The sequence below is a fragment of the Bradyrhizobium retamae genome, from assembly GCF_001440415.1.
GTDB classification, from domain to species: Bacteria; Pseudomonadota; Alphaproteobacteria; order Rhizobiales; family Xanthobacteraceae; genus Bradyrhizobium; species Bradyrhizobium retamae.
This window is the reverse complement of record NZ_LLYA01000192.1, coordinates 114,567-280,023: the sequence shown is the minus strand read 5'-3', so window position 1 is coordinate 280,023 and position 165,457 is coordinate 114,567. Positions and strand designations below refer to the sequence as shown.

The 165,457-nt window shown below is 63.1% G+C and carries 147 protein-coding genes, 2 other RNA genes, 3 pseudogenes and 1 riboswitch (1 of these 153 running past the window's edge); of the genes and pseudogenes, 88 read left to right on the top strand and 64 right to left on the bottom strand.

The genetic code is table 11. From position 1 onward, the window contains the following. Window positions 1-564 precede the first annotated feature (564 nt). The 10 genes from CQ13_RS33575 to CQ13_RS33530 all read right to left on the bottom strand — a co-directional run bounded on the left by CQ13_RS33575 (window position 565) and on the right by CQ13_RS33530 (window position 9,112). Window positions 565-768 (bottom strand): helix-turn-helix domain-containing protein, encoded by a 204-nt coding sequence (locus tag CQ13_RS33575; RefSeq protein WP_156434055.1) that lies wholly within the window; start codon window positions 766-768, stop codon window positions 565-567. A 340-nt stretch (window positions 769-1,108) separates the two neighbouring features. Further along, entirely contained in the window at window positions 1,109-1,663 is a 555-nt protein-coding gene (locus CQ13_RS33570; RefSeq protein WP_197427524.1) for a hypothetical protein, read from the bottom strand. A 180-nt stretch (window positions 1,664-1,843) separates the two neighbouring features. Further along, on the bottom strand, window positions 1,844-2,896 hold the full coding sequence (locus tag CQ13_RS33565; RefSeq protein WP_057847054.1) for a methyltransferase: 1,053 nt from the start codon (window positions 2,894-2,896) through the stop codon (window positions 1,844-1,846). 217 nt (window positions 2,897-3,113) lie between these two features. Then, window positions 3,114-3,512, bottom strand: coding sequence for a hypothetical protein (locus CQ13_RS33560; protein ID WP_057847053.1), 399 nt, complete (start codon window positions 3,510-3,512; stop codon window positions 3,114-3,116). Window positions 3,513-3,537: 25 nt separating this feature from the next. After that, window positions 3,538-5,436: a phosphomethylpyrimidine synthase ThiC gene (gene thiC, locus CQ13_RS33555; protein WP_057847052.1), complete on the bottom strand. Its 1,899-nt coding sequence runs from the start codon at window positions 5,434-5,436 to the stop codon at window positions 3,538-3,540. Between the two features lie 130 nt (window positions 5,437-5,566). Continuing rightward, entirely contained in the window at window positions 5,567-6,193 is a 627-nt protein-coding gene (locus CQ13_RS33550; protein ID WP_057847051.1) for a thiamine phosphate synthase, read from the bottom strand. After that, window positions 6,180-6,962, bottom strand: coding sequence for a thiazole synthase (locus CQ13_RS33545; RefSeq protein WP_057847050.1), 783 nt, complete (start codon window positions 6,960-6,962; stop codon window positions 6,180-6,182). Before CQ13_RS33545 ends, CQ13_RS33550 begins: the two co-directional genes overlap by 14 nt. 174 nt (window positions 6,963-7,136) lie before the next feature. Beyond that, on the bottom strand, window positions 7,137-7,334 hold the full coding sequence (thiS, locus tag CQ13_RS33540) for a sulfur carrier protein ThiS (protein WP_057847049.1): 198 nt from the start codon (window positions 7,332-7,334) through the stop codon (window positions 7,137-7,139). Continuing rightward, window positions 7,325-8,338, bottom strand: a complete 1,014-nt coding sequence (locus tag CQ13_RS33535; protein WP_057847048.1) for an FAD-dependent oxidoreductase — start codon at window positions 8,336-8,338, stop codon at window positions 7,325-7,327. Before CQ13_RS33535 ends, thiS begins: the two co-directional genes overlap by 10 nt. Next, window positions 8,326-8,472, bottom strand: a riboswitch (TPP riboswitch). (Overlaps the previous gene by 13 nt.) A gap of 106 nt (window positions 8,473-8,578) precedes the next feature. Next, window positions 8,579-9,112, bottom strand: a complete 534-nt coding sequence (locus CQ13_RS33530; protein WP_057847090.1) for a lytic transglycosylase domain-containing protein — start codon at window positions 9,110-9,112, stop codon at window positions 8,579-8,581. A gap of 352 nt (window positions 9,113-9,464) precedes the next feature. Between CQ13_RS33530 and CQ13_RS33525 the strand changes: the two genes are divergently transcribed. From CQ13_RS33525 to CQ13_RS33510, 4 genes are all read left to right on the top strand, one after another. Next, complete coding sequence (locus CQ13_RS33525) at window positions 9,465-9,659, top strand: hypothetical protein (RefSeq protein ID WP_057847047.1); 195 nt, start codon at window positions 9,465-9,467, stop codon at window positions 9,657-9,659. Between the two features lie 157 nt (window positions 9,660-9,816). After that, window positions 9,817-10,194, top strand: coding sequence for a PRC-barrel domain-containing protein (locus tag CQ13_RS33520; RefSeq protein WP_028349570.1), 378 nt, complete (start codon window positions 9,817-9,819; stop codon window positions 10,192-10,194). Window positions 10,195-10,290: 96 nt separating this feature from the next. Further along, window positions 10,291-10,836, top strand: coding sequence for a PRC-barrel domain-containing protein (locus CQ13_RS33515; protein ID WP_057847046.1), 546 nt, complete (start codon window positions 10,291-10,293; stop codon window positions 10,834-10,836). A gap of 197 nt (window positions 10,837-11,033) precedes the next feature. Next, window positions 11,034-11,249, top strand: a complete 216-nt coding sequence (locus CQ13_RS33510; protein ID WP_057847045.1) for a dodecin family protein — start codon at window positions 11,034-11,036, stop codon at window positions 11,247-11,249. A gap of 133 nt (window positions 11,250-11,382) precedes the next feature. Here the strand turns inward: CQ13_RS33510 and CQ13_RS33505 are convergent, their stop codons facing one another. Together CQ13_RS33505 and CQ13_RS33500 are read right to left on the bottom strand one after the other, a co-directional pair. Then, entirely contained in the window at window positions 11,383-12,939 is a 1,557-nt protein-coding gene (locus CQ13_RS33505; protein WP_057847044.1) for a DUF4403 family protein, read from the bottom strand. A 147-nt stretch (window positions 12,940-13,086) separates the two neighbouring features. After that, on the bottom strand, window positions 13,087-13,761 hold the full coding sequence (locus CQ13_RS33500; RefSeq protein ID WP_057847043.1) for a L,D-transpeptidase: 675 nt from the start codon (window positions 13,759-13,761) through the stop codon (window positions 13,087-13,089). Window positions 13,762-14,433: 672 nt separating this feature from the next. Between CQ13_RS33500 and CQ13_RS33495 the strand changes: the two genes are divergently transcribed. Continuing rightward, complete coding sequence (locus CQ13_RS33495) at window positions 14,434-14,784, top strand: ArsR/SmtB family transcription factor (RefSeq protein WP_430649731.1); 351 nt, start codon at window positions 14,434-14,436, stop codon at window positions 14,782-14,784. Further along, window positions 14,759-15,262, top strand: a complete 504-nt coding sequence (locus CQ13_RS33490) for an SRPBCC family protein (RefSeq protein ID WP_057847041.1) — start codon at window positions 14,759-14,761, stop codon at window positions 15,260-15,262. The genes CQ13_RS33495 and CQ13_RS33490 overlap by 26 nt, the downstream gene beginning before the upstream one ends. Before the next feature lie 978 nt (window positions 15,263-16,240). Here the strand turns inward: CQ13_RS33490 and CQ13_RS44745 are convergent. Together CQ13_RS44745 and CQ13_RS33480 are read right to left on the bottom strand one after the other, a co-directional pair. Further along, the gene (locus tag CQ13_RS44745; protein ID WP_197427523.1) at window positions 16,241-16,417 is read right to left on the bottom strand and encodes a hypothetical protein; all 177 of its coding nucleotides are present in this window, start codon (window positions 16,415-16,417) and stop codon (window positions 16,241-16,243) included. A 168-nt stretch (window positions 16,418-16,585) separates the two neighbouring features. Next, the gene (locus CQ13_RS33480; protein WP_057847039.1) at window positions 16,586-17,983 is read right to left on the bottom strand and encodes a TAXI family TRAP transporter solute-binding subunit; all 1,398 of its coding nucleotides are present in this window, start codon (window positions 17,981-17,983) and stop codon (window positions 16,586-16,588) included. Window positions 17,984-18,112: 129 nt separating this feature from the next. On the opposite strand from CQ13_RS33480, the gene CQ13_RS33475 reads away from it, so the two are divergent. The 3 genes from CQ13_RS33475 (at window position 18,113) to CQ13_RS33465 (ending at window position 20,657) form a co-directional block, all read left to right on the top strand. Continuing rightward, window positions 18,113-19,168 carry a glycosyltransferase family 4 protein gene (locus CQ13_RS33475; RefSeq protein ID WP_057847038.1) on the top strand — a complete coding sequence of 352 codons (1,056 nt, stop codon included), beginning with the start codon at window positions 18,113-18,115 and terminating at the stop codon, window positions 19,166-19,168. Between the two features lie 60 nt (window positions 19,169-19,228). After that, window positions 19,229-19,918: a class I SAM-dependent methyltransferase gene (locus tag CQ13_RS33470; RefSeq protein WP_057847037.1), complete on the top strand. Its 690-nt coding sequence runs from the start codon at window positions 19,229-19,231 to the stop codon at window positions 19,916-19,918. A gap of 121 nt (window positions 19,919-20,039) precedes the next feature. Continuing rightward, window positions 20,040-20,657: a hypothetical protein gene (locus CQ13_RS33465; protein WP_057847036.1), complete on the top strand. Its 618-nt coding sequence runs from the start codon at window positions 20,040-20,042 to the stop codon at window positions 20,655-20,657. A 255-nt stretch (window positions 20,658-20,912) separates the two neighbouring features. Here the strand turns inward: CQ13_RS33465 and CQ13_RS33460 are convergent, their stop codons facing one another. After that, window positions 20,913-22,577, bottom strand: a complete 1,665-nt coding sequence (locus CQ13_RS33460) for an aminotransferase class III-fold pyridoxal phosphate-dependent enzyme (RefSeq protein ID WP_057847035.1) — start codon at window positions 22,575-22,577, stop codon at window positions 20,913-20,915. Between the two features lie 34 nt (window positions 22,578-22,611). On the opposite strand from CQ13_RS33460, the gene asd reads away from it, so the two are divergent. Then, the gene (gene asd, locus CQ13_RS33455) at window positions 22,612-23,481 is read left to right on the top strand and encodes an archaetidylserine decarboxylase (RefSeq protein WP_057847034.1); all 870 of its coding nucleotides are present in this window, start codon (window positions 22,612-22,614) and stop codon (window positions 23,479-23,481) included. A gap of 68 nt (window positions 23,482-23,549) precedes the next feature. After that, a complete protein-coding gene (locus CQ13_RS33450) occupies window positions 23,550-24,062 on the top strand; it encodes an NUDIX domain-containing protein (RefSeq protein WP_082637785.1) in 513 nt (170 codons plus the stop codon). Window positions 24,063-24,204: 142 nt separating this feature from the next. Here CQ13_RS33450 and CQ13_RS33445 read toward each other — a convergent pair whose 3' ends face one another. Beyond that, window positions 24,205-24,936, bottom strand: a complete 732-nt coding sequence (locus tag CQ13_RS33445; protein ID WP_057847089.1) for a DUF2147 domain-containing protein — start codon at window positions 24,934-24,936, stop codon at window positions 24,205-24,207. Window positions 24,937-25,121: 185 nt separating this feature from the next. Between CQ13_RS33445 and CQ13_RS33440 the strand changes: the two genes are divergently transcribed. Continuing rightward, window positions 25,122-25,958, top strand: a complete 837-nt coding sequence (locus CQ13_RS33440; RefSeq protein ID WP_057847033.1) for a DUF2147 domain-containing protein — start codon at window positions 25,122-25,124, stop codon at window positions 25,956-25,958. A 354-nt stretch (window positions 25,959-26,312) separates the two neighbouring features. After that, window positions 26,313-27,590, top strand: coding sequence for an extensin-like domain-containing protein (locus CQ13_RS33435; RefSeq protein WP_057847032.1), 1,278 nt, complete (start codon window positions 26,313-26,315; stop codon window positions 27,588-27,590). A gap of 113 nt (window positions 27,591-27,703) precedes the next feature. Here the strand turns inward: CQ13_RS33435 and CQ13_RS33430 are convergent, their stop codons facing one another. The 6 genes from CQ13_RS33430 to CQ13_RS33405 form a co-directional block, all read right to left on the bottom strand. Further along, entirely contained in the window at window positions 27,704-28,627 is a 924-nt protein-coding gene (locus CQ13_RS33430) for an FAD binding domain-containing protein (protein ID WP_057847031.1), read from the bottom strand. Further along, window positions 28,624-31,314, bottom strand: coding sequence for a molybdopterin-dependent oxidoreductase (locus CQ13_RS33425; RefSeq protein ID WP_057847030.1), 2,691 nt, complete (start codon window positions 31,312-31,314; stop codon window positions 28,624-28,626). The genes CQ13_RS33430 and CQ13_RS33425 overlap by 4 nt, the downstream gene beginning before the upstream one ends. Next, window positions 31,311-31,982 carry a TetR/AcrR family transcriptional regulator gene (locus CQ13_RS33420; RefSeq protein WP_082637784.1) on the bottom strand — a complete coding sequence of 224 codons (672 nt, stop codon included), beginning with the start codon at window positions 31,980-31,982 and terminating at the stop codon, window positions 31,311-31,313. The genes CQ13_RS33425 and CQ13_RS33420 overlap by 4 nt, the downstream gene beginning before the upstream one ends. 141 nt (window positions 31,983-32,123) lie before the next feature. Next, window positions 32,124-32,468, bottom strand: coding sequence for a YunG family protein (locus tag CQ13_RS33415; protein WP_057847029.1), 345 nt, complete (start codon window positions 32,466-32,468; stop codon window positions 32,124-32,126). Window positions 32,469-32,721: 253 nt separating this feature from the next. Beyond that, on the bottom strand, window positions 32,722-33,231 hold the full coding sequence (locus CQ13_RS33410) for a YciE/YciF ferroxidase family protein (RefSeq protein WP_057847028.1): 510 nt from the start codon (window positions 33,229-33,231) through the stop codon (window positions 32,722-32,724). Window positions 33,232-33,465: 234 nt separating this feature from the next. Continuing rightward, window positions 33,466-34,107, bottom strand: a complete 642-nt coding sequence (locus CQ13_RS33405) for a TetR/AcrR family transcriptional regulator (RefSeq protein WP_057847027.1) — start codon at window positions 34,105-34,107, stop codon at window positions 33,466-33,468. Window positions 34,108-34,297: 190 nt separating this feature from the next. Between CQ13_RS33405 and CQ13_RS33400 the strand changes: the two genes are divergently transcribed. From CQ13_RS33400 to CQ13_RS33385, 4 genes are all read left to right on the top strand, one after another. Next, the gene (locus CQ13_RS33400; RefSeq protein ID WP_057847026.1) at window positions 34,298-35,596 is read left to right on the top strand and encodes an HlyD family secretion protein; all 1,299 of its coding nucleotides are present in this window, start codon (window positions 34,298-34,300) and stop codon (window positions 35,594-35,596) included. 52 nt (window positions 35,597-35,648) lie between these two features. Continuing rightward, complete coding sequence (locus CQ13_RS33395; protein WP_057847025.1) at window positions 35,649-37,232, top strand: DHA2 family efflux MFS transporter permease subunit; 1,584 nt, start codon at window positions 35,649-35,651, stop codon at window positions 37,230-37,232. Window positions 37,233-37,565: 333 nt separating this feature from the next. After that, window positions 37,566-39,368, top strand: coding sequence for an ABC transporter ATP-binding protein (locus tag CQ13_RS33390; RefSeq protein ID WP_057847024.1), 1,803 nt, complete (start codon window positions 37,566-37,568; stop codon window positions 39,366-39,368). Window positions 39,369-39,394: 26 nt separating this feature from the next. Then, a complete protein-coding gene (locus CQ13_RS33385; protein ID WP_197427522.1) occupies window positions 39,395-39,835 on the top strand; it encodes a hypothetical protein in 441 nt (146 codons plus the stop codon). Here CQ13_RS33385 and CQ13_RS33380 read toward each other — a convergent pair. Further along, the gene (locus CQ13_RS33380) at window positions 39,817-40,749 is read right to left on the bottom strand and encodes a DMT family transporter (RefSeq protein ID WP_063800208.1); all 933 of its coding nucleotides are present in this window, start codon (window positions 40,747-40,749) and stop codon (window positions 39,817-39,819) included. The genes CQ13_RS33385 and CQ13_RS33380 overlap by 19 nt on opposite strands. A 72-nt stretch (window positions 40,750-40,821) precedes the next feature. Next, window positions 40,822-41,565 (bottom strand): sulfite exporter TauE/SafE family protein, encoded by a 744-nt coding sequence (locus tag CQ13_RS33375; protein ID WP_057847022.1) that lies wholly within the window; start codon window positions 41,563-41,565, stop codon window positions 40,822-40,824. 242 nt (window positions 41,566-41,807) lie between these two features. On the opposite strand from CQ13_RS33375, the gene CQ13_RS33370 reads away from it, so the two are divergent. From CQ13_RS33370 to CQ13_RS33360, 3 genes are all read left to right on the top strand, one after another. Then, window positions 41,808-42,524: an alpha/beta fold hydrolase gene (locus CQ13_RS33370; RefSeq protein WP_057847021.1), complete on the top strand. Its 717-nt coding sequence runs from the start codon at window positions 41,808-41,810 to the stop codon at window positions 42,522-42,524. A gap of 102 nt (window positions 42,525-42,626) precedes the next feature. Beyond that, window positions 42,627-43,592 (top strand): helix-turn-helix transcriptional regulator, encoded by a 966-nt coding sequence (locus CQ13_RS33365; protein WP_057847020.1) that lies wholly within the window; start codon window positions 42,627-42,629, stop codon window positions 43,590-43,592. Between the two features lie 100 nt (window positions 43,593-43,692). Then, the gene (locus CQ13_RS33360; RefSeq protein ID WP_057847019.1) at window positions 43,693-44,421 is read left to right on the top strand and encodes an alpha/beta hydrolase; all 729 of its coding nucleotides are present in this window, start codon (window positions 43,693-43,695) and stop codon (window positions 44,419-44,421) included. A gap of 135 nt (window positions 44,422-44,556) precedes the next feature. Here the strand turns inward: CQ13_RS33360 and rnpB are convergent. Continuing rightward, window positions 44,557-44,978: RNase P RNA component class A (gene rnpB, locus CQ13_RS33580), an RNA gene on the bottom strand. Window positions 44,979-45,111: 133 nt separating this feature from the next. Here rnpB and CQ13_RS33355 point away from each other — a divergent pair. The 3 genes from CQ13_RS33355 to CQ13_RS33345 all read left to right on the top strand — a co-directional run bounded on the left by CQ13_RS33355 (window position 45,112) and on the right by CQ13_RS33345 (window position 47,357). Continuing rightward, entirely contained in the window at window positions 45,112-45,543 is a 432-nt protein-coding gene (locus CQ13_RS33355) for a PAS domain S-box protein (RefSeq protein ID WP_057847088.1), read from the top strand. A 160-nt stretch (window positions 45,544-45,703) separates the two neighbouring features. Beyond that, on the top strand, window positions 45,704-46,054 hold the full coding sequence (locus CQ13_RS33350; protein WP_057847018.1) for a YciI family protein: 351 nt from the start codon (window positions 45,704-45,706) through the stop codon (window positions 46,052-46,054). A gap of 64 nt (window positions 46,055-46,118) precedes the next feature. Beyond that, window positions 46,119-47,357 carry an RNA polymerase sigma factor gene (locus CQ13_RS33345; protein WP_057847087.1) on the top strand — a complete coding sequence of 413 codons (1,239 nt, stop codon included), beginning with the start codon at window positions 46,119-46,121 and terminating at the stop codon, window positions 47,355-47,357. A gap of 115 nt (window positions 47,358-47,472) precedes the next feature. Here CQ13_RS33345 and CQ13_RS33340 read toward each other — a convergent pair whose 3' ends face one another. Then, complete coding sequence (locus tag CQ13_RS33340; protein WP_082637782.1) at window positions 47,473-48,342, bottom strand: N-acetylmuramoyl-L-alanine amidase; 870 nt, start codon at window positions 48,340-48,342, stop codon at window positions 47,473-47,475. A gap of 465 nt (window positions 48,343-48,807) precedes the next feature. On the opposite strand from CQ13_RS33340, the gene rsmH reads away from it, so the two are divergent. The 20 genes and pseudogenes from rsmH (at window position 48,808) to ligA (ending at window position 76,186) form a co-directional block, all read left to right on the top strand. Further along, window positions 48,808-49,797, top strand: coding sequence for a 16S rRNA (cytosine(1402)-N(4))-methyltransferase RsmH (gene rsmH / locus CQ13_RS33335; protein ID WP_197427521.1), 990 nt, complete (start codon window positions 48,808-48,810; stop codon window positions 49,795-49,797). Window positions 49,798-49,799: 2 nt separating this feature from the next. Next, window positions 49,800-50,192 carry a cell division protein FtsL gene (gene ftsL / locus CQ13_RS33330; protein WP_057847016.1) on the top strand — a complete coding sequence of 131 codons (393 nt, stop codon included), beginning with the start codon at window positions 49,800-49,802 and terminating at the stop codon, window positions 50,190-50,192. Further along, window positions 50,189-51,940 (top strand): peptidoglycan D,D-transpeptidase FtsI family protein, encoded by a 1,752-nt coding sequence (locus CQ13_RS33325; protein ID WP_057847015.1) that lies wholly within the window; start codon window positions 50,189-50,191, stop codon window positions 51,938-51,940. The genes ftsL and CQ13_RS33325 overlap by 4 nt, the downstream gene beginning before the upstream one ends. A gap of 80 nt (window positions 51,941-52,020) precedes the next feature. Then, the gene (locus CQ13_RS33320; RefSeq protein ID WP_057847086.1) at window positions 52,021-53,478 is read left to right on the top strand and encodes a UDP-N-acetylmuramoyl-L-alanyl-D-glutamate--2,6-diaminopimelate ligase; all 1,458 of its coding nucleotides are present in this window, start codon (window positions 52,021-52,023) and stop codon (window positions 53,476-53,478) included. Further along, complete coding sequence (locus CQ13_RS33315; protein ID WP_057847014.1) at window positions 53,475-54,857, top strand: UDP-N-acetylmuramoyl-tripeptide--D-alanyl-D-alanine ligase; 1,383 nt, start codon at window positions 53,475-53,477, stop codon at window positions 54,855-54,857. Before CQ13_RS33320 ends, CQ13_RS33315 begins: the two co-directional genes overlap by 4 nt. Window positions 54,858-55,042: 185 nt before the next feature. Beyond that, a complete protein-coding gene (gene mraY / locus CQ13_RS33310; RefSeq protein ID WP_057847013.1) occupies window positions 55,043-56,149 on the top strand; it encodes a phospho-N-acetylmuramoyl-pentapeptide-transferase in 1,107 nt (368 codons plus the stop codon). Between the two features lie 10 nt (window positions 56,150-56,159). Continuing rightward, window positions 56,160-57,560 carry a UDP-N-acetylmuramoyl-L-alanine--D-glutamate ligase gene (gene murD / locus CQ13_RS33305; RefSeq protein WP_057847012.1) on the top strand — a complete coding sequence of 467 codons (1,401 nt, stop codon included), beginning with the start codon at window positions 56,160-56,162 and terminating at the stop codon, window positions 57,558-57,560. Window positions 57,561-57,675: 115 nt separating this feature from the next. Then, window positions 57,676-59,124 (top strand): DUF5107 domain-containing protein, encoded by a 1,449-nt coding sequence (locus tag CQ13_RS33300; RefSeq protein WP_057847011.1) that lies wholly within the window; start codon window positions 57,676-57,678, stop codon window positions 59,122-59,124. Between the two features lie 112 nt (window positions 59,125-59,236). Then, on the top strand, window positions 59,237-60,388 hold the full coding sequence (gene ftsW / locus CQ13_RS33295; RefSeq protein WP_057847010.1) for a putative lipid II flippase FtsW: 1,152 nt from the start codon (window positions 59,237-59,239) through the stop codon (window positions 60,386-60,388). A 38-nt stretch (window positions 60,389-60,426) separates the two neighbouring features. Continuing rightward, a complete protein-coding gene (murG, locus tag CQ13_RS33290; RefSeq protein WP_057847009.1) occupies window positions 60,427-61,527 on the top strand; it encodes an undecaprenyldiphospho-muramoylpentapeptide beta-N-acetylglucosaminyltransferase in 1,101 nt (366 codons plus the stop codon). Window positions 61,528-61,684: 157 nt separating this feature from the next. Next, the gene (murC, locus tag CQ13_RS33285) at window positions 61,685-63,088 is read left to right on the top strand and encodes a UDP-N-acetylmuramate--L-alanine ligase (protein WP_057847085.1); all 1,404 of its coding nucleotides are present in this window, start codon (window positions 61,685-61,687) and stop codon (window positions 63,086-63,088) included. Next, window positions 63,058-64,011, top strand: a pseudogene (gene murB / locus CQ13_RS33280) (UDP-N-acetylmuramate dehydrogenase); the annotation flags it as partial. The gene murC and the pseudogene murB, both read left to right, overlap by 31 nt. A gap of 52 nt (window positions 64,012-64,063) precedes the next feature. Further along, window positions 64,064-65,056: a D-alanine--D-alanine ligase family protein gene (locus CQ13_RS33275; protein ID WP_057847007.1), complete on the top strand. Its 993-nt coding sequence runs from the start codon at window positions 64,064-64,066 to the stop codon at window positions 65,054-65,056. A gap of 311 nt (window positions 65,057-65,367) precedes the next feature. Then, window positions 65,368-66,357, top strand: coding sequence for a cell division protein FtsQ/DivIB (locus tag CQ13_RS33270; RefSeq protein ID WP_057847006.1), 990 nt, complete (start codon window positions 65,368-65,370; stop codon window positions 66,355-66,357). Beyond that, window positions 66,354-67,673, top strand: coding sequence for a cell division protein FtsA (gene ftsA, locus CQ13_RS33265; RefSeq protein ID WP_057847005.1), 1,320 nt, complete (start codon window positions 66,354-66,356; stop codon window positions 67,671-67,673). The genes CQ13_RS33270 and ftsA overlap by 4 nt, the downstream gene beginning before the upstream one ends. Window positions 67,674-67,761: 88 nt before the next feature. Then, the gene (gene ftsZ / locus CQ13_RS33260; RefSeq protein WP_057847004.1) at window positions 67,762-69,552 is read left to right on the top strand and encodes a cell division protein FtsZ; all 1,791 of its coding nucleotides are present in this window, start codon (window positions 67,762-67,764) and stop codon (window positions 69,550-69,552) included. 351 nt (window positions 69,553-69,903) lie between these two features. After that, window positions 69,904-70,863 (top strand): UDP-3-O-acyl-N-acetylglucosamine deacetylase, encoded by a 960-nt coding sequence (gene lpxC, locus CQ13_RS33255; protein ID WP_057847003.1) that lies wholly within the window; start codon window positions 69,904-69,906, stop codon window positions 70,861-70,863. A 300-nt stretch (window positions 70,864-71,163) separates the two neighbouring features. After that, the gene (locus CQ13_RS33250) at window positions 71,164-72,072 is read left to right on the top strand and encodes an outer membrane protein assembly factor BamD (RefSeq protein ID WP_057847002.1); all 909 of its coding nucleotides are present in this window, start codon (window positions 71,164-71,166) and stop codon (window positions 72,070-72,072) included. A gap of 180 nt (window positions 72,073-72,252) precedes the next feature. Beyond that, complete coding sequence (gene recN, locus CQ13_RS33245) at window positions 72,253-73,926, top strand: DNA repair protein RecN (RefSeq protein ID WP_057847001.1); 1,674 nt, start codon at window positions 72,253-72,255, stop codon at window positions 73,924-73,926. 109 nt (window positions 73,927-74,035) lie between these two features. Continuing rightward, on the top strand, window positions 74,036-76,186 hold the full coding sequence (ligA, locus tag CQ13_RS33240) for an NAD-dependent DNA ligase LigA (RefSeq protein WP_057847000.1): 2,151 nt from the start codon (window positions 74,036-74,038) through the stop codon (window positions 76,184-76,186). A gap of 105 nt (window positions 76,187-76,291) precedes the next feature. Here ligA and CQ13_RS33235 read toward each other — a convergent pair whose 3' ends face one another. After that, a complete protein-coding gene (locus CQ13_RS33235) occupies window positions 76,292-77,572 on the bottom strand; it encodes a multidrug effflux MFS transporter (RefSeq protein WP_057846999.1) in 1,281 nt (426 codons plus the stop codon). 270 nt (window positions 77,573-77,842) lie between these two features. Continuing rightward, on the bottom strand, window positions 77,843-79,678 hold the full coding sequence (locus CQ13_RS33230; RefSeq protein ID WP_057846998.1) for an aminopeptidase P family protein: 1,836 nt from the start codon (window positions 79,676-79,678) through the stop codon (window positions 77,843-77,845). Window positions 79,679-79,867: 189 nt separating this feature from the next. On the opposite strand from CQ13_RS33230, the gene CQ13_RS33225 reads away from it, so the two are divergent. Beyond that, the gene (locus CQ13_RS33225) at window positions 79,868-80,056 is read left to right on the top strand and encodes a hypothetical protein (RefSeq protein ID WP_057846997.1); all 189 of its coding nucleotides are present in this window, start codon (window positions 79,868-79,870) and stop codon (window positions 80,054-80,056) included. Window positions 80,057-80,060: 4 nt separating this feature from the next. On the opposite strand, the gene CQ13_RS33220 is transcribed toward CQ13_RS33225, so the two are convergent. Beyond that, window positions 80,061-80,951 (bottom strand): 50S ribosomal protein L11 methyltransferase, encoded by an 891-nt coding sequence (locus tag CQ13_RS33220; RefSeq protein WP_057846996.1) that lies wholly within the window; start codon window positions 80,949-80,951, stop codon window positions 80,061-80,063. A gap of 254 nt (window positions 80,952-81,205) precedes the next feature. Continuing rightward, the gene (locus CQ13_RS33215; protein WP_057846995.1) at window positions 81,206-82,807 is read right to left on the bottom strand and encodes a phytoene desaturase family protein; all 1,602 of its coding nucleotides are present in this window, start codon (window positions 82,805-82,807) and stop codon (window positions 81,206-81,208) included. Window positions 82,808-83,052: 245 nt separating this feature from the next. Here CQ13_RS33215 and CQ13_RS33210 point away from each other — a divergent pair, with 245 nt between their 5' ends. The 3 genes from CQ13_RS33210 (at window position 83,053) to CQ13_RS33200 (ending at window position 86,265) form a co-directional block, all read left to right on the top strand. After that, window positions 83,053-85,314, top strand: coding sequence for a fused MFS/spermidine synthase (locus CQ13_RS33210; RefSeq protein ID WP_057847084.1), 2,262 nt, complete (start codon window positions 83,053-83,055; stop codon window positions 85,312-85,314). Between the two features lie 63 nt (window positions 85,315-85,377). Further along, window positions 85,378-85,797: a YeeE/YedE family protein gene (locus CQ13_RS33205; RefSeq protein ID WP_057846994.1), complete on the top strand. Its 420-nt coding sequence runs from the start codon at window positions 85,378-85,380 to the stop codon at window positions 85,795-85,797. A gap of 9 nt (window positions 85,798-85,806) precedes the next feature. Next, window positions 85,807-86,265: a DUF6691 family protein gene (locus CQ13_RS33200; RefSeq protein ID WP_057846993.1), complete on the top strand. Its 459-nt coding sequence runs from the start codon at window positions 85,807-85,809 to the stop codon at window positions 86,263-86,265. A gap of 46 nt (window positions 86,266-86,311) precedes the next feature. On the opposite strand, the gene CQ13_RS33195 is transcribed toward CQ13_RS33200, so the two are convergent. The 6 genes from CQ13_RS33195 to CQ13_RS33170 form a co-directional block, all read right to left on the bottom strand. After that, window positions 86,312-87,094 carry a L,D-transpeptidase gene (locus tag CQ13_RS33195; protein ID WP_057846992.1) on the bottom strand — a complete coding sequence of 261 codons (783 nt, stop codon included), beginning with the start codon at window positions 87,092-87,094 and terminating at the stop codon, window positions 86,312-86,314. A 319-nt stretch (window positions 87,095-87,413) separates the two neighbouring features. Beyond that, window positions 87,414-88,175 carry an ABC transporter permease gene (locus CQ13_RS33190; protein WP_057846991.1) on the bottom strand — a complete coding sequence of 254 codons (762 nt, stop codon included), beginning with the start codon at window positions 88,173-88,175 and terminating at the stop codon, window positions 87,414-87,416. Next, window positions 88,172-89,104 (bottom strand): ABC transporter ATP-binding protein, encoded by a 933-nt coding sequence (locus CQ13_RS33185; RefSeq protein ID WP_057846990.1) that lies wholly within the window; start codon window positions 89,102-89,104, stop codon window positions 88,172-88,174. The genes CQ13_RS33190 and CQ13_RS33185 overlap by 4 nt, the downstream gene beginning before the upstream one ends. A gap of 126 nt (window positions 89,105-89,230) precedes the next feature. Next, entirely contained in the window at window positions 89,231-89,494 is a 264-nt protein-coding gene (locus CQ13_RS33180; RefSeq protein ID WP_057846989.1) for a type II toxin-antitoxin system HicB family antitoxin, read from the bottom strand. 78 nt (window positions 89,495-89,572) lie between these two features. Then, entirely contained in the window at window positions 89,573-90,361 is a 789-nt protein-coding gene (locus CQ13_RS33175; RefSeq protein WP_057846988.1) for a class I SAM-dependent methyltransferase, read from the bottom strand. Between the two features lie 127 nt (window positions 90,362-90,488). Continuing rightward, a complete protein-coding gene (locus CQ13_RS33170) occupies window positions 90,489-91,463 on the bottom strand; it encodes a tripartite tricarboxylate transporter substrate-binding protein (protein ID WP_057847083.1) in 975 nt (324 codons plus the stop codon). A 141-nt stretch (window positions 91,464-91,604) separates the two neighbouring features. On the opposite strand from CQ13_RS33170, the gene CQ13_RS33165 reads away from it, so the two are divergent. After that, window positions 91,605-92,501 (top strand): LysR family transcriptional regulator, encoded by an 897-nt coding sequence (locus CQ13_RS33165; protein ID WP_057847082.1) that lies wholly within the window; start codon window positions 91,605-91,607, stop codon window positions 92,499-92,501. Window positions 92,502-92,754: 253 nt separating this feature from the next. Here the strand turns inward: CQ13_RS33165 and CQ13_RS33160 are convergent, their stop codons facing one another. Both CQ13_RS33160 and CQ13_RS33150 read right to left on the bottom strand, forming a co-directional pair. After that, a complete protein-coding gene (locus CQ13_RS33160; RefSeq protein WP_057846987.1) occupies window positions 92,755-93,072 on the bottom strand; it encodes a hypothetical protein in 318 nt (105 codons plus the stop codon). A gap of 285 nt (window positions 93,073-93,357) precedes the next feature. Further along, window positions 93,358-95,979, bottom strand: coding sequence for an ATP-dependent helicase (locus CQ13_RS33150; RefSeq protein ID WP_057846985.1), 2,622 nt, complete (start codon window positions 95,977-95,979; stop codon window positions 93,358-93,360). A gap of 289 nt (window positions 95,980-96,268) precedes the next feature. Here CQ13_RS33150 and CQ13_RS41865 point away from each other — a divergent pair, with 289 nt between their 5' ends. Next, complete coding sequence (locus CQ13_RS41865) at window positions 96,269-96,442, top strand: DUF1328 domain-containing protein (protein WP_082637781.1); 174 nt, start codon at window positions 96,269-96,271, stop codon at window positions 96,440-96,442. Between the two features lie 39 nt (window positions 96,443-96,481). On the opposite strand, the gene CQ13_RS33145 is transcribed toward CQ13_RS41865, so the two are convergent. Together CQ13_RS33145 and CQ13_RS33140 are read right to left on the bottom strand one after the other, a co-directional pair. After that, the gene (locus tag CQ13_RS33145) at window positions 96,482-97,321 is read right to left on the bottom strand and encodes an alpha/beta fold hydrolase (RefSeq protein WP_057846984.1); all 840 of its coding nucleotides are present in this window, start codon (window positions 97,319-97,321) and stop codon (window positions 96,482-96,484) included. A gap of 74 nt (window positions 97,322-97,395) precedes the next feature. Next, the gene (locus CQ13_RS33140) at window positions 97,396-98,238 is read right to left on the bottom strand and encodes a class I SAM-dependent methyltransferase (RefSeq protein ID WP_057846983.1); all 843 of its coding nucleotides are present in this window, start codon (window positions 98,236-98,238) and stop codon (window positions 97,396-97,398) included. A gap of 159 nt (window positions 98,239-98,397) precedes the next feature. Here CQ13_RS33140 and CQ13_RS33135 point away from each other — a divergent pair, with 159 nt between their 5' ends. Beyond that, complete coding sequence (locus CQ13_RS33135; protein ID WP_057846982.1) at window positions 98,398-99,933, top strand: helix-turn-helix domain-containing protein; 1,536 nt, start codon at window positions 98,398-98,400, stop codon at window positions 99,931-99,933. Window positions 99,934-99,942: 9 nt separating this feature from the next. Here CQ13_RS33135 and CQ13_RS33130 read toward each other — a convergent pair whose 3' ends face one another. After that, a complete protein-coding gene (locus CQ13_RS33130; protein WP_057847081.1) occupies window positions 99,943-100,467 on the bottom strand; it encodes a thioesterase family protein in 525 nt (174 codons plus the stop codon). 107 nt (window positions 100,468-100,574) lie between these two features. On the opposite strand from CQ13_RS33130, the gene CQ13_RS33125 reads away from it, so the two are divergent. Further along, window positions 100,575-101,969: an FAD-binding oxidoreductase gene (locus tag CQ13_RS33125; protein ID WP_430649730.1), complete on the top strand. Its 1,395-nt coding sequence runs from the start codon at window positions 100,575-100,577 to the stop codon at window positions 101,967-101,969. A gap of 196 nt (window positions 101,970-102,165) precedes the next feature. Here the strand turns inward: CQ13_RS33125 and CQ13_RS33120 are convergent, their stop codons facing one another. The 9 genes from CQ13_RS33120 to CQ13_RS33075 all read right to left on the bottom strand — a co-directional run bounded on the left by CQ13_RS33120 (window position 102,166) and on the right by CQ13_RS33075 (window position 110,030). Continuing rightward, the gene (locus CQ13_RS33120) at window positions 102,166-103,149 is read right to left on the bottom strand and encodes a hypothetical protein (protein ID WP_245309492.1); all 984 of its coding nucleotides are present in this window, start codon (window positions 103,147-103,149) and stop codon (window positions 102,166-102,168) included. Beyond that, entirely contained in the window at window positions 103,146-103,928 is a 783-nt protein-coding gene (locus CQ13_RS33115) for a creatininase family protein (RefSeq protein ID WP_057846980.1), read from the bottom strand. Before CQ13_RS33115 ends, CQ13_RS33120 begins: the two co-directional genes overlap by 4 nt. Window positions 103,929-103,951: 23 nt before the next feature. Next, window positions 103,952-104,737 (bottom strand): HvfC/BufC N-terminal domain-containing protein, encoded by a 786-nt coding sequence (locus tag CQ13_RS33110; protein WP_057846979.1) that lies wholly within the window; start codon window positions 104,735-104,737, stop codon window positions 103,952-103,954. Then, window positions 104,734-105,639: an MNIO family bufferin maturase gene (gene bufB / locus CQ13_RS33105; protein ID WP_082637779.1), complete on the bottom strand. Its 906-nt coding sequence runs from the start codon at window positions 105,637-105,639 to the stop codon at window positions 104,734-104,736. The genes CQ13_RS33110 and bufB overlap by 4 nt, the downstream gene beginning before the upstream one ends. A gap of 111 nt (window positions 105,640-105,750) precedes the next feature. Continuing rightward, entirely contained in the window at window positions 105,751-106,008 is a 258-nt protein-coding gene (gene bufA2 / locus CQ13_RS33100) for a BufA2 family periplasmic bufferin-type metallophore (RefSeq protein ID WP_057846977.1), read from the bottom strand. Between the two features lie 194 nt (window positions 106,009-106,202). Then, window positions 106,203-106,466: a BufA2 family periplasmic bufferin-type metallophore gene (gene bufA2 / locus CQ13_RS33095; RefSeq protein WP_176722064.1), complete on the bottom strand. Its 264-nt coding sequence runs from the start codon at window positions 106,464-106,466 to the stop codon at window positions 106,203-106,205. A 387-nt stretch (window positions 106,467-106,853) separates the two neighbouring features. Beyond that, entirely contained in the window at window positions 106,854-108,629 is a 1,776-nt protein-coding gene (locus tag CQ13_RS33090) for a thioredoxin domain-containing protein (RefSeq protein WP_082637778.1), read from the bottom strand. Window positions 108,630-108,719: 90 nt separating this feature from the next. Further along, the gene (locus CQ13_RS33080; RefSeq protein ID WP_057846974.1) at window positions 108,720-109,184 is read right to left on the bottom strand and encodes a DoxX family protein; all 465 of its coding nucleotides are present in this window, start codon (window positions 109,182-109,184) and stop codon (window positions 108,720-108,722) included. 114 nt (window positions 109,185-109,298) lie between these two features. Then, entirely contained in the window at window positions 109,299-110,030 is a 732-nt protein-coding gene (locus CQ13_RS33075) for a cytochrome c biogenesis CcdA family protein (RefSeq protein ID WP_057846973.1), read from the bottom strand. A 197-nt stretch (window positions 110,031-110,227) separates the two neighbouring features. Here CQ13_RS33075 and CQ13_RS33070 point away from each other — a divergent pair, with 197 nt between their 5' ends. The 7 genes and pseudogenes from CQ13_RS33070 to CQ13_RS33040 all read left to right on the top strand — a co-directional run bounded on the left by CQ13_RS33070 (window position 110,228) and on the right by CQ13_RS33040 (window position 119,957). Further along, on the top strand, window positions 110,228-112,270 hold the full coding sequence (locus CQ13_RS33070) for an adenylate/guanylate cyclase domain-containing protein (protein ID WP_057846972.1): 2,043 nt from the start codon (window positions 110,228-110,230) through the stop codon (window positions 112,268-112,270). A gap of 104 nt (window positions 112,271-112,374) precedes the next feature. Continuing rightward, window positions 112,375-113,362, top strand: a pseudogene (locus CQ13_RS33065) (NAD(P)-dependent oxidoreductase). Between the two features lie 182 nt (window positions 113,363-113,544). After that, window positions 113,545-113,667: pseudogene (locus CQ13_RS47375) on the top strand (double zinc ribbon domain-containing protein); the annotation flags it as partial. A 105-nt stretch (window positions 113,668-113,772) separates the two neighbouring features. Continuing rightward, complete coding sequence (locus CQ13_RS33060) at window positions 113,773-116,880, top strand: ATP-binding protein (RefSeq protein ID WP_245309488.1); 3,108 nt, start codon at window positions 113,773-113,775, stop codon at window positions 116,878-116,880. Between the two features lie 74 nt (window positions 116,881-116,954). Beyond that, window positions 116,955-117,365 carry a hypothetical protein gene (locus CQ13_RS33055; protein WP_057846970.1) on the top strand — a complete coding sequence of 137 codons (411 nt, stop codon included), beginning with the start codon at window positions 116,955-116,957 and terminating at the stop codon, window positions 117,363-117,365. Then, window positions 117,349-118,614, top strand: a complete 1,266-nt coding sequence (locus CQ13_RS43715) for a tetratricopeptide repeat protein (RefSeq protein WP_156434051.1) — start codon at window positions 117,349-117,351, stop codon at window positions 118,612-118,614. The genes CQ13_RS33055 and CQ13_RS43715 overlap by 17 nt, the downstream gene beginning before the upstream one ends. Window positions 118,615-118,655: 41 nt before the next feature. Further along, window positions 118,656-119,957: an MFS transporter gene (locus CQ13_RS33040; protein WP_057846967.1), complete on the top strand. Its 1,302-nt coding sequence runs from the start codon at window positions 118,656-118,658 to the stop codon at window positions 119,955-119,957. A gap of 47 nt (window positions 119,958-120,004) precedes the next feature. Here CQ13_RS33040 and CQ13_RS33035 read toward each other — a convergent pair whose 3' ends face one another. Continuing rightward, window positions 120,005-120,616 (bottom strand): TetR/AcrR family transcriptional regulator, encoded by a 612-nt coding sequence (locus CQ13_RS33035; RefSeq protein WP_057846966.1) that lies wholly within the window; start codon window positions 120,614-120,616, stop codon window positions 120,005-120,007. 108 nt (window positions 120,617-120,724) lie between these two features. Here CQ13_RS33035 and CQ13_RS33030 point away from each other — a divergent pair, with 108 nt between their 5' ends. The 3 genes from CQ13_RS33030 (at window position 120,725) to CQ13_RS33020 (ending at window position 126,535) form a co-directional block, all read left to right on the top strand. Beyond that, entirely contained in the window at window positions 120,725-121,957 is a 1,233-nt protein-coding gene (locus CQ13_RS33030; protein ID WP_057847078.1) for a cytochrome P450, read from the top strand. A 166-nt stretch (window positions 121,958-122,123) separates the two neighbouring features. Then, entirely contained in the window at window positions 122,124-125,771 is a 3,648-nt protein-coding gene (locus CQ13_RS33025; RefSeq protein WP_057846965.1) for an AsmA family protein, read from the top strand. A 230-nt stretch (window positions 125,772-126,001) separates the two neighbouring features. After that, the gene (locus tag CQ13_RS33020) at window positions 126,002-126,535 is read left to right on the top strand and encodes a DUF1003 domain-containing protein (RefSeq protein ID WP_057846964.1); all 534 of its coding nucleotides are present in this window, start codon (window positions 126,002-126,004) and stop codon (window positions 126,533-126,535) included. A gap of 127 nt (window positions 126,536-126,662) precedes the next feature. On the opposite strand, the gene CQ13_RS33015 is transcribed toward CQ13_RS33020, so the two are convergent. After that, window positions 126,663-128,240 carry an ABC-F family ATP-binding cassette domain-containing protein gene (locus tag CQ13_RS33015; RefSeq protein ID WP_057846963.1) on the bottom strand — a complete coding sequence of 526 codons (1,578 nt, stop codon included), beginning with the start codon at window positions 128,238-128,240 and terminating at the stop codon, window positions 126,663-126,665. Window positions 128,241-128,651: 411 nt separating this feature from the next. On the opposite strand from CQ13_RS33015, the gene CQ13_RS33010 reads away from it, so the two are divergent. Next, on the top strand, window positions 128,652-129,233 hold the full coding sequence (locus CQ13_RS33010; protein ID WP_057847077.1) for a tetratricopeptide repeat protein: 582 nt from the start codon (window positions 128,652-128,654) through the stop codon (window positions 129,231-129,233). A gap of 52 nt (window positions 129,234-129,285) precedes the next feature. Here the strand turns inward: CQ13_RS33010 and CQ13_RS33005 are convergent, their stop codons facing one another. The 5 genes from CQ13_RS33005 to ssrA form a co-directional block, all read right to left on the bottom strand. Then, window positions 129,286-129,543: a ribbon-helix-helix domain-containing protein gene (locus CQ13_RS33005; protein ID WP_057846962.1), complete on the bottom strand. Its 258-nt coding sequence runs from the start codon at window positions 129,541-129,543 to the stop codon at window positions 129,286-129,288. Beyond that, the gene (locus CQ13_RS33000) at window positions 129,540-129,728 is read right to left on the bottom strand and encodes a DUF4169 family protein (protein WP_057847076.1); all 189 of its coding nucleotides are present in this window, start codon (window positions 129,726-129,728) and stop codon (window positions 129,540-129,542) included. The genes CQ13_RS33005 and CQ13_RS33000 overlap by 4 nt, the downstream gene beginning before the upstream one ends. A gap of 269 nt (window positions 129,729-129,997) precedes the next feature. Then, the gene (fumC, locus tag CQ13_RS32995; protein ID WP_057846961.1) at window positions 129,998-131,413 is read right to left on the bottom strand and encodes a class II fumarate hydratase; all 1,416 of its coding nucleotides are present in this window, start codon (window positions 131,411-131,413) and stop codon (window positions 129,998-130,000) included. Window positions 131,414-131,484: 71 nt separating this feature from the next. After that, entirely contained in the window at window positions 131,485-132,000 is a 516-nt protein-coding gene (locus CQ13_RS32990; protein ID WP_057846960.1) for an SspB family protein, read from the bottom strand. A 143-nt stretch (window positions 132,001-132,143) separates the two neighbouring features. Beyond that, window positions 132,144-132,500, bottom strand: a transfer-messenger RNA (tmRNA) gene (ssrA, locus tag CQ13_RS40270). Window positions 132,501-132,898: 398 nt separating this feature from the next. On the opposite strand from ssrA, the gene CQ13_RS32985 reads away from it, so the two are divergent. The 10 genes from CQ13_RS32985 to CQ13_RS32940 all read left to right on the top strand — a co-directional run bounded on the left by CQ13_RS32985 (window position 132,899) and on the right by CQ13_RS32940 (window position 142,373). Beyond that, window positions 132,899-133,399 carry a tripartite tricarboxylate transporter TctB family protein gene (locus CQ13_RS32985; RefSeq protein WP_057846959.1) on the top strand — a complete coding sequence of 167 codons (501 nt, stop codon included), beginning with the start codon at window positions 132,899-132,901 and terminating at the stop codon, window positions 133,397-133,399. Window positions 133,400-133,406: 7 nt separating this feature from the next. Then, window positions 133,407-134,972 (top strand): tripartite tricarboxylate transporter permease, encoded by a 1,566-nt coding sequence (locus tag CQ13_RS32980; protein WP_057846958.1) that lies wholly within the window; start codon window positions 133,407-133,409, stop codon window positions 134,970-134,972. A 120-nt stretch (window positions 134,973-135,092) separates the two neighbouring features. Further along, complete coding sequence (locus CQ13_RS32975; protein ID WP_057846957.1) at window positions 135,093-136,076, top strand: tripartite tricarboxylate transporter substrate binding protein BugD; 984 nt, start codon at window positions 135,093-135,095, stop codon at window positions 136,074-136,076. A 173-nt stretch (window positions 136,077-136,249) separates the two neighbouring features. Further along, entirely contained in the window at window positions 136,250-137,044 is a 795-nt protein-coding gene (locus tag CQ13_RS32970) for a thymidylate synthase (protein ID WP_057846956.1), read from the top strand. A gap of 19 nt (window positions 137,045-137,063) precedes the next feature. After that, window positions 137,064-137,549, top strand: a complete 486-nt coding sequence (locus CQ13_RS32965) for a GNAT family N-acetyltransferase (RefSeq protein ID WP_057846955.1) — start codon at window positions 137,064-137,066, stop codon at window positions 137,547-137,549. Next, a complete protein-coding gene (locus CQ13_RS32960) occupies window positions 137,549-138,061 on the top strand; it encodes a dihydrofolate reductase (RefSeq protein ID WP_057846954.1) in 513 nt (170 codons plus the stop codon). Before CQ13_RS32965 ends, CQ13_RS32960 begins: the two co-directional genes overlap by 1 nt. 171 nt (window positions 138,062-138,232) lie before the next feature. Then, on the top strand, window positions 138,233-139,378 hold the full coding sequence (hflK, locus tag CQ13_RS32955; protein WP_057846953.1) for an FtsH protease activity modulator HflK: 1,146 nt from the start codon (window positions 138,233-138,235) through the stop codon (window positions 139,376-139,378). Further along, window positions 139,375-140,286, top strand: a complete 912-nt coding sequence (hflC, locus tag CQ13_RS32950; protein WP_057846952.1) for a protease modulator HflC — start codon at window positions 139,375-139,377, stop codon at window positions 140,284-140,286. Before hflK ends, hflC begins: the two co-directional genes overlap by 4 nt. Window positions 140,287-140,385: 99 nt before the next feature. Continuing rightward, entirely contained in the window at window positions 140,386-140,586 is a 201-nt protein-coding gene (locus tag CQ13_RS32945; protein ID WP_028350308.1) for a DUF2065 domain-containing protein, read from the top strand. Window positions 140,587-140,867: 281 nt separating this feature from the next. After that, window positions 140,868-142,373 (top strand): Do family serine endopeptidase, encoded by a 1,506-nt coding sequence (locus tag CQ13_RS32940; RefSeq protein WP_057846951.1) that lies wholly within the window; start codon window positions 140,868-140,870, stop codon window positions 142,371-142,373. 120 nt (window positions 142,374-142,493) lie between these two features. On the opposite strand, the gene serB is transcribed toward CQ13_RS32940, so the two are convergent. Further along, window positions 142,494-143,396, bottom strand: a complete 903-nt coding sequence (serB, locus tag CQ13_RS32935; RefSeq protein WP_057846950.1) for a phosphoserine phosphatase SerB — start codon at window positions 143,394-143,396, stop codon at window positions 142,494-142,496. Here serB and miaA point away from each other — a divergent pair. From miaA to ilvC, 8 genes are all read left to right on the top strand, one after another. Then, window positions 143,374-144,345, top strand: a complete 972-nt coding sequence (gene miaA / locus CQ13_RS32930; RefSeq protein ID WP_245309486.1) for a tRNA (adenosine(37)-N6)-dimethylallyltransferase MiaA — start codon at window positions 143,374-143,376, stop codon at window positions 144,343-144,345. The two genes, serB and miaA, sit on opposite strands and share 23 nt — an antisense overlap. Before the next feature lie 425 nt (window positions 144,346-144,770). Then, window positions 144,771-146,546 (top strand): acetolactate synthase 3 large subunit, encoded by a 1,776-nt coding sequence (locus CQ13_RS32925; RefSeq protein ID WP_057846948.1) that lies wholly within the window; start codon window positions 144,771-144,773, stop codon window positions 146,544-146,546. Window positions 146,547-146,559: 13 nt separating this feature from the next. Continuing rightward, window positions 146,560-147,546, top strand: coding sequence for a threonine dehydratase (locus CQ13_RS32920; protein WP_057846947.1), 987 nt, complete (start codon window positions 146,560-146,562; stop codon window positions 147,544-147,546). A gap of 25 nt (window positions 147,547-147,571) precedes the next feature. After that, window positions 147,572-148,114 carry an acetolactate synthase small subunit gene (gene ilvN / locus CQ13_RS32915; RefSeq protein ID WP_057846946.1) on the top strand — a complete coding sequence of 181 codons (543 nt, stop codon included), beginning with the start codon at window positions 147,572-147,574 and terminating at the stop codon, window positions 148,112-148,114. A gap of 2 nt (window positions 148,115-148,116) precedes the next feature. Beyond that, complete coding sequence (locus CQ13_RS32910) at window positions 148,117-148,812, top strand: class I SAM-dependent methyltransferase (protein WP_057846945.1); 696 nt, start codon at window positions 148,117-148,119, stop codon at window positions 148,810-148,812. Window positions 148,813-148,818: 6 nt separating this feature from the next. Further along, the gene (locus CQ13_RS32905; RefSeq protein ID WP_057846944.1) at window positions 148,819-149,709 is read left to right on the top strand and encodes an EamA family transporter; all 891 of its coding nucleotides are present in this window, start codon (window positions 148,819-148,821) and stop codon (window positions 149,707-149,709) included. 7 nt (window positions 149,710-149,716) lie between these two features. Beyond that, window positions 149,717-150,325 (top strand): LysE family translocator, encoded by a 609-nt coding sequence (locus CQ13_RS32900; protein WP_057846943.1) that lies wholly within the window; start codon window positions 149,717-149,719, stop codon window positions 150,323-150,325. Window positions 150,326-150,471: 146 nt separating this feature from the next. Next, window positions 150,472-151,491, top strand: coding sequence for a ketol-acid reductoisomerase (ilvC, locus tag CQ13_RS32895; protein WP_057846942.1), 1,020 nt, complete (start codon window positions 150,472-150,474; stop codon window positions 151,489-151,491). A gap of 556 nt (window positions 151,492-152,047) precedes the next feature. Here ilvC and CQ13_RS32890 read toward each other — a convergent pair. After that, entirely contained in the window at window positions 152,048-152,503 is a 456-nt protein-coding gene (locus tag CQ13_RS32890; RefSeq protein WP_197427519.1) for a PaaI family thioesterase, read from the bottom strand. Between the two features lie 101 nt (window positions 152,504-152,604). Here CQ13_RS32890 and CQ13_RS32885 point away from each other — a divergent pair, with 101 nt between their 5' ends. Beyond that, entirely contained in the window at window positions 152,605-153,441 is an 837-nt protein-coding gene (locus CQ13_RS32885; RefSeq protein ID WP_057846940.1) for a LysR family transcriptional regulator, read from the top strand. A 60-nt stretch (window positions 153,442-153,501) separates the two neighbouring features. Here the strand turns inward: CQ13_RS32885 and CQ13_RS32880 are convergent, their stop codons facing one another. Beyond that, the gene (locus CQ13_RS32880) at window positions 153,502-154,608 is read right to left on the bottom strand and encodes a DUF2336 domain-containing protein (protein ID WP_057846939.1); all 1,107 of its coding nucleotides are present in this window, start codon (window positions 154,606-154,608) and stop codon (window positions 153,502-153,504) included. A 456-nt stretch (window positions 154,609-155,064) separates the two neighbouring features. Here CQ13_RS32880 and CQ13_RS32870 point away from each other — a divergent pair, with 456 nt between their 5' ends. Then, on the top strand, window positions 155,065-155,934 hold the full coding sequence (locus CQ13_RS32870; protein ID WP_057846937.1) for an SDR family oxidoreductase: 870 nt from the start codon (window positions 155,065-155,067) through the stop codon (window positions 155,932-155,934). Continuing rightward, a complete protein-coding gene (locus CQ13_RS32865; RefSeq protein WP_057846936.1) occupies window positions 155,931-156,170 on the top strand; it encodes a hypothetical protein in 240 nt (79 codons plus the stop codon). Before CQ13_RS32870 ends, CQ13_RS32865 begins: the two co-directional genes overlap by 4 nt. Here the strand turns inward: CQ13_RS32865 and CQ13_RS32860 are convergent. Next, complete coding sequence (locus CQ13_RS32860; protein ID WP_057846935.1) at window positions 156,167-156,781, bottom strand: hypothetical protein; 615 nt, start codon at window positions 156,779-156,781, stop codon at window positions 156,167-156,169. The two genes, CQ13_RS32865 and CQ13_RS32860, sit on opposite strands and share 4 nt — an antisense overlap. Window positions 156,782-156,892: 111 nt before the next feature. On the opposite strand from CQ13_RS32860, the gene CQ13_RS32855 reads away from it, so the two are divergent. From CQ13_RS32855 to CQ13_RS32845, 3 genes are all read left to right on the top strand, one after another. After that, window positions 156,893-157,591: a TetR/AcrR family transcriptional regulator gene (locus CQ13_RS32855; RefSeq protein ID WP_057846934.1), complete on the top strand. Its 699-nt coding sequence runs from the start codon at window positions 156,893-156,895 to the stop codon at window positions 157,589-157,591. 181 nt (window positions 157,592-157,772) lie between these two features. After that, window positions 157,773-159,482: a sulfatase-like hydrolase/transferase gene (locus CQ13_RS32850; RefSeq protein ID WP_057846933.1), complete on the top strand. Its 1,710-nt coding sequence runs from the start codon at window positions 157,773-157,775 to the stop codon at window positions 159,480-159,482. A 33-nt stretch (window positions 159,483-159,515) separates the two neighbouring features. Next, complete coding sequence (locus CQ13_RS32845; protein WP_063800211.1) at window positions 159,516-161,246, top strand: sulfatase-like hydrolase/transferase; 1,731 nt, start codon at window positions 159,516-159,518, stop codon at window positions 161,244-161,246. A 158-nt stretch (window positions 161,247-161,404) separates the two neighbouring features. On the opposite strand, the gene CQ13_RS32840 is transcribed toward CQ13_RS32845, so the two are convergent. From CQ13_RS32840 to CQ13_RS32830, 3 genes are all read right to left on the bottom strand, one after another. Then, a complete protein-coding gene (locus CQ13_RS32840) occupies window positions 161,405-162,964 on the bottom strand; it encodes a glycine betaine ABC transporter substrate-binding protein (protein ID WP_057846931.1) in 1,560 nt (519 codons plus the stop codon). After that, window positions 162,961-163,749 (bottom strand): ATP-binding cassette domain-containing protein, encoded by a 789-nt coding sequence (locus CQ13_RS32835; protein WP_057846930.1) that lies wholly within the window; start codon window positions 163,747-163,749, stop codon window positions 162,961-162,963. The genes CQ13_RS32840 and CQ13_RS32835 overlap by 4 nt, the downstream gene beginning before the upstream one ends. Window positions 163,750-163,945: 196 nt before the next feature. Continuing rightward, window positions 163,946-164,215 (bottom strand): hypothetical protein, encoded by a 270-nt coding sequence (locus CQ13_RS32830; protein WP_057846929.1) that lies wholly within the window; start codon window positions 164,213-164,215, stop codon window positions 163,946-163,948. A 189-nt stretch (window positions 164,216-164,404) separates the two neighbouring features. On the opposite strand from CQ13_RS32830, the gene CQ13_RS32825 reads away from it, so the two are divergent. Next, complete coding sequence (locus CQ13_RS32825; protein WP_057846928.1) at window positions 164,405-165,232, top strand: ABC transporter ATP-binding protein; 828 nt, start codon at window positions 164,405-164,407, stop codon at window positions 165,230-165,232. Further along, window positions 165,232-165,457, top strand: partial view of an ABC transporter permease gene (locus CQ13_RS32820; protein ID WP_057846927.1) — the start only. It continues 563 nt past the right edge of the window; the window shows 226 of its 789 coding nt (coding positions 1-226); it begins with the start codon at window positions 165,232-165,234; the stop codon falls past the right edge of the window. The genes CQ13_RS32825 and CQ13_RS32820 overlap by 1 nt, the downstream gene beginning before the upstream one ends.

Genomic DNA, 165,457 nt, shown 5'->3' with positions numbered 1-165,457 from the left:
CAGCCTTGAGCCCGGCCGATCACCGGGCTACTTCAAAAATACAGTTGCTTCCCGGAGAACGGCTCTTTTGCCTCCGTCGCCGATGGGATAATTCCCGCCGGCTTAACGCCAGCACCGCGGCGCCCGAACCACACGACTTCGCCGTACGCTTCCTGCGCCTACGTCTTGCGCATTCCGCGTCCATCGCATCTCACCGCACGTTCGTGACGATCGCGAGCCGCCCCTCCATCGGGTGAGACGGCGGAGTTATGCGACTGATTTGCCTCTCGCGTTAAGCGAAATATTTTTGATTCTGAGGCTTGACGCGATTTCTGAAAATCAGAATTGATTTTGCCCGTCGTGTTGATTTGTCGCAGGCCGCAGCACGAAATCGCGCTTGCTCGGCAGGCAAATCAGTCCGCGGTCCCGTAGGATTGGCAAAGGCGCAAAGCGCCGTGCCCACCAGTTCACGCCGTGCTCATTGATGGCAGGCACGGCGGACAGGTCGTCGCTTGCGCTCGTCGCAACGACGGGTGCGGCGACTTCGGTTCAAGTGTCAGACAGCGTGGATTGCGCCGCCGCACTCTAGCCATGTCCCGGTACGTCGGCCCCATCAGTCGCGTACTGCCGGATCTTGTTGCGCATCGTGCGAACCGAAAGTCCGAGCAGGCGCGCAGCGTGGGTGCGGTTGCCGTGGCAGCGCGCCAGCGTCTGCAGCACGAGTTCGCGCTCGATCGCTTCGACCGTCGAGCCGATCAGCATTGGCACGATCTCGTGGGGTGAGGGCATCTGAGAAACCGACAGCGGAATCTCGGGCACGGCAACGCAGTCCGCGCCAAGGTACACGTCATCATACTCCCGGGGCATCAACACCTCCCGATCGACGCCTGCTCCGGAACGCGGAGCAGAAACATCAGGAATCACTGGCCCCCTGCCGCCGGGTACCGTGGGCGCGAATGGTTAACGGAAGATTAATGAGCACAGAAAAGTTTTTGCGTCGATCAGTTACACCTAGAGGTATATGTTGAAAGACAGGCAGATAGTTGAAAGACAGGCAGATAATCGGGTGAGCCACCGCGTAGGAGTAGTCCATGCCTCAACGCGGTGGATTGCGCTTCGCTAATCCGCCCTACGACCCTACGCGGACTGCTCGCGCCATATCCTTTTCATAGATTCCATCAGCGCAGTGGCCTGTTAAAAGATCGAGCGTGAATGGGGCCCAAATGTCTCCGACCGGAGTCCATGCTTCGCCCGTGAGCTCGGTTTCATGTACTTTGACGTTGCGGAAGCTATCCCACGAAATCCGCGGGCTTATCCATCCCGAATTGTCTGACCGCACAGCGGCGAAATCGACCAGTCCCTGGAAGACTACCAGGCCGAGTTGATGCAGGGGAAACACGGCCGCGATGTCATCCCATGCTGCGCAATCTCGCATGGCGCGCGATTCGGGATCGATGACACAGGTGTGACCGTCTGCGACAACAATCACATCCGCTCCATTAGGATGATCAAGCACGGCAGTGCAGTTCGTCATCCCTCCAAGGAAGTTGCCGACCCACGGATCGGACTTTTCTGGATAAAAGCGTACCACGAGCCCTTCACGAAACTCGTGCTCACCACGTCCGGTGAACGACACGGCCCTCGGCCCGTACGGCGGCAGCCCAGGTAAGATTTCAAACCGCATCGCCGGCACCCAATTCATCTGAAGTCAGTAAATGGCGGATCACGCTCCGCTAACTAGGGCGTGTACTCATAGATTCGTTATTTCTGCCTCACCCCCAAGAGCGGACATGGAAGCGGACATTGGCGATGTCAGCGTGGGGCCAGGAACGGTCATTCAGGCCGCCGAGTCAGCGGGCCGATTTCATATTGGCGTAGCTTCTATGAGGCTATCCGGTATGCGCATCGGGATGACGCGTTCGAGTCGCAAACCCGCCGCACTTACAAGGGCCTCGAATTGCTCAGCGGTACGCTCGCGGCCGCCGCCGGTCCACATCATCATTGTCAGATCGAGCAGGGCATGACTCTGCGCTAGCGGGCTGGCTTCGACGCGCTCTGGCATCACGCGGTCGAGAATGAGTAGCTTGGACTTCGGCCCCATGGCGAGGCGGCAAGAGCGAAGTACCTCGATGGCGTGTGGATCATCCCAGTCATGGATGACGCGAGAGAGGAGATATAGGTCTCCGCGAGGCGGCACGGAAGTGAACATGTCGCCGCTCACGATCTCGCAGCGGTCCGCGACACCCTCCGTGAGGAGAAACCGCGATGCGCTTTCCACGACACGAGGCAAGTCGAACAGGGTGCCGCGCAGCTGAGGATGGCCTTTGAGTATCGCCGCGAGCATCTTGCCGCGACCCCCGGCCACGTCGACCACTCGACCAGCACCGCCAAAATCATAAGCCTCGGCGACAGCCTGCCCGGTGATCGCAGACCGACTAGTCATCGCGTCGTCGAAGGTACGCGCTAAATCCTCCTGCTTCTCGAGATAGGCAAAGATCGTTTCAATGCCATGAAGAAGCTGAAAGGCATTCTTGCCCGTGCTGACGCATTCGGCGAGGCACCCGCTCGTTTGCCAGAATGTCTCACTGCCAAACATGAGAATGAGGGGGCGCACTGAATTTGGAGTATCGGCGCGCAGACAATCTCCTACTGCCGTCAGTTCGAATTCTCCCGTGCCGAGATCCTTGACAACATCGAAGGCCGCCAGCGCCCGAAGCAGACGCAGCATCGTGTCGGGCCGGCTCCCGGTCTCCTGCGCGATTTCGGCGCTCCTCATCGCGCCCTTGCCCAGAACGTCAGGGATGCCAAGCTTCACTGCGACAATCAAGGCCTGAGACGCTTGATACGCCGTAGCAAGCCCTAGGGCAATCGCCGGTGGCGGTACCAGATGCGCTTGTTCGCTCTCTTGGTGGGACACTCAAGCTACCGAATGCCGTTGGAGAATAAGACCGCCTGATATCTATTCTACGCTGGTAAAGTGACCTGCACAATCAAATCAGCACCTGGGTCACGACAGCAATGGGTCACTCTGCGACATATGCAGCGCAAGGAGGGATTTCCGCCAAACCGCCGAAACCGGACGGCGCTTCATGAGTACACGCGCCCTAATCCGCTCTATGGGTTAACGCCACCTGCTACCGCACCGGCTCCTTCGCCCGCTTTTCCGCTGCGACGGCTTCCGCCGACTTGCTCGATCGGACCATCAGAAAGGTCCCCGAAGCCGCCGTCCCCGGCAGCTTCCAGCGCCCGTCGATTTCCGTCGCGTCGGCGTTGACCGTGCCTTCATAGGAGACGGCGTTGTAGCCGTGGCCGGGCGGCTCATAACGCTTGATGAAGGAGACGGCGCTGCCGGAGCGATGACCCGCAATCGAAGCGTTGTGGGTGCTGATCGGGCAGCCGGGCACCGTGCAGGGTTCGGTCACATTTCCTGCGAGCGCGCCACCGGACTCGATGAGCGTCGCAAGAAACGTGACCATTCCTATCTGCCGCTGAACAAAGGTGCCGTCCCAGACACCGGTCAGACTGTCGGTCATCGCGGTCCAGATGCGTGCGCAGGCCTCACAGCACCCGGTTACTCTCCTTCACCTTCTCGGCATCCAGATACACGCTGCTTCCCATCTCCTTGAATTTCTCCGACATCTGCTTCATCCCATCCTCGATGGTGCCCGACACCGACATCCCCACGCTCGCCGGATCGTTCAGCGTTGCCGCATAATCCCGCACGTCCTGCGTGATCTTCATCGAACAGAACTTCGGGCCGCACATCGAGCAGAAGTGGGCGACCTTGTGGGCTTCCTTCGGCAGCGTCTCGTCGTGGAAGCTCTTTGCCGTGTCGGGATCGAGGCCGAGGTTGAACTGGTCGGTCCAGCGGAAGTCGAAACGGGCGCGGGAGAGCGCGTCGTCGCGGAGCTGGGCGGCCGGGTGGCCCTTGGCCAAGTCAGAGGCGTGGGCGGCGATCTTGTAGGTGATGACGCCGGTCTTGACGTCGTTGCGGTCGGGGAGACCCAGATGCTCTTTCGGCGTGACGTAGCAGAGCATGGCGCAGCCGAACCAGCCGATCATGGCCGCACCGATGCCTGAGGTGATGTGGTCGTAGCCCGGCGCGATGTCGGTGGTCAGCGGGCCCAAAGTGTAGAACGGCGCTTCGCCGCACTCCTTGAGCTGCTTGTCCATGTTGATCTTGATCTTGTGCATCGGCACGTGGCCGGGGCCCTCGATCATCACCTGGCAGCCCTTGTCCCACGCGATTTTTGTCAATTCGCCGAGCGTTTCAAGTTCGGCAAATTGTGCGCGGTCGTTGGCATCCGCGATCGAGCCGGGGCGCAGGCCGTCGCCGAGCGAGAACGAGACGTCATACTTGCGCATGAGGTCGCAGATCTCGTCGAAGTGCGTATAGAGGAAGCTTTCCTTGTGATGCGCCAGGCACCACTTCGCCATGATCGAGCCGCCGCGCGACACGATACCGGTGACGCGGTTGGCGGTGAGATGGATGTAGGGCAGGCGGACACCGGCGTGGATCGTAAAATAGTCGACGCCCTGTTCGCACTGCTCGATCAGCGTGTCCTTGTAGAGCTCCCAGGTCAGCTTGACGGGATCGCCTTCGCACTTCTCCAGCGCCTGGTAGATCGGCACGGTGCCGATCGGCACCGGCGAGTTGCGCAAGATCCATTCCCGCGTCGTGTGGATGTTACGCCCCGTGGAGAGGTCCATCACGGTGTCGGCGCCCCAGCGGATCGCCCACACCATCTTGTCGACTTCCTCTTCCACCGAGGAGGTGACGGCGGAGTTGCCGATATTGGCGTTGATCTTGGTGAGAAAATTGCGGCCGATGATCATCGGCTCGAGTTCGGCGTGGTTGATGTTGGAGGGAATGATGGCGCGTCCGCGCGCGATCTCGGAGCGGACGAACTCCGGCGTGATGAAGGCGGGGACCTCAGCACCAAAACTTTCGCCATCGGCGAGCGCCGCTTCCGCGCGCTCTAGCTGCTTTTTGCGGCCGAGGTTTTCGCGCTCGGCGACATAGATCATCTCCTTGGTGATGATGCCGGCGCGGGCGAATTCGAGCTGGGTGATCTTGTGGCCGTCGAGGCCGCGGATCGGCTTGTGGTGTGCCGTGAAGGCCTTTGCGGCGTGCGAAGCGCCGACATTGCCGTTGTCCTCCGGTTTGATCTCGCGGCCCGCATATTCCTCGACCCCGCCGCGCTCCTTCACCCAGGCGAGACGGTTGCGGGAGAGACCGGCGTTGACGTCGATGGTCACGGACGGATCGGTGTAGGGGCCGGAGGTGTCGTACACCGGCAGGTTCGGTTCACCCGCGGCTTCGGAGAGGATGATTTCGCGCAAGGGCACGCGCAGGTCGGGCGCGGCGTCCGGCGTTGAAAAGATTTTTCGCGACGAGGGCAGGAGCCCGGTGGTGACGGCGGGACGCGTGGTGTCGGGGTTGGAGCGAATGTTCATTTCGTATCCTCCGTTAAACTCTGATTTGTTGCCGTCATTGCGAGCGCAGCGAAGCAATCCATTGATCCGCAAGCGGAGATGTGGATTGTTTCGTCGCTTTGCTCCTCGCAATGACGGGGTGAGCACTGCATCACGCGGCTTCCGCGTTTTGGCCCAGCCATTGCCGCACCCGCGCGTCGGGGTCGGCGTTCTGGGTGACGTCGCTGACGACGGCGATCGAGTCTGCGCCGGCGGCGTAGATTTCGGCTGATTGTTCGAACTTGATGCCGCCGATCGCAACCAGCGGGATGTTGCCGATGCGCTTTTTCCACTCGGTGATCTTTGGAATGCCTTGCGGGGCGAAGCGCATCGATTTCAGCGTGGTCGGGAAAATCGGACCGAGCGCGATGTAGTCCGGTTTGGCGGCAAGCGCGGTCGCCAACTCCTCGTCATCGTGTGTGGAGATGCCGAGCGTCAGCCCTGCTTTGCGGATTTCGTTGAGGTCGGCGTCGACCAGATCTTCCTGGCCGAGATGCAGGTGCTTTGCGCCGGCGACGATTGCTGCGCGCCAGTAATCGTTGACCACGAGTTTGGCGTCGGTGCCCTTGATGACCTCCAGCGCGTCGGTCACGATCTGCAGCGCCCCGGCGTCGTCGAGGTTTTTGGCGCGCAACTGGATGGTGCCGGCGCCGAGCAGCGCCAGCCGCGCCACCCAGGCGACGCTGTCGACGACGGGATAGAAACGATCAGGATACGCGTGGCGATCAGGATACGGCATGCCAGAACGGGGTCCCAATCACAGGGGTGGAGGGCGAGGCGAAGTCGCGGGCTTCCATCAGGCCGGCTTCGTATGCGGTGCGCCCGGCTTCGACGCCTGATCGAAACGCCTTCGCCATCGCGACGGGATCGGCAGCTTTTGCCACCGCGGTGTTGAGCAGCACGGCATCGTAGCCGAGTTCGAGGGCGTGGGCGGCATGCGACGGGGCGCCGATGCCGGCGTCGACCACCAGCGTCACGTCAGGCAGGCGCTCGCGCATCAGTTTTAGCGCATCGCGGTTGGTGATTCCCTTGGCGCTGCCGATCGGCGCGGCCCAGGGCATCACGACCTTGCAGCCGGCATCGACCAGCCGCATCGCCACCGACAGGTCCTCGGTGCAATAGGGGAACACCTCAAAGCCGTCCTTGATCAGGATTCCCGCCGCTTCGACCAAGCCGACCACGTCGGGCTGCAGCGTGTCGTTGTCGGCGATCACTTCGAGCTTGATCCAGGGCGTACCGAACAATTCGCGCGCGAGCTTTGCGGTGGTCACCGCCTCGCGCACACTGCGGCAGCCGGCGGTGTTCGGCAGCACGGTGACATCGAGCTCGCGGATCAGCGACCAGAATGCATCCCCGGTCTTGCCGCCGGCGGCCTCGCGCCGCAGCGACACCGTGACGATGTTGGCGCCAGAGGCGCGGATCGCCTCCTGCATGATCGCCGGCGAGGGATAGAGCGCCGTGCCGATCAGCAGGCGGGAGGAGAAGGTTTTGCCGTAGAAGTTCAGCATGGTGTCAGTGTCCGTTCCACAACTCGTCATCGCGCCCACCACTCGTCATCCCCGCGAAGGCGGGGAACCAGTACGTCGGGACGGCTGTGATCAACCCGATAGGCCGCGGCGTACTGGGTCGCCCGGTCAAGCCGGGCGATGACAGCGGAGTTTGAGACGCGCATATACCCATCCTCACCCTCCCTGCCGTGGGGTGATGATTTCGATTTCGTCGCCGGCTTTCAGCGCGGTCTCGGCCCAGCGGCTTTTCGGCAGCACGTCGTAATTCAAGGCGATCGCGAAATGCGTGCCTTCGTATTCGAGCTCGGAGAGCAGCGCGTCGACGCGCTCTGAAGCGATCTCGCGCTGTTCGCCGTTGATGGTCACACGCATCGCATCACCTCATTGTCGATCTGGCCGCGCTGCACATAGGCGAGCGTCAGCTCGGCCAGCGCCGGCGCCACCAGGAAGCCGTGGCGGTAAAGGCCGTTGACCGCGATCTTGTTCTTGCGAACCGTAATCCGCGGCAGGTTGTCGGGGAAGGCGGGACGCAGCCCCGAGCCGAACTCGACGATGCGCGCTTCGGCAAAGGCCGGATGCACGGCATAAACCGCGCCGAGCAGCTCCAGCGCCGAGCGCACGCTGACGCCGGTGTCCTCGGCCTCGATCGAGGTCGCGCCCAGCATGAATTTGCCGTCGCCGCGCGGGATGACGTAGAGCGGCCAGCGCGGATGGATCAGCCGCACCGGGCGCGACAGCTCGACTTCGCTCGTCTCGATAATGATCATCTCGCCCTTGACGCCGCGCAGCTCCGGCTGCTCGTCGCGCGCCGAGAGCCCGCGGCAGTCGATCACGATGCCGTCGAGATCTTCCGCACTGATGTCGCAGTCGAACTTGACCGTGCCGCCGGCGGCTTCGATGCGCGCATGCAGCTCGGGCAGCACCTTGCGCGGCTCGACATGGCCCTCCTCAGCATAGAACAGGCCGTCGCGGAAGCGGCCGTCGAGCGAGGGTTCGAGCTGGCCGACGCCGCTTGCGTCGAGCCTGACATGGCCGGTGGTGAGCTTGGCAAAACGCTCGAAATCGGCGCGGTCGCGCGGATGCGCCACCACCAGCGATCCGTTGAACGGGGTGTCGGGAAAGAGCTCGCGCCACAAATCGAGCGAGCGGAAGCCGAGCCGGCCTATCATGGGCTCGGAGGTCTCTGCCTCGCAATAAGGCGCCAGCATGCCGCCGGCCCAGTGGCTGGTGGAGAGCGTCATATCGGCGTCACTGCGCTCGTACAAAGTGACGGCGCGGCCGGCCTGTGCGAACAACAGCGCCTGCCAAGCGCCGGCAATGCCCGCGCCGATGATGGAAACGGGGGAATCTCCCCGCAGATCTGACTTCTGGTACATCCCTGTCCCTTCGCCGGCATGACCCGGATCAGGTTCAAAGGGTCACCGCGGTCCCAGACCTCTACTTTGAAGAAGTAGAACTGCCCAAGCTTGCGGTATCTCAGCTCCTCGTCGGAGCACCCCTCGGAACAGGACTAATGTAGGCGGTTGGGCGTAGGTGTCAACACGCGCTCAGTCGTCATAACCGGCCATGAAGGTCATTTCGGAAGGAACTTGCACTGCGTCCGGGACATGCGCGAATTATTTTGCCGCCTGCAGCGCGTTCGCGTCAGCCGGCGTTCCGACCGGGCTGGCGACGATTTTCGGCGTGGCACCGCTCGCCAGCACGGGCGCGATCTGCAGCGGCTTCTCCGGCCGCTGGCGCTTTGCGGCGTAACGCTTTGCGGCGTAATAATAGCCGCTCGCATAATAGCGCACGGCGAGGCCGTGATCGCCGCCCGCGGCGCGATAGGCGCCGGCGAGATATTTGATGCCCCAGGCGAGATTGGTGTCGGGATCGCGCAGGCCCGCGGCGTCGCCGGTGTAGCCGAGGCCGCGTGCGGTCGGCAGCTTGATCTGCATCAACCCGATGGTGCCGCCGCGTCCGACCAGGTTCGGGTGATACTTGCTCTCACGCACGATCACCCGGTGCACCAGCGCTTCCGGCACGTTGTTGGCCGCGGCGTGGCTTGCGACCATGCTATCATACTGGGCGCGGCTCTGCGCGCTCGCACCTGATGAAACGAACAGCGCGGCTGTCGCGGCGAGCCAGACAAACTTCCGAAAGCTTTTCATAAAAATGATCTCGCCGGATGGACGCGTGAACGAGGTGGCGCTTTCGATTAGTTCCACCGGCGGGCCAAGATGTGGCGAAAAACCGACGACATCACGGCGAAATGTTCGCGCCCCGATGCAAGTGTAACGAACACGTCCAGCGTGACGCTTACGTTGTGGGTGCGATGCATCGCATCGAGCGACGCGAATCTGCGTCATGCGGACGCGCAAGGAATGTCGTGCAAAAGACGCAGTCAAGGTGTAAAGAAGACGCCGCGATAAACCAATTCATTCGACAGCAAACCTGTCCCATTCAACGACATTTTAAAAAGCGAGACGTCATTACGACGTCCGAAGTCTAGGGAGATGCGCCATGGCTCGACTCGACTCCAGCTATCTGCCTCGCGGAAATCCCTGTGCCCAGTGCAGTAAGCCGATCCCGAGACCGGATTGGGTGGAGAGCAGTCCCGGCCGTACATCCTTCCTCTGGTTCTGCCGCGCCTGCGACTATCGCTTCGAGGCGATCGCGATTTACGAGGAAGCGGATCCCGACGCGCTCGCGGCCTGACAGCACACGCTCATTCTACCTACGAGATCGGCATCGCCGGGTGGGCGCTGCCCGAAGCACCGCATTTCGCCATTTCTGAATAGGACAGGCTGGCTGTCGTAGAGCGGAACCAGCCGGGCGCAGCCACGTTGATTCCTCCTTGATAGTGGAGGGTCCGATGGCAAGTGATGTCATGGCCAAGCCGCATCAGTTGATCGCGAGCGACCGCGTCGAGGGGACCGCGGTGCGCCGGCCGAACGGCGACATGATCGGCCACATCGAACGGCTGATGATCGACAAGGTCACTGGTAAAGTATCGTATGCAATCCTGAGTTTCGGCGGGTTTTTGGGCATCGGAGCCAATCTGCTGCCGCTGCCCTGGGGACGGCTTCGCTACAACACGAAGTTCGAAGCCTACGAACTCGACATCGACGATGAAGAGTTGAGGCGCGCGCCGTCATTCCGTGCGGACAAGGATTTCGACTGGGGCGATCGCGCAAAGGAAGCCGAACTGCATCGCTATTACCGTATGCCGCCTTACTGGGGCGGCTTCTGATGCAGTCGGATCGGCGTGTTTCATGCGAAAACGCGTGGAACACTTGTTGAAGTGCCGGGTTTTCCTCGAAGCGTTTCTGAACTGAGGAGAACCGATATGTTAACGAAAACTGCCGTTGCCGGCCTCGCGGCGTCCGCGTTGCTGGCGAGTGTAGCGTTTGCGCAGCAAAGTCCTTCGGCAACGACTGACAGCGCCAAGACCGCCGCACCTGCGGCTGCAACCGATACCTCGTCGTTCAAGGGTACCTGGCGGGCTTCGAAGCTGGTCGGCCTGAACGTGTACAACGATAGCAACGAAAGCCTCGGCTCGATCAGCGATCTCCTGACCGACAAGAGCGGCGACATCAAAGCGGCCGTGATCGGTGTCGGCGGCTTCCTCGGCGTCGGCGAGCACCTGGTTGCGGTGCCCATCGACAAGGTGAAGTTCGTTGATGAGCCGGTTGCCTCCACCGGCACCGCGGGTGCGCCCGCTACGGGTGGGGCACGGACTACAGGCGCAGGCGGTGGCACGGGCGGCACGACGGGTGCTGCGACGGCGCCTGCCGCGCCGAAGAAGAATCCGTGGTATCCGGATCACGCCGTGTTCAGCGCGACGAAGGATCAGCTCAAGGCGATGCCGGAGTTCAAGTACTCGACCGAATGAGGCCGCGGTCTTAAACACCAGGCTTCCTCAAAATGGCCGGACGGCGTGATGCCGTCCGGCCGTTTGATTTTGGAAATGCCCGTTCGCGCAATGGTGCAGCGCAGCCTATCTGCGCGCATTTCCCAATGATAGGTTGTATCGCGGCAGGAGCATCTGCCTTCTGCCTTGCATGGATCCTGCGTCAACGGGAGGACGACATGGCGGACAGCGTCTACAAGGTCATCGAGCTGATCGGCACCAGCAGCGAATCCTGGGAGAAGGCCGCCGCTGGCGCGGTCAGCCGCGCCGGAGAAACCCTGCGGGATCTTCGTGTTGCCGAAGTGGTCCAGCTTGACTTGCAGCTTGATGCACAAGGCAAGGTGGAAGCCTACCGCGCCAAGCTGAAAGTCTCATTCAAGTTCGAGGGTTCGTAGTCGGCGGTTTCGTGGGGTGGGCAAAGGCGCGCACGCGCCGTGCCCACCACCTATCCGGGATTGTTGCCTTAAGTGGTGGGCACGCTTGCGCTTTGCCCACTCTACGATCTTCGCGCACCCACAGTTTGCAACATCACAGCGCCGGCAGCGCGCTGACATAGACATTGATGGCGCCTTCCGCTTCGGCGATCACGCGCAGCGTTTTGGAATCGAAGGCAATGCCGGCGAGCCGCAGCTTGCTGATTTCGGCCGAGACCCGCAGGCCGTCCTCGTTCTTCTGAAGATCGGCGATCGCTGCTGCAATCTTCTTCTGTGCGTTGCCCGCGAACGGCTTGAGGTCGACGACAGCCTTGTCCGCCAGCGTCCTCTGCAAATGCGGGATGGCCGCGCGCGCCGCGGCGCCCAACAGCCCGAAGGCAGCCTCCGACTCGATGGCGAGTTCGATGTCGGTCAGCCGCAGCGTCTGCTCGCCCTGATCGAGCACCGGCTTGCCCCAGATATGCACATTGGCCTCGCCGCCGAGGCCCAAGAAGCTCGTCTTTTCCTTGGCGCTGACCAGAAGCGAGATCAGCAGGCGGTTGCCGGAAGCGGCCACGGTGGCACGCTTGACGGTGACATAGACCGCGCCCGAACCGTCTTCAGGAAAGGTCTTCCCGGCGAACTGCGCCTCCACGATCTTGTTGATCTCGGTAAACGGCATGTCGATAGGCACGCCGATCGCGACCCGTCCCGGCGTCGGTGGCACCATGGCGATCGTAGCGGGGAACGGGCAGGACGGCTTGGTTTCGCTCGGTGTGATCCGGGTCTCGGCCTCGATGCCGAGCGTCAGTGTCAGGTTCGAGGCATCGACGCGCGGCTGCGCGGCAATCGCCCGGGTGGGGCGCAATTCCAGCCACAGCGCCGGCATCGTCGAACCGGCTGTCGTGCCCTGCAGCGGAATCGAACGGCAGGCCTTGGCCCACTGCACCCGCGCGTTCCGTTCTAAGGTCGGATCGTTGCGCATGCGCGCCTGCACCAGCGCGATTTGCTCGGCAACGTTCTGGTCGATCAACGGCTTCACCTGCGCGGGGACGTTGACGCGCGCGCCGGCCACGCTGAGGCTGGTGTCGCCGAGATTGACCTGCGCTGCGAGATTAGGCTCGACGCGCCAGTTCGTGGCGATCTGTGGTCGCGCCGATATGACGACGTTGCCCTTGATCTCGGCGCTGGCGTTGAGATTCTTGATGTTCACGCTGCCGATCTGCTTGGAGACGTTGCCGCCGAGCAGGCTTCCGAGCGCTTCGCCGACCGCACCCGTCGCCTTGGCCGACAGCGAGCCGGTTACGTTCAGTGTGCCCGTCAACGGCGTCACCAGCGACAGCACGTCCTGCGCGCCGGTCGCACTGATCGATCCGCGCGAGGCAGTCCAACCGATGTCGGCGTTCTGCAGGATCTGCGAAATCGGATTGTCGGCCTTGCCGGCGAAATTGCGCGGCGCGCCGCGATCGGCGGCATCGCGGATCGCCGACAGCGCAACCGCAATCGGCGCCATCACCGTGGATGCGCGTGCCGCCGGCGGCAGCGGCGGCAATTCGGCGAGCGCGGGCGCGCTGTTCGTGGCGCGGGGCGCGACAAAGTCCATCACTTTCAGGCTGATGGCAAACGACACGACGAGGACCGCAAGCGCGATCGCAATGGTCTTGACCCGCATCGTCCCCCGGACCCCAATGAATCGCCCCGCGACGTTTTACAGGGGTGGCGACGGGGACGCCACTGCACATTGCCGCGACCTCAGGTCAACGCGAAACGGCCCCGGCGAACGCCAGGGCCGCGTCTCGCATTAAGAAAAGCTAATGCCTCAGCGGATGGTCCGGCCGAGATCGGCGCGGCGATCCGTCATCGGCAGCACGATCACCCTGGTTCCGACGCTGACCCGCGAATACAGATCAATGACGTCTTCGTTGGTGAGGCGGAGGCAGCCCGAGGAGACGCGGCTTCCGATCGTCGAGGGGTCGTTGGTGCCGTGGATGCGATAGATGGTGCCGCCGAGATACATCGCGCGGGCGCCGAGCGGGTTGCCGGGGCCGCCCGCCATGTGGCGCGGCAGATAGGGCTGGCGGGCGATCATTTGCGGGGGCGGGGTCCAGGCCGGCCACTCGGCCTTGCGGGTGATCGTCTGGGTGCCCGACCAGGTGAAGCCGTCGCGGCCGATGCCGATGCCGTAACGCATCGCCTGGCCGTTGCCGAGCACGAGGTAGAGATAGGTGTTGGGGGTGTCGATGATGATCGTGCCCGGCGCCTCGCGGGTGTAGTAGTTCACGACCTGGCGGCGCAGGCGTGCCGGCAGCTCGAAGCGCTCTTCCTCCTCTGGCGCAGCTGCAACCGGCGGCGGGGCCGCTTCGATCTGCGGCAGGAAGAACGGAAACAGCGGCAGCGGAGCCGCAGTGGCGGGCGTGGAAAATGCGGTGGCGCCAATCGCCAGCGCGCCAAAAGCGGCGGCCGCGAAGCGGCTCAGTATCAATGAATTGGACATGATAGTCCCCCTGTTTGTCGCACCAGTTCGGCGCGTCGTTGGGGAAACTTCTACCGATGAACCGTTTCAGGACATTTGCACGAAATCGCCAAAATGGTTTCGTGGCGTTAGGGAATTGTTTCGTTAAGGTTTCGTTGCCCCTTCCCCTTGTGGGAGAGGGTGGATCGAATGAGCGGAAGCTCATTCGAGACGGGTGAGGTCTCTCCGCGAGCTCATCTCTGGGAGGCAGCCCTCATCCGGCGCATCGCGCTTGTTGAAAACGAGGATCGGCCAGCATTTGCGGCATCCCTGCGTCATGAAGCCATCATATTAGAGCCGGTTTAGTGCCGGTGCGTTCTAGGCCGTGAACTCATAAATTCGGTTCTGCAGAAGGCTTGCCCATGTCCGCTTCGCTCCGAAAGCGACTGAATTGCTGCGTCGCCGCGCAATGACGCGATGTGCCACTTGCGGCCGAATGCGATCGAAAATTTGAGCCCGACAACGGACGTAGAGATCTCTTCAAGTTCCATCTTCGGTTCGATCGCGACTGACGCCTCCGCAGCGACGCAGTCTCTCTTGATAAGTTGGCGAACGACGACGCTGTGCTCACCACCTATTAGTTAGCCGTATGGCTAACTTTCATTGACACACGTTTCTGTCTCCACTATAGTTAGCTTTATGGCTAACCAATCAATGCAGCTCGACCACGTTTTCGGGGCCCTGTCCGACGCGACCCGTCGTGCGATCGTCATGCGACTATGTGATGGCGAGGCATCCGTCGGAGAGCTGGCGAAGCCGTTCGAAATGGCGCTGCCGAGCCTGATGAAACACATCCGCATTCTAGAGAGCAGCGGCCTCGTTGCGTCCGAGAAGACCGGTCGCGTCAGGATGTGCTCATTGCAGACGGAAGCTCTCGCAACCGTCGAGGTTTGGTTGGCGGCACAAAGGGAGATCTGGGAGCAACGACTGGATCGACTGGAAATGCACGTTGAGAAACTGAAGAAAGAGGAAAGGTCCAATGCCCGCAAACGCAAGTCAAAATGAAACGTCCCTCTCCACTTGGGCGCTCGATCGAGAGATCGTCCTCTCGCGCGTGATCAACGCGCCACGAGAGTTGGTTTTCTCCGCTTGGGTTGATCCGCGGCATCTCCCCCAATGGTTTGGTCCGGCCGGTTTTAGGGTCGAGACAAAGTCAATGGATATTCGCGTCAACGGCGAATGGCGGTTCGATATGATCGCTCCCGACGGCAAGCGATATACGAATCGGATGCAATTCCGGCGAATCGAGAGGCCGCACCTGATCGAGATCGACCATGGCGCCGACAAAGACAACGATCCTGGCATATTCCGCACCACCATCACGTTCGATGAGCAGAGCGACGGCAAGACCGTCATCACTTTGCGGCAGTTGCATCCGACGAAGGTTCAGCGCGACGCGGGGATCGGATTCGGCGCGGTCGAATTCGGTTATCAGACCCTCGAGAAACTAGCGCAGCACGTCGAACGCAGTAGCGCTACTTAACGTATGCGAACATATCTGGTACGCGTTGTCCGCTTCCGGTGGGCCGGACGACAGCCGCTCTGTGGTCATTCGCGACCGGGCCGAACCGTGGCAAGCCCGGTCATGTCCACTATGTGCTCCAGATCGTCCCAATAGGAGGCGATCAGCTTCGCGACGATGACTGGACCGGCTGCTCACCATTGCGGGCATAGGAACAGACATGAAAGCCGCGAGTTAGTCGCTGAATGGCAGAAGTCGATCCTGACAGGGCTATTCGGCTATGAGAAACATCGTGAACGAGAATGGTGAGATCATCGCCAAGGCAACGCGTGACGGCACGTTGGTCGGCGGGCACCACCGCATCGCGGTGGCGGCTAGCCTCGGTCAAAAGCTGCTTTGGCAAGACAGCGGCGAACCTGTGAGCCTTGATGCCTTCTTCAGGCATCCGCATCCGAGTAGTTCTCAGCGGCACATAGCTGGAGGCGCTCGCTGACGCCAACAGGACCAGCCCTCACTGAGTATGACGAGGAGCACGTCATCACGTACATGCGCGTGCTTGATGCTCAACAAGGCGCCGACTAGCGTGATGTCTCCCGCATCGTGCTGCGCATCGACCCAGACACCGAGGCCGACCGCGCGCGTCTAGCGTTCGAAATCCACCTCTCGCGTGCCAGATGGATGACCGAGCAAGGTTATAGCCATCTGTTGCGAAGCGGCATCTGATCATAGCGACGCCTGCCTGTAACTTTCGATCATGGCTTCTCGGCTAGGGCCTTGATGGGTGGAACGGATTGTCAGGGGCGCTTGGGTCTCGGTCGTGGCAAAGGAGGTGATACAGAGCCCGCGAAGGCAACGGGCTTGGCCATGGGAGGCTGCGCGACTGCTGCGACTGGCGCGTGGTTCACGGGACTGCTGTGGCGGCCTACAATGTAGGCCCCTAGCGCCGTGACACCCAGTAGAACGAGTAGCGTTTTTGCCCGCATACTCGCACCACTACCTTTAGCCGGTCTTTCGAGCATTCATGGCCCGCTCAACCTCGTCGGCTAGCTGATTCAGATGCCGCGCAAGCCGGTCGAACATTTCGCGCTTCGCTTTGTCCGTAGCCAAGTCCCTGACAAGCGCGCATTCGGCCGCGTCTTTGCGCAGCTTCTCCAAATGGGTTTGATAATCCTTCATTGTCCCCTGCCTGTCTTAATTTTCCGTGACGGTGGCACGGAGAACAGGAGGCTGACCTAACAAATGTTAAGTCGGGGCGGACATTCGAGAAGGGAAAGAAAGTAAGAGCGCTGCAATACGTCCGGCGCCGGCAAATCGAGTTGAAGGGGGAAAGGTCCACCTAACCACTCAAGCCTGGCCAGCGCGCATTCGCGGCATGTCGGCTTGGCTGGTGGCGAGCACGGCGCGGCGATCGGCGACCGCATGGTGGAATTGTTCGAGCGCGAGGGCGATCACCGAGAGGTCACCTTCCTCGACGGTGCCGTCGTCGTAGCAATCGAGCGCCTCGCGCAACATGCCATCGGCCGCGGCTTGCATCTCGGCCAGCTCTTCCGGCGTTTCGACCTTCCTCGCCCTGGAAATCAACTCAAGGAGATGATCGCGATGGGCGGTGTATTGATCGCGCTCGTTCCTGTTCCAGTAGTGCTTGAACCAGGCGCCGGCGGAGCCCAGGCCCGACAGGATCAGCACCGCGAACCAGATGTAGTCGGTGTATTTCTCGAGGAACGTTCGTTCGTTGCCGTCGATATAGGCGGCTGCGCCCGCGTGCGCCGGCAGCGCTGCGTCTTTTTCGGTATCGGGCTTTTCGATCTGCGAGGCGGTCGGCAATTCACGCGCGAGCTGCTGCCGGTTGGTGAAGAGTTGGCGGGCGAAGGCGGCGACCGCCGTATCCGACAATGACTTTGGCGCGATGATCAGATGGTTGACGGCAACGGTATCGACCTTGTCTTCCGGCCGCTGCGGTGAAGAGCCGAAGATGCTGGCGGGAATTTCCTCGGATTCGTAGATCGGATTTTTCTTCGCAATGGCATCGGCAACATCGATCGGCAAGAATTTCGGCTCGCCGCGGGCAGCAGCCGTTGCAGCGATCGCGTCCACGGTAATCTTGCTCTTGAGCGGGCCGACCGCCATGAAGGCGTCGACCGACTGATCTTTCGCAATTTCGCCGAGCTGATTGGTGGCGAACTGGCTGATCGTGACCTTGTCGGGATTGATGCCGGACTCTTTCAGGATCCCGCGCAACAGCGTGACATTGGCCTGGGTCCGCCCGATCACACCGACGCGGTGGCCGGCCAGTTCATCGAGACTCTTGATCTTGGGCGTGGGCTGCTTCTTCGAGCCCTTGGCGGGAAGGCCGGAAGGCGCCCACAGTACCACGACATTGCGCAGAATGGCAACCGACTCGGCATTCGTCGGCAGGTTCAGGTCGCCGCGGGCGACGGCGAGATCGGCCTTGCCGTCCGTGAACAACGCAATGCTCTCCGTCGTTCCTTCCGTCGTGATCAGCGCCAGCCGTACCGAGCTGCCCTCACGCGCAAACGTCTGCGCCATCAACTGGACCAGTTTCTGGTCGTCGCTGCCGGCCGGGCCGACCGCAATCCGCAGCATCGTCGGCCGCAGCACGTAATACAACGTGCCCGCGGCGACGCCGAACGCGAGCAGGCCGGCGGCAAGGATCAGAAGCGCGTAGCTCTTCCGCTTCCGCCGGCGGCGGGATCGCACAGAATTGTCGTTGTAGTCTGTCATCTCGCTGTCACGTTACACGAAAATGCGTGGAGACGACTTAAAAACATCCTTACATATCGATGACGTCATACGCTTGAAATATCCATGGCTGAACGTCGGATTTGAGAATCATCAATCTCGGGTCCGGACATGAAGATATTGATTGCGACCGATGCGTGGCATCCGCAGGTGAACGGTGTCGTCCGCACGCTGACGTCGCTGGCACGCAGCGCCTCTGCGCTCGATGCCGATATCAGCTTCCTCACCCCGGACGGGTTTCCTTCCGTCGGCGTGCCGACCTATCCTGGCTTACGCGTCGCGCTGCCGAACCGGCGCGAGATCGCGCGACGGATCGAAGAGGCGGCACCCGACGCCATCCATATCGCAACCGAGGGGCCGATCGGCTGGATGGTGCGCGCCTATTGCCGGCGCCGCAAGCTTTCGTTCACCACGTCCTATACGACGCGCTTTCCCGAATATATCGCCGTCCGCACCGGGCTGGCGGCCGCCGTCGGCTATGCGGTGCTGCGGCACTTTCATGCCGCGTCTTCCACGGTCATGGTCGCCACCGACTCGCTGCGCCAGGAACTTACCGCGCGCGGCTTTCGGAAACTCGGCTTCTGGACGCGCGGCGTCGATACCGAATTGTTCAACCCGCATACGCGGGCGGCGCTCGATCTGCCCCGGCCGATCTTCATGACGATGGGCCGCGTCGCGGTGGAAAAGAATCTCGATGCGTTTCTGTCGCTCGACCTGCCGGGATCGAAAGTGGTCGTCGGCGACGGACCGCAGAGGGCGCAGCTCGCGCAAAAATATCCTGACGCAATCTTCCTCGGCGAGAAGAAGGGTGCGGAGTTGACCGCGCATCTCGCCGCCGCCGACGTCTTCGTATTTCCGAGCCTTACCGACACGTTCGGCGTCGTGCAGCTCGAGGCATTGGCCTGCGGCACGCCGGTCGCGGCATTCCCGGTCACCGGGCCGAAGGACGTCATTGCCGATCATCCGATCGGCGCGCTCGACACCGATCTGCGCAGCGCGTGCTTGCGCGCGCTGCCGATGTCGCGCGAAACCTGTCGCAATTTTGCGCTGGCGCGCTCCTGGGAAAACAGCGCGCGGCAGTTCCTCGGCAATCTAACCGCGCTGCAGCCGAGTCGCGTGTTGCGACCGGTGCGCCGGGCGCCTGCCGCGAGCGCCGTGCAGGGCTGAACCGAAAAATTCGACCATCAACACAAGTCATACGCGTGAGACGAGAAGGCAGAACCAACCATGGCAGACATCATCAAGCTTGACGGTACCAGATCCCTGGATTTCGACCGCGAAACGGTCGAGCAGGCGTATGATCGCTGGGCGCCGGTTTACGACCTCGTGTTCGGGGGCGTGTTCAGCAAGGGCCGCAAGGCGGCGATCCATGCGACCAACAAGATCGGCGGCCGCGTGCTCGAGGTCGGCGTCGGCACCGGCATTTCGCTGCCGCTATACGCGCCGCATCTGCGCATCTTCGGTACCGACATTTCGGAAGCGATGCTGCAAAAGGCGAAGAGGCGCGTCGATGAACTCGGCCTGAAGAACGTCGAGGGCCTCGCCGTCATGGACGCCGAGAATCTCGAATTCCCAGACGATTGCTTCGACGTGGTGATGGCGCAGTATGTCGTCACCGCGGTGCCGAATCCCGAAAAGGCGCTCGACGAATTCGCCCGCGTGCTGCGGCCGGGCGGTGAACTCATCATCCTCACCCGCGTCAGCGCCGACGCCGGTATGCGCCGCTTCATCGAGCAGCGCCTGCAGCCGGTGGTGCGTCCGCTCGGCTTCCGCACCGCCGAGTTCGCCTGGTCGCGCTATGCGCAGTGGCTGGCGGGCGCGCGCGGCATGGAGCTGGCGGAGCGCCGCCTGGTGCCGCCGCTCGGCCATTTTTCGCTGGTGCGCTTTCGGAAAATCGACGTCGCCGCGGCTGCCTGACGCGCCCTGATCGCCGTTGCGCCACCGCGCGGCCGCGAACTGTCACATGTCATTATCATGATGTCACATGCCGGACATCGAATCTCAGTAGACCCGATCCCATCGGAATTTGGGGGAGAACATGATCAAGAACTTTCTGCAGGAACTGCGTACCCAGCGCTGGGACGACCATCGCTACTATCACCACAGCCGCATCAACCAGTCGCTGCACTTCGTCAGCGCGGCGAGCTTCCTGTTCGCCTACGCGATGCTGTTCTTCGATCCCGTCGTGTCGGCGCTGGTCGGCTGGCTGGTCTCGATGACGACGCGGCAGGCCGGCCACTTCTTCTTCGAGCCGCGCGGCTATGACCACGTCAACCAGGCGACCCACGAGCACAAGGAAGAGATCAAGGTCGGCTACAATCTGCAGCGCAAGGTCGTGCTGATGACGATCTGGTCGCTGTCGCCGCTGGTGTTGTATCTCGACCCGACCTTGTTCGGCCTGTTCACGCCCTGGACGTCGTCTGCGGACTTCATGCGGCAGGTCGCCAAGATCTGGCTTGCGGTCGGCATCGGCGGGCTGTTGTTCCGCACCGTGCACCTGTTCTTCATCCGCGACGTCGAGACCGGTTTGGTCTGGATGACCAAGATCCTCACCGACCCCTTCAGCGACCTGAAGCTGTACTACAAGGCACCGCTGGCTCTCATGAAGGGCGAGCTGATCGATCCGGGTCTGGAGAAGCACGTCAAGCACGCGTGATTGTTGCGGCTTGATCCAGTGAGGCGTCATGGCCGGGCTTGTCCCGGCCATCTGCGTCTTGAACGTCAGACGAACTAAGACAGCAATTGTGAGGTCGTCATTGCGAGCGAAGCGACTCGTCCGCCGTAGCTTTAGCGAAGGCGGAAGCAATCCATCTCTCCGCGCGGGGACAGATGGATTGCTTCGTGGCTTCACTCCTCGCAATGACGGGAGCCAGCCAGGGCTATGACGCTAAATAGAAGAGCGCGAACGCCGTTAGCGCCCAAACCGCTTCCGCAGCATCTCTTTCAAAATCCGCCGCTTGATATCCTTGTTGGTCAGCGAAGCGTCACGCCACCACCAGCCTTCGCGCTTCATCTTCTCGGCCGCCGTAACAAAGCGGTCGGCGACTTCATTGAAATCCGCATCCGTGTAGTTGAGGCTGAAAATCAACCGGCCGGTGCCGACCCAGCTCAGCGCCAGCCCTTCGGCGCGCAAGTAGTATTGCAGCATCCAGTTATAGCGGGATGGCTCGGTGTATTGCACCATCCAGATCGAGGAGATGTTGCTGACGCGGACCGGCAGATCCTGCGCGGCCAGCCGCTCGTTCAGCACCTTGGCGCGGCCGTTCCAGGTCTCCTCGAGTCCCTGGTAGACGGCATTGAAGTTCGGGCTGGCGAGACGGCTGAGGAATTCGTCCATCGCCGTCATCACGTAGGGGTGCGAATTGAAGGTGCCGCGGGCAAAGCAGACGTCGGCGGGGCGATCGTCGCGGAAGCGCCGCATCAAGTTCTTAGCGCCGCAGACCACGCCGACGGGGAGGCCGCCGGCGAGGCTCTTGCCGTAGGTCACCATATCGGCGCGGACGCCGAAATATTCCTGGGCGCCGCCGGCGGCGAGGCGGAAGCCGACAAAGACTTCGTCGAAGATCAGCACGATGCCGCGCTCGGTGCAGACCTCGCGCAATTTCTTCAGCCACTCGGTATAGGCCGCACGATCGAACGCGCCTTTTCGCGAACTGTCGACGAGTGCGGAATCGCCCGGCGCGTTGGCGTTCGGATGCAGTGCCTGCAAGGGATTGACCAGCACGCAGGCAATGTCCTTGCGCGTTCGCAGCACATGCAGCGTGCGCTCCGACATATCGGCCAGCGTATAGGTCTCGTGCGGCGATACCGGATTGCCGACGCCCGGTTGCACGTCGCCCCACCAGCCGTGATAGGCGCCAGCGAAACGGACCAGATGCGAGCGTTTGGTGTGATAGCGCGCCAGTCGCACCGCCTGCATGACGGCTTCGGTGCCGGACATGTGGAACGAGACTTCGTCGAGGCCGGAAATCTCGCACAGCCGGCGGACGTTGTCGGTGATGACGGGGTGATAGGGGCCGAGCACAGGGCCCAGCGCGCGGGCGCGTTTTTCGGCTTCCGTGATGCACTCCTTGTAGAAGTCGTTGCCGAAAATGTTGACGCCGTAGGAGCCGGTCAGGTCGTAGAAGATGTTGCCGTCGACATCGGTGACGGTGACGCCGGCGGAAGACTGCATGAAGGCGCTGGTGCCGAGATTTTCGCGCACCAGCCGGCTGTACTGGAACGGCACGCGGTAGGTTTCCGTAAACTGCAGGTCGGAGATGTGCGTCGCGGCCTCGGCCGTCATCTGCCGGCCCTTGGCGTAGCGCTCCTCATAGAGGCAGGCGAGCCGGAAGAAGGCGTCCTGCCGCTGCAGGGCGACATCGCTGGGCGCGCCGTCGGAAGCGAAGAAATCGTTGATGTCGAATTCGTAATGCGGCACCAGCCGCGCGACCATTTTGGACATCTTGGAATGCCCGGTCAGCGAGCGGTGCTTTGCGCGCGACAGCGCCAGCCGCGCTTGCAATTTGGGGAACACTGCCGCGGCGCTAGCGACCGCAGCGGCGGACAGCGAGAGAATCGGAAGGGACGAATCCATGCCTGAAGCGCTAGCCAATCCTGCTGACAGATTGATGACAATCCGGCGCCTGATCGCCCGCTTCACCCAGCAGGAAGACCTCAACTTCCTCCTGACCAACCGGGTGCCGCGGGCGGCGCTGACCCGCTTCATGGGCTGGTTCAGCAAAATCGAAAATCCGCTCGTGCGCGATGCCTCGATTGGCTGCTGGCGGCTGTTTTCCGATCTCGATCTTTCGGAAGCGAGGAAGACCGAATTCAAGAGCCTGCACGATTGTTTTACGCGCGAGCTGCGCCCGGGGCTGCGGCCGGCAGATCCCGATCCGTCTGTCGTGGCCAGTCCTTCCGACGGCATCATCGGCGCGTTCGGCAAGATCGCCGATGGGGAGCTGTTCCAGATCAAGGGTGCGCCTTATTCGCTGCTGGATTTGCTCGGCGATCCCGCGCTGGTGGAAAGCCATCGCAACGGCCGCTTCCTGACGCTCAGGCTGACGTCCAGCATGTATCACCGCTTTCATGCGCCGTATGATTGCCGGATCGAGAAGGTGACGTTCATTCATGGCGACGTCTGGAACGTCAATCCGATTGCGCTGAAGCGGGTCGAGCGTCTGTTCTGCAAGAACGAGCGGGCGGTGCTGCAGGCACGCCTGCCGTCCGGCGAGGCACTGACCCTGGTGCCGGTCGCGGCCATTCTGGTGGCCAGCATCCGGCTGCATTTCCTGGATCGCACGCTCAATGCGCAGAGCAGGGGACCGATGGTCTTTCCCTGCGATGCGGAGGTACGCAAGGGCGACGAGCTCGGCTGGTTCGAGCACGGCTCGACCATCATCGTGCTGGCGCCGGAGAACTTCGAATTTTGCGACAACGTCGCGGAGGGCGGGCGCATCAGCGCCGGCGAACGACTGTTGCGAAAGCCGCAGGTTTAAACTCGATTCTCCGGGCTATTGCCTCTATATGCTCGCGGTCGCAGTCGCGAAAACGCGGGAAGAGATCGATGGCGAGAGCGCCTGTCATGGCCGCAGGAGGAATCGTGCTGCGGCAGGCGGAGCCGCCGCTGATTGCCGTGGTGCGCCTGCGCAAGCGCAATGAATGGGTCTTGCCGAAGGGCAAGCTCGACGACGGCGAGACGCCGCGCGCTGCTGCCGAACGCGAGGTGATGGAAGAAACCGGGCACGACGTTGCCGTGCATGAGTTTCTGGGCACGCTGGCCTATGAATCGCGCGGCGGCGCCAAGGTGGTGCATTACTGGCGCATGGAGGCGGATGATCTGCCCACGCGCATACCGATGCGCGACGTGAAGGCGGTGGACTGGCTGCCGCTCGCGGAAGCCATCGAACGGCTGTCGCGCGGCTATGAGCGCGCGTTTCTGGAAAATGTCGGGCCGATCGCGCTGGCAGCGGCGAATGGTGTAGAAGGCGTAGGGTTGCCGATGTCGGTGCAGCCTGTCGAGGTGCCCAAAGCCCAGCGTGTAGGCTTTCTTCAAAATCTGCTTCGGTTGTTCCGCTAATTCGTGTCCCGGGCGCGACACGCCAGCGCTGCCTCGCAGAACCGGGACCCCAGGCCTCGGCAGATAGTGGACCCCGGCTCTGCCGTGCACCACTGCGTGGTGCACCGCGTTCGGGAAATGACGAGTGGTTAGCGATTGGTAGTCAGCTCACACGTTTCCAGGTCTGGCCTCCGCAGAACATGCCGCCGAAGGCGCAGCCCTGGACGCGCAATGAGCTGGCGCCCTTCAGCGCTATCGTCGAGTCGTAGTTGCGGCCGCTGTCGGGATCGTGAATCCGGCCGGTCCACTTGCTGCCCTGCGGCTTCATGTTGATCAGGATCCTTTCGCCGGTGTTGACGGAATAGCCGCACAGATTGGCGCCGCATTGCTCGATGCGCACGTTGCCCTTGTTCTCTTCCGTCGCCCAGACGCCGATCGGCGAGTCGGCAGCGGGCGATGCGGCCGCGGTCGGCTGCGGTGCAGGCGCGGCGGCGACCGGAGCTGGCGGAGGCGGAGCGGGCGGTGCGACTTCGGCTTGCGCCGGTGTTGCGGCCGCGACGGTGGTTTGAGCGGGCGCAGGTGTTGCAGGTGTTGCCGCGGGAGCGGCAGGCTGTGGCGCGGCGGCCTGGACCGGGGCGGGTGCCGCGAATTTGGCCGCCGGCGCGGTCGCGACGACCTCGTCGTCGTCCTTGCTCTTCGAGCCCAAGCCCTTGAGGTCGATGTTGCCGAGCGTCCCGTTATAGCCGGGCGCGGTAATCTTGATGCAGGAAATGGCGTTGCAGTTGCGCGGCGATTCGACACGAATACGCTCGCCGTTGATCTGGAGGGTAATGCCGCCCGCATGCGCCGAGGTGGTTGCCATCAACAATGCGGCGAGGATGTACAGCTTCTTCATGAGAGCCTCCTGAGCGGCCATGAGCGGGTGGCGGTGAATGTGGACAGACTACGCGGGCGCAGGGGCCCGCTCTGTGATGCAGGTCACGAAGCGCCGGGCAACACCGAAGCGGCTCGGTGATTCAAATCACATCCAGCCGAAGTTCCCCGCGCTTAGTTTTCCGCGATCACCCGCGGGAGGCTTCGATGAAACAGCTTTGTTTTCTCGCCGTGCTGATGCTGCTTGGTTCTTCAGCCCATGCCGGCGCGATTTCATTCAAGATCGGCGGCCATCGGGTGCACATCGAATCCTCTAGGTATTGCCGTTCGACGTCCTGTGCCTCGATGTCGGTTTCCAGAAGCCTCAACTGGCGCCACAAACGCGACCGCCATGACGATGATCGCGATGGGGTCGTGCCGGCGAAGCCTGCACCACAGACGGTTTCGCCGCCTGCGCTGCCTGCGGCGGCCCCCAAGACCATCGTCGGCGCGCCGCCGCCGGCCGTCTACACCCCGGCCGCATCGATGACGCAAATCGTCGCGGCGCCGCCGCCTCGGCCCACTCCGCCGCCTGCGCCCCCGCCGGCCCAGCAGACGTCGATTCCGTTGCCGCCGCCCCCACCACCTGCGAAATCGGTCGAAACTGTGCAGCCTGCGCTACAGGCTGAACGCGTCTCGCGTCAGGCCGAGGAAGGGCCATCGGATTCGCCGATCGGCGACTGGCAGACGGAGGGCAAGGGAAGGGTGCGGATCGGAAAATGCGGCAGCGCGCTGTGCGGCTATGTGCTCAATTCTTCGTCGAACGAGAAGGGTGAGGCTATTCTGATCAACATGAAGCCGAAGACGGAAAGGCAATGGGCCGGCGGCGTCTACAGCCAGGACAGCGGCGAAACGTATTACGGCACGCTGTCGATGAAGGGGGTCGATACGCTTCGCGTCGAGGCCTGCGCGCTTCTCCGCTTCTACTGCTCCGGCAACAATTGGAGCCGCATCACGCGCCGCGCCGACAGTCTGGCGATGGTGTCCGCCGAGCCGCGCTCATGAATGGCTCGCGAAAAACGCCCGGTGACTTGGTCACCGGGCGTTCGGGTCCATTGTCTGGACGGGTAGTCTAGAACACGCCAAGCACAATCGCGCCGACGAAAGCAATTGCAACATACGCGGTTACAACGCCAAGTCGGCTGACGAGAGGACTTACGAAATCCATTGGGAAGGCTCCCTGGGTTCACGTCTGCCCGCACCTAACACTTAAGGTTAGCAAAGCGTTCCCGGCCCAAAAAGTCAGCGCCGCTGTCCATCCGCGGACTTTCGACGGCCGACACCCCCGCAACGTGGTCAAAAATTCGTTAATTCAACATGTTGAAGAGTCTTTAAATAAATTGGTTGAACGTGCGCGGGATGACGCGCGGAGTTCGTTTGTACCTCGTCGGCTCCTTCGTCCTCGTCTCGCTTGCGGGTTGTGGCCGCGGATTTTTTCAGTCCGCCGAGCGCGAACCGTGGCGTACCGAGGCCGAGATCGCTTGCCTGAAGTCTGGCGCGGTCAAGGAGACCCCCGACCTGGTCCGGATCGATCCGATCTCCGGTCCCGGCGTGTGCGGCGCGGAATATCCGCTGAAAGTGGCGGCGCTCGGCGAAAACATCACCTCTTTCGGCTTTGCCGACCAAAGCCTGCGGCCGCCCGCCAATATCGGCAATCAGCCGCGCTGGCCGATCGCGCGCGCCCCGGCGGCGGCTCCGCCCCAAGGGGACTATTCTGGGAACTCTTTAGGCAGCTATTCTGGAAACTATTCTGGGAGCCATTCAGGAAACTATCCGAATCCGGTGCCGCGCCAGCCGAACTATGCCGCGCCGTCGAACGGTCCGATCTCGCTCTCCGCGCCGGGTGTCGCTTCGCAGCAGGATGATATCGATCTGCCGCCCGAAGGCGTGCCGACGTCGCGCGACGGCGGTTATGCGGTGCCACCATCCTATCCACCGCGCGACCGTTACACCGCGCCGTCTTCTGCGCCGTATCCGCCGCCATCCCATTCGCCATCGCCGGCTGCGCCGCGGCTCGGTCCCGCGCAAGGCAATTCCGTCAGTGCCTTCGGTCAGGTCTCGATGAAGCCGGCGGCGACGCTGGCCTGTCCGATCGTCTCCGCGCTCGACCGCTGGCTTACCGATTCCGTGCAGCCGGCGGCGATGCGCTGGTTCGGCGTGCGCGTCGTCGAGATCAAGCAGATCTCCGCTTATTCCTGCCGCGGCATGAACGGCAATCCGCATGCGCATATTTCCGAGCACGCGTTCGGCAATGCGCTCGACATCGCAGCCTTCACGCTCGCCGACGGCAGGCGCATCACGGTCAAGGGCGGCTGGCGCGGCGTACCGGAAGAGCAGGGTTTTCTGCGCGACGTACAGGCGGCCGCCTGTCAGCAGTTCAACACCGTGCTGGCGCCGGGCTCCAACTCCCACCACGAGGATCACATTCACGTCGACCTGATGCGCCGTCCCTCCCGCCGCACCATCTGTCAGCCCGCCGCCGTATCGGGCGAACAGGTCGCCGCGCGCGCCCAGCGTAACCCCTACGCATCACGTGACCCGTATTCGACAGGCTCGCTCGCCAGCAAGAAATCCTGGCCGCGCACGTTGAAGTCCAATAGCAAGGTCAACGAGGAAGACGAGTACGAAGATCATTAGCGTTGAGCGAATTGCCCAACGCGTAGGATGGGTGGAGCGAAGCGATACCCATCAATGCCGTTCCTCAGGTGATGGGTTTCGCAAGGGCTCAACCCATCTACGAGATCTCCACCTCACTCTGCAATCTCCTCCAGCAAATCCCGCACCACTCCCTTCAGCAGGTCGAGCTTGTAGCCCGTCATCGGCAACGGCTTCGCGCCCGCCGTCGCCTGCTCGGCGGCGCTAGCGATATTCGCTGCGTTGGCGTCCTTGCCCTGCAACGCCGCTTCCGCTGCCGCAAGTCGCAGCGGCACCGGAGCGATGCCGCCGGCGGCCAGGCGGACGAACTGAAACGTGCCGTCCTTCACCACGGCGCGGGCGCAGGCTTCGACCAGCGGCCATTCGGCATGGGTGCGGCTGATCGCGCGCTTGTAGAGCGCGCGCTCGGCTTGTAGCGGTGAAGGAAGCTCGACGCTCTTGATCATCTCGTCAGGCAGCAGCGCGTTGTCGGAGCCGCCGTTGCGGCCGTCGCCGAGGAGCTCGCCGATCGTCAGGGAGCTCCGTTGGTCGGTCATCACTTTCGCATCATAGGCAAGCAGTGCCGCGGCCATCGTCGAGGGGTGCGGCGCCACGCAGGGGCCGAGGTCGAACGCGACGTGGTAGAGATGATTGCCGGACCGCGCGGGACAATCCGGTCCGCCCTTCCTGAGACAGGCGATGTGCGGATTTCGAAAATACCAGCAGCGCGAACGTTGCGCGAGATTGCCGCCGAGGGTGGCGAGATGACGGACCTGCGGCGTCGCCAACCCTTGCGCGGATGCGGCGATGCCCGGATACGCCGCGGCGAGGCGTGCATCGGCGGCGATGGCGGCAATGGTGGTGAAGGCGCCGAGGCGCACACTTCCGTCGGCACCCCAATGCATCCCAATCATGTCGGGTGCGGCGGCAATATCGATCAACGGCCCCGTCGAGACGCCGCTGCGGCGCCGCTCGGAGAGGTCGGTGCCGGCGGCGCGGAATTCGCCGGGTTGCGTCGAAGTCATGGCTGATGCTGTCATGCGGCGACCCTCCCTTTGAGCGCGGCGACGAGACGGTCGGGGCGGATCGGCAACTCGGTCAGCCGAACGCCTGTCGCGTGGTGAATGGCATTGGCGACCGCGGGCGAAGTCGGCACGGTTGCGACCTCGCCGATGCCGACACTGCCGCCGAGCACGTGATCGAATCCGCGCTGGTCGAAATGCACGTCGATCATGGGCGTGTCCGCAATGCCGGGAATGCGATAGTCCTCCATGCCGCCGCTGAGCACATCGCCGGTGCGGGAATCGACCTCGCGTGCTTCATAGAGCGCGTAGCCGATGCCCTGAATGACCGCGCCGGTGGCCTGGCTTCGCGCCAGCGCCGGCGCCACGATCTTGCCGACCGCGATGCCGGTGTGAACGTTGACGACGCTGACATGGCCGAGCCAGGTATCGATTTCGACTTCGACAACCTGCACCGAGCTCGGCACGCCGGCACCGATCGCAAGATTGGAGAAGCGCCGCATCATCCAGCCGAAGATCCAACCCATGAAGCCGGCCTGCTTGAGCGGCGACTGGATGCCCGGCGCCATCTGCCTGGAGTCTTCCGGCCGCACACCGGAAGCGGCGAGGTCGGGTGACGCTGCGAGCATTTCGCGCCATGGCGCGTTGGAGCCGGGGACCGGCTGCCGCTTTGCGTTCTGCTGGATCGCGGCTTTCAACTGCTCGATGGCGAGCAGCATCGGCGGGATCACCGAAGCCGTGACACGGCTGCCGCCGGAGCCCGGCCCTTCCGGCAGCTTTGAATCGCCGATCCGGACCTCGACCTCATGCGGCTCCAGCCCGAACTCGCGTGCGAGCGTATTGGCTATCACGGTGCGGGTGCCGGTGCCGATATCCTGCGTCGCGGTACTCGCGATCAGGCGTCCGCCCTTCACAGCTACTTCGACCTTCGAGCCAGGTTGCCACAGATAGAGCCAGTAGCCGGTGGCGACGCCGACGCCGCGGCGATAGCGGCCGCTTTGCGCGGAGATCGGTTTGCGGTCGCGCCAGACCTCGAGGCTCGAAGCCCAATCGTAGAGCCGCTGGCGGTTGGGATCGGGATCCCAGCGTTTGCGAAGCGCGATCGCGTCGATGTTCATGCGCACCGCCGCTTCGTCGATCGCCTGCTCCAGCGCAAACGCCATCGGCGGCCCGCCCGGGCCGCGGAAGGGTGCGCCTGCCGGCAAATTGCTGATGACGTCGAAATCGGCGAGCTCCTTTCCTTCCGCGGGATAAATCAGGCGCGCCAGTGCCGCGATGGTTGAATTGGTCGCAGCTCCTGTATCGGCATAAGCGGTGAACGAGAGCGCTTTCAATTCGCCCTGGTCGGACGGCAGCAGTGCGATCTTCATCTCCGCCGCCGGTCGATAGCCGGTGACCGAAAGCTCCTCGTGCCGATCGTAGGCAACGCGCACCGGCGCCTTGGCCTCGCGTGCCAGTTCGATCGCGGTGGTAGTTTCCACGCCAAGCGCAGCCTTCGAACCAAAGCCGCCACCGACATGGTCGGCAATCACGCGCACCTTGTCGTGGTCGAGCTTGTAGCGCTTGGCGATCAGCTCCATCAGGTGAAACACGGCTTGCGTCGAGACATGCACGGTGAGCCGGTCGCCTTCGAAACGCGCGACCGCCGCATGCGGCTCGAGGCAGGCATGCTGTTGCGTGCCGGTGCGGAAGGTGCCCTCCACCAGCAGCGGGCTGTTCGCGGAGCGCGCGCTGTCGATCCAGCTTCGCACCTTCTTCGGCTTCTTGGAGAACGCCGCCGAAGGGCCGCGGATGTTGCCTTTCCAGGAAGCCGGCGAACCGGCGCCTTCGGAGACGTTGCCGGCCTTCTTGCGCGTGGATTTTTCGAATACGACGGGCGCATCGGCCCTGCGCGCTTCATCGAGCCCGATCACCGAGGGCAGGCGTTCGCTTACGAGCTTGATTGCGGCAATGGCGGCCAGCGCCGACTTGCGATCCTTCGCTGCGACCGCTGCGATCGGTTGGCCGACATAACGAACGACGCGGTCATCGCCGAGCAGCGAGATCGCCGCGCTCACACCCGGCATGGCGCGCGCGGCGGTGAGGTCGAGCTCACCGATGCGCGCATGCGCGAACGGCGAGCGCAGGATCATGCCTTCGAGCTGGCCGTCATGATGGATGTCGACGGTATACTTGGCCGATCCCGTCACCTTGTCGCGCGCTTCCATGCGGGGCGGAACGAACTCCTCGCCGTCGAAGCGGCCGGCGCAGGCATCCGCCACGGCGCGAAAGATTCCGTCATAAGCGCCGCAGCGGCAGAGATGCCCCGACAGCGCCGCGCCGATTTCCTCGCGCGAGGGCACCGCCGTTCCCTTGGCCGCCCGCCAGGAATCATGAAACGCCGCGGCCTCGACGATGAAGCCCGGCGTGCAGAAGCCGCATTGCAGGGCGTCGTGCGCCATGAAGGCCTTCTGCACCGGGTGAAGTTTTTCCGCGCCGATGCCTTCGACCGTGGTCACGTTTTGATCCGCGGCTGATCGAGCCGGCATCAGGCAACTCACGGCAGGCTCGCCGTCGACCAGCACCGTGCAGGCGCCGCAGACGCCGGCCCCGCACACAAGCTTGGTGCCGGTGAGGTCGAGCGCGTCGCGCACGACGTCGACCAGCAACGCATCGGGATCGTCGGGGAGGGGAGCGAGCTTGCCGTTGATCGTCATGGTGCTCATCTGCGATCTCCAGGTTTGCGGGCGGATTTCCTGTCGGTTTTTTTGGCTGGCTTCGGTTTGGCCCCGCGCGGCTGCTTCGCCGACCCGACGGCCCCGGCGATCAGCATGCGCAACATGATTTCCAGATCCTTCAGGAAGGCATCGGCCGGCTGCATCGCGGGGTAGGCGGATTTGGCGCCGTTGACCGCCATCTCGACGCATCGCGCAAGATCGCGTGTCGTCATGCCGGCGTTGAGAGCGAGGCCCTGCTTGCGGCAAACGCGTGTGATCGTCGCGTCGAGCTGATCCGCATAGGCGGCGGCATATTTCTGATAGAGGTCGCGCGCCTGCAGGAGATGCTCGGAGAACAGTTCCTCGACATGGGGCGAGCCGTCGAGCGAAGCGGCCAACTGTCCGAGCTTGGCGGAGACCGATGCGACGAGAATATCGGCGAGGCTGCCGCCTTGCTTCTCGGCGGCGCCGGCCGCGGCGATTTCGGCGGCGAGCGCCTCCTCATGCAGCCGTTCGATGACGGCGCGAAACAGCGCTTCCTTGGATTTGAAATGATGGTAGAGCGCCTGCCGCGTCAGCCCGGCGGCTTCCGCCGCCTGTTCGATCGACGAGCGCCGAAAACCGTGCCGGCGAAACACCAGCATCGCGGCATCGAGAATGCGGGTACGGGCGCTCATTTGACGATTTTGACAAAAATAGACAAAATGTCAAGCCGCCGGGCCGGGGCCTACTATCTACCGCGCGGTGAGGGGTCCCGGTTCTGCGACGCATCGCTGGCACGCTGCATCGCGCCCGGACGCGACAGGTTCTGAAAGCAGTCAACCCGATCGAATCCGTCCGAGAAGCAATTCGTATTGCTTCATGGACGTGTCATCGAGCGCCTCCTGCCGGTTGCTTGGCTGGTCATCATACCCGATTGGGCTGTCGAACTGGCTCATCGTGAAATCGACGCGCCGCCCGTCGACCTGATTGTAGAAGTGCCAGGCGCCGTTGACGTCGGTTTTCAGAATTTCGCCGCCCAGTTGGGCTTGCACCACCAGCGCCGTCACTGAGCATTGCCCCGCAGCGGGATTGTCGGGCCGCCACTTTCCGCCCGTCTCCACCGACCAGGCTTCGCGCAGTTTGTGATAGAGACCAGTCAGGGATGGGCAACCCGTCGTCATCAATACCCCGCGCGTGCTCCCGCCGTTCTAGCGGGCTGCACCGAAGTCCCGCGCCGGTTGGTGTGGCGGCGGCGCTCATGCCAAAACCCCCGCATCTGACGCGTCGCTAACGAACGCGTCAGCCGGGATGCAGGAAGAGTGCGAGCAGCAGAATGATCGCCAGCGGAACGCCGGTCATCCAAAAAAGTGCGCCCTTTAGGGACATCAACCCGGCCTCCGAGCGGAGATAAACTATCCAGCGGAACTTTGGTTCCTAGGCTACGGCCTTCTTGTTGACGCCCTTGCGGAGCGCGACCGTGTTGAGCTTGGTGTTGGCGGCCTTCTCTTCATTGAGGTTGGTCGTCAGGAAACGAACGACGTCGTCATGGCCGAGTTCTTCGGCCCACGCGATGAGCGTGCCGTATCGCGCGATCTCGTAATGCTCAACCGCCTGCGCACCCGCCACGATGGCGGCGTCAAGCACGGCGTTGTCGTCGATTTCCGCCGTGATCGTGTCGGCCTCCTTGATCAGGCCATCGATCGCCGGACAATCCGCCGCCTTGGGTTCCTTGCCGAGCTTCTGAAACACCTTCTCAAGGCGCTCGATCTGGGTGTTGGTTTCTTCGAGGTGCGATTTGAGGCCGGCCGACAGGTCACGGTTGGTGGCCTTCTCGATCATCTTCGGCAAAGCCTTGGTGATCTGGTGTTCGGCATAATAGATGTCCTGCAGGCCATGCACGAACATGTCCTCCATGGTTTTGATGTCTTTCGTGAAAAGTCCCATTCGAACCTCCTTGGTTGACGGGATTCCCGACGCGGGGGACATCATTTTGTTCCTGTCCCCTTGGCTGGTTCCCTGCCAACTGCTGCTGCGCCACAGCATTATGGGGCGGCTCGCTCGTCGTTTCATGCGATGGCGGCAACAACGACGTATCGCGTACTCGCTCAAAAGGCCGCGGGTTTGAGCAGTTATGACGCAGTAGAACTAGCCCATGACCAGGAAAGGTGAAGAAGGGAGTTACTCCGGCTTCGCCCGATAGGTCGCCAGAAACATCCGCGTTGCGCTGTCGACCACGCGCGCGATGCGCTCCGCCGACGGCGCCGGCTCGGCCTGAAACACGAACGGCAGAAACAGCGTCGCCTGGCACATCTGCAGGAATTGCGCGGCGGCGAGGCCGCAATCGTCGATCGCAAGATCGTTCGACCGGACATGCGACTGCAGATACTCGGCGAGGCGGTTGATCGTCTTTGCCAGTACGTTCTCGTAGAACTGGCGTCCGACCTCCGGCATCCGTTCGGCGATTGCCATTACCGTGCGGATCGACGAACCGCCGCCCGGCCGGCAGATCGAACCGATATAGGTTCGGCCGAATTCGCGCAGCGTGGTTTCGACATCGCGTTTGGGATCGAGATTGTACGCGATCTTGCTTTTTTCGAGCGCATCGTCCTCGACGATGGCCTCGAACAGCCGGCTCTTGTCGGCGAAGTAAACATAAAGCGTGCCTTTTGAGACGCCGGCCGACCGTGCGATCTCGTTCATGCTGGCCCCATCAAAGCCCAGATCCAAGAACACCTGTCGCGCGCCGTCCAAAATCTGGCGGCGCTTCGAACTCTCCTCCTCGCCTAACGGATGAAGCGTGCTTGCTCTGGATGCAACCATTGGTTTATCTTCTCGCACAAGAACTCAACCCGCGATATGGCAAGAAGTCTCTCTCGCTTTATGGTCGGCATAATAGCAATCTAGCTTGACCGAACCGTTCGGTCAAAAATACTTTGGAATTAAGGGCGCCAATGCGGCCGGTTTCGTGGCCTCATGCCTCGCGACATTTTGAAATGGGGAGGCCTCGTTAATGGCCGCAGCGAGAGACCAGGCCGCACGCGTCGTTCGCGCCGAACCGGACGGGGCTCAGGACGAAGCCGAGCCTGAGGCCAGCTCTCAGCTCGCCGATCAGTTGCGGACTTACGTCGCGGAGGAAACCAGGCGTCATCCCGCGGAGCCGCCCGGCGTTCCCGCAACTGAAAAGCCGGCCGTGGCGTCTGTCGATGTATCGGCGGCGAAACCGGGCAAGCGCAAGTTCGTCATGATCGGCGTGCTCGGCTTGCTCGCGCTCGCTGCCGCCGCTTATGGAGTCTACTTCGTCCTCGTCGGGCGCTTCTATGTCTCGACGGACGACGCTTACGTTCGCGCCAACAACACCACGCTGGGCGCTCGGGTATCGGGCCATGTCGCGGCTATCCTGCCTCGCGACAATTCGCTCGTTCGCGCCGGCGACGTGATCTTCAGGATCGACGACGGCGACTATCGCATCGCGGTGGAAGCCGCGCGCAGCAAGATCGCGACTCAGCAGGCCACCATCGACCGCATCGGCCGTCAGGTCACGGCGCTCCAAAGCGCCGTCGAGCAGACCAGGGCGCAGCTCGCTTCCGCAGAAGCGGCAATGAAGCGCGCGGGCCTCGACTTCGATCGCCAGCAGACGCTGAGCACCAAGGGCTTCGCCTCACGCGCCGCCTTCGAGGTCTCCGAAGCTGGCCGCGACCAGAGCCTCGCCGCGGTGAAATCGGCGCAGGCGGCCTATGACGCCGCGCGCGACAATGTCGAGGTGACGAAGGCGCAGCAGGCCGAGGCGCGCGCGCAGCTCGTGGAGTTGCAGAGCCAGCTTGCCAAGGCGGAGCGCGACCTTGCCTTTACCTCGGTGCGCGCGCCCGTCGACGGCACCTTCTCCAATCGGCTCGTCAATGCCGGCGATTTCATCCAGGCCGGGCAGCGGCTCGCCAATGTGGTGCCGCTCAACGATGTCTTCATCGACGCCAACTACAAGGAAACCCAGCTCAAGCGCATCCGTCCCGGCCAACCCGTAAAAATATCGGTGGATGCGTACGGCCATCGCAAATTCGCCGGCGTCGTCGACAGCATTTCACCCGCGGCAGGATCGGTGTTCACGCTGCTGCCGCCGGACAACGCCACCGGCAACTTCACCAAGATCGTTCAGCGGCTCCCGGTTCGCATTCGCGTGCCGAAGGAAGTTGCGAAGCAGAACCTGCTGCGCGCCGGCATGTCCGTCTATGTGACCGTCGACACCCGCGAGGGCGCGGCCGACGCGGACAGCGAAGCCGACCTCGACGCGCCCGCGACGGTTCAACCGCAGTAATTTATTTCCTCGAGCTCCGGGCGAAACGCCCGGCGCCTGTGCCGAGTTGATCATGGCCGACGCCACCACCGCATCGCCCTCGCTGATGAACACAGCAGTCGACGAGCGCATCCCGCCGCGGCGGCTGCTTGCGTTTCTCTTCATGGTGTTCGGGATGTTCATGTCGATCCTGGACATCCAGGTTGTCTCGGCGTCGCTGCAGCAGATACAAGCCGGCCTTTCGGCCAGCTCCAGCGAAGTGTCGTGGGTGCAGACCTCGTACCTGATCGCCGAGGTGATCGCGATCCCACTATCCGGCTTCCTGTCGCGCGCGTTCGGCACACGTTTGCTGTTTGCGATTTCCGCTTCCGGCTTCACCGTCGCAAGCTTGTTCTGCGGTTTTGCCTCGACAATCGAGCAGATGATCGTGTGGCGCGCGATCCAGGGGTTTTTGGGCGCGGGCATGATCCCGACCGTGTTCGCATCCGCTTATACGGTGTTCCCGCGTTCGAAAATCCATATCGTCGCTCCGATCATCGGCCTGGTCGCGACACTGGCGCCGACGATCGGGCCGACGGTCGGTGGTTTCATTACAGACACGATGTCGTGGCACTGGCTGTTCTTCATCAACATCGTTCCCGGCATCGGCATCACCATCGGTGTGTGGGCGCTGTGCGATTTTGACAAGCCGAATTTCGCGCTGCTCGAGCATTTCGACTGGTGGGGCCTGCTGTTCATGGCCGGCTTCCTCGGCACGCTCGAATATGTGCTGGAAGAGGGACCGCAGTCGCAATGGCTGGAAGACACCTCGGTTGCGGTGTGCGCGGCGATCTGTGCGATCTCGGCGATCGCCTTCTTCTGGCGCGTGCTCAGCGTGCGAGAGCCGATCGTCGATCTCAGGACCTTCGCCGACCGCAATTTCAGCCTCTGCTGCCTGATCTCGTTCTGCGTCGGCATCGGCCTTTACGGGCTCACCTACATGTATCCGCGTTACCTCGCCGAAGTGCGCGGCTACAGCCCGATGATGATCGGTGAGACCATGTTCGTCTCTGGTATCGCCATGTTCCTCATGGCCCCGATCGTGGGGCGGCTGATGGCGAAATACGACGTGCGCTACCTGATCGCGATCGGTCTGGTGCTGTTCGCGCTCGGCTCGTACCAGATGACCTGGATGACGAAAGAGTATGATTTCTACGAATTGCTGCTGCCGCAGATTTTGCGCGGAACCGGCTTGATGCTGGTGATAGTGCCGACCAACACGATCGCGCTCGGCACGCTGGCGCCGGAGCGGGTGAAGAACGCCTCGGGCCTGTTCAACCTGACGCGCAATCTCGGCGGTGCGGTGGGCCTCGCCGTCATCAACCAGGTGCTGAACGGGCGCACCGACCTCCATATCTCGCGTCTGCACGACCGCGTCACCTGGGGCAACGCCGCCGCGGTCGATACCCTCAACATGTTCACCCAGCGCCTGCAGGGCATGGGCGATTCCGCGCTGATGGCGCTGAAGCAATTGTCGCAGATCGTGCACCGTCAGGCCGTCGTGATGGGCTATGGCGACGCCTTCTTCATGCTGGCGGTGTTCTATTTCGCCCTGAGCCTGCTGGTGATGGTTCTGGAAAAGCCTTCAGCAGCGGTGCTCGGCGGCGACGCACATTAAAAGCGGCGAGACAACGCTGTTCACGCCCTTGTCATGTTGCAAATCACCCGCGACGCATTTATAAGCTGCGCATTGCCGCTCGAACCGGGGAGATTTGCATGATTTCGATGTATTCGCAGATCGCGGCCTCGCGTCCGGTGCTCGTGCTGGTTTTTCGGTCGCGTCGCTGAGCGCGATCTCCGCCGGCCCTGATCGGGCCTGACGCCCGATCTTTCCAAACTTCCCAACGACTTAACGACAGTTTTCAACGACGCATGCGTTCGGCCCGAGGCCGCCCGCGCGTCAAACCCAAAATGGAGCCGGTTTGCGCCTTTCGCGCAGCCGGATGATGCCATGACCGTTCAAACAGACAAACGTCCCGCGGCGATACGCGTGGTGATCCCGTTCGTGTTCCGCCACTGGCTGCAGCAGCCCGGCCGCGCCGCCGTCGTAACCGGCGGCCTTCTGGGAGCAACCGCGGCCGACCTGTTCATGCCGATCTTCTCGGGCCGGCTGGTCGATGCGCTGACGCTGGGCGCCTCCGACCCGGGCGCGCGCCAGGCTGCGTTCGCAGCCTTCGGCTGGATCGTCGCGCTCGGCCTCATATCGATGATCCTGCGCCTGACCGGCCTGCAGGCGATCGTGCCGTTCACGCTCACGACCATGTCAGACGTGTCGCGCGACGCTTTCGCGCGCGTGCAGCGCTTCTCGACCGACTGGCACGCCAACTCGTTTGCCGGCTCGACCGTGCGCAAGATCACGCGTGGCATGTGGGCGCTCGACCTGCTCAACGACACCATCTTGATGGCGCTGCTGCCGTCGCTATTGGTGCTGGTCGGCTCGATGATCCTGCTCGGGCTGCACTGGCCGGTGTTAGGTGCGGTCATTGCGGTCGGAACCGTGATCTATGTCTCGATGACGATGGCGTTCTCGGTGAACTACATCGCACCCGCCGCGCGCGTCTCCAATGCCTGGGACACCAAGGTCGGCGGCACGCTGGCAGATGCCTTGACGTGCAACGCGGTGGTAAAGTCCTTCGGCGCGGAAGCGCGCGAGGATGCACGGCTGGCCGGCGTCGTCGGACGCTGGCGGACGCGCGTGCGTCGGACGTGGTACCGCTATAACTACACCTCGACGGCGCAACTCGCGGTGCTGTTGTGCTTTCGCGGCTCGGTGATCGGCGGGGCGATCCTGCTGTGGATCGCCGGCCGCGCCACGCCGGGCGACGTCACCTATGTGCTGACCAGCTACTACATCATTCATGCTTATCTGCGTGACGTCGGCATGCACATCAACAATCTGCAGCGTTCGGTCAACGACATGGAGGAGCTGGTCGCGATTCACGACGAGCCGATCGGCATCGCCGATGCGCCGGATGCAAAGCCGATCGACATCCAGGGCGGCCGCATCGTGTTCGACGACGTGACGTTCCATTACGGCGGCCACCGCGCGCCGCTGTATGACGGACTGTCGGTGGAGATCCGCGCCGGCGAACGGGTTGGCCTGGTCGGCCGCTCCGGCTCCGGCAAGACCACCTTCGTCAAGCTGGTGCAACGGCTCTACGATATTGGCGGCGGGAAAATCCTGATCGACGGTCAGGATGTCGCGAAAGCCACGCAACAATCGCTACGCAGCCAGATCGCGATCGTGCAGCAGGAGCCTATCCTGTTTCACCGTACGCTGGCCGAGAACATCGCCTATGGCCGGCCCGGCGCCAGCATGGCTGCGATCGAGCAGGCGGCGCGGCTCGCCAACGCGCATGACTTCATCCTGCGGCTGCCGAAGGGCTATGGCACGCTGGTCGGCGAGCGCGGCGTCAAGCTGTCGGGCGGCGAACGGCAGCGCGTCGCGCTGGCACGCGCGTTCCTGGCGGACGCGCCGGTGCTGATCCTGGACGAGGCAACCTCCAGCCTCGATTCAGAGTCAGAGGGCCTGATCCAGCAGGCGATGGAGCGGCTGATGAAGGGGCGCACCTCGATCGTGATCGCGCACCGGTTGTCGACGGTGCGCAGCCTCGACCGCATCCTGGTGTTCGACCGCGGCGAGATCGTCGAGCAGGGGACGCATGCGGCGCTGGCGGCGCGGCCCGGCGGCATCTATCGCGGGCTGTTCGAGCTGCAGGCCACCGAGTTCAGCCGCATTTCGGCGGCGGAGTGAGAGCCGTATCGTTGCGAACCCGATCGATGGCGGACTATGTTTTCCGGCATCGAGAGGGGGCTCGCGCGATGCGCTGGTTTCGCAAGGATCGGCCGCTGGAGGTCTGGGAGACCGACGTTCAGCCCGCGGGGAATATCGCGGCGGCGCAAAGGATTCGCGAGATTTGCATCGCGGCCGGGGCCATGGCCGGGAGAGTGGCGACGCTGCAGGGCCGCAAGGCGGAAACGGAGAAGGGTGCCGAAGCCGAGCGATATCAGGCCGCGATCAAATGCGCGCTCGAGATCGCCATGAAAATGTCCGACGACGCGGTACGCGACGTCTCGGTGAGCCAGATCATCCGCCTGTGCGTAAAGGCCAACCATCTGAAAACCGCGAAAGTCTTGCTTCGCGCCATCCAGTCGGGCGGGACCAGGGCCGAACTGATTATGGAAAATCCGGTCCTGACCGATCAGGACGCCGCGAGCTGAGGCGGCTCGCGATTTCGCTGCGGCGGTGAGGGCGCCGGCTTGGCCCGCGTGCGCGTCGAAATGGCGACCGTCACCACGACGGCAGCAGCGAACAGCAGTATCTGCAGCGTGATGGTCTCGCCGTTGAAGAACGCCGCGAGCGCAAAGGTGACGAAGGGTTGCAGCAACTGGATCTGCGAAACCCGCGCGATGCCGCCCATCGCGAGCCCTGCGTTCCACGCGAAGAACCCGATCCATTGCGAGAACAATGCGACGTAGAGCAGCCCGAGCCAGGGTTTCAGCGCGATGTGAGTGATATCGGCGGGCATGGTCAGCACGGCTGCCGGGATCGACAGCGGCAGCGCAATCACCAGAATCCAGCTTATGACCTCCCAGCCCGGCATTTGCGAGGTGAGCCGGCCGGAGAATGCGTAGCCGATCGCGGCGACGGCGACCGATGCGAACAGGAATAGGTCTCCGGCGACGAGCGCGCCGCCGCCTTGCCGCAATGCGAATGCGATCACCAGTGCGGCGCCGGCCACGGAGGCGATCCAGAACAGCGGCCGCGGCCGCTCATGGGTGATGGCGACGGCGACCAGCGCGGTGGCGATCGGCAGTACGCCCAGCACCACGCCGCCATGCGAGGCGTCGACCCGCTGCATGCCCATCGACATCAACAGGGGAAACAGGATGGCGACGCAAAGCATCGCAATGATCAGTTGCAGCCACAGCGCGCGGGGCGGCAGCGGTCGGCGTAACACGAGAAGGAGCGCCAGCGAGCACAGCCCGGCGATCGCGGTGCGCAGCGCGGTCAGTGCAATCGGATCAATTTCCGCAACCGCGATCCGCGTCGCCGGCAGCGTGCCACCGAAGATCGCCATGCCGATGAAGCCCAGCAACAGGCCGAGGCGCTCGCGCGAAGCAGGGGAGCTCATGGCGCGATTGGTTAGCCGCTTTGCAGGTCGGCGTACAGCAATCTACTCGGAGCACATGGCGGCTATGCGCGGCTATCTCGGAGCAATGCTGCTCCACACCAATCCGACCCCGGAAAGAAACAGCAGAGCCAGCACGACGTCGTAGAAGTTTCGGTCGTTCAGGGCGTGATAGGTGCGCATGCCAAGACGTGCGCCGATCAGCGTGCCGGGCAGCGCCAGCATCGCCAGCCAGAACACGTCGAATTCAACGAAGCCGCTGGCGATCTGCAGGATGAGCGCAGCGCCGAGCACGCTGCCGTTGAAGATCTGGAAGACGCCGCGGCGCTGGTCCTTGGTCCAGCCGCGGATGCTGGCCCACAGGGTCGGCAGTGGGCCCGACAGGCCGGCGAGGCCGCCGAGGATGCCGCCGGCAAATCCGACGGCTGCGTCTGCCGGCCGGCCGCCGAAGCGGAAGGCCATCGGCTTGCGGATGAAATAGAGTGCAGTGGGAAATACCAGCAGCATCACGCCGACGCTGAGCTTGAAGTTTTGCGGGTCGGCGCGCGCGACCAGCAGCGCCCCGATCGGCATGCCGACAAGACCGCCGGCGACGAACGGCCACGCCAGCTTGAAGTCGAGAACTTTCCACATCGACGGCAGCGTCGAGATTTGCGAACTGACCGAACAGATCAGGACCAGCGGCACGGCAATGGCCGGCGGCAAGATATAAAGCCAGATCCCCAGCGCCATCAGCGCCGTGCCGAAACCGGAAAGTCCGGAGACAAAACCGCCAGCGAGCGCGCCGGCCAAGAGGATCGCGTAGGTGGTTAAGTCCACTCTTTATGCCCCCGTCATTTTATTCCCCGGTCATTCCGGGGCGATGCAGAGCATCCAACTATGGTGCGCAATCCCGCACCTGAGAATCTCGAGATTCCCCGAGGCGAAATTGCGCATCTGAGGTCTGGTCCTTCGGACCATCCGGGAATGACGACATTGAATTTGTGCTGACGTTTACACGAGGCACCGGGCAGGTACTATCGCAATCGAAGCCTTCAACAACAACTGGTGGAAATGGCCCGATGAGCGCAACCTCTCCAAAAACCTTCCTCGTTTGTCACGGTGCGTGGTCCGCGGGCTGGGCCTGGAAGAAGATGCATCCCTTGATGCAGGCCGCCGGGCATCGCCTGGTCACACCGACCTACAGCGGCCTCGGCGAGCGCGCGCATCTGGCGCATCCGGGGATCGATCTCAATTCGCATATCGAAGACATACTTGCCGTCATCGAGTATGAGGACCTGCGCGACTTCGTGCTGATCGGCCACAGCTACGGCGGCATGGTCGCGACCGGTGTCGCTGATCGGGCGCGCGACAAGGTCAAGCAGCTCATTTATATCGACGCCTTCGTGCCGCAGGATGGCCAGTCGCTGCTCGACTTGAACGAGGCCGGAAGGGCGCGGATGCAGGAGCTTGCAAAGAGCGGCGATGGCTGGCGCGTGCCGCCGAACCCGACGCCGCTGGATACCTCGCCTGCCGACGTCGAATGGCTCAGCGCGCGCCGTGTCGACATGCCGATCAAGTGTTTCGAGACCAAGCTCAAGCTGCAGGGCGGCGCGCTGACGCTGCCGCGCAGCTACATCTACGCCACCCGCATCACGCCCGCCGACACCTTCGGACCGTTCGCCAGGATGACGAAGGTTGATCCCGCCTGGAGCTATCACGAGATCGACGCCAGCCATGCGCCGAATGTCACCGCGCCCGAGGCCTTGATGGCGCTGTTGCAGAAGATCGTGGCGTAGGCCCGTTACCAACCCACGGGATGTTGCCGGCGGATTGACTCCCCGCCATCCGCCCAACAAGCTAGCCAACCGGGGCCGACATCGATCGCAGAGGGCAGGGCCATGGCGGCCAGAACGACTTCAGTCATCGAGACATGGTCGACCGGCCTGGTCGAACCGGAACGGCGCCTCGACTATTGGATCGGCGCCGTCTGCGAGTGCTTTCTTGAAATGGACATCACGACGCCGGTGCGGTCGGGATTTGATTGCTCCGTTCAGCGCGGGCAACTCGACACGATCGGTATCAACCGCGTCGAGGGCTCGGCGCAGCACGTCTACCGCAGGAAAACCAGCCTCGCGCGCAGTGCGTCGAACTACTACTACCTGCTATGCAAGACCGACAATGACTGGACCGCCATGCAGAACGGTCACGCGTCGCGCCTGCAACCCGGCGATCTCGTGCTGCTGGATTCCAGGCGCTGCTACGAGTTCAACTTCCCGGTGACCTCGAACACGCTGTCGCTGGAGCTGCCGATCGCGTGGGTCGAATCCTGGATCACCGATCCGGAGCGATGCATCGGGCGGCGCATCGACGGGCGCGCCGGCTGGGGCGCGGCGCTCAGCGCGTTTGCTTGCCAGTTGACGCCGCAACTGGCGATCGAGCGGCCCTTGCCTGCCCAGGTTCTGACTGACCAGCTTGGAGCGCTGCTGGCGCTCGCATCCGGAAGCGAGATTCCGGCCGCGCCCTCCGAGCAACGCGATGCCGCGAAGCTGTTGGACCAGATCGGCCGCGCCATCCGGCTGCGCTATGCCGAACCGGGATTGACGGCAGCGACCGTCGCCGCACATCTGCGTGTCTCGGAACGAACCCTGCATCGCTGTCTCAACAAAGCGGGCCTGACGTTCAGCGGGCTGCTCAACGATTGCCGCATGGCGGCGGCGCGCAGGATGCTGAGCGAGCCGCGGTTCGATCGGATCAGCGTTGGCGGGATCGGGCTGCGAGTCGGCTTTTCCGATCCGTCCCACTTCATCCGCCAATGCCGCAGATATCTCGGCATGACGCCGGGAGCGTTCCGGCGGCAGCGCTAGAGGTTTGGCGCAATCAGGCGATGACGGTGGCCGAATCCGGCCATCCGGGAATAGCCGTCCCCATCAATGTCTGATTTCCAGAAAATCAGGGGGAGACGGAATGTCAGACATTTACGTTCTTGTTCACGGCGCGTGGCACACCGGCGCCGAGATGGAAGCGGTGGCCGGACATCTTCGCAAAAGCGGCCATGTCGTGCATTGCCCGACGGTCGCCGGCAACAACAAGGATGACGATCGCGAGAAAACAGGCCTCGAACAGGCGATCTCGTCCGTCGTCACTTACATCGAGGCGAACAGTCTGCGCGACGTCAGGCTGGTCGGCCACTCCTATGGCGGGATGGTGATCTCGGGCGTCGCCGACCGTTTGACGGACAGGATCAAGCGCCTCGTCTACGTCAATGCCTTCGTGCCCTTGGACGGGCAGTGCCTCAACGACATGGTGCCGCCGCACTATGTTGGCCTGTTCGATGCTGTGGCCGCTGCCAACAACAACGCCGTGATGCTGCCGTTCGAAATCTGGCGCGACGCCTTCATCAACGATGCCGATCTCGAACTGGCAAAGTCGGCCTATGCCAGGCTCAACCTGCATCCGTACAAGACGTTCACCGACAAGATCGCGCTGAAGCGTCCACTCTCAGAGCTGCCGATCGGCAAATCCTATGTCAATTGCCGGCAGGACATTGCCCTGCCGCACGGCCTGCCATGGCACCCGCGCTTGTCGGAGCGGCTGGGCCTGTTCCGGCTGGTCGAATGCGACGGCAGCCATGAAATGTTCTTCAGCAACCCGGCGCGGCTGGCGCAGGCGATCGGAGAGGCGGGGCGCGATTGAGATTGTTTACGCGCGACGTCAAACAAAATGGCGAGGGGCCCGGCGTGTTCGCGCCGAGCCCCTCATTCTCTTCCTCAGTAAGACACGTTTTCTTTACGCGAACCGGAAGACCACTTCGCTCGAAAACGCTTATGAGATATCAGCCAGCCTGTAAGCCGGGTTCTGTAGGGCACCATTCTTTCGAATGATACGTGACGGCCATTCCTCTGGAACCATGTTCGCACATGGCCTCGAGCAACCTACCCGGACGGCGAGCCAGACATCGCCCTGCGGCGTTATCGCTTTCGCGAACAGCCCGCACTGCCGTCCCTATTCGGTTTTGCTCCCGGTGGGGTTTGCCATGCCGTTTCCGTTGCCGGAGACGCGGTGCGCTCTTACCGCACCTTTTCACCCTTACTGCCCCCTCCCTTTCGGGTGGGGGAGCGGTTCGTTCTCTGTGGCACTTTCCCTAGGGTTACCCCCGCCGGACGTTATCCGGCACCGCATGTCGATGGAGCCCGGACTTTCCTCCCCCGCAGCCTTTCGACCGTAGCGAGAGCGGCCGTCCGGCCGACTGACGCCTTACGAATGGGGTCTCGGGGGCGCGGCGTCAAGGGATGGCGATGGTTAATCCGGTTCCGTCAGCGTCATTTTGACATGCGCGACAGCGCGGCATTTGATGCCGGTCGGTTCGATTTCTGGATGCGAGCGATGAACATTCCTGCCGGCCTTGGCGAAGCTCTGCTGCACAGCGCTTCTGACGCGATCATTGCGACCGATCGCGACGGGCGCATCACGTTCTGGAATCCCGGCGCGGAGCGGATATTCGGCTTCACGGCTGCGGAAGCCACGGGCCAGTCGCTCGATCTGATCATCCCTGAAAATTTGCGGGCGCGGCACTGGGCCGGCTTTCGGCACACCATGGAGACGGGAACGAGCCGCTACGGGCACGGCGATTTGTTGTCGGTGCCCGGCCTGACCAAGGACGGCCGGCGGATTTCGGTCGAGTTCACCATCGTCCTGTTGCGAGGAGAAGCGCGGGAGGTCGCGGGCACCGTGGCGGTGATGCGCGACGTGACGAAGCGCTTTGAGGAAGTGAGGGAATTGAAGCGGCGGCTCGCCGGAGCCGGCGAGCAGTCGTGAATTCCGGCGGCCATGATGGGCTCTCCGGCCAACGGCGGCAGAAATTCTGCCCCTGAAGAGCTGCTCCATCGGCAAAAATAATCTCCCCGGCGATGTCGTTCTTGCGGGGGCTCGTTCGACTGTGGGGCGGCAATCCAGCCGACCAGAAGGAGACATCGATATGCAATATCTTTTGTTAATCTATCGGAACGAAGCCGAGCAGGCAAAGATGGACGCTTCCGAGCTCCAGAAGATGACGGCGGAATACCGTGCCTTCACCCAATCCATCATCCAGAGCGGCAACTTCAAAGCCGGCGACGCCCTGCAAATGACTGCGGCCGCTACAACCGTGCGCGTTCGCGACGGCAAGATGTTGACCACGGACGGTCCGTTTGCGGAGACCCGCGAGCAGCTCGGCGGCTATTATCTGGTCGAAGCCAAGGATCTCGATGAGGCGCTGGGCATTGCCGCCAGAATTCCCACCGCCAAGGTTGGTTCGATCGAGGTCAGGCCGATCATGGTCTATGACTGACGGCGAAGCCGTCATTCCGGGTTCGCTTCGCGCCCCCGGAATGACGGAGCAACATCGCAATCGCATGACACCTCGCGAGATCGAAAAAATATTCCGCGACGAGACGGGGCGGGCGCTGGCCACGTTGATCCGTCTCGTCGGCGATTTCGATCTGGCCGAGGATGCCTTGCAGGACGCGTTCGCGGTGGCGCTGGAACGCTGGCCGGCCGCGGGCCTGCCGTCCAATCCGCGCGCCTGGCTGGTCAATGTCGGCCGCAACAAGGCGGTCGATCGTATCAGGCGCAACATTGCATTCCGCGGCAAGCAGCAGGAGCTGACGCGTGAGCTGCTGCTCAACGCGTCCGAACCATGCGAGGATGCCGACAGCGCGCTTGACGACGACATGCTGCGGCTGATTTTCACATGCTGTCACCCCTCCTTTGCTGCCGAGGTGCAGGTCGCGCTGACACTGCGCACCGTATGCGGGCTCACGACGGCGCAGGTCGCGCGCGCCTTTCTGGCCAGCGAAGATGCGATGGCGCAACGCCTGCTGCGGGCCAAGCAAAAAATCCGTCTTGCCGGCATCCCCTATGAGGTGCCGGAACGAGAAGCGCTGGAGCCGCGGCTGCGCGGCGTCCTCGCGGTGGTCTATCTCGTCTTTACCGAGGGGTACGCGGCGACGTCAGGGGAAGGCCTGATGCGGCCGGATCTCGCGCGCGAAGCGATTCGGCTGGCGCGGCTGCTCGATGCGTTGATACCTGGACGCGGCGAGATCAAGGGCCTGCTCGCCCTGATGCTGCTGCATGATGCGCGGCGCGCCGGCCGCCAGACCGCGGGCGGTGACATCGTGCTGCTGGAAGACCAAGATCGCACGCTATGGGATCGCGAACAGATAGCGGAAGGATTGCTGCTCGTGGAAGAGGCGCTGCGGATGCCGGGCCGGCCGCAATCCTATGCGGTGCAGGCGGCGATCGCCGCGCTGCATGCGCGTGCGCCCAGTTTCGAAGACACCGACTGGCGGCAGATCGCTGGGCTCTACGAGGTGCTGCTTCGTATCAGCCCGTCGCCGGTGATCGAACTCAATCACGCCGCTGCGGTGTCGATGGTCGATGGGCCGGCGCGGGCGCTCGATCTGGTCGATGCGCTGGAGGCACGCGGTGGGCTGAAGAGTTATGAGCTGCTGCCGGCCGTCCGCGCTGATTTGCTGCGCCGGCTCGGCCGGCACGACGCGGCGCGGGAGGCGTATCAGGAGGCGACGGCGGCGACGCAGTTGGAGCCGCTGCGAAGGCTGTATGCGCGAAGAATTGCGGAGATGGATTCTTAGCCGTCATGCCCGGGCTTGTCCCGGGCATCCACGCCTTTCTTTGTGTTGCGACAAAGACGTGGATGGCCGGGACGAGCCCGGCCATGACGGTGAAATATAGGACCAGCGCTGAAAATTACCTCGCCGCCACCGTCGTTGTCGCCGCGTCCGCCGGCAAACTCGTCAATAGCGCATGCAGCGTGCTCATGGTGGAGTGATCGGCGATGCCGTCGACGCGCGCGGGGCGGAAGTGGCGCTGGAACGCGGTGACCACTTCCATGGTCGGGCCGTCGAACTTGCCGTGGGTCGGGATGTTGTAGCCGTACTTGGCGAGCGCTGCCTGCATGTTCGCGACGTCGTCTGAGATGCTGCCGAGCTTGAGCGTTTCGCCGCGCACGATCGGCGCCGGCTGCACCCAATGGCCGACGCCGGAATTCGCCAGCAAGTGCCACGGGAATTTTTCGCCGGGATCCTTCTTGCGCGCCGGCGCAACGTCGGAATGTGCGAGCACGCGATGCGCAGGTATCTTGCGGCGGAGCATGATGCCCCGGCACAGCGCGATCACGGCGGCGATCTGGCGCGATGGGAAATCCGGATAGCCCCAGTCGTGGCCGCTGTTGATGATCTCAACGCCGATCGAGCAGGAATTGATGTCTTCCTCGCCGGCCCAAGAGGATACGCCGGCGTGCCAGGCGCGCTTGGCTTCCGGCACGCTCTGCACGATGCGGCCGTCCTCCAGCACGATGTAGTGGGCTGAGACGTCGGTGCCGGGGGTGCAGAGCTGGGCGATCGCGCCTTCCACATCCGGCATGCCGGTGTAGTGCAGCAGGATCATATCGGCCACGCGACCGTTGTTGCGGTCGCCATAGTTCGGCGACGGGATGACGTCGGATGCGATCGAGGAATCTGGGGTAAAGGTCTTCATGTCGGCGTTGGCCCTGGGAACGGGAAGGGCGCGTTGACGCCTCGAATCAATACCAGCAGATGTGAACGAACCAGAAGCCATTTTTTAAACCCAAACCGGGCAGCAGAGCGGCAACATCGTGTTCAAACGGCAATATCATTTACTATTCATTTACCGCGTGCCCGCGCAATGCGGCGGCCGAGTTCCCTCTCGTATTTTGACCAAGTGTGGGCGAGGCGCATCACCATTTTTCAGTGTCTCGAAGGCGCGGAAAAGCCGCGGTCGACCATCAACGCTTTCTTAACGCTAAGTGCCGTTACTAAGTGGTGAATAGCCGAACCGGGTTGGGGACGGCCGACGCCCTCTTTCACGCTCGAAAATGCCATGGCAACCCAGCAAATTCCGTCTGGAAATGAGGGGTCGCGGGGCCGGGCGAGAGGTGGCAATCCCACCTGTTCGCGGCCATTTGGCCGGAAAAGCCCGGCGAAGCGCAGAGATTTGAGGCGCAATGGGCCCGTTCGCGTCCAGTTTTCGTACCACAGACTGGAAAACGCCAGAGGACGGCGCATGAGTGCGCCGCGCCACATCTCGGTGCTCGGCCGCGAGGCGGTCGAGATGCTCGATCCCAGGGACGGCGGGGTCTATGTCGACGCGACCTTCGGTGCCGGCGGCTACAGCCGCGCGATTCTCGATATCCCGGGAACACAGGTCATCGGCATCGATCGCGACCGGACGGCGGTTGCCGGTGGGTTCGACCTGGTCGAGCAGTCCGGCGGCCGGCTGACCCTGGTCGAGGACCGATTCTCCAACCTGGCGGAAATCTGCGCGGCGCAAGGTGTGCCTGCCGTGGACGGCGTCGTGATGGACGTCGGCGTTTCCTCGATGCAACTCGATCAGGCCGACCGTGGCTTCTCGTTCCGGCTCGGCGGCCCGCTCGACATGCGGATGGGTCACGACGGGCCGACGGCGGCCGATGTGGTGGCGAAGGCCTCCGAAACCGATCTCGCCAATATCATCTATATCTTCGGCGAAGAGCGCCATTCCCGCGCCGTCGCGCGCGCCATCGTGGCGGCGCGCAAGGAGGCGCCGATTACGACCACCCAACAACTGGCCGATATCGTCGGCAGGGTGGTTCGCTCAAAGCCCAACGAGATTCACCCTGCGACGCGGACGTTCCAGGGCTTGCGGATCTTCGTCAACGCCGAGCTCGACGAACTGCACCTCGCGCTTGCGGCGGCGGAGCGCGTACTGAGGCCCGGCGGGCGGCTGGTCGTCGTGTCGTTTCATTCGCTGGAAGACCGCATCGTCAAGGATTTTTTCAACGCGCGCGGCAAGGCTGGCGGCGGTTCGCGGCATTTGCCCGAAGTGGCACAGGCGGCGCCGAGTTTTCAGATTCTGACGAAGCGTCCGGTTACCCCCGGTGAAGCCGAGCTTGCCGCCAATCCGCGCGCGCGTTCCGCAAAACTGCGCGCTGCCGAGCGCACCGCGGCGCCGGCGCATGCAGCAGGACGCCTGCCGGCGTGGCCTACGCTTGCCGACGTGATGAGGGGAAGCTGATCGTGCGGATCATCCACTTCCTCGTCATCGGCGTGCTGGTGTTCGCAGCCGCCTATGTCTACCGGATCAAGATGGAATCGACCGCGCGCGTCGAGCGTGTGCTGCGGCTCAACGCCGAGATACGCGAGCAGCGCGATGCGATTGCGGCGCTGCGCGCGGAATGGGCCAAGCTCGATGCGCCGCTGCGGCTGCAGGGACTTGCCGAGCGCCATCTCAGCCTGAAGCCGCTGGTCGCCACGCAGTATGACCAACTGAAGAATTTGCCCGAACGACCACCGGCTTTTGCGCGGCCGGGTGCGCCCGATCCGATCGGCGCGATGATCAACACCATCGAGGCTGCCGCCGAGGCGCCGCCCACGACCGGCTCCGTGCCCGCACCGGGAGATCAGCAATGACCGGCCGCGCGCTTGCCAACTCCAGGAGGTCCGCGGAACCGTGGCGGCGGCGGCTGATCCGCAGCCTGCTCTATGGGCGCAACGTCGACCGCGCCGTCAAGGCGCGGGCGCGGGTGGGCCTTGCGATCCTGCTGTTTGCGGCAATCTATGCGGTGCTGGCCGGACGTCTGGTGATGTTCGCCATCGGCGCCGACAGCCACGGCGGCCGCCGCGCCGCCTCGCAGGACGCGATTGCAACCGCGCGGCCCGACATCGTCGATCGTAACGGCGAGGTGCTGGCGACCGACGTCAAGGCGCCGAGCCTGTTCGGCGAACCCAGGCGCATCATCGACAAGGACGAGGCAATCGAACTTCTGACCGCGGCGCTGCCGGACCTCGACACCGCGGAGGCGCGCACGCGCCTGTCGTCGCGCAAGGGATTTGTGTGGCTGAAGCGCGAGATCACGCCAAAACAGCAGCACGACATTCACAAGCTCGGCATTCCCGGCATCGGCTTCCTGCGCGAGAACAAGCGCGTCTATCCGACCGGCGCCGCGGTCGCGCATCTGATCGGCCTCGTCAACATCGACAACGCGGGCATCGCCGGGATGGAGAAGTGGCTGGACAATAACGGCCTGGCCGACCTGCACCGCGCCGGCTTCGCCACCGATCGGCTGCAAAAGCCGGTGGAACTGTCGATCGACCTGCGCGTCGAACACGCGCTGCGCGACGAATTGTTGAAGGCGAAAGAGAAGTACAAGGCCAAGGCAGCTTCCGGCCTCGTCTCCAATGTCAGGACCGGCGAGATCATAGCCCTGGTGTCGCTGCCGGATTTCGATCCGAACAATCCGAAAGAGGCGCACGACCCCGAGCGCATCAACCGCCTGACCACGGGCGTGTTCGAAATGGGATCGACCTTCAAGGCGCTGACGCTGGCGATGGCACTGGATTCCGGCAAGGCCAACCTCAACACGCTCTATGACGGGCGCGGGACGCTAAAGTTCGGCAAGTTCACCATTCACGACACCCATCCGGTCGGCCGCGCGATCACGCTGTCGGAAGTGTTCACCTTCTCCTCCAACGTTGGCGCGGCCAAGATCGCGCTGGCGCAAGGCGTGGAAGCCCACAAGGCATTCTTGAAAAAGCTCGGCCAGATGGACCGGCTGCGCACCGAGCTGCCGGAAAGCGCGTCCCCAATCGTGCCGAAGCGCTGGACCGAGCTCAACACCATCACGGCTTCCTTCGGCCATGGTATCGCAGTGGCGCCGCTGCAGGCGGTGATGGGCATCAATGCCTGCATCAATGGCGGTCTTCTGATTCCCCCGACCTTCCTCAAGCGGTCGGAAGAGGAGGCGCGGGCCATCGCCAAGAAGGTGCTCCGAACCGAAACCTCCGACAAGATGCGCTATCTGATGCGGCTGAACGCCGAGATCGGAACCGCCAAGAAGGCCGACGTGAAGGGCTACTATATCGGCGGCAAGACCGGTACCTCGGAAAAGGTGGTCAACGGCCGCTATTCCAAGAAACAGGTGCTCAATTCCTTCACCGCGATCATCCCGGCTGACAATCCGCAGTATCAGTTGCTGGTCATGCTGGACGAGCCGAAGGCGCTGCCGGAAACCCATGGCTTCATCACCTCGGGCTGGAACGCGGTGCCGACCGGCGGCAAGGTGATTGCCCGCATCGGCCCACTCCTGGGCATTGAGCCGCGCTTCGACCTGCCGCCGTCCGACCGCCTTATTCTTGCAGCATCGAAGACAACCCAGTAAGGCGTAAGAGGAGCATAATCCGGAAAGGTGGAGACCGGTTTTCCCTCGCGACAAACGCGAAGCGTTTGGACTGGAACAAGATGAAACTTCGCGACCTCTTCAGCGATGACGCTGCGATCGAACCGCAGGCGGAAGCTGTCGATGTGAAAGGCCTTAGCGCCGACAGCCGCGCGGTGAAGCCCGGTGATCTGTTCTTCGCGCTCGCGGGGACCAAAACCGACGGCGCGCGCTTCATTGATTCCGCGGTCAAGGCGGGTGCCGTTGCGGTAGCCGGCGAGCGTATCCCTTCGGACGCCCGCGTTCCCTTCGTCATCACGCCGAATCCGCGCCGCGCGCTAGCGCTGGCGGCGGCGAGATTTTATCCGCGTCAGCCCGCAACCATCGCGGCGGTGACCGGGACCAGCGGCAAGACCTCGGTCGCGGCGTTCACGCGCCAGATCTGGGAACGGGTCGGCCACGCCTCCGCCAGCATCGGTACCATCGGTCTGGTGTCGCAAAAGCGCACGGTCTACGGTTCGGTGACGACGCCGGACCCGATTGCGCTGCACAGGCAACTCGACGAGATCGCGGGCGATGGCGTGACGCATCTGGCTTTCGAGGCCTCCTCGCACGGGCTCGACCAGTTCCGGCTCGACGGCGTGCGCATCGCCGCCGGCGGCTTCACCAATCTCTCGCGCGACCATATGGATTACCATCCTGACGAGGCGCATTACCTCGCCGCGAAGCTGCGGCTGTTCCGCGATCTGATCATGCCGGATGGCGCGGCCGTGATTTCGGCCGATCATGATTGTTCGCAGCAAGTGATCGAGGCGGCAGAGGCGCGGGGATTGCGGATCATCGCCGTCGGCAGCAATGCCGATGGCGCCGGCGAAGGCATCCGCCTTGTTGGCGTCACCGTCGAAGGATTTGCGCAAGATCTGGCGCTGACGCATCGCGGACGCAACTACACGGTCAAGCTGCCGCTGGTCGGCGAATTCCAGATCGAGAACGCGCTGGTTGCCGCGGGGCTCGCGATCGGCACGGGCAGCGAGCCGGCGGCGGTGTTCGAGACGCTCGAACATCTCGAAGGCGCCAAGGGCCGGCTGGAGCGGGTCGGTGAGCACAATGGCGCGCCGATCTTCGTCGATTACGCGCACAAACCGGATGCGCTGGCCAAGGCGCTGCAGGCGCTGCGGCCTTACGCGAAGCGCAAGCTCGTCGTGATCTTCGGCGCCGGCGGCGATCGCGACGCCGGTAAGCGTCCCATCATGGGCGCGATCGCGGCCGAGAACGCCGACCAGGTCATCGTCACCGACGATAATCCGCGCAGCGAAAATCCGGCTGCAATCCGCGCCGCCATTCTGGCTGCGGCGAAGGGCGCAACAGATATCGGCGATCGCGCGGAAGCGATCCGGGCAGGGATCGCTGCGCTGCAGCCTGGCGATGCATTACTGATCGCCGGCAAGGGTCACGAGACCGGCCAGATCGTCGGCGACAAGGTTTTGCCTTTCAGCGATCATGAGGCGGTGGCGGCCGCGCTCGCAACGAGGGTGGCATGAGCGCGACGCCATTGTGGACGGTTGCCGAGATTGCGCACGCGCTGGGGCTGTCAGGCGAGTACCCCGACACGCCGGTTGATTTCGTCACGCAGGACAGCCGGCTGGTGAAGCCCGGAAGCCTGTTCGTGGCGTTGAGCGGCATCCCGAGCGGCGGCTTCATCTCCAGTTTCGCCAGCGCGCGCGACGGCTGGGAATTCGCCGACAAGGCCGAGGCGGCCGGCGCGGTGGCGATGATCGTCCCGCACGCCATCGACAGCGTCCGCGTTCCGCAATTGATCGTCAAGGATACGCTGATCGATGGCCTTTGGGCGCTGGCGCGCGCGGCGCGGGCGCGCTTTGCCGGGCCGGTGATCGGGCTCACCGGCAGCGCCGGCAAGACCAGCACCAAGGAATTCCTCGCCGCCTATCCTGCCGCCTACGCGAGCCCAAGCAGCTTCAACAATTTCTGGGGCGTGCCGCTGACGCTGTGCAACGCCAGCCCGCAAGCGAGCGTGTGGGTGGTCGAGATGGGCATGAACCAGACCGGCGAGATTGCGCGGCTTAGCGAGCTGACAAAACCGACGGTGGCGCTGGTGGTGAACGTGCAGCCAGTGCATCTGGAAAAGCTCGGCAGCCTGGAGGCGATCCGGCGCGAGAAGGTGAGCATCGCGCAGGGCCTGCCGAAAGATGGCGTGCTGGTGTTGCCTGATGATGTCCTGGCGCCGGAATGGATCGGCAAGATCGTTCGCTTCGGCGAAGGTTCGGATATTCACGCATTGAGGCATACCGGCCGCGGCGAGAGCTGGGACGTCGCCGCGCGGGTGAACGGCAAGCCACTTGAGTTCGGCCTGACGCCAGGTGCGCCGCATCGTCTGCACAACGCGTTGGCTGCGCTGGCGTCGATTCATGCTGCGGGGCTCGATCCGGCGGTGCTGGCGAAGGAACTCGGCGATGTCGGCATCATGACCGGCCGCGGCGTGGAGCAGACGGCCCACGGCGTGACCGTGATCGACGACAGTTTCAACGGCAACCCGGCCAGCATGGTGGCTGCGCTCGGCAGCCTGAAGGCGCGGCCGGTGAAATCAGGCCGGCGTATTGCCATTCTCGGCGACATGCTGGAATTGGGCGCCGATGCGCCCGCCTATCACGAGAAGCTCGCCAAAGACCTGCCGGGCCTCGACGGCATCTACTGCGTCGGCCCATTGATGCGCCATCTATACGACCTCGTGCCGGCAGAGCGGGCGCTCGGCTGGCACGAAGACCCGGCGACGCTCGATCCCCAACAAATCGCCGCATTGCTGCGGGACGGGGACGTGGTGGTGGTCAAGGGCAGCAAAAAAATGTTCTGGGTGAACAAGTTTGTGCCCAGGCTGCTGGCCGCCTTGCAAGCAAAGGCGTAAACTGGCGCACCCGGCGGCGCCCGTTGCTTCCGCGAGAGGCGATTCGTCAATACCCCATGCATGACCAAGATTTGCTTGGTTTGAGGATGAAAACGATTATCAAGGCGTTCTCGCAACGAACGCGTTCCCGGAGCGCTTCCTCGCCAAAGGCGGCGCGACCAAGCCGCGTGATAGGGCCTACCTGAATGTTTTACTGGCTGATCGAGCTTTCCAATACTGTTCCCGGTTTTGGCATCTTCCGCGGCTTCTTCAACGTGTTTCGCTACATCACCTTCCGCACCGGCGGGGCGATGGTGACGGGCGCGCTGTTCGTCTTCCTGTTCGGGCCCTGGATCATCGATCACTTGCGGCTCAGGCAGGGCAAGGGCCAACCGATTCGCACCGACGGCCCGCAGTCGCATCTGATCTCCAAGAAGGGCACGCCGACGATGGGCGGGCTGATGATCCTGTCGGGCCTCGTGGTGGCAACGCTGCTGTGGGCCAATCCGCTCAACCCCTATGTCTGGATCGTGCTCGCGGTGACGCTCGGCTTCGGCTTCGTCGGATTTTACGACGACTATCTGAAGGTGACCAAACAGAGCCACAGCGGCTTTGCCGGCAAGCTGCGGCTTTTGATCGAAGCGGTGATTGCGCTCGCGGCCTGCTACGCGCTGGTGCGGCTCGGCCGCGATGCGACGTCGACGTCGCTCGCAGTACCCTTCCTGAAGGATGTCGTGATCAATTTCGGCTGGTTCTTCGTGATCTTCGGCGCCTTCGTCATCGTCGGCGCCGGCAACGCGGTGAACCTGACCGACGGTCTCGACGGGCTTGCGATCGTGCCCGTCATGATCGCCGCCGCCAGTTTCGGTATGATCTCGTATTTGACCGGCAACGCGGTGTTCTCCGACTATCTGCAGATCCGATACGTCGCCGGCACCGGCGAGCTCGCGGTGCTGTGCGGCGCGGTGCTTGGCGCCGGCCTCGGCTTCCTCTGGTTCAACGCACCGCCGGCCTCGATCTTCATGGGAGATACCGGCTCGCTCGCGCTCGGTGGCATGCTCGGCGCCACTGCGGTCGCGGTGAAGCACGAGATCGTGCTGGCGGTGATCGGCGGATTATTCGTGCTGGAAGCCGTCTCCGTGATCGTGCAGGTGGCCTCGTTCAAGCTGACCGGAAAACGCGTGTTCCGGATGGCACCGCTGCACCATCACTTCGAGCAGAAGGGCTGGACCGAGCCGCAGATCGTGATCCGGTTCTGGATCATCTCGGTGATGCTGGCGCTCGCCGGCCTCTCCACGCTGAAGCTGCGGTGAGCCGCGCGCGATGATCCCCGTCACTTCCTTCGCCGGCAAGACGGTCGCCGTCTTCGGCCTCGGCGGTTCCGGCCTGGCGAGCTGCCACGCGCTCAAGGCCGGCGGCGCGGAAGTGATCGCGGGCGACGACAGCGCCGACAATGTCGCCAAGGCGGCGCAGGCCGGTTTCACCACGGCCGATCTGCGCACGGCGTCGTGGTCGAATTTCTCGGCCCTGATCCTCACCCCCGGCGCGCCGCTGACGCATCCGGCGCCGCATTGGTCCGTGCTGATGGCACGGCAGGCCGGCATTGAGGTGATCGGCGACATCGAACTGTTCTGCAGGGAGCGCCGCCGTCACGCGCCCGAGGCGCCCTTCGTCGCCATCACCGGCACCAACGGCAAGTCCACCACGACGGCGCTGATCGCGCATCTGATTGATGTCGCGGGCTACGACACCCAGATGGGCGGCAATATCGGCACCGCGATCCTCTCGCTGGAGCCGCCGCGGATGGGACGCGTGCATGTGGTGGAAATGTCGTCGTATCAGATCGACCTCGCGCCCTCGCTCGATCCCTCCGTCGGCATTCTCCTCAATGTCAGCGAAGACCATATCGATCGCCACGGCACGCTGGAAAACTATGCCGCCGTGAAGGCACGGCTGGTTGCCGGCGTGCAGCCGCAGGGCACCTCCATCGTCGGCGTCGACGACATTTGGTGCCGCAACATTGCCGATCGCCTCGATCAGGCGGGAAAGCGCGTGGTGCGGATCTCCGTAAAGAATCCCTTGCCCGACGGCGTCTATGTCGAGCGCGAGATCATCGCGCAGGCCTCCGGCGGCGCGCGCAACGAGATCGCAAGGCTGGGCGGCATCGGTTCGCTGCGCGGCCTGCACAACGCCCAGAATGCGGCATGCGCTTCGGCCTGCGCGCTGGCGATGGGCATCTCCATCGATACCCTGCAAAACGGCCTGCGCAGCTTTCCGGGGCTGGCGCACCGCATGGAGCAGGTCGGCCGCCGCGGCAATGTGCTGTTCGTCAACGACTCCAAGGGCACCAATGCCGACGCCGCCGCGCATGCGCTATCGTCCTTCGCCGACATCTTCTGGATCGCCGGCGGCAAGCCGAAGCAGGGCGGCATTACGGGGCTGACCGAATACTTTCCGCGCATCCGAAAAGCCTATCTGATCGGCGAGGCCGCGCAGGAGTTTTCCGCCACGCTCGGCGATCGCGTGCCGCACGAGATTTCGGAGACGCTCGATGTGGCGGTAGCGAACGCCGCGCGTGACGCCGAGGCGTCCGGGCTCGTCGATCCCGTGGTGCTATTGTCGCCGGCCTGCGCCTCGTTCGACCAGTACCGCAATTTCGAAATCCGCGGCGCCGCGTTCCGCGATCTGGTGACGGCGATGCCCGGCGTGAAGCCGGTGGTGTGATAATGCGGATCCGTAGGATGGGTAGAGCGTAGCGAAACCCATCGCTGCGGCACTGGATTGATGGGTTCGCTTCGCTCTACCCATCCTACATCCTGCTGGTTCGAAGGCGACGCAAATGACCGTTCATGCCCCTTCGCGTGCCCGTGTTATTTTTGCGGTTGCCGTCCTTTCGGCGACCCTTGCGCTTCATGCCGACGCGCGGGCGGATTCGCCAATATCCGACGCAGTGTCTTTAAGCGAGTCGACGATTTCGTGGAGCACCGTCCAGTACGCGGCCTCTGCGGAGAGCGGATTCGTCAGCGGGTCGCTCGACAAGAAGACCATCGTCGATCGCACGTTCAAGACCTACGTGCTCGAGAATCGTTATCTGAAGGTAACGCTCTTGCCTGAATTTGGCGGACGCATTCTTTCCATCATTTACAAGCCGACCGGCCACGAACAACTTTATCGCACCGAAGTAGGCGTGCCCTACGGGATGAAGGCCGGCGTCTTCTATTACGACTGGCTGATGGTATATGGCGGCATCTTCCCCACATTTCCCGATCCCGAGCACGGCAAGACATGGCTGAAGCCGTGGGATTTCAAGGTAGAACGGGAAAGTGCCGGCGAAGTGACGGTATCGATGTCGCTCAAGGATGATTTTTCGTATTCGGCGGCACCAACGCAGTTTCTCAAGGGATCGACGGGTGTCGAAGCGACTTACTACGTTACGCTGAAAGCGGACCGCGCTGCGCTTGATGCGCGCGTGGTCCTGAAAAATCCGCAACCAAAAGCGGTCGATTACGAGTACTGGACGTGCACGACGCTCGCGCCGGGGTCGGACCCGAAGAACCCCAAGACGACCGGCGGCGCAGAAATCATCGCGCCGATACAAACCTACAGTACGCCCGGCTGGTCGAGCAATCTGTCCGATGGCGACGAGACCGCCGGCACGGGCAAGAGCCGTTTCGAAAAACTGCGCTACTTCAAGAACTGGCCGACAATGGGCATCGCGTACGCGGCGCCCGATATGCAGGGCGGAAACTTCTGGGGTGTGATCAATCACGACAACGAGGAGGGGATCATCCGGATCGCGGACAATACCGTCACGCGGGGTTTAAAGATGTGGACGTGGGGATTTCCGTCGTTCACCGACGAAACTGACGCACGCAAGAGCCCGAGCGAAGCGCAGCCTTACGTCGAATTGTGGGCGGGCGTGTCGGACCAGTTTTTCCATCGCGCCAAGCTTCCACCGCGTGGCGAAATATCGATTCCGGAAACCTATAGCCCGATCGTTGGCATGAGCAACGTGACAAGTGCGAACGAGAATATCCTGATCAATTTTTCGACCGCGGTTTCTGAAGTGAATCTTCAGTTCTTCAGTATCGAGCCGGCTGCGCCGTTGCGCGTAACGTTGAAGCGCGGCGATGCGATATTGTTCAACGACGCCGTGACAGCCGACCCGAAGAACGGAAATCGTATTTCTGCGACGATTCCTGGCGGCGGCAGCGGCGATCGGGTGCGGCTGACGATCACGACCATGGACGGCAAAGAGCTGATCGCGGCCGAGACAAGAATAAGGTAATTTGACTTTAGGATGCGCTGCCGGATCTCTCAAAAGTTACCCATCTCATTAACCCCCCATAAACCATCCTGCGCCACCAATGGGCGTTACCTCTGCCATTTTGGGGACGCCCATGCTCGCCCGTGACCAACGCACCCCGTTTTCGGACTGGTGGTGGACCGTGGATAAGCTGCTGCTCGGCGCAATCATGGCGCTGATGCTGGGTGGCGTAATTCTCTCGCTTGCGGCGAGTCCGCCGGTGGCGACGCGAATCGGGCTTGATCCCTTCCACTTCTTCAGCCGGCACATGCTGTTCCTGCTGCCGTCTCTCCTGGTGTTGATTGGGGTATCGTTCCTGTCGCCCAGGCAGATCCGCCGTCTTGCGCTGTTGGTGTTCGTGGTGAGCGTTCTCTTGATCGTCGCGACGCTCGTCTTCGGTGCGGAGGTGAAGGGATCGCGGCGCTGGATCACGCTGCTCGGCGTCAACATCCAGGCTTCCGAATCCGCCAAGCCCGCCTTCGTCGTGATGGCGGCTTGGCTATTTGCGGAATCGACCAAGCGGCCGGAGATGCCGGCGACCTCGATGGCGATGGTGCTGCTGCTGACGCTGGTGGCGCTTCTGGTGATGGAGCCGGATTTCGGCCAGACCATGCTGATCCTGATGGTGTGGGGCGCGCTGTTCTTCATCGCAGGCATGCGGATGATCTGGGTGGCCGGCCTTGCCGGCGCCGCGATGGCCGGGTTGTTCAGCGCCTATCTGTTGGTTCCGCATGTCGCGGGCCGCATCAGGCGTTTCCTGAATCCGGCATCCGGCGACACCTTCCAGGTCGACATGGCGATGGAAGCGTTCTGGAACGGCGGCTGGTTCGGACTCGGGCCCGGCGAAGGCATCGCCAAGCGCAGCCTGCCGGACAGCCACACCGATTTCGTATTCGCGGTGGCGGCGGAAGAATTCGGCATCATCCTGTGCCTGGCGCTGGTTGGGCTGTTCGCCTTCGTCGTAATCCGCACGCTGACGCGGGCCTACGCGAGCGAGGACATGTTCTCGCGCTTTGCGGCATCGGGACTTGCGATCCTGTTCGGCATGCAGGCTGCCATCAACATGGCGGTCAATCTGCAACTGATCCCCGCCAAGGGCATGACGCTGCCCTTCATCTCCTATGGCGGCTCGTCGATCATTTCTCTGGCCTATGGCGTCGGCATGATGCTGGCGCTGACACGGCAGCGCCCGCGCACCGAAGTGGAATCGATGAACGCGGCCGGCGTGGCGCGCGGCTACGCCTGAGGGCGTGACTAGCGCTGCGGCGTCGGCTATTTGAAGCCATGGACAACACGCCTCTTATTCTGCTGGCTGCAGGCGGCACCGGCGGCCATTTGTTTCCTGCTGAAGCGCTCGGGGTTGAGCTCATCAAGCGGGGCTTGCGCGTGCGGCTTGCCACCGATGCCCGCGCGCTGCGCTATAGCGGGCTCTTTACCCGCGACAATATCGACGTGGTGCCGAGCGAAACCGTGCGCGGCCGTAATCCGTTGTCGCTGGCGCGCACCATTATCATGCTCGGCTACGGAACGGGCGTTGCGCTCAACCTGGTTCGGCGGCTGAAGCCCGCGGCCGTGGTCGGCTTCGGCGGCTATCCGACGCTGCCGCCCTTGATCGCCGCACGGCTGCTCGGCGTGCCCGGCATCATTCATGATGCCAACGCCGTGCTCGGCCGCGCCAACCGTTTTCTCTCCAGGCGCGTCAATGCGATCGCGACCTCGCTGCCCGGTGTGCTCGATCGTGATCCCTCGCTGGCGGGAAAGACCACCACTATCGGCACGCCGATGCGCCCGGCGATCCTTGCCGCCGCCGCGCAGCCGTTTGCGTCTCCGGAACCGAACGGGCCGCTGCGCTTGCTGGTTGTGGGCGGCAGCCAGGGCGCGCGGGTGATGAGCGACATCGTGCCGGGTGCGATCGAACGGCTGGAGCCGGTGCTGTGGAGCCGCATCGCCCTGACGCAGCAGGTGCGCGAGGAAGACATGGCGCGGGTGCGGGCGATCTACGACCGGCTCAAGATCAAGGCCGAACTTGCGCCGTTCTTTGCCGACCTGCCGGCGCGGCTGGCGTCCAGCCATCTCGTGGTCTCGCGCTCCGGCGCCGGCACCGTGGCGGAACTCGCCGCGATCGGCCGGCCCTCGATTTTGGTGCCATTGCCCGGCGCGATCGACCAGGACCAGTTCGCCAATGCCGGCGTATTGGCGAAGGTGGACGGCGCTTTGCGGATTCCGCAAGGAGAATTCACCCCCGACCGGCTCGCCGCCGAAATCTCTGCCTTTGCCGCCGAGCCCGCCCGGCTGGCCGCGATGGCCGCCGCTGCCCGCCAGGTCGGCCGGCTCGATGCCGCGGAACGGCTGGCCGATCTGGTCATGAAAACGGCCGGAATTTGACGTCCACGATGACCCAAAAAGCGCTTGTCATGCCCCGCGAAAGCGGGGCATCCAGTATGCCGCGGCGCCTGATTTGAGCCTTGGCTCATAGGAATACTGGCTTCGCGGAATACTGGATCGCCCGCTTCCGTTGGCGATGACGGCCAAGGACAAACCCATGAGACTGCCGCGCGAGATCGGACCCATTCACTTCGTCGGGATCGGCGGCATCGGCATGAGCGGCATCGCCGAAGTGCTCGTCAATCTCGGCTACATCGTGCAGGGCTCGGACGCGTCGGAAAGCGGCAATGTCGCGCGGCTGCGGGAGAAGGGCGTCCAGGTCTCGGTCGGCCACAAGGCCGAGAATGTGGACGGCGCCGACGTGGTCGTGGTCTCGACCGCGATCAAACGCGACAATCCCGAACTGATGGCGGCCCGCGCGCAGCGCATCCCGGTGGTGCGTCGCGCCGAAATGCTGGCCGAGCTGATGCGGCTGAAAAGCTGCGTCGCGATTGCCGGCACCCATGGCAAGACAACGACGACATCGATGGTCGCGGCGCTGCTCGATGGCGGCAATCTCGACCCGACTGTGATCAACGGCGGCATCATCAACGCCTATGGCACCAATGCGCGACTGGGAGCGGGCGACTGGATGGTGGTGGAGGCCGACGAGAGCGACGGCACGTTTTTGAAACTGCCGACCGATGTCGCCATCGTCACCAATGTCGATCCTGAGCATCTCGATCACTTCAAGACTTTCGAGGCAATCCAGGACGCGTTCCGCAATTTCGTCGAGAACGTGCCGTTCTACGGCTTTGCGGTGATGTGCATCGATCATCCGGTGGTGCAGAGCATCGTCGGCCGGATCGAGGATCGCCGCATAATTACCTACGGTGAAAACCCGCAGGCCGATGCGCGGCTGATGGACCTGACGCCGATCGCCGGCGGATCGAAGTTCAAGGTTGCGATCCGCAATCGCAAGACGGAGGCCACGCACGAGATAACGGACATCGTGTTGCCGATGCCGGGCCGGCACAACGCGTCGAATGCTACCGCGGCGATCGCGGTGGCGCACGAGCTCGGCATTTCAGACGAAGCGATCCGCAAGTCGATCGCTGGCTTTGGCGGCGTCAAGCGCCGCTTCACCCGCACCGGCGAATGGAACGGCGTGACTGTCATCGACGACTATGGCCATCACCCAGTCGAGATCGCCGCGGTGTTGAAAGCCGCGCGCGGTTCCTATGGCGGCAAGATCATCGCCGTGGTGCAGCCACACCGCTTCACCCGCCTGCAATCGCTGTTCGAGGAGTTCTGCACCTGTTTCAACGATGCCGATGCGGTTATCGTCGCCGAGGTCTATCCGGCCGGCGAGGCGCCGATCGAAGGCATCGACCGCGACCATTTTGTGCTGGGCCTGCGCGCGCATGGCCATCGCGAGGTGATCCCGCTGCCGAGTTCGACGGAACTCGCAAAAGTCGTCCGCCGCATCGCCAACCCCGGCGACCTCGTCGTCTGCCTAGGGGCCGGCAACATCACGCAATGGGCCTACGCACTGCCCGGCGAATTGAAGGCGTTGGGGTAGCCGTGGCATTTCCCGACATCACCTCCGATCTGAAAGCCGCGATGCCGCAATTGCGCGGACGGCTGTTGGCGAACCAGTCGCTCGCCGAGTTGACCTGGTTTCGCGTCGGCGGGCCGGCGCAGGTGTTGTTCACGCCGGCGGACGAAGACGATCTCGCGTATTTCCTAAAGCTGCTTCCGAAGGAATTGCCAATCTATGTGGTCGGCGTCGGCTCCAATTTGATCGTGCGCGACGGCGGTATGCCGGGCGTGGTGATGCGGCTGTCGCCGCGGGCGTTTGGCGAGACCAGGGCCGAGGACGATATCGTGAGCGCGGGCACGGCCGCGCTCGACAAGCGCGTGGCGGAAACGGCGGTGGCGGCCGGGATCAGCGGCATGGAATTCTTCTTCGGCATTCCCGGCACCATCGGCGGCGCGTTGCGGATGAATGCCGGTGCCAATGGAAGCGAGACCAAGGATGTGCTGGTCGAGGCGACCGGTATCGGCCGCGACGGCACAAAGCATGTCTTCTCCAATGCCGACATGAAGTTTGTCTATCGCAACAGCGGCGTCGATCCATCAGTCATTTTCACCTCCGCGCGCTTTCGCGGGCAGATCACGGACGCCGAAGCCATTCGCGCCCGGATGAACGAGGTGCAGAGCCATCGTGAAACCGCGCAGCCGATTCGCGAAAAGACCGGTGGCTCCACCTTCAAGAATCCGCCTGGCAACAGCGCGTGGAAACTGATCGACGCCGCCGGTTGCCGCGGGCTTCGCGTCGGCGGGGCGCAGGTCTCGGAAATGCACTGCAATTTCCTCATCAATATCGGCAACGCCACCGGGCATGATATTGAAACGCTGGGCGAAACCGTGCGCGAGCGGGTTAAAGCGAATTCTGGGATAGAGCTACACTGGGAAATCAAGCGGATCGGGATTTCCGCATAGATTCCGGGTTCGATGCTTCGCATCACCCGGAATGACGGATAGGTAAAGGCTAATGCGAACGACCATTCTCTTTGGCGGCACCAATAAGGAGCGGCTGGTTTCGGTGGCGAGCGCGCAGGCGCTGCACCGCGCGTTGCCGGAAGCCGATCTCTGGTTCTGGCATGTGGCCAACACCGTTCACGAAGTCAGTTCGAAGGCGCTGCTCGAGCATTCGCGTCCCTTCGAGGATGAATTCAAGCCGGGCAACCGCGGTATCGCGCTGGAAGCGGCGCTCGACAAGGCGAAGGCGGAAGACCGTGTACTGGTGCTCGGGCTCCACGGCGGCCGTGCCGAGAACGGCGAACTGCAGACGATGTGCGAAATGCGCGGCATTCCCTTCACCGGGTCCGGCTCGGCATCGTCGAACCTCGCCTTTGACAAGGTCGCAGCGAAACGGTTTGCGGCGATTGCCGGTGTCGCGGCTCCGGCCGGCGTAGCTCTGGAAAATCTTGAAGCTGCGTTTGCCGAATATGGCAGGCTGATCGCAAAGCCGGCGCGAGACGGTTCGAGCTATGGCCTGATCTTCGTCAACGCCAAGCAGGACCTGGTCGCGGTCCGCAACGCCGCTAGAATCGAAGAATATTTGATCGAGCCCTTCATCGCGGGCGTCGAAGCAACCTGCGGCGTGCTGGAGCAGTCGGATGGCACGTTGATGTCGCTGCCGCCGATCGAGATTGTCCCGGGGGAGGGCACCTTCGACTACACGGCCAAATATCTGCTCAAATCGACTCAGGAGATCTGCCCGGGGCGCTTTTCTCCGGAAATCACTGCGCAGCTGCAAGATCAGGCGCTGCGAGCGCACCACGCGCTCTCCTGCAGCGGCTATTCCCGGACCGACTTCATCGTCTCGGCGAACGGGCCGGTTTACCTCGAGACCAATACCTTGCCGGGGCTGACTGCGGCCTCGCTCTACCCGAAGGCGCTCAAGGCCCAGGGGATCGAGTTTCCGGATTTCCTGCGGGATCAGATCACGCTGGCCGAACGGCGCAGCCGGAAACGGGCGTGACCGGCCCGGCCGGCCCGTTAACAGGCCGTTAACCCGGAACTAACCGCGCCACGAGAAATGTTGCTAAAATCCTAAGAATTGTCCGGCAAACCACTCAAAAGACGGGCCAAAGCGCATCACCAGCCCCCCGTTTTTACACTTTGTTTACCAGGAAGAACGAAGGTTAACGCTGGCGGCGCATGTGGCGCTTGGCTGCCGGGGTGCGCTGTTCCGAGTTCAGGTCAGCACTTAAGTCCGGCAACGCCGAGACGTCATCTGGGCCAGGATCCGCAAAAAAGCTTGCGGGAACAACACTTGGACAGGCTCGTGCAATGGATGGTGCAGGACGCCTCACGCGGTCGCTGAGATCAGTGGGGCCCCAGGCTGACCTGAAAGCAGCCGCTATTGGAGCGGTCGTGCTGCTGCGCGAGCGGCTGGGCCGTCGCGCCCGCGTCCCGGCGAAGCCCATGATCGATCGCGAGCCGCCGAATCGCCTGGTCCTTCTGGTCGAACGCTATCTGCCGAATCGTACCGGCATTGCCTTGACCGTGCTGATGCTGCTCGGCAGCGCTGGCCTCGGCATCGTCAAGGGCGGTCACGTTGACGAATTCATGGTTGCGCTCAGCGATACCCGCAATGCGCTGGCCAATTCGGCCGGGTTCCGCATCACAACCGTCGTCATCAACGGCCGCAAGCAACTGAGCCAGGACGAAGTGCTCGCGATCGGCGGCGTCAGTGGCCGATCCTCGCTGTTGTTTCTCGACGCGGCCACCGTGCGCGACAGGCTCAAGGCCAACCCGTGGATATCAGACGCGACCATCCTGAAGCTTTATCCCGGCCAGTTGCAGATCGACATCGTCGAGCGCACGGCGTTCGCGCTGTGGCAGCAGGATGGACGGCTGTCCGTGATCTCCGAGGACGGCGCGGTGCTGGAACCCTATGTGTCGCGCCGTTTCGTGACGCTGCCGTTGGTGGTGGGCAAGGGCGCCGATGTCAGGGCCCGTGATTTCCTCGCGCTGCTCGATCGCTATCCGCAGGTCCGCTCGGTGACCAAGGCTGCAATCCTGGTCGGCGAACGGCGCTGGAATTTGCGGCTGAAGGAGGGGCTCGACATTCGCCTGCCGGAGAACGACGTCGGCAACGCGCTTGCCATGTTGAGCAAGCTCGACAAGGAGGACAGGCTGTTCTCGCGCGACATCGTCGCCGTCGACATGCGCCTGCCGGACCGGCTGACGGTGCAATTGTCGGAAGAGGCGGCCAAGGCCCGCGAAGAACTGTTCAAGGACAAGAAGACCAAGAAGAAGGCCGGTGATTCAGCATGACCGGCCTCGATCGCAACCAGACCCCGAAGACACGTCCCGTCGACCACAAGCGCACGGCGCTGGTGGCTTCGCTCGATGTCGGCACCAGCAAGATCGCCTGCATGATCGCGCGGCTCAAGCCGTCGCCGCCGAGCGACGCGCTGCGCGGCCGTACCCATGCGGTGGAACTGATCGGCTACAGCCAGATCCAGTCGCGCGGCGTCAAGGCGGGCGCCGTGGTCGATCTCGCCGAATGCGAGCAGGCGGTGCGGCAGGCGGTGGCGCTGGCCGAGCGCATGGCCAAGGTCCGCGTTGAATCAATATTGCTGTCGGTTTCCGGCGGCCGGCTGCAGGGGCAGCTTGTCGAGGCCGCCGCCGATATCAGAGGCGGCTCGGTCACCTCTGATGACGTCACCCGGGTGACCTCCACCGGCATGCGCCACGCCACCGGCGAGGGCCGTACGGTGCTGCACGCGCTCCCGGTCGGTTATGCGTTGGACGGCGTCAAGGGCATCCGCGATCCCCGCGGCATGGTTGCGCGCCAGTTCGGCGTCGACATGCAAGTCGTGACGGCGGATGCCACCGTCGCCCGCAACCTGATGCTGGTGGTCGAGCGCTGCCACCTCAACGTCGAGGCCATGGCGGCGAGTCCTTATGTCGCAGGCCTGTCCGTGTTGACCGACGACGAGGCCGATCTCGGCGCCGCCGTGGTCGAAATGGGGGCTGGATCGACCACGATTGCGACATATTCCGGCGGCCGTTTCGTGCACGCGAGCGGATTTGCGCTCGGCGGCCAGCACGTGACAATGGATCTTGCACGCGGCGTCGGCGCATGCATTGCGGATGCCGAGCGAATCAAGACGTTATATGGCACCGTGCTGACCGGCGGGTCCGACGCGCGCGAGCTGATGTCTGTACCGACTGCGGGCGAGGAACACGATGCCCCGCAGATCGTCTCGCGCGCCACGATTGCCAACATCGTCCGGCATCGCGCCGAGGAGATTTTTGAAATGGTTCGGGACCGGCTCGCGGATTCCCCCTTTGCGGCAGAGCCGAGGGCGCGGGTTGTGTTGAGCGGCGGGGCTTCCCAGCTCACCGGCACCGTCGAACTCGCCACCCGCATTCTCAACCGGCCGGTCCGGATCGGCCGTCCGCTCGGTTTCGGCCGGCTGCCCAACGAGGCCAAGAGCGCCTCGTTCGCGGTTCCCACCGGCCTCCTGGTCTATCCGCAATACGCTCATCTTGAACACGTCGAACCGCGGCATACGCGGCAGCTCAAGACAGGGACAGACGGCTATTTTGGCAAGGTCGGACGATGGCTTCGCGAGGGCTTCTGATGACCGGTCCTGTGACCAAACGATTTTCACCAAATCCCGCGGCCGCCGGCCGGGGCGAACCAACGCGCGCGTCGTAGGAGAGGCAACCATGGCACTCAATCTGACCCCCCCTGACATCAGCGAGCTGAAACCGCGGATTACCGTCTTCGGCGTCGGTGGAGCAGGCGGCAATGCCGTCAACAACATGATCACTGCCGGGTTGCAGGGGGTCGATTTCGTCGTCGCCAACACCGACGCGCAGGCGCTGACGATGTCGAAGGCCCAGCGCATCGTGCAGATGGGCACCCAGGTGACGCAGGGCCTCGGCGCAGGGTCCCAGCCTGATGTCGGCGCGGCGGCGGCGCAGGAAGTGATCGACGAGCTGCGCGACCATCTCTCGGGCGCCAACATGGTGTTCGTCACCGCCGGCATGGGCGGCGGCACCGGCACCGGCGCCGCTCCGGTGATTGCCAAGACCGCGCGCGACATGGGCATCCTCACCGTCGGCGTCGTCACAAAGCCGTTCCATTTCGAAGGCCAGCGCCGCATGCGCACCGCCGAGTCCGGCATCGCCGAGCTGCACAAGGTGGTTGATACGCTGCTGATCATCCCGAACCAGAACCTGTTCCGGGTCGCCAACGAAAAGACCACCTTCGCCGACGCCTTCGCGATGGCCGACCAGGTGCTCTATTCGGGCGTCGCCTGCATCACCGATCTCATGGTGAAGGAAGGCCTGATCAATCTCGACTTCGCCGACGTGAGGGCGGTGATGAGGGAAATGGGCAAGGCGATGATGGGCACAGGCGAGGCGACCGGCGAGAAGCGCGCGCTGACCGCGGCCGAAGCCGCGATCGCCAACCCGCTGATCGATGACAGCTCGATGAAGGGGGCGCGCGGCCTGTTGATCTCGATCACCGGCGGCAAGGACCTCACGCTGTTCGAAGTCGACGAAGCCGCGACGCGGATTCGCGAGGAAGTCGACCAGGATGCCAACATCATCGTCGGCGCCACCTTCGACGAATCGCTCGACGGCATCATCCGCGTCTCCGTGGTCGCCACCGGCATCGACCAGTCGCAGATTGCGCGCAACGCGGGCGCCGGTGCCACCGCCACCACGTCTGCCACCACCGCCGGTGCCACCCCGTCTTCGCCGGACAACCGGCTGGCCGAGCTGACCGCTCGCCTGCGCGCCGACAATGCGCGCCTGGCCGAACGCGCCCAGAAGCTCGAGCCGGCGGCTGCGCCGCAGGCGGCTGCTCCGGCACCTGCCGCCGCGCCGGCGCAGCGCGGCAACGTCGAGCGAGCCGCGCTCGCTGCGATCGCCGCGGCGGTCGAGACGCCGCAACAGGCCCCGATCCAGCCAGCCTCCTATGGTGACGTCACGGTTCGCCCGATCGCACAAAAGCCGACGCTGTTCCCGGATCACAAGGAGGCCGCCCGCGTCGAGCCGGAGGCGCCGGCGCCCGAAACCTTCATCCCGCAGGCGGCCGAACGTCCGCCGGCCCGCGCGCCGCGGATGCCAAAGTTCGAGGACCTCCCGATGCCCGCCCAGGCCGAGATCCGGCACGCCCGCGGCGAGCCTGAGGAGGAGCATCCGCAGAAGACGCGGCTGTCGCTGTTGCAGCGGCTCGCCAATGTCGGCCTCGGCCGCCGTGACGAAGAGACCGAGCCGCCGATCGCGGCACGTGCCTCCGGCCCGTCGATGGCGCCGCTGCCCGAACGCAAGCCGCAGCGCACCGTCGCCCAGCAAATGGCGAATCATGAGCCGGTATCGGAGTATGCAAAGCGCCCGGCGCCGCAGGGTCTGGACGCCCACGGCCGCCCAGCACCTGTTGCACCGGCGCCACAGGGCGACGACCATCTTGATATCCCGGCCTTCCTCCGACGCCAAGCCAACTGAGCTTTTGTTACAATCGAGGTGATCCAAGGGGCCCCGGCTGGAACAGTCGGGGCCCTTCTCTTTGGCCTGGTGTCGAGGTTCAGCAGGCTGGCCAACCAACTGATTTTAAACGATTAATTATTCATTTCGTGATCCGATACCGAAGCTCGAACAGCGTCTGGCCGTGTCGGAGTTTGGTTAACCCTTGGCGCGAATGCGGCAGAGATAGGGTAACAATCCGTAAAGAAGCGTGAGTTGTGCACCTTAGGGCAATGACTATGGTCTGCCGTGACTTTGGGGATGCCTAGAACGCGAATCGCGCTAGCGCGCGGTTCCCGTCTTTGGGTTAAGTCGGGTAGTGGGCAGTTATCGATGAAATTCAGCCGCCAAACCACGCTTCGGTCGCAAGCCACCGTAACGGGCGTTGGCGTTCATTCCGGATTACCTGTCAGCCTGACGCTTGGACCTGCTCCTGTGGATGCGGGCTTTATTTTTGTCCGTACCGGCCTGGATGAGGCCGACCGCGAGGTTCCCGCAGTAGCCGCCTCCGTAACCGCCACCGATCTTGCTACTGTTCTTGGCGACCGCGAAGGTCCGCTGGTCTCCACCGCCGAACATGTGCTTGCTGCCCTGCGCGGCATGGGTGTCGACAACGCCATAATCGAAGTCGACGGCCCCGAAGTTCCGATCATGGACGGCAGCGCGTCGGCTTTCGTTGCCGCTATCGACCAAGCCGGCATCGTCACCCAGTCGGCCTCGCGCCGCTTCATTCAGGTGCTGAAGCCGGTGCAGGTCGCGATCGGCGACAGCTTTGGCGAATTGCGCCCGCATGGCAACGGGTTCCGCGTCGAGGTCGAGATCGCCTTCGACAACGCCATGATCGGCTGCCAGAAATATTCCATCGATCTCAACCCCGAAAGCTTCCGCCGCGAGATTTCCCGCGCCCGGACTTTTGGCTTCATGAACAACGTCGCACGGCTCTGGAGCGCTGGTTATGCGCGCGGCGCCTCGTTTGAGAATACGGTGGTGTTCGACGAAGCCCGCCTGCTCAACACCGAAGGGCTACGCTTCAGCGACGAGTGCGCCCGCCACAAGGCGCTGGATGCGGTCGGTGATTTGACTCTGGCTGGTCTGCCGCTGCTCGGCGCCTACCGTTCGGTACGCGGCGGCCACAAGCTGAACCATGCTGTGCTGACCGCTCTGTTGGCCGATCGCAGCGCCTGGCGGGTGGTCGAGGCCGAACCGGCACGCCGTCCCCGCGCCCATGTCGAGGCCGGCGCGGGCATGGTGGGCGGCATGATCGCCCCGGCCTATGGTCCGGACGTTTCCTGACTTTGCTTGCGGAATCTGTTGATTTTGGCTTTCCGAACGCCGGACTTTTCCGGCCGCACACGCGCGTTTTCTGTAGTAACCACAATTGGTAAGGACGCCGTTCAGCCGCCTTAATCCGGGCGAATTGGCTGCGTATTCGGTTGGTCGAGGACCAATTTTCGGCTACAGAGGCCTGCGGTTGCACCACAAGCGCCATGCTCAAGAAATTTGGGGCACGGGGAATATGGCATCCATGACCGCGGTTCATGGACGGGCGGGCTCAGTCATCAACCGCATCAAAGGCGTCAGGTCACAGATTCCATGTCGGCACAGCGTATGACGCTCGAACCAGGCAAATCACTCGGGCGCTCCAGCCTCGCTCGCGCCGCACGGTCGTTGCGGCTGGCGGCTGGCCTGATTGCGCTCGCCATTCCCCTGAGCGGCTGCGGCACCGGTGCGCTGTGGGACAAGTTCACCGCCAAGGACGATACCTTCAACGAGGAGCCGGCGGACAAGCTCTACAATGAGGGCTTGTACCTGATGAACCAACGCAAGGATCTGAAGGCGGCATCGAAGAAATTCGAGGAGGTCGATCGCCAACATCCTTATTCCGACTGGGCGCGCAAATCGCTCCTGATGTCGGCCTACTCCTTTTACAATGCCGGCGATTACGATAGCTGCATCGGCGCAGCGACCCGCTACGTCACGCTGCATCCCGGCAGCTCCGATGCGGCTTACGCGCAATATCTCATCGCGGCATCGCATTACGACCAGATCCCGGACATCTCTCGCGACCAGGGCCGCACCGAAAAGGCGATCGCGGCGCTGGAAGAGGTGATTCGCAAATATCCGACCTCGGAATACGCCAACTCCGCCAAGGCCAAGCTCGAAGGCGCGCGCGACCAGCTCGCCGGCAAGGAAATGGACGTCGGCCGCTATTACATGGAGCGGCGCGACTACACCGCCGCCATCAACCGCTTCAAGACCGTGGTCACCCGCTACCAGACCACGCGGCATGTCGAGGAAGCGCTGGCGCGGCTCACCGAGGCCTATATGGCGATCGGCATCGTCGGCGAGGCGCAGACGGCGGCAGCCGTACTTGGGCACAATTTTCCTGACAGCCGCTGGTACAAGGACGCCTATAATCTTGTAAAGTCGGGCGGTCTCGAGCCGAGCGAGAACAAGGGTTCCTATATTTCCAGGGCCTTCAAGAAGTTGGGTCTCGGGTAGTGGAGCGGATTTGACATTCGCTCGATACTTGCCGCGACTTCGTGAAGCGAATGTCAAATCCGTAAAGCTCCACTACCAGCTTTATATTTGCTAGTGGTCCTTTTGATTCTAACATTCGCAAAAGTGGCTCCCCGGGCGGGGAGCGAATGTTAGAACCGGACCACTAGGAATTGACTTCGCATGCTGGCGCGTCTGTCGATCCGTGACATCGTCCTGATCGAACGGCTCGATATCGAATTCTCCCGTGGCCTCGCAGTGCTGACCGGCGAAACCGGCGCGGGTAAATCCATCCTGCTCGATGCCTTCGCGCTGGCGCTCGGCGGCCGCGGTGATGCGGGCTTGGTTCGCCATGGCGCGGAGCAGGGCCAGGTGACGGCTACCTTCGACGTTCCCAAGGGCCATCCCGCGACAAGGATCCTTTCCGAGAACGGCCTCGACGACACCGGCGAAATGATTCTTCGCCGCGTCCAGCTCGCCGACGGCCGCACCCGCGCCTTCATCAACGACCAGTCGATCAGCGTCCAGACCTTGAAAGCGGTCGGCGCGGCGCTGGTCGAAATTCACGGCCAGCATGACGAGCGCGCGCTGGTCGACGCCTCGACGCACCGGCAGTTGCTCGATGCCTTTGCCGGGCTGGAAAAAGAAGTCGCCGCGCTGGAGACGCTGTGGGAGGCGCGGCGCACCGCCAACCAGGCACTCGATGAGCATCGCGCCAGCATGGAACGCGCCGCGCGCGAGGCGGATTATTTGCGCCACGCCGCCGACGAGCTCAAGGCGTTGAAGCCGAAGGACGGCGAGGAGACCGCGCTCGCCGAACGCCGCACCACCATGATGCAGGGCGAGAAGATCGCCAGCGACCTGCGCGAGGCGCAGGAGGCGGTCGGCGGCCACAACTCGCCGGTGCCGGCGCTGGCAGCGGCCGTGCGCCGGCTCGAGCGCCGCGCCGCCAATTCGCCTGCGCTGGTCGAGCCGGCAGTGAAGGCGATCGACATCGCGATCAACGCGCTGGAGGAAGCCGACCAGCATCTCAGCGCCGCGCTGGTTGCGGCCGATTTCGATCCGGCCGAGCTGGAGCGGATCGAGGAGCGGCTGTTTGCGCTGCGCGCCGCCTCGCGCAAATATTCCACGCCGGTCGATGGGCTGGCGGCACTCGCCGCCAAATTCGTCTCCGATGTCGCACTGATCGACGCCGGTGCGGATCGGCTGAAGAAGCTGGAAGTGGCGGCTGCCGAGGCCGACCAGCGCTACGGCGCGGCGGCGGCGAAGCTGTCGGCGGCCCGAGCTAAGTCCGCCGAAAAACTCAACAAGGCCGTCAACGCCGAACTCGCGCCGCTGAAACTCGAGCGCGCGAAATTCATGACGCAGGTCGACACCGATGCGAAGTCACCGGGGCCGCAGGGCATCGACCGCGTCGAGTTCTGGGTCCAGACCAATCCGGGGACAAAGCCGGGACCGTTGATGAAGGTCGCCTCCGGCGGCGAGCTGTCGCGGTTCCTGCTGGCGCTCAAGGTGGTGCTGTCCGATCGCGGCTCGGCGCCCACGCTGGTGTTCGACGAAATCGATACCGGCGTCGGCGGCGCGGTGGCGGATGCGATCGGCGCGCGGTTGTCGCGGCTCGCCGGCCAAGTCCAGGTGATGGCGGTGACGCACGCCCCGCAGGTTGCCGCAAGGGCGAACCAGCATCTTTTGATTTCCAAGGACGCGCTCGACAAGGGCAAGCGCGTCGCCACCCGCGTCAACGCGCTCGCCGCCGACCACCGCCGCGAGGAAATCGCCCGCATGCTGGCGGGGGCGGAGATCACCGCCGAGGCGCGGGCGGCGGCGGAACGGCTGCTGCGCGCCGCGACGGCGTGATCTGCTCGTGTCCCGGACGCGGTGCAGCGTGAAACGCTGCGCCGCAGAGCCGGGCCGGTGGCTTTCCGGCGGCTTTGCGCTTGGAACTCTTTCGTCGTATTCAATTGCCATGGCCAGATCCACAAAATCCAAACCACTCTCTGACGTCGCAAAACTCTCCAAGGCGCAGGCCGAGGCGGAGCATGAGAGGTTGACGGCCGAATTGAAGGCGCACAGCGAGGCGTATTACGAGCGAGACGCTCCACAAATTTCTGATGCCGAATATGACGCGCTGAAACTGCGGTACAAGCAAATTGAGGAGCGATTTCCCGAGTTAGTTTCGCTCTTTACCGAATCTTATCAGGTGGGTGCCGCTCCTGCTCGCGGTTTTAAGAAGATACGCCATGCGATCCCTATGCGCTCGCTGGACAACGCTTTCGCTGAGCAAGATGTCGCAGAGTTCGTTTTAACCATTCGCAGATTTCTCAAGCTCAAAGATGACGAGAAGATTGCGTTTAGTGCCGAGCCGAAGATCGACGGGCTATCGATGTCGCTGCGCTATGAGGGCGGCGAACTCGTCACCGCCGCCACCCGCGGCGACGGCGCGGAAGGCGAGGACGTAACCGCCAATATCCGCACGCTCGAAGACGTGCCGCAGAAGCTGAAGGGCCGGAATATCCCCGACATCTGCGAAGTCCGCGGCGAGGTCTACATGACCAAGCACGCATTTCTGGCGCTCAATGAGCGCCAGAAAGCCGCTGGCGATACCATCTTCGCCAATCCGCGCAATTCCGCAGCCGGCTCGTTGCGCCAGAAGGATCCGGCCATCACGGCCTCGCGCCCGCTCGGATTCTTCGCCTATGCTTGGGGTGAGATGGGCGCCATGCCGGAATCAACACAGACCGGCATGATCCACTGGTTCGAGCGCTGCGGGTTCAAGACCAATCCGCTGACTAGACTCTGTCACTCGCTTGACGAGCTGATTGCTTTTTACCGCAAGATCGAGACGCAGCGCGCCGAGCTTGATTATGACATCGACGGCGTCGTCTACAAAATTGACCGCATCGACTGGCAACAACGACTGGGCTTTGTATCTCGTCGCCCGCGCTGGGCGATCGCGCACAAATTCCCGGCCGAACGTGCTACGACCAAATTGATCGACATTGTAATCCAGGTCGGACGAACGGGTTCGCTCACCCCCGTTGGCAAGCTGGAGCCGGTCGGGGTTGGTGGCGTCATTGTGCAGAATGTGACGCTGCACAATGAAGACTACATCAAAGGCATTGGTGGAAAAGGCGAGACTCTGCGAAGTGGGCGCGATCTCCGCATCGGAGATATAGTTGTTGTCCAGCGAGCCGGCGATGTGATTCCGCAAATCGTTGATGTTGTGGCAGACAAGCCCCGTGGAAAGGAAAAGTACAGATTTCCGACTAAGTGTCCCTGCGAGCTGCACACTCCTGTGGTGCGCGAGGAGACGGCAACCGGCGAGGAAGGTTCGCGCGCCCGCTGTACCGGCGAATTCGCCTGTCCGTCCCAGAAGATCGAGCATCTGAAACTGTTCGTGTCGCGCCGGGCTTTTGACATCGACGGGCTCGGCGAGAAGCAGCTTCAGTACTTTTTCGATCAGGGATGGGTGCGGGAGCCCGCCGATATCTTCACGCTGCCGAAACGCAACACCAAACTGAAGCTCGAAGAGATCGAGGGCTACGGCGAAACCTCGGTGCGCAATCTGTTCGCCGCGATCGAGAACGGCCGCCGCATTTCGTTGGAGCGCTTCATCTACGCCCTCGGCATGCGCCATGTCGGCGAGACAACCGCGCTGGCGCTGGCGCGCGGCTACGGTTCCTGGGATGCATTCCACGATGCCTGCCTCAAGGTCGCCAAGGGCGACGAGGACACCATCGCCGAGATGGATGCGCTCGACCAGATCGGCGACACCGTGATCAAGAGCGTCGCCGCCTATTTCGGCGAAAGCCATAACCGCGGCATCGTCGAGCGGCTGGTCGAGGAGCTCAGCGAGATCATCGATGCCGAAAGCCCCAAGAGCAATTCGGCCGTCGCCGGCAAGACCGTGGTGTTTACCGGCTCGCTGGAAAAGATGACGCGGGACGAAGCCAAGGCCACCGCCGAGCGGCTGGGCGCCAAGGCGGCGGGCTCGGTGTCGAAGAAAACGGACTACGTTGTCGCTGGGCCCGGCGCGGGCTCCAAGCTAGCCGAGGCCAAGAAACACGGTGTGCCGGTGCTGACCGAGGACGAGTGGCTGAAGCTGATCGGCGAGTGACGTCATTGCGAGGAGCGTAAGCGACGAAGCAATCCATAGCGCCGCTCGTGGAGAAATGGATTGCTTCGCAGCGCTCGCAATGACGGTTGAGGCAGCGATATCACCTCACAACATCCCCGATTCTTCCTCCTCCGCCTTCTTCACCAACTCCTCGCTGACCACGACGGTTCGCCGCGGCACGATGAAGAACATCACCGAAACGCAGGCAATCGACAGTGCGAAGATCGCCGCCGTGAGCGGCAGCGTGGTCGTGGAGTGGCCGCCGAGATAGGCGCCGAATTGCGAGACCAGCGCGCCGATGCCCTGTTGCAGAAAACCCATCGCGCCGGAGGCGGTGCCGGCGGCCTCGGGACGCGCGCTGATGGCGCCGGCCGCGGCGTTGTTCATGACGAAGGCGTTCGCGACCATCACGATCATCTGGGTGCCGAACAACCAAAGCGGTGCCTGGTTGATCCCGGCAATGCTCAAGACGAGGTTCAAGAGAGCGCCGCCGAATTGCACCGCGAGCCCGAACCAGATCAGCTTTTCCAGCGAATGCCGCGGCGCGAAACGGACGCAGAACACATTGCCGATCAGATAGGCAAATCCTGTCGTCGCGAACCACGCGCCATATTCGGCCGTGGTTCGGCCCATCTGCGTCACCACGATGTAAGGTCCGCCGCCGGCGAACATGAAAATAATCTGGGAAGCCAGCACCTGGCACAGCACATAGCCGATGAAGGCGCGGTTGCGGATCAGCTTGCCGACGTCGCCGCGGAAGCTGCTGCTCTCGCTGCGTTCGCCGCGCGTCTCGGGCAGCGCCAGCGCGATCAGGACCGCGACGCTGAGCGAAGCCGCCGTGATGAAATAGAAGATGGCGCGCCAGCCGAACGCAGTCTCCAGGAGGCCGCCGACCAGCGCGCTGAGCATCTGCGCCATCATCATGACGGCAATCACGAGGCTGATCATGGAGCTGATGCGGTCGCGGCTGTAGAGGTCGCGTATGATGGCGCGGCTCACCACCATGCCGGTCGCGCCACCCAGCGCCTGCAGGAAACGCGCGGCAATCAGTTGCGGCAGCGTCTGCGCCAGCGAGCAGCCGACGCTCGCCGCCACCATGAGCGCAAGGCCGGCGAGCAGCACCGGCCGGCGTCCGAACTTGTCCGACAGCGGTCCCATGATGAGCTGCGAGCAGGCGATGCCGACCATGTAGAGCGACACCGTCATCTGCGCGACGGCAATATCGCCACCGAACGTCGTCGCCAGCACGGGCAGCGCCGGCACCAGCATGTAAAGCGAGATCGGCGCGACGCCGGTCATCGCCACCAGCATCAGCAGCATAATTTTCGATGTCACGACGGCATGACTGTCCGTCGCGCCGGGCGGCTTGCCCACGACGCCGTGCATTCAGTTCCGACCCTGTTTTGCTTGGATCGGACTCTTAACCAGATGGCTCAGCGCGAACAGGGATGTTTTGGCATGCGGCCATGCTGAATTGGGGAGGCGGGCAGGAGGCTGGACCGCCGGAGTCTACTTTGCATGGGGTTGTTTTCGCGATTTTGTGTCCGCCGCCCGCGCTGCATCGCTGTAGAGGGTGGGCCTCGGCGTACCGCGCGCACCAGAGCCGGAACCTTGAGATTCCGGGTTCGCGTCTTCGACGCGCCTCGGACTGACGGCTCACAGCGGCAGCATCGCCGCCGTCGCCTCGTCCAGCCACAGCTTCGTGGTGTTGTCGTCGAGGTGCAGGCGCACCGCGCGGTTGACGCGCTCGTGGTAGTCGTTGAGCCACTTCAGCTCGGTTGCGCTCAGCATATTCACATCGATCAGGCGGCGGTCGATCGGCGCCAGCGTCAGCGTCTCGAACGCGTTCACCGGCTTCTCGGCGCCGGGTACATCGGTCCCGATGACGAGTTCGAGGTTCTCGATCCGGATGCCGTAGGCGTCGGTCTTGTAGTAGCCAGGCTCGTTGGAGAGGATCATGCCGCGCTTCAAGGGCGTGGTGCCAAGTTTCGAGATGCGCGCCGGGCCTTCATGCACCGAGAGATAGCTGCCGACGCCGTGGCCTGTGCCGTGCTCGAAATCGAGGCCGGCCTGCCACAAAAATTGCCGCGCAAAGGAGTCGATCTGCGCGCCGGTGGTGCCGTCCGGAAACACCGCGCGTGCAATCGCGATGTGCCCACGCAGCACGCGGGTGAAACGATCGCGCATTTCGTCGGTCGGATTGCCGATTGCGATGGTGCGGGTGACGTCAGTGGTGCCGTCTTCATATTGCGCGCCGGAATCGATCAGCAGCAGGTCGCCGGGCGAAATTCGCCGATTGCTCTTGCGGGTGACGCGGTAATGGACAATGGCGCCGTTCGGCCCGGTGCCGGCGATGGTCGGAAACGAAACATCTTTCAGCGCGCAGGTCTGGCGGCGGAACGTTTCCAAGGCCTCGACGGTATCGATCTCCGTCAACGCGCCCGACGGCGCCTCGCGGTCGATCCAGGCGAGGAAGCGCGCCAGCGCCACGGCGTCGCGCTGGTGCGCGGTCCGCGTGCCCTCGATCTCGGTGATATTCTTCACCGCCTTCAACAGGCTCACCGGATCGTTGCCGCGTACCGGCTTTCCGCCGGCGCCTGCGATCAGCCGGCTCAGCGCGTCCGCGGCGGTGGCGCTGTCAAGCGCGATCGCGGCGCCGCTGCGCGCAAGCTCAGTCAGATCAGGCACCAGCGCGTCGGGCTCCCGCACATCGGCGGATTGTTCGAGATGGTCGCGCGTCAGGTTGGACAGCTTGCGATGGTCGATGAAGATGGTGGGGCGGCCGTCCTTCGGCACCAGCGCATAGGACAAAGGCAGCGGCGTGTGCGAGACGTCGGCGCCACGGATGTTGAAGGTCCAGGCCACCGCATGGCTGTCCGACAGCACCAGCGCGTCGACGCCGAGCTTGTTGATCTCCAGCCGGATGCGCTTGAGCTTTTCGGCTTCGATCTCGCCGGAAAACTGCACGCCGTGAGTGGCGACGCGCCCGAGCGGCGGGGCCGGGCGCTCGGTCCAGATCGAATCTAGCGGGTTGGTTTCGACCGCAATCAGTTCCGCGCCCGCCTTGGTGCAGGCGGCGGCCAGACGCTCGGCTGCCGCCGAAGTGTGCAGCCACGGGTCGAAACCGAGGCGGTCGCCGGCCGCAAGGTGCTTGGTCAGCCAGTGCTCCGGCGGCGGATCGGCCAGCGGCTCGATTTGCCAGGCCTTGCGGTCGACCTGCTTGGCGGCCTGCAGCGTATAACGGCCATCGACGAAAACGGCGGCATCGCGCGTCAGAACGATCGCCATGCCTGCCGAACCAGTGAAGCCGCTCAGCCAGGCCAGCCGCTCTTCGGAGGCCGGGACATATTCGTTCTGTTGCTGATCGGCGCGCGGAACCACGAATCCCGTCAACTTCCGCCGCGCCAGCTCCTCGCGGAAGCGGGCCAGCCGCGCGGTCAGCGCCACGCCGCCTTCGGGTTCTTCGAATGTCTGGAAATGGGCTTCGAACATCGCCTGGTCACTTTAGGGTTGGGTGGAGCGGTCCGCAATGCGGCAGTCTCCGCCACAATTTGGCATAATCTGTGCTTCACTATGTTGGTCCGCGCTAGTCGGACGGAGCGGATTGCGGTGTAGCCGCTCAGCTCAAGATACCGGGAGAAGCTCTAGGAGTGTTTCAACTCAACGAAGAGGGGATACACCATGCCTGTTTTCACGTTTGAGAAGATTTCACCGCCGGAACGTCGCGGCCCCGTGCCGCCCATCGCCAACAAGAAGCAGCGCGGCGTCATCGTCCAGATCCTCGACCGGTTCGCGGAAGCGCGCGTCAAGCGGTCGTTGAAGCAAGAGAAGGGCGCGGTCGCCCGCAAGGGGCCAACATTAGCCGATTAGAATTTCAGTTCATCTTGCGCAGCAGGAGGCTGCTCCAGCCTTCGATGCGCAGATGCCGCACGGGAACCAGCCCACGGGCGCGATAGGCGGCGATGACGGCGGGCGCCTGATGCGTCAGCAGCCCCGAGAGAATGACCAGCGCGGACGGCGCCAGATGCCGCGCCATCGGCCCTGCCAATTGCCGCAGCGGATTGGCCAGAATATTCGCCAGCACCAGATCGAACGGTGCGGCTTGCGCAAATTGCGGCGCCGAGAAGCCGGTGGCGCGGACCGCCCGCACCAGATGCCCCGACACGTTCAGCCGCGCATTGTCGCGCGCGACCTGCACCGAGGGCGGATCGATATCGCTGGCCAGTATCTTTTCGTGCAGCGCTTTCGCCGCCGCAATCGCCAGCACGCCGGTGCCGGTGCCGAGATCGAGCACGCGCCGCGGGCGCCACGCTTTCAGGACATGATCGAGCAGCAGCAGGCAGCCGCGCGTAGTGCCGTGATGGCCGGTGCCGAAGGCCAGCGCCGCCTCGATCTCGATGCCGAGCTTGTTGGGCGAGATCCTGTCGCGGTCATGCTGGCCGTGGACCACAAAGCGTCCGGCCGGCACGGGAACAAGGTCTTCTAGACTGGCCTTGACCCAATCCTTGGCCTCGACCGTATCGAAGGCAATGCCCGCGGCGATTTCCGCGCCGGCCGCATTGGCAACGAGCTCGCGGACCAGGGGCTGATCGGGCGGCTCGCCAAAATGCACCGTGACGTCCCATCGGCCATCCGGCCGTTCGAACGCGGCGATTGCGGCCTGGCCCTCAAAAAAAACTTCGGTCAGGGCGTCGACGACGCCCTTGGCTGTGTGCTCGTCGCCGACGGCAAAATGGACGCGATGTGTGGAGGCGAGGGAAGTCATTGAAGAACCTGGCGAAAGCGGGGAAGGATACGATCGTTTCGTTCAAATTTGAGCAAGTTTCATGTCGGGCTATTCGGAACGGTTGCATCTCTCCACAGCCTATCCACAGCCGAGCGGGGAAGTTGCCAACCCGTTATCGACGGAAGCATACCGATGTCTTCCACAGCCGTGCCGCGGGTTATCAACAAGTAATCCACAAGGCTTCTCCCGTCGTTGCCCACCGGCTTTACCCGATATTGTCCACTGCGTTCTGCCTATCCGAACAGGGCGCGGTGATCGCCCAGGATCACCTTCGCGGCGTTGTGGCCGGGGGCGCCGGTGACGCCGCCGCCGGGATGCGCGCCCGAGCCGCAATGATAGAGGCCCTTCAGCGGCCCACGGTAATCGGCATGGCCCAGCATCGGCCGTGCCGAGAACAATTGATTGAGCGTCAGCGCCCCATGAAAGATGTCGCCGCCGAGCAGGCCGAACTGCCGCTCGAGATCGAGCGGCGACAGCACCTGACGGCCGATCACGCTTGTCCCAAAGCCCGGCGCGAACTTGTCCACCGTGGCGATCATGAGGTCGGCGACCTCCTCGCGGTGATCGTCCCATGACTTTCCATCCGGCAATTCCGGCGCGACGTGCTGGCAGAACAGGCTCGCGACATGCCGGCCCTCCGGTGCAAGGGAGTCGTCGAGCGTCGAAGGGATCAGTATTTCCACCACCGGCTCGCGGCTCCAGCCATGGCTGCGCGCGTCTTGCCAGGCGCGATCCATGTAACCGAGGCTGGGTGCGAGAATGATGCCGGCGGTGAGGTGATCGCCGGCGCCGGGCAGGGCGGTGAAGGAAGGTAGCGCATTCAGCGCGACATTCATCCGGAACGTGCCGGATGCGTTGCGCCAGCGCGCGATGCGTTCGAGGAATTCCGGCGCCAGCGCGCCCGACGGCACAAGCCGCGTATACAGCAATTTCGGATTGACGCCGGAGACGACGTATTTGGCACGGATGGTCTCGCCATTGTCGAGGATGACGCCTGCAGCGCGCCCGCCCTCGACGATCACCTCGCGCACGCCGGCATCCGTTTCGATCTCGGCGCCATGCCCGCGCGCAGCGCGCGCCATCGCCTGCGTGATCGCGCCCATGCCGCCGATCGCGTGGCCCCATACGCCCTTCTTGCCGTTCACCTCGCCGAACGCGTGGTGCAGCATCACATAGGCGGAGCCGGCGGCGTACGGGCTGGCGTAATTGCCGACGATGGCGTCGAAGCCGAACAGCGCCTTCACGAGGTCGCTCTCGAAACGCTCGTCCAGCATTTCGCCGGCCGAGCGCGTGAACAGGTCGAGCAGGCTGCGCTGTTGTTCGAGCGAGAGCTTGCGCAGGATGCCGGCCGTGCCGACGGCGTTGAAGGCCTCGCGGATCGCACCGATCCCAAAGCCCTCGACGAGGTTTGGCGGCGCGCGCAGCACGAATTGCCGCAGCACGTCGGCGATGGCTTCCAGTTCGCGCGAGAAGACCTCAATCGTGACGGCATCGCGCTCGCTGAGTTTTGCCACCGATTGCCGGGTGCGGCCCTCGCCGGTCAGGAGATAGCTGCCGTCGGGGGCGGGCAGAAAATTCTGCGCGCGGCGCTCGACGATGCGCAGGCCGTGTTCGGCGAGTTTCAGGTCGGCGATGATCTGCGGATTGAGCAGGCTGACGGTATAGGCGGCCACCGAATTGCGGAAACCGGGATGGAATTCCTCGGTCACCGCGGCGCCGCCGACCGCCTTGCGGCGCTCGACCACCTTCACGCGCAGGCCGGCCATCGCCAGATAGGCGGCGCAGGTGAGGCCGTTATGCCCCGCACCGATGATGACGATTTCGGTTTCGCTCATGTCCGCTTCAAGAAGGTTTGATTAGTTTGAACCCGTCATTCCGGGATTGTCCGAACGACAAGACCCGGAATCTCGAGGTTCCACAATGTGCAATTGCACGTTGGGGTTCGATGCTTTGCATCGCCCCCGGAACGACATCTCATCCCGCATTGCCCGTCATGTTGCCATATGCTCTATCTGCGCTTCCGGCACAACCTGCCGGAATGCTCGCCGCCGGCTCCCGCCGGGTTCAAGCCGGAGCTTTCATGATTTCTGAACCGTCTGCCTCGCGAAACCGGCTGGTGTTGGCCGTCTATACCGCTGCGATCTTCGTCAGTGCGTTATTGCTGTTTTCGGTGCAACCCCTGTTCACCAAGATGGTGCTGCCGCGGCTCGGCGGCTCGCCGGCGGTTTGGTCGGTGGCGATGGTATTCTTTCAGTCGCTGCTGCTCGGCGGCTATGCCTATGCGCATTTTTTGATGCAGGTGCGTAATCGCACGATTCCCGTGGCGGTTCATCTCGCGCTGCTCGCAGTTGCGATGCTGACGATGCCGCTGTCGATCGCGAGCGGGTGGGGCGATCCGCCGAATTCAGGCTATGCGCTCTGGCTGCTCGGCTTGTTTGCGGTTTCGATCGGCCTGCCGTTCTTCGCGCTCGCGGCCAACAACCCGCTGCTGCAGGCCTGGTTCGTCCGCACCGGCCACCCCAACGGTCCCGATCCGTACTTCCTCTACGCTTCCTCGAATGTCGGCAGCTTCCTGGCGCTGTTGTCCTATCCGGTGCTGCTGGAGCCGATCTTCACCCTGCGCATGCAGAACCTGATCTGGACCGGCGGCTATGGCTTCTTGATCGTGCTGATTGCCATCTGCGGGGTGTTGCTGCTGCGCTCGCCAGTGAGGGCGGCGGAACTGAACTTGGCGCCCGACGATCGCGACGTGCCGGCGCCGTCATGGATTTTGCGCGCCCGCTGGATATTCCTCGCGGCCGTGCCGTCGGGGCTGCTGATCGCAGTAACGGCCCATATTTCCACCGACGTCGCCGCAGCGCCGCTATTGTGGGTGCTGCCATTGTCGCTCTATCTCCTGACCTGGGTGCTGGTGTTCCAGTCACGCCCGCTGTTGCCGCACAAGTTCATGCTGATGCTGCAACCGTTGGCGATCATGGGGGTGATCCTGCTGTTGGCGATAGGCGGCGAGCAGAACCTGTTGCTGACGCTCGGCGGCCACCAGCTTTGCTTCTTCATCATTGCGATGGCCTGTCATGGCGAGTTGGCGCGTACCCGCCCCGCCGCGAAATATCTCACTGGTTTCTATGTCGCGCTGTCGTTCGGCGGCATGATCGGCGGACTTTTCACAGGGCTAATCGCGCCGTTCACGTTCTCCTGGGTCGCGGAATATCCGATCCTGGTGGCGCTGGCGGTGCTGTGCCGGCCGCCGGCCGACGAGCGGTGGCCGCAATGGACCCGCTGGTTCTGGCCGCTGCTGGCCATCGCTGCGGTGGCGCTGATCGCGCCGTCCTACAGCAGCGGCAAAATTTTCACATGGCTGGATACCAATCGAGTCTATGTGGTAGGCGCAGTTGCGGTCCTCTCGATGATATTGGCGATCCTGCTCAAGGCGGATCGCTGGAAGCTGGCCGCCGTGGTGACGTTGGCGCTGGTGCTGATCCGGATGTATCCCTCCGACGAGGGGCGCGTGGAGACGGTGCGCAGCTTCTTTGGCGTCCACAAGATCGTGGTGACGCCGAACGGCCAGTATCACGTGCTGATGCACGGCACCACGATCCATGGCGCCGAGAAATTCAAGAACGACGACGGCACGCCGGTCACCGGCCAGCCGGAGCCGATCACCTACTACTACAGGGACGGCGGCATCGGCCAGGCGATCACGGCGATCCGGGAACGCAAGGGCGCGCCGCTGCGCGTGGCCGTGATCGGGCTCGGCTCCGGCACGCTGGCCTGCGCCTCGCAGCCCGGCGAGGAATGGAAATTCTTCGAGATCGACCAGACGATGGTCGATACCGCGCGCGACCCGAAATATTTTACCTATATCCAGGTCTGCGAACCGAACATGCAGCCCGTGATCGGCGATGCGCGGCTCACCTTCGCGCGCGAGCCCAACGGCGTCTATGACCTGATCATCGTCGATGCCTATTCGTCGGATGCGATCCCGGTTCACCTGGCGACCGAAGAGGCGATGGAAATCTACAAGTCCAAGCTGGCGCCGCAGGGCGCCGTGGTGATGCACGTCTCCAACCGGCATCTGGAGCTGTCGAGCGTGGTCGTCGGCATCGCCGATGCCAACGACTTGAAGAGCTGGGTCTACAGCGAGGATTCCGGGCGCGACAGTGAATACATCTTCTCGACCTCGGTCGTGGTCTCGGCGAGGGAGGAGACCGACGTCGGCAAGCTGGCATCATCGGAGCAATGGGCGCTGACGGAAGCCAGGAAAAACCAGCGGGTCTGGACCGACGATTATTCCAACGTGCTGGGCGCGGTATGGCGGCGGTTTAGAAAAGGCGAGGAATAGGCGAGTTGCAGCCGGGCAGGGTGCGCCTATGATCATGGTCTGTCCTGAACCGATGGAGCGACGATGGCCAATTTCACTCCCGTATCGGCCGCAATCGGCGGCGTCCTGATCGGGCTTTCCGCCGTGCTGCTGATGTTGTCGACCGGCCGGATCGCCGGGATCAGCGGTATCTTCAGTGGCCTGTTGAATTTGCGCGGCGAGGACAAGGGCTGGCGTATTGCTTTCATCGCCGGGCTCATTCTGGCGCCTATCCTCGCCGGCCTGATTGGTTACGGAATGGCGCAGCCCACGCTGCCGTCGAGCTGGGCCGTTATTGTCGCGGCGGGCTTGCTGGTCGGCTTCGGTACGCGTCTCGGCGGCGGCTGCACCTCCGGTCACGGTATCTGCGGCATAGGGCGGCTGTCCCTGCGCTCGATCGTCGCAACGATCGTCTTCATGGTGATGGCGGTTATGACCGTCGCGATCACCCGTCACGTACTGTGAGGTCAGGCCATGTGGATCATTGCTCCTCTGATTTGCGGCCTGATCTTCGGCGCGGGCCTGTTGATTTCGGGCATGGTGCAGCCAACGAAGGTTCTTGGCTTTCTGGATATCTTCGGCGCGTGGGATCCGAGTCTCGCGGTGGTGATGGCCGCGGCGCTCGCCGTGTCGATACCCGGCTTCATGCTGGCTGACCGCAGTGCGCGGCCTTGGTTTGCCGGGCAATATTTTCGGCCGGGCAAATCGGGAATCGATCTGCCGCTGGTTGCAGGCGCGGGGCTGTTTGGAATCGGCTGGGGTCTCGTCGGGTTATGCCCGGGGCCGGCGCTGGAAAGCCTGGCGACGTTGTCGCCCGGAATCATCGTCTTCGTCGCCGCAATGGCGGCAGGGATGATTGCTCACGACGCTTGGCAACAGTCACGGCTGACCGCGCAACGCGACCGGCAGCTTGCGAGCGCGACGGACGGCTGAGAGATCGCTGCGGCCGTACATCCTGCAACCGCAATGAAGTCGCCGGCTAATCCTGATAGCTGAACAGCCCGCGCTGCTGATAGTAAGGCCGCGGTTGATAGTAGCCCTGGGGCGCCGGCGCATAGCCGCGGTTGTCATGATTTTGCTGCTGCTGTTGCTGATAGGCCTGGGTGTCGTAGACGCGGCGGCCAGGCGCGGGGTATCGCGCTTGGTTGGACGATCCGTCGGCCGGATAGATGTAGCCGTCGTCGGCCCGCGCTACGGGTGCGGCGCGCTGCTGCGGCGGTGTGATCACGACGGGATCGCCGGCGGCGTCGTATTGCTGCTCATATTGCGGCAGCGGCGCGCGGCGCGCGACGGCCGTGTTGGAGCGCTGCCGCGGATTGCGTGCGAGCGCGACCTGGGAGGAGCCGGTCAACGTCACCGTGGTATTGAGCACGCCTTCCTGCTTCACCAGATCCCAGAGCTTCGCGGCATTTTCGCGCGACAGCCGCACGCAGCCATGCGAGGCCGGGCTGCCGAGACGGCTCACGGAATCGGTGCCGTGGATGGCATGGCCGATCTTGGTGAAGAAGATCGAATGCGGCATCGGCGCGTCGTCGAATTCCTTGGAGTAGTGGTCCTCTTCCATCCGGAAGGCGCGGAAGCTGCCGTTCGGCGTCTCATAGGATGGAAGACCCGAAGACACCGGCCAGCGGTACCGCTCGACGCCGTCGACGGCGACGGTCATCTGCTGGTTGTCCTTGTCGACTGTTATGGCGACTTTGGCTTGGGCGGTGCCCGAGGCGACCAGCGTCAGCGCGGTGGCGGCAATGAGGAAGGAACGCATTTTACCTTTGGCCTCCAGGCCCCTGTATGAAGCGCCGGCTCTCCGTCCCCGGCATACAATATGCCCGGAAACCGGCACTGGTTCCAGTGGCCTGCGTCCGCAATCGTTAACGCGTCCCACGGCGCAAACAAGGCGGCAGCACGGCGCAATCGGCGGCAAAGTACTGACATTTTCGCGAGCGGTGAGCGGTCATCATTCCGGGGCGGCTCGTAGAGCCGAACTATGGTGAGCAATTGCGCACCTGAGAATATCGAGATTCTCAGGGGCGCAAGGGCGCCCCATAGTTCGTGCTTCGCGCGCCCCGGAATGACGCTGCGCGTCAATTCTTGAGCCGGTACCCGGTCCTGAAGATCCACCACACCAGCACCATGCAGATGGCGAGAAAGCCGAGCGTCATGCCGAGGCTCAAGGCCACGCTGACGTCGGCGATCTCGTAAAAGCTCCAGCGGAAACCCGAGATCAGGTAGACGACCGGATTGAGCAGCGTGACGGTGCGCCAGCCCGACGGCAGCATGTTGACCGAGTAAAAACTGCCGCCGAGAAAGGTCAGCGGCGTCACGATCAGCATCGGAATCATCTGCAGCTTTTCGAACCCGTCGGCCCAGATGCCGATGATGAAGCCGAACAGGCTAAACGTCACCGCCGTCAGCACCAGGAAGGTCAGCATCCACCAGGGGTGATGGATATGCAGCGGCACGAAGAGCGCGGCGGTCGCCATGATGATCAAGCCGAGGATGATGGATTTGGTCGCGGCCGCGCCGACATAGCCGATCACGATTTCGATATAGGAAACCGGCGCCGACAATATTTCGTAGATGGTGCCGACGAATTTCGGAAAATAAATTCCGAACGAGGCGTTGGCGATGCTCTGGGTCAGCACCGACAGCATGACGAGGCCCGGCACGATGAAAGTGCCGTAGCTGACGCCCTCGACCTCGGTGATGCGCGAGCCGATCGCGGCGCCGAACACCACGAAATAAAGCGAGGTGGAAACCACGGGCGAGACGATGCTCTGCAGCAGCGTGCGCCAGGTGCGCGCCATTTCGAACAGATAGATAGCGCGGATCGCACGGTAGTTCATGGCGCCCTCACCAGGCTGACGAAGATGTCTTCGAGGGAAGACTGGGTGGTATCGAGGTCGGAGATGTGGATGCCGGCATTGCGGAGGTCGCTCAGCAGGCTGGTGATCCCGGTGCGCTCGCCCTTGGTATCGTAATCATAGGTCAGCAGCCGGCCATCGCTGGACAATTGGAGCTTGTAAGGCGCGAGGGCGGGCGGAATGGCGTCAATTTTCTGCTGCAGATGCAACGTCAAATGCTTCTTGCCGAGCTTCTGCATCAGCCCGGCCTTGTCCTCGACCAGGATGATCTCGCCCTTGTTGATGACGCCGATGCGGTCGGCCATCTCCTCGGCTTCCTGGATATAATGCGTGGTCAGGATGATGGTGACGCCGGAGGCCTGCAAGCCGCGCACCACGTCCCACATGCCCTTGCGCAATTCGACGTCGACGCCCGCGGTCGGCTCGTCCAGGAACAGGATCTGCGGCTCGTGCGACAGCGCTTTTGCGATCATCACGCGGCGCTTCATGCCGCCGGAGAGCGTGATGATCTTGGAATCCTTCTTGTCCCACAGCGACAGGTCCTTCAGCACCTTTTCGATATGCGCTGGGTTCTTCGGCTTGCCGAACAGGCCGCGGCTGAAGCTGACGGTCGCCCATACGGTTTCAAACGAGTCCGTGTGCAGTTCCTGCGGCACCAGGCCGATCAGCGACCGCGCCGCGCGATAGTCGCTGTTGATGTCGTGCCCGCCGACGGTGACGCGACCCTCGCTTAAGTTGGCGATGCCGCAGATGATGCTGATCAGCGTGGTCTTGCCCGCGCCGTTCGGCCCGAGCAGCGCGAAGATCTCGCCGCGCTTGATATCGAGATTGATGCCCTTCAGCGCCTTGAAGCCGGAGCCGTAGGTTTTTGAAAGATTGGAGACGGATATGATGGGAGGTTGCGCGAGCATGGCATTCTGAAACGGAATTGGCCCGCGTTGAAGCGGCGCTGCGGCCGGGTCGAAGCGGGGAGGGGTAGGAACCGGGAGATAGGAACGCGGCGGGAGTTCCGCAACGTGTGGAAGAGAGAAAAGCGTCTATTCCGCTCGCGCGGGCAATTCGATCAGCGCGACGATGTAGGACTTGAGATCATCTGCAATCGCAGGGTCGGATTTCATCTCCGACAATGTTCGAGGGCGCGGCAGCGCCTTGCCGTCCTCTTCGAAGCTTTCCGCATAGATCTCCAGGGCTTCCGGCGCGTTGCGCAATGCCTTGTCAATATCGTCCCCTCCAGAGGAGCAGCCGGGCAAATCCGGAAACCAGACGCCAACGGCGTGGTCCGATCCTGCGGAGGGCCACAAGCGGTCGCGCCCATAACCTCGTGGCAAGCACAGAGGTTGGCAGCTTCTGGGGGAGGAGCGGAAGAGCGATCGACAGCCCTATCCGGGCCGACGGCCGAAGATCGCATTGGCGCGCGCCTCGATCGAGACACGCCCACTCGCCTCGATAGGCACCTGCTCACGAACCCGAGACTTGAGTTGCGTCACGTCGGCTGACGCCATCGTTGTGAGCATCGGAGCGAGATTGGGCGCCGCGATCGTAGTGGACCAATAGTCCTCGAAATCGTCGAACGTTCGTCGCGTGCGAAGAACGCGCGCTTCGATATCGGCGAAACCCGCCCGTGTCCACAGCGCATGTAGTCCTTCGGGCGTCGAGGCTTCCGCTTTCGGGGCCCGCGGTGGCGTGAACCCCATGCCTTTCATCTGGATTATGATGGCCTCCGACGGGCCGCCGCCGCTGACGACGTCCCAGACATAGGCGGCCGCGAGACCGGCCGGCCGCACCACGCGAGCCATTTCAGCGACGCCCCTGGCAGGGTCCGGAATGAAAAACACAACGAGCGCCATCACGGCCGCATCGAAGGTGCCATCGGCAAATGGCAATGCCATTGCATCGCCCTGGCGAAACTTCGCGACAGGTGTCGCCAGCCGCTCTCGTGCAAAGGCCAGCTGACCTTCCGAGGGATCCACGCCTTCGACGGTAATTGGGGCGCAGTGCTCGACCAACAACTGTGTAAACGCGCCATTGCCACAACCGATGTCGACCCATCGCAAATTGGGCGGGGGCGAGAGCCAATCAATAAAAGCGCGTCCGGCCAGTCCACTCCACTTGCCCATCATCAGTTCATAGACGGCGCCGTCACCGAACTTGATCGTCGGCGCGGACATTGGGTCACCTCGCTGTGTGTTCGCGCGTCTCACAACGTCGGCTCCGACGATGACCGGACACAACCTTGGGGGCATTCGGCTATGGTTGCGCGTTAATGAGTCCACGTCCTAATTCCGATCGATTAGTTCATTGACCGGCGGTCTTGAGTACCGGCCTCCACCGGGCGACTTCACGAACGACCAGCTCCTGCAGTGCGTCAGGCGCGCGGCCGGCCCGGTCCGGGATCTCGCTGCCAAGATCGAGCAGTCGCGCGCGTGTGCCTTCGTCATCGAGGGCTTTGACAAGCGCCTCGTTCAGTCTGCCGACCACGTGTTGTGGAGTACCCTTTGGAGCAAATAGCGCAATCCAAGCAGAGACCTCGAACTCCGGCAGGCCGCCCTCCCTGGTCGTTGGGACATCCTTCATGGCCGCTGAACGTTTGGCCGTCGCGATACCGAGCGCCTTGAGCGTGCCCGCCTGAATATGCGGCGCAACGTTTACAATCTGGTCACAGCCAAAATCGACGTGTTCCGAAACAAGGTCGTTGATGGACGGCCCTGTGCCGCGGTAGGCCACCCGAGCAGTCTTTGTTCCTATGATCCATTGGAGAAGAGTGCATGTCGTGTGAGAAACTGAGCCGACGCCGGCATGCGCTTCAACTACCTTGTCCTGGTTCCTTCTCACGTAGTCGATGAACTCGCGGAGATTGTTGGCTGGAAATGTCTTCCTGGCGATGATCACGATCGGTGTGGTAACCATCAGTCCGATGGGAGTAAAGTCCTCGGCCGGATCGTATTTCAGGTTGGGATACTGCGCCGGCGCTGCACCATGGGTTCCCATATTACCCAACATGATGGTGTATCCATCTGCGCCTGCTTGCGTGGCACGGCTGATAGCGCTCGTGCCGCCAGCCCCAGGAGCATTCTCCATGACGATCGGTTGGCCCAGCGTCTTGGCCATATGAGTCCCGATGAGGCGTACGACCGTGTCGCCGGGGCCGCCGGCGGCGAACGGAACGATCAAAGTAATCGCCCGCTCCGGGAAAGCGGCCGCCGCCGGAATAGCACCGGCAACAAACGCCAACGCGGCTATGCCTGATCTTACGGTGCTAATTGGCTTCATCGTCATTCTCCTTGTCCTGCGATGTCCAAGATAGGATGTCTGAGGACCCCCCCGACCCTGTATGCGCGACACGAGACGCACAATGCGGAATGTGCTAAGTGTGCCTTAGGTGCAGCCGAAGGCTCGTCCCTCACGATGTCCATAAGGTTCGATCTGACCGACCTGCGACTGTTCGTGCACGTCGCCGAAGCTGGCAGCATCACGCACGGGGCCGCTCGCGCGAACATGACACTGGCGTCGGCGAGTGAGCGTATCCGCGCCATGGAAAATGCGCTCAGCGCTCCGCTCCTAGAAAGGAACCGCCGGGGGATTCGGCTCACTTCAGCAGGAACAGTGCTCCTGCATCACGCGTGGATTGTCTCGCAGCAGCTGGAGCAAATGCGCGGCGACCTGGACAATTTCGGGAAGGGGCTGACGGGACATGTGCGCTTGCTGTCGAATATCGGCGCGATGGAATTTCTCCCCATACCCCTGGCGGCCTTTCTCTCTGCCCATCCGAATATCGACGTCGACCTTGAGCATCACGGAAGCGGCGAGATTATTCGAGCAATCGCCGCGGGCCGCGGCGATATCGGCATTGTCGGGGAGACCGTTGATCCAGGCGCGGAGCTGGACAGTTTTCCGTTCGCGGAGATCCGCCTGGTCCTGGTGACGCCACTGCGGCATCCGCTCAGCCGGCATCGTAAAATTGCATTCCGCGAAACTCTCGACCATGAATTTATCGGCTTTGCCGCGGGCAGCCCGATGCAGGACTTGTTGAACTATCATGCCTTCCGTGCCGGTCGCCGGTTCAAGCTGCGCATCCGCCTCAACGGGACCGACTTGATGTGTCAGATGGTAGAAAAGGGCATTGGTCTCGCCATCCTGCCCGAAACAGCAGCTCGGCGATTCCAGCAGTCCATGGCTATCCGCGTCATTCCTCTTACGGACACTTGGGCTCTTCGCCACCTAAGGATTTGCGTGCGAAGTTTTAGGTCCCTGCCCGCACACGCTCAACGGCTGGTCGAGTTTTTGAGGCCACCCACGCCGGTGCCTTGATGGTCGTGTCCAGGCTGCGGCACTCCATCCACAAGGTGGAGGGCAATTCTCACTCGCGATCTTCTAATCTTGCAACCCGCCGCTGCGTTTGCTGCGCCGCATGGGTCTGTTGCTGGCCCATCACGTCATTTCGTGGCGTCGCAGCAATTCGGTCGCTTTCGGAGCGAAGGGGACATCAGCGGCGGCGGTGTGCAGTATCGGATTTATGAGTACGCGCCCTAGTGAGCCACGGTGGAATCGTTCGCACGAAAGTTTAGCGAGCCAGCGCTACCAAAGCGAGGAGAACCAGCCATACCGACCAGTATAACGCACCGGCCATACTGACCAGCTTAGCGCCGTAAACAGCCACGCTTCTCATCGTTGGAGAAAGAAGGAAATTGGAAGCTGGCGACGCAATCGCCGTAGCTTCCTTCGAAGCAGATCGCACATCAGTAGGCCAAAATACTCTAACCCATTCCGGTAGGCTTGGCGGCTCAGTCGTGAGTACTTTGCCTAGGATCCAGGAGATCGGAAGTAAAATCACGGCTGCCGCTGCCATAACCTTGACTAACGCCAGAGCAATTTCCAGCATTCTTCACGCTCCATACGCGAATAAAATCGTATTCGATGCAAACACAAAAGTAGCGAGGAGTGCCGACGCAAATACTGACCGCCACGGCGACTGCGTGTAGCTTTTCCTCCGCCTGTCGTACGCCAGCAGCAACCTTTGCTCGATTACGAATGCGGCGACCGTCCACGCGCTCGCTTTGAGCAAATCTGTCCCCTGGTCGATCTCTGGGGAATATTGCTCGGCGCTGCATGTTTTTCCGTGGCTGCTGAATACCTAGCCGAGCGCCGACGATCCTGTAGCCGGCTCCTACACCCGCTCCACAAAACTATCGACCACCTTCTTCTCGCCGGCCTTTTCGAATGCGATCGTCAGCTTGTTGCCGTCGATCTTCACCACGTGGCCATAGCCGAACTTCTGGTGGAAGACGCGATCGGCCAGCGAGAATTCTGAAACCGTGCCGGTGGATTTCGCCACCAGTTCGCCTTCGATCACGATCGGGCCGCGCTTGTTGCGGGAGAAGCCGCCTGAAAATGACGACTGGCTTTCCTCAAAACCGCCGCGGGCCTGACCGCTGCGGCCGCCCTGGCTGCGGTTGCGATTGGCCTGCGCGCGCTGCCAGCCCGGTGTCGTATAGCTGGAGCCGAAGGATTCGACGTTATCGAAGCGCGAGGGGCCGTAGCCGCCAGCGCCGCCCCAGCCGGAGCCGCCTTTCGATTCCGTGATCTCCACATTGGCCGACGGCAGTTCGTCGAGGAAGCGTGACGGGATCGTGGTCGACCAAGTGCCGTGGATGCGGCGGTTGGTGGCGAAATAGAGTTTGGCGCGGCGACGGGCGCGCGTCAGCCCGACATGGGCGAGGCGGCGTTCTTCTTCCAGGCCGGCACGGCCTTGTTCGTCGAGTGTGCGCTGGCTCGGAAACAGGCCTTCCTCCCAACCGGGAAGGAACACGTTGTCGAATTCGAGCCCCTTGGCCGAATGCAGCGTCATCAGCGACACCGCTTCATCACTGGCGTCGCCGTCGCGGTCCATCACCAGCGAGATGTGTTCGAGGAATCCTTGCAGGTTTTCGAACTCCTCCATCGAGCGGACCAGTTCCTTCAAATTGTCGAGCCGGCCGGCGGCATCGGCCGAGCGGTCCTTTTGCCACATCTCGGTATAGCCGCTCTCGTCGAGCACGATTTCGGCGAGCTCGGTGTGCGCGGTCACCTCGCGCTGGGCGCGCCAGCGGTCGAACTGGAGGATGAGGTCGCGCAGCGCTCCGCGCGCCTTCGGCTTCAATTCGTCGGTTTCGACCACGGCGCGCGCGGCTTCGAACAGCGGCATGCGCCGCTTGCGGGCGTGGTCGTGCAGCAACTGCACGGTGGCGTCGCCAAGCCCGCGCTTCGGGACATTGACGATGCGCTCGAAGGCGAGGTCGTCGGCCGGCGAATTGATCACGCGCAGATAGGCCAGCGCATCGCGGATTTCAGCGCGCTCGTAGAATCGCGGACCGCCGATCACGCGATAGGGCAGGCCGAGGGTCACAAAACGATCTTCGAATTCGCGCATCTGGAACGACGCCCGCACCAGGATCGCGACGTCGTTGAGGTTTTCGCCGGCGCGCTGCAACTCCTCGATCTCCTCGCCGATGGCGCGGGCTTCCTCTTCCGAATCCCAGGAACCTGTGACGGTGACCTTCTCGCCGTCGACATCCTCGGTGCGCAGCGTCTTGCCGAGGCGGCCTTCGTTGTGCGCGATCAGATGCGAAGCGGCGGCGAGGATGTGGCCCGTGGAGCGGTAATTGCGTTCAAGGCGGATGACTTTTGCGCCGGGAAAATCGTGCTCGAAGCGCAGGATGTTGTCGACCTCCGCGCCGCGCCAGCCATAGATCGACTGGTCGTCGTCGCCGACGCAGCAGATGTTTTTCGGGGGTGAGGAGGCAGTGGGAGTCGCAGTCTCCGTCATTCCGGGATGCGCTGAAAGCGCAGACCCGGAATCTCGAAGTGACTCCTCATTATCTCCAGATTCTTCGATGTGCGATTGCACATCGGGGTTCGCATCTTCGATGCGCCCCGGAATGACAGTAGTGCCTGCGGCCCCCGGAATGATGGCCGACAGCGGCACGCCCGGTCGCGACGGCGCCTGCGACAGCAGCCGCAGCCATAGATACTGCGCGACGTTGGTGTCCTGATACTCGTCGACCAGAATGAACTTGAAGCGGTTCTGGTATTGCCTGAGCACATCAGGGTTTTCGCGAAACAGCCGGATGTTCTCGAGAAGCAGATCGCCGAAGTCGGCGGCGTTGAGGATTTTCAGCCGCTCCTGATAGCTGGCGTAGAGCTTGCCGCCTTTGCCGTTGCCGAACATCGCGGCTTCCCCCGACGGCACCTGGCTGGGCGCCAGCCCACGGTTCTTCCAGCCGTCGATCAGCCCGGCCAGCATGCGCGCCGGCCAGCGCTTGTCGTCGATGTTCTCGGCCTGCAGGAGCTGCTTGAGCAAGCGGACCTGATCGTCGACGTCGAGCACGGTGAAATTGGATTTGAGCTGTACCAGCTCGGCGTGGATGCGCAGGATGCGTCCGCCGATCGAGTGGAAGGTGCCAAGCCACGGCATGCCTTCGACGGCCTGGCCGAGCATCTGGCCGAGGCGGAGCTTCATCTCGCGCGCGGCCTTGTTGGTGAAAGTCACCGAGAGGATTTCATGCGGCCGCGCGCGGCCCTGGCTCAGGATATGGGCGATGCGCGTGGTCAGCACGCGGGTCTTGCCGGTGCCGGCGCCCGCGAGCACCAGAACCGGCCCATCCAGCGTCTCGACCGCCTCGCGCTGCTCGGGATTGAGCCCGTTGAGATATTGCGGGCCGGCGGCGGCCCGCGCACGCGCGGCGATGCCGCCAGCCGCAGGCTGGTGCTCGGGGACGCCGTGATGGGGCAGTTTGCTCGGCTCGGTCATTTCTCGAATCGTCTTGGCCCCACGATGGCACCGTGAGGCGGTGAAGGGGAGCCTTCATAGCAGGGATCAAGGGCCATATAGGGCCTGTCCGGCCGTTTTGACAGGTTTTATGCGGCCGCTGTTGCCGGTCTGATTTCGCGGCTTTCCGGCGATTTTGTTCCGCCGAAATGGTCAAATTTCGCGATTCCGCCGGCCGGAACCAACATTACCGACCCGGATTGGTCCTGCAGTCGATGCGTGACGCTCAGCCGCCGCCATCGAGATAGTAACAGCCAATCGAGGTCGTATCATGCTGAGCTGGGTCCTTACATTTCTGATCATCGCGTTGATCGCGGGCGTTTTGGGTTTCGGCGGTATAGCCGGCGCCTCCGTCGAAATCGCGAAGGCGATCTTCTTCATCGCCGTGATTCTGTTTCTGGTCTCGGCGGTGGTCGGACTGGTGCGCGGACGAACCAACGTCTAGCAGGCCGGCACAACGTCAAGCTATCGCGCCGCGCGCAAGTTAGCGCGCGGCGCCCGGTGCAAGGGTGGATGGGCCAAGACTGGATTGTCCGACGTGACGGGCCACCAGTTCCGCGAATTGCTTCGAATGGGTCGCAATCATGAAATGAGCGGCTCCGGCGATCGTCGCGCGGACGGCGTTCGGGATGCAACGGCCCAGCACATCGTTTGCCCGACTTGCGGCTGGATGACTGTCTTTTCCCCAAATGACAAGCGTGGGCACCGCAACGCTCGCAAGCAACGCGGGTGTGAGACGGAAACCAAAGGCCGATTCCCAGTCCAGCAAATTCGCCGGTGTCGTTTCGACTGCGTAGTCGCGCACGCGCTGAGGCCATGCAGCGAACGTGCCTGCGCCACCATAGAAATCGATCATCCGTGCGATCGCGGCGGTTTCGCCGCGCTTGAAGGCATCGGAATAAGTGCCGGACATCTTTCGGAAAGCTTCATAGTGGGTCATCTCTCCGGCTTCCCGCAGGATTTCCATGGCGGGAGCTTCGGCGATGGTCAGGCTGAGCAGGGGAACGTGCCGCCGCAGAGCGACCGCAAGCGCGGCTAATCCGCCAAAGGAATGACCAACGAGATGCACCGGGCCGCCTGCGCGGTGGATCACCGCCTCGATGATTTCACTCTCATGCGCGATGTCTGCGTTGCCTGAAGTGCGACGCTCGGCCGTGCCGCCATAGCCCAACAGGCTGGTTGTCACGCAACGGAACCGGTTCGGCCAATGCGCCATGACCGGTCGCCACGCGGCGCCGGTGCTGCATGAGCCCGGCACAAGCACCACCGTCGGGCCCGTTCCGGTCTCGTGATAATCGATGGTGCCGCGGGTCTCAAAAATCATCTCGGACAAACTCCTTGTGAACGCCGCGAACGGACGGCGGCCTGCTGAGGCAGCCGCCCGTTCGGCTGATGGCGTCAGCGTTTGACGATGACGATTTCCAGATATTCGCTCGGCAGCACCATCGTGCCGTCCTCGGCGCGGTTCATCGACGCGATCAGCATCAGGATGTCGTCGGCGAGGCGGCGCTGGTTGGTTTCATCAAGTGCGGCAAAGGCTTTCAGCGTCGGCCCGTAGTAGTTCCTGAACACGTCGAGAAAATGCATCGGCGAGCGGTAGCGGAACGTGAAGTGACGCTTCTCGGCCTTGATAGAAGCTGCCGATGTTCCAAACATCTCGGTGATGCGCGCCTGGGTGCCCCACAGCGCAGGCGATTTCGCGCCCGCCGGCGGCGGCAAATATTTGCCGAGCGTCTTGAACAATTGCCCGATAAAGCCCTCCGGCGTCCAGTTGGCGAGACCGATCTTGCCGCCGCTCTTGCATACCCGCAAAAGTTCGGATGCCGCGCGGTCCTGGTCCGGCGTAAACATGACGCCGAAGGTAGACAGCACCGCGTCGAAGGTCGCATCGTCGAAGTTCAGCGCTTCCGCGTCCGCTTCCTTGAACTCGACTGATAGGCCTTCGGCTGCGGCACGCGACCGGCCGCGGTCGAGCAGGCTCGGCACATAATCGGTCGAAACGACGTCGCACCAGCGGCGCGCCGCGGCAAGCGTCGCATTGCCGTTTCCGGCAGCGACGTCGAGCACCTTCTGGCCGGCCCGGAGGTCGAGCGCCTCGCACAGCTCTTCGCCGACGATCTGCAGCGTGGTGCCGACGACGGCGTAGTCGCCGGACGACCAAGCGCCGTGTTGCTTGGTTTTCAGGGCGGAAAGATCGATCTGGCCGGGTTGCAGGGTTTGGGCGGCAGCGGATGTAGCCATGTTCTACTCCTTTGAGCGGGTGAATTTGGCGATTTCAGCGTGCTGCCGGCTTAGTCCCCGGGCCCGCCGGATGCCTATCCAGTTCGCGACACGCCTATCCGGAACGTGAACCTTTCCGCTATTCCCGGGACACACCACCAGGGGCCTTCGGAGTTGCGGATGATTGCTGGCCAGAACGTTTCATCGGCGGCATCGGCGCTGCCGCGCGGCGTCAGGCGTGCGCTGGACGCGATGCGAGCCAACGTCGGTCATAGTTGGCGGTTGACGGAGCTTGCCGCGATCGGCGGTGTATCCGGCAGAACCCTGCAGCGGCAGTTCCTTAGCTTTGTCGGCAAGACCCCGCGCGCCGCGCTCCGCGAGATTGGGCTCGAATGCGCCCGTCGCGAGTTGTTGCAGGGTACGCCTGATATCAAGATCATGGACGTAGCGCTGCGCTCCGGCTTTCCGCATTTCGGGCGGTTTTCAATCGAGTATCGCCGCCGCTATGGCGAAACGCCGTCGCAGACGCTGAAGCGGCAGGAGGTGCTCACCGACGCGCTCTGCGCGATGCCTTCGCTATTCGTATCGCGGCGCGACCGGCCCATGCTGGCGTTTGGGCCGATCGAAACGGCTGCGGACTATAAGGAGATCGCAGCCGACATCGCCGATGACCTTCTCGTTGCTCTGAGCCGCGCAGGGATTTCGGTGGCAAGCCAGTCGAGGACCGCACGCTACCATCTGACCGGCACGATCCGGGGATCGGGCGCACAGGCGCGCCTGATCTTCCGTCTGATCGACAGCGAAACCGGTTGTCAGGTTTGGGCGCACCGTACCGACAATATCTTGCGCGACGAAACCTCAACCGGGGAACATCTCGCGATCAGGATCGCCGCGATGCTTCAGTCAGGTTTGCGCCTTGCCGAGATCGATCGCGCGCAGCACAAGCCGGCGGCCGGCCTCAGCGCGCACGATCTCGCGCTGCGTGCGATGCCGGGCGTTGTCGCTCTCGATGCCGACGGCAATGCCCGCGCGCTTGAATTACTGGAGCGCGCGATGGACCAGGACCCCACCCATCCGCTCGCCACTGCGCTGGCGGCCTGGGCGTATGTTCAGCGCGCGGTCTATCATTTCACGTCCGCGCCAGTGGAAGAGAGGTCCCGAAGTCTCGAACTGGCGCGTCGGGCTCAGGCCCTTTACGGCGACGCCACCGTGCTTGCCGTGCTCGGCAATGCGCTGACGTTGCTTGGGGAGCTCGATACTGCGGACCTGGTCATCCGCAAGGCGCTCGCCGTCGACGGTGGATCGGTCTGGGCGTGGAGCCGCAGCGGATGGATCGACGTCTATAAGGGCGAGCCGGAATCCGCGATCGAGCGTTTGAAGATTGCGCTCGATCTGGCGCCGCACGATCCGCTTGCCTTCAACAGCATGGTCGGGATCGGCTGTGCTCATTTCAAGGCCGGCCAATATGCCGAGGCGGCGTACTGGCAGGAGCGGGCCTTGGCCGAGCACCCTTCCGCAAGCTGGGTGCATCGAACGCTATGCCCGGCTCACGTGCTCGCCGGGCAAAGGCCGCAGGCCCGACGCAGTCTCGGGGCGCTGCGGCACCACTACCCTGATCTAACGGTATCGGAGGTGCAGCGGGGTATGCCGCCGCTGCCGCAGGATTACCGTGATCTGGTGGTCGGAACCCTGCAGGAGGCAGGTCTACCGGCATAAGCTCAGATGTTATTTCGAGGGCATCGCGACCTTGCGGCCGATCCCTTCGGGCCGCGGCACGGCGGCATGCGAATCAACCACCGCCTGGATGCGCGCGCGGATATCGGGCGGGAAGGGCGCAACCTTCCGCTGCTGCATGTCCATATGCAGCGTCATGTTTTCCGAAGTTGCGGAGAGCCAGCCTTCGGTCGCATGGCGCAATTCCTCGAACGTGTGTAACCGCTTCTCGTCGGCACCCAACAGATAAACTGAAATCTGAACGGGATCGCCGAGGTGAATTTCTCTGACGTAGCGCACATGGGCTTCGGCGGTGAAGGTCGAGCAGTGACGCTCCTTCATGTAGGCCGGCCCGATCCCGAGCTGCAGCCACATTTCGTCGATGGCACGGTCCATCATCACGTTGTAATAGGCCATGTTGAGATGACCGTTATAGTCGATCCATTGCGGCTCAATCTGCATCACCGAGGACAGAAACGGGGCCCGCGGCAGCGGTATATCTTTCAGGTTTTCCCTGGCGGCGGCAGCGGTCGTCATCATCCATCCCGTCGTTCGTTTTCGCGCTCTTGACCCCCCTTATATCCTTTGCCACGGTCCGCTCAAATTCGGGAGGAATTGGCGTGGCGACGACGATATCGGGTAGTATGAAGCGGCCGGAACCGCAGGCTTTGGCAAGCGCCGTGGAGGCGCTGGCGGCGCGGTTCGGCAACCGGCTGATCACCTCGCAGGCGGTGCGCGAACAGCATGCCCATACCACCACCTGGCTGCCGACCCAGCCGCCCGACGCGGTGGTGATGGCGCAGGAAACCGCCGACATCCAGGACGTGGTGCGGATCTGCGCCAAGCACCGCGTGCCCGTGATCGCCTTTGGAACCGGCACCTCGCTGGAAGGCCAGGTCAATGCGCCGGCGGGCGGCGTCTGCATCGACCTGCGCGACATGAACCGGATTCTCGAAGTTCACGCGGAGGATCTGGACTGCGTGATCCAGCCCGGCGTCACCCGCAAGGCGCTGAACGAGCACCTGCGCGACCAGGGATTGTTCTTTCCGATCGATCCGGGCGCCGATGCTTCGCTCGGCGGCATGACCGCGACGCGGGCGTCCGGCACCAATGCGGTGCGCTACGGCACGATGCGCGAAAACGTACTGGCGCTGAAAGTGGTGCGCGGCGACGGCGAGATCATCACGACCGGCACGCGGGCCAAGAAATCCGCGGCCGGCTACGACCTGACGCATTTGTTCGTCGGCGCCGAGGGCACGCTCGGCATCATCTCCGAGCTCACTATCAAGCTGCGCGGCATTCCCGAGACGATCGCGGCCGCGGCCTGCTCGTTCGAGACGGTGCGCGGCGCCTGCCAGGCCACGATCCTGGCCATCCAGACCGGCATTCCGTTGGCGCGGATCGAACTGCTCAACGCCGAGCAGGTGCGCGCCTGCAACGCCTATTCCAAGCTGACCCTGCCGGAGACGCCGCTGCTGCTATTGGAATTCCACGGCAGCGAGGTCGAGGTCGCCGAGCAGTCCAGGAATTTTGGCGAGATCGCCAAGGAATGCGGCGGCGGGGATTTCACCTGGACGACCAAGCCCGAGGACCGCACAAAGCTTTGGCAGGCGCGGCATGACGCCTATTGGTCGGTCAAGGCGCTGCGGCCCGGCGCGGGCGTGGTGGCGACCGACGTCTGCGTGCCGATTTCACGGCTTGCGGATTGCGTCACCGAGACCGAGGAGGACCTGAAACGGCTGAACCTGCTGTCGCCGATCGTCGGCCATGTCGGCGACGGCAACTTCCACTGTTCGCTGGTTTGCGACGTCGACAACAAGGAGGAAATGGCGCGCGGCGAGGAGTTCATGCATCGCCTGGTCGAACGCGCGCAGTCGATGGGCGGCACCTGCACCGGCGAGCACGGCATCGGTCAGGGCAAGCAGCAATACCTCAAGGCCGAGCTCGGCCCGGAGGCGATCGACGCCATGCGCGCGCTGAAGCAGGCGCTCGATCCGCAGAATATCTTCAATCCCGGCAAGATCGTGCCGGTGAACTAGGGTTCGGTTCTGATCAGAACCGAACCCTAGATTCTTAGGTTGACGCGTTTTCTTCACGCGAACCGGCATCCACCCACGGATCAACTCCGAGGGCATGCTTCGCTCGAAAATGCTATTGCTGCGCCTGCGGCCCGCTACCTTCATGTTGAAACCGCTGTTGGCGGGCGAGCGCCTGCAACGACGTTCTTCATGCGTCTTATCGTGCGCGCGGCGCGGTGATCGCCTTGCGGATTGCTGCGAGCGGCGCGGTGTCGTCGAACTCGAGATTTTCGCCAACCGGCTTCAATCCGAGGTCGCGCCACAGCGCCGCGAGATCGGGCGTTACCGGCTTCGGCCCCATCTCGTTGTGAAGCCGGGTCAGCACGTCGACGCCGACGGCCTTGTCGGCGGTTGCAAGAATGCGCTCGATCGGCCAGTCCTGTTCGTGGTTGCCGCCGGCGGCGAGCACGCCGCGCATCGCGTCCTGCAGGCCGAGGCCATTATTGGTGGCCTTGCGGATTTCGATATCGGCAAGCAGGCAGAACATCGCGCCGCCCCAATATTTCCGCCCCCATGTGCCAGTGTTGTCGAGGCCCTGGTCGCCGGCCTGCGGCAGCCCCTTCGGCATGTCGCGCATCATCGCCTGCCAGATTTCCTGGGCCGTCAGGTCTCCAGCCTGCACTCGCGCGACCGGTTCGACATAGACAGCCAGCCCCTCCGACAGCCAAGCGTAGCGGTCGGGCATGTCGGGCAGGGCGGTATGCACCATCTCGTGCACCATCACCCAGTCGCGGTGCAGCACATCCTCGCTTGAATCGCGGCCGAGCGGAATGCGAATGGCGGCGCCGCGATAGCCCCACGTCGTGCCGCCGCGAATGCGGCCTCCATCCACCGGCACCAAGAGCAGCCGGAGCGAGTTAACGGGAAATCGCCCGTAATAGGTCGTCACCGCCCGAGCCGACATCCTGATCCAGTCGAGCAATTTTTCCCTGGGCAGCATGAAGTCGCCCGGCGCGAACGCGGCATGGATGATGCCGCCTGGCACTTCAATATCGGTTTTGGGCAGCCGGTCGAAAGCGTCATATGGCATCCGGTCGCGCATATATTCCGATTGCGCATCGGCGCGGAACGAAATGGCGCTTGCCAACGTCGTGACGATCACGGCGGCCGCGGTCCAGCGAAATGCACTGGCGGCTTTCATCGCAGCACGGTTTGGGCCGCGGCCGACCGCTCCTCACCTGGGCGTTGCGCGATGAACGAAGCGGCCTGTTCGTGGAGATCGCCGAGCATGGCGGCGAGCAAGGCTTCGCCCTTGGCCGACGTCGCCCGTGTCGGATCGCCATAGCTGCCGGAGCGGCTGTAATTTGGCGAGTACGGATCCGACGGCGTCAGTGCGCCCGGCGTCTCCTGGTTCAGGGCGGGGCTGGCTTCGGCGCGCGTCATGTCGACCAGATGCGGTGCCAGCGCCAGCATCAGCGACGTTTCCAGTTCATCCGCATGGCTGCCATGGCTCTGTTCGGCCAATTGCCTCGCCACGCGCGGATAGCGCGGACCCTCGTGGATCCACAGATGCCTGATCCGCTCGCTGTTGAGGCGCGCCAGTGCGCGATCGACCGGGGCTAACGTGCTGATCCCAGTATTGAGCACCAGCAGCTTTGGAATTCCGCCAACGAGAATTTGCCCCGCAATCTCGCGCACCAGCGCCTCGAAGGTCGAAATCGACAGGCTGCTGCTGCCGGCATATTCGACGAAGGCGGGATAATGGCCGTACGTCAGCGTCGGCCAGATCAGCGCGTCGATCTTTTCCGCCATCCTGGCCGCGAGCCATTCGGCCTGGATGCGGTCGGTGTTGAGCGGGAGGTGGAAGCCGTGCTGCTTGGCGGCGGCGCCGATTGGCAATATGGCCACCGCGCCACTACCGATGCGCCGCGCGACTTCGTCCCAGTGCATGCGCTCGATGAAGTGGCGATCGGTGTCCATTCCCATTCGCCGAGCGCTCCTCTTCATGAGCCGACGGAAACATCCGTCAAAAGTCCCGCCGTGATCCAGTTGTGCAGATAGCCGGCGCCGCGGCCTGCCGCGCTGCCGGGGTCGTCATAGGTCGCGAGCATTTCGCAAAGCACGCCGAACGGAATGCCGTTCGCGGCCTCATCCCACATCATCGCCTCTTCCGCCGAAAGCTCGCGGAACATCGGCGTGACGTCCTGACGCCAGATCAGAAGATGCGCCGGCCGCTCCAGTGCGGTCGCGTCCGGCGGCGTTTCGTCGTTCTTGAGCGCGAGCCAGATCGCAGCCGCATTGGTTGCAAGATCGAGCCTGAAGGCACTGGGATGCGGCTGAAACCTCACGCCCGACCATGCCTCGGGCGCAAAGCGCGCCATGTCGGCCAGTTCGACCACCTTGCTTTCCGCGGCGTCGAAGGCGTCGTTGAGCGCCTTTTCCAGCGCGGCCAGATCCGACAGTACGGGATGGTCCGAGTAGGGCTTCGCCGATTTCAAAAACTCCGGCAGGTCTTGCGAGAACCAGCGCAGGTTCGGATGCGCGGACGGGCGCGCCTTGACGTAAGCATACCCCATCTCGTCGAACATTTCGTCGCCGAGATAAAGGTGCAGCAGTTCGTGGTCGTTGCGCATTGCCTCGACCAGCCGCGAACCGTAGGCATAGCGATAGACGCCGAATAGCGTTTCGCGCTTCTCGCGCGGGCTGTCGAGGATTTCAGCCAGCACCGTATCATCGCCATCAAGGATGCCGCGCTGAAACTCGGCTTGCTGTCGCGCAAAATCGCTCATTCCGCCTGCGTGCACCTCGGCAAGATTTTTTCACCCATCTCACGGGTCCTGACAACCTCAACCAACAATTCATCGAGCGGCGGGATGTTGTCGTCGCGCTCGATCATGGTCGAGACCCGGCCAAAACGCCTCAACGCCGCGGCATAGAGATCCCAGACATCCTCGCACACCGGATGGTCGTGGGTGTCGATGATATGGGTGCCCATGTGGCTGTGACCGGCCATGTGGAACTGCACCACGCGATCCGACGGAATGCCATTGAGGAAAGTCATGGGATCGTAACCGTGGTTGAAGGCGCTGACATAGACATTGTTGACGTCGAACAGGAGCCAGCATCCGGAGCGGCGCGACAGTTCGGAGAGGAATTCCCATTCCGTCATCTCGGAATTGCTGAACTGGACGTAGGTCGAGACGTTCTCGAGCACGATGGCGCGGCCGAGGAAATCCTGCACCAGTTGGACGCGGCTGACGACGTGGTCGAGCGCTTCCCTGGTGTAGGGGATCGGCAGCAAATCATGCAGGTTCTTGCCGTGCACGCCGGTCCAGCACAGATGGTCCGATACCCATTTCGGCTCGACGCGCCGGGCGAGATCCTTCAGAGCCTGCAGATACTCGAAGTTCGGCGGGGCGGTGGAGGCGATTGACATCGATACGCCATGCATCACCACGGGATAGCGCTCGCAGATACGATCCAGCGTGCGCAGCGGCTGGCCGCCAGGCAGCATGTAGTTTTCGCTGATCACCTCGAACCAGTCGATCGGCGGATTGCCGCTCAGGATTTCGTCGTAGTGCTGGTGGCGCAGGCCGAGACCGAAGCCGAGGAAGGACGGCTTGGCCGATGTCACTGGACGATCTGCAAGCGCAGCCGCCGAAGTATCTGGCAATCTGCTTGCGACGTTCATCTCGTCTCCGCTCGAACGGCGCCGTAAGTGCGGCGGCGTGTCCCAAACTGCACCGTCAACCTAGCATGGATGCGAGGCCCGGCCTACACCGGGCCTCGATCGGACCGCGACTTAAGACGGCATATACTTGCCCTTGGCGGCGTCGCACTTTTCCTTGGTCATGGCCGAGAAGCCCTGCCCTTTGCAGGCGTTCTGGCCCTTGCAGGCATTGCTGGCACCCTTGCAAGCGCTCTGGCCCTTGCAGGCATTGGCGCCGACGCACTTACCTTCGCCGGCGGCATAGGCCACGGTCGATACGGTGGCGCCGGCCAGGAACAGGGTGGCTGCAGCGGCAGCGAGGGTGGCGCCGGACTTCGAGGTCATCTTCATTTATTTCCTCCAAAGGAAGTGTGAGGGTGCATCGCCCGCAAGCCGCGACAGTTCCGGCCGACAAACTGCACCCGGAGACAGCTACGTGGCGGGTCTGGATTTAGTTACACGCGAAGCCGACTTTATTTAGCCGCACGGTCGAAACAACGAGGGTCCGGCAAGCGCTGGGCCCTCGTTGCACCTGATCAGAACCATTAACCCTTGACGAACTTGGCGCCCATGGCGGCGCAAGCCTTCTCGGAGGTCGCCGAGAAGCCTTGACCCTTGCAGGCGTTCTGGCCCTTGCAGGCGTTGGCCGCGCCCTTGCAGGCGCTCTGGCCCTTACAGGCATTGCCGGCCATGCACTTGCCCGCGGCGGCGTTCGCCGGCGTCGATACCGTCGACACCACCGAGCCGGCGAGGAACAGGGTGGCGGCGGCAGCGGCGAGCGTCGCGCCGGATTTGGAATTCAACTTCATGACGATCTCCTCGATGATTGTTTGAAGACAAAAAGTGACGCCGTGAGACCTGTTGATCGTTCGATCACAGACCCCACTGACGCAGGGGAGGGACGGATGGCAATCAGATCGCGGTGGCTTGCCGGAGGACCTCAGGTCTCCGTGATTTGAGTGCTCATCCGAAACCAGCTACGGGGGAGGGGTCGATTTGGTTACAGAATCTCAAAAGAAAATTTTCTTTTTTGCGGTTGGACGTCCCGTCCATGTCTAACCCCGGCGGCTTGAGAGTATTTCATTTGCGTGCTGCAGTGATCTCCGCAAGCGCGCGCCGCGCAGAAAGCGCGGCGCTTCAACGGATTAGCGCAAGCATCGGCGGTTGTTTGCGTTGCACAACGAAATTCGATCCAGCTACCCACGCACAGGCTTCAGCTTCGCCATCTGTGCGACCGTAGTCCGCAACTCCTCGGCATTGAAGGACGGAAACGAGCAGATGCGGTTGCTGCAGGCGAACGCGGCGGGTTCGCCGAGATCGGGATATTCGACGTCGGGGTTGGGCAGCTTGCCCTCGCGCAGATCGAGCCATTCCAGACGCTTGTAGCGGGCCGGCAGCGCGCGCGCCAGCGCATGCAGGTCTTTCGCGCGGGCGTCGTCCTTGTGTCCGACGATCGTCATGTGAGTGGGTTCAACCGCGAGCTCTTCGTCGGCGAGCAGAACGCCGGGCAGGGGACGCATCATTCCGGCCGAGGCGCCGGCGAGATAACGCATCGCGTGCGCGGCCTCTTCGCGATAGGCCTCGTTGCCGAAGTAGCGGTTGAGCAGGTTCATGAATCTGACGACCTGCACCTGATCGTCGATCAGCTTGGCGGGCACACCGGTTTTGCCTTCCGCCGTCTTCGAGGTCACGAAGCCGCCGGCCTCATCGTGGAAGGTCGCGATGAATTCGCCGCCCTTGGCGGCTCTGGTGAGCCAGTCGCGATTTCCGGTGGCCGCATAGAGATCGAGGAAGGCCTGGCCCATCGCCAGCGTGTCGTCGATGAATGGCCCGCCGCGATCCTTTTCACCGTGCCGGAAGCCGCCATCGGGGAGCGCGCGGTTTTCGATCACCCATTTCGCCGCGCGCTCTGCGATCGCCAGCACCGTCGGATCGTTGGTGACGTTATAGTAGGCCGAAAGCCCCGAGATCGCCCAGCCGTTTTCGCGCGCATACAGGTTCTTGTCGATGCGCGGCATGCCGAGCTTGCGCCGCTCGCCGTCCGACAGCGCGTAGTATGTATGTCCGTTGGTGTCGTGATCGAGATCGGCATCCTGGCTGACATAGAACGCGCCCTCGGAACTTCTAAGAAACTCCGCGAGATAGCGTTCGATGTTGCGTGCGGCAGCAAGATATTTCGGATCCTTCCACAGCGCATAGGCCTGGCTGTATTGCCGGAGATATTGCGCCTGGAACGATATGATCTTTTCGAAATGCGCGTGCGTCCAGGAGCCCGCTTCGGAATATTGGTACACGCCGCCCCAGACCGGATCGATCAGCGCGATGGCGGCATCGAGCGTCTGCCGGGCGCGCTTGGCCGCCGTGGCGTCGCCGGACTCGGCGCGGGTGATCGCAAGGTCCATGCTGTCGGCGTCAATGTATTTCTGGTTCTCGCCCCAGCCGCCGAGCTGTTCCTTATAGGATTCATCGACATTCTTCATCAGCGCGGCGCGCTGCTCCTTGTCGAGAAAGGCCGAGGTCGACGGCTTCACCTCAAAGGCTTCGCCGACTGACGGTCCGGGCGAGGGATCGTCGATGATCGCCTTGAGCAGCGCCTGCATGCGCTCGGGCTCGATATATCCCCTGAGTTTGGCGATCTCGGTGCCGTCGGGGCCGAACACGATGGTCGCCGGCCAGCCCCAGTCGCCATAGCGGCTCGACAGATCGGGATTGGCATCCTGATCGAGCCGCACCGGGATATATTTCGCCGCCAGCAATTCCTTGACCTCGGGATTGGCGTAGGTCGTCTTCTCCATGACGTGGCACCAGTGACACCATACGGCCTCGAGATCGAGGATGACGAAACGCTGTTCGGCCTGCGCGCGGGCGAACAGATCGTCGCTCCACTCACTCCATTTTGGCCCGTCCGAACCAAACGACGGCGATGCCGCAAGCGCGGCGAGGGCGAAGGCGGCAAGGTGGACGAGTTTCATGGTAGCTCCCGGAAGCGTGGCGTTTTCTCCAGCTACGCAGCCAGCGAGATCAGGGCTCAAGCATTGGCCGATGTCACGGGATTGTGAGTGTCAGGTTGAGGCTTTGGGCTGACCGCTGGCATTCAGCAGCAGCCGGTCCAGTGACGCCGCGCCGGGGCCGGCAATCGCAAGCCACATGAAGCCGGCGAAGTAGGCAGCTTCCTCAAAACCGAGCAGCGTCTCCAGCGAGTCGACATCGCCCCATTTCGCCGACTTGATGGCGACGACCATGACCACCGCCAGCATCGCGGCCGGGATTCGCGTGAACAGGCCGAGGATCAGCATGGCGCCGCCGAAGAATTCGACGCCGGCCACAAAGGGGGTGAGGATGCTGGGAAACGGGATGCCCCAGCCGATAAAGTTTTCGGTGACCTGCGCCAGATGATTGAGCTTGCCCCAGCCGGCCAGCATGAAGGTGTAACCGACGATGAGCCGCATGATCAGCGGGCCGGCCCAGAAAAAATGCGAGGCGATCTGCGCCGGCAACAGGATGAGCAGATTGACGATGGAATACATGCGGCCCCCTTGAGATTTCGTGACGCCGCGACCTGCGGCCACGTCGCGGCCGCGGTGGCGGCAGTCTGGTCCTGACAGGAAATTCGATCGCGCCGACCCGCTTGTTACGGGGGCTTAGCCGAAATTTTGCAGCGCGGGAAAAGTCTCCAGCAGCCAGATGCTGATGCTGGTGACGGAGCCGGTCAGGAAGCCGATGCCGGTGATCACCATCAGGACGCCCATGGCTTGCTCGACCTTGCCGAGGTGCCGCTTCATCCGCGCAAACAGCGAGGAGAACTGCTCGATCATGAAGGCTGCCAGCAGGAACGGGATTCCGAGCCCGGCCGAATAGACCGCGAGCAGGCCGGCGCCCTTGGTAACGGTGGCCTCGGCGGCCGCAATCGACAGGATCGCCGCCAGAATGGGGCCGATGCAGGGAGTCCAGCCGAAGGCGAAAGCGAGCCCCATGGCATAGGCGCCCCAGAGGCCGACCGGTTTCGGCATCGGCATCCGCCCCTCGCGCATTAACAGTCCGATCCGGGTCAGGCCGAGGAAGTGCAGGCCCATGATGATGATCACGATGCCGGCCAGAATCGAGAGCTCCGCCGACCAGGCGCGGATCAGGCCGCCGATCAGCGAGGCGCTGGCGCCAAGCGCCACGAAGACGGTGGAAAAGCCGAGCACGAACATCAGCGCCGATGCCATCACCGCGCGCTTGGAGGCCTGCGTCGGTCCATCATTGGCCACATGCTCGATGGTCGCGCCGGTGAGATAGATCAGGTAGGGCGGCACCAGCGGCAGCACGCAGGGAGACAGGAAGCTGACGAGACCGGCGATCAGGGCCGCCGGGATGGAAACATCGTGCATCGCATGACCTTCGAGAATTGCCGCAAGGCATAGCGCCGTCTTCGCTTGTACGGAACAGGCAATCGATAAGTTTCGTCGCCATTACGGCTCAACATCGGTCACAGAGCCGTGTCCGGGGCGCCGAAATTGCCTCGCCGGCGAAACAGACGCTGGTATGGTCCCGTATTGCGGTAATCAGACCGTCAACGAGACCCCGCATGCACCTCGGCATCCGCACCGCCATTTCCGCCCTCGTGCTGACGTCGATTGTCGTCAGTGCCGTCGGCGTGCATCTTTTGTGGTGGCGCACCGCCCATCAGGTCAGCCAGACGCTCGCCAACACCATCAACGACCAGATCGTATCCGCGGTCAGCGACGAACTGCAGTCGGTCACTTCAGAGGCGCGCTCCTCCATGATGGCGGTGCGAACGCTGCTGGCCGAAAAAGTGTTCGACCCGCGCGACGCCCGAAAACGCGAGATCGTTTTCCGCTCGCAGTTACTGTCGCAACCGACGATCTCCTGGGTGGCATTCGGCTGGCCGGACGGCTCGTTCTTTGCCGGGCACAAGCTCGGCGACAACGTCATCGAAATGCTCGAAATCACGCCCGACCGCAATTTGCGCATCAATCGATACGAATTCGTCGGCAACGATCTTCGGCTCAAGGCGAGCTGGTTCGAAGACACCGACTATTCCGTGACCGGGCAGGAATGGTTTCGGGTCGCCAAAGAAACCAACGACGAACACTGGTCGACGCTGACGACACATCCGCGCGGGGAGCGGCTGGCGGCGGCCTTTTCTGCCCCCATCGAGATCGATCAGAAACCGGCCGGCGTCGTTGCGATCATCATCGAGCTGACCCGCGTCTCGAATTTTCTGTCGCAGCTCACGGTCGGCAAATCCGCAGGCGCCTTCATTCTCGAACGCGACGGCAAGGTGGTGGCCTCGCCCGATCCCGATGCCAGCGAACTGGTGGCGCTAAAGACAGATCACCCGCTGTTTCCGGTTGCGGTTGATGCGATCCGAAACGCCGGTAGCGCCTATGAACCCGGCGAGGGGCAGCCGTTCAACACGACGGTGACGCGGGACGGCAAGGCCTATCAGGCCGTGATCACGCCGATATCGTTTCCGGGTTGGTCGCTGGTGACGGTGGTGCCGGAATCGGAATTTCTCGGACCGGTCCAGATGACGATCCGAAACCTGCTGATCGGCCTTGCGGTCCTGATCGTATTTGCCGGGCTATTGTCGGCATGGCTCGCCCAGCGCCTGATCGCAGCTCCCCTGATCAAGGTGGTGAACGAGATCAGGCATGTCGAGCGTTTCGACCTCGACAAGGTGCAGCGGCATCCGTCGCGGCTGGCCGAGATCGGAAACCTGTCGGGCGCGATCGGCGACATGGCGCAGGGGCTTGCCGCTTTCGGAAAATACATTCCGGCCGACCTGGTCAAGCGGCTGATCAGCGACGGCAACGGCGCGCGGCTTGGCGGCGCGGTGCGGCCGATGAGCGTGATGTTCATCGATCTGGCCGGCTTCACCGGCATATCGGAGCGGCTCGGCGACCGCATCATCCCGCTGCTGTCGCGCTATTTCGGTTGCGTCTCGGCGCAGATTCAAAGCCAGAACGGCACCATCGACAAATTCATCGGCGACGCCGTGATGGCGTTCTGGGGTGCGCCGTCGCCCAATCCCGATCATGCCGTCGATTGCTGCCGGGCGGCCTTGGCGTGCCGGCGCGCGGTGGCAGAGGCCGGCCTCGTTGACGACCACGGCCAGCCGGTCAGGATCCGCATCGGCATCAATTCCGGCGACATGCTGGTCGGCAATATCGGATCGGAGGTGCGGCTGAACTACACCGTGATCGGCGATGCTGTGAATATTGCGAGCCGTCTGGAGAGCACCAACAAGGTGTACGGGTCGACGATCATCATTGGCCCCGAAACGCGAAGGCTCGCCGGGAAGAGCATCGTGGTTCGCGAACTCGACCGGCTGGCGGTCTATGGCCGTGCGGGCGGTTTGCAGATCTATGAATTGCTTGATATGGCCGGCGATATCGGCGCACCCGCCTGGGTGGCTTCGTACGAGGCCGGGCTTGCCGCCTGGCGCGCGCGGGATTTCTCGGCTGCGATCGGCGCGTTCGAGAAAGTGCTGGAAATCCGCGAGCACGATGCAGCGTCGACGACGATGATCGAGCGCTGCAGGCAACAGCTCGAAAATCCGGCCGGCGAAGATTGGGACGGAACGACGGTGGCGCGGACGAAGTAGCCCGGCGCGGCTGTGCCGCCTTGCCTTGCGGGGGCGGTTTGGCCATAGAAATGCCGGCCTTGACGCTGCATTCGCTTGGCGATCGATAGGGAAGCCGTTCCGCGTTGAAAGTGCTGTTGACCCATACGCCGCAGTCGCGCGCCCAGTAACTACGGCGACCGTAGTCTTGCCGGGCTGCAGGCCGTCGCGCAGGTGAAACTGCACGAAGCAAGCGACGCGCTCGACGCAGCTGGCCTGATCGAGGCCGCCCGCGATGTCGACATCATCGTGGCGGACCGGCTCACCGCGGGGCCGAGCGAGATATTTTTGAAGCTGCCAAAGCTGCGCGCCTTCGTTCGTTGCGCAGTCGACATCCGAAACGTCGACGTCGAAGCCGCTTCGGCCGCCGGCGTATTGGTCACGCGGGCAGGGCCAGGCTTCGTCCAGTCGGTCGCCGAACTCGCGCTCGGCTTCATGGTCGATCTGTCGCGCGGGGTTTCACGTGCGACAGCCGACTACCATGCCGGCCGCAGGCCGGAGGTCATCATGGGCCGGCAACTGGCCGGCAGCCGCCTCGGCATCATCGGTTATGGCAGCATCGGCCGTTACCTGGCTGAAATCGCCCAGGTGTTGGGCATGGAGATCATGGTCGCCGATCCCTTTGCGACGGTCAGCGACGCCGCGATCCGGCATGTGCCGCTCGACGAACTGCTTGATCGTTCCGACTACGTCGTCTGTCTCGCCATCGCCAACGAGCAAACCGAAAATCTGATCGGGCAGGCCGCGCTGGCCCGCATGCAGAAGCATGCCTTCTTCATCAATTTGTCGCGCGGCAATCTCGTCGACGAGGCGGCGTTAGCAGCGGCGCTCCGCGAGAAACGCATCACCGGTGCTGCGATGAATGTCGGCCGCGCGCTGGACCAGATGCCGTCGCCGGAGCTCGCAAGCCTGCCGAACGTCATCGCGACGCCACATATCGGCGGCCTGACGCCGCCCGCGATCGAGAGCCAGTCGCTGGAGACGGTGCGGCAGGTGGAGGCGATCGTTGCGGGGCAGATGCCGGTCGGCGCGGTCAATACAGATCGGTGGAGGCGGCGGGCTTCCATACCGTAAAGATAGCATCCTTGTGTCGACTCAACGTCAACGGGATTGCGCGTGCGACCTGTAGCTGGGCGAGGGCTTCGACCAGTCTCAACATGGTCAGCAAGCGCAATCGATGCGCTTCCTGGTTGTTGTAGGCGGTTTGGCGAAGTAGCATATCGTGTCGCGTACTAACCGCTTAGCTGACGGTTCAGATGAAGTGCCCCAGGTGCGAACACGACAATCGGGCTGAAGCGAAGTTCTGCGAGCAGTGTGCCGCTCCTTTGGAGCATGGCTGTCCAAATTGTGGTAGCTTCGTGTCATCGGGAGCCAAGTTCTGTTCCCAATGCGCCCACCCAATTGGACTTGACGAAGAACATCGAGCGGTAAACCGCTTCTTGTCACCGGACAATTATACTCCAAAACATCTCGCCGTCAGGATAATGACGACGAAACGGGATCTTGAGGGTGAACGCAAACAAGTCACCGTGCTATTTGCCGACATCGTCGGATCTCTCAGAATAATAGCAGATCGCGACCCTGAGGAAGCGCAGAAGCTCCTCGATCCCGTTCTGGATCACATGCTCGAAGCCGTTCATCATTATGAGGGCATGGTGAACAGGGTCATGGGGGACGGCATCATGGCGTTGTTCGGAGCCCCACTAGCGCATGAAGATCATGCCGTGCGCGCATGTTATGCAGCCCTCAGGATGCAGCAGACGATTGCCCGCTATGCGGAAGAGATCCGCCGCGCTTACGGCGCGCCAATAACGATCCGGGTCGGTATCAACTCCGGTGAGATTGTAGTCTCCTCAATCAACAACGATCTCTACATGGACTACACGGTAGTCGGACAGACGGCGCATCTGGCATCCCGCATGGAGCAAATGGCGATGCCGGGTTCTGTGCTTGCCGCTGCCGATACTATCCGCCTCGTTGAAGGATACGTCGAAGCCAAGTCACTCGGCGAAATGACGATCAAGGGACTCGCGAACCCAGTTGAAGTCTTCGAGATCACCGAAGGGGGCTTTGAGCGGACAAAGTTGCAGGCTGCCGCCTCACGCGGGTTGACGCCGTTTGTCGGTCGCGAACTGGAAATTCAACAACTCACTCAGGCGCTGGATCACGCCCGAGGCGGTCATGGTCAGGTCGTGGCAGTCGTCGGCGAGCCCGGCATGGGCAAATCGCGCCTGATTCATGAATTCGTTCACTCGTTCCGGACCGAAGACTGCCTGGTTCTCGAAACAAATTCGGCTTCATACGGTCATGCGGCATCGTACCTGCCGGTGATCGAATTGCTCCGGCACTATTACTTCAAGATCAGTCAACGCGACAACGCCAAGTCGATCCGCGAGAAGGTGACAGAAAAGATCCTGGCACTCGATCCTTCGCTGCAGGACGTAATCCCGCCGCTGCTCGATCTGTTGGACGCTTTGGATGCAGGTCATCCGTTCCAATCGCTAGATCCGCTCCAGCACCGGCAGCACACTTACCAGGCGATTACCAGATTGCTGTTGCGCGAGAACCATGTGCAACCGGTCGTCGCCGTGTTCGAGGATTTGCACTGGAACGATTCGCTGACCTTGGGTCTTCTGAACGAAATCGTCGTCAATGCACGCGATGCGCGCTTACTGCTGTTGGTAACCTACCGTCCGGAATTCCATGACGGCTGGAGGGGCCGACCGAATTACCGCAATCTGCGTTTGGAACCTCTTCAAAGCGAAAGTCTCACCACGCTTCTGCATTCACTTCTGGGATCTGACCCGGCACTCGAAAACCTCAAGGATTTTGTTCTGGATCGCGCGGGTGGCAATCCGTTCTTCGTGGAAGAACTGGTTCGAACGCTGGTGGACCGCAAGGTGCTGGAGGGGGCGCGACAGAACTACAGGATGGTCAAGCCAATTTCGGGAAACGAAATCCCACCCACTGTACAGGCCGTTCTCGCCGCGCGTATTGATGCGCTGGCAAAGGCCGAGAAGAGGCTGCTGCAGGAAGCAGCGGTCATCGGATACGACGTTCCGCTCTCTCTGTTGAAAGAAATAAGCAATCTTCCCGACAGCGAACTTCGCGGAGTTCTCGACAGTTTGCAGTCGGCCGAGTTTCTGTTTCCCACCCAGTTATTTCCTGATCTTCAATTTTCCTTCAAGCATGCTCTCACTCACGATGTCGCCTACGGGGGTCTGCGGAGCGAGCGCCGCCGCGACATCCATCAGAGCGTCGTTCTCGCGATAGAAAACGTTTATGCCGCCCGCATCGGCGAGCATGTTGAGCGACTGGCTGATCATGCGCTACGTGGCGGGCTTCAGGAAAAGGCCGTGACGTATTTGCGCCAGGCCGGAACGAAGGCTGCGGATCGAGAAGCCTATCCTGAGGCCGTAATCCTCTTCGAGCAAGCCCTCGAAGCGCTGGCCGGATTGCCGCAAAGCAAGGAGGCCATTCAGAAGGCGATCGATATCCGTTTCGATATCCGCAACGTGCTGCAACCGCTCGGTGATCGCGACCGTATTGCCGCCCGGCTGCGCGAAGCGGAGCAATTGGCGGATCGAATCGGGGACAAACAGCGTAATGGATGGGTGCAGTCCTATCTGACCGAACAGTTCTGGATGCTCGGCCGATACAAGGAATCGATCGCGGCCGGAGAACGCGCCCTTGCGGTTGCCGAGCCGCTATCTGATTTACCTCTTCAGGTCGTCACCAATCTTCCTCTCGGATTGGCGCATCACACGCGGGGAGATTACAAGAAGGCGCGCGAATGCTTCGGCTGGAACGTCCTCCATCTGGAGGGCAATCTGGCCAGCCAGCGTTTCGGAATGTTCGTCCTGCCCGCCGCGTTCTCGCGTAGCTTTATCGCATGGGGCTTGGCCGATACCGGACAATTTTCCGAAGCGTTCAATATCGGCGAAGATGCCCTTCGCATCGCCGAAAATGCGAGTCATCCCTTCAGTTGCGGTTACGCGCATCTCGGTCTCGGTGTCGTCGCTTTGCGTCAGGGGAATTTACGGCGCGCCCTGCGCTCTTTTGAACGCGCGCTGGCAGCCGGCGCATTTGCAGATAGCCCTGTCGGCTTCGCCTACGTTGCGCTGCATTTTGGTTATGCCCTTGCGCTAGCGGGCCGGGCGAACGAGGGAATTCCAATTCTGGAGCAGAGTATCGAGGTCGCGGAATCCAAAGGCTTCGTCGCGCGTCATTCGCTGCGTCTGGCTTACGTCAGCGAGGCTTACCTTTCGCTCGGACGCGAGGGCGAGGCGCTGAAGGCGGCCACGCGTGCACTCGAGCTCGCGCGCAAACATGAGGAGCGAGCAAACGAGGCTTACTCGTTGCGTATGCTGGGCGAGGTCGACCTGTATCGAGGAAAGCTGAGCGATGCGGAGAGTTGGCTTACTCAAGGTGTAGTGCTTGCTGAAGAATTAGGAATGCGACCGCTGGAAGCGAACTGCCACAAGGGGCTCGCGAACGTGTTCGATCTTGGCCATCGGAAATCCAGCGCAGAGCACCACCGCAGCATTTCCAGGTCGCTCGCAGACGCGATGGAAATGCGCTTCTGGGGCTGAGCTTGTGAACTTGTAGATGTCGGGCTAGATTTCGTTCGCTTGGCATTTGTACAAGGCAACGGGGAGGGCGGCCCATGGATGAGAATTCGCTTCTGCTTGGTATTCAGGAGATGCGAAGCGATTCCGATTACCACGCGGCGGAGGTACTGCGCCGAGAAACCGATGGCGGTGCTGAAGCCATGGCCGCCGCTCCATCAGATAGCAGAGAGCACGCGGCGGTTCGGCTCCTTATCGTTACCTGGGAGTCGATCGCGGTCCTGATGCGCGGTGTCAGAGCCAAGGACAAGATCTACGAAGTTACTCCGATATGTCACATGTATGAGGTGCTTGAGCCGGCGATCAGATACTTCAGGAAGGAGACGCCGGAGTATGCAGCAAACTTTGAGAAATTGAATGTCGACTATCGCGCCTGGCTAAAGAAGAAAAAGAAGGGTGCCAGCTATGAGAGCGCCGCTTGCGGCGGCATGCATGCGCGATTTGGCTAACCTGGCCGTCAGCGAGAGCCTCGGCTCTCGCTTTTCAACCTGGCTGCTTCGTCCATATCTTGACCTGGGCCGGCTCCAAGCCGGACCCACCCATGCCAGATCTATTGACGCCGGCTGGCAAGCCTATGCCGATCCGGATAGCCCTTCCTTCCTTCCACAACGTGCATTGTCGCCCGGTTTTCGCGTGCAGCTCGCAGAGCAGGCCGGCGCGCCTTATGCAGTCAGCGATCCTCGTGATCTTGCCAAGGATCTGCGTACTGATCGGTGGCGCAAGCTTTGTCAGGACCTTGAGCTTTGGCCAAAGCTTTCGTCCGCGCGCAAATGCCGGTTGGCGGCGCTTCTTCACTCGATGTGCCTGTACGAGCCATTGCTCAAACTCATTCCGGAGGATTGGTCCAGTGACAGCGATGCTGATCCTCGCGCCGCACAACTCGCGTTCTGCCGGGCATCGGCAAAATTCATGCTCGATATGCCGAAACGAACGTCCAGCTACGATTCCGGGACCATGTCCGCTTTTGAGAGTATTGCGATCGATGACCAGTGCCACGCGCCCGTAAGGTTCAATGCAACAGCAATGGTCTTCGTTCAGAAAGCCAAGGCCCGCGCGCCACTCGCTGAACTCGATGACTGGGGCAAGCGGTTCGAGATTGCCTTTGCCGCCGTGGAGGACGGCGAGAATGGATTTACCGCGCAATTGTTCAAAAGCAGATTTTATCGGGGAATGGGCTTCCTTCCTCAAGCTGCGGGCAACCGGGAAGCGATGTTCAGGACAATGGACATTGCGGAGCGCCAGGCGCGGGACCTTGCGCCAACGACGGCGGCGGAGGAGATTCTTTATCGCGAGAATCTGCATGCGGTGTTGGAAAGCCGAACCAAGGAAGCGCTTTGGCTGAATGATCTCGAGCTGGCAGCATCGAGGGCCTCCGACCTAACACGGGTAGACCCGTACGATTCGAAGGCCTGGGTTGAGCTCGGTCAGGTCCATTACCTTAAGGGTAATTGGCAACGCGCGGCCGAAGCGTATATCGTTGCGGCGATGCTGGGCCCTCCAGCGAGTTCGGTCGGCCGGTACATGGCCGGCGTTTGCTTCAGTAAGTTGGGTCTGGAATTTCTGGCAGCCTTTCTGTTCAAGGAAACCCTGGAGATCGACCCGCTCGGAATATCCTCCCGTCAGGAAATATTTGATTTGCCGGACATTGAGGTCCTGGACACGCTCAAGCAGTGGGCGCGCTCGAACATTAGATTATGACTTCTCTCGCTGTCGAAACGTAATCGAGCTCGCAAGTTGTGATGCGTCTCCCCTTCTTCTACGGCTGGCTGATCGTCGTGGTGACGTTCGTCACCATGGCGATCGGCGTCAATGCGCGGACGGCGTTCTCGCTGTTCTTTCCGCCGATCATTGGCGAGTTCGGATGGGATCGCGGCGTCACCGCGGGCGCGTTTTCGTTCGGTTTCGTGGTTTCCGGCGGCGTCAGCCCGCTGATCGGGCGCATGATGGATCGCCTCGGGCCGCGTGCAGTGATGGAGCTCGGCGTTGCGCTGATGGGCGGCGGGCTGTTGCTGGCGCCGCTGACGACACAGCCTTGGCATCTCTATCTCACCATCGGCGTGCTGGTCGGCGCGGGCAGCGTGTGCCTCGGCTATTCCGGCCAATCGCTGTTTCTGCCGAACTGGTTCATCCGCCGCCGCGGGCTCGCCATGGGGCTCGCCTTTGCCGGCGTCGGCATCGGCTCGGTGACCCTGCTGCCGTGGGTGCAGCACATGATCGAGCAGACCGGCTGGCGCACCGCCTGCACCGCGATGGGCATCCTGGTGCTCGCCGTGCTCGCACCGATCAACCTTCTGCTGCGAAGACGGCCGGAGGATATCGGGCTATTGCCGGATGGCGACGCGGCGCCGTCGGCGACATCTGCCGCGCCTCGCTCGAACGTCGTCGATCCCGTGTGGGCCGCCACCGACTGGACGCTGCGCCGCGCGCTGCGTACCGCGCGATTCTGGTGGATCGCGCTCGGCTACTTCTGCGGCCTGTATGTCTGGTACGCGGTGCAGGTGCACCAGACCAAATACCTGCTCGACATCGGCTTCAGTGCCAACGTCGCGGTATGGGCGCTCGGCGTCGTCAGCCTGCTCGGCATACCGGGCCAGATCTGGCTCGGGCATCTCTCCGACCGGATCGGCCGCGAATGGATCTGGGCCATTAGCTGCGCCGGGTTTGCGATCTGCTTTGCGGCGCTGATCGCCTTGAAGTTCGCGCCGGTACTGGCTTTGGTCTATCTCATGATCTTCACGCAAGGCGCGCTCGGCTATGGCCTGACCTCGATCATGGGCGCGGTGGTGCTGGAGATCTTTCAGGGCAAGCAATACGGCAGCATCTTCGGCACCATCATGCTGGCGGCGCTGGCCGGAGGTGCGGCGGGTCCATGGGCGACCGGGCTGCTGTACGACCTGTCAGGCAGCTATACGCTCGCCTTTGCGCTCGGCATTGCCGTCAGCATTCTGTCGGCGGTGGCGATCTGGCAGGCATCGCCGGGCAAGGTGAGGGCGGTCGCGGGACAAATGCACAAGGCGCCAATCAAGCACCATACAGCGTAGCCGCGGGGATGCGAAGCATCGCCCGGAGACACACGGATATTTTCGTCTCATGCCGATGAAATTCCCATCGCCCGTTGCAGGTCGCCGATGGCGCGAAAAAAGCTGTCGGGCGGCGTGGTCTCGGGATCGATCAGGCGGTGCAGGCGAAAGCCGTCCTCCAACGCCAGCACCAGCGCGCCGGCCCATGGCGGATTGAGAATAGTCGTTCTGCCGCTGTTCCTGGCCGTGGTCTCGATGATGTCGGTGACCAGCTTTCGCCGGGCGCGCAGCCGCTTGGCAAGTTCGGGCCGGCGCTTTTCGGCGCGTGCCACGAACAGGATCATTTCCATGTGCAGCAGGGGAGAGCGGCCGAGCGGATCCTGCCGGCTTCTATTCATGGTCTTGAGCGCATCGATGAAGTCGGCGAGGTTCTTGTGCCGCTCGAGCAGATCGCGGATGCGTCCGATCGATTGCTCGACGTGATCCTCGAGCATGGCGATGATCAGTTCGTCCTTGCTCTTGAAGTTCGAATAAAATGCCCCGCGCGTGAAGCCGGCCGCCGCCGCAATCGCCTCGATGCTGGCGCCGCCAATGCCCTGTTCCTCGAACACGCGCGCAGCAGCCTCGAACAGCTTTTCGCGGGTGTCATCCCTTGTGGGTCTGGTTCGCACTCTTGACATCTGTCCAGTTTAGGCGAGAATGCAACTCAATACAATAATGTATCGAATTTCGACCGATCGGCCCCGGAGAAAACGCGCTGAATGGCGCACAGCCAGCAGGAGGTCACCATGAACGAGCATGTTCAGGCTGCCAGTAGCGCGCCGTTGTTCAATCCGCTGGCCCCGGAATTCATTCGCAACCCCTATCCGCATTACGAGCGGATGCGCACCACCGATCCCGTGCATCTGACGCCGTTAGGGATGTATGTCGCAAGCCGCCATGCCGAGGTCAGCCTCGTCATGCGCGACAAGCGGTTCGGCAAGGATTATGTCGAGCGCACCGTCCGCCGCTACGGCCCCAAGATCATGGACGAGCCGGTGTTCCGCAGCATGAGCCACTGGATGCTGCAGCAGGATCCGCCGGACCACACCCGCTTGCGCGGACTGGTGGTGAAGGCCTTTACCGCGCGCCGGGTCGAGGACATGCGCCCGCGCATCCAGCAGGTCGTCGACGAGACGCTGGATCGCATCATCCCGCAGGGGCGGATGGACCTGATCGAGGATTTCGCGTTCCGCCTGCCGGTCACCATCATCTGCGACATGCTCGGGATCCCTGAGGACCATCGTGAGGCGTTTTATACCGGTTCACGCGACGGCGGACGCCTGCTCGATCCGGTGCCGCTGTCGCCGGAGGAGATCAAGCAGGGCAACGCCAGCAACGCGCTGGCGGCGATGTATTTCCAGCAACTGTTCGATCTCAGGCGCAAAAGCCCAGGCGACGACCTGATCACCCAGCTGGTGCAGGCCGAGGAGGACGGCAGCAAACTCACCAATGAGGAACTGACCGCCAATATCATCCTGCTGTTCGGTGCCGGCCACGAGACTACCGTCAACCTGATCGGCAACGGCTTGCTGGCACTGCATCGCAATCCAGACCAGCTCGCGCTGCTCAAGGCGAGGCCCGAGCTCATCACCAACGCCATCGAGGAATTCCTGCGCTACGATTCCTCGGTGCAGATGACCGGGCGGGTGGCGCTGGAGGATATCGACGATCTCGGCGGAAAGCGCATCCCGAAGGGCGAGAGCGTGCTGTGCCTGCTCGGTTCGGCCAACCACGACCCGGCGGTCTATCCTGATAACCCGGAGCGGCTGGATATCACCCGGCCCAACGTGAAGCCGCTATCATTCGGCGGCGGCATCCACTTCTGCCTCGGGGCCCAGTTGGCGCGGATCGAGGCCGAGATCGCGATCTCGACCCTGTTGCGTCGGTTACCGGACCTGCGGCTCGATGACGCTGTCAATGCGGAATGGCGCCCGACCTTCGTGCTGCGCGGCCTGAAGCGCCTGCCGGCGAGCTGGTAACGCCCCGACGGACGGTTTCGGCCCTTGGCTCCGCCGATCCGGAGCTGGGCGGCTCCTGTCAGTATGCCGCTGTGACTTCGCCGTACTTCTCTCTATATTCCGGGCTGCTCCGGGGCCGGATTCGACGTGGCGTGGCCTACGCCGGGGCCGTTCAAGAGGAGACACCGTGCAGACGACGCTGCTCGGCCTGGCAATCGCCTTCATCGTTGCGCTGATCGCCGCGCTGGTCGGGCCGTATTTCATCGACTGGAACCAGTTCCGGCCGCAGTTCGAAGCTGAGGCGAGCCGGATCATCGGCGCGCCGGTGCGCGTCGGCGGCAAGCTCGACGCGCGCCTATTGCCGGCGCCGTCGCTGCAACTGCACTCGGTCGTGGTCGGCGGCGTCAACGATCTCGGAAAGGTTCGCGCCGACAAGCTCGACGTGGAACTCAGCCTGGGCTCGCTGATGCGCGGCGAGGTGCGCGCCACCGAATTAACGATCAACCGCATGTCGCTCGATCTCGGCCTCGATTCCGGAGGACGGATCGACTGGCCGACATCGACCGGGACGTTCAATCTGGGTTCACTGGCGATCGATCGGGTCAATCTGACCGGCCGCATCGCCCTGCATGATGCGGTCAGCCGCTCTACGCTCGAACTGAACGACATCGCTTTCAGCGGCGACGTGCGTTCGCTGGCCGGCTCGATCCGCGGCGACGGCAATTTCATGCTGTTGGGTACGCGCTATCCGTTTCGGGTCTCCTCGGGGCAGGGTCCCGAGGGCAACGGCACCCGCATTCATCTCAACATCGATCCGGGCCAGCGCTCGCTCGCCATCGATCTCGAGGGTCTGCTAAACTTCGACTCCCGCGCGCCGCGGTTTGAAGGCGCAATAACGCTCGTCGCTCCTCCCGGCCAGAAGGGCAAGGGCAACGATCCACCGTGGCGTATCGCGGCGAAGGTCAAGTCCGATTATTCGGCGGCACGGCTGGAGCAGGTCGAGGTGACCTATGGCGCCGAGGAGCGCGCCCTGAAGCTTGCAGGCAGCGGCGACATCCGTTTCGGTGCGACGCCGCTGTTGCGCGCGGCGCTGTCGGCACGGCAGCTCGATGCCGACAGGTTCGTCGCCAAGCAAAATGGCAAAGACAACTCGACTGAGCCGGCTCGCGCGCTGCCGGCGCTGCAGGCGCTCAGCTCCGTCATTCCGCATCTGCCGATCCCTTCGCAAATCGAACTCGCCTCAGAGCAGGTCATCCTCGGCGGGCGCCCATTGCAGGACATCGCTGCCGAGCTCGAAGGCGATGCCAAATCCTGGCGCGTCCACAGGCTGGAGTTCCGCGCGCCCGGCGCGACCAGGGTTTCGCTCAGCGAGGCTGGCGCGAAGAGCGCTGTACCGGACCGTTTCAAGGCCGCGCTCAGCGTCGAGTCCTCTGATCCCGACGCACTCTTGACCTGGCTGCAGGGCCGCGGCGACAGCGCTTACCGCAGCCAGAAGCCGCTTCGCCTGCGTGGCGACATGACCGTGGCGCCCGAAGGCTTTGCCATCGACGCCATGAAGGCAGACATCGACGGCGGTACGGTGGAGGGGCGGGTGGCGGTGTCGCACCGGCAAGCCGATCATGGCTCCCGGATCGACGCCGAACTGAAAGCGGCGCGTCTCGACCTGGATGCCGCCACGGCCTTTGTGCGGTCGCTTGTAGGGCCGCAAGGCGAGTGGCCGGACGAAGGGAAGCTCTCGCTCGATATCGGCCGCGCCACCTCCGCCGGCCAAGAGCTATCTCCGTTGCTCGCCAGGCTGGCTTACTCGCCGGCGAAGATATCGCTTGAGCAGTTGAAGATCGGCGGGCTTGAAAACGTGACGCTGGACGGCGCCGGCAATTTCGACCGCGTCAACGCGACCGGATGGTTCGCGCTCAATTCGAGCGCTGCCTCACTCGGCCGACTGACCAGCCTGATCGTTCCCTTTTCACCGCCGCTGGCCGCGCGGCTCAATGCGATGGGGACGAGCCCGGGTCCGGCGCGCCTGAAACTGGCGCTCGACCTCACCAAAAATGCCGGGCCGTCCGATCGCGTCCAGGCGCGTGCCACGGCCGAACTCGACTCGCCGCTGCTCAAGGGCACCAGCACGATCACCGCCAGACCCGCCGTCGCGGCGATCCAGGGCATCGATCTGGCCGCGCTCCGGCGCAGCGAGGTCTGGATCGATTCGAAATTGTCGTCGGAGCAAGGTCGCACCTTGCTGGCATTGCTCGGCTTCGATCGCGCCGTCACGGCGGGCGATGGCCCCGCGCAATTCGAGAGCACCGCGACGGGCGCATGGGGTGCGCCGTTGCGGCTCAAGGCCAAGATCTCGGGAACGGGACTCGATGCCGAAGCAGAAGGCTCCGCCGAACCATGGGCGCCGGAGGCAAAGGCTGTCCTCGGCCTGAAAGTTCGCAGCGCCGATTTCGCCCCGCTGCTCGATCTCAAACCGGCGGATACGCTGGCGCAGAACATCGGCCTGTCCTCGCGCGTGCAGCTCATCGGCAACAAGCTCACCTTCGACGATCTCGACAGCAGCGTCGGCGGTTCGCGCCTGCGCGGCCGCGTGGCTGTGACGCTCGGCGAGGAGAAGGAAATCGAGGGTGAGATCGGCGCCGACCAGCTTGCGCTGACGCCGGCTGTTGCCCTGGCGGTCGGTGCCGCCGGACACGATGCCACCGAGCCGCTCGGCCCCGGGCTTGCGAAGGGTTGGCGCGGCAGCATCGCGTTTCAGGCGTTGCGCGGCCTGCTTCCGGGCGGAAGCGAATTGCAGCCGGTGAGCGGGGTGATCAAGAGCGACGGCAAGTCGCTGACCTTCGATGCCATCAAAGGCAAGATCGGCGGCGGCGATGTCACGGCCACGATCGATGCAAGGCCGGGCGCGCACGGAATTGCCTTGAACGCGAGCGTCCAGCTTTCCGGTGTCGACGGCGCGGCGCTGCGCTATCGCAATCTCGCGATGCCTGCGGGCCGCGCGTCGATGCAGGTGACGCTGACGACCCAGGGCCGCAGCGCATCGGCGCTGGCGGGCGCGCTGTCCGGCAGCGGAACGCTGACGCTGGACGCGGCCAGGATATCAGGCCTCGATCCGCGCGCTTTCGAGGTGGCGGTGCGCGCCAATGACAACGGGCAGGCCAAGGACGACGTTCGATTGAAGCAGATCGTCGAATCCGCTCTTCCGGCCGGCGCGCTTGCGGTGCCTTCGGCGCAAATCCCGTTCACCATCAGGGACGGCCGGCTTCGCGTCGGCGCGACGACACTGGACGGCAATGGTGTGCGGGCCATCGTCTCCGGCGGATACGATATCGCCGCCGATCAGGCCGACATCCGCGCCGCCCTTTCGCTGACGATGACGACCGGTCGTCCAGAGATTCAACTGCTTGCCGTGGGGACGCCCGATGCGCTGAGCCGCAGCGTCGATGTTGCCCCGTTGTCTTCGTGGCTGGCAGTGCGTGCGATCGATCACGAAACGCGAAGACTGGATGCCATCGAGCGCGGCGAACCACCGCCGGCAGCGCCGCCACCGATCGTGCTGCCTACGGAGGGGCAGTTGCCGATTCCGGAGGCGGTGCCGAGCGCGCCGGTCGTCGCGCCAAAGGGGCGCGACCCACGGCGACCTCCGGCGAAGAAGACGACCGCGCCGCGTCCGCCGGTCGTCAACGCGCCGCCGGCGCCTGTCGCAGGCCAGCCGCAGGTAGCGCCGCTGCCACCGCCGATCGACGTCAGGCCGGCACCCGGCGCCGCCAAGCCGAAGCCGCGCCCGCCGCTTGCGCTGACGCCGCAGCTCGCCAATCCACCGCCGCGCTCGAACTAGGGCGTGGACTCATTGGCGCGCAGCCATAGGCGAGCCGCTCGCTATTGGGGCAAAGCAGACATCAAATGGTAGGGAGCGCCCGCAGATTCGGGTCGAAAATGACCCGTAGCGGTTGATGTGGATGGCGCTGATATCCGGTTCGACCTTAGGACTGACGATCTGCCCTGTGAGGCTCGTCATGGGCAGGCCAAGTAATAGGAACCGTCCTCGTGCGCGACCGTTTCCCACGCATGAAGAAACCTTTAGCGCCCCGCCCAGGAGCCGCGCCGGGACTGACGCCCGCTCTCGAGCGAAACATCCATGCGCTAGTCGAACGAGGGAAGCGCGAGCAATCCGATGCGTCCATCCAGCAAAAGGTTGCCGATGCGATAACTTCGTTCACCGGCAGCATGCATTTTGTTTACCTACACATATTTGTTTTTGGATTTTGGATAGCCGCAAACGTCCGTTGGCTCCCAGGAATTTCACCATGGGATCAAAGCTTTGTAGTGCTTGCTATGATCGCCTCTGTAGAGGCAATCTTTCTTTCGACCTTTGTGCTGATCTCTCAAAATCGTATGGCGGCCGAGGCGGATAGAAGGGCGGAGTTGGATTTACAGATCAGTCTGCTCACGGAACACGAGATTACAAAAGTGGTCGCGCTCCTGAATGAGATGGCCCCCAAATTGGAGATCGATCCCCGGCAGAACGAAGAGTTTCAGGAAGCTGCCTCAGACATCGCGCCGGAGCGAGTTCTCGATAAAATCGAAGAGACTAAGGGCTAAGTGGCCGCTCCTGCCGCGAGAAGCCAGAATGACCGCTTTTGGCCGTTTGCGTCATTTCGCTGCCGTGCAGTAACCGCGTCGCTTTAAAGGCACAGCAGACATTGCTCTGTATCTCGCGCCACACGGCCTAGCCGAGCACGATCTCCCTTTCGATCCCGATCGCCCGCAAAAACGTCTCGTCGTGGCTGACGACAATCAGCGCGCCGTCGAATCCTTTCAGCGCATTTTCCAGCTCCTCGATCGAGGCGAGATCTAGATGGTTGGTTGGCTCATCCAGCAGCAGGAGCAGAGGCGGCTGCGGTCGCGCGAATACGCAGGCCAAACCCGCGCGCAGCCGCTCGCCGCCGCTCAGCGTCGCCGCGATCTGCAGCGCTGCCTTGTTACGGAACGCAAACCGCGCCAGGGCGGCGTGCGCCGCGTTGGCCGAGAGTTCCGGATTGAGGCACCGCAGATTGTCGAGAATGCTTAGCTCGGGATCGAGCAGGCCGACATGCTGATCGAGCACGGCAACACGGTCGGTGAGGCGGCCGATGTCGCCGCTCGCGTGTTTCAGCTCACCGGTGAGCAGGCGGAACAAGGTGGTCTTGCCAGAACCGTTGGCGCCGCGGATGGCGATCCGCTCGGGTCCGCGAACCCCAAACGACAGCGGTCCGAACAGATGACGCTCCTCAAAGGTCATCACAACGTCCTTCAAGGCGATGAGTTCGCGGCCACCGGGCAGATGGGTGCGCGGTAGATCGATCGAAAGCGGCGTCAGGATCTCGACTTGCGCCTTGGCGATTTCCAGCGCTTCAGTGCGCTCGCCGAGCAGGCGGCTGGCAAGCCCGCTTTCGCGCGCGGCGCTGTTCTCGGCGCGCTCCTTTTCGCGGTCCATGAACATTTTGTCCTCGATGCCCTTGGCACGCCAGGCGCGGCCGGCCTTGTCGCGGCGCGCCTTCTTTTCCTGCGCCTTCTGCACTGCGCGCTCGGTATTGCGTAAGGCATCCGAGGCGCGGTCGAGGTCATCGGCGACGCGGGCCCGCGCCGCCTCACGCGCCTTTGCAAACTCCGGCCACGCGCCGCCGAACAGGGTGACGCCGACCGGCGTCAGTTCGACGATGCGGTCGACGCGTTCGAGCAGCGTGCGGTCGTGGCTGGCGACGAGCACGCCGCCCTGCCAGTGGTCGAGCATCTGCGCCACGGCCTTCCTTCCGTCCGCATCGAGATTGTTGGTCGGCTCGTCCAATAACATTAGATCCGGTGCCTCTATCAGAAGCCGCGCCAGCGCCACCCGCGTTCGCTCGCCGCCACTCAACGAGGCGATCGGGCGATTGAGTGGCAGCGACGGCAGTCCGGCTTCGACCAGCGCTGCCAGTATTCGCGCTTCCAGCGTCCAATCCGCTTCCGTCGCGTCATCAAGCGATCCTTCGCCGCGTTCGAGCCGGCGCAGGCGGGCGAGGCCGCCGGCGACGCCGAGCGCTTCGTCGGTCGTCAGCCGTTCGTCAGTCAGTTGAGCGAGCATGCCGATCGAGCCGATGCGTTGCAGCGATCCGCCGGCAGGTTCGATCTCGCCCGCAATCAGGCGCAGCAATGAGGATTTGCCGCAGCCGTTGCGGCCGACAAGCCCGGTGCGCTCGCGCCCTATGGCGAGCGTCAATCCGTCGAACAGCGGGCGTCCGTCAGGCGTGGCGAGGGAGATGGAATCCAGAACGAGAAAAGCAGGCATGGAGAGCTTCCGAAAATGGACTGAGGTCGCGAGGCGCGGTCAGCTTTGCGATGTCCATTTCTCTCTCCAGGGGTCTCTACGCTTCTTCAGCCGGTTTTCGCCGGGTTCCGTCGGCCGCTTTGGCGGGGACTGCAACGACCGTCGATTAGATACGCATTGCCGTCATTCGTCCAGCTAGAGCGTTTTCAAGCAAAAGCCTGCCCCGGACTTGATCCGGGGTGGACACCGGTTCGCGTTAAGAATTCAAAAACAAGAATCTAGAGCCCGGCTTCGATTCAATCAGACCGAAAAGGCTCTACGCAGGGTGCAAACGGTTTGCGCGCGGCCTGGCGGGAATACTTCATTTACCGCGGGGTCTCTATCTCCGGCTGGACCATGGATGCGCTCACGCAAGGAAAACCGGAGGTTCATATGATGAAGTCGGCAATCAAGTTCGCTACGCTGGCGTTGTTTTCAATGGCTGTGATCGCATCGCCGCCATCCGTGCCGGCCTTTGCCGCAGGAGGCGGCGGTGACCCGCCTTCGGCCAACCCGCCGCCGCCGCCGGACACCAGATCCGCTCCCAAATCGACCTCGAAGTCGAAGAAGAAGGCCCCCAAACAGTCGAGCGCCGACGATGATGCGTTTCGGCAGGGCTACCGTGCCGCGCATGCGACGATCTATGAGCGCAACGACTTTGCTGGGGCCATCGAGCAGCTAAAGGCGCTCGGCCGTGACGATAACGCTGATGTTGCCAATCTGATCGGTTATTCCTATCGCAAGCTCGGTGACTACAGGCTGTCGAAGGTTTGGTACGAGCGCGCCTTGAAGGCGGATCCGAACCACGTGCTGACCTGGCAGTATTACGGCCTGTGGCAGGTCGAGCAAGGCAATCGCGACCAGGCGTCGTATCATCTGACGCGGATCGCGGCGATTTGCGGCGCGGCTTGTGAGGAGTATCGATCGCTGGCCGCGGCGCTCGAAAAGCCGCCCGGCACCGGACTGGTTTATTGAGTTTATGACGTAACAGGGCGGGTGCGTTGCGACGCGCTCGCCTGATCGAGGCCTACGCCTGCGGCCGCGGCGCGTCCGGCGTGGCGGCCGGCATGGCGCGGGTACGGAAATAGTCGAGCACGAAGAGGCGGATCGCCGAGGACAGGTTGCCCTGCTGGCGATTGCTGTCGATCTCGCCGACGAGTTCGGACAGCGTCATGTTCCGCAGGCCCGAAATTTCCTTCATCCCGTTCCAAAAAGCTTCTTCGAGGCTGACGCTGGTCTTGTGACCGGCAACGACGATCGAGCGTTTAACGACGGGCGACTTCATGATGCGTCTCCGTCCTCGAGCTTGTGCTGGTCCAGAAGATCGCCGGCGCGATCCTTACGACGTTCATCGAGCGCGCGTTCGGCCTTGGTCCGGCCAAAGCGTGCGCGGTTGGCATCGGCCTGCTTTGCCGATTGTTCCCGTTCGGTACGCTTCTTGAATCGCTTCAGATTAATCACGTCTCCCATGCTCGCCTCCATCATCCGGCGACTCGAAGACATGATGATTCATGGGGCAGAAAAACGTCGCGTCGTGCGCAAGCAAATTTGATGGTCATTCGGAATCCCCGTCTACCGGCTCTGATAGCATCAAAATACATTTCGCTCTGCGAAAGAACCGAATAATTCCTGCTCCTACCATGCCTCAACACAACGGCGATAGATGATCCACCTCATTCTTCAGGTATCATCCCTAATTTATATCTCTGATCCGTAGTTTCCCGGGGGCGAAGCGGCGATCAGCCCGGGTGTGTCATTTTGTCCGGCTGCACCAGGCGTTCGAATTCGGCGGCGTCGACAAACCCGAGGCGCGCGGCCTCTTCCTTCAAGGTCGTTCCGCGCGAGTGCGCCGATTTGGCGACCTTCGCCGCGTTGTCGTATCCGATCTTGGGAGCCAGTGCGGTGACCAGCATCAGCGAGCGCTCCATCAATTCGCGGATTCGCTTTTCGTCGGCGCGGATGCCCACCACACAATGTTCGGTGAACGAGCGCGCCGCGTCCGACAGCAGTTGAATGGAATGCATCATACAATATGCCAATACCGGTTTGTAAACATTCAATTCGAAATGCCCCTGGCTGCCGGCGAGGGTGACGGCGGTCTGGTTGCCGAACACCTGACAGCAGACCATGGTCATCGCTTCGCACTGAGTCGGGTTGACCTTGCCGGGCATGATCGACGAGCCCGGTTCGTTTTCCGGCAGGATCAATTCTCCGAGACCGGAACGCGGACCCGAACCCAACAGGCGAATGTCATTGGCGATCTTGAACAGGCCGGTCGCCACCGAATTGATCGCGCCATGCACCAGCACATAGGCGTCGTTGCAAGCCAGCGCCTCGAACTTGTTCGGTGCGCTGGTGAAGGGCAGCTTTGCGATTTTAGCGACATGCCTGGCGAACAACTTTGCAAATTTCGGCTTCGAGTTGAGACCGGTTCCAACCGCGGTGCCGCCTTGCGCCAACGGGAACAGCTCCTTCACCGCGGTTCGTAGCCGCGCGATCCCGCTCTCGACCTGCGCGGCGTAGCCCGAAAATTCCTGCCCCAGTGTCAATGGCGTTGCGTCCTGGGTGTGGGTTCTCCCGATCTTAACGATCTTGGCGAACGCCTTTTCCTTCTTGCGCAATTCGCGATGCAACTCGTCGAGCGCCGGAATCAGGTCGGCGATGATGCGTCCGGCGGCAGCGATATGCATCGCCGTCGGAAATGAATCGTTCGACGACTGACTCATGTTGACGTGGTCGTTGGGATGAACCGGTTTCTTGGCGCCGAGTTCGCCGCCCAGCATCTGATTGGCGCGATTGGCGATCACCTCGTTGAGGTTCATGTTGGTCTGGGTGCCCGAGCCGGTCTGCCAGACGACCAGCGGGAAGTGATCGTCGAGCTTGCCTTCGATCACCTCGCGTGCGGCGCGGATGATGGCGCTGGCTCTGCGTGCATCGAGCAGCCCGAGGTCCCGGTTGGTTTGGGTGGCGGCGAGCTTGACGATGCCGAGCGCATGGACAATCGCGATCGGCATGCGGTCCTGGCCGATCTTGAAATTCTGTCGCGAGCGCTCGGTTTGCGCGCCCCAATAGCGGTCGGCGGGAACGTCGATCGGACCGAAGCTGTCGGTCTCGCTACGGGCCGATTTGTTTCCGGATGTTTTTGCTCGAGCCATGCGTATGTCCGTTGCGCCGTGAAAGGGCGGAACGCGTACACTACAGCGTAGCGGAGTTTCTCGCGCTTAGATTATTTCTTGCGGAAACGGTCCAGTCGCACCACTTCAGCGCCTTCGCTCGTCTTTGCCGGCTCGTCCTCGATTTCCGCGGCGGGCTCCGGCGCGGCGACGGGCAGGGCGGACGGCGCGGAAACCGCCGGCACCTTCGCCGCGGGCGCCTCTGCCACCGTTTCCGACGGCTCGAATTGCAGGCCGAACTGTACCGACGGATCGAGGAAGCTCTTGATCGCCGCGAACGGCACCACCAGCCGCTCGGGGATGCCGCCGAACGACAAGCCGACCTCGAAACGATCTTCCGTCACCACCAGATCCCAGAACTGATGCTGCAGGATGATCGTCATCTCTTCCGGATATTGCGCCAACAGCCGCGGCGACAGCTTCACGCCGTCGGCGGTGGACAGGAAGGTGATGAAGAAATGATGCTCGCCGGGCAGGCCGTGTTCAGCCGCGTCAGCCAGCACGCGGCGCAGCACTCCGCGCAGCGCGTCGCGCGCCAGCACGTCATAACGGATGTGATCGGTCGCCATGGTCGTCCTGTCAGGTTTTATGGCCGCCGGTCCCCCGACTCGCCCCTTTGCCCCCATGCTACCCCGGCGGGAGCCGCAGGTCAGCAGGCGCGACGGATCGAATTTGCAGCAACGGCTCCCGTCGGCCGGAAATGAAAGAATTAAGTGGAGGCTTCTGTTGCCAGGTGCCTCCGAACCCCGCCTAGCGGAGCTTAACCCGCTAGGACTTCAGATCGGTCTTTCAAACTGCGTTACGCAGCCTGAGCAACCGGAGCATAGTTGTCGTTTGCAACTATTGCATAGCCCGATAACGGCGGAACAATACCGGGAAAAAACTCGTCCTTTACGCCCTCGTCGATCCTGGTTCGCCCCCGCCGAAACCCACCACGGGAGGGTGGGCTTGGGTGGAGGCGCCGGGTACTGCCCCCGGGTCCGAATGGTTTATTGCGACGGTCATTTATTTCCATAGCCGGCGAACCGGCACTCCCAATATAGGGTGCAGGCACGGAGAAAAACAGAGCCAAAGGCGCTGAACAGGAGGGGAACATGGCCCCCAACTTTCGGTTTGCTGTCGCTCAGTTGCGGTTTCGCCACGGATTCGACGGTTCCAAAAGTGCGTTCACGTCCATTGCACGAGTTGTGGCGCAGTTCGCCGCCATCCCCAGCGCTCGACCCGCGGTCGTACCGCGGTCGGCAATTCACTCGCGTGCGTTGCAGTGCTCCGACCGCAAAAGTTGCGATCTGCGGGCCCTTCATGGGGTTTGATGGCGGCTTTGGCCGCTCCGTTTAACGTCGGCGCTGGAGTGTTTTGGGTTTTGCTGGCGTTGTCGGAGGAAAGTCGCTAGGCAGTTTCCGGGACAAGTATCCAAGTTATCCAGGCAAACGGGCGAGAAGCCTGCCTTGGGGAGGAGAGATATCCATGAATGCTACGCCGGGCCATGCGCCGGTCAAATCCATCATGCCGAAATGGGTTCGCAACCCGCAGGAATTTGTCGGCGGAATTGCCTTGATGGCGATTGCCGTGTTCGCCCTCTGGGCGTCGAGCGACCTGCAGGGCATGCGCGGATTTTCGTTCGGCGCCGGCACCGCGCCGCGGATGTTCGGATTTTTGCTGCTGGGACTGGGCGCCCTCATCACCGTGGTCGGCATTTTCACCGAAGGTCCCCATCTGGCGAAATACCATTGGCGGGGGCCCTTTTTCGTTACGGTTGCGATCTTGACGTTTGCCTTCACGATCCGGACCATGGGGATGATCTTTGCCGCCATGGCCGCCTTCTTGATCGCGGCATGCGGGTCGCCGGAGACTCGGTGGACGGAGACGCTGATCGTTGCCGTCTGCCTGACGGCGTTTTGCGCCCTGTTGTTTCCATATGCGCTCGGCCTGCCTTTGCAGCTCCTGCCGACTTTCATGATCCGGTGAGGGCGTGATGGGAGATATTTTTTCGAATCTTGGACTCGGCTTCAGCGTCGTTTTCCAGTTCGTGCAGTGGACACCTGCCTTTCTTGGCGGAGTCTCCATTCCGATTCCGGTCAATATCCTGCTGTGCCTGATCGGTGCGCTGGTCGGCACGCTGGTCGGCGTGCTGCCGGGCATCGGCACCATCGCCACCGTGGCCATGCTCCTGCCGATCACCTTTGGCCTGCCCCCAGTAGGCGCGCTGATCATGCTGGCAGGCATCTATTACGGTGCACAGTATGGCGGCTCGACTACGTCGATCCTGGTCAATATTCCAGGCGAGGCCGGGTCGGTGGTCACCGCGCTCGACGGCTTCCAGATGGCGAAGAAAGGCCGTGCCGGCCCGGCGCTCGCGATCGCCGCGATCGGATCGTTCTTCGCCGGCTGTGTCGCGACCGTGCTGATTGCCCTGCTGGGTGCGCCGCTCACCAGGGTGGCGCTGGCGTTCGGACCTGCCGAATACTTCTCGCTGATGGTGCTCGGCTTGATCTTCGCGGTTGTGCTCGCGAAAGGCTCGGTGCTGAAGGCGATCGCGATGATCGTGCTCGGCCTGCTGCTTTCGATGGTCGGGTCCGACATCGAGACCGGCGCGTCCCGCATGGCCTTCAACATTCCCGAACTGGCTGACGGTCTTGGCTTTGCCACGCTGGCGATGGGCTTGTTCGGCTTTGCAGAGATCATTCGCAATCTCGATGCCGGCGGCGAAACCGATCGCAAGCTGGTCCAGGAGAAGGTGTCGGGACTGATGCCGACGCGGAGGGATCTCAAGGAGACGGCCCCTGCGATCTTGCGCGGCACCGTGCTCGGATCGATTCTCGGCATTCTGCCGGGCGGCGGCGCCGTGATCGCATCATTCGCGGCGTACACGCTGGAGAAGAAAGTCGCGAAAGATCCTTCGAAGTTCGGTCATGGCGAAATCCGCGGCGTTGCAGCACCCGAGAGTGCCAACAATGCCGCCGCCCAGACCTCCTTCATCCCGTTGCTCACGCTCGGTATCCCGCCCAACGCCGTCATGGCGCTGATGGTCGGCGCAATGACGATTCACGGCATCGTGCCCGGTCCCCAGGTGATGCAGAAACAGCCGGACCTGGTGTGGGGCATGATTGCCTCGATGTGGGTCGGCAACCTGATGCTGCTGATCATCAACCTGCCGCTGGTCGGAATATGGGTCCGGCTGTTGCGCGTGCCGTACCGGTTGATGTTCCCTTCGATCGTGGTTTTCTGCTGTATCGGCATCTACTCCGTGAATAACGCACCGACCGACGTCATGATCGCCGGTGCGTTCGGATTGGTCGGTTACTGGCTGATCAAGCACGATTTCGAGCCCGCCCCCTTGCTGCTCGGGATGGTGCTCGGGCCACTGATGGAAGAAAACCTGCGCCGTGCACTTCTGATTTCGCGGGGTGACTGGTCAGTCTTCGTGACGCGACCATTGTCGGCGGTGCTGATGGCGATCGCAGCCACGTTGCTTATCCTTGCGGTGCTGCCGTCGCTGCGCAAGAAGCGCGATGAGGTGTTTGTGGAATCGGAGAACTGACCTGCGTCGGTGCGCCGCAGCCCGAAGTCTGGTTGACTTCGGGCTAATTTTCTATGCCATGGAAAATGTCGGCGGGCAGGTTCGGCATTGCAACGATTTCGGGAGCTCAAGGAGATCAAAATGAATCGGTACGGTCGCTCGCTTGCGAGCGGTTTTCTGGCACTGCTTGGCGGACTGGGCGTGTCTTCGTCGCAGGCGCTGGCGCAGGCCTACCCGACGCGCAACATCACCATGATCGTGCCGTTTGCGGCGGGCGGACCGACGGACGTCATCGCGCGCATCGTCACCGGCCATATGGCGCAGACGCTCGGTCAAACCATCATCATCGAAAACGTGGTCGGCGCCGGCGGCACCACCGCCACTACCCGCGCCGCGCGCGCCGCCAATGACGGCTATACGCTCATCACCGGGCATATGGGCACGCATGCGGCTTCTGTGCCGCTTTATCCCAAGCTCGCCTACCACCCGGAAAAGGACTTCGAGCCGGTCGGACTGCTCGCCGGCACGCCGATCCTGATCCTGGCGCGCAAGGATTTTGCGCCAAAGGACCTCAAGGAATTCATCGCCTACGTCAAGGCGAACGAGTCCAAGGTCAACGCGGCGCATGCCGGCGTCGGCTCGGTCTCGAACGTATCGTGCGAACTGCTGAACTCGGTTCTGGGCGTCAAGCCGATCGGCGTTCCCTTCAACGGTACCGGCCCGGCGATGAACGCGCTGGTGGCCGGTCAGGTCGACTACATGTGCGACCAGATCGTCAACGCCGTGCCGCAGATCAACGGCGGCACCATCAAGGCCTACGCCGTGGCGACACCCGAGCGAAACCCGTCCTTGCCGAATGTTCCCACCACCGCCGAGGCCGGCCTGCCGGCCTTCCAGGCCCAGGCATGGAACGCGATCTTCGCGCCCAAGGGAACGCCCCCGGATGTCGTCACCAAGTTGAACGCCGCTATCGTCAAGGCGCTCGACGACGAGGGGGTGCGCAAGCGCCTGCTCGAACTCGGCAGCGTCATACCGCCCGCCGCCGATCGTACGCCGGCGGCGCTGGGAACGCTGGTGAAGAGCGAAATCGCGAAGTGGACACCGGTGGTCAAGCCGGTGAATTAATCCCCGTAATCAGACGGATAGGCGAGGGGCGGAACGCGGGTTCCGCCCCTTGTCGTTTGTTCGGGGAGCGATCATTTTTCCGGGTATAATCGGGGTGCGAAGCCGAATCGGCGTGTCGATCGGATGTCCCGGCCGTTAAATTCGCCGTTCCGAAGAGGCCTGCAGCACCAGCCATGAACCAGTACCACGACCTGCTCGAACGTATCCTCAGCGACGGCGCGGAGAAGCACGACCGCACCGGTACCGGCACGCTTTCGGTTTTCGGTCATCAGATGCGGTTCAATCTCTCGGCCGGTTTTCCTATGCTGACCACCAAGCGGCTGCCGCTGAAGGCGATCGTGCATGAATTGCTCTGGTTCCTGGCCGGCGACACCAACATCAAATATCTCAGGGATCACGGCGTTTCGATCTGGGATGAATGGGCCGACGCCAACGGCGATCTCGGCCCGGTCTACGGATCGCAATGGCGCTCGTGGCCGGCGCCGGACGGGCGCAGCATCGACCAGATATCCAACGTCATCGACATGATCAGGCGCAACCCGGATTCACGGCGGCTGATCGTGACCGCCTGGAATCCGGCCGACGTCGACAAGATGGCGCTGCCGCCCTGCCACTGCCTGTTTCAGTTCTATGTCGCGAACGGCAAGCTCTCCTGCCAGCTCTATCAGCGCTCGGCCGATGTGTTCCTCGGCGTGCCCTTCAACATCGCGTCCTATTCGTTGCTGACGATGATGGTGGCGCAGGTGACCGGACTGAAGCCCGGTGACTTCGTGCACTCCCTGGGTGACGCGCATCTCTACTCCAACCACATCGAGCAGGCGCGGCTGCAACTGACGCGGCCGACACGGCCGTTGCCAGTCATGAAGATCAATCCTGACGTGAAGGATATCTTCGCGTTCCGCTACGAGGATTTCGCGCTCGAAGGCTACGATCCGCACCCGCACATCAAGGCCGAAGTGGCTGTATGATCAGCGGTGTGAGCATCTGATGTCGCTGACGATCCGCCGCGCGCGCCCGGGCGAAGCAGGACTTGTCCTGTCCTTTGTTCGCGAACTCGCCGAATATGAAAAGCTGCTGCACGAAGTGGAAGCGACCGAGGCCGGTATTGATGCGGCGCTGTTCGGCGCCAATCCGCGCCTGTTCTGCGAGATCGCCGAGTGGGACGGAGAGCCGGCCGGCTTCGCGGTCTGGTTCGTGAATTTTTCAACCTTCAGCGGTCGCTCCGGCATCTATCTGGAAGATCTGTTCGTCCGCCCGGCGCTGCGCGGAAAGGGAATCGGCAAGGCGCTGCTGGTGCATCTCGCGAGGGAATGCGTGGCGAACGGCTGGTCGCGCTTGCAGTGGGCGGTGCTCGACTGGAACACGCCGTCGATTGAATTCTATAAGTCGCTCGGCGCGGTCTTGATGGACGAGTGGACGGTGTGCCGGGTCGGCGGTCCGGCGCTCGCGGCGCTGGCGCAAGGGGAGCGGTAATGGAAATCGTTCTCATCGTCGCGGTCGCCGAGAACGGCGTGATCGGCGCCAGGGGCGCCATTCCGTGGCGGCTGAAATCCGACATGGCGCGCTTCAAGGCGCTGACCTCGGGTAAACCTGTCGTCATGGGCCGCAAGACCTTCGTCTCGATCGGCCGGCCGCTTCCCGGACGGACCAATATCGTCGTCACCCGCGACGCTGGTTTTCGCGCCGATGGCGTGGTGGTTACCCATTCCTTCGCCGATGCGAAGGCGATCGCCACCGGCGATGCGCTGCGACGTTTCGCCACTGAGGTTGCCGTGATCGGCGGTGCGGAAATCTACGCGCAATGGATGAACAGCGCCGATCGTCTGGAGATTACCGAGGTGCATGCGGGGCCCGACGGCGATACGCGTTTCCCGGCAGTCGATGCAACCGCATGGGAAGAGGTGGCGCGCGTGCGGAATCCGGCCGGTCCGGACGATAGTGCCGATTTCTCCTATGTGACATTTCGTCGGCGCCGACAGAGTTAACCTCGCTAACCAATGTTTACATTGACAATTATGGCGTCAGGCATAGCTGCTTGGTGCAGGAAGCTTGCGTTGTAAGCGCCCGGTTGGTCCCCTATAAAGCCGGGCTGATAGGCGAGGCCGGGCATCCTGCCCAAAACAGGCGGACCCGGGCCTTCGCGGAGGAGAGTTTGCATGCCGTGGAAGAATCAAGGTGGGGGTCCATGGGGCCCGGGTCCTAAGGGACCGTGGGGTTCGGGTCCGCAGTCGGGTGGGCCGAGGCCACCTGATCTTGAGGATCTGCTGCGGCGCGGTCAGGACAAGCTGCAGCAGCTTCTGCCGGGCGGCTATTTCAGCGGCATGGGCATCGCGCTGGTGCTCGCCGGCGCGCTGGTAATCTGGGGATTGTCCGGATTCTTCCGCGTGCAGTCGGAAGAACTCGGCGTCGTCTTGCGCTTCGGCAAACATGTGCGCACGGTCGAGCCCGGGCTGAACTATCATCTGCCCTATCCGATCGAAACCGTGCTGTTGCCGAAGGCGCTGCGCGTCTCCACCATTTCGATCGGCATGAGCCTGATCGACGATCCGGCGCGGCGCGGCCGCACCATGCGGGACGTGCCGGAAGAAAGCCTGATGCTGACCGGCGACGAGAACATCGTCGACGTCGACTTCACGGTGCTGTGGCGGATCAAGCCCAACGGCGCCGGCGACTTCCTCTTCAACATCCAGAATCCCGAAGGCACCGTGAAGGCGGTGGCCGAAAGCGCGATGCGCGAGGTGATCGGGCGTTCGCAGATCCAGCCGATCCTCACCGGCGCCCGCAATCTGACCGAGCAGGCCGTCCACGAACTGATGCAGAAGACGCTGGATACCTACGGATCCGGCATTCAGATCACGCAGGTGCAGATGCAGAAGGTCGACCCGCCCGCGCAGGTCATCGACGCGTTCCGCGACGTGCAGGCCGCGCGCGCCGACTTCGAGCGTCTGCAGAACGAAGCGCAGACCTACGCCAACCGCGTCATTCCGGACGCGCGCGGACGCGCCGCGCAGATCCTGCAGGTCGCCGAGGGTTACAGGGAACAGGCGATCGCCGAGGCCAAAGGCCAGAGCGCGCGCTTCTTGAAGGTGTACGAGGAATACAACAGGGCCAAGGACGTGACGCGGCAACGAATTTACCTGGAGACGATGGAGCGGATTCTCGGCGGCTCCGAGAAGCTGGTCTATGACGGTGGCAACTCGGCACAGAGCATCGTGCCCTATCTGCCGCTCAGCGAATTGACGCCGCGCCGTCCGCCGCCGACGGCCGGTCAGCAGCAGCAGCAGCAGGGAGGCTCGCGATGAGGTCCCCTGTTACAGGCATTGTCAGCCTGATCCTGCTGTTGGTCGTGGTGATCGTGGGCTACAGTTCGATCTTCACGGTGTCGCAGACCGAGCAGGCGCTCGTGGTCCGGCTCGGCCGGCCCGTTGCCGTCGTGTCCGAGCCGGGCCTGAACTTCAAGGCGCCGTTCATCGACACCGTCATCACCATCGACAAGCGCATCCTCGATCTGGAAAATCCGTCCCAGGAAGTGATCGCTTCCGACCAGAAGCGGCTCGTGGTCGACGCCTTCGCGCGCTACCGGATCAAGAATCCGCTGCGCTTCTATCAGAGCATCGGCACGATCCAGGCGGCCAACATCCAGCTCACCACGCTGTTGAACGCGGCGCTGCGCCGCGTGCTGGGCGAGGTCCCCTTCATCAACGTGGTGCGGGACGAACGCGACGGCCTGATGACGCGCATCCGCGAGCAACTCGACAGGGAGGCCGATCAGTACGGCATTCAGGTGGTCGACGTGCGTATCCGCCGCGCCGATCTGCCGGAGGCCAACAGCCAGGCGGTCTATCAGCGCATGCAGACCGAGCGGCAGCGCGAGGCGGCCGAGTTCCGCGCCCAGGGCGGCCAGAAGTCGCAGGAGATCCGCTCTAAGGCCGATCGCGAGGCCACCGTCATCGTCGCGGAGGCCAATTCGACCGCCGAGCAGACGCGCGGCGTGGGCGACGCCGAGCGCAACCGGTTGTTCGCCGAGGCCTATGGCAGGGATCCGGAGTTCTTCGCCTTCTATCGTTCGATGTCGGCCTATGAGACCGGGCTCCGCTCCAACGACACCCGTTTCCTGCTGCGGCCCGATTCGGAGTTCTTCCGCTTCTTCGCCAATCCGTCGGGCCATCCGCCGGCGGCAGCCGCGGCGGCCGCGGCGCCGAAGCCTTAAGCGGCCGGCCCGCACAATACGCATGTTACGGCGAAGCGGGGGGTCGCTTCGCCGGCGTAAAAGCAAAAAGGCGCTTGAGTAGCGGGGGGATGCCATCCGATGAGGTCCATTGCGTTCGCCGACTTCCTCATCGGTGTGGGCATCCTCTTTGTGCTCGAAGGCCTGATGTTCGCAGCCAGCCCGGCCTGGATGCGCCGGGCGATGAAAAGCGCATTGGCGACGCCGGATAATATCCTGCGGATCGTCGGCATCGTTTCCGCGGTCGTCGGCCTGCTGCTGATCTGGTTCGTGCGGCGGTAAGGTTCCTCCGTCATTCCGGGATGGTCCGAAGGACCGATCCTCAGATGCGCAATTGCGCATAGGGGGAATCTCGAGATTCTCAGATGTGCAAATGCTCATCTGCGTTCGCTTCGCGCCCCGGAACGACGGTAATCAACGGCCGCAACTAGCTCTGGCGCCAACGAAATCGTGAGCCGCGAGCCGCCCGTTTTCCGCCGGAATGTCAGGCGCAGATGCTTGCGCCTAGGACCCGTTCGGGCGCACTGTGGGCGCCAAATTTGAGCCTTTGGAGACGAGCCGACATGACCGGTGCCAGACCCGCCTTGAAAAGCCGCCTGCGCCTGATGGGAATTGCGATCTCGCTCGGTGCCGCCAGCATGCTGGCTTCAGTGCCGGCCAGCGCGCGCGGGCCGGACGGTATCGCCGACATTGCCGAGAAGGTGATCGATTCCGTCGTCAATATTTCGACCTCGCAGAGCGTGGAAGCCAAGGGCGGCAGGGATACGATGCCGCAACTGCCGCCGGGCTCGCCGTTCGAGGAATTTTTTGACGACTTCTTCAAGAACCGGCGTGGCGCCGTGCCCAAGGGCGGCGACAAGAGCGGCGAAATGCAGCCGCCGCGCAAGACCAATTCGCTCGGCTCCGGTTTCATCGTCGATGCCGCCGGCGTCGTCGTCACCAACAATCACGTCATCGCGGATGCCGACGAGATCAACTTGATCATGAACGACGGCACCAAGATCAGGGCCGAACTGGTCGGCGTCGACAAGAAGACCGACATTGCGGTCTTGAAGTTCAAGCCGGTGAAGCCGGTGACCGCGGTGAAGTTCGGCGATTCCGACAAGCTGCGGCTTGGCGAGTGGGTGATTGCGATCGGCAATCCGTTCAGCCTCGGCGGCTCGGTCACGGCCGGTATCGTGTCGGCGCGCAACCGCGACATCAGCCAGGGGCCATACGACAGCTACATCCAGACCGATGCCTCCATCAACCGCGGCAATTCCGGCGGGCCGCTGTTCAACCTCGAAGGCGAAGTGGTCGGCGTCAACACGCTGATCATCTCGCCGACCGGCGGTTCGATCGGCCTCGGCTTCGCGGTGCCGTCGAAGACGGTGGCCACCGTAGTTGATCAGCTTCGGCAGTTCGGCGAACTGCGCCGTGGCTGGCTCGGCGTGCGGATCCAGCAGGTCACCGAGGAGATCGCCGAAAGCCTCAACATCAAGCCCGCCCGCGGCGCGCTGGTCGCCGGCATTGACGACAAGGGGCCGGCCAAGCCTGCCGGCATCGAACCTGGCGATGTCGTCGTCAAGTTCGACGGCAAGGACGTCAAGGACCCGAAGGATCTCTCCCGCGTCGTCGCCGATACCGCCGTCGGCAAGGAAGTCGACGTGGTCATCATCCGCAAGGGCAACGAGGAAACCCGCAAGGTTACGCTCGGCCGCCTCGAGGATACTGAAAAGGTGCAGCAGGCCGCCGCCAAGGCCAAGGAAGACCCTGTCGAGAAGCCGGTGACGCAAAAGGCGCTCGGCCTCGATCTTGCCGCGCTGAGCAAGGACCTGCGTACGAAGTACAAGATCAAGGAGAGCGTGAAAGGCGTCATCATCACCGGTGTCGACGGCTCCTCCGACGCCGCCGACAAGCGGCTCTCGGCCGGCGACGTCATCGTCGAAGTGGCGCAGGAAGCGGTCGCCAGCGCCGCCGACATCAAGAAGCGCGTCGATCAGCTCAAGAAGGACGGCAAGAAATCGGTACTGCTGCTGGTGTCGAACGCCGAGGGCGAATTGCGATTCGTGGCGCTCGGCGTGCAGTAGGCGTCAAGGCAATCTCGTTATGGCCGGGCTTGACCCGGCCATCCATCCTCTTCGCAAGAATCTTTTTGCTTTGATGGATGCCCGGATCAAGTCCGGGCATGACGATGGAGTTCGACGGGATTAGCCCACAAACTCCTCACGCCGGTAGCCCTGCGCATACAACAGCGCGGTGAGATCGCCGTAGTCGATCCGCGCGGCGGCAGCGGCGGCCACCGCCGGCTTGGCGTGGTAGGCCACGCCAAGGCCCGCCGCCTGGATCATGCCGAGGTCGTTGGCGCCGTCGCCGGCCACCAGCGTGTCGATCTCGTCGAGATCGAAGGATTCGCGAAGCTCGATGAGCGTAGCGAGTTTGGCCGCGCGGCCGAGGATCGGCTCGGCCACCTCGCCGCTGAATTTGCCGTCCAGCACCTTCAACTCATTGGCGCGGTTTTCCTGGAAGCCGATCTTGGCCGCGACCGCATCGGTGAACAGCGTGAAGCCGCCGGAGATCAGGCAGGTCCAGGCGCCGTTGGCGCGCATGGTGGAAACCAGGTCACGGCCTCCCGGTGTCGGCGTGATGCGCTTTGCCAGGACTTCATCGACCACGCCGACGGGCAGGTCCTTCAGGAGAGCGACACGCTCGCGCAGCGCCGGCTCGAATTCGATCTCGCCGCGCATCGCGCGCTCGGTGATGCCTGCGACATGTGCTTTCAGCCCGGCGAAATCGGCCAGCTCGTCGATGCATTCCTGGCCGATCATGGTGGAGTCCATGTCGGCGAGAAAAAGCTTCTTGCGCCTGAACGCGGCAGGCTGCACGACAATGTCGATCGGCAGGTCACCGCGCGCCTGTTGCAGGCGAGCTTCGATCGCTTTGATCTCGTCCGGGCTCTTGACCTGGCTGTCAAAGGGAATGTCGACTGCCACTTCGTCGAACAGCCATTGCGCCGTTCCCGGCGAGGGGAGAATGGCCAGCGCGCCGTCGACGACGGTGGTGTCGAGCGCCGGGTTGGCCGGATTGCAGATGAGGGTGGCGACCAGGGACATGCAGGCGCATCAGCTAGATTTGAGCAAGGCCGTGCTTATCGCAGGGCCGACCGCCAGCGGCAAGTCGGCCCTGGCGCTCGAATTGGCCCAAAAGACCGGCGGCGTCGTCATCAACACAGATTCGATGCAGGTCTACCGCGATCTCCGCATCATCACGGCGCGGCCGACGCCGGAGGAGGAGGCGCGCGTGCCGCACCGGCTCTACGGCCATGTCGACGCGGCGGTTAATTTCTCGGCCGGAGCGTGGGTGACGGATGCTGGAAAGGTGCTCGCAGAGGCGCGCGCGGAAAAGCGGCTGCCAATTTTTGTCGGTGGGTCCGGCCTCTATTTCAAGGCATTGACACGCGGTCTCTCCGCGGTACCGCCGATACCCGCCGAGGTTCGCGATGCCGTTCGGACGCGGCTGGAACGCGACGGCGTTGAAGCGCTGCACACCGAACTGGCGCGGCGTGATCCCGTCTCCGCCGAACGCCTGAAGCCGCGCGACCGCACCCGGATTGCCCGCGCCCTGGAAGTCGTGGAAGCCACCGGCCGCGCACTGCCGGACTGGCATCGCGAGGGCCTGCCGCCGCTGCTGCCTCGGAGCGAGGTCTCGGCGCTGTTCCTCGCGCCTGAGCGTGAAAAACTATATGCGCGGATCGATGCGCGATTCGGTGCGATGCTGGCGGCGGACGCGCTGGACGAGGTCGCAGCGCTCGCCGGGCGAAAGCTCGATCCCCTGCTGCCGGCGATGAAGGCCCATGGCGTGCCGGCGCTGATCCGGCACCTCAGGGGTGAAATCACGCGCGAGGAGGCCGCCGAAATCGGCCGCGCCGACACCCGCCATTATGCAAAACGGCAATTCACTTGGTTTCGGCATCAATTGCCGGAGTTCGAATGGGTGACGCCGGAGGCGGCGAGGGGGTGGGTTGGCACCGTCATTCCGGGGCGCATCGAAGATGCGAACTAAGATGTGCAATTGCACATCTGAGAATCTCGAGATTCCCCGGTGCGCAATTGCGCATCTGAGATCTGGTCCTTCGGACCATCCCGGAATGACGTCCCCTTAACGGCTCCCATGGCTGCACGCATAAAATTCCCCCTCGCCGAATGCCGGGAACACCGCTACACTGGCCAGATCGCGCCGAGAGCGTCCGTCCCTTGACTTCCGGGGGCCGAACGGTATAACCGCGCAACCTTTGGGAAGTCCGAGCCGCAAAATGCGTAACATTATTACCAAGCTGCTTATCGTCGTCGTACCCAGGCACACCGCCGGGGATGGCTAGCGGCCATCCAAATTCAGGCGGTGTGCATGGGGCCTCTCGGGTCCCTTTTTTATTTCCCAAAACAGACAACCGAAAGAAGCCGCGCCGACAAGCGCATCCGGAGCAGACCATGACCGACAAGAGCAACGACCCCAATCAGATGACCGGCGCCGCGATGATCGTGCGCGCGCTCATCGATCACGGCGTCCAGCACGTCTTCGGCTATCCCGGCGGCGCGGTGCTTCCGATCTATGACGAGATTTTCCAGCAGAGCGAGGTCGAGCACATCCTGGTGCGGCACGAGCAGGGCGCCGGCCATGCCGCCGAGGGCTACGCGCGCTCGACCGGCAAGCCGGGCGTGGTGCTGGTGACGTCAGGCCCAGGCGCCACCAACATGGTGACGCCGCTGACGGATGCGCTGATGGACTCGATCCCGCTGGTGTGCATCACCGGCCAGGTCCCCACCCATCTGATCGGCAACGACGCGTTCCAGGAATGCGACACCGTCGGCATCACCCGTCCCTGCACCAAGCACAACTGGCTGGTGCGCGACGTCAACGATCTGGCCAAGGTGCTGCACGAGGCGTTCTACGTTGCGACCACGGGCCGTCCCGGACCCGTCGTGGTCGACGTGCCCAAGGACGTGCAGTTTGCGGTCGGTACCTATCATCCGCCGCGCAAATCCGACGTGCATGTGTCCTATACCCCCCGGGTGAAAGGCGATGCGGCACAGATCCGAAAAGCGGTGGCGCTATTGGCCGCCGCCAAGCGCCCGGTGATCTATTCCGGCGGCGGCGTCATCAATTCCGGACCCGAGGCGTCGAAGCTGCTGCGTGAGCTCGTGGATGTCACCGGCTTTCCGATCACCTCGACCCTGATGGGCCTCGGCGCCTATCCGGCCACGGGGAAGAACTGGCTCGGCATGCTCGGCATGCACGGCACCTACGAGGCCAACATGACGATGCATGGTTGCGACGTCATGCTGTGCGTCGGCGCGCGCTTCGACGACCGCATCACCGGCCGGACCGACGCATTCTCGCCGGGCTCGAAGAAGATCCACATTGATATAGATCCTTCCTCGATCAACAAGAACATCCGCGTCGACGTGCCGATCATCGGCGACGCCGGCAATGTGCTCGGCGACCTGCTGCAGGTGTTCAGGGCGGAGGCGAAGAAGCCCGACATCAAGAGCTGGTGGCAGGAGATCGCCACCTGGCGTGCGCGCAATTCGCTCGCCTACAAGAAGAGCAACGACGTTATCCTGCCGCAATACGCCATTCAGAAGCTGTTCGAGGCGACACGCGGCCATGACACTTACATCACCACCGAAGTCGGCCAGCATCAGATGTGGGCGGCGCAGTTCTTCGGTTTTGAGGAGCCGCATCGCTGGATGACGTCGGGCGGTCTCGGCACGATGGGCTACGGCCTGCCGGCCGCGCTCGGCGTGCAGGTCGCGCACCCTAACAGCCTCGTGATCGACATCGCCGGCGACGCCTCGGTGCAGATGACGATGCAGGAGATGTCGACGGCGGTTCAGTTTGAACTGCCGATCAAGATCTTCATCCTGAACAACCAGTACATGGGCATGGTGCGGCAGTGGCAGCAGCTCCTGCATGGCAACCGGCTGTCGCATTCTTACTCCGAAGCGCTGCCGGATTTCGTCAAGCTCGCCGATGCGTTCGGCTGCGTCGGCATCCAGGCGATCAAGCCCGGTGATCTCGACGGCGCGCTCAAGGAGATGATCAAGGTCAAGCGTCCGGTGCTGTTCGATTGCCGCGTCGCCGCGCTGGAAAATTGCTTCCCGATGATTCCGTCCGGCAAGGCGCACAACGAAATGCTGCTGCCGGCGGAAGCAACCGATGAAGCCACCGCCGCGGCGTTTGCCGGCGGCAAGGCGCTGGTGTGAGGTAAGAGGGCAGATGTTTGACCTCGCAGAGCTCGAACGCGCGCACGACATCGTGGGGCAGGCGGTGCCGCCGACGCCGGCGCATGTCTGGCCGCTGCTGGCCGAACGGCTGGGGACGCGCGTCATCGTCAAACATGAGAACCATACGCCGACCAGCGCTTTCAAGGTGCGCGGCGGACTGGTCTATCTCGATCGCCTGAAGCGTGAACGGCCCAGCACGCCCGGGATCATTTCGGCGACGCGCGGCAATCACGGACAGAGTCTGGCATTCGCGGCAGGTCGTCATGGCCTGCCGGTGACGATCTATGTTCCGCACGGCAATTCGGTCGAGCAAAATCGCGCGATACGCGGATTTGGCGCCGAGCTTGTCGAGCACGGAGAGGATTTTCAGGCTGCACGCGAGGAAGCCTATCGTCGCGCGGAGACGAATGGGCTGGAAATCGTGCCGGCCTTCCATCCCGATCTCGTCCTGGGTGTCGCGACCTATGCGCTCGAACTATTGCGAACGGCGCCGGATCTCGACGTTCTCTATGTTCCGATTGGGCAGGGATCCGGTATTTGCGGCTGCATCCTGGCGCGTGATCTGCTTGGCCTGAAAACGGAAATCATCGGCGTGCAGTCGACCGAAGCGCCGTCTTACGCACTGTCGTTCGCGGCCGGCGCCGTCGTGACGACCAAAACCAGCAACACGCGCGCCGACGGTGTGGCGACACGCAATCCCGATGCCGATGCGGTCGCGATCATCTGCAAGGGCGCTTCCCGCGTCGTGCAGGTGACCGACGACGAAATCGCCTCGGCGATGCGGGCTTACTGGACCGATACCCACAATCTTGCGGAAGGCGCTGGCGCGGCTGCGCTGGCGGCGGCTCTGCAGGAGAAGAAGAAACTTCAAGGCAAGCGCGTCGGACTAGTTTTGAGCGGCGGCAATATCGATTTTGACCGGTTTCGCCGCTGGGTCGGGCCGGATGCTGTTGCCGCAGATCAACCGGCGATGGCGTGACGAGAGGATATGTAAGGGGACCACAATGAACCAGCCCGCATCCGCCTACTTCCTGGAAGAGCGCCACGATCCCAACGAGACGCACACGCTCTCGGTGCTGGTGCAGAACGAGCCCGGCGTGCTCGCGCGCGTGATCGGCCTGTTTTCGGGGCGCGGTTACAACATCGACAGTCTCACCGTCTCCGAGACCGAGAGCCACAAACATCTCTCGCGCATCACCATCGTCACGACGGGCACGCCGACGGTGATCGAGCAGATCAAGCACCAGCTCGACCGCATGATCCCGGTCTATCGTGTCGTCGACATGACCATTACCGGCCGCTCGATCGAGCGGGAGCTTGCCATGGTGAAGGTGCGTGGCCGCGGCGACAGCCGGGTCGAGGCGCTGCGGCTGGCAGACGCATTCCGTGCCCGCGTGATCGACGCCACGACCGAGAGTTTTGTGTTCGAGATCACAGGCAATTCATCCAAGATCAGTCAATTTATCGACCTGATGCGCCCGCTCGGCCTTGTCGAGGTGTCGCGCACTGGCGTTGCCGCGATCGGGCGTGGGCCTGAGGGGATGTGAACATGCTGGCGCGTGACTGGTATTACACTCAAAGGCGGCGGCTCGGGCTCGATTCCGCGGTCGCCTCGATCTACGACCGGCATGACGACAGCGACGAGCGCGCACGGGCCGCGCTTACCATGCTCGGCGTGCAGCGCGGCTGGCGCGTGGCCGATATCGGTTGTGGCAACGGTGTACTGGCCTGCGAAGCGGCGTTGATGGGCGCCGAGGTCGACGCAATAGACATTTCGCCGGCGATGCTGGCGCTCGCCAATATCCAGGCCCGCGACCGCAAGGTTGCGATCCGCACCCAGCCGGCAGGGCTATTGAGCTTTGCCTACCAGCCCAATTCCTACGACCTGATCGTCAGCGAATTCACGCTGCACCATCTGCCGGATTTCTGGAAGGCGGTGGCGCTGGCAAGGATCTATGCCGCGCTGAAGCCCGGCGCTAGTTTCTACCTGCGCGACATCGTATTCGTCAGCATGCCCGACGGCACCGAGCGCGATGTCGAGCAGTGGGCCGATTTCACCATCAAGAACCACGATTTCCAGCGCGAAGGCGTGGTCACCCATATGCGCGACGAGTACTCGACCTTCGGCTGGGTGATCGAGCGCATGCTGACCGATATCGGCTTCACGCTGGAATCGGTCGACTACCACGCGCCGCTGCACGGCACCTATATCCTGCGCAAACCAACGCCGGATCAACAGAGCTAGAAAAAAATGAAACCGGCCGATGTTTGCATCGCCGTGCTGGTAGCGGTGATCTGGGGGCTTGCTTTCGTGGCCAGTCGGATCGCGCTCGACGAGTTTTCGCCGGAATTGATGACGACGCTGCGCTTTTCCATCGCGGCCTTGCCCTGCCTGTTCCTGGCGCGGCCCAAGGTTTCCTGGACGGTGCTGGTCGCGATCAGCTTCACGCTGTTCCTCGGCCAGTTTCTCGCCCAGGCCTTTGCCATTGCGCACGGCGTTCCGGTCGGTCTCTCCAGCGTGATCGTGCAGAGCCAGGCGCTATTCACGATCGGCTTTGCCGCGCTGTTGTTTCGCGAGCGGCCGAGCGCGGGGCAGACAGTCGGCATTGCCATCGCCACCGCAGGCCTGCTCATGATCTGCGGCACCGTCGGTTACGATTTCAGCGTCAGCGCCTTCGCGATCTTGATGATCTCGCCGCTCAGCTTCGCGGCCGGCAATCTGCTGCTGCGGCATGCGCAGGGCGTGCCGATGTTCGACCTGTTCGCGTGGCTGTGTCTGGTTGCCGCGGTTCCGCTGTTTGCGCTGACGCTGGTCAGCAATGGCCCGCAGCCGACCTGGTATGCGCTGACCCACATGTCGCTGACCGGCCTGATGTGCATGATCGGCCTGGGTGGTATCTCAACCAGTATCGCCTACTGGCTGTGGGGCCGGCTGCTGCGGGATTATCCGGCGGCGCAGGTTGTGCCGTTCGCGCTGTTGGTGCCGTTCGTCGGTTCCGCTGCATCGACCGTCGTGTTCGGCGAGACTTTTGGGCCGCTACGGCTTGCCGGCATGGTCACCGTGGTCGGCGGCATCGCCGTCATGTTGCTGTCCAAACCCACCAAGGCTTCAGAAAAACAAGTTCTGCCAAAGATCCCATGAGGCCCCCATGTCGCAATCGCTGCTGATCGCCTTCATCATGTTCGCCACCGTGATGTTCTTCACGCCGGGGCCGAACAACATCATGTTGCTGTCGTCGGGGCTCACCTACGGCTTCCGCCCAACCATCCCGCACATCATGGGGATCACGGTCGGTTTTGCCTTCATGATCGGTGCGGTCGGTCTCGGGCTCGGGACCATCTTCATCGCCTATCCGGTGCTGCAGACCATCCTGAAATATCTCGGCGTGGCCTACCTGATCTATCTGGCCTGGGCGATTGCGATGTCCGAGCCGCCGTCCGCGGATCAGGACAAGCGTCGCGAAGGCCGCCCGATGACGTTCTGGGGCGCGGCGATGTTCCAGTGGGTCAACGCCAAGGGCTGGGTCATGGTGATCGGCACCATCACTGCCTATGCGGCGATCGCCGCCTATCCCTGGAATATCGCGATCCAGGTCGGCTTAAGTCTGATCCTGGGCATCCTGTCCTGCACGGCCTGGGCCCTGTTCGGCACCGCGCTGCGGCCGATCCTGACCTCCCGCCGGGCGGTGCGCGCCTTCAATATCGTGATGGCGGTGCTGCTCCTGGCCTCGCTCTATCCGGTCTTCATGGACGCATGATGCCGCGCCGCACCATGCATAAACGGGTTTCCCCTTCGAGGAAAAATGCTCTAGACAACGCCGGAAATTCGCGGGCGACCGGCGGTCTCACCTGTCCAAATGCCTGATTAACCGGCCCTTTTTGGCCATCGATTGAGGAAACGACCATGCGTGTTTATTACGATCGCGACGCCGACCTGAACCTGATCAAGGGCAAAAAGGTCGTCATCGTCGGCTATGGCAGCCAGGGCCACGCCCATGCGCTGAACCTGAAGGACTCCGGCGTTAAGGAAGTGGCGATTGCGCTGCGCCAGGGCTCGGCCTCGGCCAAGAAGGCGGAGGCTGCCGGCTTCAAGGTGATGGAAGTCGCCGAGGCCGCCAACTGGGCCGACCTCGTGATGATGCTGACCCCGGACGAACTCCAGGGCGACATCTACCGCGAGCACCTGCACGACAACATGAAGAAGGGCGCGGCGCTGGTATTCGCGCACGGCCTCAACGTCCATTTCAACCTGCTCGATCCCCGCGCCGACCTCGACGTGCTGATGATCGCCCCGAAGGGCCCCGGCCATACCGTGCGCTCGGAATATCAGCGCGGTGGCGGCGTGCCCTGCCTGATCGCGATCGCCAAGGACGTCTCCGGCAATGCCCATGACCTGGGCTTGAGCTATGCCTCGGCGATCGGCGGCGGCCGCGCCGGCATCATCGAGACCACGTTCAAGGAAGAGTGCGAGACCGATTTGTTCGGCGAGCAGGTGGTGCTCTGCGGCGGCCTGGTGGAACTGATCAAGGGCGGCTACGAGACGCTGGTCGAAGCCGGCTACGCGCCGGAGATGGCCTATTTCGAGTGCCTCCACGAGGTGAAGCTGATCGTCGACCTGATCTATGAAGGCGGCATCGCCAACATGAACTACTCGATCTCCAACACCGCCGAGTACGGCGAATACGTCACCGGCCCGCGCATCGTCACCGACGAGACCAAGAAGGAGATGAAGCGGGTACTCAACGACATCCAGTCCGGCAAGTTCGCCCGCGACTGGATGCTGGAGAACAAGGTCAACCAGACCTCGTTCAAGGCGACCCGCGCCAAGCTCGCCCAGCACCCGATCGAGGAAGTCGGCGCCAAGCTCCGCGACATGATGCCGTGGATCAAGAAGGGCGCGCTGGTCGACAAGACGAAGAACTGAGGCGCAGACGATCGTGTAGGGTGGGCAGAGCCAACGGGTCGCGCGAATGCGCGCCCGATGACAGGCTCAGCGTGGCCACCATGCAAGATGATTAAGTGGATAGGTGGTGGGCACGGCGCAAAGCGCCTTTGCCCACTACGGTACTGCAACACCAAATCTTAATCCTTGCGCGGCATTGTCCGGCGAGATCGCAACCCACGGTCTCGCCGTTTCCTCGAAGAACTGATGGTTCAACCACATTCTTCAATGCGCCACTCGAAACGCGCCGACAACCCAAGCCGAAGAACTGACGCTTTATGCACATCCTTGGGCGCGAAGCAGTTCAACAACTACATTGGCGACGAAAACGTGAGCGCTTACAGATTCAAAGCGCCGTTGCTTAATCTGTGCTCTCACCGTGAATGATCCTTTGAGCGACAGCGCCGGGACGCTGGTTCACGGCTTCGGAGGCCCTCATGTGTCGGATCAGCGATGATCCGGTGTTGCAAGACAGTGTTTGTTCGGAGCGCTGAAGCATCTCGCGCGAGCCACCGCCACCGCCGGTATTACGTTGTGACTATCGGGCGGGGAAGTCGACGCCGCGAAGCGTCACGATCGCCACCGCGCACGGCGTCTCCGTCCCGTCGGCCAGCGATGCCACGTCCACATGTGCCACGCCAATCGTGCTTCCAACCAGAATCGCGCGGGCGCGCGCGATCAGCGACTCCCCCTTTGCCGGAGCCAGATAGCTGACCTGGAGGTTGACGGTCACCGCAAACCGGCCGGGCGGCATGGCCGTGGTGACGGCCCCGCCGCCGGCATGGTCCGCCAGCCCGGCGATGACGCCGCCATGAAAGAAGCCGTTCACCTGCACGAGACCATCGCCTTTCGCGAGCGACATCACGACGTGGCCGGGTTCCGCGTGCTCGACCCTGGTGCCGACGGCCTTGGTATAGCCGGGCGCATAGGTGACCCGTTCGACCAGTTCGCGGATTGCATCGTGCGTGGACATCTGCGGTTTCGGACGATCCATCGATCCTCTCCCGGCTTCATTGACCGGCGCCATGCTCGGATCAGCGAGAGGCTTAGGCAATCGCGATTGCTCTGATATCGAGCTATAGATATCCTCTATGGATGGATTTCAAGCAGATCAGGTATTTCGTGGCTGTTGCCGAAGCGGGCAGCTTCAGCGCCGGCGCGCGCCGGGCCTTCGTCACGCAGCCGACGCTGTCCGCCGCGATAGCCTCCCTCGAGGCCGAGCTGGGATTCGCACTGCTGGAGCGTCATGCGCGTGGCGTGAGGCTCACTCCGAGGGGCGAAGAGGTGCTGGAGACCTCGCGATCGATTTTGCGCCAGGCTGAGCGGCTCAAGGCGGCGTCCGGCGGCAGGCCATCGGGCAGGCCGCTGCGGCTTGGAATTCTGCCGACGATTGCTCCGGCATTCGTGGCGCAATGCATTGAGCGGTTGCGGGCAATCGAGCCGGGGCGGTCGTGGCGGACCGAAGATGCACCGCTTGCCAAGCTGCGACAGCGGCTAGCCAATGGCCGCTACGATGTCGTCCTGACGGCGCTCGGATCGGCCGCACGAGGCCACCGGCAATTGGAATTGGCGGCTGATCGGCAGGCGCTGGCCGTTTCCGCCCGCTCATTCCCGCGCGGGCCAGTCTCGCCCGAGATCTTGGCGGGCCAGCCTTTGATCGTGCGCATACACTGCGAGCAGCTGCAGTCGGCGTCGCGCATTCTCGACGCCTGGAAGGTGCGGCCGAAAGTCGTCGCCCAGACGGACAGCGACGCGCGGGCGCTCGCGATGGTGGCGGCGGGTCTCGGCTTCTGTCTGATGCCAGATAGTTTCGAGCACCCCGAGGTGCGGATGCTTCGCCCCGAGGGTGTCGATCTGACCCGGCGGCTCGGCTTTGAATGGGTTCGAGGCGGCGCCGATGGTTGGCTGGATCGCGCGCTGGATGGCCGGTGACCGGTTCGGACCGTGTGCGCGCCGTGACCACGGCGCACAGGCAAGACCCAATTCGACCGCTCAATTCGTCCGGATGATTGGCTCTTTCTCGATCTTGTTGTGCAACTGCCAGAAGCGGACGGTGCGCTGGGCCGTCTCCATCGACAGCTTGCGAAAATCGCGTTGCGCGATCTCCAGCGTCTGCTCGCTGATCGGAGGCTTTACCGGCCGGTTGCGCAGGATGGACTCGACCGTCGGCCAGTTCAGGCGTGCTGACCGGCAAGGAATCAGGATCAGGTCGGCCCGCGGCCCTTCCATCAGCTTCGCCGTCATCTCGACCGGCATGTCGTTGAGGACGGCAAGCGCGACCGTCACTTCGTCGAACTTGTTCGTTTCAGCGAATTTGTACACCGCCGCGTCGTCGAGCTCGTTCAACCCCTTCATCAGCTTCACGAGTTCCTCGGCGACTCCGAAGCTCCGGCTCGGTGGCGGGGCCTCGCGGGCGACCTCGTTCAGGACCCGCTTGATCTCGTCCTGGAGCGCGGGCGGCGCGATGGCCAGAAGCCGCGCGCGAACGGTCTCCTTGGCGCGGCGCAGCAGGTCGCCTATGAACTTGGCCGGGAAATCGGCGCGAAGGCCGAGGATTTCGACCAGTTCGTCGTCGGCGCCGGCGCGGGCGACGATGGTGGAATAGCCCTGGTCGGAAAACTTGGCGCCGGCATTGTTGGCGAGCTTGCGGATCACCTGGCCTTCGCCGCGGTCGACGATGACGTCGGTCACGGCCGCGGGCAGTTCGGCGCGGCCGGAAATGGCGAGCAGGTGATCCTGTCCCTTGCTGCTGGCGATCTTGACCAGCACATCGGTCCCGAGCCGGCTGGAATGGGCCAGCACGCTGCCGGCGACCTCGATCTCGTCGTCCCAGGCGAGATGCTGGATGACTTCGAACGGAGCGTAGTCGAGCGGCGCCAGCCGCTTGGAAAGTTCGGCCTTCGCCCGTGTCTCGACACGCGCGATCAGGAGGCAGAGCACGTCGTCGAAGACCCTGACCTGATCGTCGCTGAGGCGTTCTCCGTCATGGAGGAAGAGATCGGTGACCTGCCGCAGGGTCTCCACCCGCTTGGCGGATGAACCGCCTCTGACGGCATCTTCAAGTTCGGCAATGATCGAGTGCGCCGGCTGTTGCACCATGTGGGCAGCCTGTCTGTTGTTGAAGGGTTCGCGCCCACAATGGCCAACCGAGCCTTACCCCTGCGTTAAAGGCGGGGACTCGGCAAAATAAAGATCGACTGCATTTGAATCGGGCAATGCATCGGCCGCGCTTGTTGCGGACAGACGCATGCCGAAGCAGGGCCTGCGCATTGCAAATTCTGCGCTCCGAATTTCTTTACCAATCCGATCGGGACGTATGCCGCGATTTCGCGCGATAAATCGCCGACGTCGAACCGATCGGCCATCTGCCGCCGCTTCCGGTATTCCGGTCCGGCTGCTATCCTCACCAAACCGTTCCCGGGAAAATTCGAATAGCAATCTGCCGAACAAGACGCCGTCAAGACTGGCTGCACCCCGCGGAGGAAGCCTGCGGAGCCGGCGCTTAAGCATTCCTTCACGACGAACTTCATTAAACCTCTTACAAGGGCTTAGGTCATGAGATCTGTTGTCATCACCGGCGCGTCCACCGGCATCGGCTGGGCCAGTTCGAAGCTCTTGCTCGACCGCGGCTTCCGCGTGTTCGGCAGCGTGCGCAAGCAGGCCGATGCCGACCGCCTCAAAGCTGAGTTCGGGACGAACTTCACGCCGCTGACCTTCGATGTCACCGATGAAGCCGCGGTGCTGGCGGCGGCGCGCGAGGTCCGGCGCGCGCTCAGCGGCGAAACGCTCGCCGGCCTCGTCAACAATGCCGGCATTGCGGTATCGGGCCCGGTGCTCGAACTCGCCGCTGACGAATTCCGTCGCCAGATGGAGGTCAATTTCATCGGCCCGATCATTGCGACCCAGGCCATCGGGCCGCTGCTCGGCTCCGATCCGGCCCTGAAGGGGCCGAAGGGGCGGATCGTGATGATCTCCTCGGTCGCTGGTAAGAACGGCAATCCGCTGACCTCGGCCTATTCTGCCTCCAAGCACGCCATCGAGGGGCTCTCGGAGAGCCTGCGCCGCGAACTGATGTTGTTCGGGATCGACGTCATCGTCATTGCGCCGGGCGCGGTCAAGACGCCGATCTGGAGCAAGGCCGAGGAGGTCGATATCTCCGCCTACAAAAACTCGCCATATTTCCCGGCGCTGGAGAAAATCCGCGCCTTCATGCTGCAACTCGGCGCGAACGGATTGCCGGCCGAGATGATCGCCGAGAAGGTGTTCGAGGCGTTGACGCGACCCAATCCCAAGGTGCGCTACGTCATCGCGCCGGATCCGATGCGCCAGTTCATGGCGGCGGCGTTGCCCAAGCGCACCCTCGACCGGATCATCGCCAAGCGCCTCGGGCTGACGGCGCAGAGCAAAGGCACCGGCCACCTGTGACGACAGGAAAGAGCAGAGCCGAGCTGACGCAAATCGCCGACGCGGCGCTTCGCAGCCAACCGGGATGCGAAACGGCGTCCGTCCCCGCCGTGCGCGCGCTTCCCAACATCCGCGAGGGGCGGAACTGGGAAATCCCCAACGTCGTTCTCGGCGACAGCCTGATCAGCGATGTCGACCGGGCCGTCATGTCAGTGCACCGCCGGCTCGGACGGAAGTTTTACCTGAAGGACGACTAGCCCGCCCGTGCCGGCGCCTGGGCACGCGGCGCCATCGCGATCCTCCGCAGCGCGAACACCGCCACGAGTGGAATCAGGAACAGCGCGTAGAGCGGCATGTCAGGAATCCGCTTGCCGAACGACACCATGAACTGGAACAGCAGGTAGTAGCCGCCCACGAGATGCAGCCGGCGCCAGGCGCGTGCGCCGATCGCAGCGGCCGTGCGGTCGAACGAGGTCGCGGCCATCGCGACGATGAAGGCATAACCGATGCCGCCGAAAATGTAGGACGCGATCGAGGTCGCCGCGGCATAGCCTATCGGGTCCATCACGGCGAAGGCCAGGATGGCGACTGCGTGGATGGCGTGCGAGGCAGCAAAGGTGACGCCGACATAGCGGCGGTTGCGGCGCAGCCATCGCGTCCAGGCGTTCGGCCATAACAGCGCCAGCGCGGCGGCCGAGAAGGCGAGGCAGAACAGCAACAGCGAGGTGCGCGCGGTGAAGCGGATCACCATGCGCACGCCGTCGACCTCGAAGCCGCGCATGCCGGCGATCCAGATGCTCATGGCCAGCAGCGTCAGCGCGAGCAGGGCGAACAGCCGCCAGCCTTCGAACCATTTTTGTGTCGGCATGTTTTGCTCCCCCCGGCTGCTTATGTAATCACCAGTTACATTCGCTGTACGGATCAGGTCAACCGTGTAATCAGTGCTTACATTCACGACCTGGTGATGGTAGGAGAGGGCATGCGTCCGTCAGGCAAGCCTTCCGCCGCAAAATCCCCCACCACCAAGCCGCGCCGCCGCGCTGCGCGAGCGGCCGCGCCAAAACCCTATCACCATGGCGACCTCCGGCGCGTCCTGATCGACGCCGCGCTGCAACTGGTCGGCGAGGGCGGGGCGGAGGCGGTTAGCGTCCGGGAGGCCGCCCGCCGGGCCGGCGTGTCGCCGGGGGCGCCGTTCCGGCATTTTCCGAGCCGCGACGCCCTGATCCAGGCGGTGGCGGAAGAGGCGCAGCGGCGGTTTCGGGCCGAGATCAAGGCGGCGCTTGCCGCGGCGCCGGCCGGCGATCCGCTCGGCCGCTTTCGCTGCCTCGGGCTCGCGTATCTGCGCTGGGCGATGCGCAACCCGACCCATTTCGAAATCATTTCCAGCCGCCGCTTGTTCGATCACGACCAGGCGGCCGCCATCTCCAGCGACAATGCCGAACTGATCGCGCTGACCGAGCAAACGCTGGCCGAAGCCTTTGCGGCGGGCCAGCTCCGCAGCGCCGACCTCAAGCAGGTTCAGATCGCCGGCCGGGCGCTGGTCTATGGTTTTGCCCGGATGAATATCGACGGCCATTTTCCGCGCTGGGGCGTGGCAGGCCCCGAGGCCGAGCGGACCGCCGAGGCGGTGCTGGATCTTTTCATCGAGGGGGTAGCCAGCCGCCCACGGCCGGCCTGATCATGGCGCTCAACGGCCGTACGAGTACCGGCAAACGTCCGCCCGAAGGCAAATTCATTGCCTGTTCGTGACGATTCCACTACGTTTTTGTGACGCGGCTCAGGTTCCGGATGGGTCGTGCGTCTTCTGGTCGTCGCCAGCCAAGGCTTTGTATTGCGCCGGGTCATGTTGCGTTCCTCTCATGGCGCCCGCGCCAAATCCTGGGCCCTCCGCCACCACCCTTGCTGCCGGCCTTGCCGCGATCGGCTTCTGGCGGCTTTCGGCCGTTGCTGCACCGCACATATCGGCGCTGGCGATCCTGCTGCACACCGAAACCGATTTCGGCGGCCGCATGGGTTTTGCCCTGGCCTGGGGCATCCTGAACTTCCTCTTTATTGCGCTGCTGCGGCGTCCGGCGCTGTCGGGCGCGCTGTCGCTGACGCTGGTCGTGCTCCTGGTGCTGCTGTCGCGGCTCAAGCACGACGTCGTGCAGATGACGGCGAACTTCGTCGACCTGATGGTGATCGACCGCGACACCGCGGCGTATCTGTTCACGATCTTTCCGAACTTGCGCTGGAGCGTGGTCGGCGCATCCCTTGTCATCATGCCGCTGATGTACGCGCTGTGGTGGCTCGATCCGTTTCGCATCCGCCGCCTGCCGGCCACCGCTGGCCTGCTGACCTGTCTCGCAAGCCTGGCCGGTTATTCCGTCGTCTGGCCCGATGAAGCCTGGCGCGGCTATTACGACGATGGCTATCTCTCCAAATTCGCCCGCTCGGGCGTGACCGCGGTTTCCGACTTCGTCAATCACGGCTTTATGGAATCGGAAGCCGTGACTGCCGAGCGGCTGAAGGTGCCGCTGGTCGATTCCTGTCATGTGGCCGGTCGCCGCCCGCACATCATCATGATCCATGACGAGTCGAGCTTCGACATCCGCCAGGCCGCCGGCGTCAAGGTGCCGCCGGGCTATGGCAGCCATTTCAAGTCCTTTGACGGCCGCGAGCGCAAGTTCATGGCCGAGAGCAGCGGCGGCGCAAGCTGGATGGCCGAGTACAACGTGCTTGCCGGCCTGTCGTCGCGGTCGTTCGGCCGCTTCTCCTATTTCGTCACCCGCATCGCCTCGGGCCGGGTCGAGCGCGGATTGCCGCTGGCGCTGCGCCGCTGCGGCTACAACACCATCTCGCTCTATCCCGCCTACGGCGCCTTCATGGGGGCGCGTGGCTTCCAGACCTCCACCGGCATTCAGCACTTCTATGACGCGCGCGCGCTCGGCGCCAAGGGCATCGAGCCTGACAGCTTCTTCTACGACAAGGCCGTGAATCTGATCGCCGAGCAGCCGGTCAACACGCCGCTGTTCACCTTCGTCTATCTCGCCGCCAACCATTTCCCCTGGGAAACCAAATTCCGCCCCGACCTGCTGCCGTCCTGGCGCGCGCAAGGCAACGAGCCCGTCGTCGACGAATATCTGCGCCGCCAGACATTGAGTGCCGGGGATTATGCGGCGTTCGTCGCCAGCCTGAAAAAGAAGTTCCCGGCGCAGCCGTTCCTGATCGTCCGCTACGGTGACCATCAGCCGGAGTTTTCCTCGAACCTGCTCGATCCCGGCCTGGATGAAGCCAGGGTAGCCCGCAAGTTCGATACCCACGACCCGCGCTACTTCACCACCTATTACGCGATCGACGCCGTCAACTTCGAGCCAGTGAAGAGTTCCGCGATTATGGACACGATCGACGCGCCCTATCTGCCGCTGGTGATCCAGGAGGCCGCCGGCATTCCGCTCGACCCCTCGTTCAAGGAGCAAAAGAACATCATGCTTCGCTGCAAGGGTGTATTTTATGCCTGCAAGGATGGCGCCGAGGCGCGCAGGTTCAACCGGTTATTGATCGACGCAGGTTTCATCAAAGGGCTCTAGAGACGAGACATGCCGACCGCCGCTGAACGGGGAATGAGCGAAAGCATCCGCGCGCAATCGCGCGGCGCCCGGTTCTTTGTCCCGGCCGGCCTGATTATCGCCGTCCATCTGGCGGGACTCGTGGTCCTGCTCACCAGCGAATACGGGCCGTTTGCGATCACGCTGGCCATGCTGGCGTGGGTTTTCGTGAACTGCTTCCTGCTGCTCGTGCTGCAACGGCCCGGCATCTGTGCAGCGATTGCAGTGACCCTCATCGTGATCCTGATCGAGCTGTCACGCTTCAAATTCGGCATCCTGCAGCTCACCCTGACGTTCCTCGACTTCCTGATCATCGACCGTGATACGTTTTCGTTTCTGCTCTCGGTGTTTCCGCGATTGCAGACGCAGTTGATCATGGCGGGGATCATTGCCGTGCCGCTGTTGTGGCTGGCTTGGCGTTTCGATCCGTTCCGGGTGCGGCGACGCCTGGCGTTGATCGGTCTGGCCGCGAGCATTGCATCGATATCGGCGATGTCGGTCGCATGGCCCGAGCAGCCGTGGGAACCGTTCCAGGGCATCAACCACATTTCCAATCTCGCGCGCTCGGGCGTGGTGGCGGTGTCGCGGCTGGCTTCGACGGGATGGATCGAGGCCGATCCGCCGGCAAATGCCCCGCTTCGGCTCGCACCGGAAGCGCACGCCGCCGGCCGTTCGGCGCTGCCGCCTGACGCTGCCTGTGATGCCGACGCAAAGCGGCCGCACATTATCATGCTGCTCGACGAGTCGAGCTTCGACGTCAGGTCCGCGCCAGGCATCAAGGTGCCGGCGGGATACGCCGACTACTTCAAGTCCATCGACGGCAAGCAGCGCACCATGATGGCCGAGGCGACCGGCGGTCCGACCTGGTACACCGAGTTCAACGTGCTGACGGGCCTCTCGGCGCGGTCGTTCGGCGATCTCAAGTTCTACGTGACGAGGATAACCGCGGGTCGCGTGACCCGTGGACTGCCACAGGCGCTGCGGAACTGCGGGTACAAAACCTTCTCTCTCTATCCGACCTATGGCAACTTCCTTGGCGCGCGCACCTTCCAGAAGGGAGCCGGCGTCGGCCATTTCGTCGACATGGCGGATATGGGCGTGAACCAGGACATGCAGCCCGACAAGTTCTATTTCGATCAGGCGCTAAAGGTGTTTGCGCGCGAGCAGTCTCAGCAGGCGCCAGTCTTCATGTTCGTCTACCTCACGGCCAACCATTTTCCCTGGACCGACGTCTACCGGCCCGATCTGACGCCGCCGGGCTGGACGCCGCCGGGCAACACTGCGGAGGTCGATGAATATATTCGCCGTCAGACCATGACGGCCAACGACTATCGCGAATTCACCGAGCGGCTGAAGCGCGACTATCCGGACCAGTCATTTCTGGTGCTGCGTTTCGGCGATCACCAGCCGGCGATCTCGCAAAAGATGCTGGAGCCCGGGATCGATCAGGCGACGCTGGCGAAACGGGTGATGGCCGCCGATCCACGCTACTTCTCTACCTACTATGCCATCGACGGCATCAACTACCAGCCGCGCAACCTGTCATCGGCGCTCGAAACGCTCGACGCGGCGTACATCCCCCTCGTGCTGCAGGAAGCCGCCGGCATCCCGCTTGATCCGACCTTTGCAGAGCAGAAGAGCATCATGCTCCGCTGCAAGGGAGCCTTCTATGACTGCAGGAAAGGCGCGGAGGCGCGCAGGTTCAACCGGCTTCTGATCGACGCCGGCATGATCAAGGGGCTTTGATTTCCGTTCTGTCGCCGTCATTGCGAGCCAACGGGTCGCGCGAATGCGCGCCCGATGACAGGCTCCGCGAAGCAATCCATTTCGCCGCACGTGGAGGCGTGGATTGCTTCGTCGGTGCGCGGCTCGCAATGACGGGGAGGGAGCTCGGCAGCCTCTCCTCACCTCTTCCCCACCTTCTCCCACAGCCACTGCGCTACCGCATCCGGCGAGCTCGCGGCGTCGTTGCCGGATGCGCGCAGGTTTGCTTCGCGCATGGTGGCGATGTCGATCTTGCCGAGCAGCGGGGCCAGCGCCTTGCGCAACGCCTCGTCATTGGCGCGCTTCGGCGCGAGCAGCACGATCGCATCATAGGGCGGGATTGCGTGCCTGGGATCGCCGAGCACCACCAGATCGTATTTCGCGATCAGCCCGTCGCTGGTGTAGCCGGCGATGACGTCGACTTCGCCGGAGGCGACCGCCGCATACATGAAGTCCGGCTGCATCTGACGTTGGCCGCGGAACGACAGGCCGTAGGCCCTGCGTAGCGCGGCCCATTCGGGGCGCGAGAAGAATTCATAGTCGCCGGCGATCGACATGTTTGCGGCGCGCGAGGCGAGATCGGCGACGGTGCGGATACCCAACTGCTCGGCGCGCTTGCGCGGCATCACCAGCGCATAGGCGTTCTCGAAACCGAGCTCGCCGAGCAGTGTGATGTTCTGCTTCGCTAGTATCGTCTTCAGCTCGGCCAAGAGCTCCTGACGCGGCTTGATGTCGGTGCGGTGAAACTGGTTGGCCCACAGCGTGCCGGAATAATCGATGTAGACGTCGATGTCATCAGCCGCCAGGGCTTCGAAGATCACGTTGGAGCCGAGACCTTCGCGCGTCGTTGCCGAAAGCCCAGCCTTTTTCAGCCGCTGCGCCATCAAGGCCGACAGGACATACTGCTCGGCAAAAGTCTTGGCACCGATGATGTAGTTCGTCTGCGGCCGCACCAGGTTCGGCGTCAGCGTGGCTGCGACGAGCGCCGCAATGCCGACGCCGCCCAGTGTCGCGCGAAAACGGCTGCGGTGGCGCAACCCGCCTTCGATCAGCGCCAGCAACTGATCGACCGCGAGCGCCAGCACCGCGGCGGCCAGGCAGCCGAACAGCACGAACACCCAGTTCTGGGTCTGCAGCCCCGCAAAGATGTAATTGCCGAGGCTGGTCTGGCCGATCGGCGTTGACAGCGTCGCAGTGCCGATCACCCAGACAGCCGAAGTTCGGATGCCTGCCATCATCACCGGCAGCGCCAGCGGCAATTCCACCGTGAACAGCGATTGCCGCGGCGTCATGCCGACGCCCTGCGCCGCTTCCAGGATCGCAGCGTCGACGCCCTGCAGCCCGGTGATGGTGTTGCGCAGCACCGGCAGCATCGAATAGAGCGCCAGCGCCAGCACCGCGGGTAAAAATCCGAACGCGGAAAAACTGACGCCGAACCATGACAGCGACAACGCCGCGAGCGCCAGGAGCAGCGGATAGAACAGCGCCAGCAATGCCAGGCCCGGCACAGTCTGCACGATGCTGGCAAGCCCGAGCAGCCCGCCGCGCATCACCGGCCGATGGCGTGCGATGATCGCGAGCGGCAGGCTGACGAGTAACCCCAGCACCAGCGCGGCGACGCTGACGCGGACGTGGTTGCCGAGATAATCGGGCAAATGGCCCAATGCCTCGCTCCAGCGCGGATCGGCGAAGATGCTCATGCCGCGCCCTCACGAGGAAGCAATGCGCTCAGCCGCTCGGCCTGCCGCCGTGGCGTGCGCAGGAGTTCGCCGACGTAAGCGTCGTCGGATTTGGAAAGCTCGGCCGGAGTGCCCTGCGCCAACAGCCGCCCGTCGCACATGATCGCGATGCGGTCGGCGAGCAGGATCGCTTCCGTCATGTCGTGGGTGATCATGACCGTGGTCAGGCCAAGTTTCTTGTGCAGCTCGCGAAAATCGTCGCCGAGCGCGTCGCGGGTTAGGGGGTCGAGCGCGCCGAACGGCTCGTCCATCAGCATGATGCGCGGGCGTGCGGCGAGCGCCCGCGCCACGCCGACGCGCTGGCGCTGGCCGCCGGAGAGCTCATGCGGCAGCCGGTCGCGATATGGCGTGCGGTCGAGCCTGACAAGGTCGAGCAATTCATCCACCCGCACGGAAATCTCGGCGGGCCGCGTGCCAAGCAACTTTGGCGTGATGCCGATATTGCCGGCGACGCTCAGATGCGGAAACAGCCCGCCGCTCTGAAATACATAGCCGATCCGCCGCCGCAACAGGATCGGATCTACGTTGCGGACGTCCTCGCCTTCGACTGTGATGGTGCCAGAGTCAGCCTCGATCAGGCGGTTGGCGAGCCGCAATAGCGTGGTCTTGCCCGAGCCGGAGCCGCCGACGATGGCGAGGAGTTCGCCCTCGGCGACCTCAAGCGAGACGTCATCGACCGCCACCACGCGGCCGGCGTCGAAGGTCTTGCCAACATGCGCATATGCGATCAGTGGCGTGGTAGGCATTCGATCGGTCCCAACCCTTGGCTCTTCCCAACGGATACAGTGATAGCTGATAAATGGCCGGTCGCGAATGCGGGACTTCGACTGTCGCCCGCGCGGCCGTGGAGCAACAAGGTTCGAAAATTGTCCACGGCTTGCCCCGTGGATCACCCCGACTTCAGATAGCTAACTGACAGGATTCTGGGCAACACGGGGTCAGTCAGCGCGAGAACGCATTCTTCAACTGCACCAGGAATGTCACCAGCCATGCACACGCATACATGCCCGCGAGGCCAAGGGCCGTTCTGCGATCAATCAAGGACAGGCCTGTCCACCACCATATCCGGTAAAGCCATATTCCTGCCGTGGCTACGCCAAGCAAGCAGACCAGCATCTTGAGAAAGGACGAGTTCGCGACGCCTAAGGCGCCAAACAAAAGCGTCGCTGGAACGAGAAACATGGTGCAGGCGGATATCAAAATCTCGTTCATGGCTCCTCAAGACGTCTACGAATCGAAGGCTGCCTATGCAGTTTGCAGCAACCTGTACCCTTCTGGAAGGGACGCCGAGGCAACCGGTATTTGGCTCGCGCCGCTGACGTTCGACGACGCGTTGCAGGGCCGCGTTGAACTTATCCTTCGTACCCGCTAAGGCATCCCTCCAAAGATTTGGGGAGAAACATGGCAGATACCGCACAGCCGGCAGCGGTCGCACTTGACGATGCGACGGTGGCATTTCGTGTGGCCGGGGACCGCGTCTATACGGCGGTGGAGCAGGCCAGCCTGTCCGTCGCGCATGGCGAGTTCGTCGCCATCGTCGGCCCCACCGGATGCGGGAAATCGACGCTGCTCAACGTCGCGGCAGGGCTCCTGAAGCCGGCGGCGGGATCGGTAAAGATCTTCGACCAGCCGCTGGCCGGGTTGAACCGCGATGCTGGCTATCTCTTCCAGGCCGATGCGCTGTTTCCCTGGAAGACCGCACTCGACAACGTTGCCATCGGGCTCGAGATCAAGGGTGCGCCGCGCGAACAGGCGCTGCAGCGCGCGCAGGGTTGGCTCACGTCGGTCGGCCTCGGCGCCTTCGCCAACCGCTATCCGCACATGCTGTCTGGCGGCCAGCGCAAGCGCGTCGGTCTTGCCCAGGTCCTGATACGTGATCCAAAAATATTGCTGATGGATGAGCCGTTCGGCCCGCTCGACGCCCAGACAAGGCAGATCATGGGCAACCTGCTGCTCGAACTATGGAACGCCGACCGCAAGGCGGTGCTGTTCGTGACCCACGATCTCGAAGAGGCGATCGCGCTGGCCGATCGCGTCGTGATCATGTCGGCAGGGCCAAGCGCGCGCATCATCGGCGACTGGCGGGTAAAACTGCCGCGGCCGCGCGACATTTCGGAAGTCCGGATGGAGAAGGACTTTCACGAACTGCACCGGGAGATCTGGAGCGTGTTGAAGGACGAAGTGATGAAGGGCTACGCACAATCCACGCGAAGTGCGGAGGCAGGCTGATGTCCCGCTCGACGCTGCTCCTGTTGCAATTGCTGGTCGCGGTCGTCGCGCTGGCGGTATGGCAGTTCCTGACTACCGTACCGGTGTTCGGCAAAATCCTGCTGCCGCCGTTCTTCTTTTCCAACCCGATCGATGTCGGCAGCCAGATCGTCAAATGGTTCTCGTCAGGCGTGATCTGGAAGCACCTGATCATCACGCTGTGGGAATCGATCCTCGCTTTCGTGA

Excerpts from the sequence above, each read along its gene's own strand:
- miaA (WP_245309486.1), top strand. The coding sequence starts at position 143,374 with ATGAGGGTGGCGACCAGGGACATGCAGGCGCATCAGCTAGATTTGAGC.
- CQ13_RS33575 (WP_156434055.1), bottom strand. The coding sequence starts at position 768 with ATGCCCTCACCCCACGAGATCGTGCCAATGCTGATCGGCTCGACGGTC.
- CQ13_RS33275 (WP_057847007.1), top strand. The coding sequence starts at position 64,064 with ATGCGAACGACCATTCTCTTTGGCGGCACCAATAAGGAGCGGCTGGTT.
- CQ13_RS32870 (WP_057846937.1), top strand. The coding sequence starts at position 155,065 with ATGAGATCTGTTGTCATCACCGGCGCGTCCACCGGCATCGGCTGGGCC.
- CQ13_RS33200 (WP_057846993.1), top strand. The coding sequence starts at position 85,807 with ATGTGGATCATTGCTCCTCTGATTTGCGGCCTGATCTTCGGCGCGGGC.
- CQ13_RS33445 (WP_057847089.1), bottom strand. The coding sequence starts at position 24,936 with ATGAAGAAGCTGTACATCCTCGCCGCATTGTTGATGGCAACCACCTCG.
- CQ13_RS33230 (WP_057846998.1), bottom strand. The coding sequence starts at position 79,678 with ATGTTCGAAGCCCATTTCCAGACATTCGAAGAACCCGAAGGCGGCGTG.
- CQ13_RS32825 (WP_057846928.1), top strand. The coding sequence starts at position 164,405 with ATGGCAGATACCGCACAGCCGGCAGCGGTCGCACTTGACGATGCGACG.
- CQ13_RS32845 (WP_063800211.1), top strand. The coding sequence starts at position 159,516 with ATGAGCGAAAGCATCCGCGCGCAATCGCGCGGCGCCCGGTTCTTTGTC.
- CQ13_RS33420 (WP_082637784.1), bottom strand. The coding sequence starts at position 31,982 with ATGAGCGCCCGTACCCGCATTCTCGATGCCGCGATGCTGGTGTTTCGC.
- CQ13_RS32960 (WP_057846954.1), top strand. The coding sequence starts at position 137,549 with ATGGAAATCGTTCTCATCGTCGCGGTCGCCGAGAACGGCGTGATCGGC.
- CQ13_RS32850 (WP_057846933.1), top strand. The coding sequence starts at position 157,773 with ATGGCGCCCGCGCCAAATCCTGGGCCCTCCGCCACCACCCTTGCTGCC.
- CQ13_RS33235 (WP_057846999.1), bottom strand. The coding sequence starts at position 77,572 with ATGCACGGCGTCGTGGGCAAGCCGCCCGGCGCGACGGACAGTCATGCC.
- murD (WP_057847012.1), top strand. The coding sequence starts at position 56,160 with ATGATCCCCGTCACTTCCTTCGCCGGCAAGACGGTCGCCGTCTTCGGC.
- CQ13_RS33435 (WP_057847032.1), top strand. The coding sequence starts at position 26,313 with ATGACGCGCGGAGTTCGTTTGTACCTCGTCGGCTCCTTCGTCCTCGTC.
- CQ13_RS41865 (WP_082637781.1), top strand. The coding sequence starts at position 96,269 with ATGCTGAGCTGGGTCCTTACATTTCTGATCATCGCGTTGATCGCGGGC.
- CQ13_RS33055 (WP_057846970.1), top strand. The coding sequence starts at position 116,955 with ATGGATGAGAATTCGCTTCTGCTTGGTATTCAGGAGATGCGAAGCGAT.
- CQ13_RS33355 (WP_057847088.1), top strand. The coding sequence starts at position 45,112 with ATGAACATTCCTGCCGGCCTTGGCGAAGCTCTGCTGCACAGCGCTTCT.
- CQ13_RS33550 (WP_057847051.1), bottom strand. The coding sequence starts at position 6,193 with ATGCCGTATCCTGATCGCCACGCGTATCCTGATCGTTTCTATCCCGTC.
- CQ13_RS33520 (WP_028349570.1), top strand. The coding sequence starts at position 9,817 with ATGGCAAGTGATGTCATGGCCAAGCCGCATCAGTTGATCGCGAGCGAC.
- CQ13_RS33460 (WP_057847035.1), bottom strand. The coding sequence starts at position 22,577 with ATGGATTCGTCCCTTCCGATTCTCTCGCTGTCCGCCGCTGCGGTCGCT.
- CQ13_RS32990 (WP_057846960.1), bottom strand. The coding sequence starts at position 132,000 with ATGGCGACCGATCACATCCGTTATGACGTGCTGGCGCGCGACGCGCTG.
- CQ13_RS33160 (WP_057846987.1), bottom strand. The coding sequence starts at position 93,072 with ATGCTGGAAATTGCTCTGGCGTTAGTCAAGGTTATGGCAGCGGCAGCC.
- CQ13_RS33370 (WP_057847021.1), top strand. The coding sequence starts at position 41,808 with ATGAGCGCAACCTCTCCAAAAACCTTCCTCGTTTGTCACGGTGCGTGG.
- CQ13_RS33125 (WP_430649730.1), top strand. The coding sequence starts at position 100,575 with ATGAAGCGGCCGGAACCGCAGGCTTTGGCAAGCGCCGTGGAGGCGCTG.
- CQ13_RS33005 (WP_057846962.1), bottom strand. The coding sequence starts at position 129,543 with ATGAAGTCGCCCGTCGTTAAACGCTCGATCGTCGTTGCCGGTCACAAG.
- CQ13_RS33250 (WP_057847002.1), top strand. The coding sequence starts at position 71,164 with ATGTCGGCACAGCGTATGACGCTCGAACCAGGCAAATCACTCGGGCGC.
- CQ13_RS32965 (WP_057846955.1), top strand. The coding sequence starts at position 137,064 with ATGTCGCTGACGATCCGCCGCGCGCGCCCGGGCGAAGCAGGACTTGTC.
- CQ13_RS33475 (WP_057847038.1), top strand. The coding sequence starts at position 18,113 with ATGAAGATATTGATTGCGACCGATGCGTGGCATCCGCAGGTGAACGGT.
- CQ13_RS32910 (WP_057846945.1), top strand. The coding sequence starts at position 148,117 with ATGCTGGCGCGTGACTGGTATTACACTCAAAGGCGGCGGCTCGGGCTC.
- CQ13_RS33570 (WP_197427524.1), bottom strand. The coding sequence starts at position 1,663 with ATGCGGTTTGAAATCTTACCTGGGCTGCCGCCGTACGGGCCGAGGGCC.
- CQ13_RS33080 (WP_057846974.1), bottom strand. The coding sequence starts at position 109,184 with ATGTATTCCATCGTCAATCTGCTCATCCTGTTGCCGGCGCAGATCGCC.
- CQ13_RS33490 (WP_057847041.1), top strand. The coding sequence starts at position 14,759 with ATGCCCGCAAACGCAAGTCAAAATGAAACGTCCCTCTCCACTTGGGCG.
- CQ13_RS33440 (WP_057847033.1), top strand. The coding sequence starts at position 25,122 with ATGAAACAGCTTTGTTTTCTCGCCGTGCTGATGCTGCTTGGTTCTTCA.
- CQ13_RS33410 (WP_057847028.1), bottom strand. The coding sequence starts at position 33,231 with ATGGGACTTTTCACGAAAGACATCAAAACCATGGAGGACATGTTCGTG.
- CQ13_RS33560 (WP_057847053.1), bottom strand. The coding sequence starts at position 3,512 with ATGACCGACAGTCTGACCGGTGTCTGGGACGGCACCTTTGTTCAGCGG.
- fumC (WP_057846961.1), bottom strand. The coding sequence starts at position 131,413 with ATGGCTCGAGCAAAAACATCCGGAAACAAATCGGCCCGTAGCGAGACC.
- CQ13_RS33400 (WP_057847026.1), top strand. The coding sequence starts at position 34,298 with ATGGCCGCAGCGAGAGACCAGGCCGCACGCGTCGTTCGCGCCGAACCG.
- CQ13_RS44745 (WP_197427523.1), bottom strand. The coding sequence starts at position 16,417 with ATGAAGGATTATCAAACCCATTTGGAGAAGCTGCGCAAAGACGCGGCC.
- CQ13_RS33190 (WP_057846991.1), bottom strand. The coding sequence starts at position 88,175 with ATGAACTACCGTGCGATCCGCGCTATCTATCTGTTCGAAATGGCGCGC.
- CQ13_RS33495 (WP_430649731.1), top strand. The coding sequence starts at position 14,434 with ATGCAGCTCGACCACGTTTTCGGGGCCCTGTCCGACGCGACCCGTCGT.
- CQ13_RS33515 (WP_057847046.1), top strand. The coding sequence starts at position 10,291 with ATGTTAACGAAAACTGCCGTTGCCGGCCTCGCGGCGTCCGCGTTGCTG.
- ftsW (WP_057847010.1), top strand. The coding sequence starts at position 59,237 with ATGCTCGCCCGTGACCAACGCACCCCGTTTTCGGACTGGTGGTGGACC.
- CQ13_RS33225 (WP_057846997.1), top strand. The coding sequence starts at position 79,868 with ATGCCTGTTTTCACGTTTGAGAAGATTTCACCGCCGGAACGTCGCGGC.
- CQ13_RS32985 (WP_057846959.1), top strand. The coding sequence starts at position 132,899 with ATGAATGCTACGCCGGGCCATGCGCCGGTCAAATCCATCATGCCGAAA.
- CQ13_RS33385 (WP_197427522.1), top strand. The coding sequence starts at position 39,395 with ATGGCGGACTATGTTTTCCGGCATCGAGAGGGGGCTCGCGCGATGCGC.
- CQ13_RS32900 (WP_057846943.1), top strand. The coding sequence starts at position 149,717 with ATGTCGCAATCGCTGCTGATCGCCTTCATCATGTTCGCCACCGTGATG.
- murG (WP_057847009.1), top strand. The coding sequence starts at position 60,427 with ATGGACAACACGCCTCTTATTCTGCTGGCTGCAGGCGGCACCGGCGGC.
- CQ13_RS33395 (WP_057847025.1), top strand. The coding sequence starts at position 35,649 with ATGGCCGACGCCACCACCGCATCGCCCTCGCTGATGAACACAGCAGTC.
- CQ13_RS33325 (WP_057847015.1), top strand. The coding sequence starts at position 50,189 with ATGACCGGCCGCGCGCTTGCCAACTCCAGGAGGTCCGCGGAACCGTGG.
- CQ13_RS33430 (WP_057847031.1), bottom strand. The coding sequence starts at position 28,627 with ATGACAGCATCAGCCATGACTTCGACGCAACCCGGCGAATTCCGCGCC.
- CQ13_RS33480 (WP_057847039.1), bottom strand. The coding sequence starts at position 17,983 with ATGACAGACTACAACGACAATTCTGTGCGATCCCGCCGCCGGCGGAAG.
- CQ13_RS33415 (WP_057847029.1), bottom strand. The coding sequence starts at position 32,468 with ATGACGACGGGTTGCCCATCCCTGACTGGTCTCTATCACAAACTGCGC.
- CQ13_RS32975 (WP_057846957.1), top strand. The coding sequence starts at position 135,093 with ATGAATCGGTACGGTCGCTCGCTTGCGAGCGGTTTTCTGGCACTGCTT.
- CQ13_RS33140 (WP_057846983.1), bottom strand. The coding sequence starts at position 98,238 with ATGGCTACATCCGCTGCCGCCCAAACCCTGCAACCCGGCCAGATCGAT.
- CQ13_RS33170 (WP_057847083.1), bottom strand. The coding sequence starts at position 91,463 with ATGAAGCCAATTAGCACCGTAAGATCAGGCATAGCCGCGTTGGCGTTT.
- CQ13_RS32970 (WP_057846956.1), top strand. The coding sequence starts at position 136,250 with ATGAACCAGTACCACGACCTGCTCGAACGTATCCTCAGCGACGGCGCG.
- CQ13_RS32835 (WP_057846930.1), bottom strand. The coding sequence starts at position 163,749 with ATGCCTACCACGCCACTGATCGCATATGCGCATGTTGGCAAGACCTTC.
- CQ13_RS33090 (WP_082637778.1), bottom strand. The coding sequence starts at position 108,629 with ATGAAACTCGTCCACCTTGCCGCCTTCGCCCTCGCCGCGCTTGCGGCA.
- CQ13_RS33505 (WP_057847044.1), bottom strand. The coding sequence starts at position 12,939 with ATGCGGGTCAAGACCATTGCGATCGCGCTTGCGGTCCTCGTCGTGTCG.
- CQ13_RS33390 (WP_057847024.1), top strand. The coding sequence starts at position 37,566 with ATGACCGTTCAAACAGACAAACGTCCCGCGGCGATACGCGTGGTGATC.
- CQ13_RS32885 (WP_057846940.1), top strand. The coding sequence starts at position 152,605 with ATGGATTTCAAGCAGATCAGGTATTTCGTGGCTGTTGCCGAAGCGGGC.
- CQ13_RS33470 (WP_057847037.1), top strand. The coding sequence starts at position 19,229 with ATGGCAGACATCATCAAGCTTGACGGTACCAGATCCCTGGATTTCGAC.
- hflC (WP_057846952.1), top strand. The coding sequence starts at position 139,375 with ATGAGGTCCCCTGTTACAGGCATTGTCAGCCTGATCCTGCTGTTGGTC.
- murC (WP_057847085.1), top strand. The coding sequence starts at position 61,685 with ATGAGACTGCCGCGCGAGATCGGACCCATTCACTTCGTCGGGATCGGC.
- bufA2 (WP_176722064.1), bottom strand. The coding sequence starts at position 106,466 with ATGAAGTTGAATTCCAAATCCGGCGCGACGCTCGCCGCTGCCGCCGCC.
- CQ13_RS33175 (WP_057846988.1), bottom strand. The coding sequence starts at position 90,361 with ATGTCCGCGCCGACGATCAAGTTCGGTGACGGCGCCGTCTATGAACTG.
- CQ13_RS33205 (WP_057846994.1), top strand. The coding sequence starts at position 85,378 with ATGGCCAATTTCACTCCCGTATCGGCCGCAATCGGCGGCGTCCTGATC.
- lpxC (WP_057847003.1), top strand. The coding sequence starts at position 69,904 with ATGAAATTCAGCCGCCAAACCACGCTTCGGTCGCAAGCCACCGTAACG.
- CQ13_RS33145 (WP_057846984.1), bottom strand. The coding sequence starts at position 97,321 with ATGATTTTTGAGACCCGCGGCACCATCGATTATCACGAGACCGGAACG.
- CQ13_RS33300 (WP_057847011.1), top strand. The coding sequence starts at position 57,676 with ATGACCGTTCATGCCCCTTCGCGTGCCCGTGTTATTTTTGCGGTTGCC.
- CQ13_RS33220 (WP_057846996.1), bottom strand. The coding sequence starts at position 80,951 with ATGACTTCCCTCGCCTCCACACATCGCGTCCATTTTGCCGTCGGCGAC.
- CQ13_RS32925 (WP_057846948.1), top strand. The coding sequence starts at position 144,771 with ATGACCGACAAGAGCAACGACCCCAATCAGATGACCGGCGCCGCGATG.
- CQ13_RS33450 (WP_082637785.1), top strand. The coding sequence starts at position 23,550 with ATGGCGAGAGCGCCTGTCATGGCCGCAGGAGGAATCGTGCTGCGGCAG.
- CQ13_RS33365 (WP_057847020.1), top strand. The coding sequence starts at position 42,627 with ATGGCGGCCAGAACGACTTCAGTCATCGAGACATGGTCGACCGGCCTG.
- CQ13_RS33535 (WP_057847048.1), bottom strand. The coding sequence starts at position 8,338 with ATGTACCAGAAGTCAGATCTGCGGGGAGATTCCCCCGTTTCCATCATC.
- hflK (WP_057846953.1), top strand. The coding sequence starts at position 138,233 with ATGCCGTGGAAGAATCAAGGTGGGGGTCCATGGGGCCCGGGTCCTAAG.
- CQ13_RS32830 (WP_057846929.1), bottom strand. The coding sequence starts at position 164,215 with ATGAACGAGATTTTGATATCCGCCTGCACCATGTTTCTCGTTCCAGCG.
- CQ13_RS32905 (WP_057846944.1), top strand. The coding sequence starts at position 148,819 with ATGAAACCGGCCGATGTTTGCATCGCCGTGCTGGTAGCGGTGATCTGG.
- CQ13_RS33425 (WP_057847030.1), bottom strand. The coding sequence starts at position 31,314 with ATGAGCACCATGACGATCAACGGCAAGCTCGCTCCCCTCCCCGACGAT.
- CQ13_RS33195 (WP_057846992.1), bottom strand. The coding sequence starts at position 87,094 with ATGCGTTCCTTCCTCATTGCCGCCACCGCGCTGACGCTGGTCGCCTCG.
- CQ13_RS32855 (WP_057846934.1), top strand. The coding sequence starts at position 156,893 with ATGCGTCCGTCAGGCAAGCCTTCCGCCGCAAAATCCCCCACCACCAAG.
- ftsA (WP_057847005.1), top strand. The coding sequence starts at position 66,354 with ATGACCGGCCTCGATCGCAACCAGACCCCGAAGACACGTCCCGTCGAC.
- CQ13_RS33380 (WP_063800208.1), bottom strand. The coding sequence starts at position 40,749 with ATGAGCTCCCCTGCTTCGCGCGAGCGCCTCGGCCTGTTGCTGGGCTTC.
- CQ13_RS33510 (WP_057847045.1), top strand. The coding sequence starts at position 11,034 with ATGGCGGACAGCGTCTACAAGGTCATCGAGCTGATCGGCACCAGCAGC.
- CQ13_RS33185 (WP_057846990.1), bottom strand. The coding sequence starts at position 89,104 with ATGCTCGCGCAACCTCCCATCATATCCGTCTCCAATCTTTCAAAAACC.
- CQ13_RS32890 (WP_197427519.1), bottom strand. The coding sequence starts at position 152,503 with ATGGATCGTCCGAAACCGCAGATGTCCACGCACGATGCAATCCGCGAA.
- CQ13_RS33060 (WP_245309488.1), top strand. The coding sequence starts at position 113,773 with ATGACGACGAAACGGGATCTTGAGGGTGAACGCAAACAAGTCACCGTG.
- CQ13_RS33340 (WP_082637782.1), bottom strand. The coding sequence starts at position 48,342 with ATGGCTTCTGGTTCGTTCACATCTGCTGGTATTGATTCGAGGCGTCAA.
- CQ13_RS33150 (WP_057846985.1), bottom strand. The coding sequence starts at position 95,979 with ATGACCGAGCCGAGCAAACTGCCCCATCACGGCGTCCCCGAGCACCAG.
- CQ13_RS33075 (WP_057846973.1), bottom strand. The coding sequence starts at position 110,030 with ATGCACGATGTTTCCATCCCGGCGGCCCTGATCGCCGGTCTCGTCAGC.
- CQ13_RS33030 (WP_057847078.1), top strand. The coding sequence starts at position 120,725 with ATGAACGAGCATGTTCAGGCTGCCAGTAGCGCGCCGTTGTTCAATCCG.
- CQ13_RS32860 (WP_057846935.1), bottom strand. The coding sequence starts at position 156,781 with ATGCCGACACAAAAATGGTTCGAAGGCTGGCGGCTGTTCGCCCTGCTC.
- CQ13_RS33110 (WP_057846979.1), bottom strand. The coding sequence starts at position 104,737 with ATGAGCGATTTTGCGCGACAGCAAGCCGAGTTTCAGCGCGGCATCCTT.
- CQ13_RS33545 (WP_057847050.1), bottom strand. The coding sequence starts at position 6,962 with ATGCTGAACTTCTACGGCAAAACCTTCTCCTCCCGCCTGCTGATCGGC.
- CQ13_RS33040 (WP_057846967.1), top strand. The coding sequence starts at position 118,656 with ATGCGTCTCCCCTTCTTCTACGGCTGGCTGATCGTCGTGGTGACGTTC.
- CQ13_RS32980 (WP_057846958.1), top strand. The coding sequence starts at position 133,407 with ATGGGAGATATTTTTTCGAATCTTGGACTCGGCTTCAGCGTCGTTTTC.
- CQ13_RS33010 (WP_057847077.1), top strand. The coding sequence starts at position 128,652 with ATGATGAAGTCGGCAATCAAGTTCGCTACGCTGGCGTTGTTTTCAATG.
- CQ13_RS33320 (WP_057847086.1), top strand. The coding sequence starts at position 52,021 with ATGAAACTTCGCGACCTCTTCAGCGATGACGCTGCGATCGAACCGCAG.
- ilvN (WP_057846946.1), top strand. The coding sequence starts at position 147,572 with ATGAACCAGCCCGCATCCGCCTACTTCCTGGAAGAGCGCCACGATCCC.
- CQ13_RS33360 (WP_057847019.1), top strand. The coding sequence starts at position 43,693 with ATGTCAGACATTTACGTTCTTGTTCACGGCGCGTGGCACACCGGCGCC.
- rsmH (WP_197427521.1), top strand. The coding sequence starts at position 48,808 with ATGAGTGCGCCGCGCCACATCTCGGTGCTCGGCCGCGAGGCGGTCGAG.
- CQ13_RS33035 (WP_057846966.1), bottom strand. The coding sequence starts at position 120,616 with ATGTCAAGAGTGCGAACCAGACCCACAAGGGATGACACCCGCGAAAAG.
- CQ13_RS33000 (WP_057847076.1), bottom strand. The coding sequence starts at position 129,728 with ATGGGAGACGTGATTAATCTGAAGCGATTCAAGAAGCGTACCGAACGG.
- recN (WP_057847001.1), top strand. The coding sequence starts at position 72,253 with ATGCTGGCGCGTCTGTCGATCCGTGACATCGTCCTGATCGAACGGCTC.
- CQ13_RS33405 (WP_057847027.1), bottom strand. The coding sequence starts at position 34,107 with ATGGTTGCATCCAGAGCAAGCACGCTTCATCCGTTAGGCGAGGAGGAG.
- CQ13_RS33315 (WP_057847014.1), top strand. The coding sequence starts at position 53,475 with ATGAGCGCGACGCCATTGTGGACGGTTGCCGAGATTGCGCACGCGCTG.
- serB (WP_057846950.1), bottom strand. The coding sequence starts at position 143,396 with ATGTCCCTGGTCGCCACCCTCATCTGCAATCCGGCCAACCCGGCGCTC.
- ilvC (WP_057846942.1), top strand. The coding sequence starts at position 150,472 with ATGCGTGTTTATTACGATCGCGACGCCGACCTGAACCTGATCAAGGGC.
- mraY (WP_057847013.1), top strand. The coding sequence starts at position 55,043 with ATGTTTTACTGGCTGATCGAGCTTTCCAATACTGTTCCCGGTTTTGGC.
- asd (WP_057847034.1), top strand. The coding sequence starts at position 22,612 with ATGACAATCCGGCGCCTGATCGCCCGCTTCACCCAGCAGGAAGACCTC.
- CQ13_RS32840 (WP_057846931.1), bottom strand. The coding sequence starts at position 162,964 with ATGAGCATCTTCGCCGATCCGCGCTGGAGCGAGGCATTGGGCCATTTG.
- CQ13_RS32880 (WP_057846939.1), bottom strand. The coding sequence starts at position 154,608 with ATGGTGCAACAGCCGGCGCACTCGATCATTGCCGAACTTGAAGATGCC.
- bufA2 (WP_057846977.1), bottom strand. The coding sequence starts at position 106,008 with ATGAAGATGACCTCGAAGTCCGGCGCCACCCTCGCTGCCGCTGCAGCC.
- CQ13_RS33020 (WP_057846964.1), top strand. The coding sequence starts at position 126,002 with ATGAAGAAACCTTTAGCGCCCCGCCCAGGAGCCGCGCCGGGACTGACG.
- bufB (WP_082637779.1), bottom strand. The coding sequence starts at position 105,639 with ATGAACGTCGCAAGCAGATTGCCAGATACTTCGGCGGCTGCGCTTGCA.
- CQ13_RS33215 (WP_057846995.1), bottom strand. The coding sequence starts at position 82,807 with ATGAGCGAAACCGAAATCGTCATCATCGGTGCGGGGCATAACGGCCTC.
- CQ13_RS32945 (WP_028350308.1), top strand. The coding sequence starts at position 140,386 with ATGAGGTCCATTGCGTTCGCCGACTTCCTCATCGGTGTGGGCATCCTC.
- ligA (WP_057847000.1), top strand. The coding sequence starts at position 74,036 with ATGGCCAGATCCACAAAATCCAAACCACTCTCTGACGTCGCAAAACTC.
- thiC (WP_057847052.1), bottom strand. The coding sequence starts at position 5,436 with ATGAACATTCGCTCCAACCCCGACACCACGCGTCCCGCCGTCACCACC.
- CQ13_RS33270 (WP_057847006.1), top strand. The coding sequence starts at position 65,368 with ATGGATGGTGCAGGACGCCTCACGCGGTCGCTGAGATCAGTGGGGCCC.
- CQ13_RS33350 (WP_057847018.1), top strand. The coding sequence starts at position 45,704 with ATGCAATATCTTTTGTTAATCTATCGGAACGAAGCCGAGCAGGCAAAG.
- CQ13_RS33015 (WP_057846963.1), bottom strand. The coding sequence starts at position 128,240 with ATGCCTGCTTTTCTCGTTCTGGATTCCATCTCCCTCGCCACGCCTGAC.
- CQ13_RS33135 (WP_057846982.1), top strand. The coding sequence starts at position 98,398 with ATGATTGCTGGCCAGAACGTTTCATCGGCGGCATCGGCGCTGCCGCGC.
- ftsZ (WP_057847004.1), top strand. The coding sequence starts at position 67,762 with ATGGCACTCAATCTGACCCCCCCTGACATCAGCGAGCTGAAACCGCGG.
- CQ13_RS33120 (WP_245309492.1), bottom strand. The coding sequence starts at position 103,149 with ATGAAAGCCGCCAGTGCATTTCGCTGGACCGCGGCCGCCGTGATCGTC.
- CQ13_RS33465 (WP_057847036.1), top strand. The coding sequence starts at position 20,040 with ATGATCAAGAACTTTCTGCAGGAACTGCGTACCCAGCGCTGGGACGAC.
- thiS (WP_057847049.1), bottom strand. The coding sequence starts at position 7,334 with ATGCGTGTGACCATCAACGGCGAACAGCGCGAGATCGCTTCAGAGCGC.
- CQ13_RS32920 (WP_057846947.1), top strand. The coding sequence starts at position 146,560 with ATGTTTGACCTCGCAGAGCTCGAACGCGCGCACGACATCGTGGGGCAG.
- CQ13_RS33500 (WP_057847043.1), bottom strand. The coding sequence starts at position 13,761 with ATGTCCAATTCATTGATACTGAGCCGCTTCGCGGCCGCCGCTTTTGGC.
- CQ13_RS33210 (WP_057847084.1), top strand. The coding sequence starts at position 83,053 with ATGATTTCTGAACCGTCTGCCTCGCGAAACCGGCTGGTGTTGGCCGTC.
- CQ13_RS33130 (WP_057847081.1), bottom strand. The coding sequence starts at position 100,467 with ATGACGACCGCTGCCGCCGCCAGGGAAAACCTGAAAGATATACCGCTG.
- CQ13_RS43715 (WP_156434051.1), top strand. The coding sequence starts at position 117,349 with ATGCGCGATTTGGCTAACCTGGCCGTCAGCGAGAGCCTCGGCTCTCGC.
- CQ13_RS33070 (WP_057846972.1), top strand. The coding sequence starts at position 110,228 with ATGCACCTCGGCATCCGCACCGCCATTTCCGCCCTCGTGCTGACGTCG.
- CQ13_RS33525 (WP_057847047.1), top strand. The coding sequence starts at position 9,465 with ATGGCTCGACTCGACTCCAGCTATCTGCCTCGCGGAAATCCCTGTGCC.
- CQ13_RS33530 (WP_057847090.1), bottom strand. The coding sequence starts at position 9,112 with ATGAAAAGCTTTCGGAAGTTTGTCTGGCTCGCCGCGACAGCCGCGCTG.
- CQ13_RS33345 (WP_057847087.1), top strand. The coding sequence starts at position 46,119 with ATGACACCTCGCGAGATCGAAAAAATATTCCGCGACGAGACGGGGCGG.
- CQ13_RS33115 (WP_057846980.1), bottom strand. The coding sequence starts at position 103,928 with ATGGACACCGATCGCCACTTCATCGAGCGCATGCACTGGGACGAAGTC.
- CQ13_RS32940 (WP_057846951.1), top strand. The coding sequence starts at position 140,868 with ATGACCGGTGCCAGACCCGCCTTGAAAAGCCGCCTGCGCCTGATGGGA.